The sequence below is a fragment of the Nocardioides sp. REDSEA-S30_B4 genome (assembly GCF_001627265.1).
Classification (GTDB): Bacteria; Actinomycetota; Actinomycetes; order Propionibacteriales; family Nocardioidaceae; genus Nocardioides.
In genome coordinates this window covers 1-224,289 of record NZ_LUPI01000008.1, presented here as the reverse complement: position 1 = coordinate 224,289, position 224,289 = coordinate 1, and the positions used below count along the sequence as shown (strand labels likewise).

General features: G+C 72.4%; 217 protein-coding genes, 1 tRNA gene and 4 pseudogenes. 112 read left to right on the top strand and 110 right to left on the bottom strand.

The window, feature by feature from the left end:
• Window positions 1–82 precede the first annotated feature (82 nt).
• The 8 genes from A6R01_RS02620 to A6R01_RS02585 all read left to right on the top strand — a co-directional run bounded on the left by A6R01_RS02620 (window position 83) and on the right by A6R01_RS02585 (window position 6,775).
• Window positions 83–1,339, top strand: coding sequence for a cysteine desulfurase (locus A6R01_RS02620; RefSeq protein ID WP_292603437.1), 1,257 nt, complete (start codon window positions 83–85; stop codon window positions 1,337–1,339).
• On the top strand, window positions 1,339–1,815 hold the full coding sequence (gene sufU / locus A6R01_RS02615; protein WP_292603259.1) for a Fe-S cluster assembly sulfur transfer protein SufU: 477 nt from the start codon (window positions 1,339–1,341) through the stop codon (window positions 1,813–1,815). Before A6R01_RS02620 ends, sufU begins: the two co-directional genes overlap by 1 nt.
• Window positions 1,808–2,191, top strand: coding sequence for a metal-sulfur cluster assembly factor (locus A6R01_RS02610; protein WP_292603257.1), 384 nt, complete (start codon window positions 1,808–1,810; stop codon window positions 2,189–2,191). Before sufU ends, A6R01_RS02610 begins: the two co-directional genes overlap by 8 nt.
• A 140-nt stretch (window positions 2,192–2,331) precedes the next feature.
• The gene (locus A6R01_RS02605; protein ID WP_292603255.1) at window positions 2,332–2,703 is read left to right on the top strand and encodes a hypothetical protein; all 372 of its coding nucleotides are present in this window, start codon (window positions 2,332–2,334) and stop codon (window positions 2,701–2,703) included.
• A gap of 1 nt (window position 2,704) precedes the next feature.
• Window positions 2,705–3,376 carry an acVLRF1 family peptidyl-tRNA hydrolase gene (locus A6R01_RS02600; RefSeq protein ID WP_292603253.1) on the top strand — a complete coding sequence of 224 codons (672 nt, stop codon included), beginning with the start codon at window positions 2,705–2,707 and terminating at the stop codon, window positions 3,374–3,376.
• 10 nt (window positions 3,377–3,386) lie between these two features.
• On the top strand, window positions 3,387–4,280 hold the full coding sequence (locus A6R01_RS02595) for an ABC transporter ATP-binding protein (RefSeq protein WP_292603251.1): 894 nt from the start codon (window positions 3,387–3,389) through the stop codon (window positions 4,278–4,280).
• Window positions 4,273–5,856: a polyketide antibiotic transporter gene (locus tag A6R01_RS02590; protein WP_292603249.1), complete on the top strand. Its 1,584-nt coding sequence runs from the start codon at window positions 4,273–4,275 to the stop codon at window positions 5,854–5,856. The genes A6R01_RS02595 and A6R01_RS02590 overlap by 8 nt, the downstream gene beginning before the upstream one ends.
• A 10-nt stretch (window positions 5,857–5,866) precedes the next feature.
• Window positions 5,867–6,775: a phosphotransferase gene (locus tag A6R01_RS02585; RefSeq protein ID WP_292603248.1), complete on the top strand. Its 909-nt coding sequence runs from the start codon at window positions 5,867–5,869 to the stop codon at window positions 6,773–6,775.
• A gap of 30 nt (window positions 6,776–6,805) precedes the next feature.
• Here the strand turns inward: A6R01_RS02585 and A6R01_RS02580 are convergent, their stop codons facing one another.
• A complete protein-coding gene (locus tag A6R01_RS02580) occupies window positions 6,806–7,711 on the bottom strand; it encodes a neutral zinc metallopeptidase (RefSeq protein WP_292603247.1) in 906 nt (301 codons plus the stop codon).
• Between the two features lie 89 nt (window positions 7,712–7,800).
• Between A6R01_RS02580 and A6R01_RS02575 the strand changes: the two genes are divergently transcribed.
• The 3 genes from A6R01_RS02575 (at window position 7,801) to A6R01_RS02565 (ending at window position 12,238) form a co-directional block, all read left to right on the top strand.
• Entirely contained in the window at window positions 7,801–9,399 is a 1,599-nt protein-coding gene (locus A6R01_RS02575; RefSeq protein ID WP_292603245.1) for an ABC-F family ATP-binding cassette domain-containing protein, read from the top strand.
• Between the two features lie 74 nt (window positions 9,400–9,473).
• Window positions 9,474–10,286 carry an enoyl-CoA hydratase/isomerase family protein gene (locus A6R01_RS02570; RefSeq protein ID WP_292603242.1) on the top strand — a complete coding sequence of 271 codons (813 nt, stop codon included), beginning with the start codon at window positions 9,474–9,476 and terminating at the stop codon, window positions 10,284–10,286.
• A 74-nt stretch (window positions 10,287–10,360) separates the two neighbouring features.
• Complete coding sequence (locus A6R01_RS02565; protein WP_292603435.1) at window positions 10,361–12,238, top strand: ABC transporter ATP-binding protein; 1,878 nt, start codon at window positions 10,361–10,363, stop codon at window positions 12,236–12,238.
• Between the two features lie 22 nt (window positions 12,239–12,260).
• Here the strand turns inward: A6R01_RS02565 and A6R01_RS02560 are convergent, their stop codons facing one another.
• On the bottom strand, window positions 12,261–13,055 hold the full coding sequence (locus A6R01_RS02560) for an SURF1 family protein (RefSeq protein ID WP_292603240.1): 795 nt from the start codon (window positions 13,053–13,055) through the stop codon (window positions 12,261–12,263).
• A gap of 57 nt (window positions 13,056–13,112) precedes the next feature.
• Between A6R01_RS02560 and moaA the strand changes: the two genes are divergently transcribed.
• Window positions 13,113–14,111, top strand: coding sequence for a GTP 3',8-cyclase MoaA (gene moaA, locus A6R01_RS02555; protein ID WP_292603238.1), 999 nt, complete (start codon window positions 13,113–13,115; stop codon window positions 14,109–14,111).
• Between the two features lie 70 nt (window positions 14,112–14,181).
• On the opposite strand, the gene A6R01_RS02550 is transcribed toward moaA, so the two are convergent.
• Window positions 14,182–14,403 carry an acetone carboxylase gene (locus A6R01_RS02550; RefSeq protein WP_292603236.1) on the bottom strand — a complete coding sequence of 74 codons (222 nt, stop codon included), beginning with the start codon at window positions 14,401–14,403 and terminating at the stop codon, window positions 14,182–14,184.
• Window positions 14,404–14,748 (bottom strand): DUF3099 domain-containing protein, encoded by a 345-nt coding sequence (locus tag A6R01_RS02545; RefSeq protein ID WP_292603234.1) that lies wholly within the window; start codon window positions 14,746–14,748, stop codon window positions 14,404–14,406.
• 79 nt (window positions 14,749–14,827) lie between these two features.
• Between A6R01_RS02545 and A6R01_RS02540 the strand changes: the two genes are divergently transcribed.
• From A6R01_RS02540 to A6R01_RS02525, 4 genes are all read left to right on the top strand, one after another.
• Window positions 14,828–15,040, top strand: a complete 213-nt coding sequence (locus A6R01_RS02540) for a dodecin (protein WP_292603232.1) — start codon at window positions 14,828–14,830, stop codon at window positions 15,038–15,040.
• Between the two features lie 120 nt (window positions 15,041–15,160).
• A complete protein-coding gene (gene fabG / locus A6R01_RS02535; protein ID WP_292603230.1) occupies window positions 15,161–15,886 on the top strand; it encodes a 3-oxoacyl-ACP reductase FabG in 726 nt (241 codons plus the stop codon).
• Between the two features lies 1 nt (window position 15,887).
• Window positions 15,888–16,670, top strand: a complete 783-nt coding sequence (fabI, locus tag A6R01_RS02530; RefSeq protein WP_292603228.1) for an enoyl-ACP reductase FabI — start codon at window positions 15,888–15,890, stop codon at window positions 16,668–16,670.
• A 58-nt stretch (window positions 16,671–16,728) separates the two neighbouring features.
• Window positions 16,729–17,268 (top strand): histidine phosphatase family protein, encoded by a 540-nt coding sequence (locus A6R01_RS02525; RefSeq protein WP_292603226.1) that lies wholly within the window; start codon window positions 16,729–16,731, stop codon window positions 17,266–17,268.
• Window positions 17,269–17,327: 59 nt separating this feature from the next.
• Here the strand turns inward: A6R01_RS02525 and serB are convergent, their stop codons facing one another.
• Window positions 17,328–18,566, bottom strand: a complete 1,239-nt coding sequence (gene serB / locus A6R01_RS02520; protein ID WP_292603224.1) for a phosphoserine phosphatase SerB — start codon at window positions 18,564–18,566, stop codon at window positions 17,328–17,330.
• A 34-nt stretch (window positions 18,567–18,600) separates the two neighbouring features.
• The gene (locus A6R01_RS02515; RefSeq protein WP_292603222.1) at window positions 18,601–19,362 is read right to left on the bottom strand and encodes a hypothetical protein; all 762 of its coding nucleotides are present in this window, start codon (window positions 19,360–19,362) and stop codon (window positions 18,601–18,603) included.
• A gap of 72 nt (window positions 19,363–19,434) precedes the next feature.
• Here A6R01_RS02515 and A6R01_RS02510 point away from each other — a divergent pair, with 72 nt between their 5' ends.
• The 3 genes from A6R01_RS02510 (at window position 19,435) to A6R01_RS02500 (ending at window position 21,936) form a co-directional block, all read left to right on the top strand.
• Entirely contained in the window at window positions 19,435–20,229 is a 795-nt protein-coding gene (locus tag A6R01_RS02510; protein WP_292603220.1) for an ABC transporter ATP-binding protein, read from the top strand.
• A 20-nt stretch (window positions 20,230–20,249) separates the two neighbouring features.
• Window positions 20,250–20,747: an NfeD family protein gene (locus tag A6R01_RS02505; protein WP_292603218.1), complete on the top strand. Its 498-nt coding sequence runs from the start codon at window positions 20,250–20,252 to the stop codon at window positions 20,745–20,747.
• 61 nt (window positions 20,748–20,808) lie between these two features.
• Complete coding sequence (locus A6R01_RS02500; protein ID WP_292603216.1) at window positions 20,809–21,936, top strand: SPFH domain-containing protein; 1,128 nt, start codon at window positions 20,809–20,811, stop codon at window positions 21,934–21,936.
• Between the two features lie 63 nt (window positions 21,937–21,999).
• Here A6R01_RS02500 and A6R01_RS02495 read toward each other — a convergent pair whose 3' ends face one another.
• Genes A6R01_RS02495 through A6R01_RS02485 form a run of 3 tightly spaced genes read right to left on the bottom strand, consistent with a single transcriptional unit; the run spans window position 22,000 to window position 24,292 of the window.
• Window positions 22,000–22,449, bottom strand: a complete 450-nt coding sequence (locus A6R01_RS02495) for a hypothetical protein (RefSeq protein WP_292603214.1) — start codon at window positions 22,447–22,449, stop codon at window positions 22,000–22,002.
• 56 nt (window positions 22,450–22,505) lie between these two features.
• The gene (locus A6R01_RS02490) at window positions 22,506–23,480 is read right to left on the bottom strand and encodes an alpha/beta hydrolase (RefSeq protein WP_292603212.1); all 975 of its coding nucleotides are present in this window, start codon (window positions 23,478–23,480) and stop codon (window positions 22,506–22,508) included.
• A complete protein-coding gene (locus A6R01_RS02485) occupies window positions 23,477–24,292 on the bottom strand; it encodes a glycerophosphodiester phosphodiesterase (protein ID WP_292603210.1) in 816 nt (271 codons plus the stop codon). Before A6R01_RS02485 ends, A6R01_RS02490 begins: the two co-directional genes overlap by 4 nt.
• A 79-nt stretch (window positions 24,293–24,371) precedes the next feature.
• On the opposite strand from A6R01_RS02485, the gene A6R01_RS02480 reads away from it, so the two are divergent.
• From A6R01_RS02480 to A6R01_RS02470, 3 genes are all read left to right on the top strand, one after another.
• Entirely contained in the window at window positions 24,372–25,469 is a 1,098-nt protein-coding gene (locus tag A6R01_RS02480) for a PP2C family protein-serine/threonine phosphatase (protein ID WP_292603208.1), read from the top strand.
• 82 nt (window positions 25,470–25,551) lie between these two features.
• Window positions 25,552–26,301 carry a class F sortase gene (locus A6R01_RS02475; RefSeq protein WP_292603206.1) on the top strand — a complete coding sequence of 250 codons (750 nt, stop codon included), beginning with the start codon at window positions 25,552–25,554 and terminating at the stop codon, window positions 26,299–26,301.
• Entirely contained in the window at window positions 26,294–27,241 is a 948-nt protein-coding gene (locus tag A6R01_RS02470; protein WP_292603204.1) for a hypothetical protein, read from the top strand. Before A6R01_RS02475 ends, A6R01_RS02470 begins: the two co-directional genes overlap by 8 nt.
• Here A6R01_RS02470 and A6R01_RS02465 read toward each other — a convergent pair.
• Window positions 27,195–27,725 (bottom strand): YbhB/YbcL family Raf kinase inhibitor-like protein, encoded by a 531-nt coding sequence (locus A6R01_RS02465; RefSeq protein WP_292603202.1) that lies wholly within the window; start codon window positions 27,723–27,725, stop codon window positions 27,195–27,197. The genes A6R01_RS02470 and A6R01_RS02465 overlap by 47 nt on opposite strands.
• Before the next feature lie 84 nt (window positions 27,726–27,809).
• On the opposite strand from A6R01_RS02465, the gene cobA reads away from it, so the two are divergent.
• Both cobA and A6R01_RS02455 read left to right on the top strand, forming a co-directional pair.
• Window positions 27,810–29,042, top strand: coding sequence for a uroporphyrinogen-III C-methyltransferase (gene cobA / locus A6R01_RS02460; RefSeq protein WP_292603200.1), 1,233 nt, complete (start codon window positions 27,810–27,812; stop codon window positions 29,040–29,042).
• A gap of 1 nt (window position 29,043) precedes the next feature.
• Window positions 29,044–29,847: an RNA methyltransferase gene (locus A6R01_RS02455; RefSeq protein ID WP_292603198.1), complete on the top strand. Its 804-nt coding sequence runs from the start codon at window positions 29,044–29,046 to the stop codon at window positions 29,845–29,847.
• Between the two features lie 25 nt (window positions 29,848–29,872).
• Here the strand turns inward: A6R01_RS02455 and def are convergent, their stop codons facing one another.
• On the bottom strand, window positions 29,873–30,469 hold the full coding sequence (def, locus tag A6R01_RS02450) for a peptide deformylase (RefSeq protein ID WP_292603196.1): 597 nt from the start codon (window positions 30,467–30,469) through the stop codon (window positions 29,873–29,875).
• Between the two features lie 94 nt (window positions 30,470–30,563).
• Between def and A6R01_RS02445 the strand changes: the two genes are divergently transcribed.
• Window positions 30,564–31,937, top strand: a complete 1,374-nt coding sequence (locus A6R01_RS02445) for an acyl-CoA dehydrogenase family protein (protein WP_292603194.1) — start codon at window positions 30,564–30,566, stop codon at window positions 31,935–31,937.
• 66 nt (window positions 31,938–32,003) lie between these two features.
• Window positions 32,004–33,224 carry an acyl-CoA dehydrogenase family protein gene (locus A6R01_RS02440; RefSeq protein ID WP_292603192.1) on the top strand — a complete coding sequence of 407 codons (1,221 nt, stop codon included), beginning with the start codon at window positions 32,004–32,006 and terminating at the stop codon, window positions 33,222–33,224.
• 72 nt (window positions 33,225–33,296) lie between these two features.
• Here the strand turns inward: A6R01_RS02440 and A6R01_RS02435 are convergent, their stop codons facing one another.
• From A6R01_RS02435 to galK, 3 genes are all read right to left on the bottom strand, one after another.
• Window positions 33,297–33,755, bottom strand: coding sequence for a hypothetical protein (locus A6R01_RS02435; RefSeq protein WP_292603190.1), 459 nt, complete (start codon window positions 33,753–33,755; stop codon window positions 33,297–33,299).
• Between the two features lie 83 nt (window positions 33,756–33,838).
• A complete protein-coding gene (locus tag A6R01_RS02430) occupies window positions 33,839–34,132 on the bottom strand; it encodes a YiaA/YiaB family inner membrane protein (RefSeq protein ID WP_292603188.1) in 294 nt (97 codons plus the stop codon).
• A gap of 72 nt (window positions 34,133–34,204) precedes the next feature.
• A complete protein-coding gene (galK, locus tag A6R01_RS02425; protein ID WP_292603186.1) occupies window positions 34,205–35,380 on the bottom strand; it encodes a galactokinase in 1,176 nt (391 codons plus the stop codon).
• Between the two features lie 39 nt (window positions 35,381–35,419).
• Between galK and A6R01_RS02420 the strand changes: the two genes are divergently transcribed.
• Entirely contained in the window at window positions 35,420–36,853 is a 1,434-nt protein-coding gene (locus A6R01_RS02420; RefSeq protein ID WP_292603184.1) for a GuaB1 family IMP dehydrogenase-related protein, read from the top strand.
• A gap of 61 nt (window positions 36,854–36,914) precedes the next feature.
• Here A6R01_RS02420 and A6R01_RS02415 read toward each other — a convergent pair whose 3' ends face one another.
• Window positions 36,915–37,493, bottom strand: a complete 579-nt coding sequence (locus A6R01_RS02415) for a LysR family substrate-binding domain-containing protein (protein ID WP_292603182.1) — start codon at window positions 37,491–37,493, stop codon at window positions 36,915–36,917.
• A gap of 39 nt (window positions 37,494–37,532) precedes the next feature.
• A complete protein-coding gene (locus A6R01_RS02410; RefSeq protein WP_292603180.1) occupies window positions 37,533–38,126 on the bottom strand; it encodes a hypothetical protein in 594 nt (197 codons plus the stop codon).
• Between the two features lie 216 nt (window positions 38,127–38,342).
• Between A6R01_RS02410 and A6R01_RS02405 the strand changes: the two genes are divergently transcribed.
• On the top strand, window positions 38,343–38,624 hold the full coding sequence (locus A6R01_RS02405) for a hypothetical protein (protein WP_292603179.1): 282 nt from the start codon (window positions 38,343–38,345) through the stop codon (window positions 38,622–38,624).
• A gap of 18 nt (window positions 38,625–38,642) precedes the next feature.
• On the opposite strand, the gene A6R01_RS02400 is transcribed toward A6R01_RS02405, so the two are convergent.
• Both A6R01_RS02400 and A6R01_RS02395 read right to left on the bottom strand, forming a co-directional pair.
• Window positions 38,643–39,668 (bottom strand): hypothetical protein, encoded by a 1,026-nt coding sequence (locus A6R01_RS02400; RefSeq protein WP_292603178.1) that lies wholly within the window; start codon window positions 39,666–39,668, stop codon window positions 38,643–38,645.
• Between the two features lie 227 nt (window positions 39,669–39,895).
• A tRNA-Leu gene (locus A6R01_RS02395) sits at window positions 39,896–39,984 on the bottom strand.
• 81 nt (window positions 39,985–40,065) lie between these two features.
• On the opposite strand from A6R01_RS02395, the gene A6R01_RS02390 reads away from it, so the two are divergent.
• Entirely contained in the window at window positions 40,066–41,400 is a 1,335-nt protein-coding gene (locus A6R01_RS02390) for a M20/M25/M40 family metallo-hydrolase (protein ID WP_292603176.1), read from the top strand.
• Window positions 41,401–41,408: 8 nt separating this feature from the next.
• On the opposite strand, the gene A6R01_RS02385 is transcribed toward A6R01_RS02390, so the two are convergent.
• Window positions 41,409–41,624, bottom strand: a complete 216-nt coding sequence (locus A6R01_RS02385) for a DUF5703 family protein (RefSeq protein ID WP_292603173.1) — start codon at window positions 41,622–41,624, stop codon at window positions 41,409–41,411.
• A gap of 25 nt (window positions 41,625–41,649) precedes the next feature.
• Window positions 41,650–42,600 carry an aldo/keto reductase gene (locus A6R01_RS02380; RefSeq protein WP_292603171.1) on the bottom strand — a complete coding sequence of 317 codons (951 nt, stop codon included), beginning with the start codon at window positions 42,598–42,600 and terminating at the stop codon, window positions 41,650–41,652.
• Between the two features lie 74 nt (window positions 42,601–42,674).
• On the opposite strand from A6R01_RS02380, the gene A6R01_RS02375 reads away from it, so the two are divergent.
• The gene (locus A6R01_RS02375) at window positions 42,675–43,499 is read left to right on the top strand and encodes an undecaprenyl-diphosphate phosphatase (RefSeq protein ID WP_292603169.1); all 825 of its coding nucleotides are present in this window, start codon (window positions 42,675–42,677) and stop codon (window positions 43,497–43,499) included.
• Window positions 43,500–43,615: 116 nt separating this feature from the next.
• Here the strand turns inward: A6R01_RS02375 and corA are convergent, their stop codons facing one another.
• Complete coding sequence (gene corA / locus A6R01_RS02370; RefSeq protein WP_292603167.1) at window positions 43,616–44,596, bottom strand: magnesium/cobalt transporter CorA; 981 nt, start codon at window positions 44,594–44,596, stop codon at window positions 43,616–43,618.
• A 43-nt stretch (window positions 44,597–44,639) separates the two neighbouring features.
• On the opposite strand from corA, the gene A6R01_RS02365 reads away from it, so the two are divergent.
• Genes A6R01_RS02365 through mshC form a run of 4 tightly spaced genes read left to right on the top strand, consistent with a single transcriptional unit; the run spans window position 44,640 to window position 48,071 of the window.
• Window positions 44,640–45,380, top strand: coding sequence for a histidine phosphatase family protein (locus A6R01_RS02365; protein ID WP_292603165.1), 741 nt, complete (start codon window positions 44,640–44,642; stop codon window positions 45,378–45,380).
• Between the two features lie 10 nt (window positions 45,381–45,390).
• A complete protein-coding gene (locus A6R01_RS02360; protein WP_292603163.1) occupies window positions 45,391–45,969 on the top strand; it encodes a DUF3090 domain-containing protein in 579 nt (192 codons plus the stop codon).
• Between the two features lie 33 nt (window positions 45,970–46,002).
• Window positions 46,003–46,800, top strand: coding sequence for an SCO1664 family protein (locus A6R01_RS02355; protein ID WP_292603161.1), 798 nt, complete (start codon window positions 46,003–46,005; stop codon window positions 46,798–46,800).
• 35 nt (window positions 46,801–46,835) lie between these two features.
• Entirely contained in the window at window positions 46,836–48,071 is a 1,236-nt protein-coding gene (gene mshC, locus A6R01_RS02350; protein ID WP_292603159.1) for a cysteine--1-D-myo-inosityl 2-amino-2-deoxy-alpha-D-glucopyranoside ligase, read from the top strand.
• Window positions 48,072–48,083: 12 nt separating this feature from the next.
• Here the strand turns inward: mshC and A6R01_RS02345 are convergent, their stop codons facing one another.
• On the bottom strand, window positions 48,084–48,932 hold the full coding sequence (locus A6R01_RS02345) for a PAC2 family protein (protein WP_292603157.1): 849 nt from the start codon (window positions 48,930–48,932) through the stop codon (window positions 48,084–48,086).
• A 140-nt stretch (window positions 48,933–49,072) separates the two neighbouring features.
• On the opposite strand from A6R01_RS02345, the gene metH reads away from it, so the two are divergent.
• From metH to A6R01_RS02320, 5 genes are all read left to right on the top strand, one after another.
• Window positions 49,073–52,837, top strand: a complete 3,765-nt coding sequence (gene metH, locus A6R01_RS02340; RefSeq protein WP_292603155.1) for a methionine synthase — start codon at window positions 49,073–49,075, stop codon at window positions 52,835–52,837.
• Window positions 52,830–53,534 carry an HAD family phosphatase gene (locus A6R01_RS02335; RefSeq protein ID WP_292603153.1) on the top strand — a complete coding sequence of 235 codons (705 nt, stop codon included), beginning with the start codon at window positions 52,830–52,832 and terminating at the stop codon, window positions 53,532–53,534. Before metH ends, A6R01_RS02335 begins: the two co-directional genes overlap by 8 nt.
• A 333-nt stretch (window positions 53,535–53,867) precedes the next feature.
• Complete coding sequence (locus tag A6R01_RS02330; RefSeq protein WP_292603151.1) at window positions 53,868–54,278, top strand: hypothetical protein; 411 nt, start codon at window positions 53,868–53,870, stop codon at window positions 54,276–54,278.
• A 75-nt stretch (window positions 54,279–54,353) separates the two neighbouring features.
• Window positions 54,354–55,640 carry a sensor histidine kinase gene (locus A6R01_RS02325; protein ID WP_292603433.1) on the top strand — a complete coding sequence of 429 codons (1,287 nt, stop codon included), beginning with the start codon at window positions 54,354–54,356 and terminating at the stop codon, window positions 55,638–55,640.
• Window positions 55,637–56,269 carry a response regulator transcription factor gene (locus A6R01_RS02320; RefSeq protein WP_292603149.1) on the top strand — a complete coding sequence of 211 codons (633 nt, stop codon included), beginning with the start codon at window positions 55,637–55,639 and terminating at the stop codon, window positions 56,267–56,269. Before A6R01_RS02325 ends, A6R01_RS02320 begins: the two co-directional genes overlap by 4 nt.
• 14 nt (window positions 56,270–56,283) lie before the next feature.
• On the opposite strand, the gene A6R01_RS02315 is transcribed toward A6R01_RS02320, so the two are convergent.
• Complete coding sequence (locus A6R01_RS02315) at window positions 56,284–57,171, bottom strand: PD-(D/E)XK nuclease family protein (RefSeq protein WP_292603147.1); 888 nt, start codon at window positions 57,169–57,171, stop codon at window positions 56,284–56,286.
• A gap of 78 nt (window positions 57,172–57,249) precedes the next feature.
• Here A6R01_RS02315 and A6R01_RS02310 point away from each other — a divergent pair, with 78 nt between their 5' ends.
• The 3 genes from A6R01_RS02310 (at window position 57,250) to arc (ending at window position 61,379) form a co-directional block, all read left to right on the top strand.
• Complete coding sequence (locus A6R01_RS02310) at window positions 57,250–58,374, top strand: site-2 protease family protein (RefSeq protein WP_292603145.1); 1,125 nt, start codon at window positions 57,250–57,252, stop codon at window positions 58,372–58,374.
• An 87-nt stretch (window positions 58,375–58,461) separates the two neighbouring features.
• The gene (locus tag A6R01_RS02305) at window positions 58,462–59,475 is read left to right on the top strand and encodes a tRNA (adenine-N1)-methyltransferase (RefSeq protein ID WP_292603143.1); all 1,014 of its coding nucleotides are present in this window, start codon (window positions 58,462–58,464) and stop codon (window positions 59,473–59,475) included.
• A gap of 116 nt (window positions 59,476–59,591) precedes the next feature.
• Window positions 59,592–61,379, top strand: coding sequence for a proteasome ATPase (gene arc, locus A6R01_RS02300; protein ID WP_292603141.1), 1,788 nt, complete (start codon window positions 59,592–59,594; stop codon window positions 61,377–61,379).
• Between the two features lie 127 nt (window positions 61,380–61,506).
• Here arc and A6R01_RS02295 read toward each other — a convergent pair whose 3' ends face one another.
• Window positions 61,507–62,139 (bottom strand): class I SAM-dependent methyltransferase, encoded by a 633-nt coding sequence (locus A6R01_RS02295; RefSeq protein WP_292603139.1) that lies wholly within the window; start codon window positions 62,137–62,139, stop codon window positions 61,507–61,509.
• 59 nt (window positions 62,140–62,198) lie between these two features.
• Between A6R01_RS02295 and dop the strand changes: the two genes are divergently transcribed.
• The 13 genes from dop to A6R01_RS02230 all read left to right on the top strand — a co-directional run bounded on the left by dop (window position 62,199) and on the right by A6R01_RS02230 (window position 75,653).
• Window positions 62,199–63,707, top strand: a complete 1,509-nt coding sequence (gene dop, locus A6R01_RS02290) for a depupylase/deamidase Dop (protein ID WP_292603137.1) — start codon at window positions 62,199–62,201, stop codon at window positions 63,705–63,707.
• 84 nt (window positions 63,708–63,791) lie between these two features.
• Window positions 63,792–63,989 carry a ubiquitin-like protein Pup gene (locus A6R01_RS02285; RefSeq protein WP_292603135.1) on the top strand — a complete coding sequence of 66 codons (198 nt, stop codon included), beginning with the start codon at window positions 63,792–63,794 and terminating at the stop codon, window positions 63,987–63,989.
• A complete protein-coding gene (prcB, locus tag A6R01_RS02280; protein WP_292603133.1) occupies window positions 63,986–64,834 on the top strand; it encodes a proteasome subunit beta in 849 nt (282 codons plus the stop codon). The genes A6R01_RS02285 and prcB overlap by 4 nt, the downstream gene beginning before the upstream one ends.
• Window positions 64,831–65,622 (top strand): proteasome subunit alpha, encoded by a 792-nt coding sequence (prcA, locus tag A6R01_RS02275; RefSeq protein ID WP_292603131.1) that lies wholly within the window; start codon window positions 64,831–64,833, stop codon window positions 65,620–65,622. The genes prcB and prcA overlap by 4 nt, the downstream gene beginning before the upstream one ends.
• Before the next feature lie 118 nt (window positions 65,623–65,740).
• On the top strand, window positions 65,741–67,102 hold the full coding sequence (gene pafA, locus A6R01_RS02270; protein ID WP_292603129.1) for a Pup--protein ligase: 1,362 nt from the start codon (window positions 65,741–65,743) through the stop codon (window positions 67,100–67,102).
• Between the two features lie 48 nt (window positions 67,103–67,150).
• Window positions 67,151–68,215 (top strand): FKBP-type peptidyl-prolyl cis-trans isomerase, encoded by a 1,065-nt coding sequence (locus A6R01_RS02265; RefSeq protein ID WP_292603127.1) that lies wholly within the window; start codon window positions 67,151–67,153, stop codon window positions 68,213–68,215.
• Window positions 68,216–68,255: 40 nt separating this feature from the next.
• Window positions 68,256–69,248, top strand: coding sequence for a WYL domain-containing protein (locus tag A6R01_RS02260; protein WP_292603125.1), 993 nt, complete (start codon window positions 68,256–68,258; stop codon window positions 69,246–69,248).
• Window positions 69,245–70,237, top strand: a complete 993-nt coding sequence (locus A6R01_RS02255; protein ID WP_292603123.1) for a YafY family protein — start codon at window positions 69,245–69,247, stop codon at window positions 70,235–70,237. Before A6R01_RS02260 ends, A6R01_RS02255 begins: the two co-directional genes overlap by 4 nt.
• Before the next feature lie 73 nt (window positions 70,238–70,310).
• Window positions 70,311–70,592 (top strand): Sec-independent protein translocase subunit TatA, encoded by a 282-nt coding sequence (gene tatA, locus A6R01_RS02250; protein ID WP_292603431.1) that lies wholly within the window; start codon window positions 70,311–70,313, stop codon window positions 70,590–70,592.
• Window positions 70,593–71,429, top strand: coding sequence for a twin-arginine translocase subunit TatC (tatC, locus tag A6R01_RS02245; RefSeq protein WP_292603121.1), 837 nt, complete (start codon window positions 70,593–70,595; stop codon window positions 71,427–71,429).
• A gap of 25 nt (window positions 71,430–71,454) precedes the next feature.
• Window positions 71,455–71,895, top strand: coding sequence for a hypothetical protein (locus tag A6R01_RS02240; RefSeq protein ID WP_292603119.1), 441 nt, complete (start codon window positions 71,455–71,457; stop codon window positions 71,893–71,895).
• 22 nt (window positions 71,896–71,917) lie between these two features.
• Window positions 71,918–72,826 (top strand): diacylglycerol kinase family protein, encoded by a 909-nt coding sequence (locus A6R01_RS02235; protein WP_292603117.1) that lies wholly within the window; start codon window positions 71,918–71,920, stop codon window positions 72,824–72,826.
• A 10-nt stretch (window positions 72,827–72,836) separates the two neighbouring features.
• Entirely contained in the window at window positions 72,837–75,653 is a 2,817-nt protein-coding gene (locus A6R01_RS02230) for a DEAD/DEAH box helicase (protein ID WP_292603115.1), read from the top strand.
• 24 nt (window positions 75,654–75,677) lie between these two features.
• Here the strand turns inward: A6R01_RS02230 and A6R01_RS02225 are convergent, their stop codons facing one another.
• Together A6R01_RS02225 and A6R01_RS02220 are read right to left on the bottom strand one after the other, a co-directional pair.
• The gene (locus tag A6R01_RS02225) at window positions 75,678–76,334 is read right to left on the bottom strand and encodes an SDR family oxidoreductase (protein ID WP_292603113.1); all 657 of its coding nucleotides are present in this window, start codon (window positions 76,332–76,334) and stop codon (window positions 75,678–75,680) included.
• 71 nt (window positions 76,335–76,405) lie between these two features.
• Window positions 76,406–77,335, bottom strand: coding sequence for a 5'-3' exonuclease (locus tag A6R01_RS02220; RefSeq protein ID WP_292603429.1), 930 nt, complete (start codon window positions 77,333–77,335; stop codon window positions 76,406–76,408).
• 90 nt (window positions 77,336–77,425) lie between these two features.
• On the opposite strand from A6R01_RS02220, the gene A6R01_RS02215 reads away from it, so the two are divergent.
• Window positions 77,426–77,869: an Lrp/AsnC family transcriptional regulator gene (locus tag A6R01_RS02215; protein ID WP_179533073.1), complete on the top strand. Its 444-nt coding sequence runs from the start codon at window positions 77,426–77,428 to the stop codon at window positions 77,867–77,869.
• Between the two features lies 1 nt (window position 77,870).
• On the opposite strand, the gene A6R01_RS02210 is transcribed toward A6R01_RS02215, so the two are convergent.
• Both A6R01_RS02210 and A6R01_RS02205 read right to left on the bottom strand, forming a co-directional pair.
• A complete protein-coding gene (locus tag A6R01_RS02210) occupies window positions 77,871–79,337 on the bottom strand; it encodes a lysine 2,3-aminomutase (RefSeq protein WP_292603110.1) in 1,467 nt (488 codons plus the stop codon).
• Between the two features lie 64 nt (window positions 79,338–79,401).
• Window positions 79,402–80,379: an LLM class F420-dependent oxidoreductase gene (locus A6R01_RS02205; protein WP_292603109.1), complete on the bottom strand. Its 978-nt coding sequence runs from the start codon at window positions 80,377–80,379 to the stop codon at window positions 79,402–79,404.
• A gap of 127 nt (window positions 80,380–80,506) precedes the next feature.
• Here A6R01_RS02205 and A6R01_RS02200 point away from each other — a divergent pair, with 127 nt between their 5' ends.
• A complete protein-coding gene (locus tag A6R01_RS02200) occupies window positions 80,507–81,313 on the top strand; it encodes an SDR family oxidoreductase (protein ID WP_292603427.1) in 807 nt (268 codons plus the stop codon).
• A gap of 41 nt (window positions 81,314–81,354) precedes the next feature.
• Entirely contained in the window at window positions 81,355–82,569 is a 1,215-nt protein-coding gene (locus tag A6R01_RS02195) for an FAD/NAD(P)-binding oxidoreductase (protein WP_292603107.1), read from the top strand.
• Window positions 82,570–82,581: 12 nt separating this feature from the next.
• Here the strand turns inward: A6R01_RS02195 and A6R01_RS02190 are convergent, their stop codons facing one another.
• The 4 genes from A6R01_RS02190 to A6R01_RS02175 are packed head-to-tail and all read right to left on the bottom strand — an operon-like array spanning window position 82,582 to window position 86,970.
• Window positions 82,582–83,172 (bottom strand): GNAT family N-acetyltransferase, encoded by a 591-nt coding sequence (locus A6R01_RS02190; RefSeq protein ID WP_292603105.1) that lies wholly within the window; start codon window positions 83,170–83,172, stop codon window positions 82,582–82,584.
• Window positions 83,159–84,778, bottom strand: coding sequence for an amidohydrolase (locus A6R01_RS02185; RefSeq protein WP_292603103.1), 1,620 nt, complete (start codon window positions 84,776–84,778; stop codon window positions 83,159–83,161). The genes A6R01_RS02190 and A6R01_RS02185 overlap by 14 nt, the downstream gene beginning before the upstream one ends.
• A complete protein-coding gene (locus tag A6R01_RS02180) occupies window positions 84,768–86,210 on the bottom strand; it encodes an AMP-binding protein (protein WP_292603101.1) in 1,443 nt (480 codons plus the stop codon). Before A6R01_RS02180 ends, A6R01_RS02185 begins: the two co-directional genes overlap by 11 nt.
• Window positions 86,203–86,970, bottom strand: a complete 768-nt coding sequence (locus tag A6R01_RS02175; RefSeq protein WP_292603099.1) for an enoyl-CoA hydratase/isomerase family protein — start codon at window positions 86,968–86,970, stop codon at window positions 86,203–86,205. The genes A6R01_RS02180 and A6R01_RS02175 overlap by 8 nt, the downstream gene beginning before the upstream one ends.
• Before the next feature lie 97 nt (window positions 86,971–87,067).
• On the opposite strand from A6R01_RS02175, the gene A6R01_RS02170 reads away from it, so the two are divergent.
• From A6R01_RS02170 to A6R01_RS02155, 4 genes are all read left to right on the top strand, one after another.
• A complete protein-coding gene (locus tag A6R01_RS02170; protein WP_292603097.1) occupies window positions 87,068–87,673 on the top strand; it encodes a TetR/AcrR family transcriptional regulator in 606 nt (201 codons plus the stop codon).
• Between the two features lie 377 nt (window positions 87,674–88,050).
• Window positions 88,051–89,586, top strand: a complete 1,536-nt coding sequence (lnt, locus tag A6R01_RS02165) for an apolipoprotein N-acyltransferase (RefSeq protein WP_292603095.1) — start codon at window positions 88,051–88,053, stop codon at window positions 89,584–89,586.
• Between the two features lie 19 nt (window positions 89,587–89,605).
• Window positions 89,606–90,382, top strand: a complete 777-nt coding sequence (locus tag A6R01_RS02160; protein ID WP_292603093.1) for a polyprenol monophosphomannose synthase — start codon at window positions 89,606–89,608, stop codon at window positions 90,380–90,382.
• Window positions 90,379–90,921 (top strand): FxsA family protein, encoded by a 543-nt coding sequence (locus A6R01_RS02155; protein WP_292603091.1) that lies wholly within the window; start codon window positions 90,379–90,381, stop codon window positions 90,919–90,921. The genes A6R01_RS02160 and A6R01_RS02155 overlap by 4 nt, the downstream gene beginning before the upstream one ends.
• Window positions 90,922–90,936: 15 nt before the next feature.
• Here A6R01_RS02155 and A6R01_RS02150 read toward each other — a convergent pair whose 3' ends face one another.
• From A6R01_RS02150 to A6R01_RS02130, 5 genes and pseudogenes are all read right to left on the bottom strand, one after another.
• A complete protein-coding gene (locus tag A6R01_RS02150) occupies window positions 90,937–91,323 on the bottom strand; it encodes an RNA polymerase-binding protein RbpA (RefSeq protein ID WP_179531062.1) in 387 nt (128 codons plus the stop codon).
• 129 nt (window positions 91,324–91,452) lie between these two features.
• Window positions 91,453–91,755 (bottom strand): MFS transporter, encoded by a 303-nt coding sequence (locus A6R01_RS02145; RefSeq protein ID WP_292603089.1) that lies wholly within the window; start codon window positions 91,753–91,755, stop codon window positions 91,453–91,455.
• A gap of 75 nt (window positions 91,756–91,830) precedes the next feature.
• Window positions 91,831–92,663 (bottom strand): annotated as a pseudogene (locus tag A6R01_RS02140) (MFS transporter); the annotation flags it as partial.
• Window positions 92,660–93,433 (bottom strand): glycerophosphodiester phosphodiesterase, encoded by a 774-nt coding sequence (locus tag A6R01_RS02135; protein ID WP_292603087.1) that lies wholly within the window; start codon window positions 93,431–93,433, stop codon window positions 92,660–92,662. The gene A6R01_RS02135 and the pseudogene A6R01_RS02140, both read right to left, overlap by 4 nt.
• Window positions 93,434–93,531: 98 nt before the next feature.
• Entirely contained in the window at window positions 93,532–95,058 is a 1,527-nt protein-coding gene (locus A6R01_RS02130) for a UDP-N-acetylglucosamine 1-carboxyvinyltransferase (RefSeq protein ID WP_292603085.1), read from the bottom strand.
• A gap of 133 nt (window positions 95,059–95,191) precedes the next feature.
• On the opposite strand from A6R01_RS02130, the gene A6R01_RS02125 reads away from it, so the two are divergent.
• Both A6R01_RS02125 and A6R01_RS02120 read left to right on the top strand, forming a co-directional pair.
• Entirely contained in the window at window positions 95,192–96,238 is a 1,047-nt protein-coding gene (locus tag A6R01_RS02125; RefSeq protein ID WP_292603084.1) for a zinc-dependent alcohol dehydrogenase family protein, read from the top strand.
• 7 nt (window positions 96,239–96,245) lie between these two features.
• Window positions 96,246–97,919, top strand: coding sequence for an alkaline phosphatase D family protein (locus tag A6R01_RS02120; protein ID WP_292603082.1), 1,674 nt, complete (start codon window positions 96,246–96,248; stop codon window positions 97,917–97,919).
• Here the strand turns inward: A6R01_RS02120 and A6R01_RS02115 are convergent.
• Complete coding sequence (locus A6R01_RS02115; protein ID WP_292603079.1) at window positions 97,903–98,076, bottom strand: hypothetical protein; 174 nt, start codon at window positions 98,074–98,076, stop codon at window positions 97,903–97,905. The two genes, A6R01_RS02120 and A6R01_RS02115, sit on opposite strands and share 17 nt — an antisense overlap.
• 155 nt (window positions 98,077–98,231) lie before the next feature.
• Between A6R01_RS02115 and A6R01_RS02110 the strand changes: the two genes are divergently transcribed.
• A complete protein-coding gene (locus A6R01_RS02110; protein WP_292603077.1) occupies window positions 98,232–99,020 on the top strand; it encodes an alpha/beta fold hydrolase in 789 nt (262 codons plus the stop codon).
• Between the two features lie 77 nt (window positions 99,021–99,097).
• Window positions 99,098–99,982 (top strand): aldo/keto reductase, encoded by an 885-nt coding sequence (locus A6R01_RS02105; RefSeq protein WP_292603075.1) that lies wholly within the window; start codon window positions 99,098–99,100, stop codon window positions 99,980–99,982.
• A 22-nt stretch (window positions 99,983–100,004) separates the two neighbouring features.
• Here A6R01_RS02105 and A6R01_RS02100 read toward each other — a convergent pair whose 3' ends face one another.
• A complete protein-coding gene (locus tag A6R01_RS02100) occupies window positions 100,005–101,795 on the bottom strand; it encodes a GNAT family N-acetyltransferase (protein ID WP_292603073.1) in 1,791 nt (596 codons plus the stop codon).
• 86 nt (window positions 101,796–101,881) lie between these two features.
• Between A6R01_RS02100 and A6R01_RS02095 the strand changes: the two genes are divergently transcribed.
• Window positions 101,882–102,703, top strand: coding sequence for an alpha/beta fold hydrolase (locus tag A6R01_RS02095; RefSeq protein WP_292603071.1), 822 nt, complete (start codon window positions 101,882–101,884; stop codon window positions 102,701–102,703).
• 31 nt (window positions 102,704–102,734) lie between these two features.
• Here the strand turns inward: A6R01_RS02095 and A6R01_RS02090 are convergent, their stop codons facing one another.
• Window positions 102,735–103,532 carry a DNA-formamidopyrimidine glycosylase family protein gene (locus A6R01_RS02090; protein ID WP_292603069.1) on the bottom strand — a complete coding sequence of 266 codons (798 nt, stop codon included), beginning with the start codon at window positions 103,530–103,532 and terminating at the stop codon, window positions 102,735–102,737.
• A 60-nt stretch (window positions 103,533–103,592) separates the two neighbouring features.
• On the opposite strand from A6R01_RS02090, the gene A6R01_RS02085 reads away from it, so the two are divergent.
• From A6R01_RS02085 to A6R01_RS02070, 4 genes are all read left to right on the top strand, one after another.
• Window positions 103,593–103,709 carry a hydrogenase maturation nickel metallochaperone HypA gene (locus A6R01_RS02085; protein ID WP_218842370.1) on the top strand — a complete coding sequence of 39 codons (117 nt, stop codon included), beginning with the start codon at window positions 103,593–103,595 and terminating at the stop codon, window positions 103,707–103,709.
• 88 nt (window positions 103,710–103,797) lie between these two features.
• Window positions 103,798–105,153, top strand: coding sequence for an HNH endonuclease signature motif containing protein (locus A6R01_RS02080; RefSeq protein WP_292603067.1), 1,356 nt, complete (start codon window positions 103,798–103,800; stop codon window positions 105,151–105,153).
• 9 nt (window positions 105,154–105,162) lie between these two features.
• Entirely contained in the window at window positions 105,163–105,705 is a 543-nt protein-coding gene (locus A6R01_RS02075) for a hypothetical protein (RefSeq protein WP_292603065.1), read from the top strand.
• A gap of 294 nt (window positions 105,706–105,999) precedes the next feature.
• Window positions 106,000–106,464 carry a hypothetical protein gene (locus tag A6R01_RS02070; RefSeq protein WP_292603063.1) on the top strand — a complete coding sequence of 155 codons (465 nt, stop codon included), beginning with the start codon at window positions 106,000–106,002 and terminating at the stop codon, window positions 106,462–106,464.
• A 79-nt stretch (window positions 106,465–106,543) separates the two neighbouring features.
• Here the strand turns inward: A6R01_RS02070 and A6R01_RS02065 are convergent, their stop codons facing one another.
• Window positions 106,544–107,290, bottom strand: a complete 747-nt coding sequence (locus A6R01_RS02065; RefSeq protein WP_292603061.1) for a DinB family protein — start codon at window positions 107,288–107,290, stop codon at window positions 106,544–106,546.
• 116 nt (window positions 107,291–107,406) lie between these two features.
• Between A6R01_RS02065 and A6R01_RS02060 the strand changes: the two genes are divergently transcribed.
• The 3 genes from A6R01_RS02060 (at window position 107,407) to A6R01_RS02050 (ending at window position 110,838) form a co-directional block, all read left to right on the top strand.
• Window positions 107,407–108,858: an MFS transporter gene (locus A6R01_RS02060; protein WP_292603059.1), complete on the top strand. Its 1,452-nt coding sequence runs from the start codon at window positions 107,407–107,409 to the stop codon at window positions 108,856–108,858.
• 124 nt (window positions 108,859–108,982) lie between these two features.
• Window positions 108,983–110,104: an alanine racemase gene (locus A6R01_RS02055; protein WP_292603057.1), complete on the top strand. Its 1,122-nt coding sequence runs from the start codon at window positions 108,983–108,985 to the stop codon at window positions 110,102–110,104.
• 23 nt (window positions 110,105–110,127) lie between these two features.
• Window positions 110,128–110,838, top strand: a complete 711-nt coding sequence (locus A6R01_RS02050) for a peptidylprolyl isomerase (protein WP_292603055.1) — start codon at window positions 110,128–110,130, stop codon at window positions 110,836–110,838.
• Here A6R01_RS02050 and A6R01_RS02045 read toward each other — a convergent pair.
• Together A6R01_RS02045 and A6R01_RS02040 are read right to left on the bottom strand one after the other, a co-directional pair.
• The gene (locus A6R01_RS02045) at window positions 110,825–111,709 is read right to left on the bottom strand and encodes an SDR family NAD(P)-dependent oxidoreductase (protein ID WP_292603052.1); all 885 of its coding nucleotides are present in this window, start codon (window positions 111,707–111,709) and stop codon (window positions 110,825–110,827) included. The genes A6R01_RS02050 and A6R01_RS02045 overlap by 14 nt on opposite strands.
• A gap of 10 nt (window positions 111,710–111,719) precedes the next feature.
• Window positions 111,720–112,205, bottom strand: a complete 486-nt coding sequence (locus A6R01_RS02040; RefSeq protein ID WP_292603050.1) for an OsmC family protein — start codon at window positions 112,203–112,205, stop codon at window positions 111,720–111,722.
• 103 nt (window positions 112,206–112,308) lie between these two features.
• Between A6R01_RS02040 and A6R01_RS02035 the strand changes: the two genes are divergently transcribed.
• On the top strand, window positions 112,309–112,593 hold the full coding sequence (locus A6R01_RS02035; RefSeq protein ID WP_292603048.1) for a Fe-S cluster assembly protein HesB: 285 nt from the start codon (window positions 112,309–112,311) through the stop codon (window positions 112,591–112,593).
• A 92-nt stretch (window positions 112,594–112,685) separates the two neighbouring features.
• A complete protein-coding gene (locus A6R01_RS02030) occupies window positions 112,686–113,693 on the top strand; it encodes an NADP-dependent oxidoreductase (protein ID WP_292603046.1) in 1,008 nt (335 codons plus the stop codon).
• Window positions 113,694–113,736: 43 nt separating this feature from the next.
• On the opposite strand, the gene A6R01_RS02025 is transcribed toward A6R01_RS02030, so the two are convergent.
• Window positions 113,737–115,524 carry a SpoIVB peptidase S55 domain-containing protein gene (locus A6R01_RS02025; protein WP_292603044.1) on the bottom strand — a complete coding sequence of 596 codons (1,788 nt, stop codon included), beginning with the start codon at window positions 115,522–115,524 and terminating at the stop codon, window positions 113,737–113,739.
• A 203-nt stretch (window positions 115,525–115,727) separates the two neighbouring features.
• Here A6R01_RS02025 and pepN point away from each other — a divergent pair, with 203 nt between their 5' ends.
• The 5 genes from pepN (at window position 115,728) to A6R01_RS02000 (ending at window position 120,936) form a co-directional block, all read left to right on the top strand.
• Window positions 115,728–118,211 carry an aminopeptidase N gene (gene pepN, locus A6R01_RS02020; RefSeq protein WP_292603042.1) on the top strand — a complete coding sequence of 828 codons (2,484 nt, stop codon included), beginning with the start codon at window positions 115,728–115,730 and terminating at the stop codon, window positions 118,209–118,211.
• Between the two features lie 3 nt (window positions 118,212–118,214).
• Window positions 118,215–118,685 carry a formate dehydrogenase accessory sulfurtransferase FdhD gene (locus A6R01_RS02015; protein WP_292603041.1) on the top strand — a complete coding sequence of 157 codons (471 nt, stop codon included), beginning with the start codon at window positions 118,215–118,217 and terminating at the stop codon, window positions 118,683–118,685.
• Window positions 118,682–118,906, top strand: a complete 225-nt coding sequence (locus A6R01_RS02010; protein WP_292603039.1) for a formate dehydrogenase accessory sulfurtransferase FdhD — start codon at window positions 118,682–118,684, stop codon at window positions 118,904–118,906. The genes A6R01_RS02015 and A6R01_RS02010 overlap by 4 nt, the downstream gene beginning before the upstream one ends.
• 474 nt (window positions 118,907–119,380) lie before the next feature.
• Complete coding sequence (locus A6R01_RS02005; RefSeq protein WP_292603037.1) at window positions 119,381–120,259, top strand: hypothetical protein; 879 nt, start codon at window positions 119,381–119,383, stop codon at window positions 120,257–120,259.
• A 17-nt stretch (window positions 120,260–120,276) separates the two neighbouring features.
• Window positions 120,277–120,936 (top strand): hypothetical protein, encoded by a 660-nt coding sequence (locus tag A6R01_RS02000; RefSeq protein ID WP_292603035.1) that lies wholly within the window; start codon window positions 120,277–120,279, stop codon window positions 120,934–120,936.
• A 17-nt stretch (window positions 120,937–120,953) separates the two neighbouring features.
• Here the strand turns inward: A6R01_RS02000 and A6R01_RS01995 are convergent, their stop codons facing one another.
• On the bottom strand, window positions 120,954–121,187 hold the full coding sequence (locus A6R01_RS01995) for a hypothetical protein (protein ID WP_292603425.1): 234 nt from the start codon (window positions 121,185–121,187) through the stop codon (window positions 120,954–120,956).
• Window positions 121,188–121,348: 161 nt separating this feature from the next.
• On the bottom strand, window positions 121,349–122,194 hold the full coding sequence (locus A6R01_RS01990) for a sigma-70 family RNA polymerase sigma factor (RefSeq protein ID WP_292603033.1): 846 nt from the start codon (window positions 122,192–122,194) through the stop codon (window positions 121,349–121,351).
• Window positions 122,195–122,399: 205 nt separating this feature from the next.
• Between A6R01_RS01990 and A6R01_RS01985 the strand changes: the two are divergent.
• Window positions 122,400–124,709 (top strand): annotated as a pseudogene (locus A6R01_RS01985) (excinuclease ABC subunit UvrA); the annotation flags it as partial.
• 101 nt (window positions 124,710–124,810) lie between these two features.
• On the opposite strand, the gene A6R01_RS01980 reads toward A6R01_RS01985, so the two are convergent.
• Window positions 124,811–125,131: a hypothetical protein gene (locus A6R01_RS01980; RefSeq protein ID WP_292603029.1), complete on the bottom strand. Its 321-nt coding sequence runs from the start codon at window positions 125,129–125,131 to the stop codon at window positions 124,811–124,813.
• A 124-nt stretch (window positions 125,132–125,255) separates the two neighbouring features.
• Between A6R01_RS01980 and A6R01_RS01975 the strand changes: the two genes are divergently transcribed.
• Complete coding sequence (locus A6R01_RS01975; protein WP_292603027.1) at window positions 125,256–125,666, top strand: hypothetical protein; 411 nt, start codon at window positions 125,256–125,258, stop codon at window positions 125,664–125,666.
• 29 nt (window positions 125,667–125,695) lie between these two features.
• Here the strand turns inward: A6R01_RS01975 and A6R01_RS01970 are convergent, their stop codons facing one another.
• Genes A6R01_RS01970 through A6R01_RS01940 form a run of 7 tightly spaced genes read right to left on the bottom strand, consistent with a single transcriptional unit; the run spans window position 125,696 to window position 131,869 of the window.
• The gene (locus A6R01_RS01970; protein ID WP_292603025.1) at window positions 125,696–126,148 is read right to left on the bottom strand and encodes an MOSC domain-containing protein; all 453 of its coding nucleotides are present in this window, start codon (window positions 126,146–126,148) and stop codon (window positions 125,696–125,698) included.
• Window positions 126,149–126,157: 9 nt separating this feature from the next.
• Window positions 126,158–127,135 (bottom strand): haloalkane dehalogenase, encoded by a 978-nt coding sequence (locus tag A6R01_RS01965; protein WP_292603023.1) that lies wholly within the window; start codon window positions 127,133–127,135, stop codon window positions 126,158–126,160.
• 31 nt (window positions 127,136–127,166) lie between these two features.
• A complete protein-coding gene (locus A6R01_RS01960) occupies window positions 127,167–128,345 on the bottom strand; it encodes a lipid-transfer protein (protein ID WP_292603021.1) in 1,179 nt (392 codons plus the stop codon).
• Window positions 128,342–128,755, bottom strand: a complete 414-nt coding sequence (locus A6R01_RS01955; protein WP_292603019.1) for a MaoC/PaaZ C-terminal domain-containing protein — start codon at window positions 128,753–128,755, stop codon at window positions 128,342–128,344. Before A6R01_RS01955 ends, A6R01_RS01960 begins: the two co-directional genes overlap by 4 nt.
• Complete coding sequence (locus tag A6R01_RS01950) at window positions 128,752–129,153, bottom strand: OB-fold domain-containing protein (RefSeq protein WP_292603017.1); 402 nt, start codon at window positions 129,151–129,153, stop codon at window positions 128,752–128,754. The genes A6R01_RS01955 and A6R01_RS01950 overlap by 4 nt, the downstream gene beginning before the upstream one ends.
• Complete coding sequence (locus tag A6R01_RS01945) at window positions 129,150–129,674, bottom strand: MaoC family dehydratase N-terminal domain-containing protein (RefSeq protein ID WP_292603015.1); 525 nt, start codon at window positions 129,672–129,674, stop codon at window positions 129,150–129,152. The genes A6R01_RS01950 and A6R01_RS01945 overlap by 4 nt, the downstream gene beginning before the upstream one ends.
• Window positions 129,671–131,869: an acyl-CoA dehydrogenase gene (locus tag A6R01_RS01940; protein WP_292603013.1), complete on the bottom strand. Its 2,199-nt coding sequence runs from the start codon at window positions 131,867–131,869 to the stop codon at window positions 129,671–129,673. The genes A6R01_RS01945 and A6R01_RS01940 overlap by 4 nt, the downstream gene beginning before the upstream one ends.
• A 134-nt stretch (window positions 131,870–132,003) precedes the next feature.
• Here A6R01_RS01940 and A6R01_RS01935 point away from each other — a divergent pair, with 134 nt between their 5' ends.
• Window positions 132,004–132,933 carry an alpha/beta fold hydrolase gene (locus tag A6R01_RS01935; protein WP_292603011.1) on the top strand — a complete coding sequence of 310 codons (930 nt, stop codon included), beginning with the start codon at window positions 132,004–132,006 and terminating at the stop codon, window positions 132,931–132,933.
• 42 nt (window positions 132,934–132,975) lie between these two features.
• Here the strand turns inward: A6R01_RS01935 and A6R01_RS01930 are convergent, their stop codons facing one another.
• Window positions 132,976–134,430 (bottom strand): wax ester/triacylglycerol synthase family O-acyltransferase, encoded by a 1,455-nt coding sequence (locus tag A6R01_RS01930; protein WP_292603009.1) that lies wholly within the window; start codon window positions 134,428–134,430, stop codon window positions 132,976–132,978.
• A gap of 143 nt (window positions 134,431–134,573) precedes the next feature.
• On the opposite strand from A6R01_RS01930, the gene A6R01_RS01925 reads away from it, so the two are divergent.
• Window positions 134,574–135,809: an alpha/beta hydrolase gene (locus A6R01_RS01925; RefSeq protein WP_292603007.1), complete on the top strand. Its 1,236-nt coding sequence runs from the start codon at window positions 134,574–134,576 to the stop codon at window positions 135,807–135,809.
• On the opposite strand, the gene A6R01_RS01920 is transcribed toward A6R01_RS01925, so the two are convergent.
• The gene (locus A6R01_RS01920; protein ID WP_292603005.1) at window positions 135,810–137,933 is read right to left on the bottom strand and encodes an acyl-CoA dehydrogenase; all 2,124 of its coding nucleotides are present in this window, start codon (window positions 137,931–137,933) and stop codon (window positions 135,810–135,812) included.
• Window positions 137,934–138,016: 83 nt separating this feature from the next.
• On the opposite strand from A6R01_RS01920, the gene A6R01_RS01915 reads away from it, so the two are divergent.
• The gene (locus A6R01_RS01915) at window positions 138,017–138,670 is read left to right on the top strand and encodes a class I SAM-dependent methyltransferase (RefSeq protein ID WP_292603003.1); all 654 of its coding nucleotides are present in this window, start codon (window positions 138,017–138,019) and stop codon (window positions 138,668–138,670) included.
• Between the two features lie 21 nt (window positions 138,671–138,691).
• On the opposite strand, the gene A6R01_RS01910 is transcribed toward A6R01_RS01915, so the two are convergent.
• Genes A6R01_RS01910 through A6R01_RS01900 form a run of 3 tightly spaced genes read right to left on the bottom strand, consistent with a single transcriptional unit; the run spans window position 138,692 to window position 141,964 of the window.
• Window positions 138,692–139,780: a prenyltransferase gene (locus A6R01_RS01910; protein WP_292603001.1), complete on the bottom strand. Its 1,089-nt coding sequence runs from the start codon at window positions 139,778–139,780 to the stop codon at window positions 138,692–138,694.
• Entirely contained in the window at window positions 139,777–140,556 is a 780-nt protein-coding gene (locus A6R01_RS01905; protein WP_292602999.1) for a class I SAM-dependent methyltransferase, read from the bottom strand. Before A6R01_RS01905 ends, A6R01_RS01910 begins: the two co-directional genes overlap by 4 nt.
• A complete protein-coding gene (locus tag A6R01_RS01900; protein WP_292602997.1) occupies window positions 140,543–141,964 on the bottom strand; it encodes a glycosyltransferase family 4 protein in 1,422 nt (473 codons plus the stop codon). The genes A6R01_RS01905 and A6R01_RS01900 overlap by 14 nt, the downstream gene beginning before the upstream one ends.
• Window positions 141,965–142,106: 142 nt before the next feature.
• On the opposite strand from A6R01_RS01900, the gene A6R01_RS01895 reads away from it, so the two are divergent.
• Window positions 142,107–142,730: a TetR family transcriptional regulator gene (locus A6R01_RS01895; protein ID WP_292602995.1), complete on the top strand. Its 624-nt coding sequence runs from the start codon at window positions 142,107–142,109 to the stop codon at window positions 142,728–142,730.
• A gap of 45 nt (window positions 142,731–142,775) precedes the next feature.
• Here the strand turns inward: A6R01_RS01895 and A6R01_RS01890 are convergent, their stop codons facing one another.
• From A6R01_RS01890 to A6R01_RS01810, 17 genes and pseudogenes are all read right to left on the bottom strand, one after another.
• Complete coding sequence (locus A6R01_RS01890; protein ID WP_292602993.1) at window positions 142,776–143,897, bottom strand: HAMP domain-containing sensor histidine kinase; 1,122 nt, start codon at window positions 143,895–143,897, stop codon at window positions 142,776–142,778.
• A gap of 110 nt (window positions 143,898–144,007) precedes the next feature.
• Window positions 144,008–144,796 (bottom strand): glucose 1-dehydrogenase, encoded by a 789-nt coding sequence (locus A6R01_RS01885; protein WP_292602991.1) that lies wholly within the window; start codon window positions 144,794–144,796, stop codon window positions 144,008–144,010.
• Between the two features lie 13 nt (window positions 144,797–144,809).
• Window positions 144,810–145,715, bottom strand: coding sequence for a 3-oxoacyl-ACP reductase (locus tag A6R01_RS01880; RefSeq protein ID WP_292602989.1), 906 nt, complete (start codon window positions 145,713–145,715; stop codon window positions 144,810–144,812).
• Between the two features lie 4 nt (window positions 145,716–145,719).
• Window positions 145,720–145,914 carry a ferredoxin gene (locus tag A6R01_RS01875; protein ID WP_292602987.1) on the bottom strand — a complete coding sequence of 65 codons (195 nt, stop codon included), beginning with the start codon at window positions 145,912–145,914 and terminating at the stop codon, window positions 145,720–145,722.
• A 35-nt stretch (window positions 145,915–145,949) separates the two neighbouring features.
• Window positions 145,950–146,420: a pyridoxamine 5'-phosphate oxidase family protein gene (locus A6R01_RS01870; protein ID WP_292602985.1), complete on the bottom strand. Its 471-nt coding sequence runs from the start codon at window positions 146,418–146,420 to the stop codon at window positions 145,950–145,952.
• A 1-nt stretch (window position 146,421) separates the two neighbouring features.
• Window positions 146,422–147,438: an NAD(P)/FAD-dependent oxidoreductase gene (locus A6R01_RS01865; protein ID WP_292602983.1), complete on the bottom strand. Its 1,017-nt coding sequence runs from the start codon at window positions 147,436–147,438 to the stop codon at window positions 146,422–146,424.
• A 138-nt stretch (window positions 147,439–147,576) separates the two neighbouring features.
• Window positions 147,577–148,386 carry a hypothetical protein gene (locus A6R01_RS01860; RefSeq protein WP_292602981.1) on the bottom strand — a complete coding sequence of 270 codons (810 nt, stop codon included), beginning with the start codon at window positions 148,384–148,386 and terminating at the stop codon, window positions 147,577–147,579.
• Window position 148,387: 1 nt separating this feature from the next.
• Window positions 148,388–148,894, bottom strand: a complete 507-nt coding sequence (locus A6R01_RS01855) for a hypothetical protein (protein ID WP_292602979.1) — start codon at window positions 148,892–148,894, stop codon at window positions 148,388–148,390.
• Window positions 148,891–150,186 (bottom strand): MlaD family protein, encoded by a 1,296-nt coding sequence (locus A6R01_RS01850; RefSeq protein WP_292602978.1) that lies wholly within the window; start codon window positions 150,184–150,186, stop codon window positions 148,891–148,893. The genes A6R01_RS01855 and A6R01_RS01850 overlap by 4 nt, the downstream gene beginning before the upstream one ends.
• Window positions 150,183–151,388: an MCE family protein gene (locus A6R01_RS01845; RefSeq protein ID WP_292602976.1), complete on the bottom strand. Its 1,206-nt coding sequence runs from the start codon at window positions 151,386–151,388 to the stop codon at window positions 150,183–150,185. Before A6R01_RS01845 ends, A6R01_RS01850 begins: the two co-directional genes overlap by 4 nt.
• A 139-nt stretch (window positions 151,389–151,527) precedes the next feature.
• Window positions 151,528–152,322, bottom strand: coding sequence for an MCE family protein (locus tag A6R01_RS01840; protein WP_292602975.1), 795 nt, complete (start codon window positions 152,320–152,322; stop codon window positions 151,528–151,530).
• Window positions 152,323–152,393: 71 nt separating this feature from the next.
• Window positions 152,394–152,732: pseudogene (locus A6R01_RS01835) on the bottom strand (MlaD family protein); the annotation flags it as partial.
• On the bottom strand, window positions 152,732–153,715 hold the full coding sequence (locus A6R01_RS01830) for an MlaD family protein (RefSeq protein ID WP_292602973.1): 984 nt from the start codon (window positions 153,713–153,715) through the stop codon (window positions 152,732–152,734). The pseudogene A6R01_RS01835 and the gene A6R01_RS01830, both read right to left, overlap by 1 nt.
• Window positions 153,715–154,830 (bottom strand): MCE family protein, encoded by a 1,116-nt coding sequence (locus tag A6R01_RS01825; RefSeq protein ID WP_292602971.1) that lies wholly within the window; start codon window positions 154,828–154,830, stop codon window positions 153,715–153,717. Before A6R01_RS01825 ends, A6R01_RS01830 begins: the two co-directional genes overlap by 1 nt.
• Window positions 154,827–156,137: an MCE family protein gene (locus A6R01_RS01820; RefSeq protein ID WP_292602969.1), complete on the bottom strand. Its 1,311-nt coding sequence runs from the start codon at window positions 156,135–156,137 to the stop codon at window positions 154,827–154,829. Before A6R01_RS01820 ends, A6R01_RS01825 begins: the two co-directional genes overlap by 4 nt.
• 9 nt (window positions 156,138–156,146) lie before the next feature.
• Window positions 156,147–156,986 carry an ABC transporter permease gene (locus A6R01_RS01815; protein ID WP_292602967.1) on the bottom strand — a complete coding sequence of 280 codons (840 nt, stop codon included), beginning with the start codon at window positions 156,984–156,986 and terminating at the stop codon, window positions 156,147–156,149.
• A gap of 13 nt (window positions 156,987–156,999) precedes the next feature.
• Entirely contained in the window at window positions 157,000–157,773 is a 774-nt protein-coding gene (locus A6R01_RS01810; protein WP_292602965.1) for an ABC transporter permease, read from the bottom strand.
• 159 nt (window positions 157,774–157,932) lie between these two features.
• Here A6R01_RS01810 and A6R01_RS01805 point away from each other — a divergent pair, with 159 nt between their 5' ends.
• Window positions 157,933–158,649, top strand: a complete 717-nt coding sequence (locus A6R01_RS01805; RefSeq protein ID WP_292602963.1) for a DUF1707 domain-containing protein — start codon at window positions 157,933–157,935, stop codon at window positions 158,647–158,649.
• 105 nt (window positions 158,650–158,754) lie between these two features.
• Here A6R01_RS01805 and A6R01_RS01800 read toward each other — a convergent pair whose 3' ends face one another.
• Window positions 158,755–160,041, bottom strand: a complete 1,287-nt coding sequence (locus A6R01_RS01800; protein ID WP_292602961.1) for a nitrate/nitrite transporter — start codon at window positions 160,039–160,041, stop codon at window positions 158,755–158,757.
• 84 nt (window positions 160,042–160,125) lie between these two features.
• Between A6R01_RS01800 and A6R01_RS01795 the strand changes: the two genes are divergently transcribed.
• Window positions 160,126–160,842 (top strand): ion channel, encoded by a 717-nt coding sequence (locus A6R01_RS01795; protein ID WP_292602959.1) that lies wholly within the window; start codon window positions 160,126–160,128, stop codon window positions 160,840–160,842.
• Between the two features lie 7 nt (window positions 160,843–160,849).
• On the opposite strand, the gene uvrB is transcribed toward A6R01_RS01795, so the two are convergent.
• Window positions 160,850–162,988, bottom strand: a complete 2,139-nt coding sequence (gene uvrB, locus A6R01_RS01790) for an excinuclease ABC subunit UvrB (RefSeq protein ID WP_292602957.1) — start codon at window positions 162,986–162,988, stop codon at window positions 160,850–160,852.
• 115 nt (window positions 162,989–163,103) lie between these two features.
• Between uvrB and A6R01_RS01785 the strand changes: the two genes are divergently transcribed.
• A complete protein-coding gene (locus A6R01_RS01785) occupies window positions 163,104–164,912 on the top strand; it encodes a right-handed parallel beta-helix repeat-containing protein (protein ID WP_292602955.1) in 1,809 nt (602 codons plus the stop codon).
• Window positions 164,909–165,517, top strand: a complete 609-nt coding sequence (locus A6R01_RS01780) for a hypothetical protein (RefSeq protein ID WP_292602953.1) — start codon at window positions 164,909–164,911, stop codon at window positions 165,515–165,517. The genes A6R01_RS01785 and A6R01_RS01780 overlap by 4 nt, the downstream gene beginning before the upstream one ends.
• A gap of 50 nt (window positions 165,518–165,567) precedes the next feature.
• Here A6R01_RS01780 and A6R01_RS01775 read toward each other — a convergent pair whose 3' ends face one another.
• Window positions 165,568–167,013, bottom strand: coding sequence for an alpha/beta hydrolase family protein (locus A6R01_RS01775; protein WP_292602951.1), 1,446 nt, complete (start codon window positions 167,011–167,013; stop codon window positions 165,568–165,570).
• A gap of 49 nt (window positions 167,014–167,062) precedes the next feature.
• Between A6R01_RS01775 and A6R01_RS01770 the strand changes: the two genes are divergently transcribed.
• Both A6R01_RS01770 and A6R01_RS01765 read left to right on the top strand, forming a co-directional pair.
• Window positions 167,063–167,857: a TetR/AcrR family transcriptional regulator gene (locus A6R01_RS01770; protein WP_292602949.1), complete on the top strand. Its 795-nt coding sequence runs from the start codon at window positions 167,063–167,065 to the stop codon at window positions 167,855–167,857.
• Complete coding sequence (locus A6R01_RS01765) at window positions 167,782–169,428, top strand: SDR family NAD(P)-dependent oxidoreductase (RefSeq protein ID WP_292603423.1); 1,647 nt, start codon at window positions 167,782–167,784, stop codon at window positions 169,426–169,428. The genes A6R01_RS01770 and A6R01_RS01765 overlap by 76 nt, the downstream gene beginning before the upstream one ends.
• Window positions 169,429–169,449: 21 nt before the next feature.
• Here the strand turns inward: A6R01_RS01765 and A6R01_RS01760 are convergent, their stop codons facing one another.
• Genes A6R01_RS01760 through A6R01_RS01750 form a run of 3 tightly spaced genes read right to left on the bottom strand, consistent with a single transcriptional unit; the run spans window position 169,450 to window position 173,573 of the window.
• Window positions 169,450–170,391, bottom strand: coding sequence for an SCP2 sterol-binding domain-containing protein (locus A6R01_RS01760; protein WP_292602947.1), 942 nt, complete (start codon window positions 170,389–170,391; stop codon window positions 169,450–169,452).
• A 25-nt stretch (window positions 170,392–170,416) separates the two neighbouring features.
• Window positions 170,417–171,361, bottom strand: coding sequence for a DNA-3-methyladenine glycosylase 2 family protein (locus A6R01_RS01755; protein WP_292602945.1), 945 nt, complete (start codon window positions 171,359–171,361; stop codon window positions 170,417–170,419).
• Between the two features lie 10 nt (window positions 171,362–171,371).
• The gene (locus tag A6R01_RS01750) at window positions 171,372–173,573 is read right to left on the bottom strand and encodes a molybdopterin-dependent oxidoreductase (protein WP_292602943.1); all 2,202 of its coding nucleotides are present in this window, start codon (window positions 173,571–173,573) and stop codon (window positions 171,372–171,374) included.
• Between the two features lie 47 nt (window positions 173,574–173,620).
• On the opposite strand from A6R01_RS01750, the gene A6R01_RS01745 reads away from it, so the two are divergent.
• The gene (locus tag A6R01_RS01745; protein WP_292602941.1) at window positions 173,621–174,406 is read left to right on the top strand and encodes an enoyl-CoA hydratase-related protein; all 786 of its coding nucleotides are present in this window, start codon (window positions 173,621–173,623) and stop codon (window positions 174,404–174,406) included.
• A gap of 51 nt (window positions 174,407–174,457) precedes the next feature.
• Here A6R01_RS01745 and A6R01_RS01740 read toward each other — a convergent pair whose 3' ends face one another.
• Entirely contained in the window at window positions 174,458–177,706 is a 3,249-nt protein-coding gene (locus A6R01_RS01740; protein ID WP_292602939.1) for a M36 family metallopeptidase, read from the bottom strand.
• A gap of 186 nt (window positions 177,707–177,892) precedes the next feature.
• Between A6R01_RS01740 and A6R01_RS01735 the strand changes: the two genes are divergently transcribed.
• On the top strand, window positions 177,893–180,058 hold the full coding sequence (locus A6R01_RS01735; protein ID WP_292602937.1) for a TetR family transcriptional regulator: 2,166 nt from the start codon (window positions 177,893–177,895) through the stop codon (window positions 180,056–180,058).
• A gap of 134 nt (window positions 180,059–180,192) precedes the next feature.
• On the opposite strand, the gene A6R01_RS01730 is transcribed toward A6R01_RS01735, so the two are convergent.
• Window positions 180,193–181,476, bottom strand: coding sequence for an acetyl-CoA C-acetyltransferase (locus tag A6R01_RS01730; protein WP_292602935.1), 1,284 nt, complete (start codon window positions 181,474–181,476; stop codon window positions 180,193–180,195).
• A gap of 171 nt (window positions 181,477–181,647) precedes the next feature.
• Here A6R01_RS01730 and A6R01_RS01725 point away from each other — a divergent pair, with 171 nt between their 5' ends.
• Window positions 181,648–182,982, top strand: a complete 1,335-nt coding sequence (locus tag A6R01_RS01725) for a 3-oxoacyl-ACP reductase (protein ID WP_292602933.1) — start codon at window positions 181,648–181,650, stop codon at window positions 182,980–182,982.
• 1 nt (window position 182,983) lies between these two features.
• The gene (locus tag A6R01_RS01720; protein ID WP_292603421.1) at window positions 182,984–183,871 is read left to right on the top strand and encodes a MaoC/PaaZ C-terminal domain-containing protein; all 888 of its coding nucleotides are present in this window, start codon (window positions 182,984–182,986) and stop codon (window positions 183,869–183,871) included.
• Window positions 183,872–183,900: 29 nt separating this feature from the next.
• Here the strand turns inward: A6R01_RS01720 and A6R01_RS01715 are convergent, their stop codons facing one another.
• From A6R01_RS01715 to A6R01_RS01700, 4 genes are all read right to left on the bottom strand, one after another.
• Complete coding sequence (locus tag A6R01_RS01715; protein ID WP_292602931.1) at window positions 183,901–185,109, bottom strand: VCBS repeat domain-containing M23 family metallopeptidase; 1,209 nt, start codon at window positions 185,107–185,109, stop codon at window positions 183,901–183,903.
• A gap of 121 nt (window positions 185,110–185,230) precedes the next feature.
• Window positions 185,231–186,118, bottom strand: a complete 888-nt coding sequence (locus A6R01_RS01710; RefSeq protein WP_292602929.1) for an acyl-CoA thioesterase II — start codon at window positions 186,116–186,118, stop codon at window positions 185,231–185,233.
• Window positions 186,115–186,963, bottom strand: coding sequence for an acyl-CoA thioesterase II (locus A6R01_RS01705; RefSeq protein WP_292602927.1), 849 nt, complete (start codon window positions 186,961–186,963; stop codon window positions 186,115–186,117). Before A6R01_RS01705 ends, A6R01_RS01710 begins: the two co-directional genes overlap by 4 nt.
• Complete coding sequence (locus tag A6R01_RS01700) at window positions 186,964–187,932, bottom strand: PAC2 family protein (RefSeq protein WP_292602925.1); 969 nt, start codon at window positions 187,930–187,932, stop codon at window positions 186,964–186,966.
• A 237-nt stretch (window positions 187,933–188,169) separates the two neighbouring features.
• On the opposite strand from A6R01_RS01700, the gene A6R01_RS01695 reads away from it, so the two are divergent.
• Complete coding sequence (locus A6R01_RS01695; RefSeq protein WP_292602923.1) at window positions 188,170–189,369, top strand: thiolase family protein; 1,200 nt, start codon at window positions 188,170–188,172, stop codon at window positions 189,367–189,369.
• Window position 189,370: 1 nt separating this feature from the next.
• The gene (locus A6R01_RS01690; RefSeq protein WP_292602921.1) at window positions 189,371–191,440 is read left to right on the top strand and encodes a 3-hydroxyacyl-CoA dehydrogenase NAD-binding domain-containing protein; all 2,070 of its coding nucleotides are present in this window, start codon (window positions 189,371–189,373) and stop codon (window positions 191,438–191,440) included.
• A 58-nt stretch (window positions 191,441–191,498) separates the two neighbouring features.
• On the opposite strand, the gene A6R01_RS01685 is transcribed toward A6R01_RS01690, so the two are convergent.
• The 6 genes from A6R01_RS01685 to A6R01_RS01660 form a co-directional block, all read right to left on the bottom strand.
• Window positions 191,499–192,770 carry a hypothetical protein gene (locus tag A6R01_RS01685; protein WP_292602919.1) on the bottom strand — a complete coding sequence of 424 codons (1,272 nt, stop codon included), beginning with the start codon at window positions 192,768–192,770 and terminating at the stop codon, window positions 191,499–191,501.
• A 52-nt stretch (window positions 192,771–192,822) separates the two neighbouring features.
• Window positions 192,823–194,724: a 1-deoxy-D-xylulose-5-phosphate synthase gene (gene dxs / locus A6R01_RS01680; RefSeq protein WP_292602917.1), complete on the bottom strand. Its 1,902-nt coding sequence runs from the start codon at window positions 194,722–194,724 to the stop codon at window positions 192,823–192,825.
• Window positions 194,725–194,799: 75 nt separating this feature from the next.
• Entirely contained in the window at window positions 194,800–195,726 is a 927-nt protein-coding gene (locus A6R01_RS01675) for an SMP-30/gluconolactonase/LRE family protein (protein WP_292602915.1), read from the bottom strand.
• A complete protein-coding gene (locus tag A6R01_RS01670) occupies window positions 195,723–196,151 on the bottom strand; it encodes an NUDIX domain-containing protein (protein WP_292603419.1) in 429 nt (142 codons plus the stop codon). Before A6R01_RS01670 ends, A6R01_RS01675 begins: the two co-directional genes overlap by 4 nt.
• A 52-nt stretch (window positions 196,152–196,203) precedes the next feature.
• Window positions 196,204–196,575 carry a hypothetical protein gene (locus A6R01_RS01665; protein ID WP_292602914.1) on the bottom strand — a complete coding sequence of 124 codons (372 nt, stop codon included), beginning with the start codon at window positions 196,573–196,575 and terminating at the stop codon, window positions 196,204–196,206.
• 125 nt (window positions 196,576–196,700) lie between these two features.
• Complete coding sequence (locus tag A6R01_RS01660) at window positions 196,701–197,105, bottom strand: YjbQ family protein (RefSeq protein ID WP_292602912.1); 405 nt, start codon at window positions 197,103–197,105, stop codon at window positions 196,701–196,703.
• 91 nt (window positions 197,106–197,196) lie between these two features.
• On the opposite strand from A6R01_RS01660, the gene A6R01_RS01655 reads away from it, so the two are divergent.
• Entirely contained in the window at window positions 197,197–197,997 is an 801-nt protein-coding gene (locus A6R01_RS01655) for a GNAT family N-acetyltransferase (protein ID WP_292602909.1), read from the top strand.
• On the opposite strand, the gene A6R01_RS01650 is transcribed toward A6R01_RS01655, so the two are convergent.
• From A6R01_RS01650 to A6R01_RS01635, 4 genes are all read right to left on the bottom strand, one after another.
• On the bottom strand, window positions 197,975–199,924 hold the full coding sequence (locus A6R01_RS01650) for a M3 family metallopeptidase (RefSeq protein WP_292602907.1): 1,950 nt from the start codon (window positions 199,922–199,924) through the stop codon (window positions 197,975–197,977). The genes A6R01_RS01655 and A6R01_RS01650 overlap by 23 nt on opposite strands.
• Window positions 199,925–199,985: 61 nt before the next feature.
• On the bottom strand, window positions 199,986–200,561 hold the full coding sequence (locus A6R01_RS01645; protein ID WP_292602905.1) for a DUF3105 domain-containing protein: 576 nt from the start codon (window positions 200,559–200,561) through the stop codon (window positions 199,986–199,988).
• Entirely contained in the window at window positions 200,558–200,860 is a 303-nt protein-coding gene (locus tag A6R01_RS01640; RefSeq protein ID WP_179530956.1) for an MTH1187 family thiamine-binding protein, read from the bottom strand. Before A6R01_RS01640 ends, A6R01_RS01645 begins: the two co-directional genes overlap by 4 nt.
• Before the next feature lie 159 nt (window positions 200,861–201,019).
• On the bottom strand, window positions 201,020–203,830 hold the full coding sequence (locus A6R01_RS01635) for an aconitate hydratase (protein WP_292602903.1): 2,811 nt from the start codon (window positions 203,828–203,830) through the stop codon (window positions 201,020–201,022).
• Window positions 203,831–203,997: 167 nt separating this feature from the next.
• Between A6R01_RS01635 and A6R01_RS01630 the strand changes: the two genes are divergently transcribed.
• From A6R01_RS01630 to A6R01_RS01620, 3 genes are read left to right on the top strand one after another with little or no spacing between them, the layout of a single operon-like run.
• Complete coding sequence (locus A6R01_RS01630; protein ID WP_292602901.1) at window positions 203,998–204,825, top strand: ABC-2 family transporter protein; 828 nt, start codon at window positions 203,998–204,000, stop codon at window positions 204,823–204,825.
• Window positions 204,818–205,666, top strand: a complete 849-nt coding sequence (locus A6R01_RS01625) for an ABC-2 family transporter protein (RefSeq protein WP_292602899.1) — start codon at window positions 204,818–204,820, stop codon at window positions 205,664–205,666. Before A6R01_RS01630 ends, A6R01_RS01625 begins: the two co-directional genes overlap by 8 nt.
• Window positions 205,663–206,619, top strand: a complete 957-nt coding sequence (locus A6R01_RS01620; RefSeq protein WP_292602896.1) for an ATP-binding cassette domain-containing protein — start codon at window positions 205,663–205,665, stop codon at window positions 206,617–206,619. The genes A6R01_RS01625 and A6R01_RS01620 overlap by 4 nt, the downstream gene beginning before the upstream one ends.
• 153 nt (window positions 206,620–206,772) lie before the next feature.
• On the opposite strand, the gene A6R01_RS01615 is transcribed toward A6R01_RS01620, so the two are convergent.
• Entirely contained in the window at window positions 206,773–207,804 is a 1,032-nt protein-coding gene (locus tag A6R01_RS01615; protein WP_292602894.1) for an RsmD family RNA methyltransferase, read from the bottom strand.
• On the bottom strand, window positions 207,801–209,825 hold the full coding sequence (locus A6R01_RS01610) for an APC family permease (protein WP_292602892.1): 2,025 nt from the start codon (window positions 209,823–209,825) through the stop codon (window positions 207,801–207,803). The genes A6R01_RS01615 and A6R01_RS01610 overlap by 4 nt, the downstream gene beginning before the upstream one ends.
• Window positions 209,826–209,883: 58 nt before the next feature.
• Here A6R01_RS01610 and A6R01_RS01605 point away from each other — a divergent pair, with 58 nt between their 5' ends.
• Together A6R01_RS01605 and A6R01_RS01600 are read left to right on the top strand one after the other, a co-directional pair.
• Window positions 209,884–210,546 carry a TrkA family potassium uptake protein gene (locus tag A6R01_RS01605; protein ID WP_292602890.1) on the top strand — a complete coding sequence of 221 codons (663 nt, stop codon included), beginning with the start codon at window positions 209,884–209,886 and terminating at the stop codon, window positions 210,544–210,546.
• Window positions 210,546–211,217 (top strand): TrkA family potassium uptake protein, encoded by a 672-nt coding sequence (locus tag A6R01_RS01600; RefSeq protein WP_292602888.1) that lies wholly within the window; start codon window positions 210,546–210,548, stop codon window positions 211,215–211,217. The genes A6R01_RS01605 and A6R01_RS01600 overlap by 1 nt, the downstream gene beginning before the upstream one ends.
• A 15-nt stretch (window positions 211,218–211,232) precedes the next feature.
• Here the strand turns inward: A6R01_RS01600 and A6R01_RS01595 are convergent, their stop codons facing one another.
• The 4 genes from A6R01_RS01595 to dut form a co-directional block, all read right to left on the bottom strand.
• Window positions 211,233–211,934 carry a DUF3159 domain-containing protein gene (locus tag A6R01_RS01595; protein ID WP_292602886.1) on the bottom strand — a complete coding sequence of 234 codons (702 nt, stop codon included), beginning with the start codon at window positions 211,932–211,934 and terminating at the stop codon, window positions 211,233–211,235.
• Window positions 211,931–212,236, bottom strand: a complete 306-nt coding sequence (locus tag A6R01_RS01590) for an OB-fold nucleic acid binding domain-containing protein (RefSeq protein ID WP_292603417.1) — start codon at window positions 212,234–212,236, stop codon at window positions 211,931–211,933. Before A6R01_RS01590 ends, A6R01_RS01595 begins: the two co-directional genes overlap by 4 nt.
• Window positions 212,237–212,300: 64 nt before the next feature.
• Window positions 212,301–212,948, bottom strand: a complete 648-nt coding sequence (locus tag A6R01_RS01585) for a DUF3710 domain-containing protein (protein WP_292602884.1) — start codon at window positions 212,946–212,948, stop codon at window positions 212,301–212,303.
• 22 nt (window positions 212,949–212,970) lie between these two features.
• A complete protein-coding gene (dut, locus tag A6R01_RS01580; protein WP_292602881.1) occupies window positions 212,971–213,435 on the bottom strand; it encodes a dUTP diphosphatase in 465 nt (154 codons plus the stop codon).
• Between the two features lie 31 nt (window positions 213,436–213,466).
• Between dut and A6R01_RS01575 the strand changes: the two genes are divergently transcribed.
• Together A6R01_RS01575 and A6R01_RS01570 are read left to right on the top strand one after the other, a co-directional pair.
• The gene (locus A6R01_RS01575; RefSeq protein ID WP_292602878.1) at window positions 213,467–213,931 is read left to right on the top strand and encodes a DUF3093 domain-containing protein; all 465 of its coding nucleotides are present in this window, start codon (window positions 213,467–213,469) and stop codon (window positions 213,929–213,931) included.
• Window positions 213,932–213,999: 68 nt separating this feature from the next.
• Window positions 214,000–214,278, top strand: coding sequence for a DUF4235 domain-containing protein (locus tag A6R01_RS01570; protein ID WP_292602875.1), 279 nt, complete (start codon window positions 214,000–214,002; stop codon window positions 214,276–214,278).
• A gap of 78 nt (window positions 214,279–214,356) precedes the next feature.
• Here A6R01_RS01570 and A6R01_RS01565 read toward each other — a convergent pair whose 3' ends face one another.
• The 3 genes from A6R01_RS01565 to A6R01_RS01555 form a co-directional block, all read right to left on the bottom strand.
• Entirely contained in the window at window positions 214,357–214,647 is a 291-nt protein-coding gene (locus tag A6R01_RS01565; RefSeq protein ID WP_292602872.1) for a DUF4193 domain-containing protein, read from the bottom strand.
• A 129-nt stretch (window positions 214,648–214,776) separates the two neighbouring features.
• Window positions 214,777–215,613: an inositol monophosphatase family protein gene (locus A6R01_RS01560; protein ID WP_292602869.1), complete on the bottom strand. Its 837-nt coding sequence runs from the start codon at window positions 215,611–215,613 to the stop codon at window positions 214,777–214,779.
• On the bottom strand, window positions 215,610–216,740 hold the full coding sequence (locus A6R01_RS01555; protein ID WP_292602866.1) for a ferrochelatase: 1,131 nt from the start codon (window positions 216,738–216,740) through the stop codon (window positions 215,610–215,612). The genes A6R01_RS01560 and A6R01_RS01555 overlap by 4 nt, the downstream gene beginning before the upstream one ends.
• Before the next feature lie 130 nt (window positions 216,741–216,870).
• Between A6R01_RS01555 and A6R01_RS01550 the strand changes: the two genes are divergently transcribed.
• Window positions 216,871–218,040 carry an MFS transporter gene (locus A6R01_RS01550; RefSeq protein ID WP_292602863.1) on the top strand — a complete coding sequence of 390 codons (1,170 nt, stop codon included), beginning with the start codon at window positions 216,871–216,873 and terminating at the stop codon, window positions 218,038–218,040.
• 6 nt (window positions 218,041–218,046) lie between these two features.
• On the opposite strand, the gene A6R01_RS01545 is transcribed toward A6R01_RS01550, so the two are convergent.
• Together A6R01_RS01545 and A6R01_RS01540 are read right to left on the bottom strand one after the other, a co-directional pair.
• Complete coding sequence (locus A6R01_RS01545) at window positions 218,047–218,682, bottom strand: trimeric intracellular cation channel family protein (RefSeq protein ID WP_292602860.1); 636 nt, start codon at window positions 218,680–218,682, stop codon at window positions 218,047–218,049.
• Window positions 218,683–218,734: 52 nt separating this feature from the next.
• Window positions 218,735–219,193 carry a GNAT family N-acetyltransferase gene (locus tag A6R01_RS01540; protein ID WP_292602857.1) on the bottom strand — a complete coding sequence of 153 codons (459 nt, stop codon included), beginning with the start codon at window positions 219,191–219,193 and terminating at the stop codon, window positions 218,735–218,737.
• A 194-nt stretch (window positions 219,194–219,387) separates the two neighbouring features.
• On the opposite strand from A6R01_RS01540, the gene sepH reads away from it, so the two are divergent.
• On the top strand, window positions 219,388–220,374 hold the full coding sequence (sepH, locus tag A6R01_RS01535) for a septation protein SepH (protein ID WP_292602854.1): 987 nt from the start codon (window positions 219,388–219,390) through the stop codon (window positions 220,372–220,374).
• 46 nt (window positions 220,375–220,420) lie between these two features.
• Window positions 220,421–222,427: an SDR family oxidoreductase gene (locus A6R01_RS01530; protein ID WP_292602851.1), complete on the top strand. Its 2,007-nt coding sequence runs from the start codon at window positions 220,421–220,423 to the stop codon at window positions 222,425–222,427.
• On the opposite strand, the gene A6R01_RS01525 is transcribed toward A6R01_RS01530, so the two are convergent.
• Entirely contained in the window at window positions 222,408–223,241 is an 834-nt protein-coding gene (locus A6R01_RS01525) for a sulfurtransferase (RefSeq protein ID WP_292602848.1), read from the bottom strand. The genes A6R01_RS01530 and A6R01_RS01525 overlap by 20 nt on opposite strands.
• Window positions 223,242–223,276: 35 nt before the next feature.
• On the opposite strand from A6R01_RS01525, the pseudogene A6R01_RS01520 reads away from it, so the two are divergent.
• A pseudogene (locus A6R01_RS01520) lies at window positions 223,277–223,900 on the top strand (thymidine kinase); the annotation flags it as partial.
• Window positions 223,901–223,927: 27 nt separating this feature from the next.
• Window positions 223,928–224,289: thiamine phosphate synthase (locus A6R01_RS01515; protein ID WP_292603415.1), on the top strand; the 362-nt coding region annotated here is incomplete at its 3' end.

Genomic DNA, 224,289 nt, shown 5'->3' with positions numbered 1-224,289 from the left:
GTCGCCTTCGCTCCTCCGCCTTGCGCAGCACCACTTCTCGCACCGCCGCTCGACAGAAAGGTAGGGACGTCTGATGGAAGGTCTGCTTCCTGACCTCGAGGTCGTCCGCAAGGACTTCCCGATCTTGTCCCGCACCACCCCGGACGGGCGGCCGCTGGTCTACCTCGACAGCGCCAACACCTCGCAGAAGCCGCAGGTGGTCATCGACGCGATGGTCGACCACCTCGAGCGCCACAACGCCAACGTCGCGCGCGCCATGCACCTGCTCGGCGCCGAGGCGACCGAGGCGTTCGAGGGCGGCCGGGACAAGGTTGCCTCGTTCATCGGTGCCTCCGAGCGCGACGAGGTGATCTTCACCAAGAACGCCTCCGAAGCGCTCAACCTGGTCGCCAACACCCTCGCCCTGCCCGGTCCCCGGCAGGTCGGGCCCGGCGACGTCGTGGTCACCACGGAGATGGAGCACCACTCCAACATCGTGCCGTGGCAGATGCTCACCCAGCGCACGGGCGCGGACCTGCGGTGGTTCACCTTCGACGACCAGGGCCTGCTCGACCTCTCGCAGGTCGACGAGCTGATCACCGAGCGCACCAAGGTCGTCACCTTCACCTGGGTGTCGAACATGCTCGGCACGATCAACCCGGTCGCCGAGCTGACCCGCCGCGCCCACGAGGTCGGTGCGATCGTGGTGGTGGACGCCTCCCAGGCGGCTCCGCAGCTGCCGATCGACCTCGCTGCGATGGCGCCGGAGGAGCGGCCCGACGTGGTCGTCTTCACCGGCCACAAGGTCGTCGGGCCCACCGGCATCGGTGTCCTGTGGGGTCGCCGTGAGCTGCTCGAGGAGCTGCCGCCGTTCCTCGGCGGTGGCGAGATGATCGAGACCGTCACGATGGAGCGCTCGACGTACGCCGGGCTGCCCCACAAGTTCGAGGCCGGCACCCCGCCGATCGTCGAGTCCGTCGGGCTCGGCGCTGCCGTCGACTACCTCGCCGCCCTCGACATGGAGGCGGTGCACCGGCACGAGCAGGCCATCACGGCGTACGCGCTCGACGGCCTGTCCGGCGTGCCCGGCCTGAAGGTCCTCGGCCCGCTGGACGCCCGGTTGCGCGGGGGAGCGATCTCCTTCGAGCTCGACGGCGTGCATCCGCACGACGTGGCCCAGGTGCTCGACGTGCGCGGCGTCGCCGTGCGTGCCGGGCACCACTGCGCCCGACCGGCGCACGCGAAGTTCGGCGTGCAGAGCTCGACGCGGATGTCGTCGTACCTCTACACGACGCCGGCCGAGATCGACGCGCTGGTCGAGGCCCTGCACTACACCCGTTCCTACTTCAAGGTGGACTGATGTCTGCGGAGCTGGACTCGCTGTACCAGGAGATCATCCTGGACCACTACAAGAACCCGCACCACAAGGGACTCCGTGACCCCTTCGAGGCCGAGGTGCACCACGTCAACCCGACGTGCGGCGACGAGGTCACGCTGCGCGTGCACGTCGCCGACGGCGTGGTGGCCGACGTCTCGTACGACGCCGTGGGGTGCTCGATCTCGCAGGCCGCGACCTCGGTGATGACCGACCTGGTCATCGGCAAGCCGGTCGAGGAGGCGATGAGCATCCACGAGGAGTTCCTGACCCTCATGCAGGGCAAGGGGAACGTCGAGCCCGACGAGGAGGTGCTGGAGGACGGCATCGCCTTCTCCGGCGTCGCCAAGTTCCCCGCGCGCGTGAAGTGCGCACTGCTGGGCTGGATGGCGTGGAAGGACGCCACCGGCCAATCCCTCGACAGCCAGTCCATCTCGAGCCAGGGAGGCACCGATGACTGACACCACCCACACCCCCGACCACTCCGACCTGCCCAGCGACGTGCCCGCGCCGTCGAGCTCGGCCTCGACGGTGACGGTCGAGGAGGTCACCGAGGCGCTCAAGGACGTCGTCGACCCCGAGCTCGGCATCAACGTCGTCGACCTCGGCCTGGTCTACGGCGTGCACGTCGACGAGTCGTCCAACTGCGTGGTCGACATGACGCTGACCTCGGCCGCCTGCCCGCTGACCGACGTCATCCAGGACCAGACCGACTCCGCCCTGGAGGGCCTGGTCAACGACGTCGCCATCAACTGGGTCTGGATGCCGCCGTGGGGCCCGGACAAGATCACCGACGACGGCCGCGAGCAGCTTCGCGCGCTTGGTTTCAATGTCTGAGGCAGGACGTCACGAAGGACGAGTGACGTCCTGACCCGAAGAGGTCGAGCGAGGGCCACGGCCGAGCCCGCGAGGCCGTGACGCCCGGGTCGAGACCTACAGGTGGTGGTCACAGGGACGGTCAGGCATAGCCTGGCGCGATGACCGTCCCTGACACCGACCCCGTCGAGGAGGCGGTGCGCGCCTTCTGGGACGTCGCACGCTTCCACGCTCGGCTCAACGTCGCTCCGTCGTACTTCGGCCCGACGACCCTGGAGGTCGTGCCGCCGCCGACCTGGTCCTTCGGTGAGGAGCCCGAGGGCGAGCGGCTGCTGGTGGAGGTGCTCTCGGGCGCACGGACCTCGCTGGAGGGCAGCGTCGAGGAGTACGGCGAGGAGCTGCCGGTTCCCGGGTCGCTGAGCATCCTCACCGACTCGGCCGGTCATCCGGTGGCGCTGCTGGAGGTCACCGACGTCGTGGTGGACGCTGGCCGGGTGGTCGAGCACTTCCGGGTCGTCCACCAGAAGTCCTGACGTGCTCGACGCCGGTCTGCTGGTGCCCCCCGACCGGGTCCAGCGGTGGGTCGAGAACTTCCAGGGCCGCCACGGCACGACCGCCCTGACCGTCCTCGATGGCGGGCTCGAGGGATCGGCCAGTGACGGGTCGACCTTCCGGATGGACCTCCCCTTCGCGACGAGGTACGCCGGCCTGCCCGACGCCTCCGCCTTCGCGGCCGCCGCGCGGACAGCCCCGCCGGCGGACTGGGGCGTGCTGCTGGTGCGCAAGGGCGGCTTCGCGATGGCCCGGCTCTCCGGGACGCGCACGAGCGCCAGCAAGGTCGGTCAGCGGCACGTGCAGGGCCGGACCAAGGCGGGCGGCCAGTCGCAGCAGCGGTTCGCCCGGCGGCGCGACAACCAGGCGCGGCAGGCGTTCGAGGCCGCGGCCGACCACGCCGTACGCATCCTCGGAGACCTGGTCGGCCCGGTGGTGACTGGAGGTGACGCCTCGGCGCTCGAGACCGTCCTGGAGGACCCGCGCCTGCGCGCGCTGGAGGTCCTCGAGCGGCGGCTGCCGGTGCCGGACCCGCGCCGGGCCGTGCTGGAGCAGGCCGTTGTCGACGCCTGCTCGGTGGCCGTGACGGTGCACAACAGCGACCGGCCGTCGTGGCCGGGGCGGAGCAGTGCGGACGGCGCCGACGGGCGCTAGCGTGCCGGGCGTGGACGCTCCCATCGTGATCCAGGGCCTGGTGAAGACGTTCGGCAGCACCCGCGCGCTCGACGGCCTGGACCTCGAGGTGCGGGGCGGCGAGGTCCACGGCTTCCTGGGCCCCAACGGGGCCGGCAAGTCGACGGCGATCCGGGTGCTCCTCGGCCTCCTGCGCTCCGACGCCGGCGAGGTCAGCCTGCTGGGCGGGGACCCCTGGCGCGACGCCGCGGCCCTGCACCGACGACTGGCCTACGTCCCGGGTGACGTGAGCCTGTGGCCCAACCTGAGCGGCGGGGAGTGCCTGGACCTGCTCGGGCGGCTGCGCGGCGGCCTGGACCCGGTGCGGCGCAACGCCCTGGTGGAGCGCTTCGGCCTGGACCCCACCAAACGCGGCCGGTCCTACAGCAAGGGCAACCGGCAGAAGGTGGCGCTGGTGGCTGCCCTCGCCGCCGACGTGGAGCTGCTGCTCCTCGACGAACCGACCTCGGGCCTCGACCCGCTGATGGAGGCGGAGTTCCAGGCCTGCGTGCGGGAGTTCCGGGACGCAGGAGGGACGGTCCTGCTCTCGAGCCACATCCTCGCCGAGGTGGAGAGCCTGTGCGAGCGGGTCAGCATCATCCGCGACGGGCGGGTCGTCGAGGCGGGGACGCTCGCTGAGCTCAGGCACCTGACCCGCACGTCCGTGACGGCCGAGCTCGAACGACCGGCCCCCGACCTGGCGGGCCTGCCCGGCGTGCACGACCTCGTGGCCGAGGGGGAGCGGGTGCAGTTCGAGGTCGACACCGCGCAGACCGACGCCGCGCTGGGGGTGCTGGTGCGATCGGGGGTGCGCACGCTCACCGCGCAACCGCCGACCCTCGAGGACCTGTTCCTCCGGCACTACGGGGACGTCACGGATGCCTGAGGTCACCGCCGGCACCGGGACCCTGCTGCGGGCCGCGCTGCGCAGGGACCGGTGGCTCGTCCTGTGGTGGAGCCTGGGCATCAGTGCCCTGTACTGGTCCCAGGCCGTCGGCATCGACGGCCTGTACGCCAGCCAGGCCGAGCTGGACGTGGCCGCCGCCAGCATGGGCGAGAACACCGCGATGATCGCCATGGCCGGCCCCGCCCGGGCCCTGGACACGGTGGGCGGGCAGGTCGCCTGGCAGTCCAGTGCGTTCGGGGCCATCGCCGCCGGCCTGATGTCGATGTCAATCGTCATGCGGCACACCCGCACCGAGGAGGAGACCGGCCGCGACGAGCTCGTCAGGGCCTCGGCCGTCGGTCGTCTCGCCCCCGTGCTGGCCACGCTGCTCGCCGCGCTGGTCGCCAACGTCGCGGTCGGCACCGCCACCGCCGCCAGCCTGGTCGTCTACCCGCTGGCTGCCGCCGACTCGATCGCGCTCGGCCTGGGCCTCACCCTGGTCGGGCTCTGCTTCACCGGCACCGCCCTGGTCGCGGCGCAGGTCTCGGCGAGCGCACGCACCTGCTACGGCCTGGCCGGCCTGGTGATCGGCGCGAGCTACGCACTGCGCGCGGTCGGCGACGTCAGCGCGCCAGCCCTCACCTGGGCCTCGCCGATCGGGTGGTACCAGGGCATGCACGCCTTCTCCGGGGTGCGCTGGTGGCCGGCCCTGCTGCTCGTGGCTGCCACCGCGCTGACGCTGACGCTCGCCTCCGCGCTCCTGCAGCGACGCGACATCGGCGCCGGCCTGCGGGCCGCGCGTCCCGGGCCTGCGCGTGCCGGGCAGCTGCTGTCGGGCCCGCTCGGGTTGGTCTGGCGGCTGCAGCGGCCGACCGTCCTCGGCTGGACCGCCGGGCTCTGGCTGACCGGGCTGGCCTACGGCACCATCGGCGACGACGTGGAGTCGCTCCTCGGCGACAACGAGACCACCGTCGAGCTGATGACCCAGGGGCTGGCGGACCCGGTCGCCGGGTTCTACGCCACCGCCCTGCTGATGCTCGCCCTGATCACCTCGGGGTTCGCGATCAGCTCGGCGCTGCGCCCTCGGGCCGAGGAGGAGGCCGGGCACGCCGAGCTGCTGCTGGCCACGGCCGTCTCGCGGAGGCGGTGGCTGGCGTCGTACGTCGTGGTGACGGTGGGTGGCGTGCTGCTCGTCCTGGCCGCGGGCGGACTCGGCACCGGCATCGGCTACGCGCTGGTGACCGGTGACGGGGGAGCGGTGCTGGAGTACGTCGGTCCCGCGCTGGCCTACGCCCCGCCGGTGCTGGTGCTGAGCGCCCTCGCCCGCCTCGTCCACGGCGTGCTGCCGCGCCTCGGGGTGCTGGCGTGGCTGCCGTTGATCGGCGCCGTCGTGGTGATGCTCCTCGGCCCGGTGCTGAGGATGCCGGGGCGGGTGCAGGGGTTCTCGCCGTTCCACCACCTGCCCGCGATCCCGGCCGAGGACGTCTCGGTGGGCGTCACGCTGGCGCTGCTGGCGGTCGCGACGCTCGTGTCGTTCGTGGGCCAGTTCGCCTTCTGGAGGCGCGACATCGGCTAGCGTCGCCATCATGTGGCAGCCCCAGCCCGGCTGGCATCCGCTCCCGAGTGGCACCTCCATGTCCACGATCGGGGTCTGGCGGGCCGTCGTGGGGGACGAGCCGGTGGCCGTGAAGCGGCTCGCCGCACCCGGCGAGCACGACCCGTCCGAGCTGTCCGACCCGCACCACTTCGCCTACTGGCGACGCGGCGCCGACGTCGTCACCTCCGGGGTGCTGGCCCGCTCGCAGGGGCTGCGACCACCGGTGCGCAGCTACGTCGTCGAGGACGTCGAGGGCATCACGATCACCGAGGACTGGGTCGAGGACTGCGCCGTGAACGGGCTGTTCGCCGCCCACGCCCTGGGCCGCTTCGCCGGTACGCCGGTGCCCGACGTCTCCTGGCTCGCGCGCGACCAGCTGCGGGACCGGCTGCGGCGCACCGAGCGCCGGGGCGGCTGGCCCACGCTGGCCCGCACCACCGTCGCCGACGTCGCCGAGCATCTCTGGACCCGCCGGGAGGTCCACCTCGCGAGCCTCGACGCGTTGCCTCAGGTGCTTCAGCACGGCGACCCGACCCCGTCGAACCTGCCCGGGCGGGAGGGCGACGACGTCGTGGCCATCGACTGGTCCTGCCTGGGCACCGGACCCGTGGGCGGCGACCTCGGCTACTACCTGCTGTCGGCGCGCGAGGCGTTCGACCCGCTGCTCGAGGCCTACCTGATGGGTCTGCCCGACGGCGTCGCGACCGCCGAGGAGGTCGCGCTCGGGGCACGGGTGGTGGCGGTCTACACCGCCCTGTCGCGGGCGGAGTGGGCGCTCTCGCGGGTCGCGAGGGGCGAGGGTGCCCTGGCCGGGAAGTTCCGTCATCCCGCCGTCGCGCCCCACCTGCGCGCGCTGCAGCGGCAGTTCCCGCTCATCGAGGTGCTGATGGCCGGCTGAGGCCGGAGCCCGGCGGCCCGACGGCCGGGGCTACAGCCGTGACGCGGCGAACGTGTCGCAGGCGTCCAGAGAGCCGCGCTCCAGCCCGACGCGGAACCACCGCATCCGCTGCTCGGCCGATCCGTGGGTCCAGGACTCCTCGGTGACCTGGCCCCGGGTGCGCTGCTGGATGCGGTCGTCACCGACGGCCGAGGCGGCCTCGAGCGCGAGCGTGATGTCCTCGTCGGTGAGCTCGCTGATCAGCACCTGGCCCGAGGCGTCCTCGGTGGTGGTGGCCGCGCGGGTCCACATGCCGGCGAGGCAGTCGGCCTGCAGCTCCAGGCGCACCGCGTCGGAGGTCGGCCCCTGCTGGGTGCGCACCCGGGACATGTAGCCGAGCACGTTCTGGACGTGGTGGCCGTACTCGTGGGCCAGCACGTAGGCCTCCACGAACCCGCCGTCCGGCCCACCGAGCTGCCGCTCGAGCACGGAGTCGAAGAAGCCGGAGTCGAGGTAGATGCCGGCGTCGACGGGGCAGTAGAACGGCCCCACGTCCGAGGTGGCGTTCCCGCACCGGGTGGACACCGAGCCCTCGAACGTCGTCAGCGCGGAGATCGCGCGGTAGCGCGAGCCGAGCTCGTCGGACCAGTAGTCGTGCAGGGAGTTCTCGACGCCGACCCGCGCGCAGTCCGCGGAGGAGTTGGCGTCGGCGCCCGAGTCGCACGCGGCGTACCTGTCGGTGTCGTACGACGGGGACGACCCACCCCCGAGGTAGGACACGGCCGCGAAGATCACCACCGCCACGATGACGGCCCCGATCGAGCCGCCGCCGAGAGCGCCGCCGGGCAGACCACCGCGCCCCAACGAGCCGCTCCGACCCAGGGAGCCACGGCCACCGCCGCCACCGGAGTGCCGCGTGCGACCGGTGTCGAGCCGGGCCTTGGTGTTGAACCGCACAGAGCCTCCTTGGCGTCGTGGTGACGGCATCGTGGTGACGGGCCGACGAATCGCTCGAGGCCCTGCCGCGAGCCTAGAATCGCACCACCATGATCACCGCACACCAGCTGGAAGTCCGAGCCGGCGCGCGACTGCTCATGGAGGACGTCAGCTTCCGGGTCGGACCGGGCGACAAGGTCGGTCTCGTGGGCCGCAACGGCGCCGGCAAGACCACGCTCACCAAGATCCTGGCCGGTGAGGGGCTGCCCGCCTCCGGGCAGGTCACGACGTCGGGCGACGTCGGCTACCTCTCGCAGGACCCGCGCACCGGCGACCCCGAGGTGCTCGCCAAGGACCGCATCCTCTCGGCCCGCGGCCTCGACGCGGTCGTCGCCAAGCTGCGGCGCGCGGAGGAGGAGATGGGCTCCGACGACCCGGCCGTGCGGGAGAAGGCGATGCGACGTTATGCGCGCGCCGACGACGAGATGCACGCCGCGGGCGGGTACGCCGCCGAGTCCGAGGCCGCCACGATCGCCGCCTCCCTCGGCATCGAGGAACGCATCCTCAGCCAGCCGCTGAAGACCCTCTCCGGCGGCCAGCGCCGTCGTGTCGAGCTCGCGCGCATCCTCTTCTCCGGCGCCGAGGTGCTGATCCTCGACGAGCCGACCAACCACCTCGACGCCGACTCGATCATCTGGCTGCGCGACTTCCTCAAGGCGCACTCCGGCGGCTTCATCATCATCAGCCACGACAACGACCTGCTCGCGGCCACCGTCAACAAGGTGATGCACCTCGACGCCAACCGCTCGGTCATCGACGTCTACAACATGGGCTGGAAGCACTACCTCCAGCAGCGCGAGACCGACGAGGTCCGCCGCCGGCGCGAGCGGATGAACGCCGAGAACAAGGCCAAGACCCTCACCGACCAAGCCAACAAGATGCGCGCCAAGGCCTCCAAGGCCCAGGCCGCCCAGTCGATGCTCAAGCGCGCCGAGAAGATGCTCGAGGGCGTCGAGGGGGAGCGCGCCTCCGACAAGGTCGCCCGGATCGCCTTCCCCAAGCCCGCCGCCTGCGGCAAGACCCCGTTGACGGCCCGCGAGCTGTCGAAGTCCTACGGCTCGCTGGAGGTCTTCACCGGCGTCGACCTGGCCATCGACAAGGGCTCGCGGGTGGTCATCCTCGGGCTCAACGGCGCCGGCAAGACCACGATGCTGCGGATCCTCGCGGGCGTCGACCAGCCCGACACCGGCATGGTCGTGCCCGGGCACGGGCTCAAGGTCGGCTACTACGCCCAGGAGCACGAGACGCTCGACACCTCGCGCACCGTCCTGGAGAACATGCAGTCCGCGGCGCCGCAGCTCACCGACACCGAGGCGCGCAGCGTGCTCGGGTCGTTCCTGTTCTCCGGCGACGACGCCCACAAGCCGGCCAAGGTGCTCTCGGGCGGCGAGAAGACGCGACTCGCGCTGGCCAGCCTGGTCGTGTCCAGCGCCAACGTGCTGCTGCTCGACGAGCCCACCAACAACCTCGACCCCGCCTCCCGCGAGGAGGTGCTCGCGGCGATCCGCTCCTACGAGGGAGCGATCATCCTGGTCACCCACGACGAGGGCGCCGTGCACGCCCTCGAGCCCGACCGGGTGCTCCTGCTGCCCGACGGTGACGAGGACCTCTGGAACGACGGGTACGCCGACCTCGTCTCGCTCGCCTGACCGACCCCGGTGCGAGAGGGGCCGGGCGGCGACCGGTGGGGCCGCCCACCCGGTTGGTTCCTAGACTCCCGGACATGACGCCCACCGCCGTACCCCGTCCCGATGCGCAGGAGCTGGCCGCGGCCGGGCTCGCCCTCTCCGTCGAGGGGCCGGTCGCGACCGTGACCCTGGACCGCCAGGAGGTCCGCAACGCCCAGACCCCCGCGATGTGGCGGATGCTCGCCACGCTGGGGGAGTCGCTCGTCACCGACGACGCGGTGCGCGTGGTCGTGCTCCGGGGTGCCGGCAGCACGTTCTCGGCCGGCCTGGACCGGGCCATGCTCGACCCGGCCGGGGCCGGCGACGGCGTGGAGACCGTCGCCTCCCTGCTGGCCCTCGACGACGCCTCGATGTCGGCGGTGATCGACGACTACCAGCGCGGCTTCACCTGGCTGCGCGACCCGCGCATCCTCTCGGTCGCGGCCGTGCAGGGCTACGCCGTCGGCGCCGGCTTCCAGCTCGCGCTCTCGTGCGACATGCGGGTGCTGGCCGAGGACGCCCAGCTGTGCATGAAGGAGTCGGCGCTCGGGCTCGTCCCGGACCTGACGGGAACAAAGCCGCTGGTCGAGGCCGTTGGGTACGCACGAGCACTCGAGATCTGCGTGTCGGCCCGCATGGTCGGCGCCGCGGAGGCCCTGCGGATCGGGCTGGCGCTCGAGGTGGTGCCGACCGAGGCGCTCGACGACACCATCGCGGGCCTGGTGCAGGCCCTCACCTCGGCCGCGCCGGACGCGGTCCGCGAGACCAAGGCGCTGATGCTCTCGGCGGCCGCCACGCCGCTGGAGGACCAGCGTCGTCTCGAGCGCGAGGCCCAGGCGCGGCGCTTCCGCGCCCTCGCCGGGGGCTGAGCCGGGGGGACCGGTCCCTCGAGGCCCGTGCCCCACCGGGACGGCTCACAACAGCAGGAGGACACGTGTCGGGGATGATGAACGCCGGGGCCGCCTGGCGGCACCTGCGCTCGGACCGCAGCGCGCTCGACAAGCGCGTGGGCCGAGCCACCCTGCGCCGGGTGCTCGGCTTCGCCGTGCCGCACCGCCGCACCATCTCGGTGTTCCTCGCGCTCACCGTGGTCGACGCCAGCCTCGTGGTGGCCTCGCCCCTGCTGGTCCAGCGCATCGTCGACGACGGCATCCTGGACGGCAACCGGTCGTTGGTCGCCTGGTTGGCGCTGGCCATGGCCGGTCTGGCGGTCTTCACCGCGGGCATGAGCATCCTGCTCGCCTGGCTGTCGGCCCGGATCGGCGAGGGGCTGATCTACGACCTGCGCACCCAGGTCTTCGGGCACGTGCAGCGTCAGTCGATGGCGTTCTTCACCCGCACGCAGACCGGGGCCCTGGTCAGCCGCCTCAACAACGACGTCATCGGCGCCCAGCGTGCCTTCACCAGCACCCTGTCCACGACGGTGTCCAACGCAGTGGCCGTGCTGGTCGTCGGGATCACGATGCTGGCGCTGAGCTGGCGGGTGACGCTGCTGTGCCTGGCGCTGTTCCCCCTGCTCATGGTGGCCTCGAAGTGGGTCAGCACCAGGCTGGCCGGACTGACCCGGCAGCAGATGGACGGCAACGCCGACCTCGGCAACATGATGACCGAGCGCTTCAACGTCGGTGGCGCCCTGCTGCTCAAGCTCTTCGGCCGACGCGACGAGGAGGACGAGGCCTTCGCGTCCAAAGCCGGCCGGGTGCGCGACCTCGGTGTCCGCATCACCCTGACCACCCGGGTCTTCGGCGCCGCCATGCTCGCGGTGCCCGCGCTCGCGACGGCCCTGGTCTACGGCGTGGGCGGTCAGCTCGCCATCTCCGGGACCCTGTCGGTCGGCACCCTGCTCGCGCTCGCGACGCTGCTGCTGCGCCTGCTCGGGCCGCTGCAGGGCCTCTCGAACGTGCGCATCGACGTGATGACCGCGCTGGTCTCCTTCGAGCGGGTCTTCGAGGTGCTCGACCTGCCGTCGCTGGTCCAGGAGAAGGACGACGCCGTCGACCTGCCCCGCACCGCCGGCCGGCTCGAGCTCGACAGCGTGGACTTCACCTACCCCGGTGCCGACGAGGTGTCGCTGCCCTCGTTGGAGGGCGTGCAGCGTCCCGACGTCTCCAGTCCCGGGGGACCGGTGCTGCGCGACGTCTCCTTCGTCGCCGAGCCCGGGCAGATGGTCGCGCTGGTCGGGCCGTCGGGGGCCGGCAAGACCACGGTGACGCACCTGGTCGCCCGGCTCTACGACGTCACCGCCGGTGCGGTGCGCGTCGGAGGTGTCGACGTGCGCGACGTGTCGCTGCAGTCGCTGGAGGACGTCGTCGGCTACGTCACCCAGGACGCCCACATGTTCCACGACACCATCCGGGCCAACATGCTCTACGCGCGTCCCGGGGCGGACGACACCGAGATCTGGCGAGCCCTGGAGGCCGCCCAGGTGGCGGCCCTGGTCCGGCGGCTGCCCGAGGGCCTCGACACCGTCGTCGGGGACCGTGGCTACCGGCTGTCCGGCGGTGAGCGTCAGCGGCTCGCGATCGCGCGCCTGCTGCTCAAGGCCCCGAGCATCGTGGTGCTCGACGAGGCCACCGCCCACCTGGACTCGGAGTCCGAGGCTGCCGTGCAGCGTGCCCTGGACGCCGCGCTGGAGGGGCGCACGTCGCTGGTGATCGCGCACCGTCTCTCCACCGTGCGCGACGCCGACCTGATCCTGGTGCTCGAGGACGGTCGGATCGCCGAACGCGGCACCCATGCCGAGCTGCTCGCCCGGGGTGGGCTGTACGCCGACCTGCACCGCACGCAGTTCCTCGACGACACCTCGGACGCACCGGCCTGACCGGCCCCGACCCCGGCCGCGCTCAGTCCGCAGCGGAGGGAGCGGCGCCCGGCGTGCCGCGCGAGCTGCGCCGCGGCCGCTGGCCGCGTGGACCGCGACGGCGCTCGTCGTAGGCGAGGTAGCCGAAGCCGAACACGGCCAGGACGCCGAAGAACCACCACTGCAGCCCGTAGAAGAAGTGCGGGCCGTCGTTGAGCTCGGGCAGCTCGACCGGCTCCAGCGCGGTGGCGGGGGCCGGGTCCTCCGAGCGCAGCTCCACGAAGCCGCCGTAGACCTCGCGGTCCAGCGCCTCGCCCACCTTCTCGCTGTCGATCGCGCGCGTGGACCGGTTGCTCACGGTGGTGCTGTCGCCGGAGCCGTCGGCTCGGACGTAGCCAGACACCGTGACCGTCCCGGACGGCGGAGCGGGCACGTCGTCGGGCTCGGCGGTGCCGGCGTTCTGGGTGCGCAGCCAGCCGCGGTCGACCAGCAGCGAGGTCCCCGAGTCGGTCACCAGCGGCACCACCACGTCGACGCCCGCGATGCCGTCACGGGTGCGGTAGCGGACGATGACCGTGTCCTCGACGGCGTACTCCCCGGTGGCGGTGACGACCCGCCACTCGTCCGCCTCGCGGACCTCGCGGCCCGGCGCCAGGACGTCCGCGACGGGCGCCGGCTCCTGGGTCTCGTTGGCGCGGATGATCGCGTTGTCCGACTGCCGCTCCTCGAGCCGGTCGAACTGCCACTCACCGAGCCACCAGGCACCCCAGGACAGCAGGGCGACGGCGAGGGCGAAGAGCAGCCACCGCCGCGACAGCAGGAAGCCGAACGAACGCACGCCCCGAGGCTAGCGAGCCGCCGGGAACCCTCAGGCACCGGCCGTATGCTTGCGGCCATGGTCACCCGCCCCCTCGCCGACCGCTTCGGCCGAGTCGCGACGGACCTGCGGGTCTCGCTGACCGACCGGTGCAACCTCCGCTGCAGCTACTGCATGCCCGCCGAGGGCCTCGACTGGCTCCCGGGCGAGCAGGTCCTCACCGACGACGAGGTGGTCCGGCTGATCAGGATCGCCGTGGAGCACCTCGGTGTCGACGAGGTCCGGTTCACCGGGGGAGAGCCGCTGGTGCGACGCGGCCTCGTCGACGTCGTACGCCGGACGCGGGCTCTGGGCGAGCACCTCAACCTGTCCGCCACGACCAATGCGCTCGGGCTCGCGAGGACGGCCACGGCGCTGGCCGGGGCGGGCCTGGACCGGGTCAACGTCAGCCTGGACACGGTGCGGCGCGACACCTTCGAGACCATCACGCGGCGCGACCGCCTCAACGACGTGCTCGAGGGGCTGGCCGCCGCCCGTGACGCCGGGCTGGGCCCGGTCAAGGTCAACGCGGTCCTGCTGCGTGGGGTCAACGACGACCAGGCGGGCGAGCTGCTGCGGTGGTGCCTCGCGGAGGGCTACCACCTGCGCTTCATCGAGCAGATGCCGCTCGATGCCCAGCACGGCTGGCACCGCGAGGCGATGGTGACCGCCGACGAGATCTTCGCGCTCCTCGAGCGCGAGTTCGTGCTGGCCCCGGCCGCCGAGCCGCGCGGCAGCGCGCCCGCCGAGCTGTTCACCGTCGACGGTGGACCGGGCACGGTCGGGGTCATCGCCTCGGTCACGCGCCCGTTCTGCGGCGACTGCGACCGGGTCCGACTCACCGCCGACGGGCAGGTGCGCAACTGCCTCTTCGCGCGCGAGGAGTCCGACCTGCGCACCGCCATGCGCGAAGGCGCCAGCGACGAGGAGCTCGCCGACCGCTGGGTCGTGGCCATGCGCGGCAAGGCCGCCGGCCACGGCATCGACGACGAGACGTTCCTCCAGCCCACCCGGCCGATGTCCGCCATCGGCGGCTGAGCCGCACCCCCGACCGCCTGACCGCTGTCGAGCCGGCGTGTTGATACGCCGGTTCGGCATGCGGGCCGGGTCAGACGGTGTGGTCGGCGCCCTTCTCGTGCTCGACGACGTCACGGATGAAGCCGCGGGACCCCAGGAACGACCGCAGCGACTCGAGGTGGTCCGGGCACGCGAGCCAGGCCTTGCGGCGCTCGGGCGTGTGGATCTTCGGGTTGTTCCACAGCAGCGCGTGCGTGGCCGCCGCGCGGCAGCCCTTGCCGGAGCAGACGTCCGGCTCGTCCAGCGCGCCCACTCAGCGCTCCGAGGACACGCCGAGGGGGCTCTGGGAGGAGCCCGAGCCGCCCAGGACCCGGTGGGTGAACGCGGCGTCGCGCAGGTCGTAGTCCTCCATGCGGGTGGCCCGGACGTTGGCCAGCACCACCGCGATGTAGGGGAGCACCAGCGCGCCGGCGATGAGGATGGGCCACAGCCAGTCGATGCCGGCCAGGCCGGCGACGACCGCGCCCACGAAGCAGGCCGAGCGCAGGCTCATCGAGAGCAGGTAACGACGTTGCCGGCGGCGCAGGTCCTCGTGCGGGCTGGGCGCCGCGGAGGTGATGCGGACCGCGGTGTCGCGGTCCTCGCGCTGGCGTGCCATGCGTCGATCCTACGGGGGCGCCGGTCGACGCCCGAGGCCTCGCGGGGTGAGGAGCGCCGCACGGGAGTAGGGTCGGCGCGTGACGAACCGCACCTACCGCATCACCGAGATCGTCGGCACGTCCCCGGACGGGATCGACCAGGCCATCCGCAACGGCATCGAGCGCGCCGCCCAGACGCTGCGCCACGTCGACTGGTTCGAGATGACCCAGGTCCGTGGCCAGGTCAAGGACGGCGCCGTCGAGCACTTCCAGGTGGGCCTGAAGATCGGCTTCCGCCTCGAGGACGACTGAGCGACGTCGCCTCCACCGCCGGTCGACGACGGGTCGACCGGCTCCGCCGCGGTGCCCGTGACGCGCGCTGCTGGGACGCTCATTTCGGGTACCCCTCGGTAATCACTAGCGTCGATCCGCGTGAGCGACGCACCAGTTCCCGAGCCCCGTTCGGTCCTCGTGACCGGAGGCAACCGCGGCATCGGCCGCGCCATCGCCGAGGCCTTCCTCGCGCAGGGTGACAAGGTCGCCGTGACCACCCGCAGCGGCGGCGCCCCCGAGGGCGCCCTCGACGTCCGCTGCGACGTCACCGACCCCGACGCCGTCGAGGCGGCCTTCGCCGAGATCGAGGCCGCGCACGGTCCGGTCGAGGTGCTGGTGGCCAACGCCGGCATCACCGCCGACACGCTGCTGCTGCGGATGAGCGAGGGCGACTGGTCCTCGGTGCTCGACACCAACCTCACCGGCTCATTCCGACTGGCCAAGCGGGCCTCGAAGGGCATGCTGCGCCTGCGGCGCGGCCGCATCGTCTTCATCTCCTCGGTCGTGGGCCTCCTCGGCTCGGCCGGGCAGGTCAACTACGCCGCCTCCAAGGCCGGCCTGGTCGGCATGGCCCGCTCGATCGCGCGGGAGCTGGGTTCGCGCTCGATCACCGCCAACGTGGTAGCGCCGGGCTTCATCGAGACCGACATGACCGCGGTGCTCAGCGACGAGCAGAAGGACACGATCAAGTCGCAGGTGCCGCTGCAGCGGTACGGCACCACCGACGAGATCGCGAGCACGGTGCTGTGGCTGACCGGCCCCGGCGCGACGTACGTCACCGGGGCCGTGATCCCCGTCGACGGTGGACTGGGGATGGGGCACTGACATGGCAGGGATTCTCGAGGGCAAGCGGATCCTGGTCGCGGGCGTCACGATGGACTCCTCGATCGGCTTCGCCACCGCCAAGGTGGCCCAGGAGCAGGGCGCGACGGTCCTGATCTCCAACTTCGGTCGGGCACTGGGCATCACCCGCCGCATCGCCAAGCGGCTGCCGGTCGAGCCGGCCGTGCTCGAGCTGGACGTGACCGACCCCGATCACCTCGAGCGGCTCCCGGAACTGGTCCGCGAGCACCTCGGTCCCGATGCCGGGCTCGACGGGGTCGTCCACTCGATCGCCTACGGCAACCCCGAGACCCTGCTGGGCGGGAAGTTCCTCGGCGGCCCGTGGGAGGACGTCGCCCAGGCCGTGCAGGTCTCGGCGTACTCCCTGAAGTCGCTGGCCACCGCCTGCCGCCCGCTGATGGGCCAGGGCGGCTCGATCGTCGGCCTCACCTTCGACGCGACCGTGGCGTGGCCGGCGTACGACTGGATGGGCGTGGCGAAGGCCGGTCTCGAGTCGTGCTCGCGCTACCTCGCCCGCGACCTCGGCCCCGAGGGCATCCGCGTCAACCTGGTCTCCGCCGGGCCGCTGCGCACGCTGGCGGCCAAGGCGATCCCCGGGTTCACCGAGCTCGAGGACATGTGGACGACCCGGGCGCCGCTGGGCTGGGACAACACCGACCAGGAGCCCACCGCCAGGGCCGTCTGCGCCCTGCTGTCGGACTTCTTCCCGGCCACGACCGGCGAGATCGTCCACGTCGACGGCGGCTTCCACGCCATGGGCGCCTGAGGCCGACGGCCGGCACCCCGCTGTTGAGCGGGGCCCTCCGGCCTGGGAGATTGGGCCCGTGCCCGACAACGCCCGCAAGGACACCCCGCGTCGCATCGTCGTGATGCGCCACGCCAAGGCCGAGCAGCACGGCCCCTCGGACTTCGACCGCCACCTCGCCGACCGAGGCGTGGAGGAGGGGGCGATGGCCGGACGCTGGCTGGTCGAGCAGGGCTTCGAGCCCGACCACGTGCTGGTCTCGGCGGCCCTGCGCACCCGCGAGACCTGGGCCGCGGTCGCCGACGGCGCCGGCTGGGACGCCGACACGATCGAGACCGACGAGAACGACACGCTCTACGAGGCCGGTCCCGAGACCGCCCTGGACCTCGTCCGCGAGGTCCCCGAGGACGCGGTCGCGCTGCTCGTCATCGGTCACAACCCGACGATGGGCTACCTCGCCCAGCTCCTCGACGACGGCGAGGGCGACGAGGAGGCCTCCAACGCCCTGGTCATGGGCTACCCCACCAGCGCGATGACGATCTTCGACCTCACCGGTGACTGGAGCGACCTCGACGAGCAGGGCGGCACCGTCGTCGCCCACCACGTCCCGCGCTCCTGACCGCCGAACCGGCGCAACCTTCCGGAAGGACGCGCCCGTTCGGAATGTCGGCGGGGGAGTCAGACCGGGGGAGCAGGGGTGGTGACGCCGGCCGCGCTGTCGGCGGCCTCGATCTCCTCGCGGGAGATGCCCAGGAGGTACATGATCGTGTCGAGGTACGGCACGTTCACGGCCGTGTCCGCGGCGTCGCGGACGGCCGGCTTGGCGTTGTAGGCGATGCCCAGGCCGGCGGCGGCGAGCATGTCGAGGTCGTTGGCGCCGTCGCCGATGGCGATCGTGGACGCCACGTCGACGCCGACCTCGGCGGCGAACTCCCGCAGGGCCGCGGCCTTGCCAGCCCGGTCCACCACCTGGCCGACGATGCGGCCCGTCAGGCGGCCGTCGACGATCTCGAGCTCGTTGGCGCGGGCGAAGTGGATGCCGAGGTCGACCGCCAGCCGGTCGGTGATCTGGCTGAAGCCGCCGGAGACGATCGCGAAGCGGTAGCCCAGCCGGCGCAGGGTGCGCACCATGGTGCGCGCGCCCGGCGCGAGCTGGATGGAGTCGTAGACCTCGTGCAGGGCGGAGGCGGGCACACCCTCGAGGAGCGCGACCCGCGAGCGGAGCGACTCCTCGAAGTCGAGCTCGCCGCGCATCGCCCGCTCGGTGACCTCCGCGACCTCGGCCTCGCAGCCGGCGTGCGCGGCGATCATCTCGATGACCTCGCCCTGGATCAGCGTGGAGTCGACGTCCATCACGATCAGGCGCATGCCGCGACGCAGCAGGTCGGCGGGCTGGACCGCGACGTCGATGCCCTGCCGGGCGGCCTCGGCGGCCAGCTCCGCGCGCAGCGCGTCAGGAGCCGCGCCCGAGACGTGCAGGTCCAGTGCGGTGACCGGGTAGCGCGCCATCCGCTCGATGCGGTCGATGTTGGCGCCGGCATCGGCGATGCGACCGGCCACCGCGGCCATCGCGGCAGCGGTGAGCGGGGTGCCGAGCACGGTGACGTGCGCGCGTCCGTGCGAGGGCTGGCTGGTGTCGCCGCTCCCCGGCTCCACCTCCAGGGTCATCGACAGCTCGTCCGCCGTCGCTTGGAGGTCCTGGCGCAGGCTCTGGACGTCGTCGGGGGCCGTCACCAGCAGGCCGAGGATGAGCCGACGCCGCAGCACGATCTGCTCGAGGTCCACGACCTCGACCCCCGCCCTGCCCAGGGTCGCGAAGACCGCCGAGGTGACGCCGGGGCGCTCGCGGCCGGTCAGCGTGACCAGCAGGGTGTCGGGTCGGTGGGCCCGGTCCGGGGCGCTGTCAGAGGTGCTCATCGCGGCACGAGGCTATCGGTGGCCGCTCCCGTGCTCACGCGGGCGGCCAGACCTCGGGCGAGCAGGCCGCGACGAGGGCGCGTCGTGCCGCTGCCCCCAGCGGGAGGATCGCCTGCTCTCGGCGCGTGATCTCGTGCAGGCTCAGCGCCCCGCCGTCGTCCTGAAGGGCGAGCTCGACGACCTCCAGCGCGTGCAGGGCGCGGGCGGCGAGGGAGACGCAACGCTCGGGCACGCCCGGCGGCGCGGCCAGCGGGTCGCGGTGCCGCAGGTCGGTGAGCCGGTCGGCGACCTCGGGGCGCCAGCGCGCCACGTCGAGCGCCGCGAGCGCGTCGGCGCTCCGGAGCAGCGCCGAGCGCAGGCCGCGGTCGGCCTCGCCGACGTCGGGCAGCTGCCGGCGTACGCCGCGGTGCGCGACCCACGTCGTGGTCGGCCCCACCCGCTCGGGCACCAGACCGACCGCGGACCCGTCCTGCAGCAGCACCACGACGGCCTCCCCGGCCTCGATCGCCGCGTGGTTCAGGTCGGGGGGCCCGCCCAGGCCGACCGGGTCGCCCTCGACGGGGAACGCCGCGCCGAACGAGGCGACCCCCTCGGCGCGCAGCCGCGCCAGGCCGCCGAGCAGGGTCTCGGAGACGTCCTCCGACCCGCCGAGCCCCAGGCCGGCCAGACCGGCGACGGCGTGGGTGACGTCGTCACCCACGACCTCGTCGAGCAGCAGGTCGGTGACCACGTGACCGGCCAGCCAGGCGGTGCCCCACCACGCGAGGCGTGCGGAGGCGGGCAGCGACGAGGTCACGGCGGCAGAGGCTACGCGCACGACCCCGGCGGGGGAGCGCCGACCGGGGTGGCGGCTCGTTAGGGTGACGCCATGGCTGCGGTTCTCGAGCTCGTCGACGTCACCGTGCGCCGTGGGGACTCCGTCCTCCTCGACCGGGTCAGCTGGACCGTGGAGGAGGACGAGCGCTGGGTGGTGCTAGGTCCCAACGGTGCGGGCAAGACGACCCTGCTCCAGATCGCCTCGGCGCAGCTGTTCCCCACCCAGGGGTCGGTGGAGGTGCTCGAGGAGCGGCTCGGGTCGGTCGACGTCTTCGAGCTGCGCCCGCGCATCGGCCTGACCAGCGCCGCGCTCGCCGAGCGGATCCCCCGGCACGAGACCGTCCACGACGTGGTGGTCTCGGCGGCGTACGGCGTGCTGGGCCGCTGGCGGGAGATGTACGACGACCTCGACCACGACCGTGCCGAGTCCCTGCTGCGCGAGCTCGGCGCCAAGCACCTGGCGCCGCGGACCTTCGGCACGCTGTCCGAGGGGGAGCGCAAGCGGGTCCAGATCGCGCGGGCGCTGATGAGCGACCCCGAGCTGCTGCTCCTCGACGAGCCCGCTGCCGGGCTCGACCTCGGCGGCCGCGAGGACCTCGTCTCGACGCTGTCGATGCTGGCCTACGACCCCGACTCGCCCGCGACGGTGCTGGTCTCCCACCACGTGGAGGAGATCCCGCCCGGGTTCACCCACGCGCTGATGCTGCGGCAGGGCCGTGTCGTGGCCGCCGGGTTGCTGGACCAGACGGTCACCGAGCAGAACCTGTCGGCGACCTTCGGCATGCCGTTGACCGTGAGCCACGACGAGGGCCGGTGGGCGGCGCGACGGCGCACCCGGGCCCGTTGACCGCCTTGTAGGGTCGGGTCATGGACTGGCTGAACGACCACGCGTGGGCCGCCTGGCTCGGGCTCGCCGCGATGTTCGGCGTGGCCGAGATGTTCAGCCTCGACCTCATCTTCCTGATGCTCGCCGTCGGTGCGATGGGCGGCGTGGTCGCCGGCGCCTTCGACGCACCGCTGGCCCTGCAGGTGCTCGTCGCGCTCGGTACGTCGCTGGCGACCCTCACCCTGCTCCGACCGCCCCTGGTGGCCCGCCTGCACGGTGGCCCCGACCTGCGGCTCGGCACCGGCAAGCTGATCGGCACCCAGGGCGTGGTCACCGCGCAGATCACCGGCACCGAGTCGGGCCGGGTCCGCCTGGCCGGGGACGTCTGGTCCGCCGCCCCCTACGACGAGCACCTCGTCATCGAGCCCGGCCAGACCGTCGAGGTGCTCGAGATCCGCGGTGCGACGGCGTACGTGCACCCGACCGGCGCCCCGTTGCCGCCGGCGCCGCCGGTGCCCCCGGCCGGCCCCACCCCCTGACCCCCGACCGATCTCGGCGTTCCCGGGATCGCCCCCCCGTCCGTCCACACGAAGGAGCACCATGGGTCTCGCGATCCTGATCCTGCTCGCACTGATCTTCCTGTTCGTCCTGACCGTCCTGGCCAAGACGATCCGGATCGTGCCGCAGGCTCGGGCCGGCATCGTCGAGCGGTTCGGCAAGTACCGCACCACCCTCGACCCCGGCCTCAACGTCGTCGTGCCGTTCATCGACAAGGTCCGCTACGTGATCGACATGCGCGAGCAGGTCGTGAGCTTCCCGCCGCAGCCGGTGATCACCGAGGACAACCTCGTGGTCTCGATCGACACCGTCATCTACTTCCAGGTCACCGACCCGGTGGCGGCGACCTACGAGATCGCCAACTACATCCAGGCCATCGAGCAGCTGACGATGACCACGCTGCGCAACATCGTCGGTGGCATGGACCTCGAGGAGACGCTGACCTCGCGCGAGTCCATCAACGGCGGACTGCGCGGCGTCCTCGACGAGGCGACCGGCAAGTGGGGCGTGCGCGTCAACCGCGTGGAGATCAAGGGGATCGACCCGCCGCCGTCGATCAAGGACTCCATGGAGAAGCAGATGCGCGCCGACCGTGACAAGCGCGCGGCGATCCTCACCGCTGAGGGTGACCGGCAGTCGGCCATCCTCACCGCGGAGGGCAACAAGCAGTCCGCGATCCTCAACGCCGAGGGTGAGCGGGAGTCCTCGATCCTGCGCGCCCAGGCCGACCGTGAGGCCGCGATCCTGCGGGCCCAGGGTGAGGGGCAGGCCATCCAGACGGTCTTCCAGGCGATCCACGACGGCCGCCCCGACCAGTCGCTGCTGGCCTACCAGTACCTCCAGATGATGCCGCAGATCGCGCAGGGCGACGCCAACAAGGTGTGGATCGTGCCGAGCGAGATCGGCAAGGCGCTGGAGGGCCTCGGCTCGACGATGAACAACCTGCAGGGCATCCCGCAGGAGACCTCCGGCCCCGCCAAGCGGGTCGACATGGGTCCCAGCGAGCCGGCCGTCCCGGCCAGCGGGAAGTCCTCGGCCGACGACGCGGTCCAGGCCGCGATCAAGGAGGCCCAGGCGGCGGCCAACCCGCGCCGCGGCTCCGGTGGCTCCAGCGCCGCCGGTGGCACGGAGCAGTCGGGCCCCGCCGGCGGGGAGGACCCGCTCAGCTGAGCGCACCGGGACGCACGACGGCCCGCACCCCCAGGGGTGCGGGCCGTCGTCACGTCCGAGCGGTCAGCCCTTCTTCGCGGCCTTCTTGGCGCTCTTCCTCGCAGCCTTCTTGGCGGCCTTGGCCTCGGCCTTGGTGACCGTGGCCGCCTTCGACCCGCCGCGCACGACGAGGCCGAGCAGGCCGGAGAGCACCGCACCGCCGGCCACGCCGGTCATCATCATCCCGGCCTTGGCGTCGATGCCGTCGGCCTTCGGGCCGACGTAGCCGGCGTAGGCGTCGGCGCCGTCGACGCCCACACCGAGCAGCACCAGGCCGGTGCGGCCCTTGCCGGACGCCACGAGCGTCGCCGCGCCCAGCGCGATCTCGCGGGCACCGAAGAGACGGGTCATGAACGCGGTCTGCGGGTTCGCCGCCACGTCGAGGCCGAAGGCCTTGGTCACCATCGTCGGGTTGGCCACCGAGGCGGCGCCTATGATGATGCGGCCGAGGGAGAGTCCGGTCACAGGGTTCATGCAGCGACCATAGCGATGACGGCCAGCCGTGTGGGGGAGGTCCGCCCCGGTGCGGGTCAGTCGGCGACGTACGCCGCGTGCCACCGCTGGATCTCGGCGTAGACGCGGTCGCGCGCGGGTCGCCGCGACAGCACGACGTCGTGCCGGGCCCCGGGGACGGCGACGTAGGTGACGTGCGGGCCGACGGCCGTGGCCCAGCGGCGGATCTGCGGCACCTCCAGGACGACGTCGGACTCGTGGACGTCGTCGGTCATGTCGGTGGGCAGCGAGGAGCGGTCCGAGGACAGGACCAGCACCGGCGCGGGCACCTCCAGGCCCTGCTGCAGCCGGGCGTGGCCGTCGCGGATGGCGCGGAGCCAGCCGGCGTGGATCCGGAAGGACTCCAAGGGCTTCCAGTCCAGGTCGAAGTCCCACTCGCCGTCGTGGTCGCGGTGCAACGAGCGCCCGTAGAGACCGTTGACCTCCCGCTTGATCTCCTGCAGCGGCCGCCGCCGGCCGAGCTCCTTGAGCACGACCGTGCCGATGGTGCGCAGCAGGACGCTGCCCTGCAGGTCCAGCCACGGGGAGTTGAGGACCAGCCCGGCCAGCTGCGGGGGACGCCGGCGGTCGAGCCACAGCGGCAGGGTCAGGCCGCCGGTGGAGTGCGCCGAGGCGACGACGTGGTCGTGGTCGTCGCGGGAGGTGATGAGACCCCAGGCGGCGTCCAGCTCCTCGTCGTACGCGGCGAGGTCGGTGACGTGGTTGGCGGTCTGCCCCGGCAGCAGCGACCGGCCGTACTTGCGCAGGTCGAGGGCGTAGAAGTCGTAGCCGCGCTCGAGCCACCACGCGGCGTACTCGACCTGGAAGAAGTAGTCGGCGAACCCGTGCACGTGCAGCACGGCGCGGCCGGTGGGCCGGGCGGCACGCCGGGAGACCAGCGTCGCGACGACGGGCCCCTCCTCGTCGTGGCCGAGGTCGATGGTCTCCGCGAGCCAGGGCTCCCCGAGGACGTCGGTGCGCTGCGCGGGGTCGTGGTCCGGGCGAGGGGTCACGGCCTCATCCTGGCAGCAACGCGCTCACGGGTGCGCAGGGCCACCTCGGGGCGGTTGCTCGTGACCAGCCAGGCGCGTCCGGGACGCATCCAGTAGCGCAGCGAGCGCTCCGTGTCGACGGTCCACACCAGCAGCGGCAGCCCGCGGCGGCGGGCGTAGGCGGCCACGCCGAGGCGGGCCAGGGTGTGCTTGGCGACCACCAGGTTGGCGCGCGAGCCCGACAGGCGCAGGTGCGGCCGCAGCTCGGACCACCGGGTGCGGACCTGACGCACCACGGGGAGCCCCTTGACGCTGCGCCCCAGGGACAGCCCGACCAGCAGGTCCAGGCCCGCGGCGTCGGCCCAGTCCCTGACCGCACGGACCGAGGCGTCCTCCAGCGTGGTCACGACCAGGTTCTCGGGCCCCAGCACCTCCACGGCCCGGCGGGCGGCGCGCACCTCGTGGGTGGCGGCCGGGTCGCGGTAGGCGGCGTGGGGCGAGGTGAACTTGAGGTCGATGTGCGCCCGCCGGCGGCCGGCGAGGGCAGCGAGGACCTCGTCGTAGCGCAGCAGCGGACCGACCAGCTGCTCGAGGCGCGCGACGGTCAGGTCGCTCAGCGGCGTACGTCGCCCGTCGACCTCGATCTCGTGGTCGTGGAAGAGCACGAAGGTGTCGTCGGCACAGCGCTGCACGTCGAACTCCACGAAGTCGACGTCCAGGGAGAGCGCCCGCTCCAGCGCCGGTCGGGTGTTCTCGAGGTGCCGGTCCTCGCCGGCACCGCAGCGGTGCGCGCTGACCAGCACGGGCTCGGAGGTCCTGCGTCGCGACGGCACGGGCCGCCAGCCTAGTGCGGCGACACGGGTCGTCACGACCGAGCCACGCCCGACCCCCGCAGGGCCTAGGGTGCGACTCGTGCCCGACCGCCCCAGACCCAGCCACACGCTCGTGGGCGAGTGGCGCAGCGGCACCTCGCGCAGCCAGTGGACGGTGCTGGCGCTGCTGCTGGCGGCCGTGACGGTCTGCTTCGGGATCTCGCTGCCGTTCTACTCCGTGATGCCGGTCGGCACGTACTTCGTGTGGCTGGTCGTGGGGATGCTGCTGCTCAAGCACCGCCAGCTCACGGTGCTGGTGGCCTACACGGTGCTGGGCGCCCTCACGCTGGCGGTGGTGGACGGTCTGCACGACGGCCAGTTCGGCAGCGCCCGGGCCTCGGGCATGGCCGCGCTCGCGCTCGGCGGGGCGCTGATCCTCTACCAGTCGCGACACCAGCGCTCCGGCCTCCCGGTGCCGTTGGGCGGGGCGATGCTGGCGGACCTGCGCGACCGGCTCCAGCGCCAGGGCACGGTGCCCCCGTTGCCGGACGGCTGGCACTGCGAGACGGCGATGGTCGCCGCCCACGACGTGGGGTACGCCGGCGACTTCATGGTGGCCCGACTCGACGAGTCCCGCGGCCAGCTGGAGATGGTGCTCGTCGACGTGGTCGGCAAGGGGGTCGCGGCCGGGACGGACGCGCTGCAGTTCGCCGGTGCGCTCGGTGGACTCATCGGCGCGCTGCCCCCGGTGGCCCTGGTCGAGGCGGCCAACGACTTCCTGCTGCGCCAGGACTCCGACGAGACGTTCGCGACGGCGGTGCACGTGCTGGTGGACCTGCGCACCGGTGCCTACGAGCTGCACTCGGCCGGCCACCCGCCCGCGCTGGTGTGGGACCACATCGACCGGCACTGGGTCGCCGACTCCGCGCGGGGCACGGCCCTGGGGGTGCAGCCCCGCCCCGAGCTGCACCACAGCACGGGCGTGCTGCAGCCCGGCGACGGCCTGCTCTTCTACACCGACGGCGTGGTGGAGCGTCCCGGTCTCGACATCGACGCCGGCATCGACTGGCTGCGCGAGACCGCCCGCACCGCGGTGCTCGGCGGCTTCGAGGGCGCCGGACGGCGGGTGCTGCGCAAGGTGCGCCGCGGCGACGACGACCGCGCGGTCCTGGTCCTGCACCGTCGGTCGATGCGCTGAGCCCCGGGTCGCACCTCGGCTGCAGGCACGGGGGGAGCGCCCTGGCGGGTGTCGGCGACCGGTCATCGGGCACAGTGGGGCCGTGCCCCCCGCGTCCACGCCCCCGTCCCGACCTGCCCGCGCGCTGTCCGCTCTCCGCGGCGGGCTGCGGACGCCCCGGGGCGCATGGACCGGCGGTGCGCTCGTCCTCCTGGTCGCCGTGGTGCTCACCGTGGTCCTGCTGACCCGGGGTGAGGGCGGGCCCACCCCTGCTGCCCCGGCGCCCACGTCGCCCAGCAGCACCACGACGGGGCCACCCGGCGTCGACACGACCGAGGACGCGACGTACGCCTCCGCTCGACCGGGGTACCCCGACCGGCTGGTGGTTCCCGCGCTGGACGTCGACGCCCCGATCCGTCCGATCAGGGCGCCGGATCGCACCCTGGTGCCTCCCGCCGACCCCCAGGTCCTCGGCTGGTGGGCCGACGGCGCCCGGCCCGGGGCCGACACCGGCAGCGCCCTGGTGGTCGGGCACACGGTGCACACCGGCGGTGGCGCCCTCGACGACCTCGAGACCCTCGCGGAGGGTGACGAGGTCCTGGTGCACAGCCACCGTGGCTCGGGGGAAGAGGGCCCGGAGCGGACCGAGAGCTACGTGGTGCAGGACGTCGAGGTCTATCGCAAGGGCACCCTGGCCCGTCGCGCCGCCGACCTGTTCAGCCAGGAGGTCGACGGCCGCCTGGTGCTGCTCACCTGCGAGGACTGGGACGGCACCCGCTACCTCTCCAACGTGGTGGTCACCGCGGTGCCGGCCGCCGACGAGGACGACTCCGAGGGCACCGCCCGTGGCTGAGGACCCCGTGGTCGACGAGGCAGCGACGCTCGACCCGGCGGTGCTCGACCTGCTGCTCGCCGAGGCCGAGCGCGACCGCACCGGCGTCATCGCGACGCCGCCCGAGTGGGCGGCCGTGGTCTCGGTGGAGCGGGTGAGCCTGGTCAGCGGGGTGCACGACCCCGGGACGCTGCGGCTGCTCCTGCAGGGGCAGGCGGAGGGGGACGTGCTCGTCGAGGTGCAGCGGGCGTGGGCGCGGGTGGCCGACACGGTGCAGCGCAACCGCATGGGCCGCTCCCCGGACGCCGGTGCCTCGCACCGCGACGCGGGGCACCACTCGGTGACCACTGATGCCGAGCGTCTTCGTGCCGCACTGCGGGCAGCCCACCGGACCTTCGAGGCCGAGGCCTACTACCGCGCGAGGTACTCCGATCGCGGCGCGCGCTTCGCCGGCACCGACTCCGCGTGGCTCGTGACGCTGGGCGACCTGCCGACCGACGGGTGCCTCGGCCAGGTCGCCTGGCTCTCCCGGGTGCTCGCGACGCGTGGGATGCCGAGCTGGCTCCTCGAGCGCCACCTCGGCGACCTCGCCGCCGAGCTGGAGGCGGCCTGTGGTGCTGGTGCGGCGGGCACGCTGCCGGAGGCGGCCGCGCACCTGCGCAGCACCCGCGTGGCCGTCGCGGGAGATGACGACCTCACGCAGGCGGCGGACCGCCTGCGTGCGGAGACCGGGGCTGCCGAGCCGCTCGCGGGGGCGGCAGCACTGGTCCTGGCGGCTGGCGCGGACGTCGCTGCCGGCGTGACCGGCTCGTGGGCGCCGTGCGTGGACTGGCTGACCGACGCGGACCGGTGCGACCCCGACGCCGCGGCCTGGCTGCGGGCCGAAGCGGCACGGATCGCACCGGACGGCGGCGTCAGTGCTGGTAGGTCCCGTGGACGATCGCGCGCCCAGCGGTCTTGAAGACCAGGTTGAAGGACACGACCGCCGGGCTGGCGTCGGAGTCGACCCCGAGGGTCTCCTCGGTCACCGCGTGCACCACGAAGAAGTAGCGGTGCACCTGGTCGCCCTCGGGTGGGGCGGCACCCATGAACGCCTTCGGGCCGCCGTCGTTGCGGCACATGAAGGCCGACCCCGGGAGGTCGGCGTCCTCGGCGCCGAGGCCCGCGGGCAGCTCGGTGCAGTCGGCCGGCAGGTCGACCAGGACCCAGTGCCAGAAGCCGCTGGGGGTGGGTGCATCGGGGTCGAAGCAGGTCACGGTGTAGCTCTTCGTGCCCTCGGGGCCCGGCTCCCACGACAGGTGCGGTGAGGTGTTGCCCTCGGCGGCCACCTGCGCCGGGGCCAGCGGCTGGCCGTCGGTCACGTCGTCGCTGCGCACCGAGAAGGACGGCACGCTCGGCAGCAGGTCGTACGGGTTCGGGGTGACAGGTCGATCCAGGGACGTCATAGCGCGAACCTAGTCCGGCGCCGACACGTGGACCACCACCCGGGCAGTGCGATCGGGTCGCTCCGGCCGCGGGAGGATGGGGGCATGCTCGGAGACCACACGGACGCCCCGCCGTACCCCGTCGGACTGCGCCTGGCCGGACGCCGGGTCGTCGTGGTGGGCGGCGGCCACGTCGCCCAGCGCCGGGTACCCGCCCTCATCGGCGCGGGTGCGGACGTCCTGCTGGTCTCGCCCGAGGTGACTCCCGCCCTCGAGGGGCTGGCGGGGGAGGTCACCTGGGTCGAGCGCCGCTTCGAGCTCGCCGACCTCGAGGACGCGTGGTACGTCGTCGCGGCGACCGACGACCCGGAGACCAACGCGCTGGTCTCGGAGGAGTGCGAGCGCCGACGGATCTTCTGCGTCCGCGCCGACGACGCCGCCGGGGGGACGGCCTGGACCCCGGCGGTCGGTCGCCACGGCGGGCTCACCGTCGCGGTGCTGGCCAACCGGGAGCCCCGCAAGTCCGCCGGGGTCCGTGACGAGATCATGACGGCGCTCCGTGACGGCACCCTGACCGCACGCACCACCCTGGACACCACCGCCGGCGTGGTCCTGGTCGGTGGTGGTCCCGGCGACCCGGAGCTCGCCACGGTGGCCGCCCGGCACGCGCTCGCCTCGGCCGACGTCGTGGTGGCGGACCGGCTGGCGCCCCGCGAGCTGCTCGACGAGCTGCCCGCCCACGTCGAGCTCGTGGACGTGGCCAAGCTGCCCCGTGGACGCTCGGCCACCCAGGAGGCCATCAACGAGGTCATCGTCGCGCGTGCCCGGGAGGGCAAGCGGGTCGTGCGCTTCAAGGGCGGCGACGGCTTCGTCTTCGGTCGCGGCTACGAGGAGGTGCTGGCCTGCCAGGCCGCCGGGGTGCCCGTCACGGTCGTGCCCGGCCTCACCTCCTCGATCGCCGTGCCTGCGTCGGTGGGCATCCCCGTCACCCACCGGGGCGTGGCGCACGAGTTCACCGTCATCTCCGGGCACCTGCCGCCGGGTCACCCCGACTCGCTCGTCGCCTGGGACGCCGTCGCCCGGATGCGCGGCACCGTCGTGCTGCTCATGGCGGTCGAGAACGCCCCGGCCATCGCCGAGGCGCTGCTCGACGGAGGACGCGAGCCGACCACACCGGTGGCGGTCATCCAGGAGGGGACGATGCCGGGGGAGCGCACCGTGCTCTCCACGCTCGCCATGCTGGCCACCGACCTGGCCGAGCACGCTGTGCGGCCGCCGGCGATCATCGTCGTGGGGGACGTCGTCGGCGTCGCGCGCCCCGGTCACTACCGTTCGTGACGTGGCACGACTGATCGAGATCGACGACCCGGCCGACCCCAGGCTGGCCGACTACCGCGACCTGCGCGACGTCCAGCTGCGACGTGCCCTGGAGGCCGAGCACGGGCTCTTCCTCGCCGAGGGCGAGAAGGTCGTCCGCCGTGCGGTCGAGGGCGGCTTCGAGGCGCGGTCGTTCCTGATGGCGCCGCGGTGGCTCGACGGCCTCGCCGACGTCCTCGACGCCTCCGACGCGCCCTGCTACGTGCTGTCCGAGGCGCTCGCCGAGAGGGTGACCGGCTTCCACGTGCACCGTGGGGCGCTGGCCTCGCTGCACCGGCGCCCCGACCCCTCGCTGGAGTCGGTGATCGACGGGGCCCGCTTCGTGCTGGTCCTCGAGGACCTCGTCGACCACACCAACGTCGGTGCCGCCTTCCGCTCCGGTGCCGCCCTGGGCGTGGACGCCGTACTGCTCAGCCCCCGGTGCGCCGACCCGCTCTACCGCAGGGCCGTCAAGGTGGGCATGGGGGCGGTGTTCTCGCTGCCCTGGACCCGGGTGCCGGACTGGTACGACGCGCTGCCGACCTTGGCCGGCCACGGGTTCACCAGCGTGGCGCTGACCCTCGCGCCCGACGCCGTACCCCTGGAGGAGGCGGTGGCCGGCCTCGACCGGGTCGCCCTGGTGCTGGGCTCGGAGGGGCACGGGCTGACCTCGCGCTGGGAGCAGTCGGCCGACCGGCGGGCCATCATCCCGATGGCGGCCGGCATCGACTCGCTCAACGTCGCCGCCGCCGCAGCGGTCGCCTGCTACGTCACCGCGCGCCGCTGAGGTCGCCGCCGACGAGGCGTCCGGCTCAGCCCTCGGCGGGCCAGCCCGGCGGGAAGTCCTCGACCTGCTTGTCGTGCTCCTTGGTGAGCTTCTTGCGGGCCTTGGTCGAGAGCCGGTCGCCGAAGACCGTGCCGCGGGTGTGGTCGGTCTCGTGCTGCAGGCAGCGGGCGAGGAGCCCGTCGCCCTCGAAGGAGACGGGGGAGCCGTCGAGCCCCTGACCGGTGACCGAGGCCCGGTCGGGACGGGCGCACTCCACGAACGCGCCGGGGAAGGACAGGCAGCCCTCGTCGGCGTCGTCGAGGTGCCGGTCGCGGCCCTCGGGCAGGGTGAGCTCGGGGTTGCACACGACGCCCACGGTGCGCTCGCCGGACTCGTCGGGGCAGTCGAAGACGAACACCGCGGCGTCGACGCCGATCTGGCAGGCGGCGAGCCCGACCCCGTCGGCGGCGTACATCGTGGCGACCATGTCGGCGACCAGGGAGCGCAGCTCCTCGTCGAAGACCGTGACCGGTTGCTGCGGGCGGTGCATCACCGGCGTGCCCCAGCGGGTGATGGGTCGCACGGTGCCCCCGGTGGGGAGCTGACCGTACGGCGCGTGCTCGGGCGGCGGGATCTCGGACATGCGGGCGATCCTAGGAAGACGGACGCATGGCGCTGTGACCGGCTCCACGAGACGACCTGTAGCGCTATGTGTAACTCACAGTTACATTTCTGGCATGGACATCGGCAAGAGCCTCATGACGCGCCTGTCGCCCGGCGGCAGGCACGGGCTGGCCAGCTCCGAGCAGCGTGACCCCATCGGGTACGCCGTCGCGGCGCTGAACAAGCTGGCCCAGAGCGACCTCCTCGACCGCGTCGGCCTGCGCAAGCAGGCCGAGCAGGTCGTCTTCACCAGCACCCGCGAGGGCTTCAGGACGGTGACGGCCGCGAGCCGCCAGTTCAAGAAGGCCGGCGGCAAGGGCGCGGGCACCCGCGCTCCCGCGGCGCCGCGCAAGGGCGTCTTCGACCTCACGCCCACCGAGGACGAGCAGATGCTCGTCGACGTGGTCTCGGAGTACGCCGAGGAGGTCGTCCGCCCCGCCGCCGCCGAGGCGAACGAGGCCTGTGAGACCCCGGAGGGCGTCCTGAAGGCCGGCCTGGAGATCGGCCTGCCGATCCTCGGCGTGCCCGAGGCGCTCGGCGGCATCTCCGAGGAGCGTTCGGCGATGGCCGGCACCCTGGTGGCCGAGGCGCTGTCGAGGGGCGACATGGGCATCGCGCTGGCCGCGCTCGGCCCCGGCTCGGTCGCGACCGCGCTCGGCCTGTGGGGCACCGAGGCCCAGCAGCAGACCTACCTGCCGGCCTTCACCGAGGATGCCGCTCCTGCCGCCGCCCTCGCGCTGCAGGAGCCCACGGTCCTCTTCGACGTGCTGAAGCCGTCGACCACTGCCCGGAAGACCGCCGAGGGCTACGTCCTCGACGGCACCAAGGCCGGCGTCGTGCGCGGCGCCGAGGCCGAGCTCTTCGTCGTGGGTGCCGCGCTCGAGGGCAAGCCCGTGCTGTTCCTGGTCGAGTCCTCGACCGCCGGCCTGACCGTCGAGGCCGAGCCGTCCATGGGTGTGCGCGCGGCCTCGCTGGCCACGCTGCGCCTCGAGGGCGTCACCGTCCCGACCGACGCCGTGCTCGGCGCGACCGACGGGTCGACCTACACCGAGTGCGTCCGGCTCTCCCGCCTCGCCTGGTGCGCCCTCGCGGTCGGCACCGGCCAGGCCGTGCTCGACTACGTCACGCCGTACGTCAAGACCCGTGAGGCGTTCGGCGAGCCGATCGCCCACCGCCAGTCGGTGGCGTTCATGGTCGCGAACATCGCGATCGAGCTGCAGGCGATGCGTCTGCTCACCTACAAGGCCGCCGGCCGCGCCGCCGCCGGCCAGGAGTTCACCCGCGAGGTCGCGCTGGCCCGCAAGCTGTGCGCCGAGAAGGGGATGGCCATCGGCAACGACGGCGTCCAGCTGCTCGGTGGTCACGGATTCGTCAAGGAGCACCCGGTCGAGCGGTGGTACCGCGACCTGCGTGCCGTCGGTGTCATGGAAGGTGCGGTGCTCGTCTAAGCCCTTCCAGCTTTTCGATCCCCCGCTTCGCTCCTCCTCGAAAACCCGGAAGGGAACCCGAAGACAGTGCCCATTTCTCTGGATGACCCCAAGAAGCTCAAGCCGCTGGCCTCGCAGGCCCACCAGGTCGCGATGAACATGCTGCGTCCCATCTCGCGCAAGTACGACCGCGCCGAGCACGCCTACCCCACCGAGCTGGACATGCTCGCGTCGATGATCGACGGGCTCTCGGAGTCCGGCGCGTCCGAGGGTGCGGGTGCCGCCGGCGTACGCCGCGACGAGAAGCCCGAGGAGAAGCAGGAGGGCACCAAGAACGGCGCCAACCTCGCCTCGGTGATGTCCATCGCCGAGATGTGCTGGGGCGACGTGGGCCTGCTGCTCTCGATGCCGCGCCAGGGCCTCGGCAACTCCGCCATCGCCTCGGTCGCGAACGACGAGCAGTCCGAGCGCTTCGCCGGGGTGTGGGCCGGCATGGCGATCACCGAGCCGGGCGTGGGGTCGGACTCGGCCAACATCAAGACCACGGCGGTCCTCGACGGTGACGAGTACGTCATCAACGGCGAGAAGATCTACGTGACCTCCGGTGACCGGGCCGACCACATCGTGGTGTGGGCGACGCTGGACCGCGAGCTCGGTCGCGCCGCGATCAAGTCGTTCGTCGTCGCCAAGGGCACGCCGGGCATGCGGGTCGAGCGCCTCGAGCACAAGCTCGGCATCCGTGCCTCCGACACCGCGGCCATCATCTTCGAGGACTGCCGGGTGCCGAAGGAGAACCTCCTCGGCTCCCCGGAGATCGACACCAAGCAGGGCTTCGCCGGCGCGATGGCGACCTTCGACAACACCCGCCCGCTGGTGGCCTCGATGGCCGTCGGCTGCGCCAAGGCCGCGCTCGACCTGACCCGCGACCTGCTCACGCAGGCCGGTGTCGAGATCGACTACGACCGGCCGGCCCACGTCCAGTCCGCCGCCGCGGCGAAGTACCTCCAGATGGAGGCCGACTGGGAGGGTGCCCGGCTGCTGATGATGCAGGCCGCGTGGATGGCCGACAACCGCGAGCCCAACAGCCTCGAGGCGTCGATGGCCAAGGCCAAGGCCGGCCGGGTCGGCTCCGACATCACGCTGTCCTGCGTCGAGCTGTGCGGCTCGGTGGGCTACTCCGAGGGCGAGCTGCTCGAGAAGTGGGCCCGCGACTCCAAGATCCTCGACATCTTCGAGGGCACCCAGCAGATCCAGCAGCTGATCATCGCCCGCCGCATCCTGGGCCTCTCCAGCGCCGAGCTGAAGTAGTCCTCGGACCGGGTAGACGCAGTCGTGCCCCTCAGCGGGCGCCATGGCGCCCGCTGAGGGGCACGAGTCGTTCTACTCGGCGGCGCGCCGCAGGGTCTCGGTCTCGGCGGCGACCTGCTTGACGGTCGCCTCGTCGAGCAGCGGCTCCGCCTCGGCGAGGCCGGTGGCACCGTCGGTGCCGAGCTCCTCGGCCGGGGCGTCAGGGCCCTCGGGCTCCGGCGGGAGGGCGGAGGCCGGGGTCGGCTCGCTCTTCAGCGGTACGTCGGCGGCCCGGCGCTTCTTCGCAGCCGGCTTCGCGGCGGGCTTCGCGGCGGGCTTGCTGGCCGGCTCGGTGCCCGTCGTCACGCCCGGCGTGACCGGCTCAGGCTCGGGCGTCGGCTCTGGCTTCGGCTCGGGGGTGGGAGGCGGCCCCGGCACGACGGGCTCGGGCTCCACGGGCGGGGCGGTCGCGTCGGGCCGCACCAGGCGGCGTGCGCCCATCGTGAGGTGGGTGGCGACCGACAGGCCGGTGCGCACTCCCGCGCCGGCCACCGTGGTGGCGGACGAGGTCAGCTGGCGGGCGCCCGGTCGAGCGGGGTGGGTGGGGCGTCGCCGCGGATGGGGCGCCGCGCGCGTCAGGAGACGGCGCGGAACGGGTCGTGCTCGGCCAGGATCTTGTCGACGCGCGCCTGGTCCAGGCGCATCGTGACCGAGGAGGACTCCTGCTGGTCGCGGATGATCTTGGCGAGCGTGAACGCCGAGGTGGTCAGGTAGAGCGTGCCGAGACCGAGGAACGCGCGGACCCACGGGTCGACGGGCAGGTAGAGCACGGCGAAGACCATCGAGAGCAGCGCGATGGCGAAGGAGATCCAGGCCTGGGCCTGGAAGGCGGCGGTGGTGCGGGACGCAGGGGCGGTGTTGTTCGTCATGCCCCCAGCCTCGGCGGGGTGGCCGGGTCCTCGCGCCCGCCGGCGTACCCGGATCCGGGTGAGTACGTGGGCTCAGCCGACGACCGGAGTCCACGCGGCACCGGCGGAGGGGGTGGCGAGCAGGTGCTGCGGGCTGCGGAAACCGGCCTCGGCGAAGCTGTCGTCGATGGCGGTGACGACCCGGTCCACCCTCTCGGTCGGGACCCACGCCACCGCGGAACCGCCGAAGCCGCCGCCGGTCATCCGGGCCCCGAGCGCCCCCGCCCCGACCGCCGCGGCCACGGCGGCGTCCAGCTCCGGGCAGGAGATCTCGAAGTCCTGGCGCATCGAGGCGTGGCTGTCGGCCGTGAGCCGGGCGAGCGCCTCCCGGTCGTCGGTCTCGAGAGCGGCCACCGTGGCGGTGACCCGGTCGATCTCGGTGACGACGTGGCGGGCCCGTCGTCGCAGGCGGTCGTCGTCGAGTCCCTCGACCTGCTCGAGCGTGGCCTTCCGCAGGCTCGGGACGCCGAGCAGCCGGGCCGCCTCCTCGCAGTCGTCGCGTCGCGACCCGTAGCCGCCGTCGACGAGGGCGTGGCTGACCCGGGTGTCCGTGACGAGCAGTGCCAGGCCGCGCTCGGTGAGCTGCAGCGGCACCGACCGACGGCGCTCGTCCTCGAAGTCGATGAGCAGGGCGTGGTCGGCGGTGCCGTGGACGGACACGGCCTGGTCCATGCCGCCCGTGGGGGCGCCGACGACCTCGCGCTCGGCGGTGATCCCCGCACGGACCAGGAGCTCGGCGGTGGCACCCACCACCGGTCGCTCGAGCAGCCCCAGGACCGCCGCACCCACCGCGCACTCGAGCGCCGCGGAGCTGGACAGCCCCGCGCCGAGCGGCACGGTGGAGTCGACGACCAGGTCGACGCCGGGCACGGGCAGGCCCTCGCGGGACAGGGCCCACAGCACGCCGGCGGCGTACCCGGTCCAGCCGGTGGGGCCGCCGGGGCCGCGGTCGGCCAGGTCACCGACGAACGCGTCGTCCTGCTGGAGGCTGAGCAGCCGGACTCGGCCGTCGTCGCGGGCACGGGCAGCGGCTCGCGTGCCGTGGGGCAGCGCGACCGGCAGGACGAGCCCGGCGTTGTAGTCGGTGTGCTCGCCCATCAGGTTGACCCGGCCCGGGGCACGGCCGAACACGGTCGGTCGAGCGTCGGTGAGGCGCTCGAACGCCGCGACGAGCAGGTCGGTGCGGTCCTCGGCCTCCAGCATCCCCATGGCCGCCACCCTAGGAGCAGCACCTCGTAGGCTCGCGACGTGCGCTTCCTCAACGACGTCATCCCACCGCACGACCTCACCTACGACGACGTGTTCATGGTGCCGGCCCACTCCGCGGTCGCCAGCAGGTACGACGTCGACCTGGCCACCACCGACGGCACCGGCGCGACGGTGCCGCTCGTGGTCGCGAACATGACCGCGATCGCGGGGAAGCGGATGGCCGAGACGGTGGCCCGGCGAGGTGGCCTCACCGTCATCCCGCAGGACATCCCCGAGCCGGTCGTGCGCGACGTGGTGCGGTTCGTGAAGTCGCGGCACCTGGTCCTCGACACCCCGATCGAGCTGGCGCCCCACCAGACCGTCGCCGAGGCGATGTCGCTGATCCCCAAGCGGGCGCACCGGGCCGCCGTGGTCGTCGACGACGGCCGCCCCGTCGGGGTCGTCGGGGTGCACGACTGCGAGGAGGTCGACCGGTTCGCGCAGGTGCACCAGGTGATGCGGCCGGCGAGCGTGACGATCTCGGCCGACACCGATCCCCGTGAGGCGTTCGACGCGATCGACCGGGCGCGGGCGGCCCTCGCCGTGGCCGTCGACGGTGACGGCCGGCTGGTCGGGGTGCTGACGCGGGCGGGGGCCCTGCGCGCGACGCTCTACACCCCCGCGGTCGACTCCGACGGCGGGCTGCGGGTCGCCGCGGCGGTCGGGGTCAACGGCGACGTCGCGGCCAAGGCGGCCTCCCTGCTGGGGGCCGGGGTGGACTGCCTCGTGGTCGACACCGCCCACGGTCACCAGGACCGGATGCTCGAGGCCCTGCGGGCCGTGCGGGCGCTGGACCCGGAGGTGCCCGTCGCCGCGGGCAACGTCGTCTCCGCCGACGGCGCCCGTGCGCTCGTCGAGGCCGGGGCCGACATCGTCAAGGTGGGGGTCGGGCCGGGGGCCATGTGCACGACCCGGATGATGACCGGCGTCGGGCGACCGCAGTTCTCCGCGGTGCTGGAGTGCGCCGCCGCGGTGCGCGACCTCGGCGGCCACGTCTGGGCCGACGGGGGAGTGCGCCACCCGCGCGACGTGGCGTTGGCCCTGGCGGCCGGTGCGTCGAGCGTGATGATCGGGTCGTGGTTCGCCGGGACGCACGAGTCGCCCGGCGACCTGGTCGAGGACGGCGGCCGGTCCTACAAGGTCTCCTTCGGGATGGCCTCCGCGCGCGCCGTCGCGCACCGGACGGCCGGCGAGTCGGCGTACGACCGCGCCCGCAAGGGTCTCTACGAGGAGGGGATCTCCGCCTCGCGGATGTACCTCGACCCCGCCCGCCCCGGGGTGGAGGACCTCATCGACCAGATCTGCTCGGGCGTGCGCTCCGCGTGCACCTACGCTGGCGCCTCGTCGCTGGCCGAGCTGCACGAGCGGGCGGTGGTCGGCGTGCAGTCCGCGGCCGGGTACGCCGAGGGGCGGCCGCTCGCGACCTCCTGGTGAGCCCTGGTGAGCCCTGGTGAGCCCTGGTGAGCCCTGGTGAGGTCCGCGCCGGTCGCCCGGCTCAGCGCCGCGAGCTGTTGGCCGTGCGGCCGCGCACGACGCCGATGAAGGTCTGCACCCGCTCGTCGTCGTGGTCGGTGCGCCAGACCAGGCCGATCGTGGTCGTCGGCAGGTCGGTCACGGGGCGGAAGGTGACGTCCTTGCGATGGTGCAGGCGCGCGACCGACATCGGCACCACGAGCACTCCGGTGCCGGCGGCGACCGTCTCGACGGCGTCCTTGACGCTCATCGCGGGCCAGTCCAGCTGCTCCGCGGCCGGTCGCCACCCCGATCGCTCGGGGTGGACCAGCTGCTCGTCGGCGAGGTCCTCGGTGGTCAGCTCCTCCACCACCGTCGCGACGTGCTCGACACCCATCACCGCGACCGGCCGCTCCTCGTAGAGCGGGATGCAGTGCAGGTCCTCGCGGTCCACGGGCAGCCGGGCCAGCACCATGTCGAGCGTGCGTTCGCGGACGCCCTGCTCCTGCTCGTCCTCGGTCACCGGGACGAGCTCGATCGCGCCGGCGCGCTGCTCGAAGATGCGTGCCCACTTGTCCGGGGTCGCACCGGTCACGAAGCCGAGTCTGAAGGGTGCGCTCACGCGGAGAGCCTAGAGGTCCCGGGTCGGGCGCAGGACGCGTCAGGGGCAGATGGGGCAGGAGTCCTCGTCCTCGAGCCCCTGCTCGAGACGCCAGGCGTGCAGGAACCGGACCGCGCCCTCGCCCTGGTCGTAGACCCGGGTCCCGTCGCCGGAGTAGGACGGCCGCGACGTCGCGACGACCCACAGGTAGACCAGCAGCATCTCCAGGGTCTCGCCGCCCTTGGGCGAGTGGCCCGCGAACACGTAGCGCGTCGTGGCGACGGCGCACTCGTCGATCTCGACGAGCTCACGCGGGGGACGCAGGTCGCTGATGCACCAGCCGCACTCGACGTCGCGGGCCTGGCGGGCGCGGTGGCCGTGCAGGAACGCGGCCGCCTGCCCGGCGGTCGGGTAGATCTGCAGCCCGGCGGGGAGGCCGGAGGTGCCGGAGAGGATCCAGTGGTAGACGGTGACGGCGTCCTCGATGTCGTGCCAGCCGACCTGGTGGTCGGCCATCACGAACGCCGTCGTGGTCGCGGCGGCGACGTCGAGCTCGGGGGCCACCCCCAGCCTGGGCGCCGGCTGGGGCGCGCGCGTGGCCGTGGCGAAGGGGTCCTCGTCGAAGGAGGGGTTGGGGGACGGAAGCGCTGTCATGGCGACGGCTCTCAGGTGGGGGTGGGGGAGGTGCAGCGGGGGTCTGCACCGGAACGGGTCCTCAGCGGGCTGATCGACCTCCAGGATGCCCTCCTGAGGCTTTCACATCCGGGGATCGCCGACTGGTCCAGACCGGCGGGTGCTACCGGTAACCGCCCACGGTGCTCCCCGCTGCCCAGGTGAGTGACCGCACGACACCGCCGAGGGAGGGCACCGGTGCCGCGAGGATTCCCCCCACTGCTGGACCCCGCCGACCGTCATGTCGCCGAGCGGTTCAGCTACGGCGTCAACGCGCGCCTGGCCGGGGTGCGCGGCGGGCGCTACCACTCTCGGTGGCCGACGCTGCGCGACGGACGACTGGAGTCCGGTGACCTCACCGTCACCACCGACTACCGGCACCTGCTCATGGAGATCGTGCAGGCACGCTTCCCCGGCGTGGACGCGCATCGGGTCTTCCCGCAGGCGGGCTACCGCCGGCGGCTCGGCGTCATGCGCTGACGCCTAAGGCCGTCGTCCTCACGCCAGCAGGACGGTGAGGACGCCCAGGCCGTAGAGGCCGATCAGCCCGACGCTCTCGAAGCCGATGCCGCCAGGACCACGCGGCTCACGGCGGATCAGCCCGAGCATGAGCACCGCGCTCATCACCGCACCCAGCGCCGTCCACGTCACGACCCGGTCGGAGACGGCGTGGTAGATCGAGCCCTCGGTGTAGGCCACGTCGGAGAACGCGGCGAAGAGCGTGTCGAAGGCGTTGCCGCCGATGATGCCGGCCACCGCCAGGGTGAGGGCACCGCGGCGGACGGCCGCCAGCGTCGTCACCAGCTCAGGGAGGGAGGTGGCGACCGCGGTGAACAGCACGCCCATGAGCGCCTCGTCGAGCCCGGTCGCGTCCACGATGCCGGTGGCCGAGCGCTGCATCAGGAAGCCCGCGACGCCCATGAACGCCACCAGGACCGCGGTGACGCCGAGGAGGCCGGCCAGGGAGCGCTCCTCGCCCGAGGGGTCCGGCTCGTCCTCGCGGGTCTCGCGCGTCCTCTGCGGCACCCACATCGGCTCGGCCCGCGCATCGCGTGCCAGCCGCAGTCCGTAGACGTAGGACACCAGCAGCAGGGGCGTCACCACGTGCACCGGGCCGATCGTCCACTGCGGCATCGCGAACGCCAGCAGGAGCCAGGACAGCTGGGTCAGCAGCAACGCCCCCTGCAGCAGGTTCCCGAGGGAGGCAGCCGCGTGCTCGAGGTTCGCCCGCCGGTAGGCGAGATCGGCGACGGCGAGGAACAGCGTCTGCACGGCGATGCCGCCCACGGCGTTGGACATCGCCAGCTCGGGGTGGCCGCTCGCGGCGGCCGAGGTGGACAGCACGCTGCCGCTGAGGGAGGTGGCCAGTCCCATCAGGACCGCCCCCATGATCGCCTCGCCCAGACCGGTGCGGTCCGCCAACCGGTCGACGACGCCGGCCAGGCGCGTCCCGGTGATGGCGATGACGAGCGTGCACGCCACGAAGAGCACGATGGACGGTCCGAGCGCGAGGCTCTGCAGCACGGGACCCCCTGGTCCTGGTTGCCGGCGGGCTCGGACCAGCACGCCGGGGACGGCGCGCCGGGGGACGAGCAGGTACGAAGGACTCTTTCGACCGTAACCGGTCGCGCGGGCCGCAGGTCACCCCCGTGGGTCCCCTCCGACGCCCCCTGCGGAGCCGTCACGCCAGGTGGCCGCCGGGAGGGGAAAGCGAAAGGCCCAGGTGCTGTGACCTGGGCCTTTCGTGCTTCTGGTGTCCGAGGGGGGACTTGAACCCCCACGCCCTAATACGGGCACTAGCACCTCAAGCTAGCGCGTCTGCCAATTCCGCCACCCGGACGAGTGCGGGCGCAACAGTAGCAGCGGGTCGACCGGACCACCGCATCGGGACCGCTTCCCCGGTGATGCCATGCTGGAGGGCATGTCGACGCCCCACTCGGACGCCCCAGGACAGCGCGACTACGACCCCGCGTCGGAGGTCGTGGAGCTGTGTCGCGACCTCATCCGCATCGACACCTCCAACTACGGCGAGGCCGAGGGACCGGGGGAGCGCAAGGCCGCTGAGCACGTCGCGACGCTCCTCGACGAGGTCGGCATCGAGTCGACCGTCGTGGAGCGGACACCCGGCCGCACGAGCCTCGTCGCGCGCTGGGGCGACACGTTCAGCGACCGTGACGCCCTGCTGCTGCACGGCCACCTCGACGTCGTACCGGCCGCGGCGGAGGACTGGCAGGTCGATCCGTTCTCCGGGGAGGTCCAGGACGGCTACGTCTGGGGTCGTGGCGCGGTCGACATGAAGGACTTCGACGCGATGCTGCTCAGCGTCGTCCGGGCCCGCACGCGCGCGGGCCAGGTGCCGGACCGCCCGATCGTCCTCTGCTTCACCGCCGACGAGGAGGCCGGCGGGCACCACGGCGCCCAGGTGATCGTGGAGGACCACCCCGACCTGCTCGAGGGCTGCACCGAGGCCGTCGGTGAGGTCGGCGGGTTCTCCACCACCGTGCGCGGGCGGCGCGTCTACCTCGTCGAGGCCGCCGAGAAGGGCATGGCCTGGATGAAGCTCACCGCTCGCGGCCGGGCCGGGCACGGGTCGATGATCAACACCGACAACGCCGTCTCCCGGCTCACCGCCGCGGTGGCTCGCATCGGCGCCCACGAGTGGCCGGTGCGCCTCACGCCGACGATGGAGGTGCTCCTCGCGACCGTCGCCGACCTCGCCGGCACCGAGGCGACCCCGGAGAACGCCCGCGACCTCATCGAGGAGTTCGGCGGCGCGGCCCGGATGCTCGGCGCGGTCATCTCCAACACCACCAACCCCACCATGCTCGACGCCGGCTACAAGGTGAACGTCATCCCCACCGAGGCCACCGCCCACGTCGACGGCCGCTTCCTGCCCGGCTTCGAGGACGAGTTCTTCGCCACGCTGGCCGAGCTGACCGGCGAGGGGATCGACATCGACTTCGTGTCCCACCAGCAGCCGTGGGAGACGCCGTACGACGGGGACCTGGTCGCCGCGATGAACCGCTCGATCCTCGCCGAGGACCCCGACGGCATCGTCGCGCCCTACCTCATGTCCGGCGGCACCGACGCCAAGCACTTCCGCAAGCTCGGGATGCGCTCCTACGGCTTCGCGCCGCTGCGGCTGCCCGCCGACCTGGACTTCACCGCGCTGTTCCACGGCGTCGACGAACGGGTGCCCGTGGACGCACTGGAGTTCGGCGCCCGGGTCTTCGACCGGTTCCTCGACCAGGTCTGAGCGGGTCCTCAGGCGGTCCGCACGGCCCTGATGATCTTGCGCCGCAGGATCACCCGTCGGATGCCGTCGGCCCCGATCCGGACGCGGTCGAGCTCCCAGCCACCGTGCTCCGCGCGGTCCACGAGCAGCTTGGTGACCACGTTGCGGCTCAGCTCGCGGGAGAACGCGACCTGCTCGAACTCCCACTCCACCCCGGCACGGGGTGGTCGGCGGTCGATCCTCATCGGTCCTCCCTCCGAGCGGGGAGCGTCAGTCCGCGCTCACGTCGTCGAGCGCCGCCACGATCTCGGACGGCAGGGTGAGGTCCTCCACGCTGAGGGCGGTCCGCAGCTGGGCCGCGGTCCGTGCCCCCACGATAGGCGCCGTCACCCCGGGCCGGTCCCGGACCCACGCGAGCGCCACCTGGACCGGTGAGAGGTCGAGCCCCTCGGCGGCCCGGCAGACGGCCTCGACGACCGCCATCGTGCGGTCGTCGTCGAGGTAGGGCTGCACGAAGCGGGAGAACTGGCTGGTGGCCGCGCGGGAGTCGGCGGGCGTGCCGGTGCGGTACTTCCCGGTCAGCACACCGCGTCCCAGCGGGGACCAGGGGAGAACGCCGAGGCCCATGGCAGCGGCGGCCGGCAGGACCTCGTGCTCCACGGCACGGTTGACGAGGGAGTACTCCACCTGGGTGGAGGCCAGCGCGACCCGGCCGGGCACCGCCCGCTGCCACGTGGCGGCCTGGGCGGTCTGCCAGCCGGTGTAGTTGGAGATGCCGACGTGCGCCGCGCGTCCGCTGCTCACCGCGAGGTCGAGCGCGCTGAGCGTCTCCTCCAGGGGGGTGCGGGGGTCCCAGGTGTGCACCTGCCACAGGTCCACGTGGTCCACGCCGAGACGGCGCAGCGAGGCGTCGAGGGTCGAGAGCAGCGAGCCGCGCGAGGCGTTCACCTGGGTGCGGCCGTCGCGGGCGCTGATCGCCGCCTTGGTGGCGATGACGAGCTCGTCGCGGTGGACCACGTCGCCGAGGAGCGAGCCGAGCAGCTGCTCCGAGCGGCCCTCCGCGTACGCCGCGGCCGAGTCGACCAGGGTGCCGCCCGCCTCCACGAACGCGACCAGCTGGTCGCGTGCCTCGTGCTCGTCGGTGTCGCGGCCCCAGGTCATGGTGCCGAGCCCCAGTCGGGAGACCCGGAGTCCCGTGCTGCCCACGGATCGCTGCTGCATGGAGCGAAACCTATCGGCCCCGCCCCGCCGTGCCGCCGACGGCTCGCCGAGCCCTACCCCTACGCTTGGTGCCCGTGCTGGACCTCCTCAAGGCCGTCGTCCTCGGGACCCTGCAGGGGCTCACCGAGTTCTTGCCGATCTCCAGCAGCGCCCACCTGCGCATCTACCCCGAGCTGTTCGGGTGGGGCGATCCGGGCGCTGCGTTCACCGCCGTCGTCCAGATCGGCACCGAGCTCGCGGTGCTCATCTACTTCCGCGAGGACATCTGGCGCATCGGCAGCACCTGGGTGCGCTCCCTGTTCCAGGCGGAGTACCGCGGCCACCTCGACGCCCGGATGGGCTGGTTCATCATCGTCGGCTCGCTGCCGATCGTGGTGCTGGGCATCGCGCTGAAGGACGTCATCGAGGAGGACTTCCGCAGCCTGTGGATCGTCGGCTGCACGCTGATCGTGTTCGGCATCCTGCTCGGCCTGGCCGACCGCTTCGGCCGCAACGAGAAGGAGATCCGCAAGCTCACGCTGCGCGACGCGGTGCTGATGGGCGTCGCCCAGGCCTGCGCCCTCGTGCCGGGCGTCTCCCGCTCCGGCGCCACCCTCTCGATGGGCCGTCTCCTCGGCTACGAGCGGGCCGCCGCCACCCGCTACGCGTTCCTGCTCGCGATCCCCGCGGTCGTGGGCGCCGGTCTCTTCGAGCTCAAGGAGATCCCGAACGGCGACAACTCCTACGGCTGGGGACCGACGCTGGTCGCGACGATCGTCTCCTTCGTCGTCGGGTACGCCGTCATCGCCTGGCTCCTGAAGTGGGTCACGACCCGCACCTACACGCCGTTCGTGGTCTACCGGGTGATCCTGGGTGGCGCCGTGCTGGCGCTGCTGTCGGCGGGCGTCCTGACCGCCTGAGCGCTGCCGAGCCTCCCGGTCGTAGCCGGACGGACCGAAGGCCGTGCCCGAAGCCACCGGAGGGGGCTCCCCGCCCCCGAGCAGCGGTTCGGTCCGTCCGGCTGCGCGCCCCGGGGCTACAACCAGCCCGAGCGCCGGAAGAACCACCACAGCAACCCCGAGACCCCGCCCATCAGCAGCAGCGCGAACGGGTAGCCGAGCGTCCAGTCCAGCTCGGGCATGTGGGTGAAGTTCATGCCGTAGACGCCGGCGATGAGCGTCGGCACCACCACGAGCGCGGCGCCGGCGGAGATCTTGCGCATGTCGTCGTTCTGCTGCATCGAGATCCGGGCCACGTGCGCCTCGAAGGCGGTCGAGAGGAGCGCGTCGAGGGTGTCGACGTCCTCGGCGGTGCGGGCGAGGTGGTCGAGCACGTCGCGGAAGAAGGGCGCGGCCGCGGCGTCGACCTCCGGGACCTGTCCGGCGGCGAACCGAGACATCGGCTCGCGCAGGGGGAGCACCGCTCGGCGTACCTCGGCGATCTCGCGCTTGAGCCGGTAGATCCGTGCGGAGTCGTCGGTGCGCTCCTCGGAGAAGACCGAGGCCTCGACCTCGTCGACATCGACCTGGAGCTCGTCGACGACCTCGACGTACTCGTCGACCACCCGGTCGCACACGGCGTAGACCACGGCGGCGGGTCCGTGCTCCAGGACCCGGGTGTCGCCCTCGAGCCCCTCGCGCGCGGCGGCCAGCCCGCTGCCCCGCCCGTGCCGCACGGTGACCACGAAGTCGTGGCCGAGGAAGATGCTGATCTCGCCGGTCTCGACGGCGTCCTCCTCGTCGACGTACCAGAGCGTCTTGAGCACGAGGAACAGGTTGTCGTCGTAGCGCTCGAGCTTGGGCCGCTGGTGCGCCTTCACGGCGTCCTCGATGGCGAGCTCGTGCAGGCCGAAGACGCGCGCCACCTCGCTCAGCTCGTCCTCGGTGGGCTCGTGGAGCCCCACCCAGACGAACCCCGGCTCCTGCGCGGCGGTCGCTTTCAGTGCCGCGAAGTCGTGCGGATCCCCGTCGGGGGCGACACGGTTCCCGTGCCGGTACAACGCGCTGTCGACGATCACGTGCCGAGGCTACGGTCCCAGGGCGCTGGCTACAGTCGCCCCCATGGCCACCGTCGTCCTCCTGCGCCACGGCCGCACGACCGCCAACGCCACCGGCGTCCTGGCCGGGCGCACCCCGGGCGTCCGTCTCGACGACCTCGGGCGGGGGCAGGCCGAGCGCGCCGGCGCCCGTCTCGCCGGGGTCCCGCTGGCCCGGGTCGTCAGCAGCCCGCTGGAGCGCTGCAAGCAGACCACCCGCGCCGTGCTGGCCGCCCAGCCCACCGAGCCGCCGCTGCTGACCGAGCGCGGGATCACCGAGTGCGACTACGGCGAGTGGCAGGGGCGCACGCTCAAGGAGCTGGCCAAGGAGAAGCTGTGGCGCACCGTCCAGGCCCAGCCCTCGGCCGCGGCCTTCCCGGGCGGTGAGTCGATGTCGGCCATGCAGGCGCGCGCCGTGGAGGCCGTACGCCGTCACGACGCCGAGGTCGAGTCCGAGCACGGTCCGGGCGCGGTCTGGGTGGCCGTCAGCCACGGCGACATCATCAAGTCGGTGCTCGCCGACGCGCTCGGCATGCACCTCGACCTCTTCCAGCGCATCTCGGTCGACCCGGCGTCGCTGTCGATCGTGCGCTACTCCGAGCAGCGCCCCTACGTGCTGGCCAGCAACACCCACGAGGGCGACCTGTCGTGGCTGGCCCCGCCCGCGAAGGGCAGGGGGCGCCGGTCGCGGCGCGCTGCGACCACGGACGCCGCCGTCGGCGGGGGAGCCGGTCCGGGGGAGCAGCGGACTGGGGCGCACCCCTAGGGTGGATCACATGCCTCTCGTCCACGGATTCGACCCGCCGGAGCGCTTCGTCGCGGGCACCGTCGGCCCCCCGGGCTCGCGCACGTTCTTCCTGCAGGCACGCAGCGGAACCCGCCTCGTCAGCGTCTCCCTGGAGAAGCAGCAGGTCGCCGCCCTCGCCGAGCGCATCGACGAGCTCCTCGACGAGGTGATGGACAGCGAGGCGGCCGCGTCCGTGGTGCCCGCGGTCGCGCCCGTCGCGCTGCAGGACAACGCGCCGCTGGAGCAGCCCATCGAGGAGGAGTTCCGCGCCGGCACCATGACGCTGTCGTGGGACCCCGACGACGAGCGCGTCGTGGTGGAGGTGTTCCCCTTCACCGAGGCGGCCGTGGTGAGCCCCGACCAGCTCGACGAGGACTTCGAGGAGCCCGAGCCCGAGGAGGTGCTGCTGGTCCGGATGCCACCGGGCCTGGCCCGTGCCTTCGTGGCGCGCAGCGAGAGCGTCCTGGGCGCCGGGCGCCCGAACTGCCCCTTCTGCGGCAATCCGATCGACCCCGACGGCCACCTGTGCGTCCGGGCCAACGGCTTCCGTCGGCGCGACCCGGTCTGACGCGACGTGACGATCGGGGGCGACGTGCACGGGATGACCTCCAGCGCGCACGACGGTGTGCCGCAGGGCGAGCTGGTCCTCGACGGGCGCGTCATGCCGGCCTCCAACGCCACCTTCGTCGGGAGCATCGGCACGGGCGACGGCGAGGTCCAGGTCGTCTACAAGCCGGTCGCGGGGGAGCGGCCGCTGTGGGACTTCCCCGGCGCGGTTCTGGCACAGCGCGAGGTGGCGGCGTACCTCGTCGGTGCGGCCTTCGCCGGTGACGACTTCCGCAACCCGGTGCCGCTGACCTGGCTGGCCGACGGTCCGCACGGCCCGGGGATGGTGCAGACCTGGCAGGAGCCCGACGAGGACCAGGAGGCGGTCACGCTCGTGCCCGCCGGCGCGGTGCCCGGCGGCATGCTGCACGTCTTCGACGGCTACGACGCCGCCGACCGCCCGATCTCGCTGGTGCACGAGGACACGGCCGCCCTGCGACGCATCGCCGTGCTCGACGTCGTCCTCAACAACGCCGACCGCAAGGGCGGCCACGTGCTGGAGGCCGCCGACGGCCACCGGTGGGCGATCGACCACGGCATCGCGTTCCACGCCGAGCCCAAGCTCCGCACGGTGCTGTGGGGCTGGACCGGGCAGCCGTTGACGGCCCAGGAGTGCGCCGCCGTCACGCGCGTCCGAGACGTGGCGCAGGGCGAGCTGGCGGGCACGCTGGCGGAGCTGCTCGACGACCGCGAGGTCGCCGCGCTCGTGCGTCGTTGCGAGCGCCTGCTGGCGCGCGGTGCCCTGCCCGGACCCGGTGGCGAGGGCCCGGCCATCCCCTGGCCGCCCTTCTGACCACGTCGCGCGGGCGCCCGTCTAGGCTCGGGTCCATGCGCGCCTGGCCTGCTCCCGACCTCCCTGACCTGAGGGTCGTCGCCCCGCCGGTCTCCCTGCACGACACCGCCACCGGCGGCCGTCTGGTGCTGGAGCCCGAGGGCCCGGCCCGCCTCTACGTCTGCGGCATCACGCCCTACGACGCCACCCACATGGGCCACGCCGCGACGTACGTCGGCTTCGACCTCCTCAACCGTGCGTGGCGCAACGCCGGGCACGAGGTCACCTACGTCCAGAACGTCACCGACGTCGACGACCCGCTGCTGGAGCGCGCCACCAAGGTCAACGTGGCCTGGGAGGAGCTCGCCGAGCGCGAGACCGAGCTGTTCCGCCAGGACATGACGGCCCTGCGGGTGCTGCCCCCCGCGCACTACACCGGTGCCGTGGAGTCCATCCCGCTGGTGATCGACCTGATCCAGCGCATGGACGCCGCCGGCGCGGTCTACCGCGTCGACGACGACCTCTACTTCTCCGTCACCGCCGACCCCGCGTTCGGGCAGGAGTCCGGGCTCGACCGGGCCGCGATGCTCGAGATCTTCCCCGAGCGCGGCGGCGACCCGGACCGTCCCGGCAAGAAGGACCCGCTGGACTGCCTCGTGTGGCGTGCCGAGCGCGAGGGCGAGCCGTCGTGGCCCAGCCCCTTCGGGCCCGGCCGCCCGGGGTGGCACGTGGAGTGCACCGCCATCGCGTGGGAGCACCTCGGTGGCACCCTCGACGTCCAGGGCGGTGGGTCCGACCTGGTCTTCCCGCACCACGAGATGTGCGCCGGGCACGCACACGTCGCGACGGGCACGCCGTTCGCCAGGGCCTACGCCCACGCCGGCATGGTCGGCTACGACGGCGAGAAGATGTCGAAGTCGCGGGGCAACCTGGTCTTCGTCTCCGCACTGCGGAACTCCGACGTCGACCCGATGGCGATCCGGCTCACCCTGCTGCGCCACCACTACCGGGCCGACTGGGAGTGGACCGACGCCGAGCTCTTCGACCAGGTCGACACCCTGGACCGCTGGCGCCGTGCGCTGGCGCTGGGGGCCGGCGCCCCGGCGGAGACCGTCGTGACCGAGGTGCTGGCGGCCCTGGCCGACGACCTCGACGCTCCCCGCGCGGTCGCGGCCGTGGACGCCTGGGTCGACGCTACCCTGGGCACCCACGGGCTGGCCGACACCTCCGACCCCGACGCTGCGGTGCGCGTCCACGCGCTCCTCGACGCCGCGCTCGGCCTCTCCCTGTAGGGGCGAGCGGGCTCAGTCGTCCTCGCCGCGCCGCTTGAGGTAGCGCTCGAACTCCCGCGCGATGGCCTCGCCCGAGGCCTCGGGGAGGTCGGTCGTGTCGCGGGTCTCCTCCAGGGAGCGCACGTAGTCGGCGACGTCCTCGTCCTCCTCGGCCAGCTCGTCGACGCCGCGCTCCCAGGCGCGGGCGTCCTCGGGGAGGTCGCCGAGCGGGATCGAGATCTCCAGCAGGTCCTCGATCTGCCCGATGAGCGCCAGCGTGGCCTTCGGGCACGGCGGCTGCGCGACGTAGTGGGGGACCGCCGCCCAGTACGACACCGCGGGCATGTCGACCCGGACGCAGGCGTCCTGGAAGACCCCGACGATGCCGGTGGGTCCCTCGTAGGTCGACTGCTCGAGCTTGAGCCGATCGACCAGCTCGGGCTCGGTGGCGGTGCCGGTCACCGGGATCGGGCGCGTGTGCGGGGTGTCGGCGAGCAGAGCGCCGAGGGTGACGACCAGCTCCCCACCCAGCTCGTCGGTCGCAGCCAGCAGCTCGGCGCAGAACTGGCGCCAGCGCATGTTCGGCTCGATGCCGCGGATGAGGATCACGTCGCGCTCGAGGTCCGGGGGAGAGGCGACGGCGATCTGCGTGGTCGGCCAGGTGATCCGGCGGTGCCCGCGCTCGTCGCTGCCGACCACCGGTCGGTTGACCTGGAAGTCGTAGAAGTCCTCGGGGTCCACGGCACCGACGATGCGGGCGTTCCAGACACGGATCAGGTGGTCCACCACCGAGGAGGCGGCGTCGGCGGCGTCGTTCCACCCCTCGAAGGCGGCGATGACGATGGGGTCCACCAGGTCCGGGGCGTCGTCGATCTCGATCACCCACCCAGCCTAGGCACTGGGGCGGTCGCACCCCGAGGATTTCGGACTCGCTCCGCCGCGGTGTCAGGATCTGGATACGAGCCGCACAGCGTCGTACGGCGTTCCTAGGCTGGTCCGTCCGCCCGAGAGGAGCCCCTGCGATGACCTCCGCCACGACCCCGTCGTCCGGCCAGGACTGGCGCCCCGACGTCACCGAGGAGCTCAGCGAGCTGCTCAGCCGGAGGATCCTGGTGATCGACGGCGCCATGGGCACCGCGATCCAGCGCGACCGGCCCGACGAGGCCGGCTACCGCGGCGAGCGCTTCAAGGACTGGACCGGCGAGGACCTGCAGGGCAACAACGACCTGCTCACGGTCACCCAGCCCGCGATCATCGCCGACATCCACCGGGAGTACCTCCAGGCCGGCGCGGACGTCATCGAGACCAACACCTTCAACGCCAACGCGGTCTCGCTGTCCGACTACGGGCTGGAGGAGCTGGCCTACGAGCTCAACCTCGAGTCCGCCCGCCTGGCGCGCCGCGTCGCCGACGAGGTCGCGACCCCCGAACGCCCGCGGTACGTCGCCGGGGCGCTCGGCCCGACGACCCGCACCGCCTCGATCAGCCCCGACGTCAACGACCCGGCGGCCCGCAACATCACCTGGGACGACCTCGTCCCGGCCTACCTCGAGGCCGCACGCGGCCTCGTGGACGGCGGCGCCGACCTGCTGCTGATCGAGACGATCTTCGACACGCTCAACGCGAAGGCCGCGATCTTCGCGGTGGAGACGCTCTTCGAGGAGGCCGGTCGCCGCTGGCCGGTCGTCATCTCCGGCACCATCACCGACGCATCGGGCCGCACCCTGTCCGGCCAGACCACCGAGGCGTTCTGGAACTCGGTGCGCCACGCCCGTCCGCTGGCCGTGGGCCTGAACTGCGCCCTGGGTGCGCGCGAGATGCGGCTCTACCTCGCCGAGCTCTCGCGCATCGCCGACACGTTCGTCTCGTGCTACCCCAACGCCGGCCTGCCCAACGCCTTCGGCGAGTACGACGAGGCCGCCGAGGAGACCGCGGCGATCATCCGCGAGTTCGCGCAGGAGGGCCTGGTCAACCTCGTGGGCGGCTGCTGCGGCACCACCCCCGACCACGTGCGCGCCATCGCCGGCGCCGTGACCGAGCTGCCGCGCCGGGAGGTGCCCGACCGGCCGGTGGCCATGCGCCTGTCGGGGCTCGAGCCGTTCACGATCGACGACGACAGCCTCTTCGTGAACGTCGGTGAGCGCACCAACATCACGGGCTCGGCGAAGTTCCGCAACCTGATCAAGGCCGGCGACTACGACACCGCCCTCTCGGTCGCCGCCCAGCAGGTCGAGAACGGCGCGCAGGTCATCGACGTCAACATGGACGAGGGCATGATCGACGGCGTCGCGGCCATGGAGCGCTTCCTGCGCCTGGTCGCCTCCGAGCCCGACATCAGCCGCGTCCCGGTCATGGTCGACTCCTCCAAGTGGGAGGTCATCGAGACCGGCCTGAAGTACGTCCAGGGCAAGGCGATCGTCAACTCCATCTCCCTGAAGGAGGGGGAGGAGCCGTTCGTCGCCCAGGCCCGGCTGTGCCGCAAGTACGGCGCCGCCGCGGTCGTCATGGCCTTCGACGAGGACGGCCAGGCCGACAACCTCGAGCGCCGCAAGGCGATCTGCGAGCGCGCCTACCGCATCCTGGTCGACGAGGTCGGCTTCCCGCCCGAGGACATCGTGTTCGACCCCAACGTGTTCGCGGTCGCCACGGGCATCGAGGAGCACGCGACGTACGGCGTGGACTTCATCGAGGCCACCCGGTGGATCAAGGAGAACCTCCCCGGCGCCAAGGTGTCCGGCGGCATCTCCAACGTCTCCTTCTCGTTCCGGGGCAACAACCCGGTCCGCGAGGCCATCCACGCGGTGTTCCTCTTCCACGCGATCCGTGCGGGCCTGGACATGGGCATCGTCAACGCCGGTGCGCTGGTCGTCTACGACCAGGTCGACCCCGAGCTGCGCGAGCGGATCGAGGACGTCGTCCTCAACCGCCCCACCCCCGACGGGCGCAGCGCGACCGAGCGGCTGCTCGAGGTCGCCGAGGCCCACAAACGCGGCGGCGAGGAGGCCGAGGCGGTCACCGAGGCCTGGCGCGAGCTGCCCGTGGCCGAGCGGGTCACCCACGCCCTGGTCAAGGGCATCGACGCCCACGTCGAGGCCGACACCGAGGAGCTGCGCCGCGAGATCGAGGAGCGCGGCGGTCGTCCGATCGAGGTCATCGAGGGCCCGCTGATGGACGGCATGGACGTCGTCGGCGACCTGTTCGGCTCCGGGAAGATGTTCCTCCCACAGGTCGTGAAGTCCGCACGCGTGATGAAGAAGGCCGTTGCCTACCTCATCCCCTTCATCGAGGAGGAGAAGCGGACCAACCCGGCGCTGGCCTCGCAGAAGGACACCAACGGCACCGTCGTGCTCGCGACCGTGAAGGGCGACGTCCACGACATCGGCAAGAACATCGTCGGCGTCGTCCTGGCCTGCAACAACTACGAGGTCATCGACCTCGGGGTCATGGTGCCGGCGCAGAAGATCCTCGACGCCGCCGCCGAGCACGGCGCCGACGTCATCGGGCTCTCGGGCCTGATCACCCCGTCCCTGGACGAGATGGTCGGGTTCGCCGCCGAGATGCAGCGCCTGGGGCTCGAGCTCCCGCTGCTCATCGGCGGTGCCACCACCTCGCGCGCCCACACGGCGGTGAAGGTCGACCGGAAGTACGACGGGCCCGTCGTGTGGGTCAAGGACGCCTCGCGCTCGGTGCCGACGGTCTCCGCGCTGCTCAACGCCGAGCGTCGCGAGACGCTGCTGGCGGGGGTGAAGGAGGACTACGACGCCCTGCGCGCCCGGCACGCCGCCAAGTCCGACCGCCCGCAGCTGGCCTACGCCGACGCGGTCGCCAACGCGACCCCCGTCGACTGGGAGGGCTACGTCCCGCCGGTGCCCAAGACGCCGGGTGTCCACGTGCTCGAGGACTACGACCTCGCCGAGCTGCGCGAGTTCATCGACTGGCAGCCGTTCTTCAACGCCTGGGAGATGAAGGGCAAGTTCCCCGACATCCTCAACTCGCCCAGCCACGGCGAGGCCGCCCGCAAGCTCTACGACGACGCCCAGACCATGCTGGACACGCTGATCGCCGAGAAGTGGCTGACCGCCCGCGGCGTCTACGGCCTGTGGCCGGCCAACAGCGACGGGGACGACGTCGTCGTGTGGGCCGACGACTCCCGCACGGAGAAGCGCGCCGTGCTGCACCAGCTGCGCCAGCAGGGGCAGCACCGGTCGGGCATCCCGAACCGCGCGCTGTCCGACTTCGTCGCCCCCACCTCGACGGGCCTGGCCGACCACGTCGGCGGCTTCGCCGTCACCGCCGGCATCGGCCTCCCCGAGCGGGTGCAGGGGTTCAAGGACGACCTCGACGACTACAACGCGATCCTCCTCGAGGCGCTCGCCGACCGGCTCGCCGAGGCGTTCGCCGAGCGGCTGCACCAGCGGGTCCGCACCGAGTTCTGGGGGCACGCCGCCGACGAGACGCTCAGCAACGACGACCTGATCGCCGAGCGGTACGCCGGCATCCGGCCGGCCCCGGGCTACCCGGCCTGCCCCGATCACACCGAGAAGCTCACGCTGTGGAACCTCATGGACGTCGAGGCCAGCACCGGCATCAGCCTCACCGAGTCGATGGCCATGTGGCCGGGGGCCTCGGTCTCCGGTGTCTACTACAGCCACCCCGACAGCCAGTACTTCGTCGTCGGCCGCCTCGGGCGCGACCAGGTCGCGGCGTACGCCGAGCGCAAGGGCTGGAGCCTCCAGGAGGCCGAGAAGTGGCTGTCCCCGAACCTCGGGTACGACCCCGATGACTGAGCCGACCACGACGGTGGTCCCCGAGCAGGCCGGGCTGCCGGCCGCGGTGCTGTGGGACATGGACGGCACGCTGGTCGACACCGAGCCCTACTGGATCGCCACCGAGTACGCCATGGCCGAGAAGTACGGCGGCACCTGGTCGCAGGAGCAGGCGCTGTCCCTCGTGGGCAACGACCTGCTGTCCTCCGGGCGCGTGCTCAAGGAGGCCTGGGACCTGCCCCAGAGCCCGGCCGAGGTCGTCGAGGAGCTGCTCGACGGGGTGGTCGCGCGCGTCGAGGAGTCGGTGCCGTGGCAGCCAGGGGCACCGGAGCTGCTGGCCGCGTTGCGCGAGGCGGGCGTCCCGTGCGCGTTGGTGACGATGTCCTACGAGCGCTTCGTGGCGCCGATCCTCCGTCACCTGCCGCCGGAGACGTTCCGCGTGATCGTCACCGGGGACAAGGTCGAGCAGGGCAAGCCCCACCCCGAGCCGTATCTCACCGCCGCCGCCTCCCTCGGCCTCGAGCCGCAGGACTGCGTCGCGATCGAGGACTCCAACACCGGTGCGAAGTCCGCGGAGGCCGCGGGGTGCGCGGTGCTCGTGGTGGAGAACCACGTCCCGGTGCTCGAGGGTCCGGGGCGTGTCTTCCGTCCCACGCTGGTGGGTCTCGGGCCGGCCGACGTCGCAGCCGTGCGCGACGAGGTCGCAGCACGCGGCTGACAGTCGGTCCGGACCACCCGCACGGACTACCCGGTGACTACTCGGCGCATCGTCGGGGTGCTAGGACCACCGGACAAGTGGCGCCCGGGCTTTACTTTCGGTCAGGATGGGGCCACGCAGGGCGAACACCCCGGTCCTCAGCGGCGGACCGGGCGCCCTGGCCAGACCCAACCCCGTCGTCATGGGCATCGCGGCTCAGGCGCGGTGCCCGCACAGCGGCCCCGGGTGACCGGGATTGACGGCGGGGTTGGGCATGGCCGTTCCCTGTGTTTCTCGGATGCTGCCGTGAGACCCTGGGACGATCGTCACACCGGACATCCTTCGAAGGGCACCATGGACCACCTCAGCACCCGCCGCGCACGTGGTCGGCGTGCCGCCGTCGCACTGGTGGCGACCATCGGTCTCCTCCTCGCCTCCCCAGCCGCGGTCGCCAAGAAGGACGACGCGAAGAAGCTGAAGGAGGACTGCCGCGAGAGCAGCTCGGTCAAGCTCAAGGTCGAGCCCGAGAGCGGCGGGGTCCTGCAGGTCACCGCGGTCGTCTGGAGCGACGACAGCGACGAGTGGGACTGGCGGATGAAGCACAACGACGACGTGTCGGCACGGGGGACCGTCAAGGCCAAGGATGCCGACAAGTCCTTCAAGATCGTGCGGGACATGGCCGACTTCACCGGCCCCGACGACATCGACTTCCGAGCGCAGAACACCGTGACCGGCGAAGTCTGCAAGAACCAGATCACGTTCTGACCGGTCGTGACCCGCTCCCGTTCTCGGCTCGGGACAGCTCTGCGGACGCCGCTGACGCTGTTCCTGGTGGTCAGCATGCTGCTGGTCTGCGGCATCTTCGTCGCGACCAACGCGATCGCCACCCGTGCCGCTGAGCGTGCGGCGCTCGAACAGGCCGAGTCGGTGACCCAGTCGCTGGCCGGGTCGGTGATGCCGGGCAACCTCCGCGAGGGACTGCTCAACGGCCGCCCGGGAGCGGTGGACAAGTTCTTCCGCCGCATCAGGCCCTTCAGCACCGGGGACATCGACAGCTTCGACGTGCTCACGACCGAGGGTCGCCTGGCCTTCGACTCCTCCGATCCGGGCGCGGCGCTCGACGACCACGTCTACGCCCTGTCCTCGGCCCAGGAGCGCGTCCTGGAGTCCGGCGGCACGGTCGCCGAGTTCGCGGACCCGGGCTCCTCCCGCAGTGACGACCGGCCGGGCTCGGAGGTGGGGCTGGTCAAGATCTCCACCCGCGTCTACGCCACGCGTGACTCCAAGAGCCGCGACACGGGGCTCAACCGGGGACAGAGCGTGACCTCGCCCGCCCTGTTCGTCGCCTACTGGGACCTCGACGACGTCGAGCAGCGTCGTGAGGACATCTTCGGGGACTTCCGCTGGATTACCCTGGGCCCGCTCCTCCTGCTGGTCCTGCTGTCCACGGTGCTGCTGGCCCTGCTGACCGGACAGGTGCGCCGGGGAGGGCGCGAGCGCGAGCGGCTGCTGCAGACCGCGATCGACGCCTCCGACGCCGAACGACGCCGCATCGCCCGGGACCTGCACGACGGTGTGGTGCAGGACCTGGCCGGCTCGGCGTTCGCCCTCTCCGGTGCTGCTCGCGACCCGGCGACGACGCCGGCCACTGCCGAGGTGCTGTCCTCGGTCAGCGCCTCGATGCGCGACAGCCTCAAGCAGATGCGGTCGCTGCTGGCCGAGATCCATCCGCCGGACCTGCACGGCCAGGGCCTGCAGTCCGCGCTGGACGACCTGATCGCCCCGGCTGCCGCTGCGGGGATCCACGCCTCCACCAGCGTCGACGGCGTCACCGACGCCTCCGACGCCGAGGTCGGCCTGGTGTGGCGGGTGGCCCAGGAGGCGGTGCGCAACGCGATCCGGCACTCCGGCGCCTCGACCCTCGCGGTGACCGTGCGTGGCGATGCCGGGGGGCTGCTCCTGGAGGTCGTCGACGACGGTGTCGGCTTCGACACGACTGCCCCGAGTCCACCGGACCGTTTCGGCCTGCGCGGCCTCCGCAGCCTGGTCCGCGACGTGGGTGGGGAGTTGGACGTGACCTCCGCGCTGGGCGAAGGTACCTCCGTGCGAATGGCGGTACGACGATGAACGGGCACTCCGGGACCATCCGGATCGTGCTGGTCGACGACCATGCCGTGATCCGGGCGGGTCTGGCGCAGCTGATCGCCACGGCCGAGGACATCGAGGTGGTCGGTCAGGCCGCCGACGGTGCCGAGGCGGTCGAGCAGGCGCGTGCCCTGACCCCTGACGTGGTCCTGATGGACCTGCAGATGCCCGGGGTCGACGGGGTGAGCGCCACCCGGGAGATCGTCTCGGCCGGGCTCGGCGTGGACGTGCTGGTGCTGACGTCGTACTCCGACAACGAGCGGATCCTCGACGCGCTGGACGCCGGTGCGGTGGGCTACCTGCTCAAGGACGCCGACCCCGACGACGTGCTCAGTGGGGTGCGTGCCGTCGCCCGCGGCGAGTCGCCCATCCACCCCAAGGCCGCCCGGGCGCTGCTGGGCGCCCGCTCGGCCGGTGGCCGGCCGCAGCTGACCGCCCGGGAGGTCGAGGTGCTGCAGCTGGTGCGCGACGGACTAGCCAACAAGCAGATCGCGCGGCAGTTGGAGATCAGCGAGCGCACGGTCAAGGCGCACCTGACCAGTGCTTTCTCGCGGATCGGAGTCTCCGACCGCACGCAGGCCGCCCTCTGGGCACAGCGCAACGGCCTCTGAGCCGGGCTGCGTCCTCAGCCGCCCGACGGCATCGGCGGGGGAGTGCCGCCCCAGGAGGGGCACAGTGCCTTGTGTGCGCACCAGCTGCACAGCGGCCCCTTGCTGGGCCGCCAGTCCTGCTCGTCGGTGGCGCGCTTGATCGCCTCCCAGACCGCCTGCACCTTGCGCTCGGTCGCGAGCAGGTCGTGCTCGTCGGGCACGTAGCGCACCAGCTCGCCGTTGCCGAGGTAGACCAGCTGCAGCATGGCGGGCACCACGCCGCGCAACCGCCACAGCACCAGGGCGTAGAACTTCATCTGGAACAGCGCGCGACCCTCGAAGCCCGGCCCGGGGGCGCGGCCGGTCTTGTAGTCCACGACCCGGACGGCACCGTCCGGGGCGACGTCGACCCGGTCCACGAACCCACGCAGCAGGAGCTTGGAGTCGAGCAGCCACTCGACGTACAGCTCGCGCTCGGCCGGCTCCAGACGGGTCGGGTCCTCCAAGGTGAAGTAGCGCTCGAGGACGGTGCGGCAGGTGTCCCACCAGCGCTCGCGGTCCACCGCGCCGTCGCCGTCGAAGATCTTCCCGAGGCCCGGCTCGTCCTCGAGCAGGCGGTGCCACGACGGCTCCAGCATCTGCTCGGCGCGCACGGGGGTGCGCTCGAGCGCGGGCAGGTCGAAGAGGTCCTCGAGCACCTTGTGCACCAGGGTCCCGCGCACCGCGTCCGGCGACGCCGGCTCGGGCAGCTTGTCGATGGTGCGGAAGCGGTAGAGCAGCGGACAGGTCATGAAGTCCCCGGCCCGGCTGGGGGACAGGGCGCCCAGCACGTCGACGCCGTCAACGGGTGTCGAGTGGCGCTCGGCGGGGCTGGTCGCCGGGACCTCCTCGCGCTGCTGCGTGCCCAGGACCTCCGTGCTCATGGCGTTCACGCTAGGCGATCGCACCGACAGCCCGCGCCAGGCCGACCGGTGCGCCCACCGGTCGGATAGCCTCCCCGGGTGAGCGAGCAGCGACCGCCGGGGACCTTCAAGGTCGGCACCGTGGCGGGCAGCGACGTGCTGGTCAGCACCTCGTGGTTCCTCGTCGCCGCGCTCATCGCGATCATCATGGCTCCGCTCGTCGAGCAGGTGCAGCCCGGCCTGGGCGCCCTGAAGTACGTCGCCGGGCTGGCGTTCGCGGTGCTGCTCTACGGCTCGGTGCTGCTCCACGAGGCCTCGCACGCGATCGTCGCGAAGCGGCTGGGCTACCCGGTCAGCTCGATCACCCTGCACTTCCTCGGCGGCATGACGTCGATCGAGGGGGAGGCGAAGCGACCGCGTGAGGAGTTCTTCATCGCCGTGGTCGGTCCGCTGACCTCGATGGCCGTCGGGGTGGCGGCGCTGCTGCTGCTCCCGGTCACCCCGGACGGCCTGACCCGCCTGGCGATGGAGGGTCTCGCCGGGGCCAACCTCCTCGTCGGCGTCCTCAACCTGGTGCCCGGGCTGCCCCTCGACGGCGGCCGGGTCCTCAAGGCCGGTGTGTGGGGCCTGACGGGCAGCATCGTCCGCGGGACGGTCGTGGCCGGCTGGGGCGGGCGCCTGGCGGCCGTCGCCGTGCTGGCCTGGCCCGTGGCGCAGGAGTCCGTGTTGGGCACTCCGCCGGACGTCATCGACTTCGTCCTGGCCTTCGTGGTCGCCGCGTTCCTGTGGTCGGGTGCCACGGCGTCGATGTCGGCTGCGCGTCTGCGCAGCCGGATCCCGCACCTGGTAGCCCGCGACCTCGCGCGGCGTACCCTGGCCGTCCCGGCCGACCTGCCGCTCTCGGAGGCGGTGCGCCGCGCGCAGGAGGCCCAGGCGGGGGGCATCCTCACCACGACGACCGACGGACGGACCACCGGCCTGGTCTCGGAGGCGGCCCTGCTGGCCACCCCCGAGGACCGGCGTCCCTGGGTGCCCACCTCCAGCGTCGCACGCACGCTCGAGGAGGGTCTGCGGCTGCCGGTCGGGCTGCGCGGGGAGGACCTCGTGCGGGCGCTGACCCGCACGCCTGCCGCCGAGTACCTCCTGGTCGAGGACGACGGCACCGTCTACGGCGTGCTCGTGACCGCCGACGTCGACCGCGCCTTCCGGCAGACGAGCGCCTGACGCCGACGCATCCGCGCTGTGGCGACTCCCGGTCGCCGGGGTCTCCGGAACTCGCTGGGCGGCGCGTCCGCGGTCTAGGGTGCGCGCGTGTCCGAGCCCGTCCAGCCGCAGTCCCAGGCCCCTGAGGGCCAGTCCCTCGAGGGCCCGTCCCTCGACGACGTCCCGCAGGAGGCCTGGTCCGGTGTCCACCGGGGCCCGCTCCGCGCCGGTGAGTGGGTGCGCCTGGTCGACGGCAAGGGACGCAAGCACAACTTCGCCCTCGAGGCCGGCAAGCGCTTCTTCTCCAACCGCGGCCACCTCGACCACGACGAGCTGATCGGCCGCGAGGAGGGCTTCACCGTCACCACCTCCGGCGGTGGTGACTACCTGGTGTTCCGGCCGCTGCTCTCGGAGTTCGTCGTCTCCATGCCCCGCGGCGCGGCCGTCATCTACCCCAAGGACGCCGCACAGATCGTGGCGATGGCCGACATCTTCCCCGGAGCCCGCGTGGTCGAGGCCGGGGTCGGCTCCGGCGCCCTGACCTGCTCGCTGCTGCGCGCGGTGGGCCCCCACGGGCGGGTGTCGTCCTACGAGCGGCGCGAGGAGTTCGCCGAGGTCGCGCGGCGCAACGTCGACCAGTTCTTCTCCGCCCCCGAGGGCACCAGTCACCCGGCGTGGGACCTCACCCTGGGCGACCTCGCGGAGGCGCTGCCGGCCAGCGGCGAGCGCTGCGACCGGATCATCCTCGACATGCTCGCACCCTGGGAGTGCCTCGAGGCCGCCGCGGACGCCCTGGTGCCGGGCGGCATCGTCTGCGCGTACGTCGCGACCACCACCCAGCTGTCACGGTTCGTGGAGACGGTGCGGGCGCACGGTGGTTTCACCGAGCCGCACGCCTGGGAGTCGCTGGTCCGCGACTGGCACGTCGAGGGCCTCGCGGTGCGTCCGGACCACAAGATGATCGGGCACACGGCCTTCCTGGTCACCGCTCGGCGGATGGCCCCGGGGGAGAGGCCCCCGCGCAAGACCCGGCGGCCGGCGCCGGGCGCCTACGGACCCGACTACACCGGGCCCCGCCCCGCGGACGTGCCGCAGGAGCCCGTGGCGCCCGCCGATGAGTGAGGTGGAGGAGGAAACGCGGGGGTGACACCGCCGGTCCCAAATCGTGACCGACACCGTCCAGGATGGCCTTCCGTGCTTCACCGGCACGAGTAGGGTCACGGCAAGGAGGTGCTCTGATGTCGACATCCGATGGCAGGTCACGAGAAGGTTCCCCGGTTCCCGACGGCGCACGCAGCGCCGAGGAGCTGATGGGGCAGGTGCGCTTCCTGGAGGCCGAGGTCACCGACCTGCGGCGCCGCCTCAGCGATGCACCGGGCTCCCACCGCACCGTCGAGCTCCGGCTGGCCGACGCCCAGCGCTCCCTCGCGGCGGTCACCAGCCAGAACGAGCGGCTCGCCCAGACCCTGCGCGAGGCCCGTGACCAGATCACGAAGCTCAAGGAGGAGGTCGACCGGCTCGCCCAGCCGCCCGCCGGGTTCGGCACCTTCCTCCAGCGCAACGACGACGACTCGGTGGACGTGTTCACCGGTGGCCGCAAGCTGCGCGTCAACGTCAGCCCCAACGTCGACCTGGACGCGCTGCACCGCGGCCAGGAGGTCATGCTCAACGAGGCCCTCAACGTCGTCGAGGCGCTGGAGTTCGAGCAGGTAGGCGAGGTCGTGATGTTCAAGGAGCTGCTCGCCGACGGCGAGCGTGCCCTGGTCATCGCCAACGCCGACGAGGAGAAGGTCGTGCGCCTCGCGGCGCCGCTGCGCGAGGAGACCATCCGCGCCGGCGACTCGCTGCTGCTGGACTCCCGTGCCGGCTACGTCTACGAGAAGGTCCCGAAGTCGGAGGTCGAGGAGCTCGTCCTCGAGGAGGTCCCCGACATCGCCTACGAGTCCATCGGTGGGCTCGGCGGCCAGATCGAGCAGATCCAGGATGCGGTCGAGCTGCCGTACCTCTACCCCGAGCTCTTCAAGGAGCACCAGCTCAAGCCGCCCAAGGGCGTGCTGCTCTACGGCCCTCCCGGCTGCGGCAAGACGCTGATCGCCAAGGCGGTCGCCAACAGCCTCGCCAAGAAGGTCGCCGCGCGGAACCCGGATTCCGGCCAGGGCGCCGAGGTGAAGTCCTACTTCCTCAACATCAAGGGCCCCGAGCTGCTCAACAAGTACGTCGGCGAGACCGAGCGCCACATCCGCCTGGTCTTCCAGCGGGCGCGGGAGAAGGCCTCGGCCGGCACCCCGGTCATCGTGTTCTTCGACGAGATGGACTCCCTGTTCCGCACCCGCGGCACCGGCGTCTCCTCCGACGTCGAGAACACCATCGTCCCGCAGCTGCTGAGCGAGATCGACGGCGTGGAGCTGCTGGAGAACGTCCTGGTCATCGGAGCCTCCAACCGTGAGGACATGATCGACCCCGCGATCCTGCGCCCCGGACGCCTGGACGTGAAGATCAAGATCGAGCGCCCCGACGCCGAAGCGGCGCGGGACATCTTCAGCAAGTACCTCACCGCCGAGCTCCCGCTGCACGCCGACGACCTCGCGGAGTTCGGCGGGGACCGCCAGGCGTGCGTGGACGGCATGATCCGCGCGACGGTGGAGCGGATGTACTCCGAGACCGAGGAGAACCGCTTCCTCGAGGTCACCTACGCCAACGGCGACAAGGAGGTCCTGTACTTCAAGGACTTCAACTCCGGCGCCATGCTGCAGAACATCGTCGACCGGGCGAAGAAGATGGCGATCAAGGACCTCCTGGACCACGACCAGAAGGGTCTGCGGGTCAGCCACCTGCTGCAGGCCTGCGTGGACGAGTTCAAGGAGAACGAGGACCTCCCGAACACCACCAACCCCGACGACTGGGCCCGCATCTCCGGCAAGAAGGGCGAGCGGATCGTCTTCATCCGCACGCTCATCACCGGCAAGCAGGGCACCGAGCCGGGCCGCTCGATCGACACGGTGTCGAACACGGGTCAGTACCTGTAGGACGCATCGCCGCCATCGGAAGGTCTGACTGATGTCGGTCAGACCTTTCGGTGTGCGGTCGAAGGTTCGACCGCGACGTGCAAGGTCTGACTGACATCAGTCGAACCTTCCCCCTGCGGGGCTCGCGTCAGCCGCCGGCAGGCCGCCGGGCGAGGAGCCGGTAGCCGTAGACCCACGGACGGGCGACGGCCGGTCCGGGCAGGTAGCGCTCGGTGCGGTCGACGATCTCCAGGCCCGCCTGCTCGAGGAGGGCGACGGGGTCGCGGGTGAGGTGGCAGCCGCCGGCGACCCGCTTCTCGATCGGGTCGAGCCGGCGCTGCCACCGGGCGACACCGGCGTCGGGGGAGAGCCCGTGCTCCAGCACGTGGACCGTCCCGCCCGGGCGCACGGTGCGGGCCATCTCGCGAGCAGCCAGCGCGGCATCGGGGATCGTGCACAACGAGAACGTGCACAGCACCGCGTCGTACGCCGAGGAGTCGGCGTCCACGCGCTGGCCGTCGAGCCCGACCCGACTGACCGGGATGGTCGCGGTCCCGCGGCGCGCGGCGGACATCTCCCACCCCAGGTCGGACGGCTCCACGGCGTCCACGGCGGTGACCGCCGCCGGCAGGTGCGGGAGGTTCATGCCGCTGCCGAAGCCGATCTCCAGCACCCGGCCGGACAGCCCCTCGCAGACCAGCGCCCGCTCCCGGCGGACGTCGCCGCTCGAGAGCGCCTTCTCGACCAGGCGCGGGACCACGCGCTTCTCCCACCAGCTCATCGGGCCACCGTAGTGGTCGGTGCGCCCCGACCGTCGCCGCCGCCGCGTAGGCTCGAACCATGAGCGTGCGACGGGTGATGGGGACCGAGGTCGAGTACGGAATCTCCGTGCAGGGCCAGCCCACCGCCAACCCGATGGTGGCCTCCTCGCAGGTCGTCAACGCCTACGCCTCGGCGACGCTGAAGGCGCGGCGGGCGCGGTGGGACTTCGAGGAGGAGTCGCCCCTGCGCGACGCCCGCGGGTTCGACATGAGCCGCCAGGTCGCCGACCCGAGCCAGCTGACCGACGAGGACCTCGGCCTGGCCAACGTCATCCTCACCAACGGCGCACGCCTCTACGTCGACCACGCGCACCCGGAGTTCTCCACCCCCGAGGTCACCAACCCGCTCGACATCGTGCGGTGGGACAAGGCGGGGGAGCAGGTGATGCTCGACGCCCAGAAGCGCGCCGCCGCGCTCCCCGGCGGGCAGCCGATCCTGCTCTACAAGAACAACACCGACGGCAAGGGCGCCTCCTACGGCGCCCACGAGAACTTCCTGATGCGTCGGTCCACGCCGTTCGCCGACATCGTCAAGCACCTCACGCCGTTCTTCGTCAGCCGCCAGGTCGTGTGCGGCGCGGGCCGGGTCGGCATCGGCCAGGACGGTCGTGACCACGGCTACCAGATCAGCCAGCGAGCGGACTTCTTCGAGGTCGAGGTCGGCCTGGAGACGACGCTGAAGCGGCCGATCATCAACCCCCGTGACGAGCCGCACGCCGACCCCGAGAAGTACCGCCGGCTCCACGTGATCATCGGCGACGCCAACCTCGCCGAGATCTCCACCTACCTCAAGGTCGGCACCACCGCACTGGTGCTGGCGATGATCGAGGACCGGTTCATCGACCGCGACCTCGGCGTGGACGGACCCGTCTCGGCGCTGCGGGCGGTCTCCCACGACCCGAGCCTGCAGCAGCTCGTCACGCTCCACGACGGGCGCCGCCTCACCGCGGTGCAGCTGCAGATGGAGTACCTCGACCTGGCCAGGAAGTACGTCGAGGACCGCTACGGCTCCGATGCCGACGACCAGACCCTCGATGTGCTGGCCCGCTGGGAGTCCGTGCTCGACCGCCTCGAGCGCGACCCGATGTCGCTGGCCACCGAGCTGGACTGGGTCGCCAAGCTCAAGCTGCTCGAGCAGTACCGCCAGCGCGACGGCCTGGAGTGGGACGACCCCAAGCTGCAGATGATCGACATCCAGTACTCCGACATCCGTCCCGAGAAGGGGCTCTACCAGCGCCTCGTGCAGGGCGGGCGCATCCAGCGCCTGCTCACCGACGAGACCGTGGAGCGGGCGATGCACGAGCCGCCGACCGACACCCGCGCGTACTTCCGCGGCCGCTGCCTCGAGCGCTACCCGGCGGCTGTCGCCGCCGCGTCGTGGGACTCGGTCATCCTCGACCTGTCGGGGCGCGAGTCGCTGCAGCGGGTGCCGACCATCGACCCGCTGCGCGGCTCCCAGGCCCACGTGGGCGAGCTGTTCGACCGGTGCGAGACCCCGGAGGAGTTCTTCCTCGCCCTGACCCGCTGACCCGCTGACCCTCGGCCGGCACCGGGCAGCGGACACGGACCGAACGCCCTCCGCATCCACCCGGGGAGTGGATAGGGTCTGGTCATGGCACAGGAGCAGAAGCAGCCGCGACGGTCCTCGGAGACCGAGGAGGTCGTCGAGACCGCGCCCGAGACCGATGTCGCCGAGCGCAAGGAGGCCCTGGACTCCGAGGTCGACGACATCCTCGACGAGATCGACGACGTCCTGGAGTCCAACGCCGAGGACTTCGTGAAGTCGTTCATCCAGAAGGGCGGCCAGTGAGCGACCCGAGGCTCCCCGCGTCCTACCTCCAGCCCGGCTCGTCGTCGTTCAGCGACTTCCTGGCCCAGCAGGCGCCCGACCTGCTGCCGGGCCGTCGCAGCGTGCCGCAGGGCAACGCCGCGGACCTCGCGCCGCACGGCACGACCATCGTCGCGGTCGCCTTCCCCGGCGGCGTCCTGCTGGCCGGTGACCGTCGCGCGACGATGGGCAACATCATCGCCAGCCGTGACATCGAGAAGGTCTTCCCGACCGACGAGTTCTCCGCGGCCGGCATCGCCGGCACCGCCGGGCTCGCGGTCGAGATGGTGCGCCTGTTCCAGACCGAGCTCGAGCACTACGAGAAGATCGAGGGCACCACGCTGTCCCTCGACGGCAAGGCCAACCGGCTCTCGGCGCTGATCCGGGGCAACCTCGGGATGGCGATGCAGGGCCTCGCGGTCGTGCCGCTCTTCGTCGGCTACGACCTCGACCACGCCGCGGGCCGGATCTTCTCCTACGACGTGACCGGCGGGCGCTACGAGGAGACCGGCTTCCACGCCGTCGGCTCGGGCTCGTTGTTCGCCCGCGGCTCGCTGAAGAAGCTCTTCCGCTCCGACCTGTCGCAGGACGAGGCGGTCCGGGTCGCCGTCGAGGCGCTCTACGACGCCGCCGACGACGACTCCGCCACCGGTGGACCCGACGTCACCCGCGCGATCTACCCGATCGTCCACGTCATCACCGCCGAGGGCGGTGCGCGCGTGGCGCCCGACACCGTCGCCGACGTCGCCGGCGCGGTGATCGCCGGCCGGATGGGCCGACCCGGCGGCCCGCACGCTCCCATCTCCACGGACGGAGGCCAGGCATGAGCACCCCGTTCTACGTCTCGCCCGAGCAGCTGATGAAGGACCGGGCGGACTTCGCGCGCAAGGGCATCGCCCGCGGCCGCTCCGTCGTCGCCGTCCAGTACGCCGACGGCGTGCTGTTCGCCTCGGAGAACCCCTCCCAGGCGCTGCACAAGGTCTCGGAGATCTACGACCGGATCGCGTTCGCCGCGGTCGGTCGCTACAACGAGTTCGAGAACCTCCGCATCGCCGGCGTGCGCCTGGCCGACATGCGGGGCTACGCCTACGACCGGCGCGACGTCACCGGTCGCGGCCTGGCCAACGCCTACGCCCAGACCCTCGGCACGATCTTCTCCTCCGGTGGCGAGAAGCCCTACGAGGTCGAGATCTTCGTCGCCGAGATCGGCGCCGACGCCGCCGACGACCAGATCTACCGCCTCACCTACGACGGCCAGGTCGCCGACGAGCACGACTACGCCGTGATGGGCGGAGCCGCCGACGTGGTGGGCACCTACCTCAAGGAGCACTACACCCGCGGCGCGTCCCTGGAGGAGGCGCTGCGCCTGGCCGTGGCGGCGCTGGGCCACAGCGAGTCCGAGGACCGCACCATCCCCGCCGACGACCTCGAGGTCGCCGTGCTCGACCGCACCCGCACCCAGCCGCGCAAGTTCGCCCGGCTGCGACCCGAGCGGCTCGAGACCCTGCTGGGCACCCCCGCGGCCGACACGCCGCAGTCGTCGGGCACCGGGTCCCCGTCCGGCTCCTCGACCCCGCCGGACGACGAGCCGCCGGTGGCGCCGCCGGTCAGCTGACCCCGGGCGCGCGGCACGCCTGCTCCACCCTGTTCGCAGCTGAGGGCTTTGATCACCGTTCGGTGACCAAAGCCCTCAGTTGCGTCCACGGCCACCGGCCGACCCGTAGTGTTCCGGTATGGAGCGTCGGATCTTCGGCATCGAGAACGAGTACGGCGTCACGTGCACGTTCAAGGGCCAGCGCCGTCTCAGCCCCGACGAGGTCGCCCGCTACCTCTTCCGCAAGGTCGTGAGCTGGGGCCGCAGCAGCAACGTCTTCCTCCGCAACGGTGCGCGGCTCTACCTCGACGTGGGCAGCCACCCGGAGTACGCCACGCCCGAGTGCGACGACGTGGTGGACCTCGTGACCCACGACAAGGCGGGGGAGCGGGTGCTCGAGGGGCTGCTGCTGGACGCCGAGCAGCGCCTGCACGACGAGGGCATCGCCGGCGAGATCTACCTGTTCAAGAACAACACCGACTCCGCCGGCAACTCCTACGGCTGCCACGAGAACTACCTCGTCTCGCGCAGCGGGGAGTTCACGCGGCTGGCCGACGTGCTCATCCCGTTCCTGGTGACCCGGCAGATCGTCGTGGGTGCCGGCAAGATCACCCAGACCCCGCGCGGGGCCGGCTACAGCGTCAGCCAGCGCGCCGAGCACATCTGGGAGGGCGTCAGCAGCGCGACGACGCGCAGCCGCCCCATCATCAACACCCGCGACGAGCCGCACGCCGACGCCGAGAAGTACCGCCGGCTCCACGTCATCGTGGGCGACTCCAACATGAGCGAGACCACGACCCTGCTCAAGGTCGCCTCCTGCGACCTGGTGCTGCGGATGATCGAGGAGGGCGTGGTGATGCGCGACCTCACGATGGAGAACCCCATCCGCGCGATCCGCGAGATCAGCCACGACGTCACCGGCCAGCGCAAGGTGCGGCTGGCCAACGGCCGCGAGGCCAGTGCCCTGGAGATCCAGGCCGAGTACCTCGCCAAGGCCCGGGACTTCGTCGACCGCCGCGAGATCTCCACCCCCGTGATCGAGCAGGTGCTGGACCTGTGGGAGCGCGGCCTGAAGGCCGTGGAGTCCGACGACCTGGGCCTGGTCGACACCGAGATCGACTGGGTCATCAAGTGGAAGCTGATCGACGCCTACCGCGCCAAGCACGGGCTGCCGCTGGGCCACCCGCGGATCGCCCAGCTCGACCTCGCCTACCACGACATCCACCGCCAGCGCGGCCTCTACTACCTGCTGGAGAAGCGCGGCAAGGTCGCCCGGGTCACCAGCGACCTGAAGATCTTCGAGGCCAAGTCGGTGCCCCCGCAGAACACCCGGGCCCGGTTGCGCGGCGAGTTCATCCGCAAGGCCCAGGAGCGCCGCCGCGACTTCACCGTCGACTGGGTGCACCTCAAGCTCAACGACCAGGCCCAGCGCACGGTGCTGTGCAAGGACCCCTTCCGTGCCTACGACGAGCGGGTCCAGCGTCTGATCGACAGCATGTGAGCGGTAGGGTTCCCCTGCTCTGCACGCCACCTCGCGAAGGAATCCCCGGTGCCTCGACGCGTACGCCGACCGCTGGCCCTGCTGGTCGCCCCTGCTCTGCTGATCCCCGCCCTCGCGGCGTGCGGCTCCGACGACGCCGACTCCGGCGCCGGCCTGGAGGCCGTGGAGGTCACCGGGGCGGTGGGCGAGCCCCCGCAGGTCACCTGGGGCGATGACTTCAGCGCGACCGCAGACCCCGAGGTGGAGACCGTGGTGGCCGGCGACGGCCCCGAGCTCGCCGCCGACGGCGACGCGCTGGTGCACTACTGGATCGGCAACGGCTACGACGAGTCCGAGGCGCTGTCGACGTACACCTCGCTGCCGGAGGTCGTCGACCTCGCCGACGAGCAGCTGACCGAGGTCTTCTCCACCGCGCTCGAGGGCGCCACCGTCGGCTCGCGGATCGCGGCCAGCGTCGTCGCCGAGGAGGTCGTGGGGCCCTCGGGCAACTCCCAGCTCGGCATCTCCAACGCCGACCCGCTGCTCCTGGTCTTCGACGTGCTGGGCCCCGACAGCGTCGACGAGCCGTACGCCGAGGAGGGCACCGGCTTCGCGCCCGACCTGGTCCTCGACGAGGACGGCAAGCCCGAGTCGATGCGGTTCAAGGACCGCCCCCGCCCGACCGGCCGCCTGCAGGTCCAGGTGGTCGTCGAGGGTGACGGCGAGGTCGTGAAGAAGTCCGACGTCGTGATGGTCGACTACCTCGGCTCGGTCTACGCCAAGCCCAAGCCCTTCGACGGCAGCTACGACGGCGACCCGCTGGTGCAGAGCCTGTCCGGCCTGGTGCCCGGCTGGCAGGAGGCCCTGGCCGGCAAGACCGTCGGCAGCCGGGTCTGGATGGCCCTCCCGCCGCGCTTCGGCTACGGCGCGTCCGGCAACGAGGGCGCCGGCATCAAGGGCACCGACACCATCTACTTCCTCGTCGACATCCTGGCGCGCGCCCCGAAGCCGGTGCAGCCCGAGCCGGAGGAGACCGAGGAGCCCCAGGAGCCCGAGCAGCCCCAGCAGTCCGGGTCGTCCCAGCCCAGCCCGAGCGCGGACGCCTCCGAGAGCCCCTTGGACGACGAGTCCTGACCACCACCGTCCAGCACCCCCACCCCTCCCGGGACCGAGCATGAGCGTCCGCAAGAGCGAGCGGCTGATGAACCTGCTCATCATGCTGCTCGTGCAGCGGCACTACGTGCCCAAGCAGCGGATCCGTGAACTGCTGTACCCCGGGTCCTCGGACGAGGCGTTCGAGAAGATGTTCGAGCGGGACAAGGACGAGCTGCGTGCCCTCGGGGTGCCGATCGAGATCGGGCAGATGGATGCCTACTTCGACGACGACCCGGGCTACCGCATCCGTCCCGACCACCTGGCGCTGCCCGACATCGACCTGACCGCCGACGAGGCCTCCGTCATCGGGCTCGCCACCCGTGTGTGGCAGCACGCCAAGCTGGCCGAGGCGACCACCGACGCCGTGCGCAAGCTCAGCGCGCTCGGTGTCCCGGTCGACCCGGGCGCGCTCGACATCGTCGAGCCGCGCCTGAGCGCGGACGAGCCGTCCTTCGACGTCTTCTGGGAGGCGGTGCAGGAGCGCCGCGCCGTCGCGTTCGACTACCGCACCGCCTCGGCCACGGAGACCACGACGCGGCACCTGCAGCCGTGGGGCGTCACGCGCTACGCCGGCCGCTGGTACGTCGTCGGGCTGGACACCGACCGCGGCGAGGAGCGCGTCTTCCGCCTCTCCCGCGTCCAGGGGCAGGCCCGTCCCGAGGGGCCGGTGGCGGCGTACGACATCCCGGCCGGCACCGACGTCAAGGCCCTGGCCCGCCGCCTGGCCCCGGACCCGGTCCGCGTCGAGGCGACGCTGCTGGTCCGTCGCGGGGCGGGCCACACGCTGCGGCGCGGCGCCGACCACGTCGAGGAGGACGTCGCCGGACCCGACGAGCGCACCCGCTGGGACCGGGTGCGGCTCACCCGCACCCACCTGGGGCTGGCCGACGAGGTGCTGACCCACGGCGACTCGGTGGTCGTCGAGGAGCCCACCGAGCTGCGCGACCAGGTCGTCGACCGGCTCACCAGGGCCCTCGGCCACGAGACCCCGAGCGGAGGAGGGGCACGATGAGCGCGACCCCGGTCCCGCAGGCACGCGACCAGGTCGGCCGCCTGCTGACCCTGGTGCCCTACCTCCACGCGCGCGGCACCGTCCACGTCGACGAGGCCGCGCGGGACCTCGGCACCACGCCCAAGCAGCTGGTCAAGGACCTCAAGGTGCTGCTGATGTGCGGGCTGCCCGGTGGCTACCCCGACGACCTGATCGACGTGGACCTCGACGCGCTGGAGGAGGACGGCGACGGCGTCATCCGGGTCTCCAACGCCGACTACCTCGCCCGGCCGCTGCGCCTGACGCCCACCGAGGCGAGCGCGGTGATCGTGGCGCTGCGCGCCCTGCGCAACAGCGCGGGCCCGGAGACGCGCGAGGTGCTCGACCGCACCCTCGCCAAGCTCGAGGCCGCCGCCGCCCACGGCGGGGTCGACCAGATCGACCCCGGCCAGGGCGCCGCCGACGCCGACGTGGCCCTGCTGGCGCGCCGGCTCCAGGAGGCCGTGGAGCAGCGCCGACAGGTGCGGCTGCGCTACTTCGTGCCGAGCCGCGACGAGGAGACCGAGCGGGTGGTCGACCCGCACGCGGTCACCCGCGGCCAGGGCTACGCCTACCTCGACGCCCACTGCCACGCCGCCGGTGCCCCGCGGTTGTTCCGCCTCGACCGCATCCACCACGCCGAGGTGCTCGACAGCCCGGTGAGCACGAGCCCGCGGCCCGGTCGCGACCTGCCGGCCGGGGTGATCGACGAGCAGGAGACCGTCGTGGTCACGCTCCGGCTGGCGCCCGAGGCCCGCTGGGTCGTCGACTACTACCCGGTGCTGGCCACCCGCCCCGTGGACCCGCAGGACCCCGAGGGACCGCTCGAGGTCGACCTGCGGGTCGCCGACGAGCGGTGGCTGACCCGGCTGCTGCTGCGCCTGGCGCCGTACGCCGAGGTGGTGGCGCCCCAGGAGTTCACCGACTCTTTCACGACCGCCGCGCGGGCCACGCTCAGCCTCTACTCCTGACCCGACGTAGGATGGGCGGCAGCAGCCCGCGGTGCCGACGGCGCCGCATCCCCGAGAGAAGGCAGTGCCCCAGATGTTCTCGCTGATCGCCATGCCCCAGGGCGCCGAGTGGCTCGTGATCCTCGCGATCGTGATCCTCGTCTTCGGTGCGGCCAAGCTCCCCGACCTGGCCCGCGGCACCGGGCAGGCGCTGCGGATCTTCAAGGCCGAGACCAAGGGCCTGCGCGACGACGAGGACGACGACGCCACCAAGGAGGCCAAGCCGTCCGGCGAGCTGCCGACCTCCACCACGCAGGAGACCTCCACGGACTCGCCCACCGTCGGCGAGACCAACCGCGACCAGCAGCACGGCTGAGTGGCGCTCCGCGGGATCGTCGGCCTCTTCGTCGGCAAGCCCCACCACCCCGTCGGTCCTGACGGGAGGATGGCCCTCAGCGACCACCTGCGTGAGCTGCGCGCGCGCATCCTCAAGGTCGCGCTGACGCTGCTCGTGGCGCTGGTCGTCGCGCTGTTCTTCTTCGACCAGCTCTTCGACCTCGTCTACGGCCCCTACGAGGAGGCCGTGGCGCGGCTGGAGGACAAGCAGACCCTCGCCACCACCACCGGAGCCGGTGGCGGCCTGATGCTCTACCTCAAGCTCTGCGGCTTCGCGGCGCTGGTGGCGACTGCACCTGTCTGGCTCTACCAGATCTGGGCGTTCATCATGCCCGGGCTGCACGCCCACGAGCGCAAGTGGACGCGCGTCTTCGGTGCGGTCGCGACGCCGCTGTTCCTGCTCGGCATCTGGATCGGCTACGTCACCCTGCCCAAGGGCCTGGAGATCCTCATCGGGTTCAATCCCGACGGCATCACCAACATCTTGGAGTTCTCGGGCTACCTGCAGTTCTTCACCCGCACCATGCTGGTCTTCGGCATCGCCTTCGAGATCCCGGTCTTCGTGGTGCTGCTCAACCTCGCCGGCGTGGTCAAGGGGCGCCAGCTCGCCGACCACCGGCCCTGGATCATCGTCGGGCTGTTCGTGTTCGCCGCCGTGGCCACCCCCTCGGCCGACCCGTTCACGATGACGTTCATGGCCGTGCCGATGGTGCTGCTCTTCTTCGTCGCCGAGATCATCGCGCGGTGGAACGACAAGCGCCGGGCCCGCAACAAGCCCTATGCCGGGCTGTCGCCCGACGAGGCCTCCCAGCTGTGACGCCCCGCGCCGAGGAGGGCCGGTCGTGAAGGCCCCGCACCCCGACGAGGTCGACCCCTTCGACCTGCCCGAGTGGCTCGGCACCGACGAGGTGACCTGGACCTCCGCCTCCGGGCTGCGCTCGGGTCACCTCGTCACCGGCACCCTGTACGACGGTGAGCGGGCGCACCCCGAGCACCCCTGCGACCTGCTGGCGGTCGACGAGGCCTACCCGGCGCCGGTCGTCGACGACGACACCCGCACCCGGGCCCACCAGGCGTGGCGGCACGGGCAGGTGCTCTGCGTGACCCACCCGCCGGGTCCCGAGGGACGCCTGTCGCTCGCGGTGCCCGGTCGCGACCTGACCGCCGGACGCGCGCTGGACGCCCTGGCGCGCCTGTCCAAGGCCGTGGGCGCCTCCGCCGACGACTGGAGCGTCGTGTTCCGCATCGGCGAGGAGCGCGCGGCGACCCGCCGCCGTCGGTAGGGCTGGCACTAGTCTCGCCCGGGTGACCGATGCCGCACCCCGCGTGGCGCTCCTGACCAACCCGACCTCGGGCAAGGGCCGGGGCGCGCGTGCCCGCGAGGCCGCGCTCGACGTGCTCCGCGGGACCGACGTGGAGGTGCTCGACCTGGTCGGCGCGGACGCCGACGAGGCCCTGGCGCTGGCGCGCTCGGCCGTCCCGGACGTCGACGCGCTGGTCGTCTGCGGCGGCGACGGACTGGTGCACCTGGCCGTGCAGGCGCTGGCCGGCACCGGCACGGCCCTCGGCGTCGTACCCGCCGGGACCGGCAACGACGTCGCCCGCTACCTCGACCTGCCGCGCCGGGACCCGGCGGCCGCGACCCACGTCGTGGTCGACGCGCTGCGACGCCCCGAGGACCCGCGCCGCCGACGACGCATCGACCTGGCCCGCGCCGGGGACAAGCACTTCGTCACCGTGCTCGCGGCCGGCTTCGACGCGAAGGTCAACGAGCGCGCCAACGCGATGACCTGGCCGCACGGGCAGATGCGCTACAACATCGCCACCCTGGCCGAGCTGCGCACCTTCACCCCGATCTCCTACACCCTCGACCTCGACGGTGAGACCCGCTCGCTGGAGGCGATGATGGTGGCGGTGGGCAACGGGCCGTCCTTCGGCGGCGGCCTGCGGATCACCGAGGGCGCGCTGCTCGACGACGGGCTGCTCGACGTGGTCGTCATCAAGCCGATGGGCAAGGGCGAGCTCGTCCGCACCTACCCCAAGCTGTTCACCGGCACCCACACCACCCACCGGCAGTACGAGCACCACCGGGTGCGCCGGGTCACCGTCGCTGCGCCCGGGATCGTCACCTACGCCGACGGTGAGCGCTTCGGACCGCTGCCGATGACCGTGGAGTGCGCGCCGGGGGCGCTGGAGGTCTTGACCCCCGCGTAGGTTGGGGACCGTGAGTGACGCGACCGGTGACCAGAGCCCGGCCGAGCGGTACGCCGCCTTCCGCCGCAGCCAGTCCCACCCCGTGCTCGCGGACTTCCGCGAGCTCTACCGCTTCCCCCTCGACGAGTTCCAGATCGCCGCGTGCAAGGACATCGAGGACGGCCGCGGCGTGCTCGTGGCCGCCCCGACCGGCTCGGGCAAGACGGTGGTGGGGGAGTTCGCCATCCACCTGGCGCTCTCGCAGGGCCGCAAGGCGTTCTACACCACGCCGATCAAGGCGCTGTCGAACCAGAAGTACGCCGACCTCGTGGCCCGCTACGGCCCTGACCAGGTGGGGCTGCTGACCGGTGACAACACCGTCAACGGCGAGGCGCCGATCGTCATCATGACCACCGAGGTGCTGCGCAACATGCTCTACGCGGGCTCGCGCACCCTGGACCGGCTCGGCTTCGTCGTGATGGACGAGGTCCACTACCTCGCCGACCGCAGCCGCGGGGCCGTCTGGGAGGAGGTCATCATCCACCTGCCGGAGTCGGTGGGCCTGGTGGCGCTCTCGGCGACGGTGTCCAACGCCGAGGAGTTCGGCGAGTGGCTGGAGACCGTGCGCGGCGACACCTCCACGATCGTCGAGGAGCGGCGCCCGGTGCCGCTGTTCCAGCACGTCATGGTCGGCCGACGGCTGCTCGACCTCTTCGCCTCCTCCGACGTCGACGCCGCGGCCGGCTTCGTCAAGGAGGGTGCCCCGGTCAACGACGAGCTGCTCAAGGTCGCCCGCGACGACTGGGCGGCCTCCCGGATGCGCGACCGGCGCTCACCGCGCGACCGTCGCGGCGGGGGTCGCTCGGGGCCCAAGTCCGGGCCGAGGTCGGGCAACGGGCGCCGGGTGTGGGTCGCCAGCCGTCCCGACGTCATCACCCGCCTCGAGCGCGACGGCCTGCTGCCGGCGATCGTCTTCATCTTCAGCCGGGTCGGTTGCGACGCGGCCGTCACCCAGTGCCTCGCCGCCGGGGTGCGGCTCACCACGCCCGAGGAGCGCGACGAGGTCTTCGCCTTCGTCGAGGACGCCACCAAGCACCTCGACCCCGACGACCTGCACGTGCTGGGCTACCACGACTTCCTCGACGGGCTCACGCGCGGCGTCGCGGCCCACCACGCCGGGATGCTGCCGGCCTTCAAGCAGATCGTGGAGGAGCTCTACGTCCGGGGGCTGTGCAAGGTCGTCTTCGCCACCGAGACCCTGGCGTTGGGCATCAACATGCCCGCGCGCACCGTGGTGATCGAGAAGCTCACCAAGTGGAACGGCGAGACCCACGCCGACATCACGCCGGGGGAGTACACCCAGCTCACCGGCCGTGCCGGTCGACGCGGTCTCGACACCGAGGGCCACGGCGTCGTGCTGTGGCAGCCCGGCACCGACCCGCGCGAGCTCGCCGGCCTGGCCTCCACCCGCACCTACCCGCTGCGCAGCTCCTTCCGTCCCTCCTACAACATGGCCGTCAACCTGGTCAGCCAGTTCGGCCGCGTCGTGGCGCGCGAGCTGCTCGAGCAGTCCTTCGCGCAGTTCCAGGCCGACAAGGCCGTCGTCGGGCTCGCCCGGCAGCTCCGCAAGGCCGAGGAGGCGCTCGACGGCTACGCCGAGGCCGCGGCCTGCGACCAGGGCGACTTCATCGAGTACGCCGGCCTCCGGCACCGCATCAACAAGCTGGAGAAGGGCGCCAGCCGGCAGCGGCGCGAGGACCAGCGCCAGGAGGCGATCGCCTCGCTGAAGTTCCTCAAGCCCGGCGACGTCATCGAGGTCCCGACCGGCAAGTTCGCGGGGTACGCCGTCGTCATCGACCCGGGCTGGTCGCCCGAGGGACCGCGCCCCTACGTGGTCACCCAGGAGCGCCAGGCACGCCGGCTGGCGATGATCGACTTCCCCGTGCCGGTCGAGGCGCTGACCCGGATGCGGGTGCCCAAGACCTTCAACCCCCGCAACGCACAGATGCGCCGCGACCTCGCGCACCAGCTGCGGGAGCGCACCCGGGACCTCCCGCGCGGGAACGCGGCCGCCCAGCGGCGTACCGGGCAGCCGGCGCCGTGGGAGCAGGAGATCACCGACCTGCGGCGCGAGCTCAAGGCGCACCCCTGCCACGGCTGCCCCGACCGCGAGGACCACGCCCGCTGGGCGGAGCGGTGGTTCAAGCTCGACAAGGACGCCGCGACCCTGCGGCGGCGCGTCGAGAACCGCACCAACACCGTGGCCCGGCAGTTCGACCGCGTCTGCGACGTGCTCACGTCGTTGGGCTACCTCACCGCCGACGGCGACGACACGCAGGTCACCACCGAGGGCGCGCACCTGCGCCGGCTCTACTCCGAGCTCGACCTGGTGGCCGCGGAGTGCATCCGGCGCGGCATCTGGGCCGACCTCGATCCCTCCGGGCTGGCCGCGGCCCTGTCGACGCTCTGCTTCGAGGCGCGCCGCCCCGACGACGCCCGCTCGCCGCGGGTGCCCGGCGGCGCCACCAAGGCGGCCATCGGCGCGACGATCAGGCTCTGGGGCGAGCTGGACCGGCTGGAGAAGGAGAACCGGCTGGACTTCCTGCGCCAGCCCGACCTCGGCTTCGCGTGGATCGCCTACCGCTGGTGCGAGGGCGACGACCTCGACGAGGTGCTCGGCGAGAGTGAGCTCTCGGCCGGCGACTTCGTGCGCTGGATGAAGCAGCTCCTCGACCTCGCCGGACAGGTCGCCGACGCCGCCGGCGACACCCCGCTGCGCCACACCGCCCGCCAGGTGGTCGAGCGCCTGCGCCGCGGCGTGGTCGCGATGTCCGGACTCGCCGAGTAGGGGGCCCCAGAAGCGCGGGGACGCTCAGACGAGGGCGCGTACGGCGTCGGCGACCGTGTCGTTGCCGGCGACGAGGTCCACCTGCTGGCCGACGGTGCCGGGCTCGTCCAGCACCGCGGCCAGGACGGCGCCCACGTCGGCGCGCGGGATCTCGCCGTACTCCACCTCGGGGGCCAGCCGGACGGCGTCGGTCGCCGGGTCGTCGGTGAGCCGACCGGGACGGATGATCGTCCAGTCCAGGCCGGAGTCACGCAGGGCGGCGTCGGCGTCGCGCTTGGCCTCGACGTAGGCGCGCCACACCGGCTCGGTGTCCTCGGGCAGGGGGTTGTCGACGCCGATGGCGGAGAGCTGGACGAAGCGGCTGATGCCGGCCCGTCGAGCACCCTCGATGGACTTCAGCGAGCCCTCGAGGTCGACGGTGCGCTTGCGCTCGATGGAGCCGTCGGGCCCGCCGCCGGCAGCGAACACCACGGCGCCGCAGCCCTCGAAGGCGGCGGCGAACGCGTCGGCGTCGTCGGACTCGATGTCGAGCAGGCGGACCTCGGCACCGAGCCCCTCGAGCTCCTCGCGTTGGTCCGGGTTGCGCACCAGCGCCACGGGCGTGTGCTCCGAGCGGCGCAGGGCGATGTGGAGGTGCTTGGCCACCTGTCCGTGGCCACCGACGACAGCGATCCGAGTCATGCCCTCGACGCTACGGGGCGCTGCGCGCGCCTGCTCGCCCGACCGGGTGGGAGGAGTCCTCCGGCAACCCGTCAGGCGAGCCGCGCCAGCACGGTGGTGAGTCGCTCCACCGGGCCCTCGAGGTTGTGCTCGGCGGCGAGCGTCGCCAGCCGGGCCGGGTCAGCCGGCTCGGTCGGGAGCGCGAAGCCGGTGCGCGGCACGTCGAGCGTGCGTCGCACGGCGACGACCTCGGGGGCGACGGCGAGGTAGTCGGCCGACGCCTTGATCTTCGCGCGGACCCCGGGGGCCATGTCGGCCTCGGGGTCGTCCGCGGCGGCGACGATGCCGTCGAGGTCGGTGAAGCGCTGCAGCAGCGTCGCGGCGGTCTTCTCACCGACGCCCTTGACCCCGGGGAGCCCGTCGGAGGTGTCGCCGCGCAGGGTCGCGAAGTCGGCGTACTGGCTGGCCTCGACGGCGTACTTCTCCCGGACCCACTCCTCGGTGACGCGCTCGTGGTTGCCGACGCCCCGGGCGATGTAGAGCACCCGCACCTCGTCCGCGGAGCCCTCGCCGGACGCGCCGTCGTGGACGAGCTGGAACAGGTCGCGGTCGCCGGTGACCACGTCGACCGGCTGCCCCGCCCCGGTGGCGAGCGTGCCGATGACGTCGTCGGCCTCCGCCTCCGGTGCACCCACCACCGCGATGCCGAGGGCGGCCAGGACCTCGCGGATGATCGGCACCTGCACCTCCAGCGGGTCGGGCACCTCCTCGACGTCGGCGGAGCCCTCGACGACCTCGACGACGCGGTGCGCCTTGTACGTCGGGACCAGGTCCACCCGCCACTGCGGGCGCCAGTCGTCGTCCCAGCAGCACACGAGGTCGCGCGGCTCGTACTGCTCGACCAGGCGGCTGATGAAGTCCAGCAGCCCCCGCACCGCGTTCACCGGGGTGCCGTCGGGGGCGAGGATCTCCGGCACCCCGAAGAAGGCGCGGAAGTACATCGAGGCGGTGTCGAGCAGCATCAGGCGGTCGGTTCGTGGCACGACGACACCCTAGGGTGCCTGCTCCGTGGGACGCGGGGGCCTAGGGTGTCGCACGTGAGTCAGTCCGCCGTGGAGCCCACCGACCGCAAGATCCTTCAGCTGCTGGCCGAGGACGGCCGGATGTCCTTCACCGACCTCGGGAAGGCGACGGGCCTGTCGACCTCGGCGGTGCACCAGCGCGTCAAGCGGCTCGAGCAGCGTGGGCTCATCCAGGGCTACGGCGCGACGATCAACCACGCCGACATCGGGCTGCCGCTCGCCGCGTTCATCTCGATCCGGCCGATCGACCCCTCCCAGCCCGACGACTGCGCCGCCCGGCTCGAGCACATCCCCGAGATCGAGTCGTGCTGGTCCGTCGCGGGGGAGGAGTCCTATGTCCTCAAGGTGCGCTCGACGACGCCGGCCGCCCTCGAGGACCTGTTGGCGCGCATCCGCTCGGCGGCCAACGTGTCGACGCGGACGACGATCGTGCTGACGACCTACTACGAGAACCGACCGGTGACGGGCGAGTAGGTCACCAGGCCTGGAGCGCCGCCGTACGACGCGACGCCTCGGCCACCTCGGCGGCCTTGAGCGCGGACTCGTCGAGCCGCCCGTGCTGCTCCCACCAGTCGCGGCCCGCCTGCGGCAGCGTGTGGATCGGGTCGTAGTAGGTGTAGGTGCGCTGCAGCGCCTCGGCGTCGCCGGCCTCGATCGAGGTGCGGTAGTTCTTCGTCCAGTGCGAGATGCCGCGCTCGGTGTCGTAGCCGGCGAGCTGGTGCACCCAGCGCTTGCCGACGAACGGGACGTCGCACACGATGCGCGGCGTGGCGTAGCCCGGCAGGTAGCCCATGATGTGGTGCTGCAGGCGCTGCGCGTCGGCGACCGAGACCCGCCAGTGCTCGGAGAACGGGATCATGTCGCACATGTAGAAGTAGTAGGGCATGACCTGGGCACCGTCGAGGAGACGGAAGCAGAGGTCGAGCAGCGCGTGCGGGTCGGCGTTGACGCCGTTGAGCAGCACGCCCTGGTTGCGCACGTCGCGCAGGCCGGCGTCGAGCATCGCCTTGGCGCCCCGTGCGACCAGTGGGGTGACGGAGTTCGCGTGGTTGGCGTGGGTGTGCATCGCCAGGCTGACGCCGCGGCTGCGGGCGAGGGTGGCGATCCGGTTCACGCCTTCGACGACGTCGGGCTGCAGCCAGTGCTGCGGCATCCCGATCAGCGCCTTGGTGGCCAGCCGGATGTCGCGGATGTTCTCCACGGTCATCAGCTCGGTGAGGAACGCCTCGAGCCGGGGCCAGGGCATGTTGGCGACGTCGCCGCCGGAGACGACCACGTCGCGCACGCTGGGGGTACGCCGCAGGTAGTCGATCATCGCGCCGAGCCGGTCGTTCGGCTTTCCGGTCAGCTTGAGCTTCTCCACCGTCGGCGTGGAGTTGCCGACGAGGTCCATCCGGGTGCAGTGGCCGCAGTACTGCGGGCAGGTCGGCAGCAGCTCGGCGAGGACCTTGGTGGGGTAGCGGTGGGTCAGCCCCTCCACCGCCCACATGTCGTGCTCGTGCAGGCTGTCGCGGGTGGCATGGGGGTGGCTGGGCCAGTCGGTGCGTCGGTCCGAGAAGACCGGCAGCATGTAGTGCCGCACCGGGTCGGCGTAGAACGCGTCGGTCAAGCTCCCGGCGCCACGCGGGGCGACGTGCGACGCCATCGTGTTGAGCATCTGCGGCGGCACCAGCATCGACATCGTCGCGCGCTCGGCCTGGTCGCGCTCGAGGTCGGCGTAGAAGCGCTCGTCGACCAGGTCGCCGAGCACCTCGCGCAGCTGCTTGAGGTTCTTGACGCAGTGGCTGCGCTGCCACTGGACCGACTCCCACTCCGCAGCCGTGACGTCCTTCCAGCCGGGGAACCGGGTCCAGTCGGGCTCGACCAGCTCGACGGCTCGGTAGGGGTAGGGCTGACCGGTCTCGTCCTCGACCAGGGCTGCGATGGAGGTCTCGATGCTCATACGAGCACGGTGACAGATGATTTGCGGTCTGTCGAATACCTGGCCGGAGATTCTCCTGTCCGGCTCAGGACCTGAGCCGCTCCAGCAGCGGCCCGGCCGCCTCGGACAGGAACGCCTCCTGCGTCTCGTCGCCGATCTGGACCAGGGCCACGTCGGTGAAGCCGGCCTCGGTGAACGCCGAGACGGCCTCCGCGATCTTGTCCAGGTCCGGGCCGCACGGGATGTTGTCGGCGACGTCCTCGGGCCGGACGAACTGCGTGGCACCCGCGAACCCGGCCGGCGTCGGCAGGTCGGCGTTGACCGACCACCCGCCGGCGAACCAGCGGAACTGCTCGTGGGCGAGCTCGGTGGCCTTCTCCTCGTCGGGGCCCCAGCAGATCGGGATCTGCCCGACGGCCCGACCGTCGGCACCGATGCGCTTCGCGCCGGTCACCCCGTTCCAGGTCGTGATCAGCTCCGCCTTCGGCTCCACGGCGACGAGGTGGTCGGCCAGCGGGGCGAAGGTCTCGACCGAGCGGTCGCCGGAGACCGCGACACCGATGTCGACGCCCTGCTCCGGGACGTCCCAGATGCGGGCGGAGTCCACCTGGTAGAACTCGCCGGCGTAGTCGACCAGGTCACCGGTGTGCAGACGCCGGATGACCTCGATCGCCTCGACGAGCATGGCCTGCCGGGTCTGGATCGCGGGCCACCCCTCGCCGACGACGTGCTCGTTGAGGTTCTCCCCGCTGCCCAGGCCGAGCGTGAACCGGCCGTCGGCCAGGATCTGCAGCGTCGCGGCCTTCTGGGCCACCACCGCGGGGTGGTAGCGCATGGTCGGGCAGGTCACGTAGGTCATCAGCTCCACGTCCGACGTGGCCTGGGCGACGGCGCCCAGCAGCGTCCAGGCGTACGGCGCATGGCCCTGGCTCGTGAGCCAGGGCGAGTAGTGGTCGCTGCTCACCAGCAGGTCGAAGCCGACCTGCTCGGCGCGGGCGGCGTACTCCACCAGCTGCTTGGGCCCGGACTGCTCGGTCATCAACGTGTACCCGAATCGCGTCATGTCCCCATCGCAGCGCGGTGGCGGGCTCCAGGCATCACCCGGTCGCCGACACCCCTCCGCACACACCCCTCTGCGCACACCCCTCCGAGTGGTTCACACCCTCTCCTCGGTGGGCAGCGTGGACGTCATGGACCTCGGACTCGACGGACGCACCGCCCTCATCACCGGAGGGGACTCCGGCATCGGCTGGCACACCGCCCGCATCCTCCTCGAGGAGGGCGCGACCGTGGTGCTCACCGACAAGGACGAGGAGTCGCTCGAGAAGGCGGCCGCACAGCTGGACGCCGCACCGGGTCGGCTGCACACGGTCGCTGCCGACCTCACCACCGACGCGGCGGCCCGGGAGCTGGCCCGCCACGTCGAGGAGGTCGCGGACGAGAAGGGCCTCTCGATCCTCGTGCACTCCGCCGGCGTCACCGGCGCCCAGGGCAAGTTCCACGAGATCGACGACGACGGCTGGGTGGACACGCTGACCATCGACCTGCTGGCCCCGGTGCGCGTCACCCGGGCCGTCCTCCCGTCGCTCCGCAAGGACGGCTGGGGCCGGATCGTCTACCTCACCTCCGAGGACGCGGTGCAGCCCTACGACGACGAGCTGCCCTACTGCGCGGCCAAGGCGGGCGTGCTCGCCTTCGCCAAGGGGCTGTCGCAGACCTACGCCCAGGACGGCCTGCTCGTGAACTGCGTGTCACCGGCCTTCATCCACACCCCGATGACCGACGCGATGATGGAGAAGCGCGCCGACGAGCTCGGCTGCTCCTTCGACGAGGCCATCGCCTCGTTCCTGGAGGAGGAGCGCCCCCACATGGAGCTCGGGCGCCGCGGTGAGCCCGAGGAGGTCGCGGCCGTCGTCGCGTTCCTCTGCTCCGAGCGCGCCAGCTTCGTCAACGGCTCCAACTGGCGGGTCGACTCCGGCTCCGTCGCGACCATCTGATCACCCGACCACCTGGCCCGGCGATCACCGAGGAACCCATCATGACGCACTACGACCACCTGATCATCGGAGGCGGGATGGCGGCCGACGCCGCCGCCCACGGCATCCGCGAGCAGGACGAGGACGCCAGCATCGGCATCCTGGGCGAGGAGCCCACGGCCCCCTTCCCGCGCCCCGCGCTGTCCAAGAAGCTGTGGACCGACCCCGACTTCACCGTGGAGAACACCGCCCTCGACACGGTCGGCGAGACCGGCGCGACGCTCCACCCGCGGACCAGGGTCGTCTCCGTCGACCCCGAGGCGCACGAGGTGACCACCCAGGGTGGCGAGACGATCGGCTACGGCCGCGTGCTGGTCGCCACCGGCGGCCGACCGCGCACCCTCACCGACCTCCCCGGCGGCGACCGGGTCCTCTACTATCGCTCGCTCACCGACTACCACCGGCTGCGGGTACTGGCCGACACCCGACCCCACGTCGCGGTCGTGGGCGGCGGCTACATCGGGACCGAGATCGCCGCCGCCATGGTCGGCGAGGGCTGCCGGGTCACGCTGCTGCACCCCGGCGAGGTCCTGGGCGGGCAGATGTTGCCCGCCGAGCTCGCCGCCCGCTTCGAGCGCCTCTTCACCGACGCCGGCGTCGAGGTGCGGGGCGGGGCGAAGGTCGCCGGCGGGCGCGAGCACGCCGCCGGCGTACGCCTCGACCTGGAGTCCGGCGAGCAGCTCGAGGCCGACGTGGTGGTCGTCGGCCTGGGCGTCGAGCCGGCCGGTCACTTCCTCCCCGAGTCGGTCGAGCGCGCCGAGGACGGCGGGGTCGTCGTCGACGAGCACCTGCGGACCAGCGCCGCCGACGTGTACGCCGCCGGCGACGTCGCGTCGTACCCCGACCCGATCCTGGGCCGCACCCGCGTCGAGCACGTCGACAACGCCACCACGATGGGCACGGTCGCCGGGCGGATCATGGCCGGGTCGGACGAGACCTACGACCACACCCCGATGTTCTACTCCGACGTGCTCGGCCTCGGCTACCAGGCCGTGGGGACCCTGGACGCGTCGCTCGAGACCTTCGTGGAGACCGTGGGGGAGGGGGCCGTGGCCTACTACCTCGACGACGAGGCGGTGCGCGGGGTGCTGCTGTGGGACCTCGACGAGGGCGTCGAGGAGGCCAAGCAGCTGCTCGCCCGGCACTCCCGTCCCCGGGACCCGGCCGACCTCGCCGGCTCGATCACCGGCACCACCACCGGCACCACCACCGGCTGAGCCGTCAGCAGCTCAGCCGAGCGAGTCCAGCGCCCGGAGGACCGCCGGGTGGTCGGGCGCCAGGTCGTAGCGCATCGTCATCGCGGCCAGCAGCACGTCGCGGACGGCAGGTGCCTGCGCGCCGCCGAGTGGCAGGCACATCAGCCGGAGATGCGGGGCGTGGTCATCGAGGTCGTCGCCGTGGGGCGGCGCGTAGTCGCGTACCGGCAGCAGCAGGCCGCCGGCACGCTCGTAGAACGCGATGCGGCGCCGGTGCTCCTCGACCTCGTGCGCGGCCAGGCCCGGCTCGTCGGGGTCCTCGACGTCCCAGACGAGCAGCGAGCAGCCCTCGCCGGCCAGCAGGGCCGCCAGCTCGCCCAGCATCGCGGTCCCGACACCGCCGCCCCGCACGCCCACCGCGTAGTACCGCAGGAAGACCCAGCCGGTGCCGCCCAGCGCTCGCAGGACCGCGAGCCCCTCGGGCGCCCCGCCCTCGGCGACCCGCACGACCAGGCGGTCGTCGAGGAGCGAGTCGAAGTCGGCGCGCAGGTCCGCAGGGAAGGCGTCCTCGTAGATCGCGCGCACCACCGCGAGCTGCGCGGTGTCCACCTCAGTCGTCAGCACGCCAGACCTCCTGCCCGCCCAGGTAGGTCCTGAGCACCTCGATGTCACGGATCCTGGTCGGGTCGCAGGTGGCCGGGTCCTCGTCGAGCACCGCCAGGTCGGCCAGCTTGCCGACGGCGATGGTGCCGCGGTCGCGCTCGGCGTGGGAGGCGTACGCCGACCCGAGCGTGTACGTCGTCAGCGCCTCGAGCCCGGAGACGGCCTCGTCCGGTCCGCACTCGGCACCGGAGTCGGTGCGTCGGTTGACCATGTCGTGCATCCCCAGGAGCGGGTGGCCGTCGACCACGGGCCGGTCCGAGGACCCCGGGACGACGACCCCGGCGTCCAGCAGCGACCGGTACCGGTAGGCCCACCCGGCCCGCTGCGGCCCGAGCGCGCGCAGCATGCCGTCGCCGATCTCGCCGACGAACCGTCCCTGCGGCACCGGCACGACGCCGAGCCGTGCGCACCGAGCCACCTGGTCGGGCCGGGACACCCCGAAGTGCTCGATGCGGTGCCGCACGTCGGGCCTCGGCCAGCGCCGTTGGGCCTCCTCGTAGGCGTCGAGCACCAGGTCGATGGCGGCGTCTCCGATGGCGTGGGTCGCGACCCGCCAGCCGGAGCGATGGGCGTCGAGGATGCGGGCGCGCAGGGCGTCCGCGGTGTCCTGGAGGTAGCCGCGCTCCCCGGGGGTGTCGGCGAACTCCTCGCTCAGGGCGCAGGTGTGCCCGATCAGCGACCCGTCGCTGAAGACCTTGGTCGGACCGATCCGGAGCCTGTCGTCGCCCAGACCGGTCCGGATGCCGAGGTCCAGCCCGACGCCCAGGTCGTCGGCGGCGTGCCCGCCAAGCGGGTGGAGCGCGTCCGCGGCGACCATCAGCTCCACGCGCAGCGGGAGGCGGTCGGCGTCCCGGGCGGCCTGGTAGGCCGCGACCTCGACCGGGCTCTTGCCGATCCACCCGCCGCCGACGCCCGCCTCCACGACCGAGGTCAGCCCCTGGGAGAGGTAGACCCGGCCGGCACGCTCGATCGCGTCGACCAGCTGGCTGACCGGGTAGGGGAGGACCAGGGCGTTGAGCAGCTGCTGGGCCTGCTCCTGCAGCAGCCCGGTCGGCCGACCGTCGTCGTCCACGACGACCAGGCCGCCCGGCACGTCGACGGGCGCCTCGGCCAGGCCGAGGTCGGCCAGCAGAGGCCCGTTGACCGTGCACATGTGGCCGCTGGTGTGCTTGAGCCACACGCGACGCCCGCCGGCGGCCCGGTCGAGGGCGTCGCGGTCGGGGTGGGCGCCGAGCTTGTTCTCGTCGTACCCGGCCCCCACGACCCAGTCCTCGGGCCCCAGGGTGGCGGCGCGGGCGGCGACGGCGTCGTACAACGCCTCGAGCGTGGGCACCCGCAGGTCGACCTCGGCCAACGACAACCCGAACCACGCCATGTGGTTGTGCGCGTCGTGGAAGCCGGGCACCACCACGGCACCGCCGAGGTCGACGGTCCGTGCGGCCGGCACGTCCTCGTCGACGGCCACGACCCGGTCGCGCCAGATCGCCAGGGAGCGGGCCACGTCGGCGCGTCCCGGGCCCTCGAGGGTGCGGACCCGGGCGTGGGTGAGGAGGAGGTCAGCGAGCACCCTGGGTCTCCGCGCGCAGGGCCGCCTTCTCCACCCGCAGCGAGGCGGTGAGCGGCAGCTCGTCGCGGAACCGCCAGATCGAGGGCACCTTGAAGCCCGCGAGCCGCTCCGCGCACCACGAGGAGAGCTCCTCGGCGCTCGCCTCCGGCGCCACGACGTACGCCGCCACCTCCTCGCCGCGCACCTCGTCCGGCACCCCGATGACGGCCGCCAGGTGCACGGCGGGGTGCGCCAGCAGGACCTCCTCGACCTCGACGGCGGCGACGTTCTCCCCGGAGCGCCGGATCATGTCCTTGAGCCGACCGGCGAGGTAGAGCCGACCGGCGTCGTCGGTGCGGGCCAGGTCGCCGGTGGGGAACCACCCGTCCTCGTCGTAGGGGGAGGGGTGGCCGAGGTAGCCCTGCATCATGCCCGGGCCGCGCAGCCACAGCTGGCCCGCCTCGTCGATGCGCGCCTCGCGGTGTGCCGCCGGCCGACCCAACGAGCCGGAGCCGACCAGCTCGCCGTGCTCCTCGAAGCCGACCCGGATGTCGGCGCCGGTCTCGGTCATGCCGAAGGCCTCGGTCCACGGCACGCCCCACCGCTCCTCGAGCGCGGCGTGCAGGGCAGGGGGGATCGCCGAGCACTGGACGGCGCGCACCCGGTGGTCGCGGTCGGCGGGGTCGGCGGGCATCTTCAGCAGCAGCACCGGCATCGAGGCCAGGCAGTAGAAGTAGGTCACCTGGTGCTCGCGCACCTTCGACCAGAACGTCGAGGGGTGGAAGCCGTCGAGCACGACCAGGTGAGCGCCGGCCATCAGCGAGGCCACGACGTTCCACTGCGGGTCGACGTAGTGGAAGGGCTGAGCGGTGAGCAGCACGTCGTCGGAGGTCAGGTGCGGGTGCTCGGTGAGCATCGACCCGCCCAGGGTCGTCCAGTAGGCGTGGTCGAGGAGGCAGCCCTTGGGCCGCCCGGTCGTGCCGGAGGTGTACTGCACGTTCACCACGGTCCCCGGGGTCAGCACGGGCGTCGGCAGGTCCTCGGCCCCGTGGCGCGCGAGCTCGTCGGGCCCCACGACGGTCGCGTACGCCGTCAGCAGCTCGTGGTGCTCGGACCGGGCCACCACGAGGCGGACCGCGGCGTCGGTGAGCAGGTGGGCCACGTCGTCGCGCCGGTAGCGGGGGTTGAGGGGCACCATCGCGGCACCGAGCCGCATCAGCGCCAGCCAGGTGAGCGGCATCTCGGGAGTGTTGCCCAGCATCACGCCGACCCGGTCGCCGGCTGCGACGCCGCGGGCCGAGAGGGCCGCGGCCAGCCGACGGGACCGCTCCGCCACGTCGGCGTAGGTGAGCCGGTGCCGGTCACCGGGCAGGTCGAAGGTCCAGGCCGGTCGCTGCGGGTGGTCCGCGGCGGCCCGGTCGAGGAGGTCGACGAGGGTGGTGCCGTCAGCCACGGTTGAACCCCTCCCGCGGGGCGTCGTTCTCGCCCGAGAGCGAGGTGAGCAGCGCGTGCTCGACCTCGCGGGCCATCGCGCCGTCCACGGTGGAGTCGAGGCCGGCGTCGAGCACCTGCTTGGCCAGCGACAGCGAGAGGGCCGGGCGCTCGGCCATCCGGCGCGCGAGGTCGAGCGCCGTCGACTCGTGCTCGCCGGTCGGGACGCAGCGGGCGACCAGGCCCATGGCGGCCGCGTCCGGACCGCTGACCCGCTCACCGAGCAGCAGCAGCTCCTTGGCGCGCGCCCAGCCGACCAGGGCGGGCAGCAGCCGGGAGATGCCGCCGGTGACCGAGAGCCCGACCGAGACCTCGGGGAACCCGAACACCGCGTCCTCGGCGGCCACGACGACGTCGCAGCACAGCGCGAACTCAGCACCCGCGCCCAACGCGTACCCGTGCACCGCGGCGACCACCGGGGCGGGCAGGCGCCGGACCAGGCGGGTCACCTCCTGGATCTCCTCCAGCCGAGCCCGCGTCTGAAGCACCGTCTCGACCGCCGGCTCCTCCTTGAGGTCGTGGCCGGCGCAGAAGGCACGTCCGGCGCCAGACAGCACGACCGCGCGTGCCCCGTCCTCACCGGCGTGGGTCAGGGCCGCCACCAAGCCCCTGGTCAGGCCGATGTCGACCGCGTTGAGCCGCTCCGGGCGCGAGAGCCGGATCTCGGCGACGACGCCGTCGAAGGAGTAGTCCACGCTCGCGTGGAGGGGCGGGCGGGTCACGGGGGCTCCTGGCGGTAGGACGGGTGGTCGGAAGGCGGGTCACTGTGGGTCGCATCGGCTCACCGCGTGTCGATCGATCGATCGATAGCATAGGCCCATGACCCCCACCGGCGAGCGAGTCCGCCAGGCCGCACTCGAGCTCTTCGCCGAGCGCGGCTTCCACGGCACCGGCATCCGCCAGCTCGCCGAGCGTGCCGGCGTCTCCTCGGCCTCGCTCTACCACTACATGGGCACCAAGGAGGACCTGCTGGTCGCGCTGATGACCAGCAGCCTGGAGCGGCTGGTCGGCGACGCCGAGGCCGCCGTCGCCGGCAGCGACGACCCCGTCGGGCAGCTGGGCGCGCTGGTGCGGATGCACGTCACCGCCCACGCCGCCCGGCCGCTGGAGACGCGGGTCGGCGACCACGAGGTCGAGGCGCTGTCGCCGCCGGCGCGCGAGGTGGTGGTGGCGCTGCGCGACCGGTACGAGCAGGTGTGGCAGCGGGTGCTGGCCGACGGGCAGGCGGCGGGCGTCCTGGACCTCGAGCACCCGGCTCTGGCTCGCCGGGCCCTGCTGGAGATGTGCAGCGGGGTGGCACGGTGGTTCGACCAGGCCGGGCCGCTGTCGCTGGCGGACCTCGCTGACCACTACGTGGCCCTGGCATGCAGGCTCCTCGGCGTGTCGCGCGCGACACGCCGGGGCGGTGCAGTCATTTCTGCCTGAACGTCGCTGGATCCTGTTCTCGATCGGGCTGCGCTGACCTGCGGTCTTAGGCGTCGTCGCAGGTCAGGAGGCGGTTGACATGTGATCCGCGACGCATAAGGGTGAGCCGTCCGCTCGTGCAGATCGCGGGAGACGGACCGGCGTCCGAGTGGCCGCTTCGGAGGGTGGGGGTGCCAGCCACCTGTCCGAGGTTGTTCGCGGAGGTCGGTTCGTCCTGCGAGGGCGGACGCGAGAGGGCCTGGGTCCCCCTAGACAACAGCCTGCCCCGGCCGCCCGTCGGACATCAGGCTGGACCGAAGGTGTCGCCGGGCCCTCTCGCCGCTCTGCACGGGTGCCGGGGCTCCGCTGGCTCAGGGCCCGGCCGGTAGCGTGAGCACGTGCTCCGCCTGGCCCTCGCCGTCGTCTCGGGCCTCGTGCTCTCGCTCGCCTTCGAGCCGGTCGCCTGGCCGGTGCTGCTGCCGGTGGCCGTCGCCGGCTTCTTCGCCGTCGTGCACGGCGTGCGGGCACGACGCGGACTGGCGCTCGGGCTCGCCTTCGGTGCGGCCTTCTACCTCACCCACATCTGGTGGATGCGCGCCGTCGCCGTGCCCGCCTGGATCGGGCTCTCGGCGCTGGAGACGTTCTTCTACGGGCTCGCGGGAGCGGCGGTCGCCGCGCTCACCCGTCATGCCCCGACCGTTCGGTGGTGGCCGGTGTGGGGCGCCGCGGCCTGGACGACCGCCGAGGTGGTCCGCAGCGGCTGGCCCTTCAGCGGGATGCCGTGGGGTCGACTGGCCTTCGCGGTCGTCGACACCCCGGTCGCCCCGCTGCTGCCGTGGGTGGGCATGGTCGGCGTGTCCTTCCTGCTGGCCCTGGCCTCGGCCTGCGTGGCCCACCTGGTGCTGACGCGTGCCCGCAGCTGGCGCGCCGACACCGCGGTCCTCCTCGGGCTCGTGGCCGGCGCGACGCTCGCCGGCCTGGCGCCGTACGACGCCGGCGACCCGAGCGGCACCGCGACCGTCGCCGCGGTGCAGGGCGACGTGCCGGGCCCCGGCAACGACGTGCTCTTCGACCACCGCCAGGTCACCCGCAACCACGTCGAGGAGACCGTCCGCCTGGCCGACGCGGTGGCCGCGGGCGAGCAGCCCCGGCCCGACCTGGTGGTCTGGCCGGAGAACTCCACGGCCGTCGACCCCTTCCTGGACGCCGAGACCAACCAGGGCATCGAGCGCGCGGTCGAGGCGGTCGGGGTGCCCGTGCTGGTCGGGGCGATCGTCGACGACGGACCCGAGCACGTGCTCAACCAGGGCATCGTGTGGGACCCGGTCACCGGCCCGGGGGAGCGCTACACCAAGTGGCACCCGGTGCCCTACGGCGAGTACATCCCGTTCCGGGACTACGTCGACTTCAACTTCGGCGAGCTCGCGCGCATCAAGCGGGACATGCGCGCGGGGGACCGCACCGAACCGCTCCGGATCGGCGAGATCCTGCTGGCCGACGCGATCTGCTTCGATGTCGCCTACGACGACGGCCTCCACGCCCAGGTCCGTGAGGGTGCCGAGCTGCTCACCGTGCAGACCAGCAACGCGACCTTCATCTTCACCGACCAGGTGGACCAGCAGTTCGCGATCACCCGGCTGCGCGCGATCGAGGCCGGCAAGTGGCTCGTGGTCGCCTCCACCAACGGTCGCTCGGGGATCATCGCGCCCGATGGGCGGGTCGTGGAGACCGTCGACCGGCGCACCACCGCCACGATGCTCGCCGAGGTCGAGCTGCTGCCCGGGGTCTCGCCCGGCATCCACCTCACGCCCTGGGTGACCCGCGGCGTCGTGGCTCTGACCCTGCTCGGCCTGCTGCTCGTCCTCATCGCCTCCGGCGCGGTCACCCGGCGTTCGCGCACGGTTGCTCCGGAGTACGCCGATGCGGCCTCCTGACTCCCGTACAGTCCGCCCAATGCGCGTGATCATGGTCGTCCCGACCTACCAGGAGGCCGACAACATCGCGTGGATCCTCCAGCGCCTGCGCACCGCCCGGCCCGACGTGGACGTGCTCGTCGTGGACGACAACTCCCCGGACGGCACCGGCCGGATCGCCGACGACCTGGCGGCAGCCGATCCTCAGGTGCACGTGCTGCACCGGGTCAACAAGGGCGGTCTCGGCGCGGCGTACCGGCACGGCTTCGCCCACGCGCTCGAGGCCGGCTACGACGTGATCGGCGAGATGGACGCCGACGGCTCGCACCAGCCCGAGCAGCTGCACCGGCTCCTCGACGCGATCGAGGGGACCGACGGCGGCCCCGCCGCGGACCTGGTGATCGGGTCCCGCTGGGTGCCGGGCGGCACGGTGGTGAACTGGCCGCGACGCCGCGAGACGCTCTCGCGCGGCGGCAACCTCTACGTCCGCGTGCTGCTGGGCATCTCGGTCAAGGACGCCACCGCCGGCTTCCGGCTCTTCCGCCGTGACGCGCTGGAGAAGCTGGAGCTGGAGAGCGTGCGCTCCACCGGCTACGTGTTCCAGACCGACATGGTCGTGCGTGCGCTGCGGGCGGGACTCACGGTCCGCGAGGTCCCGATCGAGTTCGTGGAGCGGGTGCGCGGTGATTCGAAGATGAGTGGCAAGGTGGCGGTGGAGTCGCTGCGCCGGATCACGGCGTGGGGGCTGCGCGAGCGCCGCGAGCAGGTGCGGCGGCTGTGGTCGCGCAGGAGTGCCCAGGAGGAGGGGAGCAGATGAGCCCGCAGAGCGGTCGGCGACGTCGTGGGGGAGTGGTCTGGCTGCTCGGCCTGGCCTTCATCGGCCTGCCGCTCCTGGAGCTCTACCTGGTCATCCAGGTCGGCCAGGTGATCGGTGCCGGGTGGACCATCCTGCTGCTGGTCCTCGACAGCGTCCTCGGCGCGATCATCGTGCGCCGCGAGGGCGGCCGCGCCTGGCGGGCGCTGCGCGAGGCCCTCGCCCAGGCGCGGATGCCGCACCGCGAGCTCGCCGACGGTGCGCTGGTGCTCATCGGCGGCACCCTGCTGCTCACCCCGGGCTTCGTCACCGACGCCTTCGGGGCGCTGCTGGTGCTCCCGGTGACGCGCCCCGCCTTCCGCGGGCTGCTGGCCCGGGCGGTCGCCTCACGGTTGGTCGTGTTCCCCGGACCCGGTGGTCCCGGCGGACCTGGTGGCCCCGCTGCCCCGCGGAGCCCCGGTCCCGGTGGCCCACGTGGCCCCGGGGACGACGAACGCCCCGGACCGGTGGTCCGGGGCGACGTGGTGGACCCGCCCGAGTGAGGACGGGTCGGAAGATCAGGCCGAGGCCTTGCCCTTCTTGCGGTTCGCGCGGTGCAGGTGCGCGGGGCCGATCTCGCCGCCGCGCAGCAGCTCCAGCCGCTCCTTGAGGATCTCCTCGAGCTCCTTCTCGGAGCGGCGCTCGAGCAGCATGTCCCAGTGGGTGCGGGCCGGCTTCTCGGCCTTCACCTCGGGCTTGATGCCGCTGACGCTCAGCGCCTCCGCGCCACAGCGCGGGCACTCCCACACCGCCGGGACCTCGGCCTCGACGGACATGGTGATCTCGAACTCGTGGTCCTGCTTGCAGCGGTAACCCACCTGCTGCCGCGCGGCGAACTCGATGCCGCGCTCGTCCTCGAAGCTCTGGCCTCCGAGTCGCGCGCCCCGTAGTGTGCGCTCTGCCATCTGAGCCCTCCAGTCTCTACCGAAGACGGTGCCGTGCCGCACCATCTCAAGTTTTCAACGGTAGCGACCCCGCGATGATTCCGACAATCGCCGAGGAGGGTGGTCGAGCCCCGGATTCTCGGGCTCCTCTCAGGAACCGGCCGGGACCGACGCCTGCTGAGCCTGCTGGATGCCCTTGGCCGTGTCGACGCGGGTCAGGATCGCACCACCGATGACGAAGAACGCGATCAGCGCGAACAGCGCCGGCCGGTAGGAGTCGGTGACGGTGTAGACGATGCCGAACACCAGCGTCCCCAGCCACGAGGTGCCCCGCTCCATGGCGTGGTAGAAGCTGAAGTACTCCGCCTCCTTGCCCGTGGGGATGAGGAGCGAGAAGTACGACCGGGCCAGGGCCTGGGTGCCGCCCAGCACCACGCCGATCGCCGCGCCCATCGCGAGGAACGGCACGCCTGGACGAGCAGGTAGGTCGCCAGGACGGTGCCGGTCTCGAAGCCCAGCTCCTCGACGCCGTAGACCGAGGCCGAGGCGATGACGGTCTGGATGCCGTCGTTGAAGAAGAGGTAGGCCACCAGGAACGTGAGCGCCACGGGGTAGCTCCGCAGGTCGCGCAGGGTGTGCCAGAGCTGTCCGAAGCTGCGCTGCAGCAGCCCGCCCTCGGCCGGCTCCACCGCCAGCGGCGGACGGTCCTTGATGCCGAGGTAGGGCACGAAGGTGAACAGGCCCCACCAGATCGCGGCGGAGAGCAGCGAGAGCCGCACGGCCATGCCCTCGGAGAGCCCGAAGGTGTCGTGCATGCTCACGACGACGAAGTTCAGCGCCAGCAGCAGCCCGCCGCCGGCATACCCGGTGGCCCATCCGCGCGAGGAGACCCCGTCGCGCTCGTCGGGGTCGGCGATCAGGCACAGGATCGAGTCGTTGACCACGGCCGCGGCGCCGAAGCAGAGGTTGGCCACCAGGAAGGCGACGACGCCGAGCTCCCAGTTGTCGTCCTTCATGAAGAACAGCAGGGCGGCGGCCAGCGCCCCGGCCCACGCGAAGCCGCCGAGCAGCTGCCGCTTGTGGGAGGTGCGGTCGGCCACGGCGCCCAGCAGCGGCAGCAGCACCGCCGAGAGCAGGGTGGAGGCGGTGATCGTGAACGAGGGGAGCGCGCCCGGGGCCACCGAGATCCCGAGGACCGAGATGCGGTCGTCGACCGCTGCCTCCTCGGCGATCGCGATGAGGTAGGGCCCGAAGAGGACGCCGGCGACCGTGGTCGAGAAGGCGCTGTTGGCCCAGTCGTAGACGTACCACGCGCGGTGCTCGCGGCGCCGCTCGCGCGTGGTCGTGGGTGCGATGGTCATGTGGTCCCCTCCCAGAGTCCCTGCTCCTCCAGCACCTCGCGCAACAGGTCGGTGCGGTCGGTGAACAGCCCGTCGACGCCCTTGGCGAGCAGCTCCCGCATCTCCTCGGGATCGTCGATGGTCCACACGTGCACGTGCTTTCCGGCGGCGTGCGCGCGGCGCACGAAGCCGGTGGTCACGACCGGGACGGTGACGCTGAGCCCGGCGAGCCGCAGCGTACGCCGGTGCGGCACCTGCAGGGCCGCGACACGACCCCCGGTGACCCGGTCGGCCAGGCGCCCGGGCAGCAGCGCGAACGCGGCCGCCTCCAGCGGGTGGGCCGAGGTCGGCACGCGACCGTCGGTGATCCGGCGGAAGCGGCGAAGCCGGGAGGCGGAGAACGACCCGACCAGGACACGCTCCCAGTCGCCGCGCTCGGCGACGAGTGCGGCGAGCGCGTCCACGGCCCCCTCGGACTTCAGGTCGATGTTGAACCGGGCGTCGGGGAAGGCATCGAGCAGCTCCACGAGGGTCGGCACCGACTCACGTCCGCCCACCCGGGCACGGCGCACCTCGGCGTGGGTCAGCGCGGCGACCTCGCCGGCGCTGTCGGTGACCCGGTCCAGCACCCGGTCGTGGAAGGCCAGCAGCACCCCGTCGGCCGTGAGGTGTACGTCGGTCTCGAGGTAGCGGTAGCCGAGGTCGACGGCGTGCTCGAACGCCACGAGCGTGTTCTCCAGGCCCTCGATCTCGGGGTGGTAGGCGCCGCCACGGTGAGCGAACGCGATCACCCGGCGCGATCCCGCGGCGCCGCTGCGACGCCCGGACGGGCGCACGTCTAGGTAGGCATGGCCCGTCACCGGTGACGTCACCTGGGCAGTCTGGCAGGTCAGATGTCGCGGAAGGGCTCGATCTGCGCACCCAGCTCGTTGAGGCGCTCGGCGAGGTCCTCGTAGCCGCGGGCGATGACGTAGGTCGAGCGCAGCACCGAGGTGCCCTTCGAGGCGAGCATCGCCAGCAGGATGACCACCGCCGGCCGCAGAGCGGGCGGGCAGACGATCTCGGTGCCGGAGAAGTGCGTCGGGCCCTCGATCATCACCCGGTGCGGGTCGAGCAGCTTGACCTGCGCCCCGAGCTTGGTGAGCTCGGTGAGGTAGATCGCGCGGTTCTCGTAGACCCAGTCGTGCAGCAGCGTCTGCCCGGTGGCGACGGCCGCGATCACCGCGAAGAACGGCAGGTTGTCGATGTTGAGGCCCGGGAACGGCATCGGGTGGATCTTGTCCAGCGGCGCGTGCAGGTCCGAGGGGTACGTCGTGATGTCGACCAGACGGGTGTGACCGTTGGCGGCGACGTACTCCTCGGTGCGGTCGTAGACGAAGCCCATCTCCTCCAGCAGCGCCAGCTCGATCTCGAGGAACTCGATCGGCACGCGGGTGATGGTGATCTCCGAGCGCGTGACGATGGCCGCCGCGAGCAGCGACATCGCCTCGATCGGGTCCTCGGCCGGGGCGTAGTCGACGTCGACGTCGATGCTCTCGCGGCCGGTGACGGTCAGGGTGGTGGTGCCGACGCCCTCGACCTCGACGCCGAGGCGCTGGAGGTAGAAGCAGAGGTCCTGGACCATGTAGTTGGACGAGGCGTTGCGGATCACCGTGGTGCCCGGGTGCAGCGCGGCGGCCATCAGGGCGTTCTCGGTGACCGTGTCGCCGCGCTCGGTCAGCACGATCGCGCGGCTCGGCGAGACCGAGCGGTCGACGTTGGCGTGGTAGCTGCCGTCGGTGGCCTTGACGTCGAGCCCGAAGGGGCGCAGCGCCGACATGTGCGGCTCGACGGTGCGCGTGCCGAGGTTGCAGCCACCGGCGTAGGGCAGGTCGAAGGTGTCGGCGCGGTGCAGCAGCGGGCCCAGGAACATGATCACCGAGCGGGTGCGGCGGGCCGCCTCCTCGTCGATGGCGTCCAGGCGCAGCTCCTTGGGCGGGATGATCTCGAGGTCGCCCTCGTCGCCGAGCCAGCGGGTCTGGACCCCGAGGCTGCCGAGCACCTCCAGGAGCCGGTTGACCTCCTCGATGCGCGCGACCTTGCGCAGCGTGGTGCGGCCGCGGTTGAGCAGCGAGGCGCACAGCAGCGCGACGCCGGCGTTCTTGGAGGTCTTGACCTCGATGCTGCCCGAGAGCGTGGTGGGGCCGGTGATGCGCAGGTGCGTGGGACCCGCCCCGAGCGCCACGATCTCGGAGTCCAGCGCCGCGCCGATGCGGGCGAGCATCTCCAGCGAGAGGTTCTGCTGGCCCTTCTCGATGCGGTTGATCGCGCTCTGGCTGGTGCTGAGCAGGTCGGCGAGCTGGCTCTGGGTCAGCCCGCGGTGCTTGCGTGCGTCCCGGATCAGCAGGCCGATGCGTCCCTTGTACCCCTCCGTCATGGCAGCGACGGTAACTCACATGTGAGATAACGCGACATCGCCGCGCAGGGTGGGGTCGGGTGCACAAGGGGTGACGCGGGAGGTGGCGCCGGGGGTGAACGACGGGCGCCGCCGGAGGTGCGATGCTCGGCTCATGCGAGCCACCACGATCCACGCTCCGCGCGACATCCGTCTCTCCGAGGTCCCCGACCCGACCATCGAGAAGCCGACCGACGCCATCGTGAAGGTCACCAGTGCCTGCATCTGCGGCTCGGACCTGTGGCCCTACCGCGGGGAGAACGACATCACGCCCGGCGACACCATCGGGCACGAGTGCATCGGCGTCGTCGAGGAGGTCGGCCCGGAGGTCAGCGACGTGCGTCCCGGCGACTTCGTGGTCGTCCCCTTCGACCACTGCGACAACACCTGCGCGCACTGCCGGGCCGGCATGCAGTCGGCCTGCGTCGAGCTGTCGATGACCAGCTCGGGGCAGGGCCAGTACGCCCGCGTGGGCCACGCCGACGGCAGCCTGGTGAAGGTCCCCGACGTGGGTGCCTCCGGTCCCGACGCGGCGCTCGTGCCGCACCTCGTGGCGCTCTCCGACGTGATGCCCACCGGCTGGCACGCCGCCGTGGCCGCCGGGGTGAAGCAGGGCGGGACCACCGTGGTCGTCGGCGACGGCGCCGTCGGGCTGTGCGGCGTGCTCGCCGCGGCCCAGATGGGCTCGGAGAAGGTCGTGCTGATGTCGCGGCACGAGCCGCGCCAGGAGATCGGCCGCGCGTTCGGCGCCACGCACGTGGTGGCCGAGCGGGGCCGTGCGGCCGCGGCGGCGGTCAAGGAGATCACCGGGGGCGTCGGCGCGGACGCGGTCCTCGAGTGCGTCGGCACCGACCAGGCCATGGGAACCGCGTTCGCGGTCGCCCGCCCCGGCGCGACGGTGGGCTTCGTGGGCGTGCCCCACGGCGTGGAGCTCCCGGTGCGCCGGATGTTCCAGAAGAACGTCGGGCTGGCCGGCGGGATGGCGCCGGTGCGCGAGTACCTCCCGCACCTGCTCGAGCTGACGCTGACCGGCGCCATCGAGCCGGGCCGGGTCTTCGACCTCACCCTGCCGCTGGACGAGGTGGCCGAGGGCTACCGGGCGATGGACGAGCGGCGCGCGGTGAAGGTGCTGCTCGACGTCGACGGCTCGCTGGGGGCCTGAGGTCGTCGTGCCCGCCCTGGTCCTCGGGCCGCTGCTGCGCCACTGCGACGAGACCTCCGCGACCCTGTGGGTCGAGGTCGACTCCGCCTGCCGGGTGACCGTCGAGGCGGGCGGTCGCCGCTGGAGCACCGGCACCTTCGCCGTCCACGGCCACCACTACGCCCTGGTCGCCCTCGACGGGCTGGCGCCCGGCACGTCGCTGCCCTACACGCTGAGCCTCGACGACGACCCCGTCTGGCCCGAGCCGGGGTCGCCGCACCCGGCACCGGTCGTCCGGACGCTCGACCACGACCGGCCCGTCCACCTGGCGTTCGGGTCGTGCCGGGTCAGCGTCCCGCACGACGCGGAGCACCATGCGGCGTACGGCGTCGACGCGCTGCGCTCCTGGGCGCTCGACGCCTCTGCCGCCCCCAGGGACCGGCGCCGCCTGCCGGACCTGCTGCTGTTCCTGGGCGACCAGGTCTACGCCGACGAGACCAGCGAGGAGATCCGCTCCTTCATCGCGGCGCGGCGCGACCCCGAGCAGCCGCCGTGGTGGGAGCTGCAGGACTACCAGGAGTACGCCGAGCTCTACCGCATCGCCTGGAGCGAGCCGGCCAACCGTTGGCTGCTCTCGACGGTGCAGAGCGCGATGATCTTCGACGACCACGACGTCCGCGACGACTGGAACACCTCGGCCCGGTGGCGCACCGACATGGCGCGCAAGGAGTGGTGGCACGACCGGATCGTGGGTGCGCTGGCGTCGTACTGGGTCTACCAGCACCTGGGCAACCTCTCACCTGCCGAGCGCGAGCAGGACCCGCTCTGGCGGCTCGTGCTGGACCACGACGGCCCCGGCGAGCCCGACATCGGGGCGGCCCTGGACGCCTTCGCCGAGCGCGCGGACGACGACCCGGCGACCTACCGGTGGTCGTTCGCGCGGGAGCTCGGGCCGCAGGCGCGGCTCGTGGTGGTCGACTCGCGGGCCGCACGGGTGCTGGAGCCCGAGCACCGCTCGATGATCGACGACGAGGAGATGGCCTGGCTCGACGCGCAGCTGCGAGGCGACGTCGAGCACCTGCTCGTCGGGACCTCCCTTCCCTACCTCCTCAGCCCGGGCCTGCACCACGTCGAGGCCGTGGTCGAGGCGTTGGCCGAGGGAGCCCTGGGGCGCCCCGGGCACGAGGTCGGGGAGTGGGTGCGACGCGCGGCCGACACCGAGCACTGGGCGGCCTTCCAGGACGGGTTCCGCCGCGTGGGCGAGATGGTGGTCGACGTGGCGACCGGCGGCCGGGGGAGGGCGCCGAGCTCGGTGGTCTTCCTCTCCGGCGACGTCCACCACTCCTACGTGGCGGAGGCCTGGCCGGCCGAGGAGGCCACGAGGGACCGAGCCGGGAGGACCCGGATCCTGCAGGCGGTCTGCTCGCCGATCCGCAACGAGCTGCCGCGGGTGATGCGTGGGGCGGTGCGCCTGGCCAGCCGCGGGACGGCACGCCCGACCGGGCGCCTGCTGGGCCGCTGGGTCCCAGCCTCTCCGCTGCACTGGAAGGTGACGCAGGGGCCGTGGCTGGACAACCTCGTCGCGGAGCTGGTGCTCGACGGCGACGACCTGCGGATGTGGTGGTCGACCGGGGCCGTCGAGGGCGACGACCACGACCACCCGGTGCTGCGTCGGGTGGCTGCGCTCAGACCGCGGCGCTGACCGGCACGGCGGTCGGCACGGCGGCGGGCTCGCAGCCGCACGAGGCGTCGCACGCCAGGAAGGTGTGCATCGCGTGACCGCAGCGCACGCACGGCCGGTCGTGCGAGAGGTGCTCGTCGGAGCCCTGTCCCCACTGCTCTTGAACGGTGTCCCACATGGTGCTGTCCTTCGGTCCGAACTTCCTGCCTACGACGGTAAGGAACCCATCGGCCGATCCGTGGCAGATCTGCGGTCAACGCGCCGGTCGGGGACCAGGTCGGCCCGAGCGGGGCGGCGGGCATGGCCCGAACGGGCCATCCCTAGGCTGTCCGGGTGACCTCCGCACCCGACCTGCACACGACCGAGATCGGGGACACCGGCGAGCGTGTGGTGTTCCTCCACGGCCTCTTCGGGCAGGGACGCAACTTCACCCAGGTCGCGAAGGCGCTGCAGCCCGAGCTGCGCTCGACCCTGGTCGACCTGCCCAACCACGGGCGCTCGGCCTGGACGGGCAGCGTGGACTACGTCGACGTGGCCGACGCCGTGGCCACCTGGCTGCGGGCGGCGTACGACGGTGAGCCGGTGCACCTGGTGGGCCACTCGATGGGCGGCAAGGTCGCCATGGTCCTGGCGCTGCGGCACCCCGAGCTCATCGACCGGCTGGTCGTCGTCGACATCTCACCGGCGCCCAGCGGGGGAGCGGGGGAGTTCGAGCACCTGCTCACCTCGCTGACCGGGCTCGACCTCGACGGGCTGGAGCGGCGCTCGGACGCCGACGAGCAGCTGGCCGGATCGATCCCGGACGAGCGGGTGCGCGGCTTCCTGCTGCAGAACCTGCGCCGTGAGGAGGGGCGCTGGCGCTGGCAGGCCGACCTCGACCTGCTGCTGCGCGAGCTGCCGACCATCGCCGGCTTCCCCGGGGTCGACGCGACCTTCGACCACCCGGTGCTGTGGATGGGCGGGGAGCGCTCGGACTACGTGCGCCCCGAGCACGAGGCGCGGATGCGCGAGCTCTTCCCCACGACGTACACCGTCACCGTCAAGGGCGCCGGTCACTGGGTGCACTCCGAGCAGCCGGAGGCCTTCGTCTCCGCGCTGCGCTACTTCCTGCTCGCTGACTGAGGGACGGCTGACGGGGCGACCCCGCTGGCCCCGGTGGGGTGACATCGGCCGTGGACCCGCGGGGTAGGAATGTGCCCATGCAGACGCGAGAGATCGGCAACGACACCGTCGGCCGGGTCACGGTGGGCGCCGTGGGCCTGGGCCTGATGACCTTCGACCAGACCGGGGCGCAGCCCCGCGAGCAGCTCCTCGACACCGTGCGTGCGGCCCTGGACGCCGGCGTGACGCTCTTCGACACCGCCGACGCCTACGGGCCCGGCGAGGAGAAGGGTTCCGACGCGCAGGGTGAGAACGAGCGGCTCATCGCCTCCCTGCTCGCCGAGCTCGGTGTGCGGGACCAGGTGTTCCTGGCGACCAAGGCCGGGCATGTGCGCACCGAGGGCGGGGGCTGGGACGTCGACAGCTCCGCGACCCACCTGGAGTCCGCGGTGGAGAAGAGCCTCGAGCGGCTCGGCGGCGACCACATCGACCTGTGGCAGCACCACCGCCCGGACCCGAAGGTGCCCTACGAGGAGGTCGTGGCGACCCTCAAGCGGGTCCACGACGCCGGCAAGGTGCGCATGGTCGGGCTCTCGAACGCGAACCCCGAGCAGATCCGGCTCGCGCACTCGGTGCTGGGCGACGCGCTCGTCAGCGTGCAGAACCAGTTCTCACCCGCCTTCCGCTCCAGCGCCCCCGAGATCGAGGTGTGCGCCGAGCTCGGCCTGGCGTTCCTGCCGTGGAGCCCGCTGGGTGGGCTCAACAGCGCCAAGGGGCTCGGCGACGAGCACCCCGCCTTCGCGGAGATCGCCGCCGAGCGCGGTGTGTCGCCGCAGCAGGTGGCGCTGGCCTGGGAGCTGGCCCAGGACCCCTGCGTGATCCCGATCCCGGGTGCCAAGCGTCCGTCCTCGATCACCGACTCCGCCGCGGCGGCCGACCTGGAGCTCGGCGCCGAGGAGCTGGCTCGGCTCGACGCCTCCTGAGTCCGCCGACCGTCGGGGCGGCTCAGAGCGGGCGCTTGAACCCCTTGTGCGAGGCGGTGTAGCCCAGCCGCTCGTAGAACCGGTGGGCATCGGCGCGGGCGGAGTCCGTGGTCAGCTGCGCGAGCGTGGCGCCACGGGCCCGCCCGTGGTCGTGGGCCCACTCCAGCATCGCCGCGCCGAGCCCGAGGCCGCGCAGGCCCCTGGCCACCCGCACGCCCTCGACCTCGAGCCGGGTCGCGCCGGCGCGGGAGAGCCCCGGGATGATGCTCAGCTGCATGGTGGCCACGACGGTCCCGGCGTGGTCGCGCACGACGGCGAGGAACTCGCCCGGGTCGCGCGCGACGGCGTCGTACGCCGCTTCGTACCGCACCACGTCGTCGACCTCGCGCGCCCCGCTGATGGGGTCGTCGGCCAGCAGCGCCACCACGGCGGGAACGTCCGTGCGCCGGGCGCGCTGCAGCCGGAAGCGCCAGCCGCCCACGTCCAGGACCCCGCCCACCTGCTCGGCCGCCTCCTCGCGCAGCCGCTCGACCAACCTGTCCAGCCAGCGGCCGACACCGGCGCGGGCCGGGGGAGTGTCGGGGTAGCGACAGCGCAGGTGCAGCCCGGACTCGTCGAGGACGAACCAGAGCATCACGCCGTCGGTGAGGATCGACGCCCCGAGGTACTGCGCCTCGAGGCCGACGGAGTCCACCCGCACCGGCAGGCGGCGCAGGTCGAGCCAGGAGATCGCGAACATGCCCGGCGCCTCGGGCATCCCGCCCCAGGGCTCCAGGACGTCCTCCAGCGGCCAGGAGCCGAGGCGCACGGCCTCCTTGACGGCCTCGGCGCAGGCGGTCGGGTCGGGGTCGGGTGACTCGAGGACGGAGTTGGTGATGAACCAGCCCACCGAGTCGTGCCAGGTGGCGTCGTAGCGGCTGTGGACGGGGAAGACCGCGCGCAGCGGCTGGTCGGCGACCTCACGGGTCACCTCGGTCATGGCGGCGACGACGAGGGAGAGCGTGGAGACGCCGAGCTCCTTCGCGCGGACGCCGAAGGCGCCGCTGTCGTCGACGTCGAGCACGTCGCGGACCTCGACCCGCTCCGGTTGCGGGCCGTCGGACTCGCCCAGCGGCATCGGGAAGCGCGGCATCACCTGGCCCGACGCCCCGAGCACCTCCGCCCACCGGCGACGCACGTCCTCCGGTGCGCGGGGACGGTCGCGCAGGGCCTCGGTGTGCTCGGCGAACGCCGGCACCGGCGGGCGGTCGGCGAACGGCTCGCGGCCGGCCCGGCGGGCGTCGAGGGCCGCCAGCAGGTCGCGGACCACCACGAGCATGGACCACATGTCGACATGGGAGTGGTCGGCGGCGACGACCACGGTCGGCCCGTCCGCGGTCTCCAGCACGCACAGCCGGTGCGAGGGAGCGGCGTACGACGTGCAGCGGCTGTCGAGGACGTCGCGCAGCGCCTCGTTGACCGGCTGACCCGCCGGGATCGGGTGCTCGACCCAGCGCCCCTCGCCGATCTCGACCTCGTGCAGGCCCGGTCCTGCATCGTCGGTGCCGGTGCTGGCGTCGGGGACGAAGACGGTGCGCAGGGTGCCGTGGCGCTGCACCACCGCGCGCCAGGCCTCGGCGAGGTCGGAGAGCTCGCGCTGGCCGGTGAGGCGGAAGGAGAGCGCCATCCAGGAGCCGGCCCGGTCACCGGCGCCCACGTGGCGGCGCTGGTCGAAGGAGACCGGCAGGGGGGCGCCCGGGTCGCCGACCTGGAGGTCGTACCCGACCAGCCGCCCGAACGGGAGCCTGAGATGCGCCACGTTCGTCAGCCGCATGCGCCGTACTCTAGGGCCACCGTCCTCCGGGTCCTGCCGCCGTCGCCGGGATCCCCGCCGTGTTGCGAGCCGACCAGGAGACCGCCGTGCCGACCGTCGACGTCCGCCCCTTCGAGGTCCGCCCCTTCGAGGTACCCGGTGCCGTGCTCGACTGGGAGATCAGCGACGAGGGCGGCGAGGCGGTCGTCCAGCTGCACGGGCTGACCTCGAGCCGCTACCGCGACCGGGTGCTCGACCTCGACCTGGGCGTGGGCCTGAGCGGCACGAGGCTGCTGAGGTACGACGCTCGCGGGCACGGCCGCTCGACCGGCCGGCCGGTGCCGGAGGACTACCGGTGGGAGCGGCTCGCCGACGACCTGCTGCGGCTGCTCGACCACGTCTTCCCCGACGAGCCGGTGCACGGCGTCGGCCCGTCGATGGGGTGCGCGACCCTGCTGCACGCGATCACCCGGGCGCCGGAGCGGTTCTCCGCGCTCACGCTCGTGGTGCCCTCGACCGCCTGGGAGACCCGGCAGGCCAAGGCCGCCGACTACCTCGCTGCCGCGGACCTCGTGGAGCAGCGGGGGATGGCGGCGTTTGTGGAGGCCGGACGGCTCGCGCCCCGGCCGCCCGCGACCGTCGAGGCGCCCGAGACGGTCCCGGACGTGCGCGAGGACCTGCTGCCGGCCCTGCTGCGGGGTGCTGCGTCGACCGACTACCCGCCCCGCGAGGCGGTGGCCGGGATCGCGGTGCCGACCGCGATCCTCGCCTGGACCGAGGACCCGGCCCACCCGCTGTCGACCGCCCAGGCGCTGCACGACCTGATCCCCGGCTCGCACCTCGTGGTCGCCGCGACGCCGGCGGACCTGTCCACCTGGCCCGGGCGGCTGCACGACCAGGTGGTGGCCGTCAGCGGGCGGGAGGGCTGAGCCGGCCGGGTTCGGCTGAGCTCTGCCGGGCTCAGTCGGCGGGCTGGCACACCGGGCACCAGAAGATCGACCGGGCCGCGAGCTCGCCGCGCTGCACCGGCGTACCGCAGCGACGGCAGGGGAGTCCCGCCCGGCCGTAGACGTAGTGGGCGTCGATGCGGCGGACCCTTCCCGCTGGGCGCCCTCGGTCCTCGGGCTCGGTGGTGACGATGCGACCGGCGCGGACGCCGGCTCTCAGCAGGACGACCAGGTCCTCCCAGACCGCCTGCCAGAACGGCCTGGCGACGTCGCGCCCGGCCGTCCAGGGCGAGATGCCCGCCCTGAGCAGGACCTCGGCGCGGTAGACGTTGCCCACGCCCGCGATGACCGACTGGTCCAGCAGCAGCGTGCCGGCCGGGGCGCGACTGCGGCCCACCCGGTCCAGGAATCGGTCGACGTCCGCACCCCGGCGGAGGGGATCGGGGCCGAGCCGCGCCGTGCGGGACTCGACCTCCGGAGCGGTGAGCAGCTCGCAGGCCGTGGGTCCGCGCAGGTCGAGCCAGTGCCCACCTCCCACCAAGCGCAGCCGGAGCGCGCCACGGGGCTCCGGCGGCGTACCCGACCCGTCGCGGAACTTCCCGTACAACCCCAGGTGCACGTGCAGGACGTGGTCGCCGTAGTCGTGGAAGAGGTGCTTGCCCCACGCGTCGGTGCCCAGCAGGACGGCCCCGTCGATGACGGCGGCGCCGTCCTCGAACCGCCCCTGGGGGCTCGACGCGGTCACCGCGTGGCCGCGGAGCAGGCTGCGGTGGCGACGGGCGAGTCGGTGGATCGTGTGGCCTTCGGGCACGCGTCCATCGTGCCGGTGTGTCCGTCACCCGACCGGGTCGGCTGATGGCAGGCTGGCCGCATGGCCGGCTACTACTCCTGCATGGCGTGCGGGCACGAGTTCGACCCGATCGCCACCCGATGGTTCTGCCCGCAGTGCAAGTTCAAGGCGAACTGCTGCGAGGGCGAGCCGCTCTGACCTGGTCGGAGCGCGGCCTCCCTCGAAGCGTCATCGATCTGTCGTCGAGACCCCTTGTTTTCGAACGTACGTTCGAATAGACTGAGGCATGGACTCGGCCACCGCACCCCACGACCTGATCGCCCGGGTCCGTGAGCGGGTGCGGGACCTGGAGTCCCTCGAGCCGGGGGAGCGGGACGTCTCGGCCGTCGACCTCATCGACGAGATGGAGTCGCTGAAGAACGCCGCGGCCGCCGCCCAGGCGCGTGCCTCGCACCTGCTCGAGCAGAGCCGGGTGGCCGAGCGCGCCCACCTGCCGGCGCCCAAGCGCGACCGTGGTGTCGCGACCGAGGTCGCCCTGGCACGACGCGAGTCACCGCACCGCGGGTCGGTCCACCTCGGGCTGGCAGGCGTGCTGGTGCGCGAGCTGCCGCACACGCTCGCCGCGATGGAGGCGGGTCGGTGCAGCGAGTGGCGGGCGATCCAGATCGCGCAGGGCACCGCTTGCCTCTCGCTGGAGGACCGCCAGCAGATCGACACCGAGCTGATGGCCGATCCGGCCACCACCGAGGGCTGGGGTGAGCGGCGGTTCCGGGCCGAGGTCGACCGTCGGGCCTACACCGCGGACCCGTCGGCGGCGCTGGCCCGGCACCGCAAGGCGGCAGGGGAGCGGCACACCTCGTTGCGGCCCGCGCCCGACGGGATGGTGAGGTTCTCCGCGCTGCTCCCGCTCTCGGTCGGCGTCTCGGTGCACGCCACCCTGGGTCGCGCTGCCGACGAGGCCCGGGCCGCCGGCGACGAGCGGACGCGAGGCCAGGTGATGGCCGACGTGCTCACGGCGCGCGTCCTGCACGGCAGGACCGACGACGACGAGGGGTCTGTCACGCCGGTCGCGGTCCAGGTGACGCTGTCCGACGCCACGCTGCTCAACCTGGCCGGCAGGCTGGGCGACGAGCCCGGCTGGGTGTCGGCTCCGGGCGTGGCGCCGATCCCGTTGCCGGCCGATCTGGTGCGCGACCTCATCGCCCGAGCGCAGGCCGACGGCGAGGCCACCCTGCGGCGACTCTACGTCCGCCCCGAGGACGGTCAGCTCGTGGCGATGGAGTCGGCGGCGCGCTGCTTCCCGGCCGGGCTCGCCGCGTTCCTGACGGTCCGTGACCGGAGCTGCCGCACACCCGGCTGCGACGCACCGATCCGGCACCGTGACCACGTGGTGCCGGTCGCCCGTGGTGGCCCCACGTCTGCGAGCAACGGTCAGGGCCTGTGCGAGGGTTGCAACCAGGCCAAGGAGGCCGAGGACTTCCGCACGTGGGTCGTCGACGCTGAGCTCCACGACCTGGTGCTCGAGACACCCAGCGGCCATCGCTACCGATGCGTGATCCCGAAGCTCCCACCACCACAGGAGCACAGCTTCGCGGCGCACCTCGACGAGAGCCTCACCAGGCTGCTGCGGCGCAGCGCCTAGCCTGCACACATGTCTCGGTTCCTGAGTCGCCGCTGGCTGCTCCCTGCCGGCGTCGTCGTCTCCCTCCTGGTGGGCGGTTGGTGGTGGGCGCACCCCGACGTCCTCGACGAGGAGTACGGCGCCTCGATGCGCGCCGCCCCGGTCGCGTGGCGGGAGGGCCGTGTCTTCAGCGTCGGCCTCACCGACCCCGGACAGTTCCCGGCCGAGGGGACGCTCAGGTTGCGCTCCGTCACTGTCCACCTCAGCAGGACGCCTGAAGAGGACCCGGCCGTGGAGGTGCTGCGCTGCCGAGAGGTTCGAACCGAGGATGGCGGGCATCTGGCGCTCGGCGTCCTCCATCGACGACCCCCTCGAGAGCACGACTGCACTGCCGCCGGGCCCGGCACGGTGCTCGGCCCTGAGCACCAGCTCGTCGCGGTGCTGCAGCCAGGGTCACCCGGCCGGTACCGCATCTCAGGCCTGACCGTCGGCTACCGCCTCGATCGCGCCCACCTGTGGCGCACCGGCACGGAGACGATGGGCACGAGCGTCAGTGTCGGCTTCCGCAAGTGATCCCGGGGATGTCGGCCGTCCTCGGCGTGACGGAGACCTCGTGGCTCGCACGTGTAGCGGGGGAGTGCGTGTGGGTAGCACGCGGGGAGTCTTCGTTGCCCCCGACACCAGGAGACCCCGGTGCCCGGCAAGCACGCCGCCCCGCAGAGCCGCCTCCTGCGGCCCCGCGCGACCCTCTCTACTGCGAGCTCGGTCGGAGCCCACCGATCGCCGGCCAGTGGAAGCCGCATCGGACGCACGTCGTCACTGGCAGCGATCGGCCTGACCGGCACTTTGGCGCTGACGTTGGGCGGCGTGGCCGTCGGCGACGAGGACCAGCCTCCGATCGGCCCCGACGACCTCGCCGTCCTGCCGGCCACCAGCAGCGGCAGCGGCAGCACCGTCGGACTCCTCGACCCGCTGCGTCGAATCAGCCAGGTGGTGACCGTCGCCGCGGCCGATCCCGAGTCCGGTGCCGCCGAGCAGACCGAGACCTACCGACCGCGGCATCGTGCCGAGTCCACGGAGGCCTCGGTCGGCACTCGGGACCAAGCCGGCTCGCGCGGCGATGGCACGAACGGCACCTCCGAGGGCGACACCAGCCCAGCCGCGGACGAGTCCGGCACGGCTCGCTCAGCCACCGATGCGGTCGTCGACACCGTACGCAAGACCGCTGACCGAGCGCCCGATCAGGCGGACCCGCTCGTCGACCCGCTGGTCGACGCCACCGACGAGTCCCTCAGCGGTGCCGCCGACCTCGTGGACGGCCTCCTGCCGTAGCTGAATCCGAGGCAACGCCGCGTCCCAGCCGTACGAAGGCGCTCGTCGACTGATGCCGCCAGATCGCCGATAAGCGACATTATGTCAACTCACGTCGACGGGACCCCTCCTGCGCATCCAGGTCACGCACCGCGTAGCGCAGGTGCTCCCACTCCTCGTTGAGGATCGTCTGGAGCGAGTCGAGCACGCGACACGGATGGTCGGGAGCCCACGGGTTGGTGCTGGCGTCCTGCAGCTGCTCGTCGGTGAGGTCAGCCAGGAATCTGCGCACCATCGCCAGCCGCTCAGCACGAACCTCGAGCACCCGGTCGAACGACGGCGACGCCTCGGAGAACACCGCGAGGTCGTATCCGTCAGTGGCGTACTCGGCGTGCGGCTGGCCGATCGGGTGGTACGGCTCCTCGACGCCCTGGATGGAGCGCCGGAGCCAGGTGTCGGTCGCCATCACCAGGTGTCGCAGCGTCTGGGCGAACGACCACTCCCCTGCGACCGAGACGTTCACGGCGTCCGCCGGCATCGCCAGCGCCCTCTCGACGGCACCGGCCCACGCCCTCTCGACCGCGCCCCACGCGAGGCGCAGGTCCTCGGCCGTCGCCGCGAGCCGCAGCGAACGACCCGGGAAGCGCCGGTCGAGCTCGGCGTCGACGTACGCGGCCACGTCCACGCCGTTCACGACCAGCGACCCGCCGTACTCCAGCAGCCACGGGTCGTCGATCTCCATCCCCGACACCCCGGACCCGCGGATGACGGCGTCGGTCATCCAGCATCGCTCGAACCGTGCGCCGGCGAGGTCCTCGTCGACGAAGGCCCGTTTCTCCTCGCCCATGGCAGCAGACAAGCACGAGCCGCCGACGGTCGGAAGGCACGCGACTCCCCCGCGGTGATCCAGGTCACCTGCCCATATAGGTGCTTCCGGCAACCAGTGTGTCGTCTCATGGTCCGGTGCCCGCTCCTGCCTCACGTCCCCTCGCCGCCGTCGTCGCCCTGTGCGCCGGAGGCCTCGCCGCCTCGCTGACCCAGACGATGGTCATCCCGATCCAGGGCGAGCTGCCCCGCCTGCTGGATAGCACCGCGGCGAACACCGCCTGGGTCGTGACCATCACCCTGCTGGCCGGCGCGGTGACGATGCCCGTCTCCGGGCGGTTGGCCGACATGCTCGGCAAGCAGCGCATCCTCGTCGCCAGCACCCTGCTGCTGGTCGCCGGCTCGGTCGTCTGTGCGCTGGCCGAGTCCCTCGCGACGATGCTCGTGGGGCGCGCGCTCCAGGGTCTGGCGATGGGCTTCATCCCCGTCGGCATCGCGCTGCTCCGCGAGATCGTCCCGCCGCACCTGGCAGGGTCGTCGGTCGCTGCGATGAGCGCCACGCTGGGCGTGGGCGGCGCCATCGGCCTGCCGCTGTCGGCCTGGATCGTGCAGGTCGGCGACTGGCACCTGCTCTTCTGGGTCTCCGCCGCCGTCGCCCTGGTCGTCCTCGCCGGCATCGTGCTCCTGGTCCCCCATGTCCACGACGCGCACCCGGCGCGCTTCGACGCCGTCGGCGCGCTCGGACTCGCGACCGGCCTCGTGCTGTTCCTCGTGGGCCTCTCCAAGGCCAGCGCCTGGGGCTGGGGATCCGGTCGCACGCTCGGCTTCATCGCCGCCGGCCTCGTGGTGCTGGGGGTGTGGGCCGTCGTCGAGCTGCGTACGGCGGAGCCGCTGGTCGACCTGCGCAGCACCGTGCGCCTGCCCGTGCTGCTGACCAACCTGGCGGCGGTCGCGGTCGGGATGGGGATGATGGCGCAGGCCATCGTGGTGCCGCAGCTGCTCCAGCTCCCGGAGGCGCTGGGCTACGGCCTCGGCCAGTCCCTCCTGGCCGCCGGCCTGTGGATGGCCCCCGGCGGTCTGATGATGCTCTTCTTCGCCCCCGTCTCCAGCCGTCTGATGACCTCCCTGGGGGCGAAGGCCACGCTGATGATCGGCGCCTCGGTGCTGGGCGGCGGCTACGTGCTCGCCCTGTTCCTGATGGGCTCGCCGTGGCAGCTCGCGGCCGCTGCCGTGGTCATCTCGATCGGCGTGGGCATCGGCTACGCGGCGATGCCGTCCCTGGTGCTCGACGCGAACCCGGCACACGAGGCCGGCTCGGCGGTGGGCGTCAACGCCCTGGCGCGCTCGCTGGGCACGACGCTGGCCTCCGCCCTGATGGGCACGGTCCTCACCAGCAGCACCGTCGCCGTGGGCATCGGTGACCGCGTGGCCAGGGTTCCCAGCGAGGGCGCCTTCCAGGCCTGCTTCGTGATCGGCGCCGCCGCTGCACTGCTCGGCGTCGCGATCGCCGCGACGATCCCCCGCACCCGGCGCACGAGCGACGCTCCGGCGCCGCTCACTCCTCGCGTCGAGGTGCGGGCGAGCGCCTGAGGGTTTCCCGGGTCGGCCACTTCTTCTCGATCTCAGCATTGAGCGAGGCGCCCAGCAGCAGCGCTGCGAGCGGGGCGGAGACGGGAGGCACGACCTCGACGGTACTGCCGATACGGTGGGCGGCATGCCTGTCGCGACACCCCACCTGCGCGTCGACTTGGGCCGCTTGCGCCGCAACGTACGCCGGGTTGCCGACCAGGCCGCGGCCGCGCAGATCTCGCTGCGACCGCACGCCAAGACCCACAAGAGCCTCGAGATCGCCCGCCTCCAGCTGGCCATGGGAGCCCGCGGGCTCACCGTCGCCACGGTCGGCGAGGCCGAGGCGTTCGTGCGGGGCGGCTGCACCGACGTGTTCATCGCCTACCCCCTGTGGGTCGACGACGCCCGCGCCGAGCGGCTGCGCGACCTCGCCGAGCAGGCCCGTGTGGCCATCGGCGTCGACTCGGTCTACTCCGCCGCCAACCTGGGACGCCGCCTCGGCGGCACCGGCGTCGAGGTGCTGGTCGAGGTCGACTCGGGCCACCACCGCACCGGGGTCCGCCCGAAGGAGACCGGCGAGGTCGCCCGCGCCGCCGCGCGGGTCGGTCTCCCGGTCCGCGGCGTCTTCACCTTCCCCGGTCACGGCTACTCCCCCGGCGCCGCCCAGGAGGTGGTGGCCGCGGAGGCCGCCGCGCTGCGCCAGGCCCGGGAGTCGGTCACGGCCGAGGGCCTCGAGGTCCGGGTCCTCTCCGGCGGCTCCACCCCCACGTTGGCGGCGAGCCTGGGCGGCGCAGGTGCCGGCGGCAGCGCCCACGGGGTCAATGGCGTCGATGGCACGGGGGGCGTCGACGGCGTCGCTCGGATCACCGAGCTGCGCCCCGGGGTCTACGTCTTCGGCGACGCGCAGCAGTGGGAGCTCGGCACCACCGAGCCCGACGACATCGCCCTCACCGCACGCGCCACCGTCGTCAGCCACGCCGGCGGCCGGGTCGTCCTGGACGCGGGCTCGAAGGTCCTGGGCGCCGACCGCGCGGCGTACGCGACGGGGTACGGGCGCATCCTGGACCGCCCGAAGGCACGCATCGTCTCCCTCTCCGAGCACCACGCGGTGGTCGAGTGGCCCGGACGGCGGCCCCGTCTGGGCACCCAGGTCGACGTCGTCCCCAACCACGTCTGCGCCGCGGTCAACCTCGCCGACTCCATGTGGGTGGAGGAGGCCGGTCGTCTGCGTCCGTGGCCGGTCGCGGCCCGTGGGCTGAACTCCTAGGTCGCTCGCCTACGATCGGCGCCATGCTGACCCGATCCCTCGCCACCGTGGCCGTGCTGGCCGCCCTGGGCTCCCTCGCCGCGTGCGGCTCCGAGGACGACTCCGCCACCGACGACCCGACCACCACGGCGTCGAGCGAGGGCGGCAGCGGCTCGTTCGAGCCCGCCGCGGAGGGTGAGTGCGCCTACCCCTCCGACGGCAACCCTGCGGTCGAGGGCGTCGACGCGCCGTCGGCCGACCCGACGGTCGAGGGCGAGGTCGAGGTCAGCATCACCACCAACGTCGGGGACATCGATGCGGTGCTCGACGCCGACACGACGCCCTGCACGGTCAACTCGTTCGTGTCGCTGGTCGATCAGGGCTACTTCGACGGCACCGAGTGCCACCGCCTGACGATCGCGCCGAGCACGATCTTCGTGCTGCAGTGCGGTGACCCGACGGCCACCGGCACCGGCGGTCCGGGCTACACCATCCCCGACGAGCTCAGCGGCGAGGAGACCTACCCCGCCGGCACGCTCGCGATGGCCAAGACGCCCTACCCCGACTCCGGCGGCTCGCAGTTCTTCATGGTCTACGAGGACACCCCGCTGCCGCCGAACTACACCGTCTTCGGCACCGTCGACCCCGAGGGCGTCGAGGTGCTGCGCGAGATCGCCGAGAAGGGCACCGCCGACGGCGGCCCGGACGGCCCTCCGACCGAGACCGTGGAGCTGGAGTCGGTCACCGCCGGCTGAGGCCGACCCCGCTCAGCTCGACCGAGGCGTCCCAGCAGGCCCGCGCCAGCGCCGGGTCCGCTGCCGCCGCGCTGCGCCCGACCATCGTCGGCCAGCCCATGAACTCCCCGGGCCCGTGCGGTCCGATGTAGGAGTTGCCGGGCACGTCCATCGTCGCCGCGTAGAGCGTCGGCAGCGCCCCGCGCCACACCGGCATCCCGACGAGCTGGTGGCCCCAGGAGCCGAGCCAGCTGAAGAACCCGCGCCCACTGCTGGCCGTGATGGCGGTGGCCGTGGACCCCGGGTGGGCGCCGGTCACGCGCAGCGTCGAGCCGCCCTCGGTCAGGCGGCGCTGCAGCTCGAGCATGAAGAGCATGTTGGCGAGCTTGGAGGCGGCGTACGCGGCGTACGGCTTGTAGGTGCGCCTCGTCCACCCGAGGTCGGTGACGTCGAGCTCGCCGTGGCGGTGGGAGTTGGAGGACACCACGACCACCCGGTCGCCGATGCGCGGGAGCATCCGCAGCGCCAGGGCGTGGTGGCCGAGGTGGTTGGTCGCCAGGTGAAGCTCCACGCCGTCGACCGAGGTGCCCCGGGCGACGCCGAGGATTCCGGCGTTGTTGACGAGCACGTCCACGTCGCCGATCCGCTCGGCGAAGGCCTCGACCGAGGCCAGGTCGGACACGTCCAGCTTCTCGACCACGGCGCGACCCGGCCCGGTCATCGCGGCAGCCGCCGCGGCCCCCTTCTCCTCGTTGCGTACGCCGAGGACGACCTCGGCCCCCCGGTGCACCAGCACACGGGCGGTGAGCAGCCCGATGCCGCTGGTCGCCCCGGTCACCACGAAGCGGCGCCCGCGCTGGTCGGGCACCGCGGTCCAGGGAGCGGTGGTCACGGACGCCCGCTCACGCCGACGGGTCCGGCTCGGGGGCGATCGAGTCGTCGGCGTCCGCGTCGGTCGACAGCTCGCCGGTGCGGTAGACGACCGGGTCCCCGAGGGTGACGGTGCGACCGACGGTGCACAGGCGGTCCTGGATCTGGCGCACGGACCGCGGCAGCGCCTCGCGGGCGGCGTCGCCGCCCTCGCCCTCGGGGAACGTCACGTCGAAGGTCACCGTGAGACCGGTGAGGTGGTTGCCGCCCTCGTCACGCCCCTTGTGCCCCTCGGCGTGCGCCGCGAAGGAGGCGAAGGGCGCCCGCTTGCCCGTGAGGTGGTCCAGGTCGATCGCCCCACAACCGGCGAGCGCGGCCAGCAGCAGCTCCACCGGGGTGAAGTCGGGGTCCTCGCCGCCACCGATGGGCAGCACTCCCCCACGGCCGTTGGTGGCCTTGTAGCGGTGCTCCCCGATCCGGACCATGTCGATCGCGCGCAGCGTGTCGTCGTCAGCCATGGGAGCAGCCTGCCAGAGCGGGGTCACCCCGCGGCGACTTGATCCCGGGCGCCGTACCCGGCACGGTTGAGGATTCACCCGTACGCGAGACGGAAGGCGAGCCATGCTCACCCTCACCCAGAACGCCACGCTCATCGTCAAGGAGATCGCCGACCAGTCCGGCGGCACTGAAAGCTCCGGCCTGCGCATCACCGCCGAGCCCGGCCCCGAGGCCGGCCTGTCGGTGACGACCGCCGAGACCGCCGAGCCCGGCGACCAGGTCCTCGAGCAGGACGGCGCCACGGTCTACCTCGACCAGGACGCCGCCACCATGCTCGACGACAAGGTGCTCGACGCCGCGGTCGACGAGTCCGGGCGCGTCGAGTTCGCGCTCGGCGTCCAGGGCTGACCCTGGACACCCCGGGCTGACCCAGCCCCCCGCAGGACCTCCGGCCGACCGGGACGAGGGACCTGGTGGATCCCCTGGCAGGATCGGGAGCCATGAGCACCCGCACCCGCGAGATCCACCTGGCCCGCCGCCCGGTCGGCCGACCTGTTCCCGACGACTTCTCCCTCGTCGAGGTCGAGCTGCCCGCCCCGGGGCCGGGTCAGGTCCTGGTCCGCAACACCGTGCTGTCGGTCGACCCCTACATGCGCGGCCGGATGAACGACACCGAGTCCTACGTCGAGCCCTACGCGCTCGGCGCGCCCATGGAGGGCGGCGCCATGGGCGAGGTCGTGGCCAGCGAGGACCCGTCGCTGTCGGTCGGCGACGTGGTCAACCACATGGCCGGCTGGCGCGAGCACGCCCTCCTCGACGCCCGCGAGGCCCGACGGGTCGACGCGAGCCGGGTCCCGGCGTCGGCGTACCTCTCGGTGCTCGGCATGCCCGGGCTCACCGCCTACGTCGGGCTGACCCGGATCGGGCGGCTGGCCGAGGGCGAGGTCGTGCACGTCTCCGGCGCCGCCGGTGCCGTCGGGTCCCTGGCGGGACAGATGGCGAAGCTGCTCGGCGCCTCGCACGTCACCGGCTCGGCCGGCTCCGCCGAGAAGGTCGCCTGGCTGACCGACGAGCTCGGCTTCGACGCCGCCTACGACTACCGCGACGGCGACCTGGTCGGACAGCTCGGGACCGCGCTCGACGGACGTCGTATCGACGTCTACTTCGACAACGTGGGTGGCGACCACCTCGAGGCCGCCATCGAGCACATGGCCGACTTCGGCCGGATCGCGGCCTGCGGCGCCATCGCGACGTACGACGCCACCGAGCCGCCCCCGGGGCCACGCAACCTCACCCGCGTCGTCCAGCGCCGCCTGAACATGACCGGTTTCATCGTCACCGACCACCGCGACGCGGCCTCGGAGTTCTACCGCACCGTCGGCGGCTGGCTGGCGGAGGGGAAGCTGGTCGCCCGCGAGACCCACGTCGACGGGCTGGACCGCGCCGTGGAGGCGTTCCTCGGCCTCGGCACCGGCGGCAACACCGGCAAGATGCTCGTGCGGCTCTGACCCCCGAGGGGGCCAGAGCCGCACGTGTGCTGCCGGCGGGGCGTCAGCAGCCCCGGCAGGCCGGGCCGCCCCGACCGCTGTCGAGGTCGACGTAGTAGTACTTCCGGCCGACCACGACCGACGACTGCGCCTCGCTCGGCTCGTTGATCTTGCCGCCGTTGCGACGCAGGCGCAGGTTGAACAGCACCTCGTCGTTGCTGGCGGACTTGTCGTAGGCCTCCTGCACGTCGGCGACCGACTTGGCGTTCCAGACGTTGGTCCACTGCGAGGCGCCGCCCATGACGTTCAGGCTGCCGCTGCGGGCCCGCGGACCGATGCGGGTGCTGAACGGGACGTAGGACAGCGTGCCGTCCGGGGCCTTGAGCACGGCGCGGAGCTTGAGCATCTTGCCGCGCTGGGCGGAGATGCCGTAGCGCCGGCCGACCTTGACCCACTCACCGCCGCGCAGCTGCTCGACGGAGCCCAAGCGCAGCTGGTCGGTGTTGTCGTCCACGGCACCGTCGGTGGTGATCGACTCGATCCGCACGTCGGGCAGGTTCGAGAGCACGTAGACGGTGTCGGCGAGGTCCCACGACGAGGCGAAGGTGATGTCGTAGTTGGAGACGTAGCGGTCGGCCCACGACAGCTCGAACGGCGCGCCGGCCTCGTCGGTGCCGGTGATGGTCCAGGAGAGGTCCTCGCCGCCCGGGATGATCGCGTCGAGGACGCGGTCGTGGTTGGCGATCTGCTGGCCGAAGGTCACGTCGGCGGAGTACGGCGTGTAGTAGATGTCCGAGGAGCCGGTGCGCGAGCGGTCCTCGTAGCTCACCGTCGAGGTGATGGTCGCCGCGTCCGGCAGCGCCCCGAAGGCTCCGCTGATGCCGGTGAGGCGGTCCTGGTCGATCGTGCCCGTCGCCGGGGAGATGTTGGCGACCTTGAAGGGCGCGCCCAGCGAGTCGGGCTGGACGTAGAGGGCGTCGGCCGGGTGGAGGCCCAGGGTGGTGCCGCCCAGGAACGAGAACGGGTGGCCGAAGCCGACCACGCGGCCGTCGCACACCGAGGTCACGGTGCCGACACCGGCGTACGTCACGTCGCCGTAGGAGATCGAGGCGGCGATGTTGCCGCCGGCGACCACGGTCTCGGGGGCGGCCTCGCGGGCACCGGTGCGACCGATGCGGCCGCTGGCGAGCGCACCGGAGGCGAAGTAGCCCTTGTCGTGCTTGGTGGCGTAGCGGTGGGCCTTGTCCAGACGGGCCTGGGAGACGCCGGTGACGCCCATGGGCACCGGCAGGGCCGTGAAGCCCTGGGCGGCCTGGGAGCGGCTGACGTCGCTGCGGCGCGCAATGGTCCGCGCGGTCTTCCCGTCGACCTCGACGTCCTGCTTCGCGCCCGGGGCGCGGCGAGCGGCGAGGTAGTCGTCCATCTCGGAGAACGGGGTCACGCCGGCGATGGGCGAGGGTCCCCAGCTCAGGCCGTAGGCCACGGCGCCGAGCAGCTGGCCGTCGACGTAGACCGGCGAGCCGGACATGCCCTGCCAGATGCCGCCGGCGCGCTCCAGGGCGGGGCTCTCGAGCTCGACCATGATCATGTCGAGGCCGACGGCGATCCCGTCGTCGAGGACCCCGATGACGTCGCCGGTGAACTCCTCGGGGGTGGTGCCGGACTCGACGGTCAGTCCCGTCACGGCGTCGCCGCGCTCGAGCTGCGCGACGTCGTACGGCGCCGTGCAGTCGGGTGCCGGCTCGGCGGAGCTGGCCGCACCCCCGGTCACGGCGAGCGTGCCGAGCGACAGTCCGGCGGCAATGGTGGCGGCCAGGGCCCGAGCCCGGCCCGCCTGGATCGAACGCGTCATCGCGCGGTGTCCTCCCTAGACGTGCGGGCACGGAGTGCGCCCGCTGCACATGGTGACGTGTCTGGGGCCACTTTGGTTGCCGGACACGGGCACAGATGTCTGGACAGGTTGGTGACGGTGGCCGTCCGGTGCCGGTCCAGGGCTGCGCCGAGACGGGCCGACCGTGTGCTGGAGGGTGTGCCGGACGGACGTAGGGTCGCTGCGTGCCCGAGCTCTCCGAGTCCCCCAGCCAGCCGGTCCGCGGTCTCCAGCGCAGCGAGGCGAGCGCCCGTGCGGACCTCCTCGTCGTCGACTCCTACGACGTCACCCTCGACCTGGCGAGCTCGGAGGAGACCTTCGGCTCGCTGACCCGCATCGGGCTCACCTCGCACGCGGGCAGCACCTTCCTGGACCTGAAGCCGGCCTCGGTCCGCTCGATCACCCTCGACGACCACGCGCTCGACGTCGACCAGCTGCGCGACGGCAGGCTGCCCCTGGAGCTCACCGCCGGTCGTCACGAGCTCGTCGTCGACGCCGTCATGCGCTTCCGCAACGACGGGGAGGGTCTGCACCGCTCGGTCGACCCGGCCGACGGGCGCCACTACGTCTACGGCATGTCCTTCATGGACGCCGCGCCCAGCATCTTCGCCTGCTTCGACCAGCCCGACCTCAAGGCGCCCTACACCTTCCACGTCCGCGCCCCACACGACTGGGTCGTGGTCGGCAACGCCCCGGCGAGCAACCCCGAGCCGGGCGTGTGGGAGCTGGAGCCGACCCAGCCGCTGTCGACGTACTTCGTCACCCTCGTCGCCGGCCCCTACCACCTCGTCCGGGACGAGCACGACGGCATCCCGCTGGGGCTCTCGGCCCGGCAGAGCATCGCCGCCGACCTCGAGCGCGACGCCGACGAGCTGCTGACGATGACCAAGCAGTGCTTCGACGAGTTCCACCGGCTCTTCGACATCCGCTACCCGTTCGGCGACTACCACCAGGCCTTCGTGCCGGAGTTCAACGCCGGCGCCATGGAGAACCCCGGCTGCGTGACCTTCCGGGACCCGCTGGTCTTCACCAGCAGGGTCACCCGCGGCGTGCGCATCCAGCGGGCGACCACGGTCGCGCACGAGATGGCGCACCAGTGGTTCGGCAACATCACCACCCCGCGCTGGTGGGACGACCTGTGGCTCAACGAGTCCTTCGCCGAGTACATGGGCGTGCGCGTCACCGCCGCCGTCACCGAGTACGACGACGCGTGGGTGCAGAACTCCTTCGCCCGTCGTCAGTGGGGGCTGGTCGCCGACCAGCGGCCCAGCACCCACTCGGTGGCCGGCAACGGCGAGGAGGACGCGCTGGCGGCGCTGCAGAACTTCGACGGCATCTCGTACGCCAAGGGCTCGAGCATCCTCAAGCAGCTGGCGGCGCGGCTCGGTGACGAGGTCTTCCTCGAGGGCGTGCGCGACCACCTGACGCGGCACCGCTTCGGCAACGCGACCATGCACGACCTCTTCGCGTCCTGGACCCGTGCGGGCGCCGGGGGGTTCGACTCGTTCTCCCGCGAGTGGCTGGTCACCGCCGGGCCGGACCGGCTCGCGCTGGACCGCACCGCCGGAGCGCTGGTGCGCACTCCCCCGGCCGACCACCCCGCCGACCGCAGCCACTCGTTGCGCCTGGCGGTCGCGCCCCCGGACGGCACCTGGTCGCCCGTCGCGGTGGAGGTGACCGGTGAGCGGACGTCCGTGGACGTGCCCGAGGGCCACGCGGTGCTCGTCGACCCGTGGGAGGACACGTGGGCCGCCTGCCTCGCCGACGACACCACCCTGGCGCTGCTCCCCGACCTGGTGACCCGCACCGAGGACCCGATGCTGCGCGCCGGCACCTGGAACTCGGTTCGCTCGGGCTTCCACCACGCCGAGGTCGACCCGGACGCGGTCGTGGACCTCGCCGAGGCCTGGCTGCCGGTCGAGACCCAGGACGCGGGCCTGACCTACACCACCCCGTGGCTGCTGCGATCGGCCGTCTCTCTGAGCAGCGACCCCGAGGCCGCGGCCGCGCGGTTGCACACGGTCGCGCTGGCGGCGGCGCACTCGCACGAGGCGGGGTCCGCACTGCAGCTGGGCACGATGCAGACGGCCGTCGCCACGGCCGCCGACGAGCAGCTCCTGCGCGGCTGGCTGGCAGGTCGGGACCTCCCCGACGGCGTGGACGTGGACCTGGAGCTGCGGTGGCGCCTCTGGGTCCGACTGGCGGTGCTCGGGGTGACCGACCGGGCCGAGCTGGACGCGGTCCTCGACGAGGAGCCGACCGCGGTGTCCCGCGTGGAGCACACACGGGCGGTGGTGTCGCTGCCGACGGTCGAGGCCAAGGAGTTCGCCTTCGAGCGGTTCACCGGCGCGGTCCCGGTGGCCAACTACGAGCTCCGGGCAGCCGGCCTCGGGATGTGGCGGGAGGGCCAGGAGGAGCTGCTGACGCCGTACGTCGAGCGGTACGCCGCCGAGCTGCCGACCGCGGCCCGCGCGCACTCGGGGTGGGTCCAGGCGGACGTCGCCGAGGACTTCTTCCCCGCGTGCATGGTCTCCGACGAGGCGATGGCGCTGCTGGCGCCGCTGCGCACGAGCGAGGACCTGCCGGCGCCGGTGCGTCGTCGGGTCACCGACGCCGTCGACGAGCTCGAGCGCCGGCGGGCCGTGATCGCGCGCTACGGCCGGGGCTGAGCCGTGCGCCGTCCGGGACCGACCGTCCGCACGCGGGTCGTCGAGCACCTCGGCGACGGGACCGAGCGACGGCACGAGGACCGGCTGGTCGGCGAGGAGCCGTTGGAGATCCGCCTGGCGTGGCCGGGCGCCGCGGCACGGCGGGTGTGGGTCACGATGCGCACGCCGGGGCACGACTTCGAGCTCGCCGCCGGGTGGGTGCGGCACGAAGGGCTCGTCGGTGACCGGCCTGGCGACGTGGCGGGCGTCGGGTACTGCACCGACGTCTCGCTGTCCGAGGAGGAGCGCTACAACGTCGTCACGGTGACGCTGGCCGCTGCCCCGCTGCGCGACCCCGGCCACCGGCACGAGGCGGCGTCGGCGGGGTCCTCGGCCTGCGGGGTGTGCGGGTCGAACTCCCTCGCCGACGCCCTCGCGGTCTCCTCGGGGGCGCGCGCGAGGACGTCGGGCGCCACAACGCCGTCGACAAGGTGACCGGGGCCCGGGTGCTGGCCGGGCTGTCCCCCGCCGAGGCGTGCCTGGTGGTCAGTGGGCGCGCCGGCTTCGAGCTGGTGCAGAAGGCGGTCGCCGCCGGGATCGGGTCGCTGGTCGCCGTCGGCGCCCCGACGTCGTTGTCGGTACGACTCGCGACCGAGCACGGGCTCGCGCTCTACACGTTCACCCGGCCCGGTCGGGTCGTGGCGTACTCCAGGTAGCGGTCAGCGCCGGGTCAGCCGGCTGAGGAGACCGCGCACCCCTCGACCGACGGCCGCGTCCGTGGACGAACCCCCGGCCGGTCGGGCGCCGACCCCGGCGGTGCGGCCGCCACGACGACCACCCATGACGCTGGACAGCAGGCTTCGAAGCATCGAGTCGTTCCTCCCTCTCCGGGCCCGCCCGGTGCGGGCCTCCCGGTCACCGTGCCCGTGAGGGCCCGAGCCGATGCCACCCGGTCGGGCGAGCGGGCACTGCCCTGGACGGGTCCCCACCGTTGCTCACGACGGGAGCCACCCCGACCTCCCCAGCCAGGTGCCGTGCTCCGATCGCGGACGGAACCGCATGAAGGCCGACTCGTGGTGGAAGTCCCGCCGCGACTGCTCGGCCATCGCCCGGACGTGCACTGCAGCCGACAGCGGGCCGCCGGGTCCGGGCCGAGCGATGTCGCTCCCGCCCCCTCTAGGGTCCTGGTCATGCCTACGACGCCTCCGAGGGCCGCCCGCCGCGAGCATGGCTGGAGCGCCGTGGACCTCAGCACCCGGAAGTTCTGGCGCGCCGTGGGACGCCCGGTGGAGCTCGGTGGCGAGCATTCGTGGTTGCGCGCCCCCACCAGCGGTACGGGTCGGGTGACCGACGCGTGGCTGGAGGCCGAGGCCGCGCACCACGGCGGCAGCGTGCTCCGCGACGAGCCCGGCGCCGGTCTCCTGCGCGACATGGCCGACCTCGACGGCCCGGGCTTCACCGCGGCGGCGCTGCGCCCCGAGATCCGCGACTTCTACGAGCACACCAGCCGCTGGCAGCTGGAGGTCTGGGTCGGGTGGTCGCCGGTGTTCTGGCCCGGCGGCGAGGTGGTGGCACGGCTCTTCGGACGGCGTCTCGATCAGCTGGCCCTCCCCATGCGGTCGCTGGACGTGGCGCACGGGATGGACAGCGCCGTCACCCCGATCCTGGACGCCTCGGGGACCCAGCAGGCCGCCGGGTGGACGCGCACGGTCCGGGCGACCGGTGAGCGCGCGTTCAGCGGCTCCTACTCCAGCAGGCTGCTGCCCGACGCCGACCGGCGCAGCCTGCATGTGGCCTTCCCGCTGGAGGCGGGCAACGTCCAGGTGTTCCTGCGTCCCGACCACGGCGCGGACGGGTCGCTGCACCTGCGCTCCCCGGGTGGTGCCTTCGGCTCGGACGGCGCGTACGTGGTGGCCGAGGACGGTGGCATGACGTACGCCGCCCGGGCCCCGATCCGCGAGACCTTCCACCTGTACGTCGACGACGAGGGGGTGCTGCGCGCCGATCACGACCTGCGGCTCCTGCGCGCCTCCGCGGTGCGGCTGCACTACCGCCTCGAGCCCCGCTGACCGCGACGGTCCCCTCCGTGCCCCCTCGCCTGCGCCCCCTCATCGGTCTCCACGTCGCGCTCCTCCTCGTCGGCGGCGTGCTGCTGCTGCTCGAGCCACCGACCAAGGGGTGGGCGGTCCTCGCCCTCCTGGTGTCGTACGCCGCTGGGCTGCTGTGGGCCACGCGGCACTCGGGTCGGCGTGAGCTGGTGGAGCTCGCGGGGTTCCTGCTGCTGGTCTCGGTGTTCCAGGTGCTGCCCGACTGGGTGCTGGCCGACGTCATCGGCACGCTGCGCTTCCCCGACACCGGTGGTCCGCGCGTCGACGACACGATCTCGCTGTCGATGGCGCTGATGTGGGTGCCGCCGCTCTTCATGGCCCTCGCCCTCGCCGGGCTGCGACCGGCACGCTCGGGCCTGTTCGCCGGCGCGATCTTCCTGGGCGCCGAGACCCTGGCCCCCGTCCTCGAGCTGTGGGAGCCGGTCGGCGACACCACACGGGTGCTGGGCGTGGCGGTCTACGTGCTGCCTCCGGAGGTGGCCCTGGGGTGGGCCGCCGCCGTCGCGTTCACGGCGACCCGCCGACGGTCCTGGGGCCTGCGGGCGGCCGCCGCCCTGGCCGTCTCGACGTTCTACCTCGGTGCGCTCGTGCTCTCCTACTTCGTCATCGACGTCGCGGAGTGGCGGGTCACCTGGTGAGGTGACCGACGACCACGCTAGGCCGGGTCGTCCGGCAGGTCGGCGAAGGCCTGCTTGGTGTCGCGGTACCAGCCCAACGCCTTGCGCGGTCGACGCCACCGAGCCTTCATCTCGTCCCGAGCGGGCTGGTGGGATGCGTCCCCGGCCTTCTCGGCCTCCTTGAGGTGGCGGTCCTGGGCGTTGATCACGTCGTCGGCGCTCTCGCCGCGGTGGGCGAGGTCGCAGGGGCCGCCGAGCTGTCGGCAGGTCATCGTCTTCACGGGGTCTCCTCGGGGGTTCCGGGTGGGTTCACGCTACTGACGCCTCCGGACGTGCGGGTGTGACCGGCGCAGTGTGCCCGCTCGTGTCGAGTCGTGCCCGTCAGCGGGCGCCATGCCGCCCGCTCGGGGGCACGACTCCTGTCGGAGGCGGGTCAGGCCCTCGCGTCCGCGCCCTCACGGCGCACCACGCCGGCCAGGGTGTCGGGCTCCGCCCGGAAGACCAGCCCGGTGACCACTCCCCCGGCGACGGTGAAGTCGAAGGCCACCGCGGCATCGCCACGGTGGAACCACGCGTAGCCGGGACGACCGTCGCAGAGCACCGGCAGCGCAGCGTGGGCGGACCCGTCGAAGAAGTCCGCGACCGCGCTGCGCCCGACGATCCGCTCCGGCGTGCCGGCCAGCACGGCGGCGTCGTCGGCTGTGACCACGACGTCCGGGGCGAGCAGCGCGAGCAACCGGTCGAACTCGCCACCCCGGGCGGCGGCCATGAAGGCGTCCACGACCTCCCAGTCGGCCAGCGACGCGTCCACCGCCGGCGGCCGCAGCTTGGCACGCGCCCGCGACGCGAGCTTGCGAGCCGCGGCGGGGGTGGTGTCGAGGACCTCGGCGATCGCGGGGAACTCGACCGCGAAGCTGTCGTGCAGCACGAAGGCCACCCGCTCCTGGGGCGACAGGCGGTCGAGCACGAGCGCGAGCGCAGCCCCCACCTCGCCGGTGAGCACCACCTCGTCGGCGGGGTCGAGAGCACCGACCGGGTCCTCGGGGAGGGTGCTGGTGTCGTCGACGAGCACCGGGCGGCGTACGCGCAAACGGTCGAGGCACAGCCGGCTGGTCACCGTGGTGAGCCAGGCGGGGAGGTTGTCGATCTGTGCGTCGGTGCCGTGCCAGCGCAGCCACGCCTGCTGGACGACGTCCTCGGCCTCGGTGCCGTCGGCGAGGACCCGGGCGGCCAGGGCCACCAGACGGGGACGCTCGGCCTCGAACACCTCGGTCGTCACGTCTCCCGCTCCTCCTGGTGGCTCCACACGGCGACGCGGCGATGAGTCCGGCTTGCCGCGGCGGTCACACCCTAGGCCCGTCGTGCGTCGAAGGGGCGTCGGGACCTGCCAGGATCGTCCCGCCGCCCACGCACCCTCAGCCGGAAGTGAGCCACCCGTGACCGAGCACCCCGCCGACAGCCACGACCTGATCCGCGTCGTCGGCGCCCGGGAGAACAACCTCAAGGACGTCAGCGTCGACCTTCCCAAGCGCCGGCTGACGGTGTTCACCGGCGTCTCCGGGTCGGGCAAGAGCTCCCTGGTCTTCGGCACGGTCGCCGCCGAGAGCCAGCGACTGATCAACGAGACCTACAGCTCCTTCGTCCAGGGCTTCATGCCGAGCCTGGCGCGGCCCGACGTCGACGTGCTGGAGGGGCTGACGACCGCGATCATCGTCGACCAGGAGCGGATGGGCGCCAACCCGCGTTCCACGGTCGGCACGGCGACCGACGCGCACGCGATGCTGCGCATCCTCTACAGCCGCCTCGGCGACCCCTACGTCGGTCCGCCGACGGCGTACTCCTTCAACGTCCCGACCCGCAAGGCCGGCGGCGTGATGACCACCGAGAAGGGCGGCCGGGTCGAGAAGAGGGTCGTCAAGCAGGAGGTCTACCTCGGCGGCATGTGCCCGCGCTGCGAGGGGACCGGCTCGGTCAAGGACATCGACCTCACCGCGTTGTACGACGAGGAGAAGTCGCTCTCCGAGGGGGCGCTGACGGTCCCTGGCTACTCCATGGACGGGTGGTACGGCCGCCTCTTCGCCGGCATGGGCCTGCCGATGGACAAGCCCATCAAGCAGTTCACCAAGAAGCAGCTCGACACGATGCTGTGGTCGGAGCCGACCAAGATCAAGGTCGAGGGGGTCAACCTCACCTTCGACGGGATCATCCCGAAGATCCAGAAGTCGATGCTGTCCAAGGACCCCGAGGCGATGCAGCCGCACGTACGCCGCTTCGTGGACCGTGCGGTGACCTTCCAGACCTGCCCCGACTGCGCGGGCACCCGGCTGACCGAGGCCGCGCGCGGGTCACGGATCGCGGGGAAGTCGATCGCCGACGTGTGCGAGATGCAGATCTCCGACCTCACCGAGTGGGTGAAGGCCCTCGACGAGCCGTGCGTGGCACCGCTGCTGACGGCGCTGGGCGAGGTGCTCGAGTCGTTCGTGCGGATCGGCCTGGGCTACCTCTCGCTCGACCGCCCCAGCGGCACCCTGTCGGGTGGCGAGTCGCAGCGCACCAAGATGATCCGGCACCTCGGCTCGTCGCTGACCGACGTCACCTACGTCTTCGACGAGCCCACGATCGGGCTGCACCCCCACGACATCGAGCAGATGAACCAGCTGCTGCTCCAGCTGCGCGACAAGGGCAACACCGTGCTGGTCGTCGAGCACAAGCCGGAGACGATCGCCATCGCCGACCACGTCGTCGACCTCGGCCCGCGCGCCGGGTCGGCCGGCGGCGAGGTGGTCTACGAGGGCGACGTGGAGGGGCTGCGCCGCAGCGGCACCCTGACCGGCACCCACCTCGACGACCGCGCCCGGCTCAAGGAGGCCTTCCGCGAGCCGACCGGAGCGATCGAGGTGCGCGGTGCCTCCACGCACAACCTGCGCGGTGTCGACGTCGACGTGCCGCTGGGGGTGCTGTGCGTGGTGACCGGCGTCGCCGGCTCCGGCAAGAGCTCGCTGGTGCACGGCTCATTGGCCGGCCGCGACGACGTGGTGGTCATCGACCAGGGCGCGATCAAGGGCTCCCGGCGCAGCAACCCGGCGACGTACACCGGTCTGCTCGAGCCGATCCGCAAGGCGTTCGCGAAGGCCAACGGCGTGAAGCCGGGGCTGTTCAGCGCCAACTCCGAGGGCGCGTGCAGCACCTGCAACGGCGCCGGCGTGATCCTCACCGAGCTCGGCGTGATGGCCACGGTCGAGTCGCCGTGCGAGGAGTGCGACGGGCGACGGTTCCGCGCCGAGGTGCTCGAGCACACCCTGGGCGGCAAGGACATCGCCGAGGTGCACGAGATGTCGGTCGCGGAGGCCCGTGAGCACTTCTCCGACGGCGAGGCGAGGATGCCCGCAGCCGTGAAGATCCTCGACCGGTTCGCCGACGTCGGGCTGGGGTACCTCACGCTCGGCCAGGCGCTCACCTCGCTGTCCGGCGGCGAGCGGCAGCGGCTCAAGCTGGCCACGCAGATGGCGGAGAAGGGCGACGTCTACGTGCTCGACGAGCCGACGACCGGCCTGCACCTCGCCGACGTCGAGAACCTCCTCGGTCTCCTCGACCGGCTGGTCGACTCCGGCAAGTCGGTCGTCGTGATCGAGCACCACCAGGCCGTGATGGCGCACGCCGACTGGATCCTCGACCTCGGCCCCGGCGCCGGCCACGACGGCGGCACGCTCGTCTTCGAGGGCACGCCGGCCCAGCTCGTCGAGGAGGCGTCGACGCTCACCGGGCAGCACCTGGCGGCGTACGTCGGCGCCTAGCCCGCCGAACCGGCGTACTGATACGCCGGCTCGACCCACCGTCCCCGCCGAACCGGCGTATCAATACGCCGGCTCGACCCGGTGCAGCCGTCCGCGGAGGGTCAGGCGGAGGCGTTGGCCCAGAGCAGCGCGTTGCTGGCGGTCGTCCAGAGCTTGCCCAGGCAGACCACGAGGGCCACCGACGCGGCTGCCCAGGCGTAGGTCGTCCGCGGGCGCGACAGGGTGAGCGCGGCCAGGGCCACGCAGACGAGCCCGGAGAGCAGCGCCCACCCGGCGACCCCGACCAGTCCCATGAAGAAGGCGGCCGCGGACGAGCGGGCCTGGCCCACGACGTCGGCGCCGGCGGTGACGAGCTCGGCCCGTAGGGTCGCGACGCCGCCTCCTGGTCCGGAGGTGCGGTGGTCGCTCGCGGGCCCGTTCATAGGTTCGTCGGCTTCGTCATGGTGTGTCCCCCCTCCTCCAGGATTGCTCGGAGACGGTGACGGCGAAACTCACCCGATGGATGGGTGGTGGTCCGGGCCGGCCGCTCCGGGCATGATCGGTGCCATGCCGCTCGTCGAGTCGCTCGTGCCGGTGGAGGCCGTGACCTCCCCGGTCTTCCTCGGCGTGCGTCTGGCGCTCGACCTGGCGTTCGGCGTCTTCCTCATCGGAGGGCTGATCCGCCGCTCGGCGGTCCGCGGCTCCCGGCCGCGCTACACCTGGGCCACGATCCAGCGCGTCGCCTGCTGGCCCGGCCTGGTGTTCGTGGTGATGACGACGCTGCGGTCGCTTGCGCTGCTGCAGCCGCTCGCGCTCGTCCTGGTGCCGGCGGCGCTCGCCGGCTGGGCCTACACCTACCGCCAGCTGCGCGCCGACGGTGACGACGACTGGTTCACCCGCACCGCCTCCCGCGTACGCCGCTGGGCGACCGCCCGGAGGACAGCCGGTTCACCTGCGCTGGCCGGCGGGCGCGCCTGAGCCCCACCCCCGGCCCCTGAGCCCCACGTCTACGCCGGGTCGTGCTCCACGGCGTACGCCGCTCCGAGCGCCAGCTCGCCGCCCTCCAGCACCCGGCACACCGAGCCGGCACGACGCCGCAGCGCCTCCTGGGCGCCCGGGCCGATGGTGTCGTCGAGCAGCTTGCACGGGGCAGCGACCCGCACGACCTCCAGCAGCACCGGCCCGAGCCGCAGCCGCGCCCCGGGGTTGCGCGGCACCTCTCCCCCGCTGATCGTCACGTTGCGCCGGGTCATCTCCACCGGCACCGGCCGCCCGTAGACCTCGGCCGCCTCGTCGAGCGCCTCCTGGCTCTGCACGGTCACGTGCCGGTGCCTGGTGCCGTGGTAGCGGTCGCCCACGATCCCTCGACCGGCCTCGACCTCGACGCTATCGACGGCACGCATCGGCAGCCGGGTCGCCTTGGCGACGTGGAGGGCGCTCACCCGGGCGTGGTCGGACACGCCGTGAGCCTACGAGCCGGGCACCAGCCCGAGCACGGCCCTGCCCAGCTCGGCACCCGCCTCCTCCTGCAGGAAGTGTCCCGCGCTCTCGAGCACCCGGTGCGGCTGCGCGGCGGCCCCTGGGACGTGCCCGGCGAAGACCGCCTCCCAGCCGCGCGTCGCCGGGTCGCCGTCGGAGTAGCAGGTGAGGAACGGCTTGTCCCAGGTCGACAGGAACCGCATCGTCCGCCGCCCGAGCCGCGCCCCGACGTCGTTCCTGGTCAGCGGCAGCAGCGCCGTCATCTGGCGCAGGCCGGCGCAGTGCTCCTCGGTCGGGAACGGCGCGTCGTAGGCACGCAGCACATCCGGCGACGGCATCACCGCACACCCCCCGGCCACGAAGTCCGAGGCCCGCAGGCTCGGCGCGCGCTGGGTGTGCAGCAGGTAGTCCAGCAGCCCCTGCTCCAGCAGCACGTGCGACTCCCCCACCCCGTGGACCGGCCACGTCAGACGACCGGCCAGGTCCGGGGAGGCGGTGTGCAGGATCGTGTTGGCAGCGACCACCGCGGCGTACCGATCGGGGTCCGTCGCCAGCGCCGACAGCCCGATCGGGCCACCCCAGTCCTGGCAGACCAGGGTGACGTCGCGCAGGTCGAGGGCCTCGACGAACGACCGCGTCCACCCCACGAACCTCTCGAGCGTGTAGTCGTAGCGCGAGGTCGGCTTGTCGGACCGGCCGAAGCCCACGTTGTCCGGGGCCACCACGTGCAGGCCGCCGTCGACCAGGACGTCGATGACGTGCCGGTAGAGGTAGCCCCACGTCGGTTGCCCGTGCAGGAGCAGCACCGTCGGCGCGTCCCGCGGTCCGACGTCGACGCAGGCCATCCGTAGCGTCCCGGACCCGTCGCCGGCGTCCACGTCGACGTACGTCGGCTCCCACGACCAGCCCGGCAGGTCGGCGAAGCGGTCCTCGGGGGTGCGGGTGACCTGCAGCGCCAACTCGGTCACGGGGTTTCGAGACGGTTGCAGAGCAACCTCCTCAACCGCCGTTTCGGGACAGGATCAGGCCGGACGTCGGCACGCCCGTGCCCGCGGTGACCAGCACGTGCGGCTTCTCGTCCAGCGACACCGGGTTCACCGAGGTGCCCCTGATCTGCCGGACCGCCTCGGCGATGCCGTTCATGCCGTGCAGGTAGGCCTCCCCCAGCTGGCCGCCGTGGGTGTTGAGCGGCAGCCGTCCGCCGACCTCGATCGCACCGTCCTTCACGAAGTCCTTGGCCTCGCCGCGCCCGCAGAAGCCGAGCTCCTCGAGCTGCATCAGGACGTAGGGCGTGAAGTGGTCGTAGAGGATCGCCATCGGCATGTCGTCGGGCACGAGCCCGGACTGCCGCCACAGCTCGCGACCCACCACGCCGATCTCGGGGATACCGATGTCGTCGCGGTAGTACGACGTCATCACGAACTGGTCGGTGCCCGACCCCTGCGCCGCCGCGGTGACGTACGCCGGGACCACGTCGAGGTCCGCGGCCCGCTCGGCCGACACGATGACGAACGCCTGGCCGCCGTCGGTCTCCTGGCAGCAGTCGAGCAGGTGCAGCGGGTCCACGATCATCCGGGACGCCTGGTGGTCCTCCAGCGTGATCGGCTTGCCGAAGAAGAACGCCTCGGGGTTGGTGGCGGCGTGCCGGCGGTCGGCCACGGCCACGCGGCCGAAGTCCTCCGACGTGGCGCCGTGCTCGTGCATGTAGCGCCGCGCCTGCATCGCCACCGTGCCCGCGGGGGTGGAGAGCCCCATCGGGTAGGACCACGCGTTGTCCAGGCCGTTGGTGTTGACCTGGGCGTTGGCCCACGAGGACACCTGCCCGAAGCGCATCCCCGAGCGCTCGTTGAACGCCCGGTAGGCCACCACGACGTCCGCGACGCCGGTCGCGACCGCCATCGCGGCCTGCTGGATCGTGCCGCAGGCTGCTCCGCCGCCGTAGTTGACCCGGCTGAAGAAGCGCAGCTCCCCCATCCCGAGCTCGCGGGCGACCGCGATCTCGGAGTTGTTGTCCATCGTGAAGGTGGTCAGGCCGTCGACCTCCGACGGCGCGATGCCGCAGTCGCGCAGCGCGTGGCCGATCGCCTCGACGGCCAGCTGCAGCTCCGAGCGACCGGACTCCTTGGAGAACTCGGTGGCGCCGATGCCGACGATGGCGGCGCGGTTCGAGAGCGTCATGCCACCGCCACCTTCACGGTGCCGATCACGTGGTCGCCCAGTGACACCGAGCCGGTCACCTTCAGCACCGCCACGCCGTCCTCGACCGACTCCACCGACCCGGTGAAGGTCAGCGTGTCGTAGGGGTAGGCCGGGGCGCCGAGCCGGATCGCGATGCCGCGGACGACCGCGCCCTCGCCGGTCTGCTCGCGGACCCAGTCGTTGACGTAGCGCTCGACGAAGGCCGTCGAGGTCAGGATGTTCATGAAGACGTCCTTCGACCCGGCCGCCTGCGCGATGTCGCGGTCGTGATGAACGTCCTGGAAGTCTCGGGTCGCGATCGCGGTCGACACGATGACGGTCGGCGTCAGCGGGACGCTCCACTCGGGCAGCGTCGCGCCGGGGACCAGCAGGTCGGTGACAACACTCATGCGAGCCTCCACACGGGCAGGGTCAGCTCGTCGTCGACGTGCTGGAAGTCGATGCGCACGGGGGCGCCGATCAGGTCCTCGGTCGTGTCCGGGTCCACGCCGAGCAGCTCGCCCAGGAGTCGCGGCCCCTCGGCCAGGGTCACGAGCGCGATGACGAACGGGGTCTGCCGGCCCGGCACCTGCGGGTGGCGGTGCACGACCCACGAGAAGATCTCGCCGTCGCCCGACGCCGTGACGTGACCGCGGTCCAGGGCACCGCAGTCGGGGCACGCCGGCCCCGGTGGGTGACGCAGCGCGCCGCATGCGTTGCACTTCTGCAGCCGCAGCTCGCCGGCCGCGGTCCCCTCCCAGAAGTACGCCGTGTCGCGGTTGTGCTGGGGGCGCAGGACGCCGCTCATGCGCCGGCCTCCTCGCGCGACCGAGGCACGAACTTCAGCACCCGGAACAGCATCGTCGCCACGACCTCGTCGCCCACGTACCAGGTGTTGCGCGAGGTCACGAAGTAGCCGACCCCCATGCCGGTGCGCTTGGGGCCCACCACCGAGTCGAGAGCCGTGGTCACGCGGACCTGCTCGCCGACCTTCAGCGTCCGGTGATACTCCTGCTCGCAGTTGGTGCCCAGCACGGCGGTGAACCCGGTCTCGGTGAGGACGCCCATCATCCCGTGCAGCGGGTCGTCGGCCGGCGGCTTGCCACCGAGGCCGTACATCGTCCACACCTGCGCCATGGACGGCGGCGCCTCGCCGGCCCTCCAGCGCGGGTCGGTGTTGCCCATCGCCTCCAGCCAGTTGTTGATCGTCGGCTGGTTGACCGGGTCGCGCGCCTCGCGCTCGGCGGCCTCGCCCAGCGCCTTGATCCGCTCGGCCTCGGCCATGACCTTCTCGTGGACCGCCTCGTCCACCCCGAAGAGCTCGCTCATCGGGGCACCCGGGGCATCTGCAGCCCGAACATCCCGATCAGCTCGCGCTGCACCTCCTGGACGCCGCCGCCGAAGGTGAGCACGAGGTTCCGCTTGGCCTGCGCGTCGAGGTAGGCCATCAGCTGTGCGGTGGCTGGTTCGCCGGGATCGCCGTAGCGGTGCACCAGCCCCACCAGGTCGGCCGACAGGTGCTGCACCTGGTCGGCGGCGAAGACCTTCGACGACGACGCGTCCGCCACCGACAGCTCGCCCGTCGCGGCCGCTCGGGCGACCTCCCAGTTGAGCAGCTCGTTGACGCGGAAGGCGGCCGTCACCCGGCCGAGCACCTCGCGCACGTCGGGCCGGTCGAGCAGGTCGCGCTCGGCCAACCAGGAGGCGACCTTGTCGCGCAGGCCCTCGATGCGGCCGGCCGGGCCGAGCATCACGCGCTCGTGGTTGAGCTGGGTGGTGATCAGCTTCCACCCCTGGTTCTCCTCGCCAACCAGCATGTCCACCGGGACCCGCACGTCGTTGAAGTACGTCGCGTTGACGTGGTGGGAGCCGTCGGCGGTGATGATCGGGGTCCAGGAGTAGCCCGGGTCCGAGGTGTCGACGATGAGGATCGAGATGCCCTTGTGCTTGGGGGCGTCGGGGTCGGTGCGCACCGCCAGCCACAGGTAGTCGGCCTGGTGGCCGCCGGTCGTCCACAGCTTCTGCCCGTTCACGACGTAGTGGTCGCCGTCCCGGCGGGCGGTCGTGCGCAGCGACGCGAGGTCGGTGCCGGCGTCGGGCTCGGAGTAGCCGATCGCGAAGTGGACGTCCCCGGCCAGGATGCGGCCCAGGAACATCTCCTTCTGCTTCTCGGTGCCGTAGCGGATCAGCGTCGGGCCGACGGTCTGCAGCGTCACGGCCGGCAGGTGCACGTCGGCCCACTGTGCCTCGTTGGCGAAGATCGTCTGCTCGACCTCGCCGAGCCCGTGACCGCCGTACTCCTTCGGCCAGCCGACGCCCATCCAGCCGTCGGTGCCCATCTGCCGGATCACCCGCTGGTAGGTCTCGCCGTGCCGGTCGCGCGCCCCCTCGGCGGTGGAGTCGCGGTGCTCGTTCTCCGCGGCCAGGCCGGAGAAGTACGCACGGACCTCGGCCTTCAGCGCCCGCTGGGCCTCGGTCAGCTCGAGGTTCTTGGTCTCCGCCCGCTCGACCGGCACGTCGGCGGCGACCGTGTCGAGGTCGTGGACCAGGTCGGTGACCCAGGAGAAGTAGTGGTGCAGCGGGTAGGTCTCGTCGACGCCCATGCCGCCGTGCAGGTGGTGGCAGGTCCGCAGCGCCTTCGGGCCCTCCGTGCACAGCCAGTACGCCGCCACCGCCAGGTCGTCGGAGGCGTCGAGCCCCTCGGCGACCCGCCAGGCGGCGTTGTCGGCGGCCAGGTCGGTGGTGCGCGAGGCGATGTAGACGTCCGCGACCTGCATCGCCACCGCCTGGAACTCCGCCAGCGAGCGCCCGAACTGGGTGCGGCCCTTGACGTAGCCGGCGGTCAGGTCACGGGCGCCGGCCAGCAGGCCGGCGCCGATCATGCACAGCCCCGCGACCGCGTGGTCGATCAGCGACCGGGCCGCGTCGCCCTCGAGCAGCTCGGCCGGCGCGTCCTCGAGGACGACCGTGTGCCGGTCGATCCGTGCGGACGTGGGCGAGGCCTCCAGCCGGACGCCGGGCCCCTGGGGGTCGACCAGCGCCACGACCGTCCGGTCGCCGTCGCGGGCGGTGACCAGCAGCCGCGCCGCGTCGGCGGCGTGGCTGACCGAGATCTTGCGCCCGGAGACCAGCCCCTCGGCGTACGTCGTGGTGGGCGCGGCGGTGAGCGGCGTGCCGACCTCGCGGAGCGCCGGGCTGAGGACGACCTCGCCGCTCACGATGCCCGGTAGCAGCTCCTTGCGCTGGGTGTCGGTGCCGTGGGCGGCCAGCACCAGACCACCGCAGACCAGCGTCTCCCACAGCGGGAGCTGGCGGGCCCGCGTGCCGGCCTCGCGCAGCAGGACCCCGACCTCGAGCAGGCCGAGGCCGTCGCCACCGTGCTCCTCGGGGATCCCGAGGCCGAGCAGCCCGGCCTGGGCCAGCGCGGACCAGTCGGACTCCCGCTCGAGCGCCTCACGGGCGACGGCACGCACGGCGTCGATCTGCTCGGCGTGCTCCTGGGGGTCGTAGCCGTCGGTGGTCACGGGCTCTCCTCCGTGCTGGTGGACCTGCGTGGGACAGGGGTCGTCGACCCCGTGGGTGGGATGCTGGCTGCACCCGCCGACGAAACTGTAACGTGTTCTACCTGACCTTGGCAGCGTCGACCAGGAGGCACTCCGTGTTCTCGCCCCGCCAGCTGCTGCGCAGCGCCGTGTACATGCCCTTCGCCCACATCCCGCCCGGGCGGGTCGTGGAGCTCCCCGGCCGCGGCACCACCTACGTCACCGACACGCCCGGGCCCTCGGAGTCCTCCCCCACGATCGTGCTGCTGCACGCGCTGGGGTGCACTGGCCTGCTCACCTGGTACCCCGCGATCGCCCCTCTCTCCGAGCGCTACCGCGTCGTCACGCTGGACCTGCGCTGGCACGGCCAGGGCATCCAGGCGCCGGAGATGTCGCTCTACGACTGCGCGGACGACGTGGCGGCGCTGGCCGACGTCCTCGGCATCGAGCGCTTCGTCGCGGCCGGCTACTCCATGGGAGGCGCCGTCGCCCAGCGCGTGTGGCGCCAGCACCCCGACCGCGTCGAGGGCCTCGTCCTGGCTGCCACCTCCGCGGTCTTCCGCTTCACGCCCTGGGAGCGGCTCTTCTTCACGGGGCTGGAGGCCGGCATGATCGCCGCGCGCGGCATCTCCAGCTCCCGCGCGGCGATGACCGCCAGCCGGTCGGCCGCCCGGGCCCTGCACCTCGCGCCGTCCGACATCCACGACTGGGCGATGCAGGAGTTCCGCAGCACCAGCCCCTGGGCGGTCGGCCAGGCGCTCGCGGCGCTGGGCCGGCACCACGCCCGGCCCTGGCTGGGCCGCATCGACGTGCCCACCGCGGTCGTCGTCACCACCGGCGACCACGTCATCCCGCCCTCGCGACAGGTCGCGCTCGCCCGCGCCATCCCGGGCGCGACCATGCACGAGGTCGACGCCGGCCACGCGAGCTGCGTCATGCAGGCCGAGCGGTTCGTGCCCGTGATGGTCCAGGCGGCCACCACGGTCGCGGCCCGCAGGCGCGACTTCGGCCGGCACGCGCCGGTCGAGGAGCCCCAGCAGGCCTGAGCCTCGCCCTCAGCCTCCACCTGGGGTCTCGGCGGTCCGACCTCAGGCCTCCGGGGCGGGCGCTGACTTCCTCCCGCGGCGCCGACGCAGCGGGAGCGTCAGGTCCCTCGCGGCGACCGCGGCCTTCAGCGTCGCCAGCTCCGCGGGGAACCGCTGGACCAGCGCGTCGGTGTCGGGCACCGACTCACGGCAGGCGATCGCCCCGACGTGCAGCTGCCCGGCGTTGGAGAGCACCGTGATGTTCAGGCCCGCCCCGTGGAAGACGGGGCCGAGCGGGTAGAGCGCCTCGATCCGCGCCCCGCAGAGGTAGAGCGGCACCGGCGGGCCGGGGACGTTGGAGATCATCAGGTTGTGCGCGACCGGGAGCCGGTCGGCGAGCCCCAGGCCGGCGTACGCCCGGACGGCGAGCCCGAAGGTGCGCGGGGCGGCGAACTCCGCCCAGTCCTGCAGCGAGTCGGCGCTGATCGCGTTGTGGTGGTCCTTGGCGTGCTTGTTGCGCTCGGAGAGCTCCGCGAGCCTCTCCAGCGGGTCGTCGAGGTCGGTGGCGAGCTTGGTGAACAGCGCCGAGACCTTGTTGGCCCCGCTCGTACGCCGGGTGGAGCTGTGCACCGAGACCGGCACCGTGGCCAGCAGCGACTCCTCCGGCAGCTCGCCGCGGTCCTCGAGGTAGGAGCGCAGGGCGCCACCGGCCAACGCGAGCACCACGTCGTTGACGGTGGTGCCGGTGGCGTTCTTGACCTCGCGGACGTCCTCGAGGTCGATGTCGATGAACCCGATGCTGCGGTGCCCGGTGATGGTGCCGTTGAAGGAGGTCCGCGGCGCGGTCAGCGGGGCGGCCATCGCGGTGCCGGCGCGCGCGCGACCCACGGTCCGCGACACCAGCTGGGTCGTCGGGGTGACCAGCTTGGCCACGGCCACGGGCTTGGTGAGGTTGGTGAGGACTCCGCGGCCCAGCAGCTCCATCGGACCGGCCTCCCGGCCGTGCGGCTGGGGTTCCTCCAGCTGGAGCGGTGCGTCGGTGGGCGAGAGGCTGCACAGGTGGCTGATCAGGTTCGAGCCCGAGACGCCGTCGACCGTCGCGTGGTGCATCTTGGAGAACACCACGACCTTGCCGTCGTCGTACCCCTCGATGACCCACATCTCCCACAGCGGCCTCGAGCGGTCCAGCGGCAGGCCCGCGAGGTGCGCGGTGAGCGAGGTCAGCTCCTCGTAGCCGCCGGGGGTCGGCAACGCGAGGCGGTGGACGTGACGCTCGATGTCGAAGCTGCGGTCGGGCACCCACACGGGGTGGTCGAGCCCGAGCGGGACGCGGCGCAGCTTGCGCGTGAACGTGGGGACGTCGCGCACGGCCTGCTCGATCTGGTCCTGCACCCGGCGGAAGGAGTACGGCTCGGGCATGGTGCTCGGATCGAGCACGAACAGGCCGCACACGTGCATGAGCTGCGCGGGCGTCTCCAGGTAGAGGAAGCTCGCATCGAGCCCCGAGAGTCGGTCCACGTCAGTCCTCCTCGCTGTGCGGCGGGGGGCCGGGACGACCCTCGCCGAGAACAGGTTCTACCACTCAACGACGCCGGGGCGCTGCGGGCACGGGGCTGTGAGCACCGTCATCCGGGCCGACCGCGTCGGTCTAGGGTCGTGGCATGTCGTTCCTGCGTCGCCAGGCCATCACCGCCGCTTTGACCGCCAACGCCATTCGGCCACTGCCGGGCTTCCGCGCCGGCATCCCGGCGTTCTTCGCCGGCTGGCTCACCGGCGAGCTCGCGCCGCACGTGCTGGCCGCCACCACCGCCGACGCCCTGGCCCACGCGACCGGTCCCCGCCGCGACGCCCGCGGCCTGGCGCTCGCGGGGGCGAGCGCCCTCGGTCTCGGCTACCTCATCGCCCAGAGTCGCCAGGTGGCCACCTGCGCCGAGGAGGCCCTGGTGGAGGGGCTCGGTGCCGACTACGTCGAGAAGCTCGACGCCGCACCCACGCCCGCGGAGCTGGCGGTGCCGTGGCGCAAGCTGGTCTACCCCTTCCGCATGCGCGAGCCGCGGGTGACGGTCCACAAGAACATCGCCTACGACGACGAGACAGGGCGCCGCGGGCTCCTCGACGTCTACGTGCCGGCCGACACGCCGCCGCAGGGCGCCCCGGTGCTGCTGCAGGTCCACGGCGGCGGCTGGACCATCGGCAACAAGGACCAGCAGGGCATCCCGCTGATGCAGCACCTGGCCGCCAAGGGCTGGGTCTGCGTGGCCATCAACTACCGCCTCTCCCCCAAGCACGCCTTCCCCGCCCACGTCATCGACGTGAAGAAGGCGATCGCCTGGATCAAGGAGCACATCGAGGCCTACGGCGGCGACCCCGACTACGTCGCCATCACCGGCGGCTCCGCCGGTGGGCACCTGTGCGCACTGGCCGCGCTCACGCCCGACCGCAAGGAGTGGCAGCCCGGCTTCGAGGACGCCGACACCTCGGTGCAGGTGGCGGTCCCCCACTACGGCGTCTACGACTTCGCCGGCAGCACCGGGCTGCGCTCGGCCGAGCAGCTGCGCGACCTGTTCCTGGCCCCGCGCATCCTGCAGACGACCTGGCCCGAGGACCCGGAGGCCTTCGAGGCCGCGTCCCCGATCCTGCAGGTCAGCGAGGACGCCCCGGACTTCTTCGTCCTGCACGGGCAGTACGACACGCTCGTCCCGGTCGACCAGGCGCGCCTGTTCGTCGAGGAGCTGCGGCGTACGTCGAAGCGGTCCGTCACCTACGCCGAGCTGCCCGGCGCCCAGCACGCCTTCGACGTGTTCCCGTCGATCCGCAGCTCCCACATCGTCCGTGCCATCGACCGCTACCTGCACTGGCACTGGAACCAGCACCGACAGGTCCTGGCGCAGCGCTGATCAGCGCGGCAGGCCCAGGATCCGCTCGCCCGCGACGTTGCGCAGGATCTGCGTGGTGCCGCCGGCGATCGAGAGACAGCGGGTGTTGAGCATCTCCCACACGTCCGCGGCGAACCGGTCCTCCCCGCGGGCCGTGGTGTCGACCAGCAGCAGGCGCTCCTGCTGCAGGGAGACGACGAGCTCGCTGGCGTCCTGACGGTTGCGCACCCCGAGGAGCTTGGCCACGCTCGACTCCGCCCCCGGTCCCTGACCGGCGAGGGAGCGCAGCGTGGAGCGCACGCCCAGCAGGGTGCAGACCGTCGAGAGCGCCACGGCACGCCCGACCGCGACCTGCTCGGGGCCCGTGAGCGTGCCGGCCGAGGCCAGCTCCACCGCGCGCTCGGTCGAGGCCGAGAGCCGCGTGGTGGCCATGGCGACGCGCTCGTTGGCCAGCGTGGTGCGCGCGAGCTTCCACCCGTCGCCCGGCTCGGCCACGACGCACTCGTCGGGCACGAAGACCTCGTCGAGGAAGACCTCGTTGAACAGCGCCTCGCCGGTGATCTCCCGCAGCGGCCGGACGTCGATGCCGGGGCTGCGCATGTCGACGAGGAAGTAGGTGATGCCCTTGTGCTGGGGCACGTCCGGGTCGGTGCGGGCCAGGCAGATCGCCCAGTCGGCCTGCTCGGCCACCGAGGTCCACACCTTCTGGCCGGTGATCCGCCACCCGCCGTCGACCCGGACCGCCTTGGTCCGCAACGAGGCCAGGTCGGAGCCGGAGCCGGGCTCGGAGAAGAGCTGGCACCACACGAGGTCCCCGAGCAGCGAGGGCCGCACGAACCGCTCCCGCTGAGCGTCCGTGCCGTGCTGCAGGATCGTGGGCAGGGCCCAGCCGGCGATGACGATGTCGGGGCGCACGACGCCGGCTCGGGCCAGCTCCTCGTCGATGACGACCTGCGTCACGGCGTCCGCGGCCCGTCCGTACGGCGCCGGCCAGTGCGGCATCAGCAGGCCGGTGTCGACCAGGGCCGCTCGACGATCCGCCTCGGGCAGCGCTGCCACCGACTCCACGTCGGCCCGCACGGACGGCCGCACGGCCTCGTCGCGGCCCTCGAGGTCGACCGCCACCCGGCGGCGGGTGCCGGCGACCGCCGCGCCGGTCAGCCGGCCGGCCGCCGCGTCGGGGCGGGCGAAGGCCGCCCGCAGCGACAGCGCGCGGCGCAGGTAGAGGTGCGCGTCGTGCTCGAAGGTGAAGCCGATGCCCCCGAGCACCTGGATGCACGTCTTGGCGACCTCGACGGCCCCGTCGAAGCAGGTGACCTCGGCGACGTCGCAGGCAAAGGACCACTGCTCGTCGGCGTGCTCGCCCTGCCCGTCGGCCGCGGCCGCCGCGTCCCAGGCGGCGGCGGTGACGGCCTCGGCGGTCTCCAGCATCTCCGCGCAGAGGTGCTTCACGGCCTGGAAGGAGCCGATCTTGCGCCCGAACTGCTCGCGCACGCCGGCGTACGCGACGGCCGTGCGCAGGCACCAGCGCGCCACGCCCGCCGCCTCGGCGGCCGCCAGGGTCACCGCGAGCCGTCGCACCGTGGCGTCGTCGGTGGGGACCGGCTCGCCCGCGGGGACCTCGCCGAGCAGGCCGGCCCGCCGGGACATGTCGAGCCCGGTGGACGCGGAGGCGGAGAGGACGTCGGCCGCGGCGAGCACCCAACCCTCCGCCCCGCGCACCAGCGCGTGGGCGGTCGAGGGCGCGTCCAGCAGCAGGTTCCCCTCGGGGGTGGGCAGCGCGAACGAGACCACCGACCCACCGGTGAGCGCGGCCAGACCCGCCTCCGGCCCCGCGCCTCGGCCCGCCGGGGCGAGCACGCCCGCGACCACGGCGGGTCCGAGCAGCGGCCCGGCCACGAGCTCGGCCGCGCAGGCCTCGAGGGCGACGGCCTGGTCGAGGGTCGTGCCGCCCCCGCCGCCCACGGACTCGGGGACGGCGATGGTGGCCAGACCCATCTCGACGACGCCCTTCCAGACGTCCTCGAAGCGTGCCTCGGGGTCGCCCTCGGCGGCGCGGGCGGCCTCGACGCCCCCGACCGACGCGGCCCAGCCGCGCAGGCTGTCAGCGAGTCCGGTGTGCTCCTCGGAGATGCCGATCGACATGGAGGTCCCTTCGTCCCGCACGAGGTCGAGCCGTGCCGGGGTGCCGAAAACTAGAACGTGTTCTCACTCTATAGGCTGACCCGGTGAGTGACGACTGGTTGGACCACGCCCTGGCCGCGAAGGGCTTCATGCCCGAGGACGAGGGGATGCTGCTGCACCGTCGGGCGCTGGAGCAGCTGGCCCATGGGCCGGTGCTCGAGGTCGGCACCTACTGCGGGAAGTCGGCGGTCTACATGGGGGCTGCCGCACGGATCGTCGGTGGTCCGCAGGCCGTCGTCTTCACCGTCGACCACCACCACGGCTCGGAGGAGAACCAGGCCGGCTGGGAGCACCACGACGCCAGCCTCGTCGACGCGCGGACCGGCCGGATGGACACGTTGCCGGTGTTCCGCCGCACCATCGAGGACGCCGGGCTCGAGGACGTCGTGGTCGCGGTGATCGGACAGTCGACCACGGTGAGTGCCCACTGGCGCACGCCGCTGTCGCTGCTGTTCATCGACGGCGGGCACGCCGAGGTCCACGCCCAGAACGACTACAGCGGCTGGGCCCACCACCTCGCGCCGCAGGGCCTGCTGGTCATCCACGACGTGTTCGCCGACCCCGCCGACGGCGGCCAGGCGCCCTACCACGTCTACCAGCGCGCGCTGGCCTCCGGCGCCTTCACCGAGGAGCAGTCGCTGGGATCGATGCGCGTGCTCCGACGTACGTCGGGCGAGGCCGGGCAGCCGGTCGGCTGACCCCGGCCGTCCCTCCCACCGTCAGGAGCGGACCGACTCGCAGCCACACTCCAGCGCGATCTCGGCGAAGTGCGGGGCCAACGAGGTGCCGCGCATGATGCCGGAGCCGGGTGTCGCGTGCCCGTGGGTCTCCCCCAGCGCGTCGACGGCCAGCACCACGGCGGCCGCGGTGTAGGTGGTGTGCTCATGGGGCCAGTAGACGTCCGAGGGCTCGTCGGTGCGGCCGGTGTCGTAGACCCACCCGGTCCAGTAGCGCCCGTCGCCCTCACGCAGGTGCTGCATGTCGCGCACGAGCGCCAACGCCCGCTCGTGGTCCCCGATCGCGTCCAGCGCCATCGCCAGCTCGCAGGTCTCCGCCCCAGTCACCCAGGGGTTGGTGTCGACGCAGTGGATGCCCAGCCCGGGCACCACGAAGTCGTCCCAGCGGTCCGCGATCCGGTCGAAGGCCGCCGTGCCGCGCAGCGCACCGCCGAGGACCGGGTAGTACCAGTCCATGGAGTAGGTCGACTTGTCGGCGAAGCGGTCCTGGTGCTCACGCACGGCGTGCCCCAGCCGGCCACCGGCCAGCTCCCACTCGGGCTGCGGCTCGTCGAGCAGGTCGGCGAGCGCCACGCCTGCGCGCAGCGAGTGGTAGATGCTCGAGGAGCCGGTGAGCAGGCAGAAGTCGTCGACCGGGGTCCAGGCGATGCCACCCCACTCGGTCTGCAGCGAGACCACGAAGTCCAGGCCGGCACGGACCGAGGGCCAGTAGCGGCGCACGAACTCGATGTCGCGGCGCACCAGCCAGTGGTGCCAGACACCGACGGCGAAGTACGCCGACATGTTCGACTCGCCGCGCGCGTCCTCGACGGTGTCGGCGACGATCTTCATCGGCCACGAGCCGTCCTCGCGCTGCATGGTCGGCACCCAGGCGTAGGCACGCTCGGCGGCCTCCACCTCGCCGCCCACGAGCATCGCCATGGCGGCCTCGACGTGGTTCCAGATGTCGACGTGCTCGCCGGTCGTCCACGGCACGGCGCCGCAGGGCTCCTGCATCGCCGCGATCGCGCGGGCGGTGTCGGCGACCTGCTCGGAGGTCAGCAGCCCCTCGACGTAGGGGACCGGGCTCACGCGGCTCCTCCGGCAGCGCCCTGCGCCGCCGGCGCCTCGGGCTTGCGGAAGTAGAGCACCATGCTCTTGCCGATCACCGGGTCGAGCACCTTGCCGGCCAGCTTCAGCGCGGTGGGCTGCTTCATGATCTCCCAGACCAGCAGCTTGTGGTAGGCCTTCACCGCCGGGTGCTCGTCGTTCTCGACACCGACCGCGCACTTGATCCACCAGTACGGCGCGTGCAGCCCGTGGGCGTAGTCCTTGCCCTCGAAGATCATCGCCTCGCCGGGAGTGCCGTCGTTGAAGCGGCCGGCCTTGGTGACCTTGTCGATGAGCTCGTGGTCGGTGTAGATCCGGATGTGGCCGCCCTCGGCGTGGTGGTAGTCGGCCGAGAGCTTCCAGTTGATGACCTCGGGTAGCCACCGCGGCACGGAGATCGCCATGGTGCCCCCGGGACGGAGCACGCGCACCAGCTCGCGGATCGCCTGGACGTCCTCGTGGATGTGCTCGAGCACCTCCGCGGCCACGATCCGGTCGAACTCGCCGTCGGCGAAGGGCAGGGACAGCGCGTTGCCCTCCTTGACGTCGGCCTCGGCGCCCTCGGGCGCCTCACCGGCCTCCTTCATCGCCACGAACAGCTCGCGCACGCGCTCGAGCTCCTCGGCGTCCATGTCGAAGGCGATCACGTCACCGCCGCGGCGGTAGGCCTCGAAGGCGTGGCGGCCGGCGCCCGCCCCCATGTCGAGGATCCTCTCGCCGGGCCTGAGGCCCAGCCGGTCGAAGTCAACGGTCAGCACGTGCAGCACTCCACTTCTTGGTACGTCGGCCCTTGCGGCCCGGGTCGGGCATCGGCCCCTCGGCGTGCCAGGACGCCACGACCTGCTCGTAGGCGGCGGCGACCTTCACGGCCACGGCGCGCCAGCTGAACATCTCTTCGACGCGCTGGCGTCCTGCGGCGCCCATCCGCGCGCGGCGCTCGGGGTCGTCGAGCAGCGCCGCCAGCGCCTGCTCGAGCTCACCGACGTCGCCCGCGGTGACCATGTCGGCGCACAGGCCGTCGGGGCCGGTGACCTCGGGGATCGCGCCGGCACGGGAGACGATCAGCGGGGTGGCGCATGCCATCAGCTCGGCGGTCGGCAGCGAGAAGCCCTCGTAGAACGAGGGCACGCAGGCGACCTCGGCCGAGCCCATCAGGGCCACCAGCTCGGCGTCGGAGATGCCGTGCACGAAGCGCACCGAGTCACCGATCGACAGCTTCTCGATGAGCTTCTCGGTGCGTCCTCCCGGCTTGGGCTTGGTCACCAGCAGCAGCTCGACGTCGCGCTCGGTGCGCAGCTTGGCGAAGGCCTCCAGCAGCGTGGCGATCCCCTTCATCGGGGCGTCCGCGCTGGCCATCGCCAGGATGCGGCCCGGGACGCGGGGGACGCTCGGCGGCACGAAGCCGTCGTCGACGCCGAGCAGGATGACCTGCATCCGCGCGGGGTCGACGCCGAAGTCGGCGGCGATGTCGCGCTTGGAGGTCTCCGAGGGCGTCATGATGTGCCGCGCCGCGCGGGCGACCCGTCCCTGCATCCGCAGGAAGCCGTACCAGCGCGACAGGGTGAGCTTGCGCCACGGGTTGCGGGTCTGGGAGATGTCGATGCGCCGGTCGAAGGTGATCGGGTGGTGCAGCGTGGTGATCAGCGGCATCTGCTGCTCGATGTCGAGCATGCCGTAGCCGAGCACCTGGTTGTCGTGGGCGATGTCGAAGTCGCCGGCGCGCTCGCGCAGGATGCGGGCCACCCGGCTGCTGAAGGTCTTGGGCTCGGGGAAGCCCGCCACGCACATCGTCGCGAACTCCTCGACGTCGATGCGGTCGCGGAACTCGCGGGGGTGGGGCACCCGGAAGGGGTCCGGCTCCCGGTAGAGGTCCAGGCTCGGCACCTTGGTCAGGGCCACGCCCTCGTCGAGCTCGGGGTAGGGCTGGCCCGAGAACACCTCCACCTCGTGCCCGAGCGCGACGAGCTCGCGGGAGAGGTGACGCAGGTAGATGCCCTGGCCGCCGCAGTGCGGCTTGGAACGGTAGGACAGCATCGCGATGCGCATCTGCTGGCCCTCCTTCGGCTGGTCTGGGATGGTCCGGAAGCACTTCCCGGACTGCTGGTCGACGCCGGACGGGCGCGGCGTCGAGCCGAAGAAGTGAAACGTGTTCCTATGATGGACCACGCAGCACCAGCCTAGTAGCAGGACACGGCAGCTGGCCCCACGAGGTGGTCCACGGCTCACCCCGTCGGAGGCGGTACCGTGTTTGAACGTTCAACCCACTTGCAACCCACCAGAGTCTCGACGCACGGAGCATGGGGATCTCATGACCACGACGAACAGCCCCGCCGGCACGGCGACCGCCACGGCGACCGAGGAGCTCGGCTCCTCGGCCCAGCGCGAGCGTCGCAAGCGCATCCTCGACGCCACCATCGACCTGGCCTCCCAGGGCGGCTTCGACGCGGTCCAGATGCGCGCCGTCGCCGACCGGGCGGAGGTCGCCCTCGGGACGCTCTACCGCTACTTCCCCTCCAAGATCCACCTGCTCGTCTCGGCGCTCGGACGCGAGTTCGAGAAGGCCGAGGGTGCGCTGCGCGGCCGGGAGATCGCCGGCGACACCCCCGCCGAGCGCGTCATCGAGGTGCTCAAGCTGACCAGCCGCGGGCTCCAGGGCGACCCGCACCTGACCGAGGCGCTGACGCGGGCGTTCATGTTCGCCGACTCCTCGGTCCAGACCGAGATCAACCAGGTCGGCATGCTGATGACCTCGATGGTCACCCGCGCCATGCACCCCGGGCGCACCGACTTCGACGACCAGGACGTCGCCATCGCCAAGGTCATCGGCGACGTCTGGCTCTCGGCCCTCGTCGGGTGGGTGACCGGCCGGTCGACGGCCGCCGACACCGCCCAGCAGATCGAGGTCGCCGTCAAGCTGCTGCTGCGCGACTGACCTGCGACGGCCCAGCGACTGACCGGCGACGGGCGGGGCTGCGCCTCAGCCGGACGTCGTCTGGAGGCCGTCGGCGTCCACGGCGCCACCGGCGGCCGGGGAGGTGTCCAGCGGGAGCCGCACCGTCACGTCGGTGCCACCGAACCGTCCGTCGTCTATGCGCACCGATCCCCCGTGCTGCTCCACGAGGTTGCGGACCACCGCCAGCCCGAGCCCGAACCCGCCGTCGTCGGCTGCCCGGCGCCCCCGGTTGAACTCGTCGAAGATCGTCTCGCGGTCGGCGGGGTCGATGCCGCGGCCACGGTCGGCCACCACGACGTCCACGACGCCCTCGCCGGGCTCCACGAGCACGTCGATGCGGCTGCCGACCGGTGAGTACTTCGCTGCGTTTCCGAGCAGGTTGGTGAAGACCCGGGCCAGGGCGGTGAGGTCGGCCGGCAGCACCACGTCGGTGTCCTGCACGGTCACCTCGTGACCCTGGACGGTCGTGCTCAGGTCGTCGACGACCGTGCGCAGCACGGTGGCCAGGCACACGGGCTCGACGCTCAGCCCCACGCCGCCGACCGGCATGTGGCAGTGCTCCACCATCAGGTCGACCAGCTTCATCAGCCGCACGGCGTTGGAGCGGATGCGGGAGGCGAAGTCGCCCAGGACCGGGTCGGACAGCTCGGAGGCCAGCATGGCGGCGTACCCCTCGATGCTGGTCAGCGGGCTGCGGAAGTCGTGGGTCACCCCGGCGATGAACTGCTCGCGACTGCGCTCGAGACGGTGCTGCTCGGTCAGGTCCCGGGTGACCTTGACGAACCCGAGCAGGGTGCCCGCCTCGTCGTGGACCGCCGTGACGACGACGTCGGCCCAGAAGCGGGTCCCGTCGCGCCGCAGCCGCCAGCCGGTGTCCTCCACGCGTCCGTCGCGCTGCGCGGAGCCCAGCAGCCGTCGCGGGAGACCGGCCTCGCGGTCCTCAGGGGTGTAGAAGACCTCGAAGCTGCGTCCGAGGACCTCCTCGCGGGGGTAGCCCGTGACCAGCTCCGCCCCGGCGTTCCACGACAGCACCAGGCCGTCGCTGTCCAGCCGGATGATCGCGTAGTCCTTGACCTGCGAGGTCCAGTCGACCCGCTCCAGGCCCTCCTGGTCCAGCGCAGGCCGCCAGGCGTGGTCCCCCTCCATCCTCCTACCGTAAAGAGGCTGTGAGGAGCCAGGGGCGGGTTCGGCGGAATTCGCACATAGCGACCGGACCGGTCCACAACGGACCGGTCAGCCGCGACGACCGGCGGGGCTCAGCCCCCGAAGCCGTGGGTTGCGGTCACGCCGCCGTCGACGGCGATCTCGGCGCCGTTGATGTAGGACGACTCGTCGCTGGCCAGGAAGACGTAGAGCGGCGCGACGTCCTCGGGGTGGCCCACGCGACGCAGCGGGATCTTCGACGCGCCGTACTCCATCGCCGCGTCACCTCCGTGGACGCGGGTCATCGGGGTGTCGATCATGCCGGGGTGCACCGAGTTGACCCGGATGCCGTGCGGGCCGAGCTCGTGGGCCGCTCCCTTGGTCATGCCGCGGATCGCGAACTTGGTGCCGCCGTAGGCCACGCAGCCGGACATGCCACCGAGGCCCTCGGTGGAGGAGGCGTTGATGATCGAGCCGCCCCCGGCCTTGCGCATGGTGCGGGCCACCGCGTTCATGCCGAGCAGCGTGCCGAGCTGGTTGACCCGGTACATCAGGTCGACGTCGCCGAGCTCGAGACGGCCGACGTTGCCGAAGCGCAGGATGCCCGCGTTGTTGGCCAGCACGGTCACCGGTCCCCAGCGGTCGACGGTCTCCTCGACCAGGCTGGTCCACGCGCCCTCGTCGGAGACGTCGTGGTGACGGAAGACCGCCATCCCGGGGTGGGACGCGTCCAGCTCCTGCGCCAGCGCCTCCCCCTCGTCCTTGGCGACGTCTGCGAGCACCGTCCGCGCGCCCTCGGCGACGTACGCGCGGGCGATGCCTGCCCCCTGGCCCATCGCCGCCCCGGTCACGATCGCGACCTTGCCAGCCAGCCGGCCCTGACCTGTGGTGCTGCTGCTCATCCCTGCTCCTGCCTCAGACCGAGAGCTTCATGATGGAGTCGGCCGCGAAGCCGACGCTGGGGTCCCGGTCGGCGAAGTGGCCTCCGAGCTGCTTGTCGAGGTCCTCGGCGGTCCAGACGGTCCCGCTCTTGTCGAACCGCTCCTCCACGACCGGCGCGGCGACCAGCGCGACCATCCCGCCGTAGACGACGAAGACCTGCCCGGTGATGCGCGCGGCCGCGGGGCTGGCGAGGTAGGCCACGACGGGGGCGACGTGCTCGGGCGAGTAGGGGTCGACCTCCTCGCCGGAGGTGTCCTCCCCGAAGACCTGTGCCGTCATCGCGGTGCGGGCACGCGGGCAGATGGCGTTGGCCCGCACGCCCGAGGAGGCCAGGGCGCGAGCGGTACTGACCGTGAGGGCGGCGATGCCGGCCTTGGCAGCGGCGTAGTTGGCCTGTCCCGGTGGCCCGGAGAGGAAGGCCTCGGAGGCGGTGTTCACCACCGCGGCGTCCACGGGGGCTCCGGTCTCCTTGAACTTGCTGCGCCAGTAGGAGGCGGCGTTGCGCGAGAGCAGGAAGTGACCGCGCAGGTGCACCCGGATGATGTCGTCCCACTCCGAGTCGGAGAGGTTGAACAGCATCCGGTCACGCGTCATCCCGGCGTTGTTCACGACGACGTCGAGGGAGCCGAACCCGTCCACCGCGGCGGCCAGCATGGCGTCGGCGGTCGCCCGCTCGGAGACGTCGCCGGCGGCGACGACCGCCTCGCCGCCCCGGCCACGGATCTCCTCGGCCACGCCGTCGGCGGCACCGGGGAGGTCGTTGAGCACGAGGCGGGCGCCCGCGTCGGCCAGGGCGAGCGCCTCGGCTCGTCCGAGACCGGCGCCGGCACCGGTGACCACGGCGACCTTGCCGTCGAGACTGAGGGGGGAGGTCGTCATCGGCTCACTCCTCGACCAGCGTGATCGCGGCGCGCGGGCAGGCGGCGACGGCCCGCTTGACATCCTCGATGTTCTCGTCGGTGGTGTGCTCGGTCTTCAGCTGCAGGAAGTCGTCGTCGTCGAGCTCGAACACCTCCGGGGCCATGGCCTCGCACAGGGCGTTGGACTCGCACAGGTCGAAGTCGACCTTGATCTTCATGTCGGTCTCCTCAGGTGGTGGGTCTGACCGGGAGGTCAGACCATCTTGCGGTGGTCCCAGGTCGCCACGTGGTCGGGATGGATGACCACGGCCACACGCTTGGTGGCCTGCTTGGCCACGGTCTCGCGGCCCAGGTCCCCGAGCGCCTCGAAGGACTCCGCGGCGACCATCCGCGTGGCGACCAGCGATCCGATCTCGAAGATCCGGTCGTGGTCGCGGACGATCTCGGCGCGCCCGGTGATGGAGGCGCCGCGCAGCTCGAAGTAGTCGACGCCGTCCTCGACGAGCGCACTGACCCGTGGGTCGCGCTCGAGGTTGCGGATCTTCTGGCTGCGCCCGTAGGTCCAGAACGCGATCTTCCCGTCGACCACGACGTAGAACAGCGTCGACAGGTGCGGGATGCCGTCGTGGCCGTTGCAGGCGATCTGCACCTTGAGGTTCTCGGCCAGCAGCGCCTCGACCTCCGCGTCGGTCATCTTGACCTTGTCCCTGTTGCCGCCTGCCATGTCAGCCACCTTCCGAGGAGTGTCCGGGGAACACCTTGGCGGTCGGGTCGATCGCCACGGCGGCATTGTTGACGGCCGTCGCGGCCTCGCCGAAGCCGACCGCGATCAGCCGCACCTTGCCGGGATACTCGGTGATGTCGCCCGCCGCGAAGACCCGGTCCAGGGACGTGCGCATGGACGGGTCGACGACCACGTGCCGCTTGTGCACCTCGACGCCCCACTGCTGGATCGGTCCGAGGTCGGCCACGAAGCCCAGCGCCGCGACCACGGCCTGGCAGGGGTACGTCGTGAGCCCGTCCGGGTCGGTGACGTCGATCTCGGCCAGCGGACCGGTCGGGTCGTCGGCCGCCGCCCGCAGGGCGGTGACCTCGGCGCGGGTCACGATGCGCACCGAGGAGGCGCGCACTTGCTCCACGGTCCGCTCGTGGGCCCGGAAGGCGTCACGACGGTGCACGAGGGTCACCGACCGCGCGATCGGCTCGAGATGGACCGCCCAGTCGAACGCGGAGTCGCCGCCGCCCACGATGACGACGTCCTTGTCGACGTACGGCGCGAAAGACGGGACGAAGAACTCCAGCCCCCGCCCGAGCCAGCCCTCCCCCGCCGGCAGCGGTCGCGGGCTGAACTTGCCGATGCCGGCGGTGATGATCATGGCACCGGCGCGCACGAGGGTGCCGTCGTCGAGGCCGAGCTCGACACCGTCGGGGCCGTGGACGAGCGAGGAGGCCGTGCGCCCGAGCAGGTGGACGGCGTCCGCGGTGGCCGCCTGGGCGACCAGGCCGCTCACGAGGTCGCGGCCCTTGACCGAGGGGAAGCCCGCGACGTCCAGGATCTGCTTCTCGGGGTACATCGCGGTCACCTGGCCGCCGAGCTCGGGCAGCGAGTCGACGAGCGCGATGCGGTGGCCGCGGAAGCCGGCGTAGTAGGTGGCGAACAGGCCGGTGGGACCGGCGCCGACGATGACGAGGTCGACCTCCACGGTCGGGCCCGCGTCGGGGGCGGAGGGGTGCTGGGTCACGACGCGTGATCCTCCCCTCGGCACGCGGGCCGCGCTAGGGCCCGTCTCGACACTGGTCTCGTCGCTCGCGCCATGACCGCCGGGTCATGTCCGCGCCGGAACTGTAACGTGTTCTAGTCCTGGGCGGAACCAGGTCCGCTACTGCGTGTCGATCTGGTCGATCAGCCAGCCGTCGGGGGTGTCGACCACGGTGACGAGTGCGCGGTACTCGCTGAAGGAGGTCTGCGCACCCTTCTTGGTGACGTACTGATTGAGGAAGAGCAGTGCCTGCACCGTGCTGCCCGTCGCCCGGGTCACCGCCTGGCCCAGCACCCGCACCTCGACCTCGGTGCGCTGGTCCACGAAGTCCTCGCGGACGTCCTCCTTGGTCGCGAGGTAGGTCTCGGCGAACTCGTCGGTCATCACGCCCCGAGCGCGCTCGATGCCCTCGTCGTAGGTCTCCCAGCTCGCGCCCAGCACGATCTGTGCGCCCTGGGCGGCGGCCTCGACCGCCGGACGCCAGGTGCGCTCGGGCACCACGACGGGGCGTTCGGCCGTCACACCCGCCCGGTCGTCGTCGCGCCAGAGCACCACCGCCTCGACCACCACGGCGGCCGTCAGCAGCACGATCACCGCGACGAGGGCCAGCAGGCCGCGGCGGCCCAGACCGCGCCAGGCGACCGTCGTCTGCTCGTCCGCCGGGGCAGCCTGCTCCTCGCGGAGCTCGTGCTGGTCGTGCACCTCGCGGTCACCGGGCATCGGCGGCGGCGGGGGCACGAGCGGGTCACCGGACTGCTCGACCTCGCGCGATCCGTCGGTCGCCTCGGTCTCGGGCCTGTGGACGTCCTGGCCGGGCCGGGGGCCGCTGCCGGCGAGTCGACGCGGGCGACTGGTGGAGGCGCGCGAGGAGCGTCCGGTGGATCGGCCGGTGGATCGGCCGGTGGATCGGTCGGTGGGTCTCTGCGCCATGTCAGGCCACGAACTGCAGGTCGGAGGTGAGCCAGCGGCCGTCGACGAGCACCATCTCCAGCCGCAGCCGGAAGGCGCGGGCGACGGGCTCGTCGTCGGTCGTGACGTTGGCGACCGTGCCGGTCGTGGCCGCCAGCACGGTCGCTGAGTCCGCATCCGCGTCGACGACACCGATCCAGACGACCTCGCCCTCCATCACCGAGCGGTTCTCCTCCAGCAGGGTCAGGACCCCCTCGGTCGATGCGTCGTACTGCTCGGCGAAGTCGCCGGTGGCACCCTCGGCGACCGCCTCGATGCTCTCCTCGGCGCGGTCGTAGCGGATGTTGACGAAGGCCTCGGTCTGCGCGGTCGCCGCCGCCAGGACATCGGCGTACCGGTCGCTCGTCGCCGTCTCCTCGGCCCGGTCGCCACGGGCCTGCCAGGCGGCGACGCCCAGCACGACGACGACCGCGGCCAGCACGAGCGCCAGCGCGCCGAGGGCGGCGACCAGCCGGGGTCCGGCGCTCACCGGCTCCTCACCGGCCCCACCAGCAACCACGTCCACGCGTCCTCCCCCAGGATCGACAGGTCCGGCGTCTCGAGGAACCGTACCGGCTCCCCCGCGGCGTCCACCGCACCGGAGAGGACACCGGTGAGCGGGTCGTAGGTGCCGGTCACCGTGGCGCCGTCCGACCCGGGGGCCACCCGGCGCGGGCCGGTGTTGCCGCCGTCGGCGTCCGGGGAGTAGCGCGGACCGCGCATGCCGTACGGCGGGCCCGACTCGCAGCGGGCCGGGAAGATCGGTCCATCGGTCAGGTCGTTGCCCGGGCGCCAGTCCTCGGTGGGCTTGAACCCCTCCGTGCACGGCGGCACGGAGTAGTCCAGCTGCAGGTTGACGTGCCCGTAGCCGTCCGCCGGGGTGCCGGTGAACCCCGAGGAGATCACCCGCGGGTAGGTGACCAGCAGCTGCTCGAGGCCCGCGAGGTGGCTGACGACGACCTGGTTGAGGGACACCGCGTGGCCCAGCAGGATCGGCAGGGTCGGCTCGAGGTCGGTGAGCAGGGCGTCGAGCTGCCGGGCGGTGCCGGGGGTGCCCTGCAGCACCTGGCGCAGCGGCCGGTCCGAGCGCCGCAGCGAGCCCGTGAGCAGTCGCAGGTCGCGGGAGAGGGCGCGGATGTTCTCCTGGTTGTCGCGCTGGGTCCGCAGCACCGTCAGACCGCTCTCGAGCAGGTCGATGGTCTCGTCGGTGTGCTCGGCGGCCTCGCGGACGAACCGTCCGCCGTCGTCGACCAGGGCCTGGAGCGCCCCGCCGGTGTCGTCGAACATCGTGCCGAGCTCCTCGACCACCGACCGCAGGTGACGCCGGTCGACACCGGAAACGAACTCGTCGAGCTCGACGAGCAGATCGCCCTCGTCGACCGGGAGCGAGTCGGGTCCGCCCGTGAGCACGTCGCCGTCCTCGGCGTACGGGCCCTCGTCGTCGGCCGGCTCGAAGTCGAGGTACTGCTCGCCCACGGCCGAGAGGTTGTGGACGTACATCGGGGAGTCCAGCGGGAGCCGGGTCCCCTCCTCGAGCCGCATCGTCACGGTCAGGCCCTCGCGGGTCGGCTCCATCCGGGTCACCCGGCCGACCTTGACGCCGCGGTAGGTGACCTCGGAGCCCTCGAACAGCCCACCGCTGCCGGGGAGCGTGGCCTGGACGGTGATGCCCCGGCCGAGGACCCGGTCCACGACACCGAGGTAGGTGCCGGTGATGTAGACGATGCCCACCGCCGAGAGGACCAGGAAGGCGGCGATCCGGATGCGCGTGCCGCGGGTCATGCCGCACCGCCCCCGACCAGGTCGGCGAGGCTCGCCGAGCCGCCCCCGCTGCCGCGGGCGCTGGCACCGCCCAGCAGGCCGTCCAGGAGCCCGTCGAGGCCGCCTCCCAGGATCCCCCCGAGGTCCTCGAGGCCGGGGAGGTCGGGCAGCAGGTTGAGCACCTGGCACACCGCCTTCTCCTCGTGTGCGGGTCGCCGGCACTTCTTCTTCAGCTGCGTGAGCAGGTCGAGGTCGCCGAGGACCTTCGTGCACGGCTTGCTGGTGAGGCTGCCGGAGGCCAGGCACTGCAGCACCAGGCCCACGGTCTCGACGGGGTCGGGCACTTCCACCGGCGGCAGCAGGCCGCCGCCGGGCAGGAGGTTCTCCAGGCTGATGTCGGCGCGGATCGAGGTGTTGGCGTAGTCGCCCTTGACGATCTCCGAGGCCTCCTTGGGGAACGGGAAGCTGATCAGCAGGTTGAGACCCGGGGCGAGGTGGTCACCGGCGGCGTTGAGCTGGCGCAGCACCGGCCGCAGGTCGCGCAGCGACGCGAGCAGGTCCTCCTTGCTGGCCCGGATGACCCGGGTGCCGACGGTGCCCAGCTCGTCGAGCGAGCCGAGCATCGCCACCAGCTCGTCGTGCTGCTCGCGCAGCACCCCGATCGCCGGCCCGGTGGCGTCGATCGCGTCGGTGATCACCTGCTTCTCGCGGTTGAGCGTGCGGGTGAGGCCGGCGATGGACTCCATCGCCCGGATGATCTCTGCCTTCTGGCGGTCCAGGGTGCCCACGACGTCGGACAGGTTGCCGAGCAGCGCCTTGAGCCGCTCCTCCCGGCCGTCCATCACGTCGTTGAGCTCGCGGGTGATGGTGCCCAGCTGCGCCACGCCGCCGCCGCTGAGGAGGTAGGACAGCGCGCCGAGCACCTCCTCGACCTCCGGGTTGCGACCGGTGGAGGGCAGCTCGATGCGGTCGCCGTCCTCGAGCCGGCCGACCGGTTCACCGGACGGGGCCTCGAGGGCGACGTACTTCTCACCGAGCAGCGAGACCTGCCGGATGTCGGCGACGGTGTTGTCGGGCAGCTCGACGTCGTCGCGCACGCGCAGCGTCACCCGCGCGTGCCAGCCGATGCGCTCGACGTCGACGACCTCGCCGACCGTCACGTCGTCGACCATCACCGGGGACCGCGGGACGACGTTGAGCACGTCGGCGAAGTCCGCGGTCACCTCGAACGCCTCGTCGGCGTCGACCGGCGAGCCCGGCAGCGGCAGTCGTAGGCGCCGTCGAAGTCGCAGCCGGTGAGCAGGAGCGTGCCGGCCAGGGCAGCCGCCACCGCTCGTGCCGCACGAGGGAGTCCGAGGCCCATCACCGGCCACCTGCCAGCAGGTCGGCGAGGTCCGTGCCGCCGGGGGCCGGCCGGTTGGCCGTCCCGGAGGGCCGTCCACTGTGCTCGGGCGGGATGAACGGGACCTGGGTGGTGATCGGCTCCAGCAGCATCTCGAACAGCTCGCACGCGAGGTCCGCGGAGACCCGCGGCAGCCCGGCCTGCTGCACGATGCCGCACAGGAAGCCGTCGGCGTCCCACACGTTGCCACCGATGCCGATGCGCGAGCCGATGGAGTTGGACTCGTTGTTGAAGGCCAGGGCGAGGTTGCCCATCGCCACGGGAGCCACGGTCAGGGCGGTGTCGAGGGAGTCACGCTCGGAGTCGAGGTTCTTCACGACCCGCGTCAGCTTCTCCACGTCGGTCACGAGTGCCTCGCGGTTCTCACCGACGAAGTCCTCGACGCTCCCCACGGCGCGGGCCACGGCGGCCAGCGCGGCGGAGATCTCCTGGCGCTCGTCGGCGAGGTCGGCCGAGACCCCGGCGAGGTCCCGGAGGAAGGCACGCACCAGCCGGTCGTTCTCGGCGAGGGTGCCGGTGAAGGTCGCGAGCTCGGTGACGGTGTCGAAGAGGTCGCCGCTGCCCTCGCCGAACGTCGTCGCCGCAGCGGACAGCTCCCGGATCATCCGGTTGCCCCGCTCGCCCTGCCCCGACAGCGCCTCGTCGCCGGCGCGCAGCAGGTTGTCCAGCGTCCCGTCACGGTTGACCCCGTTGGGGCCCAGCGCCTGGGACAGGTCGCGCAGCGAGCGGTAGATGCGGTCCAGCTCGACCGGCACGCCGGTGTCGGGCAGGGCGATGTCGGCGCCGTCGGCCAGGAGCTCCCCCCGGAGTACGCCGGGGTGAGCTGCACGTAGCGGTCGGCCACGAGCGTCGGGGTCACGATGGCGGCCTTCGCGTCAGCGGGGAGGCGGACGTCGGCGTCGTACTCCATCTCGACGGCGACCGAGGCGCCGTCGGGGGTCACCGACGTGACGCGCCCGACGGTCACCCCGAGCACCCGGACGTCGGTGCCGACGAAGACGCTGACCGCGCGGGGGAAGTGGGCGGTGACGGTGTGCGGCTCCTCGCCGTCACGCAGCACCAGCACGCCTGCGGTGGCGAGCAGGGCGACGACGAGCGCCACGGCGAGGCCGCGGTGGCGCAGGCCGCGCAGCAGGGACCCGGTCGCGTGGGAGGTGGTGGCCATCAGTCCTCCAGGCTTCCGGGCAGGAACTCGCCGGTCGGGATGGCCAGCAGGTTGACGACGTAGGCGTCGAACCACGGACCGGTGCCGATGATGTTGCCGAGGATCGAGACGTAGGGCCCGAGTGCCGCCATCGTCGCCTTCAGCTCCTTCTCCTTGCTGGTCAGGAAGTCCAGGAGGTCCTCGACCTCTCGCAGCGCGGGGGCGATCTGGCGCTGGTTGTCCTCGGCGACGCCGCGCAGCTCGTCGGCGAGCCCGCGGGCGCCGACGAGCAGGCGGTGGATGGCCTGCTTGCGCCGACGCACCTCCTCGAAGACGAGCTCGCTGCGGGACATGAGCGTCACGACGTCCTCGCTGCGGTCGGCCAGCAGGGTCGAGACGTCCTTGGCCGAGGAGAGCAACGAGCGGATCTCCTCGTCGCGGGAGGCGACCGCCCGGCTCAGGTCGGCGATGCCCTGCATCGAGGCCTCGAGCTCGGGGGCCGCCTCGTCGACGGTCCCGGCCAGCACGTCGAGGGCCTCGACGAGCTGGTCGGTGTCGATCTCCTCGGTGGTCGTGGTCAGGTCGCCGAAGACACCGACGATGTCGTAGGCCGAGTCCGTGCGCTCCAGCGGGATCGGCTCGTCCTCCGACTGCTGGCCCGGGCCCGCCGGGTCGAGCTGGAGGTACTTCTCCCCCAGCAGGTTCAGCACCTCGACGGAGGCGCGCGACTCGGTGCCGAAGTCGACGTCGTTGTCGACCTCGAAGGTGACGAGCACCCGGTCGTCCACGAGCTCGAGCCCCTGGACCCGGCCCGAGCGGATGCCACCGACCTGGACCATGTTGCCGGCCCGCAGCCCGGAACCCTCGGCGAACCACGCCTGGTAGGTGGTGCCGCTGAAGCCGGGGAACTTCGAGAGGTTGAACGCTGCCGCCATGATCAGCGCCATCACGACCAGGGTGATGGTGCCCAGGCGCAGGACCTGCGCGTCGGAGTGGCGTGCCATCAGTCCTCGCCCCCCGCGGAGCCGTCCTCGCCGGCGCCGTTGCAGCGCGGCGCGGTGGACTGGAACTCGAGGTCGTTGAGCTGGTCCAGCAGGACGTCGAGGCCGGGGATGCCCTCGAGCTCGGGGAGCGTGATCTTCCCGGAGAAGCCACAGAGGTAGTAGTTGTACCAGCTGCCGTAGGTGCCGGTGCGGGTCTGGTCGGTCATCGACTCCGGCAGCCGCTCGACCAGCTCCACGAGCACGTCCCGGTTGCGCGGCTGGTTGAGCAGCCTGGCCAGGCGGCGCAGCTCGGCGACGTCGTCCTCGAGCAACGGGCGTCCGCGGGTGAGCAGGTCGGCCACCTCCTCGGTGAGCTCGGAGATGCTCCCCAACGAGGAGCCGATGAGGCGGCGGTCGCGGGCGAGGTCGCCCATCCAGCGCTTCAGCTCCACGACGAGCCGCGTCAGCTGGGAGTGACGGGAGTCGACGGTCCGCAGCGTCTCGTCGAGGTTGGTGACCACGCGACCGATGAGCTCGTCGCGCTCGGCGAGGTCGCCGGTCAACGAGGCGGTGCGCCGCAGCAGCCCGGCGACGGTGCCGCCCTCGCCCTGCAGCACCTGGACCAGGTTGAGCGAGAGCTCGTTGACCTGCTCGGGTCGCAGCGCCTGGAACAGCGGCTTGAACCCGTTGAAGAGCGTGGTCAGGTCGAGCGCCGGGCTGGTCCGGGCCGCCGGGATCGGGTCGGCGGGGTCCTGCGCGGGTGCGGTGTCGCCGTCACGCCCATCCTCCAGCGCGAGGTACCGGTCGCCGACCAGGTTGAGGAAGCGGATCTCGGCCCGCGACGAGGTCGTCAGCTCCACGTCGGCCTTGACCCGGAAGGTGACCAGCGCCTGGGACCGCTCGTGGTGCTCGACCGAGCGGACCTCGCCGACGCTCACGCCCGCGACGCGGACGTCGTCGCCCTTCTCGAGCATCGAGGCACTGGTGAAGACCGCGGTGTACTCCTGGCCGGCACCGAACCCGATGTTGCCCATGATGGCGGCGAGCAGACCGGTCACGAGGACCGAGACGACGGTGAAGACGCCGAGCTTGACGGCGGCCGCGATGGTGGCCACGTTGCGCTGCTGGGTGCTCACGAGGCCACCGCCTCCCCCCGCAAGACCGGCCCGTAGAGCAGGGACCCGAGCGAGCCGTAGGCGCCGGCGTCACGACCCGACCGGCCGGCCAGCAGGGCGTTGAGGACCTGCTGGTCGCCGGGCGTGCCGGCGTACCCCATCGAGACGGGGTCGAGCAGGGCCCCGAGGTAGGGCAGCTTGCTGTCGGGCGGGCGACTGTCCTTGTCCGAACCGTCCCGCAGCGGCTGGGGCCCGATCGGCTCGGGAGGGTTCGGCAGGCCCAGGCACCACGGCCCGCGGCCGACCTCGCCGTACTCCGGGCGGTCGTCCTCGTCGTAGGCCTCGTACTGGGCGCTGAAGAGCTCGAGGTACTGCTTGACCTCGTTGCCGCTGAACGCCTTGGACAGCCGCGGCTCGTAGTTCTCGGCCCCCTCCAGCAGGCAGGGCAGCTGCGGCGAGTAGACCGCCAGCAGCCGCAGCAGGGGTGCGGTGACCTCACCGACCCGGATCAGGTCGGCCTCGTTGTCGGCCAGGACCCGCGCCGAGGTATCGGCCAGGCCGCCGAGGTCGCTGAAGAAGGTGTCGAGCTGCTGGCGCTTCTCGGTGACGGTGCGGCTGGTGACCGTGAGGTTCCCGAGCACGTCCAGCAGGTCGGGAGCGGCGTCGTCGTAGGCGTCGGCGACGTCCGCGAGCGCCGCGAGGTCCTCGCGCAGGGTGGGGAGCGCCCCGCGGATCGCCACGAGGTAGCCGTCGAGGTCGTCCAGCGTCTCGCCCAGGACCTCGCCCCGTCCCTCGAGCGCCGTCGCCAGGGCGTTGAGCGTCGCGTTGAGGTCGGCGGGGCGGACCGCGCGCAGGAGCGGGAACAGCCGGGCCAGGATGCGGTTGAGCTCGACGTTGGTCTCCACGCGGTCGGAGGTGATCACCGCGCCGTCGGAGATCGACTCCCCACCACCGTCGCGCGGCACCACCAGCGAGACGAACTTCTGGCCGAACAGCGTGGTCGGGAGGATCTCGACGCTGACGTCCTCGGGGACCTGGCGCGCGGACTCCGGGTCCAGCGCGAGCGTGATGCGCGCGACGTCGTCGCGCTGCTCGATGCCCCGCACCTGCCCGACCAGCGCGCCGTTCATCCGGACGTCGCCGAACTTCGCGAGCTGCAGGCCCGCACGCTCGGCCTCGACCACCACCGTCGTCGAGGACTCGAAGACCTTGGCGTAGACCGCGACGCAGAACGACAGCAGCAGCCCCAGCAGGGTGAGGAACGCGACACCCGCGACGAGCAGCCGACGGTGCTCGGCCTTGGAGCCGTGGTGGATGTTGACCAGCATGCGCCCCGCCTACCCGGTGATCCGGACGGTGGTGGTGGAGCCCCAGATCGCGAAGCTGAGGAAGAAGTCGGCCACGACGATGGTGACGATGCTGGTCCGGATGGCCCGGCCGACGGCCATGCCGACCCCGGCAGGGCCGCCCGAGGCGGTGTAGCCGTAGTAGCAGTGGATGAGGATCACCGCGGTCGCCAGGACCAGCAGCTTGCCGAAGGACCAGATCATGTCGATCGGCGGCAGGAACTGCAGGAAGTAGTGGTCGTAGGTGCCCGGGCTCTGCCCGTAGATGAGCGTGACGATCAGTCGTGGGGACAGGTAGGACGCGCACAGCGCCACGATGTAGAGCGGGATCACCGCGACGAACGCCGCGATCATCCGGGTGGTCACCAGGAACGGCAGCGAGGGGATGCCCATGACGTCGAGGGCGTCGATCTCCTCGGAGATCCGCATGGCGCCCAGGCGTGCGGTGTATCCACAGCCGACGGTGGCCGCCAGGGCGATCGAGGAGACCAGCGGCGCGACCTCGCGGGTGTTGAAGTAGGCGGAGATGAAGGCCGAGAACTTCGCGACGCCGAGCTGGCTGAGCGAGGCGTAGCCCTGGATGCCCACCTCCGTCCCGGCGAAGAAGGCCAGGAACGCGATGACGCCCACGGTGCCGGCGATGAGCGTGAGACCCCCGGCGCCGAAGGTGACCTCGGCGAGGGTGTTCACGATCTCGCGGGGGTAGCGCCGGACGGCGCGTGGTGCCCAGGCCAGCGCCTTGACGTAGAAGAGCAGCTGGTCGCCCTTCTGCTCCAGCGAGGCCCGCTGGCCGGAGACGAAGGCGCTGCCGAGTGCGCCGAGGGTGCTCATCAGATGCTCCTGCTCACAGTCCCGGCGGCGGGACGACCTGGAAGTAGATGGCCGTGATCACCGCGTTGAGGAAGAACAGCAGCATGAACGCGATGATCACCGACTCGTTGACCGCGCGCCCCACGCCGCTCGGCCCACCCCCGGCACCGAGACCCTTGTACGCGCCGACGATCGCGGCCAGCCAACCGAAGACGACCGCCTTGATGCAAGAGATGTAGAGGTCGGTGATGCTCGCCAGCGCCGTGAAGGAGCTGAGGAACGCCCCGGCGCTGCCCCCCTGGATGATCACGGTGAAGAAGTAGCCTCCGCCGATGCCGGCACCGATCACGATGCCGTTGATCATCAGTGCCACGAACATGGTGGCCAGCACGCGGGGCACCACCAGACGTGCCAGCGGGTCGACCCCGAGCACCTCCATCGCGTCGATCTCCTCGCGGATCTTGCGCGCGCCGAGGTCGGAGCAGATGGCGGAGCCGGCGGCCCCGGCGATGATCAGAGCCGCGGCGATCGGTGCCGCCTCGCGCACCACGGCGAGGACCGCCGTGGCGCCGGCGAAGGACTGCGCGCCGAGCTGACCGGTCAGGTTGCCCACCTGCAGCGAGATCACCGCACCGAACGGGATGCTCACCAGGATCGTGGGCATCAGGGTGACGCTGGTGATGAACCAGGCCTGCTCGATGAACTCGCGCACCTGGAAGCGCGTGGTGAAGATGCGGCGGGTCACGTCGACGACCATCGCCGCGATCTCTCCGGGCCCCCGGACGACCGAGGCAGCACTGACAGCCATCCGTGACCTCCCCATCCCGTCGGCGCGACTACACTAGAACAGGTTCTTGTCTCCCCGCCAACGCGGCGACCAAACCCTCCCCGGTGGCCGTGCGACACCCTAGGGGTATCCGGCCGCCTAGGCTGGAGGGGTCTCGCACGACCGAACGAGGGAGAGCACGTGGGTCTCGACGCTGACGCCTGGGCCTCGTTCGCCCACGACCCCCGCGACCCGGCGCACGCTGTGCTGCGTGCCGGCGACGCGGATCGCGTCCTGACGGCCAACCTGCTCACCGAGGCGTACGCCGAGGGGCGGATCGACCTGGCCGAGCACGACGAGCGGGCCGAGCTCGCCCAGTCGGCGCGGCTCCTCGGCGACCTCGTCCCCCTGCTCGACGACCTGGTGCCGGTCCTCCCGCCCTCACCCTCGACATCGGCCGGGCTGACCGTCGCGGCGCGTGCGGACCTGGAGGTCCGTGCTCACCAGGAGTGGGCGGCCCAGCGTCGCTCGGCGGTGATGGGCTTCATCGCACCGACGCTGATCACCTGGGCGGTCTTCGTGGCGATCGTGCTGTCGAACCCCGACGCCTGGCACTTCCCATGGCCGTTGATCGTGATGGCCGCGACCGGCGTCAACCTGCTCCGCGTGCACGTCCAGCGCGCCGACATCGTCGCCGACAACCTCGAGTCCCTGGAGAAGAAGCGCGCCAAGGCGCTCGCCAAGCAGGCCAAGGCGCGCCGGTCGATCGGCTCGGGCGAGCGGGAGAAGCTGGACCCGGAGGCGCTGCGCGCGGCCTCGGAGCTGGCCCGTCAGAAGGCCCGGGACGCGGCACGGGTGGTCGAGCAGGACGTGGTGCGGCGCTTCAACCAGAAGTTCAGGCCCCCCGAGGGCACGTGACCCAGCGCCCGCGCTGTCAGCCGGATGGCGTAGCTCGCGAGTCGCTGTCACAGTGGTGACAGCAGATCGCGAGTGAAGGTCGTGGGACGTCCTGCTCCGGCTCGCTCATCCGCGCACGGCCGCCTGGAGCGCCGCCCGGTCGAAGACGCGGCGCGCCCGGCGCCGGTAGCGGACGAGCTGGGTGACTCCGAAGGCCCAGAGCAGGTACTGCACGGACATCGCCCACCGGAACGCCTCGGGCGTGTAGTCCGAGCCGGTGCCCGGCGTACGCCAGTCGAGCACCAGTCCGATCGCCACGACCAGCACCAGGCTGGCCGAGAAGCCGCCGACGTTGATGATCCCGGTGGAGGACGCCAGACGCTCGGAGGGGTTGGCGGTGCGGCCGACGTCGAAGCCGATCATCGAGGCCGGTCCCCCGACGCCGACGACGAACACCAGCAGGACGAGGAGCCCGAACGGTGCCTCCCCGGGCCAGGCAAGCACCGCGGTCCAGACGACGACGATCGATCCGACGATCGCCAGCGCCATCGACGACCGGTGCCACGGGTGCAGCCCGACCAGCCAGCCGAGCACCGGGCCGGCCAGGATGACGGCGACGACCAGCAGGGTCAGCAGGAGGCCGGCCTCCCCCGGTGTCCTGCCCTCGCCGCGCACGAAGAACGGGTAGCCCCACAACAGGCCCAGCGCCGTCGCGCTGAACTGGGTCGTGAAGTGGATCCAGAAGCCCAGCCGGGTCCCCGGGTGGGCCCACGAGGCTCTCAGGCTGGTGCGCACCGACACCCACGCCATCACCGCGCCCCGGTGGTGCCGCTCGCCCGGGGCATCGCGGAGGAGCACGGCACCGCCGAGCGCGAGCACCGACCCGATGGTCGCGGCGAGCAGGTAGGCGCCGGTCCAGCCGAGCGCCCCGAAGGCCCACGTCATCGGTGCTGCCGCGAGGATCGCGCCGCTCTGACCCAGCGTGCCGCTGACCTGGGTGAGGAACGGGATGCGCCGCGGCGGGAACCACGTCGCCACCAGCCGGAGCAGGCAGATGAAGGTCATCGCGTCGCCGATGCCCACCAGCGTGCGCGCCAGCAGCGCCAGCACGAAGCTGTCGGCCAGGGCGAACCCGACCTGCGCCACCGTCATCACCAGCGCGCCCGTCAGGATCACGCTGCGCGGGCCGAACCGGTCCACGAGCAGCCCGACCGGCACCTGCATGAGTGCGTAGACGAGCAGCTGGAGCATCGTGAACGTGGCCAGCTGGGCGGCGGTGATGTCGAACCGCTCGGCCGCCTCCAGCCCAGCGACCGCCAGTGAGCTGCGGTGGAACACCGCGAGCAGGTAGAGCGAGACAGCGGATCCCCAGACCGCCCAGGCCGCTGCGCGGGGCGGGGACGGGATGCTCACGGGCGCCATTGTGCTCCTCGGTCCCACGCGCCGGTGTACCGGTCCACCTCCCCCTGGGTCGCCCACGCCTCCTATGGTCGCGGCGTGTCCCGTCGCAGCCACTCCCACGACCCACGTCCCGGCGGCGTGCTGGGCCCACGCCCCTCGGCGGTGCTGCTCTCGGTGCAGCTCGTCGTGGTCCTCGCCTACCCGTTCCTGGAGGACAGCCCGGCCGGTCGCGCGGTCCTGGGGGTGATCCAGATGGTCGCGGTCGGCGTCGCGGTCGCCGCGGTACGCCGCACGCCCGCCCTGACCTGGGTCGCGCTGACCCTCGGCGCGCCGGCGGCAGGGTTCACCGTGGCCGAGGCCCTGGCGACCGACACGGGCTGGGTGATCCTGACCTCGGCCCTGCTGCACGCGCCGTTCTACTTCTACGTGTCCTACTCGATGGTCCGCTACGTCTTCCACGACGACCGGGTCACCCGCGACGAGCTCTACGCGACCGGCGCGGCGTTCACGGTCGTGGCGTGGGGGTTCGCCTACGTCTACGCGGCCGTGCAGGTCGTGTGGCCCGACTCGTTCGCGGGTGCCGGCACCGAAGGCGCCCGCAGCTGGTTCGAGCTGCTCTACCTGTCGTTCTCCGTGCTCACCAGCGTCGGCCTCTCCGACGTGGTGCCGGTCGGGGCGCACGCGCGTTCGCTGGTGGCGGTGGAGATGGTCGCCGGGGTGCTCTACGTGGCGCTCGTGGTCTCGCGGCTGGTCGGGCTGGTCGTCAGCCGCCAGGCGATGAAGGCGGTCGACGACCGGCCCGACGAGGGCTGAGCCGGCGCTACTTCTGCGCTTCGATCATCTGGCGGAGCTCCTTCTTGAGCTCGCCGATCTCGTCGCGGAGGCGGGCGGCGAGCTCGAACTGCAGCTCCGTGGCCGCTTCCTTCATCTGGTCGGTGAGGTCCTGGATGAGCTGGGCGAGGTCCGAGCTCGGCATGCCGGCGAGGTCCTTGGCGTGCTTGCCCGCCGCGCCCTCAGCCAGGGCGGGGACGGGCTGGCGCTTGCCGACCTTGCCCGCGCGCCCCTTGGCCTCGGTGCCGGCCCAGGTCTCCAGCAACGCCTGGGTGTTCTCGTCCTCGCGGGCGAGCATGTCGGTGATGTCGGCGATCTTCTTGCGCAGCGGTGTGGGGTCGATGCCGTGGGCGGTGTTGTAGGCGATCTGCTTGGCCCGGCGCCGGTTGGTCTCGTCGATCGCCGCCTCCATCGAGGGCGTGATCTTGTCGGCGTACATGTGCACCTGGCCGGAGACGTTGCGGGCCGCACGACCGATCGTCTGGATCAGCGACTTGTCCGAGCGCAGGAAGCCCTCCTTGTCGGCGTCGAGGATCGAGACCAGCGACACCTCGGGGAGGTCGAGGCCCTCGCGCAGCAGGTTGATGCCGACCAGCACGTCGTAGGCACCCAGCCGCAGGTCGCGCAGCAGCTCGATCCGCTTGAGGGTGTCGACCTCGGAGTGGAGGTAGCGGGTGTCGATGCCGGCGTCGAGGAGGTAGTCGGTGAGGTCCTCGGACATCTTCTTGGTCAGCGTGGTCACCAGGACGCGCTCGTCCTTCTCCGTGCGCGTCTTGATCTCGTGGATGAGGTCGTCGATCTGGCCCTTGGTGGGCTTGACGATGACCTCGGGGTCGACCAGGCCGGTGGGGCGGATGATCTGCTCCACCACGTGCGGCGGCTTGTCGCCACCGACCAGGTCGAGCTCGTAGTCGCCCGGCGTCGCCGAGAGGTAGATCGTCTGGCCGATCCGCTCGAGGAACTCCTCCCAGCGCAGCGGTCGGTTGTCCATCGCACTGGGCAGCCGGAAGCCGTGGTCGACCAGGTTGCGCTTGCGCGACATGTCGCCTTCGTACATGCCGCCGATCTGGGGCACGGCGACGTGGGACTCGTCGACGACGAGGAGGAAGTCCTCGGGGAAGTAGTCGAGCAGGCAGTTCGGTGCCGAGCCGGGGGCCCGGCCGTCGATGTGCATCGAGTAGTTCTCGATGCCGGAGCAGGAGCCGACCTGGCGCATCATCTCGATGTCGTAGGTGGTGCGCATCCGCAGCCGCTGCGCCTCCAGCAGCTTGCCCTCGCGCTCGAAGCGCGCCAGCTGCTGCTCCAGCTCGGCCTCGATGCCGTTGATCGCCCGCTCCATCCGCTCGGGACCGGCGACGTAGTGGGTGGCGGGGAAGACGTAGAGCTCGGAGTCCTCGGTGATGACCTCGCCGGTGACGGCGTGGAGGGTCATCAGCCGCTCGATCTCGTCGCCGAAGAACTCGATGCGCACCGCGTGCTCCTCGTAGACCGGGAAGATCTCGAGGGTGTCGCCGCGCACGCGGAAGGTGCCGCGGGTGAAGGACATGTCGTTGCGGGTGTACTGGATCTCCACCAGGCGCCGCAGGATCGAGTCGCGGTCGTGCTCCTCGCCGACCCGCAGCCGCAGCATCCGGTCGACGTACTCCTGCGGGGTGCCGAGACCGTAGATGCAGGAGACGGTGCTCACCACGATCACGTCGCGCCGGGTCAGCAGCGAGTTGGTCGCCGAGTGCCGCAGCCGCTCGACCTCCTCGTTGATCGAGGAGTCCTTCTCGATGTAGGTGTCGGTCTGGGGGACGTAGGCCTCGGGTTGGTAGTAGTCGTAGTAGGAGACGAAGTACTCGACCGCGTTGTCGGGGTAGAGCTGGCGCAGCTCGTTGGCGAACTGCGCGGCCAGCGTCTTGTTGGGCTGCAGCACCAGCATCGGTCGCTGCAGCTTCTCGGCCACCCAGGCGACCGTCGCGGTCTTGCCGGTGCCGGTCGCACCGAGCAGCACGACGTCCTTCTCGCCGCCGGAGATTCGCTTGCTGATCTCGGCGATCGCCGCGGGCTGGTCGCCGGAGGGCTCGTAGTCGGAGACGACCTTGAAGGGGGCCACACGGCGCTCGAGATCGGTGACGGGACGCATGGCTCGAGCCTACGAGTCCCTACCGACAACGACGCCGCCTGCCGGGTGAGGCCTTCACAAACCTGAACGACGCTCATATTCTCCCCTCACTGCTCCCTCCTCCCCAGGAGTGCCCATGCGCACCGTCCTCCGGTCAGCCCTCCGTCTCCTGCTCGTCCTCGTGGTCGCCGTCGTCATCGGCCTCAGCGGCATCAGCACACCCGCCACCGCGCACGAGGAACGCGAGTCCGTGTTCCCCGCCGGGGACGGGAAGGTCCCCGAGAAGCGCTCGCTGAAGCAGGCCGCCGACGTGATCGTCGTCTGCAAGGCCGACTCCAAGAAGCGCATCAACAAGATCAAGGACACGAAGCTCCGAGCCTTCAACAAGCGGCTGCTGAAGAAGTGCGAGCACCGGCACATGCAGGCGGCCGTCGACGCGGTGGAGAAGCAGCGCACCAACATCTACGTCCTGCCCGGGGTCTACCGGGAGCAGCCGAGCTGGGACCCGCCGTGCGCCGAGGACTACGACGGCGGGATCGTCGAGTACGACCTCATCGTCTCCTGCGGCGAGGTCGTCAACCTCGTGACCATCGCCGGCGACGACCCCGACGACCCCGACATCAAGTGCGACAACCAGCTCTGCCACCTGCAGATGCTCGGCACCGGCGCCAAGCCCTCCGACGTGACGCTCAAGGGCGGGTTCCGCGAGGACGGGGACTGGGTCAAGCACAACGGCATCAAGGCAGACCGCGCCGATGGCTTCTACCTCGCCAACATGAAGGCGACGCTGTTCCGCGAGAACGCCTTCTACGTCCACGAGACCGACGGCTACGTCCTCGACCGCTTCGAGGGCTCCTACAACCAGCTCTACGGCGTGCTCACCTTCACCTCCGACCACGGTGTCATCTCCAACTGCAACACCCACCACAACGGCGACTCCGGGGTCTATCCCGGCTCCGCGGCCGACGTGAACACCCAGAACACCAACACCGGCCCGCTCACGCGCTGGGCCGTCGAGGTCAAGCGCTGCCGGATGCACCACAACGCGCTGGGCTTCTCAGGGACCGCCGGCAACTCGGTCTACGTCCACCACAACAAGATCCACGACAACGGCCTCGGCTTCATCGTCGAGTCGATCCTGGGCGGGCACCCCGGCATGCCGCAGGACCACGGGTGGTTCGAGAACAACAAGATCTACAGCAACAACACCAACTACTACGAGCAGTACGTCCAGGGCGACGACGCCGCCTGTCAGGAGGAGCTGCCCGCCGACATTGGCTTCGAGAAGGGCGTCGTCTGCCCGGCCTTCGGCTTCCCCGTCGGCACCGGCGGCATGATCATCGGCAACCACAACTTCGTGTCGTCCAACCACGTCTGGGACAACTGGCGCCAGGGCTTCATGCTCTTCTGGGTCCCGCCGGCGCTGATGCGCGACGACTACGACCCCACGCACCAGCAGGACAACTCCAACTTCAACGCCTTCACCAAGAACGAGCTGGGCTACTCGCCGAAGGGCGAGGTGCTGCCGAACGGCATCGACTTCTTCTGGGACGAGGCCGGCCAGGGCAACTGTTGGCAGGACAACCTCACCGCCCCGGGCAAGGAGGTCACCCACAACTACGCCCTCGACCTGCCTGACTGCGGCAATCCGTCCCAGTGGCCGATCGGCAACCTGGTGAAGACCACCGAGCTGATCCCGTGCGCGACCTACGACCGCTTCTCCAACCCCGACCCGCCGGCCTGCGACTGGCTCGACACCCCCGAGCAGCCGTCGACCGACGCCGGCGCCGCGGGCACACAGGTCCGCAGCGCACCGCTCGACGGTCCCGGCGCGCCCGCCGCGCTGGTCGCCGTCACCCTGGTCGGGGTCCTGGGCATCCGGGTCGCCGGCGTCCGGCGCCGCCAGCGCCGACTCGACGGTGCGGACGCGGCGGACGCGGCATGAGCCTCCTGGACCAGCCGCGGTCCACGGTGGCCGAGGACCCCCGGGTCGACGCCGCGCACGTCCGGCGCCGCCGGCGGCTCTGGGCCGGCGCGGTGGTGGGCCTGCTGCTCGGAGGCTGGCTGCTGGCGCCGTACGCCGTCCGGATCGAGGCTCCGCGGCTCGAGTTCGACGCGGACGCGGGGCTGATGGTCGAGGGCTACGGCCCCGCCGGCACCTACGCCCTGGACTACCGCTTCGGCGAGGAGGTGCTGGTCAAGGTGCCGATCACCAACGACTCCGTCGTGCCGCTGCACGTGGAGACGGTGGAGCTGGTCGAGCCGACGTACCCGTTGATGGTGCCGGTGGACGAGGACTCCTCGATCGAGCCGTTCACGCTGCTCCCGCAGCAGTCCGGTGAGGTGACGCTGGCCTTCGAGTTCACCAACTGCCGCTACTACCACGAGCGCGCCAACAACGCCTACGAGCAGGTCCGGGTCGCCGGCTCGGTCCTCGGCCGCCCGGTGACCCGGACCGTGGACCTGGCGGTGCCGCTGGTCGTGCACAGCCAGGTGATCCTCAACTGTCCCGACCGGACGCTGGTCCGGGGGGACGACCGGCGGGTGTGACCGCGGGGGACGCTGTGCCGCGACCAGGAGCACTCGGCTGAGAACCACGCTCAGCCGGGCAGGCGCCCCTGTACCCGGACGACGCTACGGCCGCCGGACACAGCCACCCGCAACCGTCCCCGGGCATCGGACCGGGCTCGGGTGCGTTCACCCTGGACTCGCAGCCGGTAGGTGGTGAGCGGTCGGTAGCTGGGCGGGGTGCGCACCACCGCGGGACCAGCAAGGAAGACGAAGCCCTCCCGAGAGGCGCGCACCAGGCCGCTGAACGCCTGTGGGGGCTCGCGCCGGGTACGGACCCGCCAGCCCCAGGTGGAGTACCGACGGTCGATGCTGCGGTAGTCGATCCGCTCGGGCACGCTGCGGTCCTGGCGGAAGACCTCGGCGAGGCGGGGAAGGTACTGGGCCAGGTCCCGCGCCCAGTACGGCCAGCGGTGGCGGCCCGGCCCGTAGTCGTCGAGGACGTAGGGAACCCCGGCGGCGTCGGCGGCTTCGGCGAACAGCAGGGTGGACTCATGGACGATCGCCTCGATCGGATCGGGTGAGGCGTACCGAGGGTCCGCAGTGTCCTCGTAGGGCCCGTTGGTGCCGTCACCCACCCACAGCCGCAGGTCCATGCGGCGCAGGTTGCCCACCAGGTCGGCGGGGTTGTGTCCCTGCCAGTTCACGGCGTCGAGAACCGGGTCGCCGAACGGCGCGTGGGGCTGCACCCCGTTGAGACCGGTCATGATCGCGCCGACGACGGCGGCCCCCAGCGTCCGGGCCTGCGGTGCCTTGGCGATGTCGGGGGCACCGGAGAAGGACGCCGCGGAGACGAACAGGTCGGGGTGGCGCGAGGCGTAGCTCATCGCCCCGAAGCCCCCCTGGGACAGCCCGGCGATCGCCCGCTGGGAACGCCGCGCGCGGGTGCGCAGGTGGGCATCGACCCACGGCACCAGCTGCTCGATGTGGAAGGTCTCCCAGTTGGCGACCCCCAGCGCGGTGTCCTGGTCCACCCAGTCGGTCCACCAACCACCACCGTTGGAGTCGTAGCCACCGTCCGGCATGACCACGATCATCGGGAAGCCGGCCGTGATGTCCTCGGCCTCACCCTGCTGCACCCAGTCGTCGGCGCCGCCGCTGGTGCCGTGCAGGAGGTAGAGCGTGGGATAGCGGCGCGTGGTCGCGGTGTATCCCTGCGGCAGCAGGAGGGTCAGGCGTACCGGACGGGCCAGCTCCTGGCTGGCGACCGTGAGCCGGACCAGACGCTCGTCGACCCGGTCGACCTCGGAGACGGTGAGACCATGACTGGAGGTCAGGTCTCCGATGACGTCGTCGCCGATGGTCGCAGCGGGGGCTGCGGCGGGAGCAGAGGAGGACACGGTCGCCCCGAGGTCGCTGGCCGCCGCGGCGGCGGGCGTGACCATGACGAGCAGCGCCGCCAGCGCGGCCCGACCAAGACCGCGTCGTCGGCCCGTCAGCACATGCGCGGCACCCACCCCGGACAAGAGGCGGCTCAATTCAGTACCATCGGTATCCACAGTCGACAGAGTAGGTGACCGTCGCCACATGTCCAACACACCGCAGCGCGTGCGCCCTCTACGCCGGGAGGTGCGGGCGCAGGTCTTGGCAGCCGCCAAGGACGTCTTCTTCGACGTCGGCTTCCACCGTGCGTCCCTCGCGCAGATCGCCGAGCGAGCCGGATTCACCAAGGGCGCGCTCTACTCGAACTTCGACAGCAAGGACGACCTCTTCCTCGCTCTGCTGGAGCAGGAGGTCACCTCCCGCGTGGAGATGCTCCAACAGCTGGTCACCGGCAGACTGCTGCAGCTGGGCACCGTGTCCGAAGGCCTCCTCGCGATCACCGAGGACTCCTCGACCCTGCTCGTCTTCGCGGAGTTCCGAGCCTATGCCGCCAATGAACCGGCGATCGCACAGCGGCTCGCCGAGGTGCGCGCGCACCTGCTCGCCTGGATGGCCGAGCGCATCGAGGAGGAGGTGGCCGCCCTCGGACTGGAGTTGCGGGTCCCGGCCGCCGAGGCGGCGGCCCTCATGGCCGCCCTGGTGAGCGGACTCGCGCTCGAGCAGGTCGGCGCCGACCGCCGGGTCGTCAGCGCCGCGAGCCTGGACCGGGTCCTCATGGCGCTGCTCGCCCAGCCCTCCAGCCAGCCCCGCGCCGGGCCCGTCTCCCCCACCGACGCAACCGAGGAGCCATCATGCCCCCCCACCGCGGCAGGTCGACGAGACGCGTCCGCCGGTTCCACGACTTCGAGGGAGTCGACGCGTTCATCACTGGCGCCGCCAGCGGCATCGGACGGTCGCTCGCCGAGCAGCTCGGCTCGGCCGGCGCAAGGCTCCACCTGACCGACATCTCGGCCGCAGGGCTGGCCGAGGTGTCGACGGCCATCTCCGCCGCGGGCGGCACGGTCGTGCTGGCACGAGCTGCCGACGTCAGCGACTACGACGCCGTCCGAGACCTGGCGTCAGCCGTGGCCGAGGCCTCAGGCGCGATGGACCTGGTGTGCAACGTCGCCGGTGTCGCTCACTGGGGAACCATCAGCGCCCTGGAGCACCAGGACTGGCAGCGCATCGTGGACGTCAAACTGATGGGGCCCCGGCTGGACCGCAGGTCGCTCCGCGTCCGGCACCACGGCCCGACTACCGTGGGGCCCGTGAACCCCCGCCCCAGCAGCCGCCTGGACGCTCTGCTGCGGGTGCTGCGTCGCACGCTGCTGACCGTGGTCGGCGTGCAGTTCGGGCTCGCCATCGCGATGACGCTCGTCGACTCCTACCGGCGGCGCGGCAAGAAGCCGGGCGAGTTCCCGGTCACCCCGCCGGCCGAGGTGCCGATCGGCGAGAGCACCGTGACGACGTACACCTACGGCCAGCACCTCTACGACGACATGCTCGCCGCCATCGAGGGCGCGCAGAAGCAGATCCTCTTCGAGACCTACATCTGGAAGGGCGACGCCACCGGCGAGCGGTTCAAGCAGGCGCTGGCCGACGCCGCCGCGCGTGGCGTGGAGGTCTACTGCATCTACGACGGCTTCGCGAACCTCGTGGTCTCACCGGTCTTCATGCGGTTCCCCCGCTCGATGAAGGTGCTGCGCTTCCCGGTCTACTCCGCGGGGCTGCGCTTCTTCGACCTGCGTCGCTACGGTCGCGACCACCGCAAGATCCTGGTCGTGGACTCCGAGATCGGCTTCGTGGGCGGCTTCAACATCGGCGACGCCTACGCCACCGAGTGGCGCGACACCCACGTGCGCATCACCGGGCCCGGCGTGTGGGACCTGCAACGCGCCGTCGCCGACTTCTGGAACCTGCACCGGCGTCGCCGGCTTCGTCCCAGCGAGCGCCCGCTGCTGCTGGAGACCGCGTCGGACTGGGAGCCGCGGATCCGGATCCAGCGCAACGTGCCGCGCCTGTGGATGTTCCCCATCCGGTCGATGTACCTCGAGGCCATCAACCGCGCCAGTCGCAACATCTGGATCACCACCGCTTACTTCCTGCCCGACCAGGACTTCGTCGACGCGCTCAAGGACGCGGCCGCCCGGGGCGTGGACGTCCGGCTGCTCGTGCCGCTGAAGTCCAACCACATCGTGGCCGACTGGGTCTCGCGCGGCTACTTCTCGCAGCTGCTCGAGGCCGGGGTGCGGATCCTGCGCTACCGCGACGCGATGGTGCACGCCAAGACCGCCACCGTCGACGGCACCTGGACGACCGTCGGCACCGCCAACATCGACCGACTCAGCCTCTCGGGCAACTACGAGATCAACGTCGAAGTGATCGACGCCGGGCTCGCGCACCAGATGGAGGAGGTCTTCCGCGTCGACGAGTCGCACTGCCTCGAGCTCACCGTCGGCGAGTGGGAGGCGCGCGACCTGCACCGCAAGTTCACCGAGTTCGTGCTGGCGCCGCTGCGGCCGTTGCTGTGACGCGGGCCAGGTGACTGCGGCTCAGGCCTTCGGGATGTCCAGCACCGAGGCGAGCTGCAGCGCCTTCGCCTTCTCCCCGCGCACCTTGAGCTGACCGCGCAGCACGCCGGTGACGGCGGACAGGTGCCCGGTGGCCAGGCGCAGGAAGTCGTGGCCCTCGCAGGTGATCGTGGCGTCCCGGTCGCCGCCGACGTCGCCGGGCTCGACCTTGCACGCGCCGTGGTCGACGCGCACGACGTAGCGCTCCGGCTCCGCACCGGGGCCGCCGAGCAGCCGGAACCCCACGGCCAGGTCGGCCTTGGCGGAGCGTCGTGGGTTCACGAAGTCGGGCAGCCGCCGGAAGATCTCCTCCAGCACCACGGGCCGGAACCCGCCGGACATCACCTCGCGCAGGTGCTCGGTCGACACCCCCGCCAGGGCGCGGGCCACGTCCACGGGGTCGAGGGCGGTCGGGTCGACCGCGACCTCGTCGGTGCCCGGGATGGTGAAGAGGCCGCCGACGGCCAGGGCGAGCGCGGCGTCGCCCTCGACGTGCAGCCGTCCGGCGAGGTAGTCCAGCGCGGCGTTGCCCTGACCGCTGACGAGCCGGACGAACCCGATGACGGAGGTGCCCAGCACCACGTCGCTCGCCGCGGTGGCCGGTACGTCGGCCTCGACCGTGATCGAGCCGGACCCGATCCGCAGCAGGTGGTGCCCCAGGCGCGCGTCGTCGCGGGTGAGGTCGATCCGCACCGTCCCGGTCAGCTCGGCGAGGCGGTCGCGGTCGGCGTACTCGTGCAGGCGAGAGAGGACACCCCGGACGGCGGGCAGCCGGATCTCGTCGCGGCCCACGAGGGCGCGCAGCTCGTCGTCGCCGGTGCGCCGGAGTGCCTCCACCAGCGCCTCGGCGTCGGCCTCGGAGAAGAACCGGGTCGCCTCGTCGGCGGTGGCGTGGTGCAGGACGTCGAGGGTTACCTGTGTCACAGCGTCACGATAACCGCCGCCGGACTCAGCCGCGGGTGACTCGCGCAGGAAGGTGCGTCCGCGGCGCCATCCGGGGCCCGCGACGCGGCCGGTGCAGCCCGGCCACGCCGATCAGCAGCGGCACCCGGCCGCGATGGGGGCGCCAGGGCTCGAGGTAGGCGCGCATCTCCTCGTCGTCGAAGGGCGTGCCGGTCAGCGCCCAGCCGACGTCCTTGGCGACGTGGTAGTCGCCGAAGCTGACCGCGTCGGGGTCGCCCAGGGCTCGCTGGCGCACCTCGGCGCTGGTCCACTCCCCCACCCCCGGCAGGCTCCGGAGGCGACGCTCGGCCTCCTCGCCGTCCAGGCCCGCGAGCCGCTCGAGGGAGTCGGCGACCCGCGCGACCGTCACGATCGTGCGCGAGCGGGCATGGTCGACGTGCATGCGCAACCACTCCCAGGACGGGACGGTGCGCAGGGTGGCGGCATCGGGCTGCACCCACAGCCGCATCTCGCGACCGGGGCCGGGAGCCCGCTCCCCGAAGCGGTGGACGAGCATCCGGAACCCGGCGAAGGCCTCCTGGCCGGTCACCTTCTGCTCGATGATCGCCGGGACGAGCGCCTCCATCACCAGGCCGGTGCGGCCGGTCCGCAGGTGGGGGTGACGCCGGCGCGCCTCCTCCAGCACCGGGTGCCGGGGCTCGAACCCGCTCCAGTCGTCGTGCGCGCCGAGCAGCCCCGGCAGCGAGTCGAGCACCCAGTCGGCGCCCGGGCCCCAGGCCGACGCCCGGACCTCGCCGACGGAGGGGGCGGACCCCACCCGCAGCGTGGCGGGGCCCTCGGGTGTGCGCGTGCCGCGCCAGACGCGTCCGGCATCGTCGATGCGGAACGTCGGGTCCCCCGCTCCGCGGCGCAACGGTCGCAGCGGGCCCGTGACCGAGCACGGCCAGTCGGGGCGCCAGGTGCGCTGCCGCTCGCCGTCCGTGCCACTCACCCCGACGACGCTAGCCGACCGCCCCGACAGCCGACTCCAGACGCACGGGGATGCCGTTGAGGCGAGCCATCCCGGCCAGGAACTCCACGTCCTCGACGCGGGCCGAGGCCAGCTCGTTGGTGTTGGCTCCCCCGGCGGCGTTGGCCACCGTCCAGCCCGCCGCGTGGCCCCAGCCGTGCGGGCAGGCGATCGTGCCCCGGCGTACCTCGTCGGTGAGCAGGGCGACCGTCTCGATCACCCCCGCCGCCGAGGTCAGCCGCACCGTGTCTCCGTCGGCCACTCCCGCCGCGGCGGCGTCCCCGGGATGGATGCGGGCGGCGTGCCGCCGGTTGCGGCCCTTCATCAGCGTCGGGCTGTTGTGCATCCAGGAGTTCTGCGACCGCATCTCCCGCAGCCCGATCATCCGCAGCGGGTACGCCGGATCCGCCTCGACCTCGAGGGCCGACCGCAGCCGGTCCCACTCGGCCGCGAGCTGGGCGGGGGCGAGGTCCACCTTGCCGTGCGGGTGCCGCACGACCTCGGCGAGCCGGCCGCCCCGCGCGGGCGGGAGCATCACGCCGTGCCGCTCGGCCCGCAGCCGCTTCAGGCTCAGCCCGCCCCTGCGCAGGCCGAAGCGGTCGCCGTGCGGTCCGGTGCGCAGCAGCAGGTCGACCAGCGTCCACGGGGTCACCCGGACGCCGGCGCGACGCGCAAGCGTGCGCAGCGGCCTGGTGACCGCGGCGGCCCACGACGGGAGGAACAGCGAGATCCCCGCACGCCGGGCGATCTCGTCGAAGACCTCCCACTCGGCCCGCGCCTCCCCGGCGGGCTCGAGCACCGCTGGCGTGTGCTGGACGTGCGGCCAGGGGCTGGACGCCACGATCGCGAACGGCACGTCCTCGCGCTCCAGCCAGGTCGTCGCGGGCAGGACGTAGTCGGCGTGCCGGTTGGTCTCGTTGACGTAGAGGTCGAGCGCGACCATCAGGTCCAGCTGCTCCAGCGCCGCCGCGAGGCCGGGTCCGTCGACGCTGCTCAGCACCGGGTTGCCGGCCAGCACGAAGAGCGCTCGCAGCTGCCCCTCGCCGGGTGTGGTGATCTCGTCGGCCATGATCGCCGCCGGCCAGGTGTCCATGACGTCGGGGAACCCGCCGATCCGGCTGCGCCGGGTGTCGTAGCCGAGCCGGCCGGCCTTCTCGGCCGTCTCCTCGAACGGCACCACCGCCTGGCCGAGGAGCACCCCGCCCTCGCGGTCCAGGTTGCCGGTCAGCAGCGCGAGGGCGTCGATCAGCACGCTGACCAGGGTGGCGTGCTCGCCCAGGCAGGTGCCGGTGCGCCCATAGACGGCGGCACGCGGTGCCGCCGCGAGGTCGCGCGCCAACGACCGGACGACGTCCGGGTCGATCCCGGTGCGGGCCACCGTCGCCTCGGGGGTGAAGGGCGCCACCGCCGCGAGCAGCGTCTCGGCCCCGACGGACTGGCGGTCGATGGCCTCCTGGTCGACGAGGCCCTCCTCGGCCACCACCTGGATCAGCGAGGCCAGCAGGAACGCGTCGCCGTCGGGCTCGATCGAGACGTGCTCGAAGGCCTTGGCGGTCTCGCTGCGCCGCGGGTCGACCACGACGACGCGGCCGCCTCCGGCCACGATGGCCGAGAGGTGCTCCTTCACGCGCGGGGCACGCACCCCGCTCGCCCGCGATACCAGCGGGTTCGCGCCGAGCACCAGCAGCAGGTCGGTGCCCCGCAGGTCGGGGAACGGCACCTGGGAGATCGACCCGTAGAGCAGCTTGCTGGCGACGTACCGGCTGTTGATGTCCTGACTGCCCACGGAGTACTGGTGGCCGGTGCCGAGCGCCGTCATCAGGGCGCCCGCCCACAGGGTGCCGGTGATGTTGAACCCGACGGGGTTGCCGAAGAACTGACCGACCGTTCCGCCGCCGTGGGTGTCGAGCAGGGCGCGCAGCCGGACGGCGATGTCGTCGAGGGCCTCGTCCCACGAGACCTGCTCGAACTCCCCCAGCGCTCCGCCGGCCACCCGCCGCAGCGGGTGGAGCACCCGGTCGGGGTCGTGCTGGACCTCGGGGAAGGCCAATCCCTTGGGACAGGCGTAGCCCTGACTGAGCGGGTGCTCGTCGTCGGGCCGCAGCGAGATCAGCCGCCCGTCCTCGACGGTCGCGATCATCCCGCAGAGCGGCTCGCAGATGCGGCAGTAGGTGGAGACGGTCCTCTGGGTCACACGGACATACTGGAACACGTTCTACTTGTGGATCTAGTGTTCGGGGCATGGTCCTGCAGATCCACGACGACAAGCGCGTGCGCACCCTGACCCTCGATCGTCCCGACGCGCTCAACGCGTTCAACATCGAGCTGTACGACGCCACGGCCCGGGCCCTGCGCGAGGCTGCCGAGGAACCCGGCGTCGCCGTGGTGCTGCTGACCGGCAACGGTCGCGCGTTCAGCGCGGGGACGGACCTGCTGGAGATGGCCCGGATCGCCGCCGACCCCGACTTCGACCAGGGCGAGGGCGGCTTCGTGAACCTCGTCGACGCCCTCGTGGACTTCCCCAAGCCGCTGGTGGTCGCCGTCAACGGGCTGGGCCTGGGCATCGGCTGCACGGTGCTGGGCTTCGCCGACATCGCCTTCATGTCGACCACCGCGCGACTCAAGTGCCCGTTCACCTCCTTGGGGGTCGCCCCGGAGGCCGCGTCCTCCTACCTGCTGCCGCTGCTGATCGGACGCCAGGCGGCGTCGTGGCTGCTGATGTCGGCGGAGTGGTTCGGCGCCGAGCAGGCGCTGGAGATGGGCCTGGTGCGCCGGGTGTGCGAGCCCGACGAGCTGCTCCCGGTCGCCCGCGAGCACGCCGAGCTGCTGGCCAGCCGGCCCATCTCGTCCCTCGTCGCGGTCAAGCGCACGATCATCGAGCCGTTGCGCGCCGGGATCGGCGCCGCCCGGGCACGGGAGAACGCCGCCTTCGCCGAGCTGATGGGCGGTCCGGCCAACACCGAGGCGCTGACCGCGTTCGCCGAGGGCAGGGAGGCCGACTTCACGACGCTGCCGCCGGGCTGGTGAGCCCGGCGGCAGCCGTCGTGCAGGTGGTCCGGGTCGAGCAGGTCGAGCGGGTCAGCGCGGCTCGCTGATGGTCACGTCGAACGACGCGCCGCCGCCGTACAGCAGCAGGAAGCCGACGTACGCCGCCCCGGCCGGGATCGTCTTCGTCTCGCCGAAGAGGGCGAACCCACCGGTCATCGGCGCGCAGTCCTCGTCGTAGGCGTAGCCGAGCCACTCGCCGATCGGCACGCTGCCCTCGTAGGTGACCGCGTGCAGACCGTCGCCGGCCCCCTCGGGGAGCTCGGTGATCCAGGCGTCGATGCCGTTGCCGGCCGGCACGTCACCGCAGGCACCGGTCCAGCTGAGCTCGGTGGCGCCGGGACGGTAGGGGTCGAGACCGAGCAGCGAGCCCTGGGCGATGTTGCCCACCGCGACCGACCCGGGGGTGGTCACCGGCTGGTCGGGCTTGGGCTGCTTCGGCTCGATGCCGGAGACCCGGCCGAAGGCCTGGACCTCGGCGACGATCGCGGTCGAGGCGTAGTCGACGGTGTCGCCCAGCGCCGCGTTGGGCACGACCCGGACGAACTTCGCCCGCACCGGCTTCTTCAGCCGCAGGCTCTGCATCATCAGGTCGCTGACGGCCGGGCGGGGCCCCTTCATGCGGAACGTCGCGACCTCGGCGGTGCGCCAGGACCTCCCGTTCATCGACGTCTGCACGGTCACCTTGCGGGCCGCCGCGAACCGGGGCAGACCGACCGGCTTGACCACGCTCACGTTCACGGTGTCGATCACGCTGCGCTTGGCGAGCTTCACGACCGCCGTCGCGTCCTTGCCCTCGTTGTAGGCCACCCCGGCGTCCTCGGTCTGCCAGCCGGTCGCCTCGGTGTCGTCGAAGGCGTTCTGGGCCGGCAGAGCGGACGCCTGGCTCGAGACCTTGGTGAGCGTGGCGCCCGAGGACTGCGAGAGCAGGTTGGGACGCAGGGCCACCTTGCGGGTGACCTTGCGGCCCCGCGGCACGACGACCTCGAGGCGCTGCTGGCCGAAGCCGGGCGCCTGCAGGGTGAGCGTGTAGCGGCCGGCGGCCATCCGTGCCGTGGTGACACCGGAGCCGTTCGTGGTCGTGATCGGGGTGGTGCGACCCTCGAAGAGGCCGCCGAGCACACGGACGCCCTTGACCGGCCGCCCGGTCGAGGGGTTCACCACCCGGAACGTGACGGTGCCGTTCTGGGACGACGTCGGGACGTCGAAGCCGGGCACCGGAGCGGTGTCCGCCTCGCCGGTGGTCGAGGCCGAGACGCCCATGCCACGCTCGGCGAAGCCGGCCCAGACCTCGTCGAGGTACTTCTTCTTGTAGCGCAGCTCCGCGGCGGCGACGATCGCGTCGCGCATGTCGAGCATGCTGGGGGACGGCGGGCTCAGCGGCATCGCGTCGGTCACCATGTGCTCGGCGATGTCACTGGCCTTCTTGTGGTTCCCGCCCACGGCCCGGAGGATCTTGTCGCGGACGGTCCACAGGGTCGTGGCCCAGATCTCGCCGTCGGAGTGCACCTGGGGCCCGGACATGTCGTAGCCGTAGTCGCCGTAGGTCAGCGGGCTGGTGGCGTAGTTCCAGTTGCGGATGCCGCGCTTCTCGTCACCGACGTACGCCGCGGTGACGGCGGTGCGGGTGAGGCCGCGCCGGAAGAGGTCGTTCATGGCGTACCAGTCGCCCCAGCCCTCGCCCATCGCGCCGGACTGGCCGCCGGCCAGCGAGCCGAGGCCGCCGCCGCCGACGTAGCGGTTGCTCAGGCCGTGGACGTACTCGTGCTGGATGATCGAGGTGTCGAAGTCGCCGTCGCGGGGCTCGGCCTCGAAGACGTCGTCGACGAACTCCCACAGGTACATGTTGGTGAAGCCGGGGATGCCGTCGGGCAGCGTGAGCATGTTGGCGTTGTTGCGGCCCAGCGGCAGTACCGCCTCGGTGAGGTTGAGCGCACCCGACTGGGCGCCGCCCATCACCGGGTCACCACCGAGCGGGAGGGAGCCGCTGGTCGGGTCGTTGACCAGCTGGAAGTTGCCGCCGGTCTCGGTGAACCCGAACTCGTAGAGCTCGTCGTGGATCCGGTTGTGGTGGTAGAAGAGGTTGGTCGCGGCGGCGTTCGCGTCCGGGATGAAGCTGCCGGTGGAGCCGTCGCTGGTGCGCCAGGAGTCGGGGAACTCGTAGTTGAAGTCACCGGTCGGGGCGACCGGGCGGTTGTACTGGTCGGCCGCCACCAGGGGCACCGTCCAGGCGATGGCGGTGTTGGCGTTGTTGCCCAGCGTCGTGATGCCCGGCAGGCCGAGCAGGCCCGTCGGGTCCAACCAGCCTCCGGGGCTGGTGTCGGTGGGGCCGAAGCTCTTGACGACCGGCTCGCCGCCCTTCTTCGCCCCGGGGTAGTTCTCGTAGATCGTGCCCTCGGCGTGCTGCACCAGGCTCTTGCGGAACAGCGGACGACCCGTCTGGGCGTCCACGATGACGGCGTAGGCCTCGTCGATGCTCTTGATGACCAGCGCGGCGAAGGCGGCGCGGCCGCCCTGCGCGGTGGGGAACGCGACCCTGCGGACGTACTGCGTGGTGCCGAGACCGCCGGCCTTGAAGACCTCGTACCCGCCCTGCGCCCTCCCCGTCGCGACGGCGGTCCACGAGGCCAGGTCCGGGCTCAGGGCCCGGACGGTGCGCTGCAGCGCCTGGGCCGGGGAGAGGTCGAAGGAGCCGAGCAGACCGGTGGCCCGCACCGGGTCCCCGGCGTAGCGCACCACACGACCCTGGCGGTCGACGAGCACGGTCAGGATGGCGCCGATCCCCGACGCCACCCCGCCGAAGGTCTGGGCGTAGCTGATGACGGTGGCGCCGATCTTCGGCAGCTCGTGGTCACGGACCAGCTCGAGCCGGGCGATGTCGCGGGCCGAGAGGCCGAACGCCGCGGCGTGCTCGGTCAGCCACTCCCGGGCGATGGTCTCCGGCGCCCCGCTGCGCTTGCCGCTCAGGAACCCGCCGGCGACCTCGATGCTGCGCGGGGTCCCGGTGGCGTTCCAGGTCACCTCGGCCCCACGCAGCGACCCGAGCGCGGTGCGCTGCGCGGTCGTCGGCGCCACGGCGCCGTCGCCGGCACGGGTGTCGAAGGCCAGGGTCGGGAGCAGCTCCCCGCCCAGCGGCAGGACCAGCGCGTCCCTCGCCGAGGCCAGGAGGTCCCGCACCGGGCCGGTGGTGGGGGCCGTCGACTGCGCTGCCTGCGAGAGCGTGGGGGTCGCGATCAGGGAGGCCGCGAGGCCTGCCAGCGCGATCTTGCGGGAGAGGAACACGTGGGGCCCTTGGGGGTGAGTCGGGTCGTGGCGGCGGCCGGCCGGTCCGGGTGAGGACCTGCATCGCGCTGACCGGCCCAACGAGGCCCCCGGGGGTAAGTCACGCTCTCAGGCCGGCTGCGCACAGATTCACAGGCGGCTCCGGCGGGTGTGGGCGGCGTCGGTGGCCGGTGCTTGGCTGGCCCCGTGCTGCTCCACGACCTGGTCTCCACCTCCGCCGAGGTCGCCTCGACCCGCTCGCGCAAGGCGAAGGTCGCGGCGTTGGCTTCGCTGCTCTCGCGCACCCCGACCGAGGAGGTCGGGCTCGTCGTCTCCTACCTCAGCGGCCGGTTGCTGCAGCGCCGCACCGGGGTCGGGTGGCGGTCGCTGACGTCGCTCCCGGACCCCGCCGACGAGCCGTCGCTGACGGTCGTGGAGGTCCACGAGGCGTTCGAGTCGCTCTCGGCGCTGGCCGGGCCGGGCTCGGCCAGCTCGCGGGCGACCGGCGTGGCCTCGTTGTTCGGTCGCGCGACGGCCGAGGAGCAGCAGTGGTTGCGTGGCCTGGTCACCGGTGAGGTGCGCCAGGGGGCGCTCGACGCGGTTGTCCAGGAGGGGCTCGCGGTGGCCGGAGGCGTGCCGCTCACCGTCGTACGCCGCGCGGCGATGCTGGCGGGGTCGACCGTCGCGATCGCGGAGGCGGCGCTGGGCGAGGGCGAGGCGGGCCTGGCGCGGTTCCGGCTGGAGGTGGGCCGCCCGGTGCTGCCGATGCTCGCCTCGTCGGCCCCCGACGTCGACGCAGCCCTCGCGAAGGCCGCTGGCGACGGCGGGGCGGTCGTCGTCGACGCCAAGCTCGACGGCATCCGGGTCCAGGTGCACCGCGACGGCGACGACGTGCTCGTGGTGACCCGGAGCCTCGACGACATCACGACGAGGCTGCCGGAGGTGGTCGCGGTGGCCCGGTCGCTGCGCTCGGAGCGGTTCGTGCTCGACGGCGAGGCGCTCGCGGTCGGCGCGGACGGGCGGCCGCGCCCCTTCCAGGAGACGTCCTCGCGCACCGCGCAGGCGAGCGGGGCGGTGATCAGCCCGTTCTTCTTCGACGTGCTGCACCTCGACGGGGAGGACCTCATGGAGTCCCCCGGCCACGTGCGCGCGGCGGCCCTCGAGAGGCTGGTCCCCGCCGAGCACCGGGTGCAGAGGCTGGAGACCACCTCGGTCGAGGAGGCCGAGTCGTTCCTGGCGGCGCAGATCAGCGCCGGGCACGAGGGGGTCGTCGTCAAGAGCCCGTCAGCGGCGTACGACGCGGGCAGGCGGGGTGCGGCGTGGGTGAAGGTGAAGCCGGTGCACACCCTGGACCTCGTCGTGGTGGCCGTCGAGTGGGGCTCGGGCCGCCGCTCGGGGCTGCTGTCCAACATCCACCTCGCCGCGCGTGACGGCGACGAGCTGGTGATGCTCGGCAAGACCTTCAAGGGGATGGCCGACGAGGTCCTGGCCTGGCAGACCGAGCGGTTCCTCGCCCTCGAGACCCACCGCGAGGGCCACGCACCTCGCCTGACGCCGTCACCCGCCGAACCGGCGTATCAATACGCCGGCTCGGCACGAAGGGGGTCGGAACGAGGGGACGTGACGTTGCTGTCACAAGCGTGCAACTCCGAGTTGCACACGCGTATCGTCACCAGCATGACCTCGCGTGCCCCTGAGACCGACGGCCGACGCTCCGCCGCCGCGGCCCGTCGCCGCGCCCGGGAGGCGGAGATCCTGCAGGCGACCCGCGCGCTCTTCGACGAGCGCGGCGTGCGCGACGCCCAGATCGAGGACATCGCCAAGGCGGTCGGCATCAACCGGGCGATCGTCTACCGCCACTTCAGCGGCAAGGAGGAGCTCTTCGCCCTCACGCTGGTGGGCTACCTCGACGAGATGCGCACCGCGCTCGAGACCGCTTCGTCTGCTGGCGGTCCGGCCGAGGAGCGGCTGGCCCGAATCGTGGGGGCGTTCGTCGACTACGCCCTCGAGCACCCGGCGTTCGTCGACTGCGCCCAGGCGCTCATGCGTCGCTCGGGCCCCGAGCTGCTCGACGAGATCTCCGAGAGCGCGCTGTTCCGCCTCGGACGCGGCATCTCCGGGTGCCTGTCGATCCTCTCGGGCGCGCTCGAGGACGGCGTGCGCGCGGGTGACTTCTCCGTCAGCGACCCAACCCTCCTCGCCAACACCCTCTACGCCAGTGGTCTGGGCGCCCTCCAGCTCGCCCGCGTCGGCATCCTGGTCAAGGAGGCCGCGCCCGGCGTCCCCACGGTCGGCGAGATCTCCCACGACCAGGTGCGTGACTATCTGGTCGTCTCCGCCCTCGCGCTCGCCCGCGGCGGCGGCCGCGCCTGACGCCTCCCCACCCTCGGGACGTCATACGTCCCGCACGAGCGGACGTCCCGTCCGTATGACGTCACACGGACGCACCACGGCCCCGCCTCCACGCAGGAGACGGGGCCGCAGTGATCAGGCAGTCAGGCGTCGAATCAGGGGCGCTCGAGGATGGCGGTCACGCCCTGGCCGCCGGCGGCGCACACGGAGATGACGCCCTTGCCGGATCCCTTCTGGGCCAGCAGCTTGGCCAGCACCGGGAGGATCCGGCCGCCGGTCGCGGCGAACGGGTGGCCCGCGGCGAGCGAGGAGCCGTTGACGTTGAGCTTGGCGCGGTCGATCGAGCCCAGCGGGGCGTCGAGGCCGAGGCGCTCCTTGCAGAACACCGGGTCCTCCCAGGCCGCCAGCGTGGCGAGCACCTGGGAGGCGAAGGCCTCGTGGATCTCGTAGTAGTCGAAGTCCTGCAGCGACAGGCCGGCACGGGTCAGCATCCGGGCCATGGCGTACGCCGGAGCCATCAGCAGGCCCTCGCCACCGTGGACGTAGTCGACCGCGGCGGTCTCGTACTCGGTGATGTAGGCCAGGATCGGGAGACCCCGCTCCTTGGCCCACTCCTCCGAGGCCAGCAGCACGACGGAGGCACCGTCGGTCAGCGGGGTGGAGTTGGCGGCCGTCATCGTGGCGGCCTCGCCCTTGCCGAAGACCGGCTTGAGCTTGGAGAGCTTCTCGACCGAGGAGTCCGGCCGCAGGTTGGAGTCACGCTCCAGCCCGCGGAACGGGGTGATCTGGTCGTCGAGGAAGCCGGCGTCGTACGCCGCGGCGAGCTTCTGGTGCGAGGAGGCGGCCAGCTCGTCCTGCGCCTCGCGGCTGATCTGCCACTCCAGGGCGGTCAGCGCGGCGTGCTCACCCATCGACATGCCGGTGCGGGGCTCACCGTTCTGCGGGATGGACAGGCCGATGTCACCGGGACGGATGGCGCCGAGGGCGGCCAGCCGGCCCTTGGTGTCCTTCGCGGCGTTGACCTTGAGCAGCTTCTTGCGCAGCTTCTCGCTGATGGCGACCGGGGCGTCGGAGGTGGTGTCGGTGCCACCGGCGATGCCGACGTCGATCTGACCCAGGGCGATCTTGTTGGCGACCTGGATGGCGGCCTGCAGGCCGGTGCCGCAGGCCTGCTGGATGTCGGTGGCGGGGGTCTCGGGCGCCAGCTTGGAGCCGAGCACCGCCTCGCGGGTCAGGTTGAAGTCGCGGGAGTGCTTGAGCACGGCGCCGGCGACGACCTCGCCCACCGCCTCACCGGCCAGGCCGAAGCGGTCGACGAGACCGTCGATGGCCGCGGTCAGCATCTCCTGGTTGGAGGCCGTGGCGTAGTGGGTGTTGGAGCGGGCGAAGGGGATCCGGTTGCCGCCGACGATGGCGACACGACGAGTCTGGGTCTGCATGCCCCCATCCTTGCGCCGAAGCCGCTCGCGGAGAAGGCTGTGAGTGGCACGTCACGAAATGTGGACACTGAGTTACACGTTTAGTTACATGCTCGTGGCCACCCGAGCCACCGCTGCCGAGCCCGGCAGCACCCGCGTCAGCAGTCGACCCGTCGGAGGAACCGCGCGCCCATGAGCGACAAGTACCAGAGCTTCACCCAGTCCCCGCTGGGCAAGATCCTCGTCAAGAACCTCGGGCTCCCCGCCCCCACCCCGCTCGAGCGCTACACCGCCGGCGACCCGCTGGTCGACGGCACCGTCGTCGTGGGCGGCACCGGCCGCCTCGTGGAGTCGCTGCCGGGCCTGCTCGACACCGTCGGCATCGCCAGCACCGTCGTCACCGAGGACGACCAGTTGTACAAGGGCCTGGTCTTCGACGCCACCGGTCTCACCAACGCCGACCAGCTCGTCGCCCTCCAGCAGTTCTTCACCCCGCTGATGCGCAGCCTGGCCTCGTGCCCGCGCGTCGTGGTCATCGGCACCCCGCCGGAGCAGTGCAGCGGCTCCGAGCGCGTCGCCCAGCGCGCGCTCGAGGGCTTCACCCGCAGCCTCGGCAAGGAGATCGGCCGCGGCGGCACCTCGCAGCTCGTCTACGTCGCCGAGGGCGCCGAGGGCGCGGCCACCAGCACCCTGGCCTTCCTGCTCTCCCCCAAGTCCGCCTACGTCTCGGGCCAGGTCGTGCGCATCGGCGCCACCGGTACGACGAAGGCCGCTGCGGTCGCCGACTGGCAGCAGCCGCTGGCCGGCAAGGTCGCCCTGGTGACCGGCGCCAGCCGCGGCATCGGTGAGCAGATCGCCCGCGTCCTGCACCGTGACGGCGCCACCGTCGTGGGCGTCGACGTGCCGCAGGCCGCCAACGAGCTGCAGTCGCTGATGAAGGAGCTCGACGGCGACTGGCTGACCCTCGACATCACGGCCAAGGACGCCCCGCAGCGCATCGCGCACCACCTGTCCACCAAGCACGGCGGGGTCGACGTGGTCGTCCACAACGCCGGCATCACCCGCGACAAGAAGCTCGCCAACATGAGCGAGGACCGCTGGGAGTCGGTGATCGCGGTCAACCTCACCGCGCCGGAGAGGATCACCCGCGAGCTGCTGGACCAGAAGGTCGTCAACAAGGGCGGCTCCATCGTCGGCGTCGCGAGCATCGCCGGCATCGCGGGCAACGTCGGCCAGACCAACTACGCCGCCTCCAAGGCCGGCGTGATCGGCTTCGTCGACTCCCTCAAGGACGAGCTGAAGGACGGCATCACCGTCAACGCCGTCGCCCCGGGCTTCATCATCACCGCGATGACCGCGGCGGTCCCGCTGGCCACCCGCGAGGTCGGCCAGCGCCTCAACGCCATGTCCCAGGGCGGCCTGCCCGTCGACGTCGCCGAGACCATCGCCTGGTTCGCCTCCCCCGGCTCCACCGCCGTCAACGGCAACGTGGTGCGGGTCTGCGGCCAGATGATGCTGGGTGCCTGAGATGGCCGACGCCTCGCAGAGCACCACCCACGACGGCTCCGCCGGTCTCGGCACGCTGCTGCGCGCGGCGCTGCCGAGCATCCCGGTGGTCGGCTCGCTCCCCGGCGTGCGCAAGGCGTCGGCCGACGACTTCGGCGGCCTGTCCTACGACCGGCCGCCGGTCACGGTCGACGGCGAGCACGTCCGCGCGTACGCCGAGGTCTGCGGCTTCCCGCACAAGGACACCGTGCCGCTGACCTACCCGCACATGCTGGCCTTCGGCCTCCACATGGCGATCATGACCGACCCGGCGTTCCCGGCCCCGGCCATCGGCACGGTGCACCTGGAGAACTCCGTCACCCGCTACCGGCAGATCAGCATCGGCGACACCCTGCAGGTCTCTGCGAGCGTGTCCCCGTCACGTCCCCACGCCAAGGGCAAGGTCTTCGACTTCACCACTGCGATCGCCGACGCCGACGGCACCCCGGTCTGGGAGAGCACCAGCTCCTACCTGCGGCGCGGCAAGGGCGACTCCGACGCCCCGGCCGGCCTCGAGATCCCGACCACGCCGTCCAACGGCGTCGTCTGGAAGCTCCCGGCCGACCTGGGCCGTCAGTACGCCGCGGTCTCCGGCGACCACAACCCGATCCATCTGTACCCCGTCACCGCGAAGGCACTGGGCTTCCCGCGCCAGATCGCGCACGGCATGTGGAGCCTGGCCCGGTGCGTGGCGGCACTGGAGAACCGTCTGCCCGAGGCCGTCACCGTCGACTGCGCGTTCAAGAAGCCGATCCTGCTGCCCGGCAAGGTCGCCTTCGGCTCCGAGCGGTACGACGACGGCTACCTGTTCTCCCTCACCGACCCGCGCTCGTCGGCCCCGCACCTCGTGGGGCGCGCGGCCGCGCACTGACGGTCGGCGCAGGTCTCGGCCGACCGTGCTCAGCGCGGTCGGCCGAACCGCCGCGCGGCGGTGGTCTCCCGGGCGGCGGTCGCCGAGGCGGCCCGTCGCTCCGAGAACGTCGCCGTGGCCGGTGTCCACACGCCGACCTCGGTCGTGGCGTTGCCGTCCCAGTCACCGGCGACCGGCAGGTCCCCCGGTTGGCCGAACTGCACCTGCGCGGTCCACACCAGGCCGTCGGCGTCCTCGCGTCGCAGCGTGAAGGTGGCCGTGCTCTGGTCGAAGACGCCGAGGTCGGTGCGACCGTCACCGTCCCAGTCGCCGGTCACCGGGATGTCCCCGGCGTCACCGAGCACGACCGAACGCAGCGAGCCGTCGGCTCCGCGCAACCGCCACGTCCCGGTCGCGGGCGTCCGGACACCGACCTCCCACAGGCCGTCGCCGTCCCAGTCGCCGGCCACCGGCTGGTCCGAAGCGCTGCCCAGCGGCACGTGGCTGGTGGATCTCTTGCCCACGCGCAGCGTGAAGACACCGGTGTCGGGTGTCCAGACCCCGAGGTTGGCCTTGCCGTTGCCGTCCCAGTCGCCGAGCACCGGCTCGTCCGACGCGGTCCCCAGACGCATCCTCTTGGGCGCCTTGCCGGCCCGCTGGACGAGGAACTGCGAGCGCTTGGCCCGCCGGTAGACCACGAGCTCGGCGGCGGGCTTGCCGATCATGTTCGCCGCCATCGGCACGTCGACGCAGTTGGCCGAGCGCTGGGTGGAGCCGTAGACGAACGCGGCACCGTCGAACCACGCCTCGACGTCCTTGCGGTCCAGGCGCTGCTCGTAGTGCAGGTGCGGGCCGGTGGAGTTGCCCGTCGAGCCGACCGTGCCGAGCTGGGCGGCCTGGTCGACGTGCTGACCCTCGACGACGTGCACCTCGTCGAGGTGGGCGTAGACGGTGGACTCGCCGTCGCCGTGATCGAGCACCACGTGGTGGCCGTAGCCCTTGTTCGAGGACGCCTCGGCGGTCGTCACCACACCGGGCGCGGAGGCCACCACCGGGTCACCGTCGTCGTCGGCGCGGTTCCAGTCGATGGAGCGCGGGCTCGGGCTGTGGCCCGAACGCGTGGTGCCCTTCCACTCCTGCCCGCAGGGGAAGGGCATCTGGTGGTCGGTGACCGGCTGCGCCCACGCCCCGGCAGGGAGACCGACCAGCACCACCGCGCCGACCAACGTGCCCGCACCCACCGTCCGCAGCCGCGCCACGGGTCCTCCTGTCGACAGGGGCGGACCCGGTCACACCCACCTCAGGAGGGCACAGCCGCCACTTTCGTCACAAAAGTAACGACATGTCGGCGTGTTTGTCACGAATTACATGCTTGTTGTGCTATCCGCGTGGCCTGATCAGGCCCTCCTGGGCCACCGTGGCGACCAGCGTCCCGTCCTCGGTGAAGACCCGCCCGATCGCCAGACCGCGAGCCGACTGCGCCGACGGCGACCACTGGTCGTAGAGCCACCAGCGGTCGGCGCGGAAGGGGCGGTGGAACCAGATGGTGTGGTCCAGCGAGGCCATCTGGGTCTTGTGCGGGCTGACCGGGTGCGCCGCGAGCGTCGCCCCGAGCAGCGAGACGTCGGAGGCGAAGGTGAAGGCCGCGACGTGGGTGACCGGGTCGTCGCCGAGGTCGCCGTTGACCTTCGCCCACATCCGCGCGCGGGAGGGGTGGACCGGATCCGGCTCGAGGCCGTGCTTGGAGTTGCCGACCCAGCGGACGTCGAGGGCGGCCCACTCGCGTCCCAGCGCCTCGGCGTCGCTGTTGCCGCGCACGCTCATCAGCTCGACGAGGTCCAGGCCCTCGGCGGGCGGGATGACGTCCGGCATCGCGTCCTGGTGGCTGAAGCCCTCCTCCTCGCGCTGGAAGTTGGCGGTGAGGAAGTAGATCGCCCGCCCGTGCTGACGCGCGGCCACCCGGCGGGTCAGGAACGAGCGCCCGTCGCGGATGCGCTCGACGTCGTAGACGATCGGGATGCTCGGGTCGCCGGGGAGCAGGAAGTAGGAGTGCAGCGAGTGCACCCCGAACTCCTCGGGCACGGTGCGGATGCCGGCGCACAGCGCCTGCGCGGCGACCTGTCCGCCGAAGACCCGGCCCCGGGGCGTGTAGACGTTGCTGCCGCGGTAGAGGTCCTGGTCGATCGTCTCGAGGTCGAGCAGCTCGACCAGCTCGTCGACGGCACCCTGGTCGGGCTCGCGCAGGGGTGTCGGCTCGGGGACCTTCATCGCGAGCTCTCCCGAGCACGCCGCAGCAGGGCCTCCTGCGCCGTGGAGCCGACCAGTCGGCCGTCCTCGGTGAAGACCCGTGAGTTGATCAGCGCCCGGCCACCGGTCGCGCGAGGGGCGTGCTGGTCGTAGAGCCACCACCGGTCGGCCCGGAAGGGCTCGTGGAACCACACGGCGTGGTCGAGGGAGGCGATCATGATGTCGGGGCCCCCGAGCCGGTAGCCGTGCGGCGCGAGTGCAGCGCCGGCCAGGGTCATGTCGGAGGCGTAGGCGAACGCGGCCGCGTGCACCAGCGGGTCGTCGGGCAGCTCCCCGTCGATGCGCAGCCAGAAGCGCTGGCGACCGGGGCGCTGCGGGTCCTCGGGCAGCAGGTCGGCCGAGGAGCCGACGTACCGCATCGAGATCGCGCCCCACTCCGAGAGCTCCTCACCGCGACCGGCCTGCGGGTCGAAGCAGTCCTCGGGCGCGGGGACGTCGTCGGGGAAGGCGTCCTGGTGCTCGAGCCCGTCCTCGGGCTTCTGGAAGTCGGTGGTCATCACGAAGATCGGCCGACCGTGCTGGCGCGCCAGCACCCGGCGCGTCGCGAACGAGCGACCGCTGCGCAGCTCCTCGACGTCGTAGACGATCGGAGCCCCGGTGTCTCCGGGCTGCAGGAAGTAGGAGTGCAGCGAGTGCACCACGTAGGCGGGGTCGGTCGTCCGCGACGCGGCCACCAGCGCCTGGGCCGCCACCTGCCCACCGAAGACCCGCGGCAGGACGGAGTCCTGCTGGGCACCCCGGAAGAGGTTGTCGTCGATCGTCTCGAGGTCAAGGAGCGAGAGCAGCTCGCCCACGTCGCGGGGCACTCAGGCACCACCGTTCCGGTCGTCGGGATCAGAGGGGTCGCCGGGCTCGTCGAGCCCGGCGAGGAACTGCTCGAACTGCTGGCCGATCTCCTCACCGGTCGGCAGCGGCTCGTCGGGCGCCAGCAGCGAGGCACCGCTCTCCTCGGCACGCTCGAACGCGTCGTACTGACGCTCGAGGGCGGCCACCACGTCGGCGACCTCGTCGTGCTCGGCGAGGTACGTCGCGATCTCGGCCTCCCGGTCCTCCGCCTCGGCCCGCAGGCCGGAGAGGTCCACCGTCAAGCGACCCGCGAGCTCGACCTGCTCCAGCAGCGCGGCGGACGCCTGCGGGTAGGCCAGCTGGGCGAGGTAGTGCGGGATGTGGGCGACGAAGCCCTGCATCGGGTGGTCCCACTCCCCCATCCGGATCTCCAGCAGGGCCTGCGCGCTGCTGGGCACCCGCAGCTCGCCGCGCCAGGGAGAGGCGCCGATGAGCAGCTCGGGGTCGTTCGCGTGGTGGGTGATCGCGATCGGCCGCGTGTGCGGGACCGCCATCGGGACCGAGCCCATGCTGATCGTGCGCGTGACCGAGAAGCGCTCGACGACCTCGCGCACCGCGCGGGCGAAGCCCTCCCAGCGGATGTCGGGCTCGGGCCCCTGCAGCAGCAGGTACGGCGTCCCGCCGGTGTCGTGGAGCAGGCGCACCACCAGGCGGGGCGCGTCGTAGTCCTGGTAGCGGTCGACCACGAAGGAGACGGCGGGGCGGCGGGCGCGGTAGTCGTGCAGCTCGTCGACCTCGAAGGTCGCCACGACCCGACCGGCACCGGGTCCGTCGTCGAGGTCCACGAGGTGCTGGGCGGCCCGGGCGGCGGCGCTGCCGGCGTCGAGGAACCCGTCGAGGACCACCACCATCGTCAGCGACTCCGGCCGCTGCGGGCCGTCGAGCTCGGGCACCTCGTCCACGATGTGCACCAGGCGGTTGTCGGCCACGGTGGGTCCACGCTCCTCACGGCTGGGGGAATCCTGCGGGTCTGGTCCTCGAGCGATCCAGGGGGCGATCCATGGCGTGATCGACCGGGCGATCGCTCGGTGGGCGCAAGCCCGGAGCGGCCCACGATATTCCCGGCCGTCCCGGCGCCGCACCACGCCGTCCACCCAATCATTACCCGTCGGTAGTACCGGCAGGTAACATCGCTTCGTCCAGAGCACCCACCTCCAGGAGACCCCGTGCCCCGACAGCTGCGAGAGGTCGTCTTCGTCGACGGCGTGCGCACCCCCTTCGGCAAGGCCAAGGGCCAGTACGCCGAGACCCGCGCCGACGACCTCGTCATCAAGTGCATCCGCGAGCTCATGCGTCGCAACCCCGGGCTCCCGCCCGAGCGGGTCGACGAGGTCGCGATCGCCGCCACCACCCAGATCGGCGACCAGGGCCTGACCATCGGCCGCACCGCCGCCCTGCTCTCCGGGCTGCCCCAGTCGGTGCCCGGCTACGCCATCGACCGCATGTGCGCCGGCGCCATGACCGCCGTGACCACCACCGCCGGCGGCATCGCCTTCGGCTCCTACGACGTCGCCATCGCCGGCGGTGTCGAGCACATGGGCCGCCACCCGATGGGCGAGGGCGTGGACCCCAACCCGCGCATCCTCTCCGAGCGCATCGTCAACCCCGACGCGCTGGTGATGGGCAAGACCGCGGAGAACCTCCACGACCGCTACCCCACGATCACCAAGGAGCGCGTCGACGCCTACGCCGTGCGCTCCCAGGCCAAGACCGCGGCCGCCTACGAGGCCGGCGCGATCCAGCCCGACCTGGTGCCGGTCGCCACCCGCTCCGCCGAGGAGGGCTGGGGCCTGGCCACCACCGACGAGCCGATGCGCCCGCAGACGACGATGGAGAGCCTCGCCGGCCTCAAGACGCCGTTCCGCGCCGCCGGCAAGGTGACCGCGGGCAACGCCGCCGGCATCAACGACGGCGCCACCGCAGCGCTGCTCGCCGAGGAGGAGACCGCCAAGGAGCTCGGCCTGCCGATCAAGATGCGGCTGGTGTCCTACTCCTTCGTGGGCGTCGAGCCCGAGGTCATGGGCGCGGGCCCGATCCCCGCCACCGAGAAGGCGCTCAAGCAGGCCGGGCTGACCATCGACGACATCGAGGCCTTCGAGGTCAACGAGGCCTTCGCCGTGCAGGTGCTGGCCTTCCTCGAGCACTTCGGCATCGCCGACGACGACGCGCGCGTCAACCCCTACGGCGGCGCGATCGCCATGGGTCACCCACTGGCCTCCTCGGGCGTGCGCCTGATGAGCCAGCTCGCGCGCCAGTTCGAGGAGCGCCCCGAGGTCCGCTACGGCCTCACCACCATGTGCATCGGCATCGGCATGGGCGGCACCGTCATCTGGGAGAACCCCCACTGGACCGGAGAGAAGGCCTGACATGAGCGACATCTCGACCCTCCTGGCCCGCGCCGAGGAGATCTCCTCCGACGCCGAGCGCGTCACCGAGGCCAAGCTGCGCAAGGTGACCCTGCCGGGCGGCGCCGGCGTGATCGGCCTGATCACCCTCGACAACGGCGAGGACCACACCAAGCCCAACACCTTCGGTCCCCGCGGCCTGATCAGCCTCAACACCGCCATCGACGCGGCGCTGGCCGACGACGAGGTGACCGCGCTGGCTGTGACCGGCAAGCCGTTCATCCTGGCCGCGGGCGCCGACCTCACCTCGATCGCCGGCGGCGGCCCGGACGCCGTGCGCGTGGTGGCCGAGCTCGGTCACGCGGTCTTCCGCAAGCTCGGCGACGGCCAGAAGCCCTCCTTCGGGTTCATCAACGGCCTCTCGCTGGGCGGCGGCCTCGAGGTCGCGCTGCACTGCACCTACCGCACCGTCATGGACTCCGCACCGGCCCTGGGCCTGCCCGAGGTCATGCTCGGCCTGGTCCCCGGCTGGGGCGGCGCGTTCCTCGTGCCGAACCTCGTCGGTGCCGACACCGCGGTGACGCTGATCATCGAGAACCCCCTCAACAACGGCAGGACCGTCGGCGGCCAGCAGGCCTTCGAGCTCGGTCTCGCCGACGCGGTCTTCTCCGGCGCCGACTTCCTCGAGCAGTCCCTGCTCTGGGCGGGCGACGTCCTCACCGGCAAGGTCGCCGTCGAGCGGCCCGAGGTCGACCGCGGGGAGGCGTGGGACGCCGCCGTACGCCGTGCCGAGCAGGTCGCCCTGGCCCGCACCGGTGGCGCCAGCCCGGCCGCCGCCAAGGCCGTCGAGCTGCTCGCCGCGGCCAAGGACGGCGACCGCGACGCCGGCTTCGCCCGCGAGGACGACGCCCTGCACGCGCTGTCGCAGACCCCCGAGCTGCTGGCCAGCCTCTACTCCTTCGACCTGGTGCAGAAGCGCGCCAAGCGCCCCGCCGGTGCGCCCGACAAGTCGCTGGCCCGCCCGGTGACCAAGGTCGGCATCGTCGGCGCCGGCCTGATGGCCAGCCAGATGGCGCTGCTGTTCGTGCGCCGTCTCGAGGTCCCGGTCGTGCTGACCGACCTCGACCAGGAGCGCGTCGACAAGGGCGTGGGCTACGTCCACGCCGAGATCGACAAGCTGCTGGCCAAGGGTCGGATCAACCAGGACAAGGCCAACCGCCACAAGGCCCTGGTCACCGGCTCGGTCGACAAGGCCGAGGGCTTCGCCGGCGCGGACTTCGTCATCGAGGCCGTGTTCGAGGAGATGGGCGTCAAGAAGGCCGTCTTCGCCGACGTGGAGAAGGTCGTCAGCGCCGAGTGCGTGCTGGCCACCAACACCTCCTCGCTCTCGATCACCGAGATGGCCGCCGACCTCGAGCACCCCGAGCGGGTCGTGGGCTTCCACTTCTTCAACCCCGTCGCGGTCATGCCGCTGCTGGAGATCGTGCAGGGCGAGAAGACCGACGACGCGACGCTGGCCACCGCCTTCGGCACCGGCAAGGCGCTGAAGAAGACCACCATCCTGGTCCAGGACAGCCCGTCGTTCATCGTCAACCGCCTCCTCGGCCGCTTCATGTCCGAGGTCAGCCGGATCCTCGACGAGGGCACCCCGATCGACGTGGTCGACGGTGCGTTCGCCGGCGTCGCCCCGATGCCGCCGTTCACGCTGATCGCGCTCGTCGGTCCGGCCATCGCGCTGCACAACACCGAGACGCTGGCCGCGGCCTTCCCCGACCGCTTCTACGTCTCCCCCGCCCTCGAGCGGGTCGTGGCGGCGAAGAAGGGTGCCTACTTCGGTCCCGACGGGTCGCTGGACCCCGAGGTCGAGGCGCTGCTGGAGAAGCCGGCCGAGCCGAAGGTCCTGGCCAAGGAGGAGGTGCGCCGCACGGTGCTCTCCGGCCTCGCGCAGGAGGCCCGCCTGATGCTCGACGAGGGCGTCGTCGCGGCGGCCGAGGACCTGGACCTGGCGATGATCACCGGTGCGGGCTTCGCCTTCTGGAACGGCGGCCTGACCATGCTGCTCGAGCGCGAGGGCCTGGGCTCGTTCCACTGAGCCCTCCCGGTGTGAGCACGACACCAACGCAGGACTGATCGGTGGCGGCGTGCGGACCTCAGGGTCCGTACGTCGCCACCATCTGCTTCGCGGCCCTGCGCGCCAGGTCGCGTGGGCCCCCCCCGGTGAGCCGCCGCAGCGCCTCAGCGCCCCGCTCGTCCACGGAGCCGTCGGCCGGCACGCTGCCCAGCTCGTCGACCAGCTGCCACAGGACCCGGTCGCCGTAGGACGTCGCCAGGTGCTCGCACGCCCACCACGACAGCCCGTAGTTGGCCCCCTGGAGGCTCCCGTTGAAGTCCACCGACGCGGGCAGGTCCAGCTCCCCGGACTCCAGCGCGTCGCGGGCCGCCACCAGCGACGCGGTGGACAGGGCGCGGTCCTGTGGCGCCAGCGGCCGCACCGAGACCCACTCCGCGACACCCTCCGAGAGCCAGGTCGGCACGTCGTCGTCGCGCCGTCCCAGGGCCACGTGGGTCAGCTCGTGGCGGAGCAGCCGGTCGCGGGCGGCGTCCTGGCGGCCCAGCATCCGGGGGTGCAGCGCCACCCGGACACCCGCGATCGCCGCGAAGGGGTCCGCGTCGTCGACCGGCACCGGGAACGCCACGGCGTCCACCAGGTCCGGGTCGCCCCCGGGCAGCTGCTCCAGCGACGCCATGAACGCGGTGTCGGACAGCGCGTAGAGCACCACCCGATGGTCCCAGTCGTAGGGCACGACCGCACTCACGTCGGAGATGGCCCGCTGCGCGGAGTCCAGCAGCTCCGCGGACCGGTCGACGCTCCCGACGTCGAAGACACCCAGGACGCCGGCCACGCTGCGGACCTCCACCGGGCCGCGGTCCCACGGCTGAGCCAGGACGCCGTTGCGCTCCTCCCACTCGGCGTCGGTCACCGACGCCAGCCGCAGGCGGCCGCGCGAGTCCGGCGTGAAGAGGTAGCGGTCGCGCGAGACGACCGGCTCGTCGTCGTACCCCTCCAGCTGGAGGTGGACCCGCACCACGACCCAGTAGGACCCGTCGACCCGCAGGATGTCGGCGGCGTCGAAGGAGTAGCGGAAGACGCCCAGCGGCAGCTGGCGCACCGAGGTGAAGTACGCCGCCTGGGCGCGCCGGAACGCGCGGTCGCCCGCGACGAGGCCGGACCGGAACTGTCGGGCGCGGTCCTCACGGACGGCGACGGCTCGGCGTCGAAGCACCCGGGTCAGGTCCTCCACGACCCCAGGGGGCGGTGGCGCCGCCGAGGTCGGCAGCGGTGACCCCTCGGTGTCGTCGTCGAACAGCGTGCAGCCGCTCAGCGCACCGAGCGCCAGCACGACCGCCAGCAGCAGCCGCACCGCTCCCGGTGCGACCGGCCGGCTGCGGGTCGGGTCTCCCTCCCAGGACCGCTCAGCCGCGCCGGTCAACGGCGTCGAGGTCGGGGAGGGCCTCGTCGGCCATCGCCTCGACGATGCCTCGCGCCAGGTGCTGGGCGGTGAGCCCGACCCGGTCGAGGATCACGTCGCGCTTGGCGTGACCGAGGAACTCCTGCGGGATGCCGTGGAGGCGCACCGGGGTGCGCACGTCGGCGGCGACCAGGGCCTGCAGCAGCGAGGCGCCGCAGCCGCCCTGGACCCCGTTGTCCTCGACGGAGACCACCAGCCGGTGGGCGCGGGCGAGGTCGATGAGCGCGGGGTCGACGGGCTTGACCCAGCGGGGGTCGACCACGGTGACGCCGATGCCTTGGGCGGTGAGCCGCTCGGCGACGTCCACCGCGGTGGTGGCCATCGAGCCGACCGCCACGACCAGGACGTCCTTGGCGCCGGAGCGGACCAGCACGTCGCAGCCGCCCACGCGGTCGACGGCCTCGATGTCGGCGGGAGGCGCCCCCTTGGGGAACCGGACCACGGTCGGCGCGTCGTCGACGAGGACGGCCTCGTCGAGCAGCTCGCGCAGCCGGGTGGTGTCGCGAGGGGCAGCCAGGCGCAGGCCCGGCACCACCTGCAGGATCGACATGTCCCACATGCCGTTGTGGCTGGCGCCGTCGTCACCGGTCACGCCGGAGCGGTCCAGGACGAAGGTGACGCCGCACCTGTGCAGCGCGCAGTCCATCAGGACCTGGTCGAAGGCGCGGTTGAGGAACGTCGCGTAGACCGCGACGACCGGGTGCAGCCCGCCCATCGCGAGACCGGCCGCGGAGGTGGCGGCGTGCTGCTCGGCGATGCCGACGTCGAAGGTGCGCTCGGGGAAGTGCCGCTCGAAGGCGTCGAGCCCCACCGGGTGCATCATCGCGGCCGTGATCGCGACGACGTCCTTGCGACGGTGGCCGAGGTCGACCATCGCCTCGGAGAAGTGGTCGGTCCAGATCCGGCCCTTGGGCTTCTCCGCGCCGGTCTGGACGTCGAAGGGGCCGGGCGCGTGGAACTGGTCGGCCTCGTGGCGCTCGGCCGGGTCGTAGCCGTAGCCCTTGCGGGTCAGGGCGTGCACGATCACCGGGCCGCCGAAGCGCTTGGCCTGCGTGAGCGCGGTCTCCATCGCGGCTCGGTCGTGGCCGTCGACGGGACCGACGTACTTCAGGCCGAGGTCCTCGAAGAGGCCCTGCGGCGCCAGCGCGTCCTTGAGGCCCTTCTTCATCGCGTGGAGCGCGTCGTAGGCCGCCGGGCCCACGCCGGGGACGGCGTTGAGGCGCTTCTTGACCGCGTCGAGGACGTGCTCGTAGCGGGGGTCGGTGCGCAGGCTCGAGAGCGCCGTGGCCAGGCCGCCGATGGTGGGGGTGTAGGAGCGGCCGTTGTCGTTGACGACGATGACCAGCCGGCTGTCCTTGGCGATCGCGATGTTGTTGAGCGCCTCCCAGGCCATGCCGCCGGTCAGCGCCCCGTCGCCGATGATGGCGACGGCGTGGCGGTCCTCGCCGCGGATGCGGTAGGCCTTGGCCAGGCCGTCGGCGTAGGACAGCGCGGTGGAGGCGTGGGAGTTCTCGACGATGTCGTGCTCGGACTCCTCCTGGCTGGGGTAGCCCGAGAGCCCGCCCTCGCGGCGCAGGGTGCCGAAGGACTCCACGCGCCCGGTGAGCAGCTTGTGGACGTAGGACTGGTGGCCGGTGTCGAAGACGATGCGGTCGCGCGGGGAGTCGAAGACCCGGTGCACGGCCAGCGTCAGCTCGACCACGCCCAGGTTGGGCCCGAGGTGCCCGCTGTTGGTCGCGACCGTGCGGATCAGCAGGTCGCGGATCTCGCTCGCCAGGAGCGTGAGGTCGTCGTCGCTGAGTCCCTGGAGGTCACGGGGTCCCGTGACCGACTCCAGCACTCCCATCGGGGGTCCTCCTCAGGCGTGGCGTGCCCCCGCACGGTGGTGAGAGGGCGAGTCCATGAGTCTAGACGGAGGTCCTCACAGGTCCACGACCGCGACGGCGGGTTCGTGCAGGCTGCCCAGCCAGACCCGCCCCTCGTGCTCGCGCACACCGGTGACCATGTGGAAGTCGGGCGTGTCGAGGTCGAGGTCGTGCACCAGCCGCCCCTCGTCGTCGTAGGCCTGCACCCGGCAGGTGTGGGCGGGCTTGGGCTGGAGCCGCTCGGGGATGCGCGTGACCGCCTTGCGCGCCCACATCGGAGCGCTCCCGAGCCGCTCGACCACGGGGTCGACCGGGCTGGCGATGCTGACCCAGATCAACCCGTCGCTGCCCCGCGCGATGTTGTCGGGGTAGCCGGGCAGGTCGCCGGCCAGCAGGTCGCGGGTGCCGGCCCGGTCCCCGGTCAGCCAGCGGCGTACGAGGGTGCGGGCGCGGGTCTCGGCCACGACGACGAAGGACTCGTCGGCCGACAGGGCCACGCCGTTGGCGAAGGCCAGCCCGTCGAGGACCGTGGTGACCGTGCCGTCGGGAGCGAGGGACAGCAGGCGGCCCGAGCGGGTGTCCTGGACGAAGTCGTCCTTCCAGCGCTCGATGCCGTAGTGGCGCGAGGAGTCGGAGAACCAGGTGGTGCCGTCGGAGCCGATCGCGGCGTTGTTGGTGAAGACCATCGCGGTGCCGTCGACCTCGGCCAGCAGCCGCTCGACCGCGCCGGTGTCGGGGTCCATGCGCAGCAGCCCGCGGTGGGCGTCGCAGACCAGCAGCCGGCCCTCGGGGTCGATCTCGAGACCGAGCGGGCGCCCGCCGGTGGAGCCGACCTGCTCGACGGAGCCGTCGGGTCCCACCCGCAGCACGGCGCCGTCGACGGTGCCGGTGTAGACCGATCCCTCGTGGCGGCCGCTCGGGGCGACCACGACGTCCTCGGCGCCGTCGTGGTGGACCTGGTGGACGGTGACTCGGGTGCTCACGCGCACAGCCTGCTGTAGACGGGGCCGGAGAGGAACCCCGGCAGGACCTGCCGGGCGGACCCGGTGAGGTCGAGGTCCAGCACTCGGTCGGCGTCGACGAACACGATCCGACGCCCCTCGCCGCAGACGATGTCGTCGTCGGCGAGGTCGACGGCCGCCGCGTAGAACGACATCTCGTCCCAGGAGTCGTAGGCCTCGTGGAAGACGCTGGCCACCTCCACCAGCTCCAGCCGATCGGGCGGGAGCCGCACGCCGGTCTCCTCCTCCAGCTCGCGCACCGCACCGCCCAGGGCGTCCTCGCCCTCCTCCAGGTGGCCGCCGCAGAAGCCCCACTTCTCCGGGTCGATCACCGGGTGCTCGTCGCGCTCCTGCAGCAGCAGGCGTCCGTGGCGGTCGATCAGGACGACGCAGGCGAAGCGGTGCATGCGGTCCACTCAACCACCTCCTCGACCACCTCGTCCCGCACGCGGGCCTCGCTCAGAGCCGTGCGCGGTAGCGACGCCCGCGCAGCGCCTCCTCGACCAGCCCGACCTCGCGGCGCAGCGCCACGAGGCGCGCCTCCTCGGTGAGGAAGGTCTGCACCGCCGCCTCCACGACGTCCCCGTCAGCCACCTGGGGCAGGTCGGCCCGGGCCTCGCTGAGCCCACGGCGTACGGCGGCGTGACAACCCTCGACGTGCAGCACCGCGAACCGCGCCAGCACCACCGGGTGGCGCCTCAGGGTCGCGTAGCCGCGGAACTCCGGCGGGCACTGGTCGAGCAGCCAGGCACATGCCGTGGTCTCCCAGTCGGGGGCGTCGGGGGGTCGCACGGCACGCGGCCAGCCGGGCGGGGCGACGAGTCGGTCCATGGGGGCGATGGTACGCCGACGGTCGAACACGTGTTCGATGCCGGGCGGGATAGTCCGCACGCGTTCTCACCCTCAGCGCGAGCTCAGGGTGAGAACTCGTGCGGAGTAACCGCCCTGCCCCGGCCTCAGCCCGCCAGGAAGCTGAATCGCACCTCGCGCTCGTGGTTGTCCACGTTGAGGTCGACCAGGCACAGGCTCTGCCACGTCCCGAGCGCGAGCCGGCCGTCGAGGACCGGGAGCGTGGCGTACGGCGGGACCAGGGCCGGCATCACGTGCGACCGGCCGTGGCCCGGCGTGCCGTGCCGGTGCCGCCACCGGTCGTCGGCGGGCAGCAGGTCGGCCAGCGCCGCGAGCAGGTCGTCGTCGCTGCCGGCGCCCGTCTCGAGGACCGCCAGACCGGCGGTCGCGTGCGGGACGAACACGTGCAGCAGCCCGTCGCCCCGGCCACGGCACCACGCCTGGGCGCGGTCGGTGAGGTCGAGGACCACGTCGGCGGAGCCGGTGCGCACGGTGAAGGTGTCGGAGTCCATGCCCCCGTTCTACCCCCGCACGGCAGCGCTTTACCTGGACGTGACACGCGCGTCCCCGGAGCAGGCTCCCCGCTCCCCTAGCCTCGGCGGCGTGGAGGTCCTGTCCCTGGCGTGGCGCACCGACCTGGCGCTGCTCGCGCAGTCGGGCAGCGAGGTCGAGCACCACCCGGCGTACGTCGTCGTGCGCACGCCGCAGAACCCGACGTTCCGCTGGGGCAACTTCGTGCTCCTGCGCCGCACACCGCTCCTGCGGGACCTGCCGGGGCTGGCCGCCCGCGTGGAGGCGCTCCTCCCCGGCCTGGGCCACCACGCCGTCGGCATCGACGACCCGAGCGCCGGCCGTGAGGACGTCGACCGGCTGCGTCAACCGGGGTGGCGGGTGGCCGTCGACACCGTGCTGACCGCCGAGAGGGTGCTGCCGCCGCGCCAGCTGCAGCGCAGCGCGGTCGTGCGCGCACTGAGCGGCGACCGCGACTGGAGCCAGAAGGTCGCGCTCGACCTGGCCTGCGCCGAGGGCGCCGGCCCGGACTACGAGCTGTTCGCGACCCGCCGTGCAGCAGCCGAGCGGGCCGCGGTCGAGAGCCGCCACGGCGCGTGGCTCGGGGCGTTCGACGGCGACCGCCTGCTCGCCGGGCTCGGGATCTTCTGCGCCGGCGAGGGGCTGGCGCGCTTCCAGACCGTGCAGACCCACCCGGAGGCGCGGCGTCGGGGTCTGGCGCAGGCGCTGCTGCACCACGCGGGCACCCACGCGCTGGGCGAGCTGGGCGCGCGCACATTGGTGCTGGTGGCCGACCCCGACCACCACGCGCTCGACCTCTACCTCGGTGCCGGGTTCGTGCGCACCGAGCGCCAGGTGAGCGCGGAGTGCCTCAGGACTCCAGCCAGGCCGTGAAGGCCCGGTTGTCGTAGGGACGTCCCAGGAACTCCTCGACCAGGTCGGCGGCGTCCCTGCTGCCGCCGGCGGCCAGCACGGTGTCGCGGTACCGCGTGGCCACCTCCGGGGCGAACAGGTCGCCCGCGTCGAAGGCCGAGAAGAGGTCCTTGGCGATGACCAGGCTCCACATGTAGGTGTAGTAGCCCGAGCCGTAGCCCTCGAGGTGCCCGAAGCCGCAGTGGAAGTGCGTGTCGGGCACCTGCCCCCAGACGGCATAGCGGTCCGACAGCTCGCGCGAGCGCGCGGTCAGGTCGTCGGGCAGCTCGGCGTGGAAGCGGTAGGAGACGGCGGCGTAGTACATCTGGGTGCGCGCGTAGTAGCCCTTGCCGAACTCCTCGGCCGCCCGCATCCGGTCCACGAGAGCCTCGGGGATCGGCGTGCCGTCGGCGTCGACGGCGAACCCGGCGAGCACGCCGTGGTCCCAGGCCCACTCCTCGAGCATCTGGCTGGGCGCCTCGACGAAGTCCCACTCGGTGGCGACGCCGGAGAACCGCACCCACGGGTGCCGCCCGGCCAGGACGTGGTGCAGCAGGTGGCCGAACTCGTGGAAGAGCGTGACCACCTCGGAGTGGTCCATGCGGGTGCGTCCGAAGTTGCACACCAGCACGCCCTCGGGAAGCTGGCGTCCGGCGACACCGCGGACGAGGTCGAACTGCGCGGCGTGGTTGTACTTGCCCGGCCGCGGGTGGAGGTCGAGGTGGATGCGGCCCAGCCGCTCCCCGGTCTCCACCAGCACCACGTCGTACGTCGCCACCTCGGAGTGCCAGGAGGGCGCGTCGACCGGGAGGTACTCCAGGCCGAAGAGTCGGCCCGTCACGTCGAGCAACCCCTGGCGGACCCGCCCGGAGTCGAAGTAGGCCCGCACGGCCTGCCCGTCGACGTCGTACTGCTCGCGGCGCACGACCTCGCCGTAGTAGCGCGCGTCGGCCACGTCGAGCCGCTCGAGGTCCGGGTGGTCCTGCCGGGCCCGCTCGAGCAGGACCGCGGCGTCGCGCTCGGCGCTGGCGGTGGCGTCGCGGGCGACCCGGTCGACGAACTCGGCGATGGCGGCCCCGGTGCCGATCATCTTCTCCTCGGCGTCGTAGTCGGGCCAGGAGTCGTAGCCCAGCAGCCGTGCCTGCTCGTCGCGGACCTTCAGCAGGTCGGCGAGGACGGGGTCGTTGTCGGGCCAGCCGATGTTGAGGAAGGTGTGCATCACCGCGTGCCGCGCCTCGCGGTCGGCGGAGAACATCAGGAACGGGTTGGTGTCGGGGTAGCCCGTCGTGATCGTGACCGTGCCGTCCTCGGCGACCGGGTGGGACTCGACGTAGTCAGCCGGCAGGCCCTCCAGGGCGCTGGCCGGGACGCGGGTCTCCCCCGCTCCGTCGCGGATGTTGCGGGCGAACGCCTGGCCGAGGTCGGAGCCGCGTGCGGAGAGCTCGCGCAGCCGGGCGCGGGTCTTCTCGTCGCGGTCGACGCCGCTACGCTGGAAGGAGCGCAGCGCGTCCTCCAGCACCCGCTCCGCGCCGTCGGGCAGTCCGTCGGTGGGGGCGGCCTCCAGCACGGCATAGACCCCGGGGTCGAGCATGAGCGAGGTCCGCAGCTCGTGCAGCTGCTGCTCGTAGCCCTCCGCGCGCTCGCGCAGCGCAGCGTCGGGGTGCACCTGGGAGAGCAGGCCGGCCACGGCGAAGGCGTTGCCGAGGTCGACGTGCACGTCGTTCCACCGCGGCAGGCTCGCCGGGTCGCCGGGCGCGGTCGCGCGCAGGGCCTCGATGCGCTGCCGCGTGCGCTGGAGCCCGCCGAGCACCTGCTGGTCGAGGAAGTCGTTCCAGCCGTCGAGGTCGTCCACGGAGGGCAGGGTCACGGGCTGGAGGTCGCCCGCTGCGGGCGCGCTATCGGTCGGCACGCTGCGAGGCTACCCACGCGCTGTCACGGCGGTGTCACACCCGTAGGGCCCGTGTCGCGTCTCAGACCTGGGTGAGCCCCGGGTCCCGGGGCGGCTCGATGCCGCCGGCGCAGGAGGCCCGCGGCTCCGGAGCCGTCTCGCCGTTGCCGAGCTCGGCGATGAACAGGGCCAGACGCGGGTCGTCGGCCCCGGTCAGCGCCAGACGGCGCTCCCACACCACGACGACCACGGGTGCGTCGAGGCCGGACCACGGCGTCAGGATGCCGTTCTGCGGCAGTTGCTCGGCCAGCAGCGCGACCTCGTCGGCGTCGAGATCGGGGTCGTGGGCGATCACGACGGTGCCGTGCTCCAGGTCGTGCACGAGGTTCTCGGCGGGCACCTGCTCGTCGTACGCGCCGCAGTCGAGCCACTCCCCCGCGTGCGGTCCGCCGACGGGCGGCTCGGTCGGGTACTCCACCGCGTCGTCGGTGTGCGTCGTGGGCAGGTCCTCGAAGACCTCGACCGCGTCGAGGGTCAGGTCCACCGGCTCGGGTCGCAGCCGCTCGGCCACCTGCGGCAGCACCGTGGCGGCGGTCATCACGAGCAGCACCCCCAGGAGCGCGACCGCCAGCACCAGCGTCCGTCGCGCGCGGCTCACCCCTGCTCCAGCAGGCGCTCCACCCGCTCGACCTTCGCCGTCAGCTGACCGTCCCACCCGGGACGGATGTCGGCCTTCAGCACCAGCCCGACCCGCGGGGAGACCTCGGCGACGACGTCGACGGCGCGCTTGACCACGGCCATCACCTCGTCCCACTCCCCCTCGACGTTGGTGAACATCGAGTTCAGCTCGTAGGGCAGCCCCGACTCCTTCACCACGCGTACGGCGGCGGCGACCGCCTCGGAGACGCTGCCGGTCTCGTCGCCGCTGGTCGGGGAGATGCTGAACGCCACGATCATGGCGCCACCGTATCCAGCGGCTCCTCGAGCCTGATCAGCTCCCGCAGCCTGGCCCTCGCCTCGCGCCCGTGCGGCGCGACCGCCCCGGACAAATGGGTCGTGCCCCCCAGCGGGCGCCAGGGCGCGCGCTGAGGGGCACGACTGCGTGCTCGGGGCGGGTCAGCCCTTGAGCAGCGAGCGCAGGACGTACTGCATGATGCCGCCGTTGCGGTAGTAGTTCGCCTCGCCGGGGGTGTCGATGCGGACCACCGCGTCGAACTCCACGTCGCCGGCCTTGACCTTGAGCGTGCGGGGCGTGGTGCCCTCGTTGAGCTCGGTGATGCCGGTGATGGTGAACTCCTCCTCGCCGGTCAGGCCCAGCGACTCCGCGGACTCGCCCTCGGGGAACTGCAGCGGGATGACGCCCATGCCGATGAGATTCGAGCGGTGGATCCGCTCGAAGGACTCGGCGATGACGGCCTTGACTCCCAGCAGCGCGGTGCCCTTGGCGGCCCAGTCGCGCGAGGAGCCGGAGCCGTACTCCTTGCCGGCGAGCACGACCAGCGGGATGCCCGCGTCGATGTAGTGCTCGGAGGCCTCGTAGACGCTGGTGACCTCGCCGTCGGCGGTGAAGTCGCGCGTCACGCCGCCCTCGGTGCCCGGCGCCAGCTGGTTGCGCAGCCGGATGTTGGCGAAGGTGCCGCGGATCATGACCTCGTGGTTGCCTCGGCGCGAGCCATAGGAGTTGAAGTCACGCTGCTCGACACCGTGCTCGGCGAGGTAGCGGCCGGCCGGGCTGTCCTTCTTGATCGCGCCGGCGGGGCTGATGTGGTCGGTAGTGACCGAGTCGCCCAGCTTGAGCAGGACCCGCGCGCCCTCGATGTCGGTGACCGGGGTCGGCTCCTCCGGCATGCCGTCGAAGTACGGAGCCTTCCGGACGTAGGTCGAGTCCTCGTCCCACGTGAAGGTGTTGCCCTCCGGGGTGGGCAGGGAGCGCCAGCGCTCGTCGCCCTTGAAGACGTCGGCGTAGGAGGAGGAGAACATCTCGGAGTTGATCGCGCCGGCGATGGTCTCCTCGACCTCCTGCGGCGAGGGCCAGATGTCCTTGAGGAAGACCTCGTTGCCCTCGGTGTCGACACCCAGCGGGTCGTTGAACAGGTCGACGTCCATCGAGCCGGCCAGCGCGTAGGCGACGACCAGCGGCGGGGAGGCGAGGTAGTTCATCTTGATGTCGGGGCTGATGCGGCCCTCGAAGTTGCGGTTGCCCGAGAGCACCGAGACGACGGCGAGGTCGTGCTCGTTGACCGCGGCGGAGACCTCGGGGATGAGCGGACCGGAGTTGCCGATGCAGGTCACGCAGCCGTAGCCGACGAGGTTGAAGCCGAGCTTGTCGAGGTACGGCGTGAGGCCGGCCTTCTCGTAGTAGTCCGAGACGACCTGCGAGCCGGGCGCGAGCGTGGTCTTGACCCACGGCTTGCGGACCAGGCCCTTCTCCACGGCCTTCTTGGCCAGCAGCGCGGCGCCGATCATGACCGAGGGGTTGGAGGTGTTGGTGCAGGAGGTGATCGAGGCGATCGTCACCGCACCGTGGTCGAGGGTGAACTGGGTCCCGTCCTCGAGGGTCACCTCGACCGGGTTCGAGGGGCGACCGCCGTCCTTGGGCGCGGCCGAGGCCCAGTCCTTCGGCGGAGCGGCCTCGCCGCCACCGTTGCTCGTCGCGGGGTCGGAGGCCGGGAAGGTCTCCTCGACCGACTCGTCGTAGCCCTGGGTCTCCTGGGCGTCGGCGTCGACGTAGTCGACCAGCGCGGCGCGGAAGCCGGCCTTGGCCTCGGTGACCTCGATGCGGTCCTGTGGACGCTTCGGGCCGGCCAGCGAGGGGACGACGGTGGAGAGGTCGAGCTCGAGCTTCTCGGAGTAGCGCGGCTCCGCGTCGGGGTCGAGCCAGAGGCCCTGCTCCTTGGCGTAGCTCTCGACGAGCGCGATCTGCTCCTCGGAGCGGCCGGTGAGGCGCAGGTAGTCGATGGTCTGGTCGTCGATCGGGAAGACCGCGATCGTCGAGCCGAACTCGGGGCTCATGTTGCCGATGGTGGCGCGGTTGGCCAGCGGCAGCGCCGCGACACCGGGACCGTAGAACTCCACGAACTTCCCGACCACACCGTGCTTGCGGACCATCTCGGTGATGGTGAGCACCAGGTCGGTGGCGGTCGAGCCCTCGGGGAGCTCGCCGGAGAGCTTGAAGCCGACCACGCGCGGGATGAGCATGGAGACCGGCTGGCCGAGCATGGCGGCCTCGGCCTCGATGCCGCCGACGCCCCAGCCGACCACGCCGATGCCGTTGACCATCGTGGTGTGGGAGTCGGTCCCGACGCAGGTGTCGGGGTAGGCCAGCAGCTCGCCGTCGACCTCGCGGGTGAAGACGGTGCGGGCCAGGTGCTCGATGTTGACCTGGTGCACGATGCCGGTGCCCGGCGGGACGACCTTGAAGTCGTCGAAGGCGCCCTGGCCCCAGCGCAGGAACTGGTAGCGCTCGCGGTTGCGCTCGTACTCGATCTCGACGTTGCGCTCGAAGGCCTCGGGGCTGCCGAAGACGTCGGCCATGACCGAGTGGTCGATGACCATCTCGGCGGGCGCGAGCGGATTGATCTTGGTGGCGTCGCCGCCGAGGTCGGCCATCGCCTCACGCATGGTGGCGAGGTCGACGACGCAGGGGACGCCGGTGAAGTCCTGCATGATCACGCGCGCCGGCGTGAACTGGATCTCCTTGTCGGGGTCGGCGGTCTCGTCCCAGCCGGCCAGCGCCTTGATGTCCTCGGCGGTGATGTCGGCACCGTCCTCGGTGCGCAGGAGGTTCTCCAGGAGGACCTTGAGGCTGAACGGCAGGCTCTCGACGTCGAGGCCCTCACCGGTCACCTTGTCGAGGCGGAAGATCTCGTAGGACGCCCCGTTGACGTCCAGGGTGCTCTTGGCACCGAAGCTGTTCTTGCTACCCACTGACCAACATCTCCTCTGTCGCGTGTGCGCCGGCGGTCTGCCGCCATCTTGCCGTCGAGCCGGTGACCTGCGGAAGTCAGGTTCACCTCAGCAACTCTCTCGACATCAAGATACACGACATCGAGTGATGTGGCGGCCACCCCTCCGGGCGCGGGTAGAGTCCGCCGGTGCTCTCGGTCCGGCCCCTTTCCCCCTCGGTCGGGACGCCGTACCTCAGGCTCGTCGTGGCGGGCTTCCGGCAGCAGGCGGCCTACCGGCTCGCCGCACTGGCGGGCCTGGTCGCCAACACGACCTTCGGCTTCCTCAAGGTCGCCCTGCTGCTGGCGACGGTGCAGGCCGCGGGCGGCGAGCTCGACGGGTACGACGTCGGCACCATGTCGGCCTACGTCTGGCTGTCCCAGGGGCTGCTCGGGTCGGTGAACCTCTACGGCCGCTCGGAGATGGCCGAGCGGATCCGCACCGGTGACGTGGTCGTGGACTTCCTGCGCCCTCTCGACGTGCACGCCGGCGCCGTGGCCATGGAGGTGGGTCGCGGACTGTTCGCGCTGCTCCCCCGCGGCGTGCCGTCGGTGCTGGTCGGCGCCCTGGTCGTGGGGATGACCATGCCGACGACGCCGGGGCCCTACCTGCTGGGCGCTGTGAGCGTGCTGCTCGGCATCACCGTCTCCGCCGCGACCGCCTACCTCGTGGCCGCGACCGGGTTCTGGCTGGTGGAGACGCGGGGCGTGGCGCTGCTCTACATGGTCGTGGCGGGGTTCCTGGCCGGGCTCTACGTGCCGATCGCGATCTTCCCGGCGCCGCTGTTCTGGCTTGCCTCGGCCTCGCCCTTCCCGTCGATGCTGATGTACCCCGTGGACGTGCTCTCCGGGCGCGTCGACGGGCTCGCCTCGGTCGGGCTGGTGGCCGCCCAGGTCGGCTGGCTGGTCGTGGTCGGTGCGCTGGGCCAGCTGATGACGCGTCGTGGGCGGCATCGCCTGGAGGTGCAGGGTGGCTGAGTCGCCCCTGGCCCAGCCCGTGGCGCGCCCGGCGCCCCACGGCGGCGTGCTGGCGCCGTACCGAGCGGTGCTGGCCTCGCGCATCCGCTCGCAGGCCAGCTACCGCACCAGCTTCGGCCTCGACCTCGGCAGCTCGCTGCTGGTCGGGCTCACCGAGCTGGCCGAGGTGGCGGTGCTGTTCACCAGTGTCTCGGCGATCGGTGGGTTCGACCTGGCCGCGATGCTGCTGGTCTTCGGTCTCGCCGACCTGTGCTTCTCGCTGGCCGACATGGTCGTCGGGCACTGCGACAACCTCCCGGAGTACGTCCGCACCGGGCGTCTGGACGTGTTCTACCTGCGTCCGCAGCCGCTACTGCTGCAGCTGGTCACCAGCGACATCAGCCTGCGCCGACTCGCGCGTGCGGCCGTCGGCCTGGTGGCGCTCGTGGTCGGACTGGTGGTCAACGACCTCGCCTGGGGTGCCGGGGCCGTCGGGCTGCTCGCCGTCGCCCTGGTCAGCGGCACGGTCACCTTCGCGGCGCTGTTCGTGTGGGCCGGCGGGCTGCAGTTCTTCCTCGTCAACGGCTCGGAGATGACCAACGCGTTCGTGTACGGCGGTCGGTACGCCGCCACGCAGCCCGGCACCGTCTGGGGCCGGCCGCTGGTCGTGGTCTTCGGCTTCTTCTTCCCGATGGCCTTCACGGCCTACCTGCCGGCCGCCACGCTGCTGGGGCTCGACACCTTCGCCGGGCTGCCGGACTGGGCTGGTTGGCTGGCGCCGGTCGCCGCCGTGTGGGCCTGGGTCGCCGCGGGGCTGAGCTGGCGCACCGGCGTACGTCACTACCAGGGAGCGGGCGGATGACCTCTCACATCATCGAGACCGACGGCCTGACCCGGACCTTCCGGGTGCGCGAGGGCGTGCGACGGCGCACCGTGGTGGCCGTCGACGACCTGTCGCTGCGGGTGGAGGCCGGCGAGGCAGTCGGTTACATCGGCGCCAACGGGGCGGGGAAGTCCACGACGATCAAGATGCTCTGCGGCATCCTCGTGCCGACCTCCGGCGAGGTCCGCACCTGCAGGCTGCGCCCGGTCGCCGAACGGCGCCGGCTGGCCCGTGAGATCGGTGTGGTCTTCGGGCAGCGGTCGCAGCTGTGGTGGGACCTGCCCACCGGCGAGTCCTTCGCCCTGCTGGCCGCCATCCACCGGCTCTCCCCCGCCGACGCCGCGGCCCGGCGCGAGGAGCTGGTGGAGCGGCTGGAGCTGGGCGAGTTCCTCACCACTCCGGTGCGGCAGCTCTCGCTGGGTCAGCGGATGCGCGCCGAGGTGGCCGCCGCGCTGCTCCACCGGCCCCGGCTGGTCATCCTCGACGAGCCCACCATCGGGCTGGACGTGCTGTCGAAGCAGCGGCTGCGCGAGTTCCTGGTGACCGAGCGGCGCGACCACGGCACCACCCTGCTGCTCACCACCCACGACATGGGCGACGTGGAGCGGCTCTGCGACCGCGTCGTGCTCGTCGACCGCGGCCGGACCGTCCACGACGGCAGCCTCGGCGCGCTCTCGCGCACCGTCGGCGCCCAGCGCGTGATGACCGTCGACCTCGCGTCCTCCGTGCCCTCCCTGGCGCTGCCCGACGGTGCCACCCACCTCGGCGAGGAGGGCCACGGCCTGCGCCACCGCATCGGCTTCGACCCCGACCGGGTCACCGCCGCCGCGGTCCTCGCCGCTGTCAGTGCCGACGCCGAGGTGCTCGACCTCTCGATCGAGGAGCCGGACGTCGAGGACGTGGTGCGACGCGTCTATCGGTCCCGCCGCTGACTGCCGAGCCGTCACTCACGCACGGCCCAACCGTCACTCACGCACGCCCGAGCCGTCTACCACGCGTGCCAGCGACGTCTCGGCCATGCGCCAGCGACCTCTCGGCCATGCGCCAGCGACCTCTCGGCCATGCGCGGCTGACCTCTCGGCGGGTCAGTCCCAGTGGAAGAGGGCCACGCACTCGACGTGGTGCGTCATCGGGAAGAGGTCGAGCGCGCGGAGGGAGGCCAGGGAATACCCCGCCTCGCGCAGGTACGCCGTGTCCCGGGCCAGGGCCGCCGGGTCACATGCGACATAGGCGATCCGACGGGGGGTGCGGCGCGCGACCTCGCGGACGACCTTGCGGCGCGCCCCCTGGCGCGGCGGGTCCAGCACGACCAGGTCGACCGGCCCACTCAGCAGATCGCCGCGCGGGCGGCCGAGGACGCGCTCCACGTCGCCGGAGACGGCTTCCCAGCGGCCGGGGAGGGTGGCGAGGTTGGTGCGCGCGTGCGAGACGGCGGTGCGGTCGCCCTCGACCAGCCCGACGGCGCCCGAGCGGCCCACGGCCTCGCCGAGGAAACGGGCGAACAGCCCGACGCCGGCGTACAGGTCCAGGACGCGGTCGCCGGGCTGCGGCTCGAGGCCGGCGAGCACGGTCTCGACGAGCACCTCGGCGGCGCCGGGGTGCACCTGCCAGAAGCCGCCCGGGGCGACGGAGAACTCCACGCCGCGGACCGTGTGCAGCTCCCGCTCCGAGACCCGGCCGCGACCGTCGATGAGGCAGTCGTCGATCTCGACGACCTCGTGGCTGCGGTGCTGGCGCATACCGCGGCGGCCGTCGCCCAGGTCGACGTAGCGCTGCCGGGTGCGCCAGCGCAGCCCGTCGACGTCGCCGGGCACCGCCTCGACCTCGACGTCGACCTCGAGGCCGGCCAGTCGCACCATCTGCTCGCGCACGACGCCGGCCTTCAGCGCACGCTGCGCCGGCAGGCGCACGTGCTGCAGGTCGCAACCGCCGCACAGTCCCGGACCGGCGAACCGGCACGGCGCCTCGACGCGGTCCGGCGAGGCCTCCAGCACCTCCACGGCGTCACCGCGCCAGAACCGGTCGCCCTCGGCGCCCTCGGTGATCTCGACGACCACGCGCTCGTGGGCGACGGGCCCGACCACGCCCTCGAGGCGCGACCCGACCGGGCCGCTCATCGGCGGTCCCGGACGTCGCCACGACGCAGGTCGCCGGGGCGCACCCGCGTGTCGTCGTCGTAGGCCCGCTCGCGCGCGGCCTCCGAGGACTGCAGCTGGTAGGGCACGGAGATGACCATGATCCCGGGCTGGAACAGCAGCCGACCCTTGAGCCGCAGGGCGGTCTGGTTGTGGAGCAGCTGCTCCCACCACCGGCCGACGACGTACTCCGGGATGTAGACGGCCACGACGCCGCGCGGGTTGGCCCGGCGGATCTCGGTGGCGTACTCGACGATCGGGCGGATCAGCTCGCGGTACGGCGAGTGCAGCACCTTCAGCGGCAGGTCGATGTCACGCTCGTCCCACTCGGCCATCAGCGCCGACGTGGCCCGCCCGTCGGTGGCGACGTAGACGCCCTCGAGGGCGTTGGGCCTGGTCGCTTTCGCGAAGGCCAGGGCCCGCAGGGTCGGCTTGTGCAGCTTGCTGACCAGCACCATCGCGTGGACCCGCGTGGGGAGGACCTTGTCCTCCTCGTCCGCGGCCAGCTCGGCCGAGACCCGGTCGTAGTGGGTGCGGATCGCCTGCATCACGACGTAGAAGAAGGTGATGGCCAAGATGGTGATCCAGGCGCCGGCGAGGAACTTGGTGACCACGACGACCACCAGCACCAGCGAGGTCATCGTGAGCCCCACGGCGTTGAGCACCCGGGCTCGCATCATGCGGTGCCGCTCGGCGGCGTCACGCTCCTCGGCCAGCGCGCGGGTCCAGTGCCGGACCATGCCGAGCTGGCTGAGCGTGAAGGAGACGAAGACCCCGACGATGTAGAGCTGGATCAGCCGGGTGACCTCGGCGTCGAAGGCCCAGATCAGCACGATCGCGAGGGCGGCGAGCGCGACGATGCCGTTGGAGTAGGCCAGCCGGTCGCCCCGGGAGCCGAACGCGCGCGGGGCGTAGCCGTCGCGGGCGAGGATCGAGCCGAGGACCGGGAAGCCGTTGAAGGCCGTGTTGGCCGCGAAGAGCAGGATCACCGCGGTCACGGTGACGGTGAAGTAGAAGCCCGGCGGGAAGCCGGAGAAGACCGACTCGGCGATCTGGCTGATCAGGGTGTCCAGGTCGTAGTCCTCGGGGACCGGAGCCCCGTCGAGGAAGAGCCGGTCGCGGTCGGACGGGTCGACGATCCGCACCCCGATCTCGCGGGCCAGGATGATGACGCTGAGCATCATCGTGACCGCGATCAGGCCCAGCAGCAGCAGCGTGGTGCCGGCGTTGCGGGCCTTCGGCCGACGGAACGCGGGTACGCCGGTCGAGACCGCCTCGACACCGGTCAGCGCCACGCAGCCCGACGAGAACGCCCGCGCCAGCAAGAAGACCAGGGCCAGCGTGGTCAGCGGCCCCTCGAGCCCCTCGTGCGGCACGATCGTGATGTCGGCGGACGCGGCCCGGGGCAGGTTGCCCGACCACCAGCGCACCGCACCGACCACGACCATCGCGCCCATGGCGAGCATGAAGAGGTACGTGGGGGCGGCGAAGATCGCCCGCGACTCCCGCACGCCGCGCAGGTTCAGCGCGGCGACGAAGGCGACGAGGCCCGCCGCGACCGCGCCCTCGTGGCCGCTGAGCACCGGCAGGGCCGCCGCGGCGTACTGCGCCCCGGCCGAGATCGACACCGCGACCGTGAGGACGTAGTCGATGAGCAGGGCGCTGGCCACCGTGGTGCCGGCCTTCTCCCCCAGGTTGGTCCGGGCGACCTCGTAGTCGCCACCGCCGGAGGGGTAGGCCTGCACGGTCTGGCGGTAGGACGCGATGACCACGGCCATCACGACGGCGACGGCGACGCCGACCTGCCAGGAGTAGGTGTAGGCCGACGCGCCGGCCAGCGAGAGCATGATCAGGATCTCGTCGGGCGCGTAGGCGACCGAGGAGAGCGCGTCGCTGGCGAAGACCGGCAGCGCGATGCGCTTGGGGAGCAACGTCTCCCCCAGCTGGGAGCTGCGCAGCTTGCGTCCCAGGAGGATCCGCTTCGAGACGTCGCCGACACCCACGGACCGGAAGGCTACGGCACGTGCGGCCCCGGAGGTCACTTGCGGATAGCGTGGTCCCGTGCACGTCGTGATCATGGGGTGCGGCCGGGTCGGCTCGACCCTCGCCCGCTCCCTGGAGGACCGCAACCACACCGTCTCGGTGATCGACTCCGAGCCGGATGCCTTCCGACGCCTTGGGCCGGGGTTCAACGGCGACAAGATCGCCGGGATGGGCTTCGACCAGGAGGTCCTGGAGAAGGCCGGCATCCGGCGCGCGGACGCGTTCGCCGCGGTCTCCTCCGGTGACAACTCCAACATCATCGCCGCTCGGGTGGCCCGCGAGACCTTCGGCATCCAGCAGGTCGTGGCCCGCATCTACGACCCCGGCCGCGCCGAGGTCTACCAGCGCCTGGGCATCACCACGGTCGCCACCGTGAAGTGGACCGCCGACCAGGTGCTGCGCCGGATCCTGCCCGCCGGCGCCGAGCCCGACTTCCGCGACCCCAGCGGAACGGTGCGCGTGGACCACATCACCGTCCCCGACGTCTGGATCGGTCAGAAGACCATCGACCTGCAGCTGCAGAGCAAGTCGCGCATCGCGTGGATCGACCGGCTCGGCGAGGGCATGCTGCCCACCCGCGAGACGATCCTGCAGGAGGGCGACATGCTGCACCTGGTCATCCGTGAGCAGATGGCCGCCCACACGTTCGCGGTCCTCGACAAGGGACCGGAGGAGAGCTGATGCGCGTCGCCATCGCCGGGGCCGGGGCCGTCGGCCGGTCCATCGCCCGCGAGCTGATCGGCAACGGCCACGAGGTCCTGCTGATCGACAAGAACGCCCAGGCCATCAAGCCCGAGCGGGTGCCGGACGCCGAGTGGTTGCTGGCCGACTGCTGCGAGATGTCCTCGCTGGAGGAGGCACGCCTGGACCGCTGCGACGTGCTGATCTCCGCCACCGGCGACGACAAGGCCAACCTCGTGGCCTCGCTGCTGGCCAAGACCGAGTTCGGGGTCCCCCGCACCGTCGGCCGGGTCAACCACCCCAACAACGAGTGGCTCTTCAGCGAGGCGTGGGGCGTGGACGTCAACGTCTCGACGCCCCGCATCATGTCGGCGCTGGTCGAGGAGGCGGTCACGGTCGGCGACCTGGTGCGCCTGTTCACCTTCCGCCAGGGCAACGCCAACCTCGTTGAGATGACCCTGCCCTCCGACAGCCCGTACGTCGGCAAGCCGGCCGGTCTGGTGCCGCTGCCGGAGTCCTGCGCGCTGGTGACGATCCTGCGCGACGGGCAGGTCTACACCCCCAACCCGGAGCAGCCCATCGAGTCCGGCGACGAGCTGCTGTTCGTCGTGCCGGCCGAGAAGGAGGACGAGCTCGAACGGCTGCTCGCGCCGTCCACCCACGGCGGCTGAGGGCGACCGCACCACTCAGGGGGCCAGCGGCTCCACGGGCGTCCGGTTGCGGCCGAGCACCCATAGCATCCCCGCCAGCGCGGCCAGCTGCAGCGGCCAGCCCAGCGCGATCTTGAGGATGCCGAGCGCGGCGATCGCGAAGTCGGTGTCGATCGACCCGCTCCAGCCGCCCAGCCACAGCGGCGCCTGCAGGACCACGCGCACGACGCAGGGCACGGCGAGCAGCCAGGTCAGCGTCGTGCACAGCCGCACGACCTGCTTGTCGCGGTGCCACTCGGTCACCTCGCCGGTCACCGAGCCGACCATGAAGCCGACCAGCGGCCAGCCGATCAGGCAGGTGACGGCCATGACGACGGCGTACCCGCCGTTGTAGAGCAGGCCGGGCAGGAAGTAGGCCAGCGCCTGCTCGTCCTCGCTCCCGCCCCGGGAGGCGGCGAGGCGGACGAAGAACCAGCCGATGCCGATGCCGAAGAGCGCGTTGACGACGAACTGCACCGTCGAGCGCTGCACGAGCCGGACCACGAGCAGGAGCACGGCGACGCCGACGCTGACGCCCAGGGCGACCTGCAGCTCGCGCGTCGTCAGCCACAGCACGGTGAAGACGATCGTCGGGACGGCGGCCTCGACCATGCCGCGTCGCCCGCCGAGGGCCTTGGCGAGCTGGCCGCGGACGACCTCCTCGACCGTCACCCCCGGTGCCAGCTGGTGGTCGCTCATGGCAGCAGCTGGTAGCGGGGGTTGAAGATCACCCGCTGCCCCTCGTGGACGCCGATCCGGCCCTCGACCTCGATCGAGACGCCCGGGTCGATGCCGACGATGCGCCGGCGTCCCAGCCAGATGATGGTCAGTGCCCCCGAGCCGTCGAAGAGCTCGGCCTCCAGCGCGGGCACGCCGCCGCGGGGGCGCAGAGTCACGGTGCGCAGCGTGCCCTGCAGGCGCACCCGGGCGCGGTCCTCGGCCTCGGCGATGGTGTCCTTGCCAGGCTCGACGTAGGTCTTGAGCATGTCGCGGGCGAGCATGTCCGAGCTGTTGGCCCAGCGCGAGATGCTGCGACGCAGGCGGGACTTCTCGGCCACGGGGCGCCTAGCCCCCCACGCGGCGCGCGCCCTCGGGCAGCGCGAGCGGCAGCGGCTCCCCGACGGGCATCGCGCCGTCACCGCGGCGGACGGCGACGGTGCTGATGACGGCGTCCCACGTGTCGCGGTCGGCGCCGGGACGGGCCGGGCCACCGATCAGCGTGGCGCGCAGCATCCAGCGCGCGCCGTTGATGCCGATGATCCGCGAGAGCTGTTGGCCGGTGCGGCCGTCGGACAGCGTCCGGGTCAGCTCGCACTGCAGCTCGGTGCCCCACCGGCCCTGCTCCTCGGTCGCGGTGCCGCCGCGCTGGGACATGTCCGCCGCGATCTGGGGGCGCACCTCGCTCCACAGGTCGCCGTTGCGAGGAGCCGCGAACGCGCGCAGCTCCAGCGCGCCCGCGGGCCCGGTCAGCAGGACCGCCTGGACCTCGCCGCTGGCCTCGTCGACCTGCAGGCGCAGCTCGGTGCCCACGACCGGGGCGATCAGCAGCGAGCCGAGGTCGATGCGCTGCACACCCTCGGGCAGGTCGGGCATGTCGGAGACGTCGTAGGGCCCGGCGGGCGGGCTGGTCTGCTCCTCGGACCCCTCAGCCGGCTCGGTCGCGGCCTGGTCCGGGGTCTCCGGCTCAGTGGCGGACTTGCGGCGGAACTTCACGAGCGCTCCCTCGAGTGGCGGGTCAGGTACCGGTAGAACCGTAGCCCCCGCTGCCCCGGGCGGAGTCCGGCAGGGCGTCGACCTCGACGAACGCGGCTCGTTCGACCCGCTGGACCACCAGCTGGGCGACGCGCTCGCCGCGGCGCAGCTCCACCGGCTCGGCCGGGTCGAGGTTGACCAGCAGCACCTTGACCTCGCCGCGGTAGCCGGCGTCCACGGTGCCGGGCGTGTTGACGATGGAGACGCCGTGCCGGGCGGCCAGCCCCGAGCGCGGGTGCACGAGACCGACGTACCCCTCCGGCAGCGCGAGGGCGATCCCGGTCGGCACCAGCGCGCGCTCCCCCGGCGCGAGCACGACGTCGACGGTGGTGTGCAGGTCGGCGCCGGCGTCGCCGGGGTGCGCGTAGGACGGGAGCGGCAGCTCGGGGTCCAGTCGCACCACGGGGACGGGCAGGGCAACGGGCAGTGAGGAGGCCTGGTCGTCCACGGCAGGGACCCTAGTGCGAGACTCCTGTCCCGTGGACACGGGCACGCACTACCGCGAGCGGCTCGCCGTGCCGATCCGGTGGTGGGCCCAGGGGACGATGCTGGTCGCCAGCCTCTGGTTGGCGGTGATCGTCGCGGTCCCCGGCCCCTTCGCGTGGGCCGTCACCTTCGTCGCCGCCGCGCTCATGGTCGCCTTCTTCCTCTCGTACGGCGGCGCCGTGCTGAGCGTGCAGGACGGCTGGTTCCGCGCCGGCCGCGCGAAGGTCGAGGTCCGCTTCGTCGATGAGGTGCAGGCGCTGGATGCCGAGCAGACCCGACTGGTGGCCGGTCGCGACGCCGACGCCCGCGCATACCTGCTGTTGCGGCCCTACCGCAGCAAGGCGGTCAAGGTGTCGCTGCGCGACCCGGCCGACCCCACGCCGTACTGGCTGGTGAGCACGCGTCGCCCCGAGCGGCTCGCCGAGGCGCTGAGCCGCGCCGTCGACGCCGCCGGCTGATCTCCCTGATGATCCCGGGCTGGTCCCTCCCCCTCCGGTGGGGTGCTGCAGGGGGCTAGGGTCGGACCATGTCCAAGGTCTGGTCTGTGATGGAGAAGGGCTCGGCGGTCGGTGCCGCCGTCGTCACCCGCAAGGTGCTGACCACGGGGTGGTCGAAGGCCGCGCGCCGCAAGCCGCCGGCGAACCCGGCCGACCCCGACGTCAACATCGGTGAGGCCCTGGCCTGGGCGGTCGCCACGGGGGCTGCGGTCTCGGTCGCGCGCATGCTCGCCATGCGCGGCGCCGCCCGGTACTACACGAAGTCCGCGGGGCACCTGCCCCCGGGACTCGAGAAGGACGGGGTCTGACCCGTCCTCCCTGATCTGCCCAGCTGGTCTGCCCAGCTGAACCGCTGGTCGGCTGACGCCTGAGGACCCCCGAGGGCCTCAGGCGCAGTCGAAGCAGATCTTCTTCTTGGCGTCCGCCAGCTGCGAGCGGTGGTGCACCAGGAAGCAGCTCATGCAGGTGAACTCGTCCTCCTGCTTGGGCTTCACCTCGACGGCAAGCTCCTCGTGCGACAGGTCGGCTCCGGGGAGCTCGAAGTTCTCCGCCGCCTCGGTCTCGTCCTCGTCGACCTTGCCCGAGCTCTTGTCGTGGCGGCGTGCCTTGAGCTCCTCGATGCTCTCCTCGGAGGAGTCCTCCTCGTTCTTGCGTGGCGCGTCGTAGTCGGTTGCCATCGTCGTCACTCCCCTCGTCCGGTCGATCGGCGCCACAGTGTGCACCATCGCCGGGGACCACTCCACACCGGTCTGGTGTGGCGGGCGGTGAACAGTGGGTGACGTCGCGCTATTCCCCTCCCGGGGAGGTCACCCCTGCGGGGTCGCGGGGGCGGCGTACCCGGCCTCCAGGACCGCCTCGCAGAACACGTCGTACGCCGCCGCGGGGGCCGCCACGAGCAGGTCACGCCCGGAGGCGCCGGTGTGCAGCTCCCATCGCGCGCCCGCGGCGCGCGCGACGAGCGCCGCCGCCGCGTGGTCCCACAGGTTCACGCCCTCCTCGACGTAGGCGTCGAGGTGCCCCGAGGCGAGCAGGCACAGGTCGAGCGCGCACGAGCCCAGGCGGCGGATGTCGCGCACCCGGGGCAGCAGCCGCACCAGGGACTCCGCCTGACGGCGACGCACCTCACGGTCGTAGGAGAAGCCGGTCGCGACGAGCATCTGCGACAGCGGCTGCGGGTCGCGCGCCCGCACCGGCACGCCGTCACGGGCGCCGACGGGCTCCCCGTCCTCGAGGTGCGCGCTCCAGGTGGAGCCGGTCGGGACCTCCAGGACGGTCCCGGCGACGGTCGACCAGCCGTCCGGTGCCGCGTCGTCGGCCACCTGCGCGGCGACGGAGACGGCGTGGCGCGGCAGCCCGTAGAGGAAGTTCACGGTGCCGTCGATCGGGTCCAGGACCCACCGCAGGCCCGACGTGCCGGGCCGGTCCTCCCCCTCCTCCCCCAGGATCGTGTCGTGGGGCCGGGCAGCGACCAGCCGCGCGCGCAGCAGCTCCTCGCTCGCGCGGTCGGCCGCGGTGACCACGTCGACGTCGCTGGACTTGGTGGCCGCGACCTCGACACCTCCGGCCGCGTGCTCCCGGACCAGGGCGGCGGCCTCGGTCGCGACCTCGCGGGACAGGGCGGCGAGGTCGCGCGGGTCGGTCACGTGTCGCGGCCGCAGAGGGCGGGTCGCTCGGCGCGCGGGTTGGCGCAGCAGCCCACGGGGCAGACGTCCCACATCGCGCCGATCCCGCCGGTGGCGGCCCGCACGACGTCCTCGCCGCGCTCGACGGTGGCCCGCTCGACCAGCAGGTCACGCACCATCGACACGAAGCGCGGGTCGGTGCCGGCGGTGGCCGCCCGCGTCGCGGGCAGGCCCACCTCCTTCGCGGTGGCCAGCGCCTCGGTGTCGAGGTCGTAGACGACCTCCATGTGGTCGGAGACGAAGCCGACGGGCACGATCACGGCCGCGGCGGCCCCGCGCTCCTTCATCGCGGTGAGGTGGTCGTTGACGTCGGGCTCGAGCCACGGCACCTGCGGCGAGCCCGAGCGCGAGCAGTAGACCAGCGCGTGGTCGTGGCGGGTGCCGGTCTCCTCCGCGACGCGGTCGACGATGCTGCGGGCGACGTCGAGGTGCTGCGCGACGTAGGCACTCCCCTCCTCCCAGTCCTTCTCCGGGTCGCCGCTGCGCTCGCTCATGGCCGTGGGGATCGAGTGGGTGACGAACACCAGCTCGGCACCGGCCCGGACGTCCTCGGGCAGGTCGGCCAGCGCGGCGAGCACCGCGTCGACGTTGGGCTCCACGAAGCCGGGGTGGTTGAAGTAGTGGCGCAACTTGTCCAGGCGCACGGGCGAACCCTCGGGGCCGGGACCGTCGCCGAGCGGGTCGACGGCGTCCCAGAGGTTCTCGCGGTACTGCCGGCACGACGACCACGAGCTGTAGGCGCTGGTCACGAAGCAGGCGGCGCGGGTGATGCCGTCCTCGGCCATCTGCCGCAGCGTGTCGGTGAGGAACGGGTCCCAGTTGCGGTTGCCCCAGTAGACCGGGAGGTCGATCCCCGCGCCGGCGAGCTCGGTGCGGATCGCGGCCAGCAGGTCGCGGCACTGGTCGTTGATCGGAGAGCGACCGCCGAAGAGGAAGTAGTGCTCGCCCACCTCCTCGAGCCGCTCGCGCGGGATGCCCCGGCCCCGCGTGACGTTCTCCAGGAACGGCACGACGTCCTCGGGCTTCTCCGGACCTCCGAAGGAGACGAGCAGCAGGGCGTCGTAGGGGCTCACGTCGGGGCTGGCCATGCCCACATCGTAGGAACCCGCCTTCTCACCCTGGAGGATCACCCGAGATTTAGCCGGGACCCGGCAGAGGTCCTAGGTTCCGGGCATGGCAGGCGGCGGTGCTGGAGGCGGGCTGAGGAGCTACCGGGACGTGCTGACGCACCCCGGCGCGCTCGCGTTCTCGCTGACGGGTCTGGTGGCTCGGCTGCCGATCTCCATGGCCGGTCTCGGCATCGTGCTGCTGGTCGAGGGGGCGACCGGTTCCTACGGCCTGGCCGGCTCGGTCTCAGCGGCCTACATGGTCGCCAACGCGGTGCTCGCCATCGCGCAGGGCCGGCTGCTGGACCGCTGGGGGCAGGGACCGGTCCTGGCCGTGGCGGGCACGGTCTTCGGCATCGCGACCTCGCTGCTGGTCTGGTCGGTCCAGGCGGACTGGCCGCGCACCGCGTCGTACGTCGCCGCGGCCGTGGCGGGGGGCTCGCTGCCCCAGATCGGCTCGGCCGGGCGTGCCCGCTGGGCGCAGGTGCTCGACCGGCCGGCGCAGGTGCAGACCGCGTACGCCCTCGAGGCCGTCTTCGACGAGGTCGTCTTCATCCTCGGCCCGATCCTGGTGACGGTGCTCGCCACGCTCGTGCACCCCGTGCTCGGGCTGGCGGTGGCCGCCGCCGCGGGGTCCCTGGGCTCGTGGGCGTTCGCCGCCCAGCGCTCCACCGCTCCCCCGGCCCACCCGCACCGGCGCGGGGGTGACCGGCGCGTGCCGCTGCCCTGGCGCACGCTGGCTCCGCTCACGGTCGTCTCCGCGTGCCTGGGCGTCCTCTTCGGTGCTGCTGAGGTGACCACGGTCGCGTTCGCGGACGAGCAGGGGGCTCCCGCCTGGGCCGGCGCGCTGCTGGCCCTGTGGGCCTTGGGCAGCCTGGTCTCCGGCGTCGTCACCGGTGCGCTGACCTGGCGTACCTCGGTCACCACGCGACTGCGGGTGGGGGCGAGCGCGATGGCGCTGGCCATGGCGCCGCTGTGGCTGGTCGGGTCGCTGCCGCTGATGGGGCTGGTGCTGCTCATCGGGGGTGCCGCCATCGCCCCGACGCTCATCGCCACGATGTCGCTGGTGCAGTCCAGCACCCCCCGCGCCCGCCTCACCGAGGGGATGGCCCTCGTGCAGACCGGCCTGGTCGCCGGCGTCGCTCCCGGTGCCGCTGCCTCCGGCTTCGTCGTCGACCACTACGGCGCCAACCCGGCGTACCTCGTGTCCCTGGCCGCCGGCCTCCTCGCCGCGCTGGCCGCGCTCACGCTGCCGCGGCCCCCGGTGTCCGACGGCGACTGACCGACCTCAGACGCTGGCGGGTCCCCGCGGCACCGGCGCCTGCCAGCCGCGCCACATCGACAGCAGCCGCCACACCAGGCAGACCGTGGCCCCGGCCGCGGCGGCCAGGCCGAACGGCACGTCCGCACGGTCGAGCAGCACCGCGACGAGCGCCCCTGCCAGCGCAGGGGTCGCGTAGAGCTCGCCCCGGAAGATCACCGGTACGCGGCCGGCCAGCACGTCGCGCATCATGCCGCCGCCGATGCCGGTCGCCATCCCCAGCAGCGCTGCCGGCAGCGGCCCCAGGCCGTAGTCGACGGCCTTGAGCGCCCCGGCGACGCAGAACAACGAGAGACCGAAGGAGTCGAAGACGTTGACCAGCCGCTCCATCCGGCCCAGCGCCGGGTGGTAGAGGAAGGTCACCAGGCCGGCAGCGACCGGCACGAGGAGGTAGCGCCAGTCCTGCAGCGCGGCCGGCGGCGTGGCGTCGATGAGCACGTCGCGCAGGAACCCGCCACCGAGGCCGGTGACACCGGCCAGGACCATCACGCCGAAGACGTCGAGCTCCTTGCGGACCGCGACGAGCGCGCCGGAGATCGCGAAGACGAAGATGCCGACGAGGTCGAGGGCGACCAGGGTCACGCTGGGTTCGGGGGTCGGCACCCGCGCAGGCTACCCACAGCCGGGGGCCGGGACCCAGCGGCCGCGGACGACCTCAGCGCACCCCGTAGAACGGCGAGGTCAGCGGCCAGTCGCGGGCGATCCAGTCGGGGACGAAGGCGTCCAGCGTGGACTCGAGCTCGCTGCCGACGTACTCGTCCCGCACCCACCACGAGATGACGGCGTCGCACCCGGGGCCGTCACCGGGATCGACGTAGACGCAGCCGATCAGCTCGGTCTCCTCGGCGTCGAGGAGCGCGTAGTTGAAGGACTCGTGGGTCTGCATCTCCTCCCAGTGCCGCTGCAGGTCCTCGCGGTCGGCCTCGGCGCTCATGTCGGCCGGCGGCCAGCCCCAGGCGTCGCCGTAGATCGCCCACAGCCGCTCCCGCGAGCCCATGACGGCCTGCATGTCCTTCTCGGTGTCGTCGGCGGTGATGGGACGCAGGTGGTGGCCGGTGGGCAGGTCCACCCGCAGCGGGTGCTCCCAGTCCGTCGGGAGCCAGGTCGTGGTCATGAGCAGATGGTGGAGCCTGCGAGCAGCGGTGCGCCACGCAAATGTGCGGCGGGTCCGACGCACCGCCGCACCCCGAGCGCACCGCGAGCGCGCCACGGGCCCCTCGGGCGCCGGGGTCCCTGGTCCGGGGCGTCTCCTGGCGTAGGCTCGCCCCACCCCGGGCACTCCGGCGGCGATGGACTACGAAGCAGGAGGTGGACCGGCTCATGGTGCACCTGACCCTCGCGGGCACGAGCGAGGACGGGAAGCGCCTGCTCCTGGTCAGCGACGCCGGGGAGGAGCACACCCTCGACGTCGACGCCCGGCTCCGCAGCGCCCTGCGCGGCGAGACGTCACGACTCGGTCAGTTGGAGATCACCATGGAGAGCGTCCTGCGGCCTCGCGACATCCAGGCCCGCATCCGCGCCGGCGAGACGCCGGAGGCGGTCGCCGAGGCGGCGCAGACCAGCGTCGAGAAGATCATGCCGTTCGCCGGCCCCGTCCTCGCCGAGCGCGAGCACGTCGCCCAGCGCGCGCAGCGCAGCTCGGTACGCCGTCGCAACGGTGACGGGGCGCGCATCCTCGGCGAGGCCGTCGAGTCCCACCTGCGCTCGGTCAACGTCGGCGTCGACACCGTCGCCTGGGACGCCTGGCGCCGCGAGGACGGGCGCTGGGTACTCACGGCCGACTTCGCCACCCAGACCCGTTCGGGCACCGGCACCTACACCTACGACATGCCCGGCAACTACGTCGTGGCCGAGGACGACGACGCCCGCTGGCTCATCGGCGACCGGTCGGCGACCCCGACCGCACCCCCGGCCCCCGACGACCTCGAGCAGGTGCGCCGCCGTCGTGCCGCCGCCCTCGACGAGCCCGACCAGCTGCCCCTGGGCGACGACGCGATCCACCTCGTCGCGCCCGAGTCGCTGCCCGACCTGCACGACGAGGCGCCGGCCCAGGAGCCGGCCCAGGAGTCGGCGGAGCCCGTGCGTGCGGACGCCGAGCCCGGTCAGCCCGAGCCGGCCCCGTCCTCGCACGACGAGCCCGCTCCGGCCGCGCGGGAGACGACCGAGCCGCCGGCTGCGCAGCAGACCCCGCCCGAGCACGTCGACGAGCCCGCCGGCCGCAAGCCGGCCCGCAAGCGCGGCCGCGCGTCCGTCCCGAGCTGGGACGAGATCATGTTCGGCGGCACCAAGGAGTAGCCCTCGGGGCATCCCCACGAGGGCCGAGCGGGGCTAGTCTCCGCCCATGGCCTACTTCGTGACCGGCGCCACAGGCTTCATCGGGCGGTTCCTCGTGACCGAGCTGCTCGACCACCGCGAGGGCGAGGTCTTCGTCCTCGTCCGCGAGGGCAGCCGACATCGGATGGACGCCCTCGTCCGACGCTGGGGCACCGACCGCGTCACCCCGGTCGTGGGCGACCTGTCCCAGGACGGGCTCGGTGTCGACCCCGCCTGGGTCGCCGAGCACCGCGGCTCGATCGAGCACTTCTTCCACCTCGCGGCGATCTACGACATGACCGCCGACGACGCGACCAACGAGACGATGAACGTCGGCGGCACCCGCCACGCCCTCGAGCTCGCCGAGGCGCTGGAGGTGGGCTGCTTCCACCAGGTGTCGTCGGTGGCCGCCGCCGGCGAGCACCGCGGCCGCTTCGACGAGACGATGTTCGACGAGGGCCAGCACCTGCCCTCGCCCTACCACCGCACCAAGTTCGAGTCCGAGCGGATCGTGCGCGAGGAGGCGACGGTCCCCTGGCGCGTCTACCGGCCGGCCATCGTGGTCGGCGACTCCCAGTCCGGCGAGATGGACAAGGTCGACGGCCCCTACTACTTCTTCCCCCTGATGAAGCTGCTGCGCGACCGGCTGCCCGCCTGGCTGCCGCTCGTGGGCGTCGACCTCGGCGACACCAACGTGGTGCCGGTCGACTACGTCGCGAAGGCGATGGACCACATCGCCCACTGTCCCGACCTCGACGGCCAGGCCTTTCACCTCGTCAACCCCGAGCCGCAGCCGGTCGTCGACGTCGTGAACGCCTTCTGCGCCGCCGCCGGCGCCCCACGGTTCGCCACCCCCGTCGACCGCGGCGTCACCCGGGCCGGGCCGCTCGCCCTGCTCCCCCGCGCGGTGCGCCCCTCGACGTACGCCGCGGCGCTGGCCCGCAACGGGATCGTGCAATCGGTCCTCGACCCGCTGACCAGCCAGCTCGGCATCCCCGCGGAGGTGCTGGGGCACACCGGCTTCGCCCCCGTGTTCGACTCACGTCGGACCGAGAAGGCGCTCGCGGGCTCCGGCATCGGCGTGCCGGACCTGGAGTCCTACGCCCGCACGCTGTGGGGCTACTGGGAGGAGCACCTCGACGACTCCTGCGGACGGGACGCCGACAACCGCGCCGCCCTGCAGGGCAAGCACGTCGTCATCACCGGCGCCTCCTCGGGCATCGGCCAGGTCACCGCCCTGAAGGTCGCGCAGTGCGGCGGCATCCCGGTGCTGGTCGCCCGCGGCAAGGACAAGCTGGAGGAGACCAGGGCGGTCATCGAGTCCCGCGGCGGCACGGCCCACGTCTACCCGTGCGATCTCTCCGACCTCGACGCGATCGACGCCCTGTGCGCCCAGATCTCGGCCGAGCTCCCCTCGGTCGACTTCGTGGTCAACAACGCCGGGCGCTCGATCCGTCGCTCGCTCAAGCTCAGCCACGACCGCTTCCACGACTTCGAGCGCACCATGCAGCTGAACTACTTCGGCGCGATCCGCCTGGTGATGGGCCTGATCCCGGCCATGCGGGAGCAGCGGCGCGGGCACATCGTGAACATCAGCTCCATCGGCGTGCAGACCAACCCGCCGCGGTTCTCGGCCTACGTGGCGTCCAAGGCGGCCCTGGACTCCTGGTCCAACGTCGTGTCCTCCGAGCTCGTCGGCGACGGCATCACCTTCACCGGCATCCACATGCCGCTGGTGCGGACGCCGATGATCGCGCCGACCAAGATCTACGACAAGTTCCCCACGATCTCACCGGCACAGGCCGCGGACCTGGTCATCAGGGCGATGGTCGAGCGGCCGCACGAGATCAACACCGCGCTCGGCAACGCCGGCGCCATCGCGCACACGGTCGCGCCCAAGGTGGCGTTCCGCATCCTCAACATGGCCTACCACGTGTTCCCGGACTCCGCCGCCGCCCGCGGCGACGCAACCCAGGGCTCGCGGGAGTCCGAGCAGATCATGCTGGCCCGGGTGTTCAAGGGGATCCACTGGTGATCGGGCGGGAGGGATCCGTGATCCACCCGCTCCAGCTCCCCGGGTACAGCGCAGCGCGCACCCCCACCAGCTCCAGGGCGAGCACGTCGAGGCAGGCGGTCACGCCCGAGCCGCAGTACGCCGCGACGTCCGCCCCGGGCACGGCCCCGACACCGGCGTACAGCTCGCGGAGCTCGGGCACGGGGCGGAACCTGCCCTCGGGCGTGAGGTTGAGCGACGTCGGCACGTTCACGGCGCCGGGGACGTGCCCGGCCACGGGATCCACCGGCTCGACCTCGCCGCGGTAGCGCTCACCGGCCCGCGCGTCGACCAGCACCGCGACCCCGAGCACCCCGTCGGCCTCGACGACCGGCATCGATCCCGGCGTCCCGTCCAGGTCGCCCGGCTCCGTGTCGACCGGACCGGTCTCCACCGGCCCGCCGCCGGCGACCCACGCGCTCCACCCGCCGTCGAGCACCCGCACGTCCTCGACGCCGTGGTGGCGCAGCAGCCACCAGGCGCGCGCGGCGGCGTGGCCCGACCAGTCGTCGTAGACGACGACCGGGTGACCGCTCCGCACACCGGCCGACCGCATCGCCCCGAGGAAGGTCGCGGTGTCCGGCAGCGGATGGCGGCCGCCCGCACCGGGAGGTGCGGCGAGCGCCGTGTCGAGGGCGACGTACGCCGCTCCGGGCACGTGCCCCGCCTCGTGCTCGGCCGGACCGGTCGGACCGCCCAGCCGGTAGCGCACGTCCAGCAGGGGCGGCGGCTGCCCGGAGTCGAGGAGCGCGCTCAGCTCGGCGGTGTCGATGAGGGGGTGCACTGGCCCGGACATGCACCCATCCTGCCGGACACCTAGGATCTCGCCCCGTGGCTGAGCTCCAGTTCTTCACCGGCACCATGGACTCCGGCAAGAGCACGCTGGCGCTCCAGACCAACCACAACCACGCCGCCCGCGGCCGTGTGGGGCAGATCTTCGTCACCCGCGACCGTGCCGGCACCGGCCGCCTCTCGAGTCGCCTGGGCCTGACCCACGACGCGATCGAGGTCGACAGCGAGTTCGACTTCTGGCGCCACGTCGTCGACCACCTGACCCAGGGCGGCCGGATCGACTACCTCATCTGCGACGAGGCGCAGTTCTACTCCCCCGAACAGATCGACGCCCTGGCCAAGATCGTCGACGAGCTGCAGATCGACGTCTTCGCCTTCGGGATCCTCACCGACTTCCGCACGCTGATGTTCCCCGGCTCCGCGCGTCTCGTCGAGCTCGCCGACCGGATGAACGTCCTGCAGGTCGAGGCGCTGTGCTGGTGCGGCAAGCGCGCCACCCACAACGCCCGTACCGAGAACGGCGTGATGGTCGTCGAGGGCGACGTCATCGTGGTCGGCGACGTCGAGCAGCCCGACCACCACGACGCGGACGTGGACGTCGCCTACGAGGTGCTCTGCCGGCAGCACCACCGCCGCCGGCTCACCGCCGCCCGCGCCAAGGCCGTCTGTCAGGCGCATCATGCGCAACTGGTGGTCAATGATTACTGGCGGATCGCCCTGGATCTGGGCTGCGACATGGTCCACCTGGGCCAGGAGGATATGGAGACGGCGGATTTCGCCGCGCTGCGCCGGGCGGGCGTGCGGTTCGGCCTGTCGACCCATGGCCGGGCCGAGCTGGAGCGCGCCCTGGCGCTGGATCCGGCCTATGTCGCGCTTGGCCCTGTCTATCCGACGCTGTTGAAAAAGATGGCCTGGGGGCCGCAGGGACTGGATCGGGTAACCGAATGGAAAGGTCTTGTCGGTAGCCTTCCCTTGGTCGGAATCGGCGGGCTGACCCCCGAACGCCTGCCCGGGCTTTTCGCCGCCGGGGCGGACAGCGCCGCCGTCGTGAC

Bases quoted from the DNA above. Each gene is read 5' to 3' on its own strand.
- A6R01_RS01850 (WP_292602978.1), bottom strand. From the start codon at position 150,186: ATGACCCGCGGCACGCGCATCCGGATCGCCGCCTTCCTGGTCCTCTCG.
- A6R01_RS02380 (WP_292603171.1), bottom strand. From the start codon at position 42,600: ATGCAGCAGCGATCCGTGGGCAGCACGGGACTCCGGGTCTCCCGACTG.
- A6R01_RS01720 (WP_292603421.1), top strand. From the start codon at position 182,984: ATGGCCGACGCCTCGCAGAGCACCACCCACGACGGCTCCGCCGGTCTC.
- A6R01_RS02390 (WP_292603176.1), top strand. From the start codon at position 40,066: ATGTCGACGCCCCACTCGGACGCCCCAGGACAGCGCGACTACGACCCC.
- A6R01_RS02210 (WP_292603110.1), bottom strand. From the start codon at position 79,337: ATGAGCATCGAGACCTCCATCGCAGCCCTGGTCGAGGACGAGACCGGT.
- A6R01_RS01590 (WP_292603417.1), bottom strand. From the start codon at position 212,236: ATGCTCGCCCGCGACATGCTCAAGACCTACGTCGAGCCTGGCAAGGAC.
- A6R01_RS02100 (WP_292603073.1), bottom strand. From the start codon at position 101,795: ATGCGGCTGACGAACGTGGCGCATCTCAGGCTCCCGTTCGGGCGGCTG.
- serB (WP_292603224.1), bottom strand. From the start codon at position 18,566: ATGAGCACCTCTGACAGCGCCCCGGACCGGGCCCACCGACCCGACACC.
- A6R01_RS02160 (WP_292603093.1), top strand. From the start codon at position 89,606: ATGCGCGTGATCATGGTCGTCCCGACCTACCAGGAGGCCGACAACATC.
- A6R01_RS01920 (WP_292603005.1), bottom strand. From the start codon at position 137,933: ATGTCGATCGGCATCTCCGAGGAGCACACCGGACTCGCTGACAGCCTG.
- A6R01_RS02565 (WP_292603435.1), top strand. From the start codon at position 10,361: ATGATGAACGCCGGGGCCGCCTGGCGGCACCTGCGCTCGGACCGCAGC.
- A6R01_RS01565 (WP_292602872.1), bottom strand. From the start codon at position 214,647: ATGGCAACCGACTACGACGCGCCACGCAAGAACGAGGAGGACTCCTCC.
- A6R01_RS02465 (WP_292603202.1), bottom strand. From the start codon at position 27,725: ATGACGTCCCTGGATCGACCTGTCACCCCGAACCCGTACGACCTGCTG.
- A6R01_RS02285 (WP_292603135.1), top strand. From the start codon at position 63,792: ATGGCACAGGAGCAGAAGCAGCCGCGACGGTCCTCGGAGACCGAGGAG.
- A6R01_RS02225 (WP_292603113.1), bottom strand. From the start codon at position 76,334: ATGACTCGGATCGCTGTCGTCGGTGGCCACGGACAGGTGGCCAAGCAC.
- A6R01_RS02570 (WP_292603242.1), top strand. From the start codon at position 9,474: ATGACGCCCACCGCCGTACCCCGTCCCGATGCGCAGGAGCTGGCCGCG.
- A6R01_RS01950 (WP_292603017.1), bottom strand. From the start codon at position 129,153: ATGAGCGGCGTCCTGCGCCCCCAGCACAACCGCGACACGGCGTACTTC.
- A6R01_RS01890 (WP_292602993.1), bottom strand. From the start codon at position 143,897: ATGGAGGGGGACCACGCCTGGCGGCCTGCGCTGGACCAGGAGGGCCTG.
- A6R01_RS01730 (WP_292602935.1), bottom strand. From the start codon at position 181,476: ATGCAGACCCAGACTCGTCGTGTCGCCATCGTCGGCGGCAACCGGATC.
- A6R01_RS02080 (WP_292603067.1), top strand. From the start codon at position 103,798: ATGGACTCGGCCACCGCACCCCACGACCTGATCGCCCGGGTCCGTGAG.
- A6R01_RS02220 (WP_292603429.1), bottom strand. From the start codon at position 77,335: ATGCTGCTCGACACCGCCTCGATGTACTTCCGCGCCTTCTTCGGGGTG.
- A6R01_RS02025 (WP_292603044.1), bottom strand. From the start codon at position 115,524: ATGACGCGTTCGATCCAGGCGGGCCGGGCTCGGGCCCTGGCCGCCACC.
- A6R01_RS02195 (WP_292603107.1), top strand. From the start codon at position 81,355: ATGACGCACTACGACCACCTGATCATCGGAGGCGGGATGGCGGCCGAC.
- A6R01_RS01540 (WP_292602857.1), bottom strand. From the start codon at position 219,193: ATGACCACGACCTGGCTCCCGACGGACTGGGAGCACCCGCTGCGGGTG.
- A6R01_RS02545 (WP_292603234.1), bottom strand. From the start codon at position 14,748: ATGGCACGCCAGCGCGAGGACCGCGACACCGCGGTCCGCATCACCTCC.
- A6R01_RS02130 (WP_292603085.1), bottom strand. From the start codon at position 95,058: ATGACGGAGGGGTACAAGGGACGCATCGGCCTGCTGATCCGGGACGCA.
- A6R01_RS01780 (WP_292602953.1), top strand. From the start codon at position 164,909: ATGAGCCTCCTGGACCAGCCGCGGTCCACGGTGGCCGAGGACCCCCGG.
- A6R01_RS02430 (WP_292603188.1), bottom strand. From the start codon at position 34,132: ATGACGAACAACACCGCCCCTGCGTCCCGCACCACCGCCGCCTTCCAG.
- A6R01_RS01525 (WP_292602848.1), bottom strand. From the start codon at position 223,241: ATGTCCGGGCCAGTGCACCCCCTCATCGACACCGCCGAGCTGAGCGCG.
- A6R01_RS02575 (WP_292603245.1), top strand. From the start codon at position 7,801: ATGATCACCGCACACCAGCTGGAAGTCCGAGCCGGCGCGCGACTGCTC.
- A6R01_RS02125 (WP_292603084.1), top strand. From the start codon at position 95,192: ATGCGAGCCACCACGATCCACGCTCCGCGCGACATCCGTCTCTCCGAG.
- A6R01_RS02115 (WP_292603079.1), bottom strand. From the start codon at position 98,076: ATGTGGGACACCGTTCAAGAGCAGTGGGGACAGGGCTCCGACGAGCAC.
- A6R01_RS01670 (WP_292603419.1), bottom strand. From the start codon at position 196,151: ATGCACCGCTTCGCCTGCGTCGTCCTGATCGACCGCCACGGACGCCTG.
- A6R01_RS02295 (WP_292603139.1), bottom strand. From the start codon at position 62,139: ATGAGCTGGTGGGAGAAGCGCGTGGTCCCGCGCCTGGTCGAGAAGGCG.
- A6R01_RS02365 (WP_292603165.1), top strand. From the start codon at position 44,640: ATGGCCACCGTCGTCCTCCTGCGCCACGGCCGCACGACCGCCAACGCC.
- A6R01_RS02330 (WP_292603151.1), top strand. From the start codon at position 53,868: ATGGACCACCTCAGCACCCGCCGCGCACGTGGTCGGCGTGCCGCCGTC.
- A6R01_RS02445 (WP_292603194.1), top strand. From the start codon at position 30,564: ATGGACATCGGCAAGAGCCTCATGACGCGCCTGTCGCCCGGCGGCAGG.
- A6R01_RS02085 (WP_218842370.1), top strand. From the start codon at position 103,593: ATGGCCGGCTACTACTCCTGCATGGCGTGCGGGCACGAGTTCGACCCG.
- A6R01_RS02495 (WP_292603214.1), bottom strand. From the start codon at position 22,449: ATGAACCCTGTGACCGGACTCTCCCTCGGCCGCATCATCATAGGCGCC.
- dxs (WP_292602917.1), bottom strand. From the start codon at position 194,724: ATGGGAGTGCTGGAGTCGGTCACGGGACCCCGTGACCTCCAGGGACTC.
- A6R01_RS02030 (WP_292603046.1), top strand. From the start codon at position 112,686: ATGAGCACCCGCACCCGCGAGATCCACCTGGCCCGCCGCCCGGTCGGC.
- A6R01_RS02075 (WP_292603065.1), top strand. From the start codon at position 105,163: ATGTCTCGGTTCCTGAGTCGCCGCTGGCTGCTCCCTGCCGGCGTCGTC.
- A6R01_RS01555 (WP_292602866.1), bottom strand. From the start codon at position 216,740: ATGGCCAGCCCCGACGTGAGCCCCTACGACGCCCTGCTGCTCGTCTCC.
- A6R01_RS02355 (WP_292603161.1), top strand. From the start codon at position 46,003: ATGACCTCCAGCGCGCACGACGGTGTGCCGCAGGGCGAGCTGGTCCTC.
- A6R01_RS01820 (WP_292602969.1), bottom strand. From the start codon at position 156,137: ATGCTGGTCAACATCCACCACGGCTCCAAGGCCGAGCACCGTCGGCTG.
- A6R01_RS01615 (WP_292602894.1), bottom strand. From the start codon at position 207,804: ATGAGCGGCCCGGTCGGGTCGCGCCTCGAGGGCGTGGTCGGGCCCGTC.
- A6R01_RS02315 (WP_292603147.1), bottom strand. From the start codon at position 57,171: ATGAGCACGGAGGTCCTGGGCACGCAGCAGCGCGAGGAGGTCCCGGCG.
- A6R01_RS01880 (WP_292602989.1), bottom strand. From the start codon at position 145,715: ATGACGACCTCCCCCCTCAGTCTCGACGGCAAGGTCGCCGTGGTCACC.
- A6R01_RS02150 (WP_179531062.1), bottom strand. From the start codon at position 91,323: ATGGCAGAGCGCACACTACGGGGCGCGCGACTCGGAGGCCAGAGCTTC.
- dop (WP_292603137.1), top strand. From the start codon at position 62,199: ATGAGCGTGCGACGGGTGATGGGGACCGAGGTCGAGTACGGAATCTCC.
- moaA (WP_292603238.1), top strand. From the start codon at position 13,113: ATGGTCACCCGCCCCCTCGCCGACCGCTTCGGCCGAGTCGCGACGGAC.
- A6R01_RS01785 (WP_292602955.1), top strand. From the start codon at position 163,104: ATGCGCACCGTCCTCCGGTCAGCCCTCCGTCTCCTGCTCGTCCTCGTG.
- A6R01_RS02260 (WP_292603125.1), top strand. From the start codon at position 68,256: ATGAGCGTCCGCAAGAGCGAGCGGCTGATGAACCTGCTCATCATGCTG.
- A6R01_RS02385 (WP_292603173.1), bottom strand. From the start codon at position 41,624: ATGAGGATCGACCGCCGACCACCCCGTGCCGGGGTGGAGTGGGAGTTC.
- A6R01_RS02605 (WP_292603255.1), top strand. From the start codon at position 2,332: ATGACCGTCCCTGACACCGACCCCGTCGAGGAGGCGGTGCGCGCCTTC.
- A6R01_RS02610 (WP_292603257.1), top strand. From the start codon at position 1,808: ATGACTGACACCACCCACACCCCCGACCACTCCGACCTGCCCAGCGAC.
- A6R01_RS01570 (WP_292602875.1), top strand. From the start codon at position 214,000: ATGTCCAAGGTCTGGTCTGTGATGGAGAAGGGCTCGGCGGTCGGTGCC.
- A6R01_RS01770 (WP_292602949.1), top strand. From the start codon at position 167,063: ATGTCCAACACACCGCAGCGCGTGCGCCCTCTACGCCGGGAGGTGCGG.
- A6R01_RS02510 (WP_292603220.1), top strand. From the start codon at position 19,435: ATGGCTGCGGTTCTCGAGCTCGTCGACGTCACCGTGCGCCGTGGGGAC.
- A6R01_RS02205 (WP_292603109.1), bottom strand. From the start codon at position 80,379: ATGACGCGATTCGGGTACACGTTGATGACCGAGCAGTCCGGGCCCAAG.
- A6R01_RS02590 (WP_292603249.1), top strand. From the start codon at position 4,273: ATGCCTGAGGTCACCGCCGGCACCGGGACCCTGCTGCGGGCCGCGCTG.
- fabI (WP_292603228.1), top strand. From the start codon at position 15,888: ATGGCAGGGATTCTCGAGGGCAAGCGGATCCTGGTCGCGGGCGTCACG.
- A6R01_RS01640 (WP_179530956.1), bottom strand. From the start codon at position 200,860: ATGATCGTGGCGTTCAGCATCTCCCCGACCAGCGGCGACGAGACCGGC.
- A6R01_RS01925 (WP_292603007.1), top strand. From the start codon at position 134,574: ATGTCGTTCCTGCGTCGCCAGGCCATCACCGCCGCTTTGACCGCCAAC.
- A6R01_RS02585 (WP_292603248.1), top strand. From the start codon at position 5,867: ATGTGGCAGCCCCAGCCCGGCTGGCATCCGCTCCCGAGTGGCACCTCC.
- A6R01_RS01860 (WP_292602981.1), bottom strand. From the start codon at position 148,386: ATGGCGCAGAGACCCACCGACCGATCCACCGGCCGATCCACCGGCCGA.
- arc (WP_292603141.1), top strand. From the start codon at position 59,592: ATGTCGACATCCGATGGCAGGTCACGAGAAGGTTCCCCGGTTCCCGAC.
- A6R01_RS01710 (WP_292602929.1), bottom strand. From the start codon at position 186,118: ATGAAGGTCCCCGAGCCGACACCCCTGCGCGAGCCCGACCAGGGTGCC.
- mshC (WP_292603159.1), top strand. From the start codon at position 46,836: ATGCGCGCCTGGCCTGCTCCCGACCTCCCTGACCTGAGGGTCGTCGCC.
- A6R01_RS01955 (WP_292603019.1), bottom strand. From the start codon at position 128,755: ATGAGTGTTGTCACCGACCTGCTGGTCCCCGGCGCGACGCTGCCCGAG.
- A6R01_RS02360 (WP_292603163.1), top strand. From the start codon at position 45,391: ATGCCTCTCGTCCACGGATTCGACCCGCCGGAGCGCTTCGTCGCGGGC.
- A6R01_RS01945 (WP_292603015.1), bottom strand. From the start codon at position 129,674: ATGAGCGAGCTCTTCGGGGTGGACGAGGCGGTCCACGAGAAGGTCATG.
- A6R01_RS01595 (WP_292602886.1), bottom strand. From the start codon at position 211,934: ATGAGCGACCACCAGCTGGCACCGGGGGTGACGGTCGAGGAGGTCGTC.
- A6R01_RS02410 (WP_292603180.1), bottom strand. From the start codon at position 38,126: ATGACAGCGCTTCCGTCCCCCAACCCCTCCTTCGACGAGGACCCCTTC.
- A6R01_RS01815 (WP_292602967.1), bottom strand. From the start codon at position 156,986: ATGAGCACCCTCGGCGCACTCGGCAGCGCCTTCGTCTCCGGCCAGCGG.
- A6R01_RS02145 (WP_292603089.1), bottom strand. From the start codon at position 91,755: ATGGGCGCGGCGATCGGCGTGGTGCTGGGCGGCACCCAGGCCCTGGCC.
- galK (WP_292603186.1), bottom strand. From the start codon at position 35,380: ATGGGGATGCTGGAGGCCGAGGACCGCACCGACCTGCTCGTCGCGGCG.
- A6R01_RS01620 (WP_292602896.1), top strand. From the start codon at position 205,663: ATGACCTCTCACATCATCGAGACCGACGGCCTGACCCGGACCTTCCGG.
- A6R01_RS01870 (WP_292602985.1), bottom strand. From the start codon at position 146,420: ATGGCAGGCGGCAACAGGGACAAGGTCAAGATGACCGACGCGGAGGTC.
- A6R01_RS02335 (WP_292603153.1), top strand. From the start codon at position 52,830: ATGACTGAGCCGACCACGACGGTGGTCCCCGAGCAGGCCGGGCTGCCG.
- A6R01_RS01600 (WP_292602888.1), top strand. From the start codon at position 210,546: ATGCGCGTCGCCATCGCCGGGGCCGGGGCCGTCGGCCGGTCCATCGCC.
- A6R01_RS02500 (WP_292603216.1), top strand. From the start codon at position 20,809: ATGGGTCTCGCGATCCTGATCCTGCTCGCACTGATCTTCCTGTTCGTC.
- A6R01_RS01875 (WP_292602987.1), bottom strand. From the start codon at position 145,914: ATGAAGATCAAGGTCGACTTCGACCTGTGCGAGTCCAACGCCCTGTGC.
- A6R01_RS01995 (WP_292603425.1), bottom strand. From the start codon at position 121,187: ATGACCTGCCGACAGCTCGGCGGCCCCTGCGACCTCGCCCACCGCGGC.
- prcA (WP_292603131.1), top strand. From the start codon at position 64,831: ATGAGCACCCCGTTCTACGTCTCGCCCGAGCAGCTGATGAAGGACCGG.
- A6R01_RS01660 (WP_292602912.1), bottom strand. From the start codon at position 197,105: ATGGACTCCGACACCTTCACCGTGCGCACCGGCTCCGCCGACGTGGTC.
- cobA (WP_292603200.1), top strand. From the start codon at position 27,810: ATGCTCGGAGACCACACGGACGCCCCGCCGTACCCCGTCGGACTGCGC.
- A6R01_RS02325 (WP_292603433.1), top strand. From the start codon at position 54,354: ATGCTGCTGGTCTGCGGCATCTTCGTCGCGACCAACGCGATCGCCACC.
- A6R01_RS02055 (WP_292603057.1), top strand. From the start codon at position 108,983: ATGCCTGTCGCGACACCCCACCTGCGCGTCGACTTGGGCCGCTTGCGC.
- pafA (WP_292603129.1), top strand. From the start codon at position 65,741: ATGGAGCGTCGGATCTTCGGCATCGAGAACGAGTACGGCGTCACGTGC.
- A6R01_RS02170 (WP_292603097.1), top strand. From the start codon at position 87,068: ATGACCCCCACCGGCGAGCGAGTCCGCCAGGCCGCACTCGAGCTCTTC.
- A6R01_RS02040 (WP_292603050.1), bottom strand. From the start codon at position 112,205: ATGGCTGACGACGACACGCTGCGCGCGATCGACATGGTCCGGATCGGG.
- A6R01_RS02050 (WP_292603055.1), top strand. From the start codon at position 110,128: ATGCTGACCCGATCCCTCGCCACCGTGGCCGTGCTGGCCGCCCTGGGC.
- def (WP_292603196.1), bottom strand. From the start codon at position 30,469: ATGTCCGAGATCCCGCCGCCCGAGCACGCGCCGTACGGTCAGCTCCCC.
- A6R01_RS02105 (WP_292603075.1), top strand. From the start codon at position 99,098: ATGCAGACGCGAGAGATCGGCAACGACACCGTCGGCCGGGTCACGGTG.
- A6R01_RS02200 (WP_292603427.1), top strand. From the start codon at position 80,507: ATGGACCTCGGACTCGACGGACGCACCGCCCTCATCACCGGAGGGGAC.
- A6R01_RS01885 (WP_292602991.1), bottom strand. From the start codon at position 144,796: ATGAGCAGCAGCACCACAGGTCAGGGCCGGCTGGCTGGCAAGGTCGCG.
- sufU (WP_292603259.1), top strand. From the start codon at position 1,339: ATGTCTGCGGAGCTGGACTCGCTGTACCAGGAGATCATCCTGGACCAC.
- A6R01_RS01895 (WP_292602995.1), top strand. From the start codon at position 142,107: ATGACCACGACGAACAGCCCCGCCGGCACGGCGACCGCCACGGCGACC.
- A6R01_RS01690 (WP_292602921.1), top strand. From the start codon at position 189,371: ATGAGCGACATCTCGACCCTCCTGGCCCGCGCCGAGGAGATCTCCTCC.
- A6R01_RS01975 (WP_292603027.1), top strand. From the start codon at position 125,256: ATGCCGCTCGTCGAGTCGCTCGTGCCGGTGGAGGCCGTGACCTCCCCG.
- A6R01_RS02255 (WP_292603123.1), top strand. From the start codon at position 69,245: ATGAGCGCGACCCCGGTCCCGCAGGCACGCGACCAGGTCGGCCGCCTG.
- A6R01_RS01665 (WP_292602914.1), bottom strand. From the start codon at position 196,575: ATGGACCGACTCGTCGCCCCGCCCGGCTGGCCGCGTGCCGTGCGACCC.
- A6R01_RS02065 (WP_292603061.1), bottom strand. From the start codon at position 107,290: ATGGGCGAGGAGAAACGGGCCTTCGTCGACGAGGACCTCGCCGGCGCA.
- tatA (WP_292603431.1), top strand. From the start codon at position 70,311: ATGTTCTCGCTGATCGCCATGCCCCAGGGCGCCGAGTGGCTCGTGATC.
- A6R01_RS02155 (WP_292603091.1), top strand. From the start codon at position 90,379: ATGAGCCCGCAGAGCGGTCGGCGACGTCGTGGGGGAGTGGTCTGGCTG.
- uvrB (WP_292602957.1), bottom strand. From the start codon at position 162,988: ATGCGTCCCGTCACCGATCTCGAGCGCCGTGTGGCCCCCTTCAAGGTC.
- A6R01_RS01830 (WP_292602973.1), bottom strand. From the start codon at position 153,715: ATGGCACGCCACTCCGACGCGCAGGTCCTGCGCCTGGGCACCATCACC.
- A6R01_RS01530 (WP_292602851.1), top strand. From the start codon at position 220,421: ATGGCCTACTTCGTGACCGGCGCCACAGGCTTCATCGGGCGGTTCCTC.
- A6R01_RS02320 (WP_292603149.1), top strand. From the start codon at position 55,637: ATGAACGGGCACTCCGGGACCATCCGGATCGTGCTGGTCGACGACCAT.
- A6R01_RS02005 (WP_292603037.1), top strand. From the start codon at position 119,381: ATGCCTACGACGCCTCCGAGGGCCGCCCGCCGCGAGCATGGCTGGAGC.
- A6R01_RS01810 (WP_292602965.1), bottom strand. From the start codon at position 157,773: ATGGCTGTCAGTGCTGCCTCGGTCGTCCGGGGGCCCGGAGAGATCGCG.
- A6R01_RS02505 (WP_292603218.1), top strand. From the start codon at position 20,250: ATGGACTGGCTGAACGACCACGCGTGGGCCGCCTGGCTCGGGCTCGCC.
- A6R01_RS01745 (WP_292602941.1), top strand. From the start codon at position 173,621: ATGGTCCTGCAGATCCACGACGACAAGCGCGTGCGCACCCTGACCCTC.
- A6R01_RS01725 (WP_292602933.1), top strand. From the start codon at position 181,648: ATGAGCGACAAGTACCAGAGCTTCACCCAGTCCCCGCTGGGCAAGATC.
- A6R01_RS01980 (WP_292603029.1), bottom strand. From the start codon at position 125,131: ATGAACGGGCCCGCGAGCGACCACCGCACCTCCGGACCAGGAGGCGGC.
- A6R01_RS02035 (WP_292603048.1), top strand. From the start codon at position 112,309: ATGCTCACCCTCACCCAGAACGCCACGCTCATCGTCAAGGAGATCGCC.
- metH (WP_292603155.1), top strand. From the start codon at position 49,073: ATGACCTCCGCCACGACCCCGTCGTCCGGCCAGGACTGGCGCCCCGAC.
- A6R01_RS01960 (WP_292603021.1), bottom strand. From the start codon at position 128,345: ATGACGCTCTCGAACCGCGCCGCCATCGTCGGCATCGGCGCCACCGAG.